Genomic DNA, 227407 nt, shown 5'->3' on the forward strand with positions numbered 1-227407 from the left:
TCAACAATGCGGGACTGATGGCCGAGGTCGTCGGCGAGGGATCCCTCACGACGATGGAACTCGACCTGTGGAACCGCACCCTCGCCGTCAACCTGACCGGCCCCCTCCTGTGCACCCGTGCCGTGGTGCCGTACATGAAGGAGCGCGGCTACGGGAAGATCGTGAACCAGTCGTCGAGCGGCGCGTTCATGGCCGCGCAGGCCTACGGCATCACCAAGCTCGGGCTCGTGAGCATGACGGTCTCGTTGTCACGCGAGTTGGCGCCGTTCGGTATCCGCGTGAACGCGATCGCGCCCGGGATGGTCAACACCGAGGCCGGTTCGATCGCGTCGCCGCCCGAGCTCAAGGAGATGGTCAAGCACGCCATCCCGTTCCCGTTCGGTGAGCCCGAGGAACTGATCCCCGGCCTGCTGTATCTCGTGTCGTCCGGCAGCGACTGGGTCACCGGCCATACCCTCAGCATCGACGGCGGCTGGGTCGTCCGGGTCTGAAATTCCAGTACACCAACCCTTCTCACAGACAGGACCACGCATGAAGCACTACTTGCTCGTCGAGTCGTACCCGTCGCATCCCGAGCGGCTGGAAGAGTTCAACAAGTGGTACGACGAGGTGCACATTCCCGAAGTGGTGGCCCTCGACGGATTCGTCGGTGCCACACGACTGTCCCCGGCCGACGCGGACGGCGGCCCGTCGGTCACCTTGTACGAACTCGAGGGTGATCCCGCAGCGGCCAAGGCCAACGTCCACGCCGCGGCGGCAGCGAAGCAGCTGAACATGTCGGACTCGCTCAGCTACGGCCCGATCCCGAAGATGCGGATCATGGAAGTGAGGTCGGAGTACGTCAAGCCCCGTTCGTGAACGGAGCACGGAAGTCGTAGGGCCGCTGCCGGGATCCGGCAGCGGCCCTACGAACGTTCCAGGGAGAGCGGATTTTCCAGGGCGGCACACTGTTCGTCGAAGAATCCGCGCGCGACCCCCGTGCGAGACGCCACCGAATCGAAGCCGTGGAACGCCCCGTCTACGATGTGCAGAGTGCACGGGACACCCGCAGCCCGTAGCCGTTCCGCGTACGCGCGGTCCTCGTCGAGGAACAGATCGTGCGTGCCCACCCCGATCCAGGCCGGCGGTAGACCCGACAGATCGGTGCGACGCGCCGGCGCCGCGTCCTCCGGATCGGCCGAACCCAGGTAACTCGTCCAGCCGAACCGGTTGCTGAACGCATCCCACATCCGGGTGTGCGCGGGGCCGGCGCCGGTGCGGTCGTCCAGCATCGGATAGGCCAGCAGTTGGAAGGCCGGTGCCGGCAGTTCCCTGTCCCGGAGCAGAAGTGCCAGTGCCGCAACCAGACCCGCCCCGGCGCTCGCACCTCCGATCGCGATACGCGCCGGATCGACCTCCGGCCGGCTCCGCAACCACTCGTAGGCGCGCAGACAGTCCTCGAGCGGAGTCGGATAGGGATGTTCGGGTGCCAATCGGTAATCGACCGAGGCCACGGCGATACCGAGCCGGTCGGCGAACCGCCGGCACAACGCGTCGTCCTGCGCGGCCCGGCCGAAGACGTACCCGCCGCCGTGGATCCACAACAGGGCCGCACCGGGTTCGGTGCCTGCGCGGGCCGGAGGACCGAACCAGCGGACCGACACCCCCGGTTCGAAGACGTATACGTCCGGGTCGGTGCCCCGGATCGCGCGGGTGAGCATGCGCATCACCGGCAACGATCGCGGGGTCACCGCACGACGTGGAGCGAGCAGCGCCACCGCCCGCAGATCGGGATGGAAGCTCGACAGCGAACGCAACCGTCCGATCACACGGCCTCTCCGATCACCCGGCGTCTCCGATCACGATTTTCCTGCGGTCATCCTCGCGATGTTCGCACGGAAGTCGTCGCTCTGGAAGGTCATCTCCTCGGCACTCATCGCGTAGTCGAGGCTCGCGAGCACCGCCCGTTCGAGGTGGATGTTGAGCAGCCGCTTGGTGGCCTCCACGGCCTTCTGCGGTTGCTCCACAAGACGCTTGGCGCATGCGAGTGCCTCGGCGAGCGGATCGGCGACGACATGGTTCGCCAGGCCGAGTTCGCGGGCCCGCTCGGCGGGGATCCGCTCCCCGAAGAAGGCGAACTCCTTCGCGTGCAGCAGGCTGATCTGCAGCGGCCAGGTCAGCGGACCACCGTCTGCCGCGACCAGCCCGACCTGCACGTGGGGATCGGCGAGATAGGTGCCCTCCCCCATGTAGACGACGTCGCTCAGGGCGACCAGGCTGCACCCGAGTCCCACCGCCGGGCCGTTGACCGCAGCGACCACAGGCACGCGGCAGCGCGCCATACCCAGGACGATCTCGCGTCCGTCGGCGATGGTCTTCGCCCGCAGTTCGGCGTCCTGCCCCAGTTCGGCGAGATAGTCGAGATCCCCGCCGGCGGAGAACGCCTTGCCGGCACCGGTGAGCACCACGGCGCGGACCTCGCGGTCGGCGCTCAGCTGCGGCCACAGCCGGGCGAGTCCCGCGTGCAGCGGATCGTTGACCGCGTTGTACTTCGACGGCCGGTTGAGCGTGACGATCCGCAGCGGCCCCTCGGCGCGGACCTCGATCTCGTCGGGCATGCCGTACATGTCAGACCCCCAATCCGAGGATGCGCGAAGCGATGATGTTCTTCTGGATCTGCGACGTGCCGCCCATGACGGACTGGGCGCGGCTGTACATGTACGAGCCGAGGAGTTCCTCGTCGCGGCTGTCCGCGACTGCCAGGGCTGCGTGTCCGACCGACTGGTCCACCCACGTCATGAGCAGCTTGTCGAGCGACCCCTCGGAGCCGTGCGAGACACCGTCGAGCTGCTCGGACAGTCGCCGCCGCACGTGCAGACGCAGCATCTCCGACTGCACCGCCGCCCAGGCCAGATCCTGCGGGGGCGGACCGTCGACGCGCTTGGCGAGCTGACGCACGAGTTTGCCGTAGCGGGCGGCGAATCCGAGGGTGGACGGTTCGCGCTCGTGGCCGACGACGGTCATCGCGACCCGCCAGCCCTCCCCGGGAGCCCCGACCATGCGGCTTGCCGGCACGCGGGCACCGTCGAACAGCACCTGGCCGAACTCCTTGGTGACGCCGCTGATCATCTTCAACGGTCGCTGCTCGATGCCGTCCTGGTGCATCGAGACGATGAACGCCGAGATACCGCGGTGCCGCGGCGCATCCGGATCGGTGCGGGCGAGCAGCAGGCACCAGTCGGCGACGTCGGAGTAACTCGTCCAGACCTTGTGGCCGTGGATGACGTATTCGTCGCCGTCGCGGGTCGCCGTGGTGGTGAGCGACGCGAGGTCGGAGCCGGCACCGGGTTCGCTGAATCCCTGGCACCACCGTTCGGTGCCGTCGATCATGCCGGGCAGGAACCGTTCGCACAGTTCGTCACTGGCATGGTGGCCGAGGCCGACCACGAGATATCCCAGGCTCGGGCGCGGCGGGCATCCGGCGACGGCGAGTTCCTCGTCGAGGATCACGTCGAAGACGGGCGGAAGATCCTGCCCGCCGTACTTCTTCGGCCACGACAGGCCGAAGAACCCTGCGCTGTAGAGCGCCTGATGCCATTCGCCCTGCCGAGCCCAGTACTCGTCACCCGAGGTGGGGAACTTTCCGGCCTGATCGGCGAGCCAGGTCCGCAGCCGGGCGCGGAATGCGGCTTCTTCCGGCGAGTCACGAAAGTCCAAGGTCGATCTCCTCCAGGCTCACGGGGAACAGTTCGGTGGACGTCAGGGCCCGCCGCAGGTACACGTGCTCGATGCACTCCCAGGTGTTGCCGATCCCGCCGTGCACCTGAACGGCGGTCTCGCAGACGGTGCGCGCGGCGCGCGCGGTGTAGATCTTGGCGATGCGCGCGGCGCGGATCGCTTCCTCGGGTGTCAGCTCGTCGACGGCCCACGCCGCGTGCCGCAGCACGCTGATCGAGCCTTCGATGAGGGCTTCGCTCTCGGCCAGCATGTGCGCGACCGCCTGGTACGACCCGATCGTGTTTCCGTACTGCTCACGGATCTTCGCGTAGTCGACGGCCACCGCCTGCGCGCCCCGTGACACCCCGACGAGGTCGGCGCACGTGACGACGAGCGCGAGAGCATGTGCGCGGTCGGCGTTCTCGGCGGAGAGTTCGCCGAGCGTCTCGTCCGGTTCGGCGAACGTCGCGAACGAACGGGTCAGGTCCGCACCGGGCGCGGGCTCACCGACGGCCGCGGTCGACACCGTCCGGTCCCGGAGGACGAGGACGCGATCGAGGCCGTGCGCGTCGAAGGCGTCGGCACCGACGGCGATGGCGCGCGTCGGCTGGTCGTCGGAGAAGTGCCGGTGCAGGTCGTCGGCGAGCACCGGACCGAAGAACGGCACGTCGACGAGGCCGCGCCCGAATTCCTCTGCCACGATGGCGACTTCGACTCCCGACGCGCCGTCGGAGCGCAGGGAGCGCCAGCCCGTCGAGGCGACGGTCTTCTCCAGCCGTGCCCGGCGTGCCGCGTCGTCCAGATCCGACACCGAGCGGGCACCCAGATCGTCGGCCAGTTTGGCGGCGGCGTCGCGCAACTGCTGTTGTTCAATGGTCAGACGTACGTCCATGGCGCTCCTCGAGTTGTCGGCGCAAGACCTTGCCGGACGGCAGGCGGGGAATGTCGGGCACGAAGATCACGCGTCCCGGTCGCTTGTACGACGCGAGTCGTTCGGCCACATAGGTGGAGATGTCGTCGGGATCGAGTGTCGCGGTGGTGGCGATCGCCGCGACGACCGTCTCGCCGGCCGCACCGTTCTTCGTTCCGAAGACGGCGCAGTCGGCGATGTCGGGGTGGCCGTGCAGCACCGCTTCGACCTCGGCGGGAGCGACCTGGAATCCGTTGACCTTGATCATGTCCTTGGCACGGTCGGTGATCCGCAACCGGCCGTCGGCGTCGAGCCATCCGACGTCGCCGGTGCGGTACCAGCCGTCGCAGAACGCCCCGGCGGTCGCGTCGTCGGGCAGGTATCCAGCCATGGCCGAGGCCGACCGCACCTGGATCTCTCCGGTCTCGCCGGCCGGGACCTCCCGGCCGGTCCCGAGTTCGACGATCCGCAGTTCGAGGCCGGGCGCAGGTACGCCGACGCTGTCGAGGCGGGCGTCGCCCACCGGATTGCAGGTGATGACGGGGACCTCGCTGGCTCCGTAGGCCGGCAACCAGGTCACGCCGGTGCGCCGGGTGACGGTCTCCGCGACACTCGCGGTGACGGGTGTGGCGCCCCACATGATGTAGCGCAGCGACGACAGGTCGAACGATTCGAGATCCGGATGCGAGGCGATCGCGAGGGCGATCGGTGCGACGGCCATCTCGACGGTGATCCGGTCGCGCTCGATGGATTTCAGCATCGCGTCGAGGTCGAATCGCCGGTGTAGCCGCATCCATCCGCCGGCGTCGAGCACGGTGGCGATGTTGAGCAGGCCGAGGATGTGCGAGGGAGGGGTGACGATCTGGAGCCGGTCGCCGGCGGTGAGTCCGAGGACCTGCCGCCAGTGCGCCACGGCCGCGGCGAACGAGGAGCGGGTGTGCCGCACGGCCTTCGGCAGGCCCGTCGTACCGGAACTGAAGACGAGCAGTACATCGGCGTCGGGGTCCACGGGGGTTGCGGTGAAGTCGCCGTGATCGGGTTCGATCGGGTCGTCGAGGTAGAGCATCGGCATCGCGGCGGCGAGGACGGGGTTGTCGCCGACGGCGAAGGCCGGTTCGGTGAGCCGGAGGGCGTGCTCGACCTCGCCGCTTTTCCAGGCCGGGCTCAGCAGGACGACGACGGCGCCGAGCCTGTCGATGGCCCGGTAGGCCACGACGAATTCGGGGCGGTTGGACGACATGAGTGCCACGCGGTCGCCGGGACCCACGCCGCGATCTGCCAGGACACGAGCGAGTCCGCAGGTGAGCGCATCGAGTTCCGCGAGGGTGTACTCGCGGTCTTCGAAGGCCAACACGGTGGGCTCTGTCATGGTGCTCTCTCGCGTCGCAGCAATACCGGTCGAGAGGTCTTGCTCTCCTGAATGAGAATAGTACTCTCGTTCTTGCAGAACATTGATACCAGGAGGAGACGGTCCATGGCGAGACCACCTTTGTTTCAACGCGCGACCGTGACCCGGATCGTGAAGGAGACCGACGACGCCCGCACCTATGTGCTCGCTCCCCTCGACGGGCCCTTCACCTACAAGTCAGGGCAGTTCTGCACCTTCAAGGTGAAGGTCGACGGCACCGATCTGTATCGCTCGTACTCGATGTCGAGCGCGCCCGAGACCGACACCGAGATGATGACCACCGTCAAGCGGGTCACCGGCGGAGCCGTCTCGAACTGGCTGCACGACAACATCGCGGAAGGCGACGAGGTCGAGATCACCCGACCCGCAGGCACTTTCCTTCTCCGCGACGCAGCCGGTCCGGTGCTCGGCTTCGCCGGCGGAAGCGGCATCACGCCGATCCTGTCGCTCGCCAAGAGCGCACTCGCGACGACCGACCGGCCGGTGCGCCTGCTGATCGCCGACCGCGACCGCGCGTCCGCGATCTTCGCGAGCCTCACCGACGAACTCGCCGACCGGTACGCAGGTCGCCTCGAGGTGGTGCGGCACTTCGACGACGAGAGCGGACTGCTCACTCCCGACGCCGTGCGCGCCTTCGTCGGATCCGACGGCGGCGCCGACAGCTACCTGTGCGGCCCGGAAGCGTTCATGGACATGGTCGAGGCCGCGCTCCCCGGCCCCGGCAACATCTACAGCGAACGGTTCGGCAGCGCAGCCGAACCCATCAAGGCCGAGGACGCCCAGGAGGCGGAGTCCGCCCCGAGCGGGGAGGTGAAGGGCACCGTCTCGATCCGCCTCGGCAACCAACGCGTCTCCGTGCCCCGGCACGCCGGTGAGACACTGCTCGAGAGCGCGCGTCGCGCGGGCCTGGCGCCGCCGTTCTCGTGCGAGGCCGGCAACTGCGCGACCTGCATCGCCAAGGTCACCCACGGCAGCGCGACGATGCGCGTCAACGACGCACTGTCCGAAGAAGAGATCGCCGACGGCTACATCCTCACCTGTCAGGGCGTACCCGACAGCGAGGACATCAAGGTCAAGTACGTCTGATCGTCACCGATCGGCGATCGTCACCGGTAGGACAGGGCGGCCGCGCGCGCCACCCTGCGCCCCACCTCGATCGGTGACGACGGCCGGCCGCGCAGGAAGCCCGCGAGGGTTCCGTTGTAGGCGGTGAGCACGTCGTCGGCGAGATCCTGCGCGTTCGGCCCGGCCACCGGTTTCGCAAGGTGCAGGAGTCGCTCGGCGAGCAGGTCGCTGTCCGCCGCGAGCATCTCGCCGATCTCGTCGGTGGGGTCGGGGAACTCCGTCGCGGTCGCGAGGAAGGCGCACCAGCGGGCAGGGGATTCCGAGTCGTCGCGGTACGCAGCGAGGGCGTCGAAGATCGCCAGCAGACGTCCGATGTCGTCGTCGGCATCGACCACGTGCCGGTCCCACACCGCGCGCCATTCCGCCAACCGGACCCGCAGCGCCTCGGCGACCAGGGATTCCTTGCTGCCGAAGTGCGTGTACAGGGACGCTGCGGAGGCTTCGGCCCGGCGCAGCAGATCGTCGACGGGTGTCGCCCTGATTCCCCGGTCGAAGAGCATCTCCTCGGCGGCCCGGAGCAGACGGGTACGTGCAGCAGGACGAGCCGTGGACATGACCACACTGTAACGCTCGTTCTGCTGAAACGATCGTTTCGGCGTAGAGTAACGATCGTTCTGGTCATCGATCCGTTCGGGGGACGCGATGCATCCACTCGTCATCGCCGGCACAGTCCTGATCGCGACCACCTACGGGCTGGCGCGGTTCGGCTACGGACTCTTCCTGCCCCAGTTCACCGACTCGTTCGGGATGGGCTCGACGGTCGCCGGTGCCGTCCAGGCCGGCAGTTTCCTCTCGTACTGTCTCGCGGCGATCGTCGCGTCGAGGACGAGCGGACGCCCACGTCTCGTCGTGGCCTGCGCCGGAGCCACGGCGGCGATCGGTGCGCTGGGGGTGGCGGCGTCGACGCACACGATCGTCTTCGCGCTGAGCGTGATTGTCGCCGGAGCCGGGGCCGGTTTCGCCACTCCCGGGCTGGTGACGCTCGTCGAACGCAATGTCGCTCCCGATCGGCAGGAGAACGCGCAGACGATCGTCAATTCGGGAACGGGGGTGGGACTCGTCGCCGCCGGAGCTCTGGTGTTCGCCACCGCAGGCCAGTGGCGTGTGGGATGGGTCGTCATCGCGATCCTCACCGCCGGGGTCGCTTTCACCGTCCTCCGCACCGACCGACGTTCCGACGATCGACGGGATCGTTCACACACCACGCCTGTGCGGATCGGCGAACTGTCCCCGCTGATCCGTCCCCTCCTCGCCGCAGCACTGGCCGGTGCGTCGAGCGCGGCGATCTGGACGTTCGGCCGGTCCGTCATGAGCGACGGCACCGGCGGGGAGACCTACTCGGTGCTCGCGTGGATGGTCCTGGGCGCCTTCGGGGTGCTGGGGGCGACCGCGGGCCGGATCGTGCAGACCTGGAACCTGCCGGTCGCGTGGACGTTCACCACCACCGCCATGTCGGTGGCCACCGTTCTGCTGGGGTTGCTGCCCGGAACACCGATCCCCGCCTACCTCTCCGTCGCCTTGTTCGGCGCGAGCTACATCGCGATGAGCGGGGTGCTCATCGTGTGGGCCGTGCGGTCGGTCGCCGAACGCGCAGCCGAGGGCACCGTGGCGTTGTTCATCGCCCTGGCCGTGGGCCAGGCCGCCGGATCGGTCGTGTTCGGAGCCCTGCTGGGTTCGACGTCGACCGCGACCGCCTTCGTGGTGGCGGGCATCGTCGGTCTCCTCGCGGTGGCGCCGGCGGTATCGCTCCCCCGGCCGCGCACTCTCACGCCTGTCGGTCGGTGATCACGAGAAGCCAGTCCTCGTTTCCGTCCGTGTTCGGCCCCGGTGTGGAGATATCGCCGTTCTCGTCGGGAGTGGCCGGCTGCCGAGGCCCGGTCGCGTCGGCGGGGTCGATCCACTCGAGGGTCGCCGACTCCGGTACCAGGGCAGGATCGAGCCGGATCGTGCGCTGCGTCGGAACATAGACGACGGCGAGTGAACCGTCCGGTGTCCGGGCGGCGGTGACGTACTCGTCGTCGAGGACGTCGATCATCTCGTCGCTCGTCCACGGGGTGCCGCGACCTGCGACGACGAGCGGTTCGTCGATGTCCGGCACGAGTTCCCACCACGGCCACGACTGCCACAGTTCGCGTATCGCCCGCAGTTGCGCGACGGCGGAGGTGTCCAGTCGGGATTCCCACCCGTCCGGGAACTCCCAGTCGTCGGAACCCCGGAACTCGCCGGGCGAACCGGAGGTCAGTGCCCACAACGCCTGACGTCGGAGCGTCTCGTCGGTGGTCGGCGCCGTGTCCTCCTGGTTGTTCTCGCCTTCGTAGTTGCCCTCCGAGAACAGTGCGGGTCGCGGGTCGCGGGTCCCGTCGGCACGCTCGTAGGCCTGCAGGACCGCCTGATAGGTCGGCGCGTAGGTGTAGACGAAGTTCCAGTCCACGATCGGCTCCCAGAACGGATGATCCGTCGAGAGCAGCTTGTCCCAGCCCAGCTGGATCGTGAACGGTGCGTCGGAGCCGGCATCACGGATCCCATCGAGCATCGCGCGCAGCACGAGGTCCGACTCGGCACCGGCCGCGAGATCCTCCGCCTCCGGTGAATAGTCGCCGCCGGTCATCCAGACGATGTTCGGGAACTCCGCGTACCGCTGCGCGAATCTCCGCCCGTATTCGAAGGCTTCCTCGGGTGTGGTCGAGGCGAAGACGTGGGTGAGATTCCATCCGTCCATCGGATACAGGAACACCGTGTTCCCGTGGCGGCACGCGATCCGGAGATAGTCGTCGACGCGCGACCAGTACGCCTCGTTCCACTGCGTGATGTCGCCGTCGACGAACGGTTCGATGCCGTCGAAGGTGGCGCCTTCGTAGCTCGGCCCGCCGTTCACCGGCACGACGATCGCCGACATGATCGACGCGTCGAACCCGTTGCTCTCGCGGTCGGTGAAGTACAACTCGGCCTGCTCGGGCGACCAGTCGGCCATCCCCGACCACGGCGAGTCGCCGCGGACGAGGACGGGATCACCGTACTGATCCTCGAAATAACGACCGTCGGCGCTGACGGACGAGACGAAGCGATGGTCGGCGGCGTCGCATTCCGCATCCACCGCCGGGACGTTCGTCGGCTGCTGCTCTTGGTCTCCGGCATCGGAACAGGCCGCGACCAGAAGCAACACCGTCGCCAGGACTGCTCGCTTCATCGCCACCCCCACCGCGCCCGTGGTACGTCCAGGCTACGGAGGAGGCGGCGGTTCGGAGCAGAATCACGGAACGCAGTATCACCGAACGCAGAATCACGGAACCTGTCGGATCAGGCAGGTCCCACGGTCACCGGCGCGTCGGTGTGCTCACCCAGCTTCGGAGGCGGTCCGTACTGCGGTTCGTACCCGATCACCCGGATCGGGCTGCCTACCAGACGGAAGTCACCGGCGGTGACGACCATCTCGGGAGTCGCGTCGAGCGCGTCGGGCAGTGATCGGACCGCGGCCGCCGGCACCCCGAGCGGACGGAGACGGGCCTCCCAGCCGGCAGCGGTGTCGCGCGAGAGCGCCTCGGTGACCACCGCGAGCACCTCGTCGCGCCGCTGTGCGCGTTCGGCCATGGTCGGAAACCCGTCGATCTCGGCCTCGGCAGCGAAGATCCGCCAGAAACCGTCGTGCGTGACGAACAGCGCGAGCGTGCCCTCGGCGGTCGGGAACAATTGCGCGGGAACGTAGTACGAGTGTGCCCCGTTCGGCATGCGTCGCGGCTCGGTGCCCTCGTTCAGATACGCCGAGGCACGGTAGTTCAGCTGCGACAGCATGACGTCGCGCAACGACACGTCGACCTGGCCCCCGCGACCGGACACGATCTGCGCGAGCAGACCGAGCGCGGCGGTCATACCCGTCGAGTTGTCGGCCGCCGAGTAACCGGGCAGCATGGGCGGGCCGTCGGGGTCGCCGGTCAACGCCGCGACACCGGTCTGGGCCTGCACCACGTAGTCGAAGGCCGGGTCGTCGCCGCCGTCGAGCCCGTATCCCGTGATCGCGACGCAGACGATCTTGTCGTTCCATCTGCGCAGCGCGTCGTAGGTCAGGCCGAACTTCCGGATGGCCGACGGCTTGAGATTGACCAGTAGCGCATGGGATTCGGCAGCGAGCTCGCCGAGGCGGCGCATGCCGTCGTCGGTCGTCAGGTCGAGGCAGATGCTGCGCTTGCCCCGGTTGAGGCTCGCGAAGTAGGCGTCGCTCACCTGGCGGGAGAGATCCCCGGTGGGCGGCTCGATCTTCGTCACCTCGGCCCCGAGATCGGCCAGCAGCATCGTCGCGTACGGGCCCGCGAGGATGTGACCGACCTCGAGGATCCTGATCCCCGCGAGCGGACCTGCCGTCACCGCAGTTCCTTCACGAGTTCGGCGACGACCTCGCGGGTGCGGTACTTCGACGCGACCAGCTCGTCGCGGGTGTTGCCGATGGGCAGCAGCCGCATCGACAGGTCGGTGACGCCGGCCTCCTCGTAGCGGCGGAAACCGGCGAGGATCGCGTCCTCGTCGCCGACGATGGCCATGTCGCCGATGTCCTTCGCCTGTCCGTGTTCGAGGAGCCGCTGGTAGTTGGGCGAGATCTCCGCTTCGGCGAGAATGCGATTGGCGCGCTCGCGGGCGACGTCGACCTCCGACGGTGCGCACAGGCAGACCGGCACGCCGGCGACGATCCGCGGCTTCGGTTTACCCGCTTCCTCGGCCGCCTTGGTGATGCGCGGGGCGATGTGTTCGGCGATGGCGCGTTCGTCGGCCATCCACAGCACGGTGCCGTCGGCGAGTTCGCCGGCGATCTTCAGCATGACCGGGCCGAGCGCCGCGACGAGCACCGGCATGGGCGCGACCGGCGCGATGTCGAGCGGATTGTGGACCTTGAAGGTGTCGTTCTCGACGTCGATCGATCCCGGCAGGTCGCGCGCGGCACCCAGCACCTCGAGATAGTCGCGCGTGTACTTCACGGGCTTGTCGTAGGGCAGGCCGAGCATGTCCTGCACGATCCAGTGGTGCGACGGGCCGACACCGAGGGCGAGGCGGCCGCCGAGCGCGGCGTGCGTCGACAGCGACTGCCGTACCAGGTGGACCGGGTGTTGTGCCTGCAGAGGCACGACGGCCGTACCGATCTCGATACGCGACGTCCGCGTGCCCATCAGGGCGACGGCTGTCAATGCGTCGAAGTCGGTGGGGATCTGCGGCACCCACACGGTGTCGAGGTCGGCCGATTCGGCCCACTCGACGTCCTTCAGCATGCGGTCGACCTTGCGGTTGGTGTCGCCCTGTTCCGGGCCGACCATCACTCCGATACGCACGATTCCTCCAGGTTCCCGAACTCGATGATGTGGGTGTGTACCGGGCTCAGGACGTCTCGGACGTCCCGGTGAGCTTGCGGATCTCGGTGACGAGCACGTCCAGCGGTGTGCTCGTGGGGAACACCGCCGCGGCACCGGCATCGAGCAGTTTCGGAACGTCGCCCTGGGGGATCGTTCCGCCGACGATGACGTCGATGTCGCCGGCGTCCGCCGCTCGCAGGCCTTCGACGACCTTCGTGGTGAGTGCGACGTGGGCACCCGACAGGATGCTCAGGCCGACCACCGCGACGTCCTCCTGCACGGCGATCGAGACGATGTCCTCGACCTTCTGGCGGATGCCGGTGTAGACAACCTCGAAACCGGCGTCGCGCAGGGCACGCGCGACGATCTTCGCACCGCGGTCGTGTCCGTCGAGTCCGGGCTTGGCGACAAGAATGCGGGCGGTCATCAGAACACCACCGGCTGCTGGAACTCGCCCCACACGTTCTTCAGCGCGGAGACCATCTCTCCCACCGTGCAATACGCGTTGGCGCAATCGATCAGGGCATGCATGAGGTTGTCGGTTCCTTCCGCTGCGCGGGACAGGGCCGCGAGTGTGGTGCGCACCGTGTCAGGGTCGCGTTCGGCCTTGACCTTCGCGAGTCGCTTCAGCTGCATCTCGCGGCCTTCGGCGTCGAGTTCGTAGGTGGAGATCTCGGGTTGCGGTTCGTCGGAGACGAACTTGTTCACACCGACCACCGGCCGGTCGCCGTTCTCGATCTCCTGGTGGATCTTGTAGGCCTCGTCGGCGATGAGGCCCTGCAGGTAGCCGTCCTCGATCGCACGGACCATGCCGCCGTGCTTCTCGAGATCGGCCATGATCTCGACGATGCGCTCCTCGGTCGCGTCGGTGAGCGCCTCGACGAAGTACGACCCACCGAGCGGGTCGGCGACGCGGGTCACGCCGGTCTCGTAGGCGAGGATCTGCTGCGTGCGCAACGCGAGGGTCGCCGATTCCTCACTGGGCAGGGCGAACGGTTCGTCCCAGGCGGCGGTGAACATCGACTGCACGCCGCCGAGCACCGACGCCATGGACTCGTAGGCGACGCGCACGAGATTGTTCTGCGCCTGCGGCGCATACAGCGAAGCGCCACCGGCGACGCATCCGAAGCGGAACATCGACGCCTTGTCGGTGGTGGCGCCGTAACGCTCGCGCACGATCGTCGCCCAACGGCGTCGTCCGGCACGGTATTTGGCGATCTCCTCGAAGAAGTCGCCGTGGGTGTAGAAGAAGAACGAGATCTGCGGGGCGAACTGGTCGATGGTCATCCGCCCGCGCTCGACCACCGTGTCGCAGTAGGTGACACCGTCGGCGAGGGTGAACGCCATCTCCTGCACCGCGTTCGCGCCGGCATCACGGAAGTGGGCGCCGGCCACCGAGATCGCGTTGAAGCGCGGCACTTCCGCGGCGCAGAACTCGATGGTGTCGGCGATGAGACGGAGCGACGGCTCGGGCGGCCAGATCCACGTGCCGCGGGAGGCGTACTCCTTGAGGATGTCGTTCTGGATGGTGCCGGTGAGCTTCTCGCGCGGCACCCCCTTCTTCTCCGCGGCGGCGACGTAGAAGGCGAGCAGGATCGCGGCGGTGCCGTTGATGGTGAAACTCGTGCTGATCTTGTCGAGCGGGATGCCGTCGAACAGCACCTCCGCATCGGCGAGCGTGTCGACGGCGACGCCGACGCGGCCCACCTCCTCACCGACCTCGGGGTCGTCGGAGTCGTAGCCGCACTGGGTCGGTAGATCCAGCGCGACCGACAGTCCGGTTCCGCCCTGCTCGAGCAGGTAGCGGTAGCGGCGGTTGGACTCCTCCGCAGTACCGAACCCGGAGTACTGACGAAACGTCCACAACCGGCCCCGATAGCCGTTGGGGAAGTTCCCGCGCGTGAAGGGAAAGCTTCCCGGCGCCGGCGGTTCGGCAGCGCGGTCGCCCGGCCCGTAGACAGGCTCGAGCGGGATACCCGACGAGGTTTCTGCGAAGTCGTTCACGCCGGATACATTACTTGCAGAAAAAGAGAATGCCAATATCATTGCGGAGAACAGAGCTGGACAATCGAAGGCGACCAGGGAGAACGATGTCGAGTCAGAATGCCCTCAGCGACCGCACCATGGTCATCTCCGGCGCGAGCCGCGGTATCGGACTGGCCATCGCGGTCGCCGCCGCCCGTCGGGGCGCGAACGTGGTGCTCCTGGCGAAGACCGCCGAACCCCACCCCAAACTGAAGGGGACGGTGCACACCGCCGTCGCCGACATCGAGGCCGCCGGCGGCAAAGCTGTCGCGGTGGTGGGCGACGTCCGGAAGGAGGACGATGTCCAGCGGGCCGTCGACACAGCGCTCGAACGGTTCGGCGGCGTGGACATCTGCGTCAACAACGCCAGCGCCATCGCCACCGAACCCACCGAATCCCTCTCGGTGAAGAAGTACGACCTGATGCAGGAGATCAACTGCCGCGGAACGTTCCTGCTCTCCAAGGCGGCGCTGCCGCACCTGCGGGAGTCGCCCAACCCGCACATCCTCACCATCGCCCCGCCGGTCAACATGAACCCGCACTGGCTCGGCGTGCACCCCTCGTACACGCTGTCGAAGTACGGAATGTCGCTGCTCACTCTGGGATTCGCGGCCGAATACGCCGACGCGGGCGTCGCGGCGAACTGCCTGTGGCCCGAGACCTACATCGCGACCTCCGCCGTGGCCAACACCCCCGACGGTGAAGCGCTGCTCGCCGCCTCCCGCAGCCCGGAGATCATGGCCGACGCCGCGGTCGAGATCCTCTCGCGACCGGCGAAGGAGACCACTGGGCAGTGCTTCGTCGACGCCGACGTCCTGGCCGAGGCCGGGGTAACGGACCTGTCGCGGTACGGCGGCGGCGACAACCCGCGCTGGGACTTCTTCCTCGACAAGGACTGACGTTCAGTTCCGACGGACGCGGACGGCGGTGCCGGCACACAGCACGACGACGGCACCGCCCGCCACCACCGCCCAGGTCAACGGTTCTCCCAGCAGCCAGGCGGCCCAGCCGACCGTCATGATCGGCTGGGTCAGTTGCACCTGCCCGACCCGCGCCATCGGCCCGATCGCCAGGCCTCGGTACCACGCGAAGAACCCGAGGAACATGCTGACGATACCGAGATACGCGAACGACGCCCAGTGCGTCACCCCGCCCTGCGGCAGTCCGTCGGCGAACGAGACGAGGGTGAGCGTCACCATCAGTGGCGACCCCAGCACCAGCGCCCACGAGATCGTCTGCCACGCACCGATCTCCCGCGACAGCAGTCCGCCTTCCGCGTAGCCGAACGCCGCGGCGACCACCGCACCGAGCAACAGCAGATCGGCTCGACCGAATCCTGCGACACCTCCGCCACGCAGGCCCGCGAAGGCCATGACGGCGACCGTCCCCGCACCCGCAGCCACCCAGAACGGAATCGGCGGCCGTTCGTGGTCCCGCAGCACCGCGACCACCGCGGTCGCGGCGGGAAGGATCGCGATGACGATCGCGCTGTGGTTCGCCGGTGCCGTGGTCAGGGCGTACGAGGTGAGCATCGGAAATCCGATCACTACTCCACCCGTGACGACGGCGATCCTGCACCATTGATGTCCGTTCGGGAGTCGTTGTCCCGTGAGGGCAAGTGCGAGAGCGGCGAGGACCGCCGCGACGACCGCGCGGCCGGCGGCAACGAACAGCGGTGACATCGCTCCACTTTCGACGGCGATGCGGGTGAGCGGCACGGTCAGGGAGAAACCTGCGACGCCGAGCAGACCCCAGGCGAGCCCGCGAGGATCGGGCGATAGCACTGGCCGGTCGGATACGATAGCGCTACTCTTTGCTCTCATGTCGAACAGTAGCAGTTCCCAGCTCGTTGCGGAACTGACCCGATGGGTCGCCACCGCCGCACCCGGCGCCCGGTTGCCGTCGACGAGGTCGCTCGTCGCGCAGTACGGCGTCAGCCCCGTCACGGTGCAGAAGGCACTGAAGACACTCCAGACCCGAGGTCTCGTGGAGAGCCGCACGGGAGTCGGCACCTTCGTCCGTCAGATCCGCACGTCGAACACGATCGATCACAGTTGGCAGACGGAAGCGCTCGGAACGGCACCGCCGCTCCCCCGTGCCTCCGCCGCCCTGCGCACCGTGCCGAACGACGTGATCACGCTCCACTCCGGCTACCCCGATCGCACATTGCTCCCCGAACGCCTTGTCCGCGGAGCATATTCACGCGCGTCCCGCAGCGATGCCGCCGTCGGACGGACACCGGCGGCGGGACTTCCCGAACTGCAGGCGTGGTTCGCCGCGGAACTGGCGGAAGCGACGAATGCGCGCACCGCTCCGCCGTCCGCGGGGGACGTGATCATCACCCCCGGCAGCCAGAGCGGACTCGGGTCGATCTTCCGCGCGCTCGTCGGCGCCGGCAATCCCCTCGTCGTGGAGTCACCGACCTATTGGGGTGCGATCCTCGCGGCCACGAAGGCGGGTGTGCAGCTCGTCCCGGTTTCCAGCGGACCCAACGGACCCGATCCCGACGAACTGGCCCGCGCCTTCGACCGGACCCGGGCGCGCGCCTTCTACGCGCAACCGAACTTCGCGAATCCCAGCGGGGCGCAATGGTCGTCGTCGACCGGTGATCGGGTCCTCGACGTCGTGCGCGATGCGGGAGCATTCGTCATCGAGGACGACTGGGCCCACGACTTCGGGATCTCGACCGAGTCCGTTCCGCTCTTCGCACGCGACGACTCCGGCCACGTCGTCTACGTCCGCTCGCTGACCAAGAGTGTCGCGCCGTCGGTGCGGGTCGCGGCGATCGTCGCGCGAGGACCCGCTCGCGAACGCATCCTCGCCGACGTGCAGGCCGAATCCGTCTATGTGAGCGGCGTTCTCCAGACGGTCGCGCTCGACGTCGTCACCCAGCCGGCATGGCAGACCCATCTGCGAGCCGTGCGTCGCGAGCTCGAATCGCGTCGTAACCTCCTCGCGAGCGAACTTCGCGAGCTTGCACCGGATGTGGCTGTCGACGGGCTGCCACCCGGTGGTCTGAACCTGTGGGGCAGGCTCCCGGACGACGTCGACGCCGAGGTCGTAGCGCGCGAGTGCGAGGCTGCCGGGGTGCTCGTCGCGGCGGGCGGCGAATGGTTCCCGGCGGAGCCCACCGGTCAGTACCTCCGGCTCAACTTCGCAGGACCGAATCCCGCGGCCTTCCGGGAGGCCGCCCGGGTCATCGGGCGGGTCGTCTCCGGCGGGTGAGGACGGGCGGTCATCACCGGCTCGTGCGGCGCCGGCGGGCCCTTCGCACCCGGGTGCGTTCGTCCTCCGTGAGCCCACCCCAGATCCCGTAGCGTTCACCGGAATCGAGAGCGTACTGAAGGCACTTCTCCCGCACCGGACAACGAGCGCAGACCTTCTTGGCCGAGGCCATGCGGTTCTCTCTCGCGTCGCCCCGCTCGTTGTCCGGGTGGAAGAACAACGAGCCGTCCGCGTCGCGACAAGCCGCGCCCATCTGCCAATCCCATTCCTCGGCAACGGGAGGCGGCAGATAGAGCAACTTCAGCGCGGGCATGTCCTATCTCCCTCCGTCGCGCAGGGTGCGGTAGACCTCGATCAGGTGGTCGGTCGAGGCGTCGCCGGTATCGGGGGTCTCATCACCCGCGAGCACCGCCTGCAGCGCGGTGGCCTGGGTCTTGCCGAGTTCGACACCCCACTGATCGAACGAGTCGATCCCCCAGATCACCCCTTGGACGAAGGTCTGGTGCTCGTAGAACGCGATGATCTGCCCCACCACCGACGGGGTCAGTTCGGGGGCGAGGATCGTCGTCGACGGCCGATCCCCGGGCATCACCTTGTGCGCCACCAACGCCTCGTCGACCCCTTCGGCACGAACCTCGCCGGCATCACGCCCGAACGCGAGGACCTTGGCCTGGGCGAACATGTTCGCCAGCAACAACACCTGCATGCTGGTCTGCCCGTCGCGGGCCGGTAGATCATCGCCGCTACGGGCCAGGCCGAGAAAGTCGACGGGGACGATCTCGGTGCCCTGGTGCAGCAACTGGAAGAAGGCATGCTGACCGTTGGTACCCGGCTCGCCCCAGAACACCTCCCCGGTCGGACACACCACCGCGGTGCCGTCGGCGCGCACGGACTTGCCGTTCGATTCCATGGTCAGTTGCTGCAGATAGGCCGGCAACCGCGCCAGATCCTGCGCATAGGGCACCACCGCCCGCGACCGGTGGCCGAGGACGCTCGCATTCCACACCCCGATCAACCCCGCCAACAACGGTGCGTTCTGTGCCGGGTCGGCGGTGGCGAAGTGGGTGTCGATGGCGTGCATACCGGCGAGGAACTCACCGAACCGGGCCTTGCCGATGGCGCACATCACCGCCAGCCCGATCGCCGAACCGACCGAATAACGCCCACCGACCCAGTCCCAGAACTCGAACATGTTCGCCGGGTCGACGCCGAACTCGACCACCCGCTCCGTATGCGTCGAGACGGCGACGAAATGCTGGGCGACGGCGTCTTCGCCGAGGGCGTCGACGAGCCAGCGGCGGGCGGCGGTGGCGTTGGAGAGGGTTTCGAGGGTGGAGAACGTCTTCGACGCGACGATGAACAAGGTGGTGGCCGGGTCCAGATCGGCCAGCGCCGCGGTCAGATCCGCCGGGTCGACGTTGGAGACGAACCGCGCCGCCGGCCCGTCGTGGAAACGCCGCAGCGCGCGGGTGACCATCGCCGGGCCGAGATCGGAGCCGCCGATGCCGATGTTGACCACCGTGGCGATCGGCTCGCCGGTGGCGCCGCGCCAGTCGCCGCTGCGGAGGCGGTCGGTGAACTCGCCCATCCGGTCGAGCACCGTGTGGACATCGGCGACGACATCGACCCCGTCCACGACCAGCTCCGCGTCGCGGGGCAGGCGCAGGGCGGTGTGCAGCACCGCGCGGTCCTCGGTGACGTTGATGTGCGCACCCGAGAACATCGCCTCGCTGGCCGCGGCCACACCCGTCTGCTCCGCCAGCTGCAGGAGCAGTTCGAGAGTGCGACCGGTGAGACGCTGTTTGCTGAAGTCGACCACCAGATCCCCGGCGTGCGCGGTCAACGCCTGCGCCCGCTGCGGCTCGATCGCAAACAACTCCCGCAGGGACACCGCGGCGATCTCGTCCCGGTGGGCATCGAGGGCTCGCCAGGCCTTCGTGGTCGTCACATCCCGTGTTTCCGTATCCATGTTTCTGCCAACGCCTTTCGTCACGCCAGTGCGCGCAGGCGGGGGGCGAGGTCGCGTTCGAACAGTTCCAGGAACCGCTTCTGATCATGACCCGGCGCGTGGAACACCAGATGATTCAATCCCGCGTCGACATACGCCTTGACCTGCTCGACCGCCTCATCCGGATCCGACGCCACGATCCACCGCTTGGCCACCTGCTCGATCGGCAACGCATCGGCGGCCGCCTCCATCTCCATCGGATCGTCGATGGAATGCTTCTGCTCCGGCGTCAGCGACAACGGCGCCCAGAACCGGGTGTTCTCCAGCGCCTTGTCCGGGTCGGTGTCGTACGAGATCTTGATCTCGATCATCTTGTCGATCTGCGCCACATCCCGCTCCGCCTTCCCCGCGCCCTCGGCCACGGCCGGGAGCAGTTTGTCGGTGTAGAGCTCCATGCCCTTCCCCGAGGTGCAGATGAACCCGTCCCCGGCGCGTCCGGCATACCGCGCGACGACCGGACCGCCCGCGGCGACGTAGACCGGGATGCCGTCCTCGGGCACGTCGTAGATCGACGCCCCCTTCGTCGTGTAGTACTCGCCCTCGAAATCGACCCGATCGCCGCGCCACAGCTCGCGCATCAACCGCACCGACTCCCGCAACCGCGCGAAGCGTTCCTTGAACTCCGGCCACTGGCCCGCATAACCGGTGGCGATCTCGTTCAGCGCCTCCCCGGTACCCACCCCGAGGAAGATCCGCCCCGGATACAGACACCCCATCGTCGCGAAAGCCTGCGCGATCACCGCCGGGTTGTACCGGAACGTCGGGGTCAGCACGCTCGTGCCCAGCTGCAACCGCTCGGTGCGCTCACCGACGGCGGTCATCCACGCCAACGAGAACGGCGCATGCCCACCGTTGTGCCGCCACGGCTGGAAATGATCCGACACCGTCGCCGAATCCATCCCGTGCGCCTCGGCCAACACACCCAACTCCACCAACTCGCGCGGGCCGAACTGCTCCGCCGACGCCTTGTATCCCAACTTCAGCATTACCGTGCAACCTCCGAACAACGTGGTGCCAGCGAAACGATCACGCACTATCGCGCAAATCCTGCACGAAATCATGCACACTGAGCGCAGACAGTGTCAATATCCACGCAAAGGTGTGTCGCCCGTGCGTTATGGTCGTGCACCGACCCCGACCACGGCGTCCGAGTACCCAGAAATTCGAGTGCCCAGAGCCCTAGGAGCAACCGTGTCCGCGACCGCACGGCGACGTGAGATCTTCCACCGAATCCTCGCCGACGGATATGTCGATGCGAAGACCCTCTCGGCCGATCTCGGCGTCGATGCGTCCACGATCCGTCGCGATCTCGATTCGCTCGCCCGCGAAGGGAAAGTCGAGCGCACACACGGGGGCGCCCGAGCGGTCGAGGGCGCGGGTCACGAGGTGCCGTACGCCCTCAAGAAGGACGTGCGCCGCGAGGAGAAGGCGGCGATCGCGGCGGTAGCGGCCGCCATGGTGTCCGACGGCGACAGCGTGGTGCTCGACAGCGGTTCCACGACCTACGAGGTGGCCGTGGCACTGCGCCACAAGGCGTCGCTGACGATCCTCACGAACGACCTGCGTATCGCGAAGTATGTTGCGGCATTTCCCGACGTCCGGCTTCTCGTGTCCGGAGGCGAGCTCCTCGGTTCGGTGTACACCCTGGTCGGCGACCACGCCGTGCAGTTCCTCTCGGACTACTCCGCCGACTGGGCGTTCCTCGGCGCCGACGCCGTGCACCCCACCGCCGGCATCACCAACACCAACACGCTGGAGATCCCGATCAAGCGAGCGATGATCCGGTCGGCCGAGAAGGCGATCGTCGTGACGGATCATTCGAAGTTCGGAGAGCGCGCACTCGCCCGCGTGGCGACTCTCGACGAGATCACCTCCATCGTCACCGACGACGGTCTCGACGAGGAGCATCGCGCAGCCTACGGCGACCGACTCGTCATCGCTCCGAAGTCTTGACATACAACCATTCGGTTGTACATTTGGAGATGTGAGCGGAGACGACGAGGACCGGGCCGATGCCCTGTTCCACGCGCTCTCCGACCGGACCCGTCGCGACATCATGCGACGCGTCCTGGCCGAGGACCACTCGGTGTCCGCTCTCGCAGCGAACTACGACATGTCCTTCGCTGCAGTGCAGAAACACGTCGCCGTGCTGGAGAAGGCCGGTCTGCTCGTGAAGCGACGCAGCGGTCGCGAGCAGTTGGCCAGTGGTGACGTGACGGCAGTGCGGTCGGTGGCGTCCATGCTCACCGAGCTGGAGCAGGTCTGGCGCGGTCGCATCGCGCGCATCGACGAACTCATCGCATTCGAATCCCCCGAGGAAGGCTGAGAAATGCCTGTAACCGACGTCCGGCACGACTCCGACACATTGACTCTGACCATCACCGCCGAGTTCGCCGCCCCGGTGGCTCGCATCTGGCAGGTCTACGCCGATCCCCGTCAGCTGGAGAAGATCTGGGGACCCCCGACCTTCCCCGCGACGGTGGTCGACCACGATCTGAAGCCCGGCACCCGCACCACCTACTTCATGACCGGCCCCGACGGCGAGAAGTACGCCGGCTACTGGGACATCACGGCCGTCGACGAACCGACGAGTTTCTCGTTCGCGGACGGTTTCGCAGAGCCGGACTTCACCCCGAAGCCGGAGCTGCCCGTCTCACGCAACGTCTACAACTTCGAGGAGTTCGAAGGCGGCACGCGAGCAACCTATGTCAGCACCTACCAGAGCGCCGAAGCACTCCAGCAGGTACTGGACATGGGTGCGGTCGAGGGTGCCTCGTCCGCGATCAACCAGATCGACGACCTGGTGGCTGCCTAACAGCACCGAAAGGCCGACGCCCCCTGCCCTTTCCGGACGAGACGAACCGGAGAGCAGGGGGCGTCGGAAAGCTTGCTGGCAGTATGACGGAGATCGGGTCGTGCGACGGAGGTCAGAGATTCAGTCGCCCAACGGAATCAGAGATTCCAGTCGCCGAGACCGTCCCAGCCGTTGAGGGTTCCGCCGGCGGTGTTCTGCACGATCACCGGGTCGCCCTTCTTGGCGTTCTCGTAGAACCACTTGCCGTCCTCGGTGCTCACATTGAGGCAACCGTGGCTGACGTTGGTGTTGCCCTGCGCGCCGACCGACCACGGGGCGGCGTGGAGGAAGATGCCGCTGTTGGACATCCGCGTCGCGTACTCGACGTAGGTGCGGTATCCCTCGGGGCTGTCGACGGGAACTCCGTAGGTCGACGAGTCCATGTACATGTCGCGGTACTTCTCACCGACGATGTACGTGCCGTTCGGGGTGTCGTGACCGGGCTTGCCGAAGGACGTCGGCATGGTGCGGACGACCTCGCCGTTGCGGGTGACGGTGATGGTCTTGGTGTTGTTGTCGGCGACCGTCACCAGAGCGTCGCCGATGGTGAACGACGACTGCGCGTCGCCGGCCTTCACCGTGACCGCGGTGTTCGCGGGCCAGAACTCGAACGGCTTCCAGCGGACCTGCGTGTTCGACGCCCAGTAGAAGTGCCCGTCGACAGGCGGCTGCGTGGTGATGCGGATGGCGCGCTCGGCGGCCGCGCGATCCTCGATCGCCTCGTTGAACCGGATGATGATCGGCTGCGCGACACCCACCGTCTCCCCGTTCGACGGATTGACGGCCGGAGCGGAGAACGGCGCGGCCGGCTCGGGAACGAGCTGGGGCGGAAGCTGCGGCGGCGTCACCCCGGGCGGCGTGAGTCCTTCGATCAGCTCCTGGACGCTCGGCACCTCGGGCCCACCGGGCCACAGCGGTGCCGCGCTCGCAGGACCTGCGGTGGCCAGTGCCACGGCGGCTGCGCCCACGAGTGCAGCACCGATCCGCGCAGATCGGCGGCCCGTGCGGCGACGGTTCGACAAAGCTCGCTTTTCGAACATTCCACAACCCATCGTTCAGCGGTGCGCCGCGCCTTATTTCCCCTGCGCGGCGTGCTCGTACCCGTTCATTAGATACAGGACGGTTACGGACGGGCAATTCGAATGCGGCCCGTTTCGATATCTCCGCAGGTCAGCGGCCTCAGTGGTGTATTACGAATGCAGACGCCTGCGGCGCGGGTGAACGGATTTCACCCGCGCCGCGAACCGACGGTCACACCATTTCCGGGACGTCCAGGTGGGCGATGGCGAGCTCGAACTCACCGGTATCGAGGACCCTGGCGCCTGCCGCCCGAGTCACCTCGGAGCGGATACCGTCGACATGCGCTCTGGTGCGGTCCATCGCTTCGGCGCTGTCGAACGTCAACGACGTCACTCCGCGACCGCCGGCGCGGTCCAGCATCAGGCTGGCGCTGCAGAAACCCTCGAGTTCCTCCATCCTGGGCAGCGCGGCCATCTTCCACATGTCCACACCGCGATCCACCTGGGCGGGATCGATCTCGACCCAGGTGACACTGCAGCAGGACCCGCGGGTCGCGTGGTGGTCGCGGTGCATCACCGCGATCTCCCAATTGGCGACGTCCGTGGTGGCATGGAACATCCGGGCCGCCTCGTCCCGGAGCATGCGTGCCATGCCTTCGCTGGAGCGCAGCACGTCCCCGTCCCGCCAGGAGCTGGTGGCGATGCATCGGCCCGAGCCGCGGTCGATCAGCAGGGACAGCCCCAGGCAACCGTCGATGTCCGCCAGGGCAGGCATCACGATGTCGCGTACGTGCTTGATCCCGGCGTCGATATACGACGGATGCGCATGAATTGTGGTGGAGCGTGCAAACACGATCGGCACCCCTCTCCTCAGGGCGGCGCCAACACGGCGTCGCCGGTCGTTTCGGCGCGACCCCCCACCCGAAACCACCCGTGTTCACACTGCTCCCCTACTCGGCCGTAGGCAATAGACGACCGGTCTGCGTCTGCCATCCTCGAAGGGTGGCGGCATCGAGCGGTATCGACCGCATCGGTCCCGGCGACCTGACCGAACTCGTCTCGGACGTGGGACGGGCACCTCTGAATGTCGGTGCTGCGATCTTCTTCGCCGGTGAGAACCTGCGTGATCCGACGACACTGATGGCGGTGCTCACCGAACGACTCGTCGGGATCCGCCGGCTGCGGCAATGCCTGATCGAACCGGCGCTCGGGCTCGGACGTCCCTACTGGATCGACGACGACCACTTCGACGTCGATGCCCATCTCTCGCAGGTGCGATGCCCCGACCCCGGCGACAGGGACGCCGCACTGACGCTCGCCGTGGACGCGGTCACCCGTCCACTGTCTCGATCCCGACCGTTGTGGCGCGCGGTTCTCGTCACCGACATCGCGGACCCGAACGGGCACACGGCGTTGGTGATGGTGCTGCACCACGTCCTGGCCGACGGGATCGGCGGTCTGGCGATCCTGGCGCATCTCGTCGACGGCATGGACAGCACGCCGTCCATGCGCGAACAGCGCACATCCGGGCAACCGAGTGCGCGAGAACTTCTCTACGACAACGTGATCGGCCGCCTGCACACGCTCCGCCGGGCACCGCGAGCCGTCGCACGACTTCCTGCCGCATGGGCGGAACTCGGGCGAGGCGCCGGCGGACGTGCCCCGCGTTGCTCGCTCAACGCGCCCACCGGTGTTCGTCGTGCGGTCGGGACCGTCGAGGTGGAGCTGGGCACCGTCCGCCGAGCGGGACGCCGATGGGACGCGACGGTCGACGACGTGCTGCTGGTCGCGGTCGGTGGTGCCCTCGGCACGATTCTGCACGGGCGCGGCGAGTTCCCGCCCGACCTGGTGATCTCGGTACCGGTCTCCGCCCGCACCGTCGACACGAGTGGGCAGCTGGGTAATCGCGTCGGTGTCATGCCCGTCCGGGTACCGCTGGACGGGACCCCGGAGGGCCGGCTGGTATCCGTCTCCCGCGCCACCCGGCTACAGAAGACGAACGTGCGGGGGTTGTCCGCCGAGCTGCTGGGTCCGGTCTTCCGCGCGCTCGCGGCCGCGGGGATGTTCCGTCGGTTCGTGGACCGGCAACGTCGGGTCAATTCTTTCCTGTCCGACCTGCCGGGACCGTCGTCGACGATCGCCGTGGCCGACGCACCCGTCACGTCGATCGTGCCGTTGATCGTCAGCACGGGGAACGTCGCTGTCGCCTTCGCCGCACTGTCGTATGCCGGCACGCTGACGGTCGCGGTCGTCGTCGATCCCGACGTCGCCCCCGAGGTCCGTGACCTCACGGAGGCCGTGCGAGAACAGTTCCGCTCGATCGTTGCCTCCGCACAGTGACCGCGGGTCGCTCCGATGTGGCGGTCGGGAAGCGAGGATCGGGGTACCTTGCTGGGCATGTCGGAGGAGATCGCCGAGATCCGTACCCTCGCCGATGCCCGGAAGGTGTTGGCATCGCAGCCGTTCAGCGTCCTGCTCGGAGCTCGTCTGACCGAATACGAGCGCGGCCGGGCGGTACTGGAGATACCTTTCAGGGAGGAACTGCTCCAGCAGTTCGGTTTCGCGCACGGCGGGGTTCTGGCCTATGCGGCCGACAATGCGCTCACGTTCGCCGCAGGCACGGCCCTCGGACCCTCGATCGTGACGACCGGCATGAGTCTCGACTACCTGCGGCCCGCCGGGGGCACGCTCCTACGCGCGGTCGCCACCGTCGTCAGCAACAGTCGCAGGCAGGCGTTGTGTCGTTGCGAGATCTACGCCCTCGCGGAGGACGGCGTGGAGAAACTGTGTGCCGCAGCGCAGGGAAGCGCTCGCGTGATCGACCTGAACGGGTGAACGACGGAACCACCGCATGAAGGTCAGTCGGGTTGGGGTCCGAGTTCGACGATGCGGGCGGCGATCGTCGCTACCGGCACATTCGATTCCTGCGACAAGGCGACCATCATCGCGAAGGCACGATCGGCGTCCACGGCGAAGCGTTCCATGAGCATGCCCTTGGCCTGGCCTATGAGATCCCGAGATGCGATCGCCGAGTGCAATTGCATCTGCCGACGACCCGAGACGAATGCGATCGCGGCGTGGGCTGCGAGCACCTCCCCGATGTGAATCGCGGCCTCGTCGAAGGCATTTGCTTCGGAGGAGAACAAGTTCAGAGCTCCGGCCTGCATGTCGTGGGTGTAGAGCCGGAACGACACGACGCTGCGTACCCCGGCTTCGACGGCTGCAGGGGTGAACATGGGCCAGCGCGACTCGGTGGCCAGATCGTCACTGCGGGTGAACACCGTGTCGACAGCGGAATCGACGCACGGCCCTTCCCCGACCCGGGCCTGCAATGCATCGATCTGTGGCGGCAACTGTGACGTCGCTGCGTGCGATTCGAACTTTCCGCGACCGGTGATGACGAGGACGTCGGCGCTGTCGGTGCCGGGAATCAGTTCCACGGCGGCGGTCGTGATCCGTTGCAGAGTCGTGTCGAGATCCGTACCCGCACCGTCGAAGGACCGCGCGAGCTCGGCCATCGTGCGGCTCAGACGGTCGGGGTTCAGGTCGGACATGAGGCACACCTTCCGAAAGGTCGGTGCGCTCGTCGGCGGCACCGATGACAGTAGAAGCATCGGCACCGTCACAGCGACACCGAGGTACGGGACCACCAGCCTATCCGCGTGATCGGTCCGGACAAGGGCTCAGCGGCACATGCAGAGACGCTCAATACCTCGATACGGCGTTCAGCCGAGGCCGAAGATCCTGGCCAGGCGCATATCGGAGTCGTACAAAGCGTCGGTGTCGAAGGTGGAGGCGGAACTGAGCACCTCGTTCGCGCCGGTGGAGGCGATCAGCTTCTCGAGCCCCTCGGCCACCTGATCCTCGGTTCCGGCCAGCGAACCCTTTGCGGTCTCGTCGACGATGCGGCGCCGACGCTCGGTCATCGGCTGCCGGCGGATCTCCTCGACCGGGGACAGCGGCGGGAACGCACCCGCTTCGCGCGAGACGGCCATCGCCCAGGCCTCCGGAAGCTGCAACTCCCGAGCTTCGGCTTCGGTGTCGGCGATGAGGATGTCGAGCCCGACGACCACATAGGGCTCCGCGCCGGGTGTGCCCGGGCGGAAGTCGGCGCGATAACGGTCGAACGGTTCCGATCCCTGCCGCAGAAGAGGCCCGGCGACGACGACGGGCAACCCGAGACGCGCTGCCAGTCGCATGCCCTGCCGCGTGCCGAGGACGAAGATCGGAGGTGGCTCGGACAGTCGAGGGCGCACCGTCAGTTCGGCGGTGCCGTGTAGATAGCCGCGCAGTTCCTCGATGTCGGCGGCGAAGTCGTCCGCGTCGGCCTTGTGGGTACGCAGCGCATCGCGCACGGGTGCGGTGAATCCGAGGGAACGACCGACACCCAGATCGATCCGCCCCGGGTGCATCGCTTCGAGCATCGCGAACTGTTCGGCGACGACGATCGGTTGGTGATTGGGCAACATCACCCCACCCGATCCCACCCGGATCCGGCTCGTCCGATCCGCGATCGCACCGATGAGCAGCGGCGGAGCGCCCGACGCGATGCCCGGTACGGCGTGGTGTTCGGCCACCCAGAAGCGGTGGTAACCGGCCTCCTCGGCGAGTTCGGCGCGACGCAGGGTCTGGCGCAATGCGGCAGCGTCCGGCTGCCCCTCCCGGGTCCGGGAGCGGTCCAGCAACGACAACGCCACCTGCACGGTCGTCTCAACACCGCGACCGTCGCGGATCTTCCCTGCAGGTCAGGGATCCTCGGGTCCCCAAGCACGTCCGGCTGCGATCCAGTCCCCGTGGAAGTGGAGTTGCCCGTGCTCCGAGGCCTTCTGCGCCGCGGCGACACCGTGCGCATCGGCGACGTACAGCAGGAGGTTGGCAATGGCGTTTCCGACAGCGACGACCTGGTCGCGGGCATCGCTCGCTCGGATCGCCACCTCGGCGAGTGCGCGCCCGGCACCGATAGCCCCCGCCAGGGACTGGTGCTGGAGCTGGGTGCAGCCGGGACGACCGCAGGACAGACACAGGTCCGATACGTGATCACCCGTCGGAGTCCTCATGTCATTTCCTGCCGAAACATAAAGCCAATTATGTCCGATTTCGTTTCGGTGCCGAATGGGAGGTGCCGACGCGCTCGACAATTCCACTCCGAGCGGCGAGCCGAGACAGCCTGCACACGGCATGGAAATGCACCGCTCTGCGCGTAATGACTTGCGAGTCAGCGCAATTCGACGTTCATCATTTCGGTACGAGCGACCGTGCGATCACGCTCGTCGGCAAGAGCGAGACGACGCTCGTCGTTCATGTAGCCGTCCAGCGCGTCCTGCGATTCGAAGGTGAAGAATTGGATTTCGCGGGGTCGGCCCTCGGGGCCGTCGGTGACGGACCGCTGCACAGCACCGTCGGTGACGCCCCGCTGCACGACGCGACCACCGTGGTCGCCGACGAGCCGGAGGACCGCGTCCTCGTACGCGCTCATCGCCTCATCCATACCGGGCTTCGCCCACAACAGGACACACAGTGAGATCGCCATGGCGGCACGCTACCCGACCCGACGCCGCATCCCACTCGGCGTCCCGGACGAACTGTTCACGGCCGCGGGTTCTTCCGGGTCCACCGTGGCCGGTCGCTGCGGGTGGCCGCCGTGCAGCGACGACACGGGACGACTCCGTGCTCGCCCAGTTCCGCCAGGTACAGCGCGTCGCTCCACGGCACGTGCGGAAAGCGATCGAGGCGGGCGCGGGAGAGTTGCACCCCGCACAGGGTCTGATTGGTGCCGGGCGTCCATGCGTGGGTGTCGCCGGACGGGTAGCGGATCCCGTCGGTATCGGTCCATCGGACCGACGCAGCGACCGCCGGGCTGGTGTGCTGAGCCATGGGTCCGGATTCCCGCTACCGGACGGGATCACGCCCTCGTCCCTACGGCTCCTTCGACTCGCTGTCGCTGTCGCTGTCGTGGGAGGTGCGCGGCACGTTCAGCACGATGGTGCCGTTGGGGTCGGTCGGGAACGGTTCCACCTCGACCACCAACGAACTCTCCGGGGCGTCCGGTTCGACGTCGAACGGATCGTCCCAGGTGCGTCCCACCAGGTCCAGAGCTCCGATGTTCTCCACCGCGCGCCCCAGCCGGGCCCGACGACTCCTCACAGACTCCCCCTTCGGCGACCGGCGGCTCACGATTCGATACGGGATGCTGCGAGCATCTCCTCGATCGAGACGAACTTCAGGCGCGAGCGTCCCACCGCCGAACCGCGGGCCTTCTCCTGCTTGTCGATCTGCAACCAGCCCCGGTAATCGATGTGCTCCGGGCGCCGCTCGGCCACCAAGGTGGCGAGCTTCTCCCGATCGGCGACCGGCTCGGGCAGCTTGCCCTCGACGAAATCGTCGAGGATCTTCTCGACGGTTTCGGCCGAGCACTGCTTGTTGGTGCCGATCACCCCACTCGGACCGCGCTTGATCCAGCCGGCGGTGTAGACACCGGGCACGGGCGTTCCGGTCTCGGCGTCGATCACCCGGCCGCAGTCGTTCGGGATGACCCCGCGCCGCTCGTCGAAAGGCAGCCCGGCCAGCGCGGTGCCGCGGTAGCCGATCGAGCGCAGCACCAATCCCGCTTCGAGGGTTTCGGTCTGCCCGGTCGGGCGGGCCTCGAGACGGCCGTCGACCTCGACGAGTTCGTTGCGTTCGAGCGTGATCGACTCGACCACACCGTCGCCGGAGATCTCCACCGGCGAGGCGAGAAAGCGCAGCACGATCCGCTTGTTGCCCTCGGTGGGGGTGCGCTGCGCAAAGCCCTCGACCTGCCGCACCTTCAGCGCCAGGCGGGGTTCGACCTCCGGATCGTCGATCAGCGCGCGGCTGACCGGATCGAGTTCGACCTCGACCGGATCGACGACCACGTCGACGCCGGGCAGCGAGCCGAGCGCGAGCAACTCCGGGTTGGTGTAGGCGGCCTGCGCCGGGCCGCGCCGGCCCACCACCACGACCTCACGGATGTTCGAGGTGCGCAACGCCTCGAGCGCGTGCTCGGCGATGTCGGTGTGGGCCAGATCGTCCGGGTCCATCACCAGCGCCCGCGCCACATCCAGGGCGACGTTGCCGTTGCCGATGATCACTGCGCGCTCGGCCGACAGGTCGAAGGTGCGGTCGGCGAAATCCGGGTGCCCGTTGTACCAGGCCACGAACTCCGTCGCGGCGTGCGAACCCGCGAGGTCTTCACCGGGGATGTTCAGCCTGCGGTCGCCCGCCGCGCCGACGGCGTAGATCACCGCGTGGTGGTGGGCGAGCAGTTCCTCGTGGGTGATGTGGGTGCCGACCTCGACGTTGAAATAGCACTGGGTGTTCTTGTGGCCGATGGCGCTGCGGAAGACGTCGCCGACCCCCTTGGTGCTCTGGTGATCGGGGGCCACCCCGGCCCGCACGAGCCCGTAGGGGGTGGGCAGACGATCGAAGATGTCGACCTGCACCGCCGAGTGCGTCACCAGATCCATCGCCGCGTAACAGGCGGCCGGACCGGACCCGACGATCGCGACCCGCAGGGTGCCCAGCTCGGCGGGCAGCTTGCGGCGCGTGCGCAGTTCCGGCCAGTCCGGTCCGATCGGGTACCGCCGGTAGTACTCGGCGTTGATCTCGAGGTAGGGCTCCTGCGCCGGGGTCAGTTCGTTGTCGGCGGCGATCGCATCGACCGGGCACTCGTCGACGCATGCCCCGCAGTCGATGCACGTGTCCGGATCGATGTACAGCATCTCCGTCGTGGCGAAGGGTGCTTCGTCGGGCGTCGGGTGGATGCAGTTGACCGGGCAGACCTCGACACAGGAGACGTCGTTGCAACACGCCTGGGTGATTACATAAGCCACAGTTGTACCTGCCTACAGTGCCGATTCCGGACAACGAACGGGCCTCAGACTAGTACACGTTCCAGTTTCGGTCGAGAACCACGTTCTCGAAATAATATCATCGGATTTCCGGCTGCCGAAGCGCGTCAGATGTCCGTTTCGGTGCTCGACTCGATACGGAAACCGATCTTGAGCGTGACCTGCGTATGGGCCACCCGGCCGTCGTCGATGTGACCCCGGATGTTGACCGTCTCGAACCACTCGAGATGCCGTGTGGTCTCCGCTGCTCGCGCCACCGCTTTCGCGATCGCGTCGTCGACTCCCGTCGTCGACGATCCGACGACCTCGATCACCCGGTAGACATGGTTCATGGCTGAACTCCTCGAATCGGCGATGCTCCGATTCGGATCGTCCCGCCCCCGAGCGACCCCCGTCCCCGGAACCACGAAAATGACAGGAAGATTCAGGCACGACGCGCGAGCGACCGGGCGAGTTCGCCCAGACGCGCCAGACGCAGGTCCCCGAGCGGGATCGCGCCGGCGCCGAGCCGGTTGGTGACGAAGGCGAGCGACAGGCCGGTGTCGAGATCGGCGTACGCCCCCGAACCGCCCACTCCGTAGTGCCCGAGCGCACCGCGCGGGCGCTGGATGCTGGCGAAGATGGGCTGGTGGTAGCCGAGCCGCCACGCCATCGGCACCCCGAGCACGTAGTCCCGGCTGCGCACCCGCACGCGCGACATCTCGTCGATCGTGGTGGCGTCGAGGAACTTCACGCCGTCGATCGTCCCGCCGGCGGCGATCGCCCCGTACATACGCGCGAGCGAGCGGGCGGTGAACACACCGTTCCAGCCCGGCATCACCGAGTCGTGCACGGCCGGGTCGCCGACGAGCCGGTCGAAGCCGTCGGGCATTGCAGCTTCGGCGAGACCGCGGGTCGGTTCGAGTCGCGACAGCACCGCGGCGCTCGCACCCCAGTGCAGTCCGACCGGAGCGAGTCGTGGGAACAGCTTCGCGATGCGGCCCCGCTCGTCGTGCGGCACGCGGTACCAGAAGTCGGGATCGCCGAGGGGCCGAGCGATCTCCTGCTCCACGACCTCCACGAAGGGCAGGCCGGTCACCCGCTGCACGAGTTCGGCGACGAGCCATCCGTAGGTGACGGCGTGATAACCCGATCCGCGCCGACGCCGGCGATCCGGCACCGCCTGCTCGAGTGCCGCGACGGTCGCGTCGTAGTCGAGGATCCCGCGCGTCCCCGGAACCAGGCCGCGCACCCGGTGCAGGCCGGATCGGTGGGTCATGATGTCCGCGACGGTGATGCCTTCCTTGCCGTTCGCGGCGAACTCCGGCCAGTACTGCGCGACGGGCGCGAAGTAGTCGATCACTCCACGCTCGGCCAGACGGTGCACGACGGTCGACGCCACGCCCTTACCGGTCGAGAACGACAACGCCATGGTGTCGCGGCTCCACCGGCGGTCGGGAGCCGACCAGCCGGACCAGATGTCGAGGACCTTCTCGCCGTGGAGATAGGCAGTGAGTGCGCCGCCGCCGTCCCGGGGACGCTTGTACAGCGAGAAGAACGCGTCGGCCAGGCGCAGGAATCGCGGATCGACGACCATCTCGGTGGGCGCCGCCGGACCCGGCCGGGCGTCGATCTGCCCGGGGACGTGCACCGGCGCGAACGACGCTGTCGCCCCGGCAGGTTCGAAGACTGCTCCGGTCGTCATGTGCGACAGGCTACGACGACACGGAACGTAAAGGAAGAGTTTACGTACAGTCTGTTTGTCGACGATCCCGCCGAGACGCGCCGAATCTACGGCAGGAGCGACGGCGGTGTCTGCGCGCCGGGAGTGAAGTACCGGAAGTCACCCAGCACGACGCACCCGCGTACGGCCTCGACATCGAACGCGGCCGCCGCCGTGCCCTCGCACAACACCGGATCGTCGGCGTCGCCCACATAGGCCTGCGACTGCGGACCCGCAGCGACGACCGCCGTGCCCGGACTTTCGAGTACACCGAGCGCCAGGGCCTGCGCGCCCACACCGATCGCGAACAGCCGTCCCGACGTGCTCTCCCCGGCGCCGACACCACCGTCGAATCCGGCGGCCACCACCTGTGCGGCGCCGCGCGCATCGGCGAATCCCACGCCCCGCTCGCCGTAACTCCACGCCTCGGCGGTGCCGTCGGTGGACGCGCCGCACGCTTCGTCGCCGTCGATCTGCACGACCTCGGCCGGGGCACCCGGCGGTGCCGTGCAGGTCGTGGCCGCGGACGCGGTCTGAGGAACCAGGAATCCGGCACCGATGGCAGCAGCGAACGCTGCTCCGACGCCGAGAACCCGACCGGACGCCCACGAGCGAATCACGACATCGACCTTTCCGAACCTCATGCGACTGTTTTCTCGGACAGTTTATGGACTCACGCTGCGGGAGGTCTCATAGTCGAGGTCACGACAGGGACGCGATTCCCCGAACGTTCCGGTCACGCGTCCTTCGCCCGGTCGGTGTCGCGGGACGGTTGGACTCGTTTCGGCTCCCCCGGCATCTTCGGGTGATTGGGTGGGTACGGCAGGTCGCCGAGACCGTCCGCCGCGTCCCGCTCGGCCATCTCGAGCAGGACGTCCAGCGAGTGCGCGTGTGCGTCGAGATCCGCCATCGGATCGCCGCGCTTCGCCAGCAGATCCGGCACCGTGGCGATCGTGAAGTCGTCGGGTTCGGCGTCGACCAGTTCGTCCCAGGTCAGCGGGGTCGAGACGGTCGCGATCGGGGTGCGGCGGACCGAGTAGGCCGATGCGATCGTCTTGTCGCGCGCGTTCTGGTTGTAGTCGAGGAAGAGCCGCTCCCCGCGTTCCTCCTTCCACCACGCCGTCGTCGCCCGCCCGTCGCTGCGCCGCTCGATCTCACGCATGAGCGCGATCCCGGCGCGACGGACGCCGACGAAATCCCATTCGGGCACGATCCGCAGATAGACGTGGAGTCCCCGACCACCGGACGTCTTGGGATATCCGGTGAGGCCCAGTTCGTCGAGGAGCGGGCGCACGACCTCCAGCGCCACGGCCCGCGCGTCGCCGAAGTCGGTTCCCGGTTGCGGGTCGAGGTCGATGCGCAGTTCGTCGGGGCGGTCGGTGTCGCCGCACCGCACCGGCCACGGATGGAAGGTCACGCACCCGAGGTTCGCCGCCCACACCACGTCGGCGGCCGAACACACACGCAGCGCATCGGCGGTACGTCCCGACGGGAACGTGATCTCGCAGGTCGCCACGTGGTCGGGTCGCTTGACCGGTGCCCGCTTCTGATAGATCTCCTCCCCCTCGATGCCGTCGGGGAAGCGCTGCAGATGCGTCGGCCGATCGCGCAGAGCCGTCAGGATCGGGGCGTCGAACTCGGTGGCGATCCTGCGGTAGTACTCCACGAGGTGCCGCTTCGTGCCACCCTCGGCGCCGAGCTGCGGGAAGTAGATCTTGTCGGGATTCGACAACCGCACGGGCGTGCCGTCGACGTCCAACTCCTCCGCGGGCGAACGCTTCGCGGCCATGTCAGTCCTCCGTCCGGTCGAGCACATCCGACAGGTCGTAGCGCACCGGCACCTCCAGTTGGTCGAACGTGCAGCTCTCGGGGTCGCGGTCGGGACGCCACCGCAGGAACTTCGCTGCGTGCCGGAACCGCATCCCCGCTCCCGACACACCTTCCATCTGGTCGTACGCGACCTCCACGACACGTTCGGGACGCAACGGCACCCAGCTGCGATCCACCGCCGAACGCCACCGCGTCGGTTCACCCTGCTCGACGACGTCGTCCCCGAGTCGCAGCGGCTGCAGTTCGGCGAGCAGTTCCTCGCGTCGCTCCCGCGTGAACGCCGAGGCTCCGCCGACCATCGCGAGTTCGCCGTCGTGATAGAGCCCGAGCAACAGCGACCCGATGCCCTCGACGCTCTTGTGCATGCGATAGCCCATCAGGACGCAGTCGGCGGTGCGGGCGTGCTTGAGTTTGAGCATCTCCCGCTTGTCGGGCACATAGAGCCCGTCGAGTCGCTTGGCGATCACGCCGTCGAGGCCGGCGCCTTCGAACTCCTCGAACCAGTGGCGGGCGGTATCGGTGTCGGTCGTGGCCACCGTGACATGGCAGCTCTTGCCCCCGCCGATCTCGGATCGCAGCCGCGCGCGCCGCTCTGCGAACGGGGTCTCCATGAGGTTCTCGTCGCCGAGAGCGAGCAGATCGAAACCGACGAACACGGCCGGTGTCTGCTCGGCGAGCATCGTGACCCGGCTGGCGGCCGGGTGGATCCGCTCGGACAGTGCCTGCCAGTCGAGTCGGGTGCGACCGTCGTGTTCGCGCGGGACGACGATCTCCCCGTCGACCACGCACCTGCGGGGCAGTTCGGCGCGTGCGGCGTCGGCGAGTTCCGGGAAGTAGCGCACGAGGTCCTTGCCTCCGCGCGAACCGAGAACCACCTCGTCGCCGTCGCGGAAGACGATCGCCCGGAAGCCGTCCCATTTGGGTTCGTAGGACCACTCGTCGGGACCGTTCTCGGGTTGGGAGGGGACTGTGGAGGAGACCTTGGCGAGCATCGGGGCGAGCGGCGGCACCACAGGCAGGTCCATGCGGCACATCGTTCCACCCCGTACGGGTACCGGCAGCACTTCCGTAGGCTCTTCGACCATGAACATTCTCCGAGGGGCGGCCGGTGCCGCGATGGCGTTGGCGGCAGCAGGGGTGCTCGGAGGATGCGCGACCCATGTCGAAGGGCAGGCCGTGCCCGCCGCGAACGCCCTGGACACGTCCACGGCGCCGTCCTTCTCGCTACCCACGACGACCCCGTCGGCGTCGTCGTCGACCGAGTTGAGCGTCGACGTCGCAGCCGGCGAATGCGTCGCGCTCGGCGGCACCGTCGACGACGCGACCATCGACTACGCGGTGTGCGGCAGCCCGAGCTCGAATTACAAGGTCGTCGACGTCGTCGATGCCAGTGCCATGTGCCCCGGCGACATCGACCAGACCTACTACGAGTCGTTCGGCGGCATCGAGGTCGGGGCGCTGTGTCTCGACATCGACTGGGTCGTGGGGGACTGCATCGACCTCGGTGGCGAGGACCCGCAGCGCATCGACTGCGGTGAGCCCGCCGTCCAGGGCGAGGAGGTCACCGAGATCCTGCTCGACACCTCCGACGTGAACGACTGCTCGACGTCCGAGGGTGGCTTCGTGTACCGGGAACGCAACTTCGTGGTCTGCACCGACACCATCTGAGGTTCTCTCCTCGTGCGGATGCCCGTCGCCGCCGCGACGGAGCATGTCGGTGCCTCCCGCAACAATGCGTTCGACAGATCATCATCCGACGGACGCGAGGACAGAACATGACGCACTGGCCGGACAGACCGATCTGCGCGTTCGATCTCGAGACCACCGACCGGGATCCCCGCAACGCCCGCATCGTCACGGCCTGCGTCGCAACCTTCGACGGCGACCGCATCGACACACGCTCGTGGCTGCTCGACCCGGGTATCGCGATACCCGAGGAGACCACCGCGATCCACGGCATCACCACCGCCCACGCCCGCGCCGAAGGACTCGACTATCTCGAGGGATACAAGCAGATCCGGCAGGCCGTGAGCGACGCATGGGCGCGCGGCCACATCGTCGTCGCATTCAACGCCAGCTACGACCTGACGGTTCTCGACGCCGAAGGACGCCGGCTCGGTCTGACGGGGCTCGACATCGGCACGGTCGTCGACCCGTACGTCATCGACCGGGAGATGGACCGCAGCCGGCCCGGCAGGCGCACACTGCAGGCGGTGTGCGAGGCGTACGGGGTGTCGCTGCCGAACCCGCACGAGGCCGAGGCCGACGCGCTCGCGGCCGGCCACCTGACCCGCGCGCTCGTGGCGAGATTTCCCGAGCTCGCCGAACTCGACATCATGGCCGATCAGGCCGCCTGGCACGCCGAACGTCAACGCAGTTTCGCCGAGTACCTGCGCGGGCTCGGTCGCGAGGTCGTCGACGTCGACGACAGCTGGCCGGTCCGGCTTCCTGCCCCGGTGGGCACCGATGTCCTCGAGCGTCCCGCGACCGAGACGAGGTTCCGGCGCGCGCTGCGCGCGGTCCGCGAGTTCTTCCGGCGACTCCGCCGGGGTTGATCAGGGAAGCAGTCCCTGCCGGCGCGCTTCGACCACGGCTTCGTGCCTGCTGCGCGCGTCGAGTTTGTCCATGGCGTTGCGCAGATAGGTCTTGACCGTCTCCACGCTCAGCGACAACCTGTCGGCGATCTCCGCGTTGCGGCAGCCCAGCGCCACATGGCTCAGCACGTCGTGCTCGCGCGCGGTCAGATGTGTCCGCGGGTGCGATGCGCCGTCGCGCGCCCGGGTCAAGGTCTCCTCGACCGTTCGTACCTGTTCCCTGATCGATGGATCATCGGTCCGGGCCGCGATCGCCCGCAACGCGACGAGACTTTCCGTCAGCGCTTCGGAGACGGAGGCAGGCACGGTGGCGCCGTGCGCGGCCCGCGTGTTCCCGATCAGCGACACGCGACGGTCCACCTCGTCGCGGATCTCGATCTCCCGCGCGAGCTCCGCGGCCGACCGCACGACCTTCTCCGCCACGACGTCGCCGATGGGCCGATTGACCCTCAGCCCGCCGTAGATCGCCGCCCGGGTGCGTCCGCGCACCACGACCGGCACGGCGAGCAACGACTCGATTCCCTCACCGGCGACCTGCCGGTCGTAGTGGTGGGTGATGTGCGGGGAGGTGAAGTAGTCGGCGACCGCGCCGGGACGTTGTTCGACGACCACCCGCCCGCCGAGTCCGCGTTCGGCGGCGATCACCAGATTGCGCAGGACACGACCGCGCGTTCCGACGAATCCGGACAGGACGACGTCCGAGCCCTGCACCGCGCCACCGAAGAGCACTGGCAGTTCCGTCGTCGCCTTGAGGTCGCGCAGCGTGGCGCGGAGGGTGTCGAGATCGTCGGGACGCAGCACACCCGGCACAGCGACATCCATCGATTGCTCCTGCTCTTCCCTCCGAACACCCACTTTCGAGGGTAGAGGGGCCAGTTCCACGATTCGTAACCTGCACATCGTCTGGTGTTGCGACGATCACAGAAGACGCCGGAATCCGAGTAGGCCACCCCCGGAGGTATCCGTGTCCATCGCCCCCGTCCGTCCCGGCTCGACCGGAGCCGCGAACTACAGCCAGATGAGCCCGCTGCGCTTCCTCGAACGGTCCGCGGCGGTGTTCCCGGATCGCACCGCGATCATCCACGGCGACCGCACGTACACCTACGCCGAGTTCGCCGACGAGACGCAGCGGCTCGCGCGCGTGCTGCGCAGCCGTATCGAGCCGGGCGACAAGATCGCGTACCTGACCCCGAACGTGCCCGAGATGCTCATTGCGCATTTCGCGGTTCCGCTCGCGGGCGGTGTGCTCGTCGCGCTGAACTCGCGACTGGCCGGGCCGGAACTCGAGTACATCCTCGACCACTCCGAGACGAAGCTGCTGTTCGTCGACTCCGAATTGCTCGGATCGGTCGCGAACGTCCGCGACAACGTTCCCGGCGTCACCGAGATCATCGAGGTCCCCGACTCCACCGTGCCGGCTCCCGAGGTACCCGCCGGGGTGGCCACCGCCCGGTACGACGAGTTCCTCGCGCAGGCCGACTCGCTCGATGCGACACCGCTGCCGTGGAGCGTCGACGACGAGCTCGGCGTCATCACCCTCAACTACACCTCGGGCACGACCGGCAAGCCCAAGGGCGTGATGTACACCCACCGGGGCGCGTACCTGAACTCGCTGGGCGAGACCTTCCACAACAGCTTCGACGGGCAGAGCAAGTATCTGTGGACGCTGCCGATGTTCCACTGCAACGGCTGGTGCACGCCGTGGGCGGTGACCGCTGCGGCGGGCACCCACATCTGCCTGCGGGCGGTGCGGGCCGACGCGATCTGGGATGCCATCGACAACCTCGGAGTCACCAACCTGTGCGGTGCGCCCGCGGTGTGCTCGACCATCGCGAACGCCGAGCAGGCCCATCCCCTCGACCGTCCACTGCGGATCACCACGGCCGGTGCGCCGCCGTCACCGACGGTGATCGCCCAGCTCGAGCAGATCGGCATCACGGTCGTCCACGTCTACGGACTCACCGAGGTGTACGGCCCGTACACGATCTGCGAGTACCAGGACAGCTGGGACGACAAGCCCGCCGACGAACGTGCCGCGCTGCTCTCCCGTCAGGGCGTCGGCATGTTGCAGGCCGAGACCGCGCGGGTCGTCGACGAGGACATGAACGACGTGCCCGCCGACGGCGAGACCATGGGTGAAATCGTGCTGCGCGGCAACAACGTCATGCTCGGTTACTACAAGGACCCGGATGCGACCGAGGAGGCGTTCCGCGGCGGCTGGTTCCACACCGGCGACCTCGGCGTGATGTACCCCGACGGATACATCCAGCTCAAGGACCGTGCGAAGGACATCATCATCTCCGGCGGCGAGAACATCTCGACCGTGGAGGTCGAGCAGGCGATCGTCAGCCACCCGGCGGTGCTCGACGTCGCGGTCGTCGGCGTTCCGGACGAGAAATGGGGTGAACGTCCCAAGGCGTTCGTGATCCTGAAGAAGGGCGAATCGGTCACGGCCGAGGAGATCATCGACTACACCCGCACGCTGCTCGCCGGATACAAGGTGCCGCGCGACATCGTCTTCCCACTGGAGCTGCCTCGCACCTCGACCGGGAAGATCCTGAAGTTCGAGCTGCGATCGGCCGAAGCCGCCGAGGGGTGAGCCGACCCCTCACGACTGCATTGGATACTCGACGCCATGACATCCGGTACCGGTAACAGCACCCGTCGCCTCGACTCGACGGGACCCGATCCCGCCCAGTTCCGGGTGCATGTCGTCACGCAGGCGATCCGCCTGTTCTCGGAGTTCGGCTACGAGTCGACCACCGTCGAGCAGATCGCCGCGGCCGCCGGGGTGTCGCGGCGGACCTTCTTCCGGCAGTTCCGGTCGAAGGAGGACGTGATCTTCGCCGATCACGAGTCGCTGCTCGAGCAGGTCGCCGAATACCTCTCGCAGGATTTCGACGATCCGTGGGCGGCGGCCTGTGAGGGGGCCAAGCTCGTCTTCGGGCACTTCCGTGACCGGCGCGAGCTGGCGGTGTGGCGGTATCGGGTGGTGCAGCGGGTGCCCGCACTGCGGGAGCGCGAACTCGTCACCACCTACCGCTACGAGCGGTTGTTCACCGACTTCCTGCGCGCCGCCGTCCCGACGGAGAAGCCGGTGCGCACCGTCAGCTTCGCGGCGGCGATGACCGCCACCCACAACTTCGTGCTGCGCGCGATGATCCGCGGCGACGAGACCGCCACCGCCGAACGCCTCGAACAGGAGCTGCTCGAGCTCCGCCGCACGTACGGGGTGGTTCCGGTGCCCGAGGGCGCGACGAACGGGAAGGCCGCGCCGGCCCCGCCTGCGGTCGCGGTGGTGACCTATCCGGCTCATCTGACACCGGCCGAGATCGCCGAGCAGGTTCGGCTCCAGCTCGAAGGTGCACGTCAGCACCGTTGACCTGGCACTGAGTGCCGTGGTTACAATCGACTCATTCCGTCACGTCGCGAACCCTCGCCTCGCTATGCTCGAGGGAGCTACGCTCGCAAATCTGGCACCGCGTGCCGTTAGGAGTCCGCCGTCATGGCCCTCAATCCCGACTTCGACCTGTTCAAGCTCTCCGAAGAGCACGACGCTCTGCGCGAGGCCATCCGCGCGCTCGCCGAGAAGGAGATCGCGCCCTACGCCAAGGACGTCGACGAGAACTCCCGCTTCCCGCAGGAAGCCCTCGACGCCCTCAACAAGTCGGGCTTCAACGCCATCCATGTGCCCGAGCAGTTCGAAGGCCAGGGCGCCGACTCGATCGCCGCCTGCATCGTGATCGAAGAGGTCGCCCGAGTATGTGGCTCCTCCTCGCTGATCCCCGCCGTCAACAAGCTCGGCACCATGGGCCTGATCCTCCGCGGCTCCGACGAGCTCAAGGCCAAGGTCCTCCCCGACATCGTCAACGGTGCGATGGCCTCCTACGCGCTGTCCGAGCGCGAGGCCGGCTCCGACGCCGCCTCCATGCGCACCCGCGCCAAGGCCGACGGCGACGACTGGATCCTCAACGGCTCCAAGTGCTGGATCACCAACGGTGGTAAGTCCACCTGGTACACCGTCATGGCCGTCACCGACCCCGAGAAGGGTGCCAATGGCATCTCCTCCTTCATGGTCCACAAGGACGACGAGGGCTTCGTCGTCGGACCGAAGGAGAAGAAGCTCGGCATCAAGGGCTCCCCCACCGCCGAGCTGTACTTCGAGAACTGCCGCATCCCCGGCGACCGCATCGTCGGCGAGCCGGGCACCGGCTTCAAGACCGCTCTCGCGACCCTCGACCACACCCGCCCCACCATCGGTGCGCAGGCCGTCGGCCTCGCCCAGGGTGCCCTCGACGCGGCGACCGCCTACGTCAAGGACCGCAAGCAGTTCGGCCGCCCGATCTCCGACAACCAGGGTGTGCAGTTCATGCTCGCCGACATGGCGATGAAGGTCGAGGCCGCACGCCTGATGGTCTACACCTCCGCTGCTCGCGCCGAGCGCGGCGAGCCCAACCTCGGCTTCATCTCGGCCGCCGCGAAGTGCTTCGCGTCGGACGTCGCCATGGAGGTCACCACCGACGCCGTGCAGCTGTTCGGTGGCGCCGGCTACACCACCGACTTCCCGGTCGAGCGCATGATGCGCGACGCCAAGATCACGCAAATCTACGAGGGCACCAACCAGATCCAGCGCGTCGTCATGTCGCGCGCTCTGCTGCGCTGACACCGGTCGCGTAGGTTACCCCCGGAACATCACAGCGATCAGGAGTTACCGCAGTGGCAGTGGAAAAGGTAGGCGTGATCGGCGGCGGCACCATGGGTGCCGGTATCGCCGAGGTGTGCGCCAAGGCCGGTAGCGACGTCCTCGTCAAGGAGACCACCGAGGAGTTCGCCGCCGCGGCGCGCGAGCGTCTCGAGAAGTCGATCGGACGCGGCGTCAAGTCCGGCAAGATCACGCAGGAGGACGCCGACGCGATCCTCGGACGGATCCGCGTCACCCTCGACCTGAACGAGTTCGCCGACCGCGACCTCGTCGTCGAGGCCGCACCCGAGATCGAGTCGCTCAAGGTGGAGATCTTCTCCGAGCTCGACAAGATCGTGAAGCCCGAAGGCATCCTCGCCACCAACACGTCGTCGATCCCCGTCATCAAGATGGCGCAGGCGACGCAGCGGCCCGGCAAGGTCGTGGGCGTGCACTTCTTCAACCCGGTGCCGGTGATGCCGCTCGTCGAGATCATCTCGGCGCTCACCACCGACGAGGCCACCGCCGACACGGTGTTCGACTACGCGAAGAACACCCTCGGCAAGACGGCCGTGCGCGCGGGCGACCGCGCGGGCTTCATCGTCAACGCCCTACTCATCCCGTACCTGTGCTCGGCAGTGCGCATGCTCGAGTCGGGATACGCGACGAAGGAAGACATCGACGCCGCGATGAAGGGTGGCTGCGGCTACCCGATGGGTCCGCTGACCCTCATCGACACCGTCGGCCTCGACATCACCCTCAACGCCGCGCAGTCGCTGTACGACGAGTTCGCCGAGCCGCACTACGCACCCCCGGCACTGCTGCGTCGCATGGTCGACGCGGGTCGCCTGGGTCGCAAGACCGGCGAGGGCTTCTACAGCTACAAGTAGGCCTCACTCGGACGCCCCTGCCGTTCCTTCTCGGAACGGCGGGGGCGTCTGCGTATCCGGAACAGCCGGGAGGTACGCAACAACAGTTCCGGGTTCGCAACACTGCCGGTAACTGCCGGCGTTGCGAACCTTCATCACGTGTTGCGTACCTCGTGTACGACCGATGTCTGTCGCCTTCTGCTATCGTCCCGACCCGGACGTATCGGGGGATTCTGTCGGGGGGCAGTCGTGACGTTGCACGTGGATCCTGAAGCGCTGCGCACATTCGCAGCCTTCGTGGCGGACACCGCCGACGCGATCGACGACTGGGACGTCGGCGAACCGTATGCCGTGTCGCAACCAGCGCTTCCCGGAACAGAATTCGCGGCCGTCTGTGCACGAGCATTCACCGCCACCGATCAGGCACTGAACAACGTGTGCAGTCGCCTGCGCGAGATCGTCGACATCACCGACGGCGCCAAGAACGACTACGCCGTCGCCGAGACGGACTTCGTGGCTGCACTCTCCGCAATGGATCCGCACGAATGAGACCGGGAGTCGCTGCGGTCCGGTCCTGGAATCCCGACGCTCTGCGAGTCACTGCCGACCACCTCGACGTGCTCGTCGACAAACTCGACGACCGCATGAAAGGTCTGCTCACCGAGCAGGATGTGCTCGCCGAGCGATGGTCCGGCGACGCCGCACGTGCCGCCGCCACGCGAGTGGTCCGCGAACGCTCGCTGGGCAGCGCCATCGCCGAAGCACTACTGCAGGTCGCGGAGGCGTACCGCACCGGCGCGTGGCTCGTCGAAGGCGCCCGCCTGCACCTCGTGTCGGTGGTGACCAGCGCCGAACAGTCCGGGTTCACCGTGCACGACGACGGCACCGTCGACCCCTCCGACCAGATCCGCATCCTCTCGGCGATGCTGCCGGCCGAAGCCGTCGCCGAGGCTCGCGTTCGCCTCGAACACGAAGCAGCGGAACTGACCCACGCGGTCACCGGCGCTCTCGAACAGGCGTCGCGAGCCGCGACGGAAACTGCCGATCGCATCACCGCTGCCGTTGCGGTACTCGAAGCAGCCCGGGATGCCGCGGTGCCCGGGAAGGTCGTGCAGACGGAGGACGGCGAGTTCTCCTGGTGGCCGGACTGGCCATCGACCATCGCAGCGTCGACCATCGGCGCAATGTCCGGAGCTACCAAGGAAATCCTGACCGACGCGGCGGTGGCCTCGGGTGACGATGTCGCACGCAACATCGCGCGTGGCACGAACCCGGCTGCCGCTGCAGTAGGCACCGTTCCTGCGATCGTCAACGACATCAAGGGAGGCATGGATCCCACCGAGGCGGTGGTGTCCGAGAGCGCCGGAACCGTTGTCGGCATGGTCGGTGCATTCCTGGCGTCGAAGGGAACTACCGCAGCTATCGGCGCTGCGACCGGCTCGGTCGTTCCAGGGGTCGGCACCGCCGCCGGCTTCGCTATCGGCCTTGTATTCGGGGGCTTTGCCACGTGGTACACATCCAAGAGGATCCAGGAGTTGTGGTGACGACCGAAGGCACACCGGAAGACCGGAATCACGTTCGTGCCGATAGTTCCCCCGACGCGCCCTGTTGGCCACAACGTCTTCGAATCGGATGGTGCATAGCGGGGGTATGCGTTCTGGTCTTCGCTACGTGGAGTCTGGTTGACAGTTCTGCGAATATCCGTCACGAGGAATTGGTATCCACGATCGGTTCGCTGTTGTACGGAGCAGCAATGCTGCTCATGGGCGTGATGTGTGTCAGACTCGGAGGGATTCGACATGTCCTGTATTCCCCACGCATCAGAAGTTACAGGCATCCGGAACATGGCACGGGAATCGTTGTCCCTGGAGGACTTACGCCTCTAACTATCTTCATGGTCCTGCTCGTCGTGGCGGGGCTCGGATGCCTGGCCGTAGCGGCACTGAACATCTACATCACCGACAAATCCGAGTTGTCTCACGGTCGCGACCCTCACGCCACTGCAATCTTCATGTTCGTGGGTGGGGTCGTCGCCCTGATCGCGTCGGCAGTGTTCGCATGGTTCCGGCTCCCGACAACAGTGGGGTTGTACCCGCAAGGAATCGAAAGAGTCGTACGCTCTCGCAAGCTCCGACGAAACAATGCCACCGTGCAGTTCGCGCGTTGGGACGCTATCGAAAGCATCATCGGAACGGATATCGTGACCCGTTCCGGATCCGGCGACGTCCGCACTCCGATGATCCACATCCACACGACCGGACGGATTCCCCCTGAAGCGCGCATCCCCCACGACGAAGAACACACCCTCGCCATCGTCTGCACTTGGCTCATCGCCGAACCCAACACCCTCTTGACCCTGATCCGACGGATGAGCGAACGCCCGAACGACCGCACGCTCCTCGCTCGGGAAGACGCGGCCGAACTTCTCAGACCACCGCCATTACGAGAGCGATTCCGGATGGCACGCCACCAGGAGGCGTCTCGATGAACGCTTCGCTTCAGACGGCGCTCTCCGACTACCTCGCAGCACACGAAGTCGAATTGAACCCCTGCGATCCGCGGCACCCGCAACCGGACCTCCAGGCGCCGGAAGGCTGGATCACACTCCCCCGCGATGTCTTTCCGCACGCACATACGGTTCTCGTGGCTCCCGAGCACGTCGCGGACGATTGGGTGCCCAACGCCGTCCTCCTCCACGGCGCACTGTCGAAATGGCGGCCGACGGACGAACTACTGGAGGTCGCCGGGCAGGAAGCTCGTGGACTGCCCGAGTGGAAGGAATCATTCCGCGACACATCCGACTTCCATGGACATCGATCGGTGATCGTCCGAGGCTCCTATCGAGTGGACGACGTCGAGTACACCGCTGTGACGCGATATCTCGTGATCGACCACGAGTACGACCGCTACCTGACGCAACTGACGGCAACCGCACGTTTCGACAGCGCCGAGTCTCTTATCGCTCATCTGCATGGAATCCATGAGGGACTGAGAATCCGGTGAGCGAGTTCATCGAAATTCCCTCTTCCGGGAAGGATTCAGCACCTACTTGGCCACAACGTTTCCGTCCGGCTTCGTTCTGTGCCGGTGTGTTCTGCACTGGATTCAGCCTCGTCGCACTGTTCTGGACAGTGGACGACTGGCGAGCGGACGATCTCGGAGCGACTGCCCTGGCGCTTTCCCTGACCGTAATGATGACTATCGTTGCGGCGGGAATGTTCGAGCGGGGCGGTTTCCACCGATTCGGTTTGCATCCGAGGATCCGGCAGTGCCGAGACGACCTTCACGGCCCCGGCATCGAGATTCCTTACGTGAGGATACTTCCCGTTCAGCTGTCCGTCGTGTTCTCCTGCATCACAATATTGGGCGCTTTCATGATTCGTGCGTCGAACCGACCGGACGGAGCGATGCTTCTTGCGAGACACGAGCTCCCCTACTCCGGCTCGTTCATCGCATGGACGACATGTGCAACCGTGGCGGTGTGCGCTCTACCCTTCTTGATCCACCCCCGGGGATTTACCCGTATCCATGCCGACGGTATCCGTCGTCGCACGACATGGCTCGTGCGGCGTGGCGTTTCGGACGTGTTCGTTCGATGGGACGAGATCCAGGAAGTGGCTGCCGATGTCTACACCGTCTCGGGCCGCGGGGGGTCTACGCACAATCCACTCATCCGTCTCCACGTATCCGGCTACGAACCGACTCCGCCTCGCGTGGCGCACGACAAGCCGGATTCGTTCACCGTGCCGGCGTACGTTCTCGTGAGCGAGCCCAACGCGCTGGTCGGACTCCTCGACCGTCTCCATCGGTGTCCCGACGGTCGCCATATCGTCACGACACCCGAGGCCCCAGAACTCCTTCGTCCCCTCCCGGTGCGGGAACGCTTACGCATCGCGCGGAAGATTCCGCGTCAACAGTGGGAATGGTGATGGGTACGCAACACCGGTGGTGGGCCCGCAACGCCGACAGTGACCGACCACGTTGCGAACCTTCACCCCACGTTGCGTACCTCGGTCAGTTTCCGTTGTTCGGTCCGTGGACGCGGCGGTGCAGTGCTTCCATCCGCAGGTCCAGATCGCGCGCCGTCTCCGCGGCGAGGCGGAGTTCCTCGCGCAGTTCGTCCGGAACCTCGCGGTCGTGTTTGTAGTAGATCTTGTGCTCCAGGCTCGCCCAGAAGTCCATCGCGACGGTGCGGATCTGCAGTTCGACGTAGACACGCTCGACCCGGTCGGACATGTACACCGGAATCTGAATGATGACGTGCACGCTGCTGTACCCGTTGGGTTTCGGGCGGGCGATGTAGTCCTCGATCTCGACGACCGTCACGTCGAGCTGGCTCGTGATCATGTCGATGATCCGGTAGACGTCCGACGTGAAGCTGCACGTGATGCGGATGCCGGCGATGTCACGGACGGCCTCGCGGATGCCGTCGAGCGAGGCGGGCGCACCCTTCCGTTCCGCCTTGGCGAGGATCGACTCGGGGCTCTTCAACCGCGACTTCACGTGCTCGATCGGGTTGTACTCGCGGGCGTAGGTGAACTCCTCGCGCAGGATGTTGATCTTCGTCATCATCTCGTCGATGCCGAACTTGTACACCATGAGTGCACGTCGCAGATCCTGCGCGAGATGCTCCACTGCGACCAGCGGTGCCTGCACGTCGTCCGGTGTCGGTAGTCCCGGTTCGGGTTCGCCCACCGTCGTCTTCACTCGATTCCTCCTCGATAACTTCCGGGATCGAGTCTGCCAGTTCGACGACGACGGGCGGGTCCCACCTCCTCGACCTGCAGTAATACCGACCTGCAGTTACATCGAGCGTCTCACTCGAACAGGTCGGGCAGACCGTCCGAGATCCGATCGGGGAACTTCGGGTCGCGCTTCTCGAGGAACGACTCCACTCCCTCGCGGACGTCGCCGGAGGTGCCCCGGACGTGGATACCGATCGACTCGGCCCGATGCGCGACTTCCGGGTCGGGCGCACCGAGCATCCGCCACATCAACTGCCGGGTCAACGCGACGGAGACGGGCGCGGTGCCGGCGACGAGGTCCTCCGCGATCTCGAGGGCACGCTCCAGCACCCTGTCGGCGGGCACGACCTCGCGGACGAGACCACGTTCGTGCGCTTCCGCGACCGGCACCATGCGACCACCGACGGTCCATTCGACGGCGGTCGAGATGCCGACGGCGCGGGGCAGGAACCAGGTGGAGCAGGCCTCCGGGACCAGGCCGCGGCGGGTGAAGACGAACCCGAACTTGGCGGTGTCGGCGGCGATGCGGATGTCCGCCGGGAGGGTCATGGTGACGCCCACGCCCGCAGCCGGGCCGTTGATGGCGGCGATCACCGGCTTGAGCGACCGGTAGATGCGCAGCGTGACGCGACCACCGAGGTCGGGCGGGGTTCCACCGGTTTCGGGGTCCTCGCCGAGGACGAAGGTGTCGCCACCGGCCGCGAGGTCGGCGCCCGCGCAGAACCCGCGGCCGGTGCCGGTGAGCACGACCGCCCGCACGTCGTCGTCGGCATCGGTCTCGTCGAAGAGGGAGATGAGCCGTTCACCCATGTCGTCGGTGAACGCGTTGAGGCGAGCGGGACGGTTCAGCCGGATGACCGCGACGGAGCCGTGGCGCTCGAGCAACACATCGTTTTCGGTACCGGTCTCTGTCACGTCGTCTCCTCGGTTCGCTGTCGGTCGTTCAGCGCCCGATGATAGGACTTCTAGCGATCGTTAAATAGCACTTCGGGACTCAGCGGGACTCACGTCTGCCGCGACCGAGCCTGTCGACCACGACGGCCCGCAGCGACCGGGCTTCGATGCCGGCCTCACGGCGGGCGCGTCCTCGGGTCACGAGCACGCCGATGAGCGCGATCACCCAGATCGGGTACTGCGCGAACCACGCGACGCGGAAGGCGTCGAAGGTGTAGCCGCCGAGCCGGTCGAGCACGATGCCCATCGTCTGCACGACCAGCAGCGTCGCGAGGAAGCCACCGATATTGACGATGCCGTTGGCCGTGCCGAGCGCGGTCCCCGGATTGAAGGTGCGCGCGTAGTCGAAGCCGATCATCGATCCCGGGCCGCCCACCGAGATGACGACGACCAGCACCACGAGCAGCCACAGCGGTGCGGGCCCGGGCAGGGCGAGCACCGCCGACCACGTCACGGCGCTGGCGAGGATGATCACGAGCACGAGCCACGAGCGTCTGGTCGGAAAGCGTCCCGACAGCACGCCGAGGATCGGTCCGGCCGAGATGGCCGTGACCACCGAGACGGTCAGCATCGAACCGGCCGCCGCGGGTGACAGACCCTGCGCGGAGACCAGATACGGCACGCCCCACATGAGCGCGAAGGTCGTCACCGAGAATTGCGTGCCCATGTGGGTGAAGAAGCCGAGCTTGGTGCCGGGGCGCCGCCACACCGTGCCGAGTCCGCCGATCACCTCGCGCAGCCCCGACGCGGTGACCTCCCGCGCCTCACCGGGCGGGGTGTCGCGCACGATCGCGAACACGAGGACGCACGCGAACAGGCCGAGCGCCGCAGCGCTGCCGTAGGCGGCCGTCCATCCGGTGCCGGTGAGCAGCAGGACGAACGGCACCGCCGACAGCACCTGGCCGAGCTGACCGAAGATGCCCGTCAACTGCGAGACCACAGGAACCCGACGCGGAGCGAACCACACCGGCACGAGCCGCAGCACCGAGATGAACGTCAGGGCGTCACCCACACCGACCAGCACACGAGCCAGATACGCGACCGGCAGCGACTCGGTGACGGCGAGGATCGCCTGGCCGACAGCGAGGATCACGGCGCCGGTCGCGATCATCCGCCGCGAACCGAACCTGTCGAGCAGTACACCGGCCGGGATCTGCATCCCCGCATAGACGATGAGCTGCAGGACGACGAAGCCGGACAGCACCGACGGCGAGATCTCGAAGCGTTCGGTGGCGGCGAGTCCGGAGACACCGAACGCCGTCCGATGAAGGACGGCGACGATGTAGGCGAAGACTCCGATACCCCAGACCAGCCATGCCCTCATGTCACAAGGACGATACGCGCCGGTCTGTTAACGGTGCTAATTACTCACGGCCGAGCGACACCCACGTCGGGTCGGCCGCACGCGGACCGGCGACCTTGTCGGCGAGACGATCCAGCCGCGCGACCTGCTCGTCGGTGAGCGTCACATCGAGCGCACCGGCGTTCTCCGTCACGCGACTCGCGTAACGGGTGCCGGGGATCGACACCGACGGCAATCCGAACTCGCGACCCTTCGCATCCAGCCATGCCAAAGCGATCTGCGCGATGGTCGCGTCCGCCTCCTTCGCGACCGCTCGCACCTCCTCGCGCACCGCGAGGTTGGTCGGCAGGGCATCGGCGCCGAAGCGCGGGAAACGCTTGCGCAGGTCGTTCCGGGCGACCTGGCCGGGATCGAAGGCGTCGGTCAGCAGTCCGCGGCTCACCGGCGAGTAGGGCACGAAGCCGATGCCGAGTTCGGCGGCAGTGGGCACCACGTGCCGTTCGACGTCGCGCGAGACGATGCTCCACTCCGACTGGATCGCCGCGATCGGGTGGACGGCGTGCGCGCGGCGCAGCTCGTCGCCCGTGGCCTCCGACAGTCCGATGTGCCGCACCTTGCCGGCCTGCACGAGTTCGGCGAGGGCACCGACCGTCTCCTCCACCGGCACCTCGGGATCGACACGGTGCAGGTAGTACAGGTCGACGTGGTCGACGCCGAGACGCCCGAGCGACTCGTCGATGGCCTGCTTCGCGTATTCGGGACGGCCGTTGATGCGACGGTTGGCGGTGCCCGTGCCGCCGACCGCGCCGACGAGACCGAACTTCGTCGCCAGCTGGACCTCGTCCCGCCGCTCGGCGAGCAGCTTGCCGACCACCTTCTCGCTGGTGCCGTCGCCGTAGACGTTGGCGGTGTCGATGAATGTGACGCCCAGATCCACGGCGTGGTGCAGGGTCGCGAGTGCCTCGTCGAGATTCACCTCGCCGTAGGCGGGGGCGACGGACATCGCGCCGTAACCCTGGGCGCTGACGACGAGACCGGGCGCGAGCTGGACGGTGGGGACAGGCATGTACTTCTCCTCGACGACGACACGGTGCGACTCCCGATCGTCCCGCATCCCGCGCATGATCGCAGGAGTTGAAATCGCCGTGATCCGAGCAGCCCGCGCCCTAGGCTGAGATCCATGGCGACCGACTGGCTCTCCCTGCAACGAACCGCGCGTCGCGAGTTCGACGACCGTGTCGCGCAGATCCGCGACTGGCACGCACCCACCCCGGACACCGAGTGGGACGTCACCGACCTGGTGTGGCACATGGTCGACGAGCAGCGCTGGATCCAGCCGCTGCTCTCCGGCCGTTCCCTCGACGACGCGAAGGCCGCGCTCGAACCGATCGGGGACGACCTCGCCGCCGAATGGGCACGCTTCGCCGAGCAGGCGACCGCCGCGTGGGCGATGGCGTCACCGGCTCAGGAGGTCCACCTGTCCTACGGCACCGTCCCGTGCCTCGACTACATGAAGCAGCAGATCGCGGACATCACCGTGCACACCTGGGATCTCGCCCGGGCCATCGGAGCCGACGAGACCCTCGACGCCGAACTCGTCGACGCCGTGCTCGCCGATGTCGAACCGCAGAAGGACATGCTCGCCTCGAGCGGTCTGTTCGCCGATCCCGTCCCGGTCCCCGACGACGCGTCCCCACAGGACCGACTCATCGCCCTCACCGGCCGCGACCCCAGGAAGACGTCATGACGGACCGACCCGACATCAAGCCCCGCAGCCGCGACGTCACCGACGGCATGGAGAAGGCCGCCTCGCGCGGCATGCTCCGCGCAGTGGGCATGGGCGACGACGACTGGGGCAAGCCGCAGATCGGCGTGGCATCGTCGTGGAACGAGATCACGCCCTGCAACCTCCCGCTCGAACGACTCGCGCGCTCGGTGAAGGAGGGCGTGCACGCCGCAGGAGGCTACCCGCTCGAGTTCGGCACCATCTCCGTGTCCGACGGGATCTCGATGGGACACGAGGGCATGCACTTCTCCCTGGTGTCGCGGGAGGTCATCGCCGACAGCGTCGAGACGGTGATGCAGGCCGAGCGACTCGACGGCTCCGTGCTGCTCGCGGGATGCGACAAGTCCCTGCCCGGCATGCTCATGGCTGCCGCCCGCCTCGATCTCGCCGCCGTCTTCCTGTACGCCGGGTCGATCCTGCCGGGCATCGCGAAACTGTCCGGCGGCACCGAACGCGACGTGACGATCATCGACGCCTTCGAAGCGGTCGGGGCGTGCGCGCGGGGCCTGATGTCCGAGACCGACCTCGACGCGATCGAACGCGCCATCTGCCCCGGCGAAGGTGCCTGCGGCGGCATGTACACCGCCAACACGATGGCCGCCTCGGCCGAGGCGCTCGGCATGTCGCTGCCGGGGAGCGCGTCACCGCCCGCGACGGATCGTCGCCGTGACGGTTTCGCCCGGCGCAGCGGTCAGGCGGTGGTCGAGATGCTGAAGCGCGGCATCACCGCGTCCGACATCCTCACCAAGGAGGCATTCGAGAACGCCATCGCGGTGGTCATGGCCTTCGGTGGGTCCACGAACGCCGTGCTCCACCTGCTCGCGATCGCGCACGAGGCGCAGGTGGACCTGAGCCTCGACGACTTCGTCCGGGTCGGCGCACGGGTGCCGCACCTCGCCGACGTCAAACCGTTCGGCCGGCACGTGATGAAGGACGTCGACCACATCGGCGGCGTCCCGGTCATCATGAAGGCGCTGCTCGACGCGGGTCTGCTGCACGGCGACTGTCTCACCGTCACCGGGAGGACGGTCGCGGAGAACCTCTCCGGCATCGCTCCCCCGGACCCCGACGGCAAGGTGCTGCGCGCCCTGAGCGACCCCATCCATCCCACCGGCGGCATCACGATCCTGCGCGGCAGTCTCGCTCCCGGCGGAGCGGTGGTGAAGTCCGCGGGCTTCGACGAGTCGGTCTTCGAGGGAACCGCGCGGGTCTTCGAACGCGAACGGGCCGCGATGGATGCGCTCGAGGACGGCACCATCACCGCCGGCGACGTGGTGGTCATCCGCTACGAAGGTCCCAAGGGTGGCCCGGGCATGCGCGAAATGCTCGCGATCACGGGCGCCATCAAGGGCGCCGGTCTCGGCAAGGACGTCCTGCTGCTCACCGACGGACGGTTCTCCGGTGGCACCACCGGATTGTGTGTCGGGCACGTCGCCCCGGAGGCTGTCGACGGCGGTCCCATCGCCTTCGTCCGCGACGGCGACCGCATCCGTCTCGACGTCTCGAACGGCCTGCTCGACGTGCTGGTCGACGAGAAGGACATGGAAACGCGGCGGCAGGGCTGGGAGCCACTGCCGCCGCGCTACACCCGGGGTGTACTGGCGAAGTACACGAAGCTGGTCGGTTCCGCTTCGAACGGTGCGGTGTGCGGATGAGGGTCGGGTGAACCCTCCCGCTCCGGGGGTGCTGCTAGATCGGACGGAAACCTGCGCCCGGCCCGCCCCGACCGTTGATGTCGGCCATGATCACGTCGATGTTCGTTCCGACCTCGGGGCCGGCGCACGGCGCGAGCAGGTAGGCGTTGACCATCGCGACGAGCGTCGTGCCCACCACGAGCGGTGCACCCGAGTCGCCTTCGATGACGCACACCTGCGTCCACGTCTCCTGCGAGCCGAACACGTCGCCCCACACGATGCCGCAGGTGTTGCCCGTGGTGCGGCCTTCCTTGCAGGCGATGTTCGGGAAACCCGCGGGGGCGCCGAGACCGGTGATCGTCACGTTGCCGACGCGGTTGACCGGAACGACCTTGCTGCGGTCGAACTCGATGACGGCGTAGTCGAGCCGCTCGTTGGTCGACACGATGCGCCCCACCGAACCGGCAGCGAGGTCGTATTCGGCCTTCACCGTCATGCCGGGAGAACCGCAGTGCGCGGCGGTGAGACCCACCAGGCGACCGGCGGCGTCGTTGCCGATCGTGGTGAGTGTGCAGTCGAAGATGTCCTGCCCGTTGTCTCCGAGAGTGATGCCCGAACCGCCGCCGAGGGTGACCGGAGGCGCCGCGACGGCCACCCCGGAACCTGCGCCGACCAGCGCGACAGCGCTCGCAATTGCAACAACCAGTTTTCTGAACATGGGGGCCCTCCTGCGCTGCGCCGTCCGGCAGCCGTCGGGCTGAGCGTACTAGAGGTTTCCGCCGGATTTCCGGGTTGCGCCCAAGCTTTCCAGAGCTTGACGAGCCTCTTCGAGTTCGCGGCTGAGCTGCGCGACCCGCTCCTCGGCCGCGCGACGCGCCTCCTCGATCACCGACTGGACGGCCTCGGTGGCCGTGGGATCGCCGAGTTCCTCGACCGCTCGTTCGACGGCGTCGGGCGCGACCGGCGCGGGCTTGCCGACCTTGCGGGTGCCGTGCGCGACCCCCACCGTCCACTCGTTCTCCGGGTCGATCGTGACGGTGATCGTGATCGACGGCGCCTTCTTCGCCTTGCGGGCCGGGGCCTTCGGCTTCGCCGGTGCCGGCGGCCGGGAGGCGGGAGTGTCGGACGAAGCGGAGGTCGTCTGGGTCACGGGCTTCTTCTCCTGGGCGCGGGGAACCGCAGCGGCTGCTGGGCTCTCGGACTTCTGGGGAGCGGGCTTCGGTGCAGCAGGCCTGGATGCGGCAGCCCGTGGGGTCGCGGGTTGCACAGGTGCCGCCTTCGTGGGAGCTGCCTTCGCCGGAGCGGGCTTCGCACCACCGGACGTGCGCGTGGTCTTCGCCGGCGCGCGCTTCGTTCCGGCCGGCTCGCGGGTGGCGCGCAGTTCGTCGGTCTCGAACGGCAACTCGTCGTCGACGCCCTTCGGCCGCACCATCACGGTGCTGCCGCTGATCGACACCACCCGCGCCGACGTCCCCGGGTCGATGCCGAGACTCGGAATGCCCTCGACGAGGTAGACGGTCGCGCGGCGCCCCTCGGCGAGAGCGGCACCGAGCTCTCCGAGTTGTTCCTCCGTCAGGTGGTCCGCGCGTCTGCGGGGCGACATGCGACGTCCTTTCTCGGTTCGCCGAAGGGTCGGCAGGGCTTCGATGACGGTCACTGTCGCACATCCGTACGACACGCCTGTACACCTGTTCGATACGACCTGCCGCGCACATGGGCCCCGGGCACGGTAAGGATGGAGGAGTGACCCCGTCCGATCCGGCACCTGCATCAGGAACCGACGTGCTGTCCGTGATCCAGTCACAGCTGGAGAACGCGCTGCTCGGTGGTCCTCTTCGCTACACCCTGAACGAGGTGGCCGAGTTGTGCGGGCTCGCACCTGCGCGGGTGCGCCGGCTGTGGCAGGCGCTCGGTCTGACCGTCGATCCCGATCCCGACGTCGTGATGTTCACCGACGGCGACGTCGAGGCCCTGCGTGCGACGGCCGCCATCATCGCGAGCGGCGCGATCGACGAAAGCCTCGAAGTGCCCGCAGCCCGGTCGATCGGACAGTCGATGTCGCGGCTGACCGAGTGGCAACTGAATCTGCTCAACACCCACGTCTTCACCCAGTTGGCCTCCGCCTACGAGAAAGCGGAGACTCCCCCGCAGGAAGAGGAGATCCGCGCGCTGATCGACCACATCGTCGATCGCACGACCGAACTCGCAGTGAGCCTCCAGAGCCACATGTGGCGTCGGCACCTGGTGGCCACGACCGCCCGGGCCGCCGCGCGCCCGCAGGATTCCGGGGAGCTCCACGAGTTGGTCGTCGGTTTCGCCGACATGGTCGGCTACACGCGGCTGACCCGGCAGATCGATGCGGCCGCGCTGAGCGAGCTGCTCGACTACTTCGAATCGGAGGTCTCCGACGTCATCGCCCGGCACAACGGCTGGGTGATCAAGACCGTCGGCGACGAGGTGATGTTCGCGGCCGAACGTCCGGTCGACGCCGCACGGATCGCCCTCGAACTGCAGGATTCGTTCGGGTCCCAGAAGGACTATCCGGACCTGCGGATCGGGCTGGCGTGGGGTCAGGCGTTGCCACGCTTCGGCGACCTGTTCGGTTCGGTCGTCAACATCGCGGCCCGTCTCACCGGCGCGGCGCGGCCGGGCACGATCCTCGTCGACGAGAACCTCGCCGACGCTCTCTCCGACTGCGAGGAGTTCCGCTTCCAGACGGTGCGCACGCTGCGGCTGCGGGACTTCCAGCATTCGCGGCTGTACGTCCTGCGTCGTCCGCGCGAGGAGAAGAAGGCGGCCGTGGGCGCGGATGGTCTCGGCGACGAGGACATGGGTCTGTGACCGGCCTGTCCTAACGATCCGTCCGGCGGGCTCTGCGCGCCGCGATGAAGTCGTCGACGATGTGCTCGCACGCGCGTCGGTCGATGGGCGCGAGCGTCGCGAGGCGGTTGAAGACGATCGGTCCGAGCAACTGGACCAGCACCAGGTCGTAGTCGAAGTCGCCGAGTTCGCGGCGGGCCTCCGAGGTGGCGAGCACACGGTCGAACGACGACCGGTAGCGGTCGACGAGGATCTCGCGCAGCGACTGCAGTTCGGGCCGCTCGCTGCGCCCCGGTTCCTTCGGGAGTTCGCCGAGGCCCGGCCCGAGTCCCATCCAGCACATCGCCGTCAACGGGATGGGCGCCTCCTCGATGATGCGTGCCTGTGCGGCGAGCAATTCGACGAGGCGGCTGCGGAGATCGCCGTCTTCCGGGACCGGGGGCGCCGGTGGAAGGAGCCGCGCGAAGGCCGCCGCGACCAGCTCGGTTCCGTTCGCGAAGTGCCGGTAGAGGGTGGCCCGCGCGACGCCGGCAGAGGCGGTGACCGCATCGATCGTCACGGCGTCGGCCCCACCGGTCGCAAGGAGTGCGGTGGCGGCGTCGAGCAGTCGGGCGCGCGAACGCACGCGGCGCGGATCCTCGTCGCGCGGTGAGGCGGGCCGGGTCTCGACGTCGCGGCGGGGCTCTGCTTCGGGTTCGACGCTCACGCTTCCAGTTGTAGTCGCTGAGAGCGAAGCATGTGTGAGACCGACGGTTCAGTTACGATACCGACAGTCTCGTTTCTGGTCCCGGCATTCCCCTCCGTCCGGAAGGCTCCCGTGTCAGACAGCACCGCGACCACCGCACCCCCTCGCATGACGCGAGCCCAGATCCGGTTGCTCGCCGTCGCGTGCTCGGCTGTCGCCGTGGTCATCGCAACGATGGCCTCGCTCAACACGGCACTGCCCGATATCGCGGTGGAGACCGGCGCGACGCAGGCCCAGCTGACGTGGATCGTCGACGGTTACACCCTCGCGCTGGCGGCACTGCTCCTCCCGGCCGGTGCACTGGGCGATCGACTCGGTCGCCGCGGCGTCATGATCGTCGGCCTGATCGTCTTCGCCGCCGGTTCGCTGTTGCCGCTGGTCGCCGATGCACCGTTGTGGATCATCGGTGCACGCGCGGTCGCGGGTGTCGGTGCGTCGCTGGTCATGCCGTCGACGTTGTCGCTGATCACCGCGGGTTTCGTCGAGGCGCATCGGGCACGTGTCATCGGTATCTGGGCCGGCGTGGCCGGCTCGGGAGCCGTGCTCGGCATGATCCTGTCGGGGTTGGTGCTCGAATACGCGTCGTGGCGGGTGATCTTCGGAGGTTCCGCCGCCATCGCGCTCCTGCTGGTCGCTCTGTCGTTCACCATCGACTCGTCGCGCTCGACGCAGCCGTTGCCGTTCGACTTCGGGGGCGGCATCCTCGTGGTCCTCGCCGTGGGCCTGTTCGTGCTCGGCGTGATGGAGGGTCCGCATCGCGGATGGACCGACGTGGTGACGCTCGGATCGATGATCGCAGGCTTGGCGGCGGCAGCCGGATTCGTGCTCGTGGAACTCCGGTCGAAGGCGCCGCTGCTGGACGTGCGGTTGTTCCGCCAGCGGGCGTTCGGTGTGGGCGCGGCCGGGTTGTCGTTCCAGTATCTCGCGGGTTTCGGTCTGTTCTTCCTCATCGTGCAGTACCTGCAGCTCGTGCTGGGCTACTCGCCGCTGCGGGCCTCCCTGGCACTGACGCCGATCTTCCTCGTCGTCATGGGCCTGTCGCTCGCCGTGCCCGCGCTGCTGGCGCGGGTGGGCATCCGCATCCTGCTCAGCGTCGGCTTGGCGCTGATCGGCGTCGCACTGATCCTCATGGGCCTGCTCGACGCCGACTCCACCTACGTCGAGGTGGCGTTCGCGTTGAGCATCGCGGGTGTCGGCGTCGGTATCTGTACCGCTCCCGCGACCCACGCGATCGTCACCAACACCCCTGAGGACCAGTTGGGCGTGGCGTCGGCGGTCAACGACGCGACCCGCGAGATCGGTGCGGCGATCGGTGTCGCGATCACGGGCAGCGTCCTCGCCGCGGCCTACGGGCACGGCATCGATCCGGTGGCGCCGATGATCCCCGAGCCGGCCCGGTCCGCCGTGCAGGACTCGCTCGCCGCCGCGATACAGGTCGCCGAGCAAGCAGGCCCGCAGGGCGAGCAACTCGCCGAACTCGCACAGAACGCCTTCCTCGACGGCTTGCAGCAGGCCTCGTGGGCGGTCGCCGCGATCCTCCTGGTCGGAGCGGTGATCTCCGCCTTCTGGGCACCCCGGCGCTCGTAGCCCTCCCCTCTTCCTTCCTTCCCGATGCCCGCGACGCAGGTTGCGGGCATTGTGCTGTGCGCACGATCACGCTAACCTGGATAACAGTTACCAGTCGTCACACTAAAAGGTGGAGACATGACCGCATCGCTCACCCGCGAGACCAGCAAGGGCTTCATTCCCGGCGTCGCACTGTCCGATCGCGAGGAAACCGCCGGACGACTGCTCGCCTCGTCCGCACGCAAGTCGTACGACCCGGTCGTCGAGGTGGACTGGGAGGCCCCCGTCCCCGACGACAAGTTCGGCATGACCCCCGAATGGAGCACGCTCTACGGCACCGCGCTGTGGGACGAACTCACCGAGGAACAGCGCATCGAACTGACCAAGCACGAGGCCGCGAGTGTCTCGAGCGTCGGCCTGTGGTTCGAGATCCTGCTCATGCAGATGCTCCTGCGCGACGTCTACGACCGCGACAAGCATTCGCGCCACGTCCAGTTCGCGCTCACCGAGGTGGCCGACGAGTGCCGCCACTCGGTGATGTTCGCGCGCGCCGGCGAACGGCTGAACATGCCCGGCTACGGCCCGCCCCGCTACATCCATCGGCTCGGCCGCCTGTGGGGCCGGTTCTTCAAGGGCGCCAACGCCTATGCGGCAGTGATGGCGGCCGAGGAGATCCTCGACATGATGCAGCGCGACTTCATGCGCGACGAGCGGGTCCAGCCCGTCACCCGCGCGGTGTCGAAGATCCACGTCCTCGAGGAGGCCCGGCACATCCGCTTCGCGCGCGAGGAGGTCGCGCGCCGACTCGCCGGTGCGAGCCGCGCACGTCTGGCGATCGAGCGCTTCAGCACCGCGTTCGTGGTGTTCTTCGTCGTCAAGAGCATGATCCACCCCGACGTCTACGCCAAGGCGGGCCTCGATCGCGAGCGCGCTCTGCGAGAGGCAAAGGGCAACAAGCACTATCACGATCGTGTGCGCAAGTCCGGCGCGAAGTTGATGACCTTCCTCGACAACGTCGGCCTCATCGGCGGACCGTCGAAGATCCTCTACAAGAAGGTCCACCTGCTCTGACACGGCCTATCGGCCGCATAACGAACTGTGCGCAGTTCTCGTCGATCCCCGAGGGGATTTCCGACGAGAACTGCGCACAGTCGTTCGTGGCGAAAGCCGAAGGGCGTCAGCCCACCTTCTCGGTGGCCTGCAGGTTGTCGTCGCGGTCCTGCTCCGGGAACAGCGTGCGCGTGATCTTCCGAGCGGTGTCGGCGACGATCGGTGCCACCCATTCCAGGCGGGTCGACCGGGCGTCCGCTGCCAGCGACAGGGCGGCAACCGGGCCGTCGACGCCGCGGAGCGCGACACCCACGCATCCGATGCCGCGTGCGGCCTCCTCACGCTCGAACGCGACGCCACGACGCTTGCGAATGCGGTTGAGCTCCTGGTGCAGTGCGACGTGATCGCGGACGGTGCGCTCGGTGCACGGCACGAGCTGCTTGCCGTACAGCGCGTCGATGCGTTCGGGCTCGAGCCACGCGAGGATGGACTTGCCGGCCGCGGTGGCGTAGGCGGGGAACCGCCCGCCGACCCGCGACGGCACGCTCGACGCGAGCTGCCCACCGACCTTGTCGAGGTAGAGCACCTCGTTGCCCTCGAGGACCGTCAGGTGGACGACGGCACCGGTCTGCATCGCCAGGTCGTGGAGATGCGGCGCAGCGGCCTCCCGGATACGGCGGTGGCCCGTGTCGCTGCCACCGAGACCGAGGGCTCGCGGGCCGAGGCAGTAGCCGAAGGATGCGTGCTCGATCCAGTCGCGACGCACGAGGTGGTCGAGGATGCGGTGCACGGTCGAACGGGGCAACCCGGAACGACAGGTGACCTCTTCGAGAGTGAGTGCGCCGCGGCTGTCGAACGCCTCCAGGATGAGGGTCATCCGATCGACCATCGATGGCGGAAGTTCTCGCTTCGACGAGGTTCCGACGGGCTCGAGCGCGGAGTCGACGGCGGTCAACTGCACCTCCATAAGTCCTGGCCACGACCCTGCGCGCCTCATGAAACTGGAATCTGTTCCAGAACGTTAGCAGTAACAGCGGTCACACCGGAAGGGGTACACACAGACTGTAGGTACTCCGGAGTCGGTTTCCCGACGAGAGTGAATTCCTATGAGTCTGGTCGGAATCGTGCGGACAGGTTATTGTCGGGACCGTGAGCAAGACGTACGAGCGCGCGAGCCGGTCGCCGCACCGTCGTGCCCCCCTGTCGTGTATCCGCGGGTGCCGGGCCCGCTGACCGCCGCACCCGTTCCCGCCCCCTCGATGCTGCCCGACGGCGTCGTGTCCGGGGTCCGAAGGTCAGCATGTCGACGATCAGAACACATCCCGAACCCGGAGCAGAGCCATGAGCGACACCACCCCTGAAACAACCGATCCCAGCGCGAACTGGAGCTTCGAGACCAAGCAGATCCACGTGGGCCAGCCCGCCGGTGGCGACACGAAGGCCCGGGCCCTGCCCATCTACCAGACCACCAGCTACACCTTCGACAACACCGATCACGCCGCGGCGCTGTTCGGTCTCGCCGAGCCGGGCAACATCTACACCCGCATCATGAACCCGACGCAGGACGCGGTCGAGCAGCGCATCGCCGCCCTCGAAGGTGGCGTCGCCGCCCTCCTGCTCGCGTCCGGACAGGCAGCCGAGACCTTCTCGATCCTCAACCTGGCGCAGGCCGGCGACCACATCGTGTCGAGCCCGTATCTCTACGGCGGCACCTACAACCTGTTCCACTACACCCTGCCCAAGCTCGGCATCGAGGTCACTTTCGTCGAGGATCCCGACAACCTCGACCAGTGGCGCGAGGCCATCCGCGACAACACCCGCGCGTTCTTCGGCGAGACGATCGCCAACCCGAAGAACCACATCCTCGACCTGCCCGGCATCTCGGGTGTCGCCCACGAGAACGGGCTGCCGCTGATCGTCGACAACACGGTCGCCACCCCCTACCTGCTCCGCCCGCTCGAGCACGGCGCCGACATCGTCGTGCACTCGGCCACCAAGTACCTCGGCGGTCACGGCACGGCCATCGCCGGTGTCATCGTCGACGGCGGCACGTTCGACTGGACGCAGGGCCGCCACGCCGGTTTCACCACCCCGGACCCGAGCTACCACGGTGTTGTCTTCGCCGACCTCGGCGCGCCTGCCTACGCGCTCAAGGCGCGCGTGCAGCTGTTGCGCGACATGGGCGCAGCGGTCTCCCCGTTCAACGCCTTCCTCATCTCGCAGGGCCTCGAGACGCTGAGCCTGCGCATCGAGCGGCATGTGGAGAACGCACAGAAGGTCGCCGAGTTCCTCGAGGGACGCCCGGAGGTCACCTCCGTCGCCTACGCCGGCCTGAAGTCCTCGCCGTGGTACGACCGCGCCCAGCAGCTCACCCCGCGCGGCGCCGGTGCGATCGTGGTGTTCGAGCTCTCCGGCGGCATCGACGCCGGCAAGCGCTTCGTCAACGCGCTGACCCTGCACAGCCACGTCGCGAACATCGGCGACGTCCGCTCGCTGGTCATCCACCCCGCGTCGACGACCCACTCACAGCTCACCGGCGAGGAGCAGATCGCCGCGGGTGTCACGCCGGGTCTCGTGCGACTCGCCGTGGGCATCGAGAACATCGACGACATCCTCGCCGACATCACCACCGGCCTCGAGGCTGCGGGCAGCTGACCCGAAGGATCGAAACAAGCGACGGCCCATCCCTTTTCGGGGTGGGCCGTCGCCCTTTCCGTTGGGATCGGGACACGACGACGAGCGCCCGGAAGCAGGTCGCACAAACCGGACGGTAGGCCGCAGGGGACGCGGCACACGGATGGTTCCCACTGATCGGGACGATGCTGGGGCGGCAGGCACGGGTCGGTGCATGGTGTGCAGACCGTCAGCGCGACCGAGCTTCGTAAACCCTGTGTACGCCCTGCTCCGCACATGCACCGTGCGGTCCCCCGAAAGGCGAATCCTTGGCAGCACCAGTAGATCTGCAGCAGATGATGCACACGGTCGTCTCCCGGCTCACCGGCCCGGGTGGCAGATTCGAGATCGTCGAGGAGGAGGTCCGCGGCAACCGCATGCCTGTGATGCGCAACCGCGATCGCCGGATCGGTGATCTCGTCGCCGCGTCCCGGCAGTGGGGCGACCGCGACTATCTCGTCACCGCAGATCGCCGCATCTCGTTCGCCGAACACGCCGATGCCGTCGCCGCCCTCGCCACCGCGCTGCGCGACGACTACGGCGTGCGCAAGGGCGATCGTGTGGCCGTGCTGGCCGCCAATTCACCCGAATGGGTCGTCACCTTCTGGGCCACCCAGTGCCTCGGCGCGATCACCGTCGGTCTCAACTCGTGGTGGACTCCGACCGAGATCACCTACGGGGTCGATCTCACCGCACCCAGGGTGATCGTCGCCGACGCCCGGCGCGCCGAACTGCTCGCCAGAGCCGACGTCTCGGGATTCGAACTGCTCACGATCGAGGACGACGTGCCGCGGATCGTGGCCGAGAGGTCCGGCTCGGAACTGCCGTCCGCGGATGTGGACGAGGACGATCCCGCGGTCATCCTGTTCACCAGCGGGACGAGCGGTCATCCCAAGGGTGCGCTGCACTCTCACCGCAACGTGCTCGCGGTGGTCGATTACCACCGCTACTCGGATGCGCTGGTGGCGGCGATGCACCAACGCTCTTACGACGATTCGGTGCCCAGCGACAACCGATACCTGTTGGCGTCACCGCTCTTCCACATCGCGAGCCTCCACAATCTCGCGATTCCGCGACTGGCGACGGGCAGTGCCGTCGTCATGACGCAGGGTGCCTTCGACGTCGACAAGGTGTTCGCGCTCATCGAGCAGGAGAAGGTGACCAACTGGGGTGCGGTGCCGACCATGGCCGCCCGCATGCTCGAACACGAGGATCCCGACCGGTACGACCTGTCGTCGCTCACCGCGTTCGCTCTCGCGTCGGCGCCGTCTTCCCCTGCATTGAAGCAGCGGCTGCGCGAGAAGTTCCCCTTCGCCGGACAGGCGCTCGTGGACAGCTACGGGCTGACCGAGTGCAGCACCGCCGTCGCCGTCGCCACGGCCCCCGAACTCGAGGCGTTCCCGGGCACCCTCGGCAGTCCCATCATCACGGTGAGCCTGGAGATCCGTGATCCGTTCGGCGAACGGGTGCCCGACGGCGACGAGGGCGAGGTGTGTGTTCGCAGCCCGTACGTGATGCTCGGGTACTGGGAGGATCCGGAGGCCACCGATGCCTCGATCACCTCCGACGGGTGGTTGCGCACCGGGGACTACGGCACGATCGAGAACGGACGCCTGCGGCTCACGGGTCGCCGGTCCGATCTCATCCTGCGCGGCGGCGAGAACGTCTATCCGACGGAGATCGAACAGCGCCTCGACGAGCACCCCGACGTCGTCGAGAGCGCCGTGATCGGCGTGGACCACGAGGATCTGGGGCAGGAGGTCGCGGCCGTCGTCGTGCTGCGACCCGGCAGCGCGATCACCGAGGACGAGTTGCGAGCCTTCTGCGCCGAGCGACTGGCCTACTACAAGGTGCCCACAGTTTGGCGGATCACGCGGGATCTACTCCCCCGCAACGCGACCGGCAAGATCATCCGACGCTCGATCACCGTCTGATCGGCGAGCACACCGGTCACCCGTCCAGCCCGAACAGCGACGTGGCATTCTCGCGGCACACCGCGCGGATCCACTCGCTGTCGGGCGCGACACGTTCGAGCACCTCGAGCTGATGGAGGTAGCTGTACGGGATGTTCGGAAAATCCGTGCCGAGCAAGATCTTCCGTCGTAATGCGTCCAGACGCGGAAGCTGATCTTCCGGGAAGGGTGTGTCCTCCTCGACGAAATCGGTGAACGCCATAGTCGTGTCGAGATACACCCGCTCGTATTGCTCGGCGAGGTCGAGGAACTCGCGGTACTCGGGCAGACCCATGTGCGCGACGATCACCGTCAGCTGCGGGTACCGGCGCATGAGCTCCTGCATCGGGGCGGGACCGGTGTACGTGCCGGGCGCCGGGCCCGACCCGCAGTGCACGACGATCGGCACGCCCGAGTCCTCGAGCAGGCCCCACACGTCGTCGAGGAGCGGGTCGAGCGGCGAGTAGTCGCCGACCTGGATGTGGGATTTGAACACACGCGCGCCCGCCTCGATCGCCGACGCGACGTACTTCTTCGCCTCGGCCTCCGGATAGAAGGTGGCGGTGTGGAGGCAGTCGGGGGTCCGGGCCGCGAAGTCGGCGGCCCACGAGTTGAGCCACGCCGCCATCTCCGGCTTGTGCGGGTACAGCATGGCGGTGAACCTGTGCACCCCGAAGTCGCGGAGACGCGCGACGCGTTCCTCCTCGTCGTGCCGGTAGGTGATCGGCCAGGGCCGTCCGACGAGCGGACCTGCGGAGTCGAAATACGCCCAGACCTTGTCCATGACCTGGCGGGGCATGAAGTGGGTGTGAACATCGATGAGGTCGTCGACGCCGTGACGGCGCCGGAACTGCGCTACCTGTTCGATTTCGTTCACGGTGCGACCGTACCGAAGTGACGCCGACCGAGGGGACCCGGCAGAAAAATACCAGGTCACAGGTGACATCCGACCCAGCACCGGACATTCCCCGAGGTTAGGCTAAGCTAACCATCACATAGGGTGTCCTAAATGCCTTATCCATTCCCTGTGATCGAACCCAAGGAACATCGATGAACGCATCCCGCCTGTACCGAGGTGCCGTACTCGGCACCCTGGCTGCCCTCGCCCTGACGGCATGCTCGAGCGACCCGGCCACCGAGTCGTCCGACACCGCCGCCGCCACCGTCACGGTCGAGGACAACTTCGGTACGCAGACCGTCACCGTGCCGCCCAAGTCCGTGGTCGCCACCGACAACGGCACGTTCGAGACGCTCGATACGTGGGGCGTTCCCCTCGCCGCAGGCGCGGTCTCGCTGATGCCGAAGACGATCTCCTACACCGAGGACGACAGCATCGTCGATCTGGGATCGCATCGTGAACCCAATCTTGAAGCCGTCGTCGCGGTCGAGCCGGATCTGATCATCAACGGCGGGCGCTACGCGCAGTTCAGGGAGCAGTTCGAGGAGCTCGCACCGGACGCCACCATCGTCGAGGTCGCGCCGCGCGACGGCGAGGACTTCGCCGAGGAACTCAAGCGCGGCACCACTGTCCTCGGTGAGATCTTCGCCAAGGAAGCGGAGGCACAGGAACTCAACGACGCGTTGGACGCGTCGATTGCCCGCGTCCAGGCCGCATACTCTCCGGATCAGTCGGTGATGGGTCTGATCGTCTCCGGCGGCGAGATCGGTTACGTCGCCCCGAGCACCGGGCGCACCATCGGCCCCATGTTCGACATCTTCGGCCTCACCCCGGCTCTCGAGGTTCCCGAAGGCACCGACAACCACCAGGGTGATGACATCTCCGTCGAAGCTATCGCCGCATCCAACCCGGGCCTGATCATCGTCATGGACCGTGACGCGGGTACCTCGACCGGTGGCGGCCCCGACTACGTGCCGGCGACCACGGTCATCAACGACTCGCAGGCACTGCAGAACGTGAAGGCAGTCCAGGAGGGCAACATCATCTACCTGCCCGCCGACACCTACACCAACGAGAGCATCCAGACCTACACGGAGTTCTTCAACTCCCTGGCGGACCTGCTCGAGAAGAACGCGCAGACCGCAGAGAACAAGTGACCTCCGCGCAGAGCGCAACGAAGTACTGAATTCACAGCGTCGACCGCCGTGGACTCGGCCGCGAGCCGGGTCCACGGCCGACGTGCTTCCGGAGCAGAGATGCCGAAATGACGACCCAAGCCCTACCGTCCCGAACGCGGGAAAGACTTTTCGACCGGAAACTGCTGCTGGGTTTCCTCGGCGTCGGCGCCCTGCTGATCGCCTCACTGTTCACCGGGGTGTTCGACATCTTCGGCGGTGACTTCGGCTGGGAGATGTTCAACATCACCCGCGTCCCTCGCACGATCGCCCTGGTGCTGGCCGGGGCTGCGATGGCGATGTCCGGACTCGTCATGCAGTTGCTCACCCAGAACCGCTTCGTCGAACCGACGACCACCGGCACGACGGAGTGGGCAGGATTGGGGTTGCTGATCATGATGATCGTCGTCCCGACCGCAGGTCTTCTGCCCAGAATGATCGGCGCCGTCGTGGCGGCCTTCATCGGAACGATGATCTTCTTCCTGTTCCTCCGGCGAGTGCAACTGTCCTCGTCGCTGATCGTGCCCATCGTCGGCATCATGCTGGGCGCCGTCGTCGGCTCCATCACCACCTACATCGCTCTCGCCACCGACAAACTCCAGAGCCTGGGCATCTGGTTCGCGGGGAGTTTCACGTCGATCATCAAGGGCCAGTACGAGGTTCTCTGGATCGTCGCGGTCGTCGCGGTCCTGGTGTTCATCGCCGCCGACCGATTCACCGTCGCCGGTCTCGGTGAGGACGTCGCGACCAACGTCGGCCTGAACTACAACCGCATCATCCTGCTGGGAACCGGCCTCATCGCGATTGCCACCGGAGTGGTCACCGTCGTGGTCGGTTCGCTTCCCTTCCTCGGGCTCATCGTCCCCAACATCGTGTCGATGTTCCGCGGCGACGATCTGCGCAGCAATCTCCCCTGGGTCTGCCTGCTCGGTATCGCCATCGTGACCGTCTGCGACCTGATCGGCCGGACGATCATCATGCCGTTCGAGATCCCGGTATCACTCATCCTCGGCGTCATCGGCTCCGTCGTCTTCATCGCCATGCTTCTGCGGAGTCGCCGCAATGTCTGACATCACCGAGTCGATCTCCCCGGCAGAATCGATCCCCACGGCATCGATCCCCACAGCTCCGCCGACCGCCGCGACGGCAACAAGGGCCGAGCGCACAGGCTCCGGCGCATTCGCGACCGCGCGACAGCTACGCCGCTACTGGATTCTCGTGGGGACTCTCACGCTCCTCTCGGTCGTCATCGCCGTGGGCATCGTGACCTGGGACAATCCGATGCCCTTCGGGACCGCAGGCTTCTGGCGGATCACGCAGATGCGCGCGACCAACCTGGTCGTGATCGCGATCGTCGTCGTCTGCCAGGCCGTTGCGACGGTCTCGTTCCAATCTGCGACGAACAACCGCATCATCACCCCGTCGATCATGGGATTCGAGGCCCTCTACGTCGCGATCCAGACCGCCGCCGTCTTCTTCCTGGGCGCGGTCGGAGTCACGGCGCTCACGGGGGTGCCGCAGTTCGCACTCATGGTCGTATTGATGGTCGGCTTCTCGCTGATGCTCTACGGATGGCTGCTCTCCGGCAAGTACGGGAACATGCAGGTGATGCTCCTCGTCGGCATCGTCCTGGGTGGCGGTCTCGGATCCGTGGCGACCTTCATGCAGCGCATGCTCACCCCCAGCGAGTTCGACATCCTCACCGCCAAGCTGTTCGGGTCGGTCTCCAATGCGGATGCCTCCTACCTACCGCTGGCGATCCCGCTCTGTATCGGGGCGGCAGGAACACTGTGGTGGCGTTCCCGCAGACTCAACATCATTGCGCTGGGCAAGGACGTCACCACGAATCTCGGCCTGGACCACCGCCGAGAGATCATGCTCGTACTGTTTCTCGTGTCGGTCCTCATGGCCACCACCACCGCGCTCGTCGGCCCGCTGACGTTCCTCGGCTTCCTCGTCGCGACGTTGGCCTACCAGTTCGCGACCACACACGATCACCGCTTCGTGTTCCCGGTGGCGATCCTGACCGGGTTCGTCATCCTCGGGGGCGCCTACTTCGTTCTGAAGAACATCTTCTACGCAGAGGGTGCCGTGTCCATCATCATCGAGGCCGTCGGCGGCACGGCCTTCCTCTACGTGATCCTTCGGAAGGGCAGACTGTGATCGAGATCAAGGGTCTCCGTAAGGAATACAGCAAGACGGTCACGATCGGTGAGATCGATCTGACCATTCCCGCAGGCGGCATCACGGCCCTGGTCGGACCGAACGGTGCGGGCAAGTCGACGATGCTGACCATCGTGGGCCGCTTGCTCGGGGCCGACGCCGGCACCATCGAGATCGCCGGCTACGACGTGTCGAGCACTGCCTCGAAGGACCTCGCGAAGATCGTCTCGATCCTCCGCCAGGAGAACCACTTCGTCACCCGCCTGACGGTGCGGCAACTCGTCGGGTTCGGCCGATACCCGCACTCGAAGGGCCGACTCACCCGCAAGGACGAGGAGGCCATCAGCAACGCCATCGAGTTCTTCGACCTCACCGACCTCGAACACCGCTACCTGGACCAACTGTCCGGAGGACAACGCCAGCGAGCCTATGTGGCCATGGTGCTGTGCCAGGACACCGACTACATCCTCCTGGACGAACCGCTGAACAACCTGGACATGAAGCATTCGGTCCAGATGATGAAGCATCTTCACAAGGTGGCCGTCGAATTGGGGCGCACGGTCGTCATCGTGCTGCACGACATCAATTTCGCAGGCCACTACGCGGACCGGATCTGCGCGATGAAGGACGGCAAGGTCGTCGAGTTCGGAACCCCGGAAGAGATCTTGGTGGACGAGACCTTGACGCGCGTCTTCGATACTCCGGTGACGTGCGTCGAAGGACCCAACGGCCGCCTCGCCGTCTACTACTGACTCAGAACAAGGTCAGTTCGGCGTCGTCGGCGCGCTTCGGCGGCTTGTGCGCGACCACGGGCGTGCTGGGCACCTCGATCGGTCCGGGCTTCGCCGCGATCTCGCGGGCGGCCTGGCCGGCGAGCGTGTCGGCCATCTCGTTGAAGTGGTTGCCGACGTGCCCGCGCACCCAGCGGAACCGCACCGGACCGGTGCGGTCGGTGAGCTCGCGGTCGATGGCGCGCACAAGTTCGAGGTTCTTCACCGGCGCGCCGGTGGCCGTCTTCCAGCCCTTGCGCTTCCATCCGGGCAGCCATTCGGAGGCGCACTTGATCGCGTACTGCGAATCGGATTCGATGATCATCGGCTCGGCGCCGGGATGCGCCCGCAGCGCCTCGAGCACCGCCCGGAGCTCGGCGATCTGGTTCGTGCCCGAACGCTCACCGCCCGACGCGCTGGGCCCCTCGTGATTGACCCACGCCCACCCGATGGCGCCACCGGGATTGCGAAGGCAGGATCCGTCGGTGCTCACGATGATCATGCGCCCGACCATAGCCGCACCCTCCGACACCACGAAAGTCGGCTCCAGCGCCCCGGAGTACGGTAGGACGGTGACCGTGTCCGACGAGCGAGGCCGTCGCATCGCGAGCGTGGCGGACGAAGCACCTCTCGACACCCGCGTGCGCGTGCCGTGGCCCGTCGATGTTGTGCGCACCCTGCGCCCGCTGCAGCGTGGGCCGTGGGATCCGTGTCATCGGGTCGTCGCAGGCGCCGTCTGGCGCACCTCCCGCATGGACACCGGTGCCGTGACGTATCGGCTCACCCAGGACGGCCCGCACGGTGCGCGGTGCCTGGCGTGGGGCCCGGGCGCATCCGAGCTGGGCGATCAGCTTCCGGCGCTGCTCGGCGCCGACGACGACCCGTCCGGCTTCGTACCCGAGCATCCCCTGCTCGTCGAGGCGCACCGACGCATGCCCGCCCTGCGCATCACCCGCACGGGCCGGGTGCTCGAATCCCTGGTGCCGGCCGTCCTGGAACAGCGGGTGCACGGGGTGGCGGCGTTCGCGTCCTGGCGTCGTCTCGTCACGTGGTTCGGCGATCCGGCGCCCGGCCCGGCCCCGGAGGGCATGCGCGTGCCGCCCTCCGCGGAGACCTGGCGGACCGTACCGTCCTGGGAGTTCCACCGGGCGAACGTCGACCCCGGCCGCGCACGCACCGTGGTGCGGTGCGCGCAGGTCGCCGACTCGCTCGAACGTCTCGTCCACGAACCGTCCGCCGACGCCCGGCGGAAGCTGCGGGTCGTTCCGGGAGTGGGCGTGTGGACGGCCGCGGAGGTCGCCCAGCGCGCGTTCGGCGACACCGATGCGCTCTCCGTCGGCGACTACCACCTCGCGAAGGTCGTCGGATGGGCACTGCTCGGCCGTCCCCTCGACGACCCCGGCATGATCGAATATCTCGAACCGCTACGCCCGCAACGTTATCGGGCCGTTCGATTGATCGTGGAGTCCGGTGGGTACGCGCGGGTTCCGAAGCGCGGGCCTCGCACCCCGATCACCGACCATCGTCGGCGGTGACGGGGTCTCGATCCGGCGCGCCCGTCCTCGTAGACTCGGTCACATGTCCGCCACCCACGACGCGGCCGGCCCCGATCGGCTCGGACACCTCCCGAGCTATCTGATGACCCAGGCGGCGCGACACGTGCATCGCGTCGTGTTCGATCGCCTCGACTCCGCCGATGCCCGCGGTCACCACTACCGGATCCTGGCCGCCCTCGAGGAATACGGTCCGTCCAGTCAGATCGACCTCGCCCGTCGCTGCGGCCTCGATCGCAGCGACGTCGCCGCCGCCGTCGACGCACTCGTCGACCGTCGTTTCGTCGTACGCGCCGCCGACCCCACCGATCGGCGACGCAACATCATCACCCTCCCCCAGCGCGGGCGCCGACGACTGTTCGATCTCGACCGGATGCTCACCGCGGCGCAGGACGAGGCGTTCGCTCCCCTCGACGCAGCCGAACGCGCACAGCTCACCGCGATGCTGACCAGGATTGTCGAGTATCACACCAGGCCTGCGCCGATTTCCGCGCAGCAGTCGTAGGCTTGTAGAGGTGCATCCGACGGAGATCCCGCCGCGAGCACGATCTACGAAAGGACCTTCGGCGTGCAGGCCAAACCTTGCCGAGAATCACGAGTCGTCAAGACCAGCAGGGTGTTTCCCAACGACGTCAACGACCACAACACGTTGTTCGGCGGGAAGCTGATGAGCGACATCGACATGACCGCGTCGATCTCGGCGACACGTCACAGTCGCGCGTCGGTTGTGACGGCGTCGACCGACTCCGTGGCCTTCCTCGAACCCGTTCGCCCGTCCGATTCGGTGTGCCTCGAATCGTTCGTGACCTGGACCGGACGCAGCTCGATGGAGGTCTTCGTCAAGGTCACCGCCGAGGATCTGCGCAGCGGTGAGCGACGCATCGCCGCCACCGCCTTCCTCACCTTCGTCGCGGTCGACGACGGCGGTCGCCCCATGCAAGTGCCGCCGGTGCTGCCCGAATCCGACGAGGAGCGCAAGCTCAACGAGTCCGGTGACGAGCGGGCGGAGCACCGCCGCATGCACCGCGCGCAGAGCCAGGAGATGGCGAAGTACCTCACCACCAGCCGACCGTGGTGAGGTAGGGCCGTACCCACCCACCGTCGAGTCGTAATCGACCGATCCCCACACGCGTATCGCAGAGCCCGGCACCACGCTGAACACTGTCCACGTGGTGAATAAGTCTGCCGGATGCGTGAAATCGCGGCGCGCGGCGCGGAGTTGTGGAAATATCTCGACCACTCGACGCGAAGGGGGATCGCGTGTTCGACATCGAGCTTTCGGCAGGAACGATCGAGTACGAGGACACCGGCGGCGACGGACCGGTTCTCGTGTTCATTCACGGCCTTCTGATGGACGGCACCGGGTGGCGGCACGTCGTCGAACAACTCCGCGGCACCTACCGATGCATCGTGCCGACCTGGCCTCTCGGCTCGCACCGCATACCGATGCGTCCGGAGGCAGACCTCACCCTCGTCGGAATGGGCCATCTCATCGGGGAGTTCCTCGAGGCCCTCGATCTGCGTGACGTCACGCTGATCCAGAACGATTGGGGCGGCGCCCAGGCCTTCCTCGCCGTGTCGAATCCCGAACGGGTCTCGCGACTGGTGCTCGCCGCGTGCGAGGCATTCGACAATTACCCTCCCGGCCCGGTCAAACTGCTCCTGCCGCTGGTCAGGATTCCCGGCGGGGTGCGCCTGCTCATGGCGGTGCTCGCCACGAAATTCGGGCGACGAGGACCCGGCACCTGGGGATGGATGAGCAAACGTCCGGTACCCGGACCTGTCATGGATGCCTGGTTCCACCCGGCCACCGTCGACCGGAACATCCGGCGTGATCTCGCCAAGTACGCGCCCTCGGCTCCGCCCAAGCAACAACTGCTCGAGATCGCTGCGAAGGCGGCGCAGTTCTCCGGTCCGGTGCTGGTCGTGTGGGCCACCGAGGACCGCATGATGCCCCGCGATCACGGACGACGCCTCGCCGAGGCCTTCCCCGACGCGCGACTCGTCGAAATCGACGACAGCTACACCTTGCTGGCCGAAGACCAGCCCGAGAAACTCACCGCGGCGATCCGAGAGTTCCTGACCAACACGGCCGGTTGAGACATCCTGCATTCGGAAACGACTCGGCGCCCGGTGCAGCCGAGTGTCGACTGGACCGGACGCCGGGTAGTTCCGAACCGAGCGCTTACAGCGCCCGCGCGATGATCTGCTTCATGACCTCGTTCGCGCCGGCGTAGATCCGCTGGACGCGCGCGTCCTCGTACATCCGCGCGATGAGGTATTCGCGCATGTAGCCGTAGCCACCGTGCAGCTGCACGCACCGGTCGATGACCTCGCACTGCTTGTCGGTCAGCCAGTACTTGACCATCGCAGCATCGGACGGATCGAGTCGGCCCTTCAGGTGCTGCTCGATGCAGTGGTCGAGGAAGATGCGGCAGGTGCGGGCGATGGTCTGGCACTCGGCGAGTTCGAAGGCCGTGTTCTGGAACTCGAACAGGCTGTGCCCGAACGCCTGTCGCGCCTTGGTGTAGCGGACGGTCTCCTCGACGGCCCGGTCCATCGCACCGGCGGCCTGCGCGCCGATGATCAGACGTTCCTGCACGAGCTGTGCCATGAGCTGACCGAAGCCGAGACCTTCGGATTCGCCGAGCAGGTTCGTCACGGGCACGCGCACGTCGACGAACGACAGCTCGGAGGTGTCGGCGGCGTGCTGACCGACCTTGTCGAGCACACGGCCCACCGAGAAGCCCGGGGCGTCACGGAGATCCACGATGAGCAGCGACACACCCTTGGCGCCGGCCTTCGGGTCGGTCTTGACGGCGAGGACTATGACGTCGGCCGAGGAACCGTTGGTGATGAAGGTCTTCGAGCCGTTGACGACGTAGTGGTCACCGTCGCGCACCGCGGTGGTCTTGATCGCCTTGAGGTCCGAACCCGCGCCGGGTTCGGTCATGCCGATGGCACCGAGGATCTCGCCGGTGGCCATGCCCGGAAGCCACGTCTTCTTCTGCTCCTCGTTGCCGTATTCGAGGATGTAGTGCGCGACGATGCCGCTGTGCACGGAGTTGCCGAACGCGAGATCGCCGGAGTAGCCCTGCGCGTCGAACACCGCGAGGTCGTGCGCGAAGGTACCGCCGCCTCCGCCGTACTCCTCGGGGATCGAGCAGCACAGCAGACCGAGCTTGCCGGCCTCGAGCCACACCTCACGATCGATACGACGCTGCGAATCCCACTTCTCGGCCTTGCCCATGACCTCGCGATCGAAGAACTCGCGCGCGAGATCGTAGACGGCAGAGACCTCGTCGTCGTACCAGGAGGCGACGTGCTTCTTCGGCATCGGGTTCAGATTTCCTTTTCGCAGTGTTCAGGTTCGGAGTGGTCAGGATCCGCGCAGTTCGCGCTTGAGGAGCTTGCCGCTCTGGTTACGCGGCAGGACGTCGACGAAGCGAACGGCCTTGGGCACCTTGAACGGTGCGAGGCGCTGCTTGACGTGGTCGATCAAGGTGGGCTCGTCGAGCTCGTGACCGTCCTTGAGGACGACCACCGCGGTCACCGCTTCGATCCACTTCTCGTCCGGAGTACCGATCACCGCGACCTCCGCGACGGCCGGGTGCGTGTAGATCGCGTCCTCGACCTCCCGTGAGGCGACGAGGATGCCGCCGGTGTTGATGACGTCCTTGATGCGGTCGACGACGGTGATGAAACCTTCGGCGTCGCGGGTGACGAGATCGCCGGAGTGGAACCAGCCGTCGCGGAATGCCTCCTCCGTCGCGGCGGGGTTCTCCCAGTAGCCGAGGCACAACTGCGGTGAGCGGTACAGGATCTCACCGGGTTCGCCGTCGGGGACGTCGTTGCCGTCGGCGTCGACGACGCGGGTCTCGACGAACAGCACGGCCCGGCCGCACGAGGCGGGACGCGCGTCGTGCCCCTCGGGACGGAGGACGGTGGCGAGCGGGCCGATCTCGGACTGCCCGAAGCAGTTGTAGAAGCCGAGCTCGGGGTAGCGGCCACGGAGTCGCTCGAGGACGGTGACCGGCATGATCGACGCGCCGTACTGCGCCTTGCGCAGCGACGACAGGTCGCGCTTGTCGAGGTCGGGATGGTTGGTCAGCGGCACCCACACCGTCGGGGCGAGGAACAGCGATCCGATGCGCTCCTCCTCCACCAGCCGCAGGATCTCGGCGACGTCGGGTGCGGGCAGCAGCCGCACGGTCGCGCCGACCGCGAAGTACGGGATGAGGAAGACGTGCATCGCCGCGGAGTGGTAGAGCGGCATGCACACGAGCGGGTCGTCGCCGGCCGACAGATCGAGCGCCTCGATCGACGACATGTATTCGAAGGTGAGCGCCCGGTGGGTCATCATGGCGCCCTTGGGCTTCGACGTCGTGCCCGAGGTGTAGAGGAGCTGGACGAGGTCGGTGTCGGCCACGGCGACGTCGAGCGTCGGCACGTCGCCGGTCTGCGCGACCGTCACCAGGGAGTCGTCGGCGTCGCGGAGCGGGACGACGGTCTCGGCCGGCACGTCGGCCAGGACGGCGTCGAGGTTGTCGCGCAACACGGGGTCGACGAGCACTGCCTTCGCGCCCGACTGACCGAGCAGGTACGACAGTTCCTCGCCGCGCAGCGCGTAGTTGATCGGCACGTGCACCAGGCCGGCGCGGGCAGCGGCGAGATATCCGATCGCGTAGCCGTCGGAGTTGGTGCCGTAGGCGGCCACGCGGTCGCCCTTGGTCAGGCCCAAGGAGAGCAGGTGCGCAGCGGCACGGGTGACGGCGTCGTCGAGTTCCCGGTAGGTGAACTGCCGGTCGCCGAAGCGGAGTGCGACGCGGGCGGGATAGCGCGCGGCGGTGCGGTGGAGGATGCCGTCGACGGTGCTCTGACGCGGATCGGGGGTCATGCAGCGAACTTTATAGGACGTCCAACCAACTAGTCCAGACTTAGCGATCGCTCGGGATCAGCGGTCCTTCCAGACCGGTGCGCGCTTCTCGAGGAAGGCCGTCATCCCCTCCTGCGCGTCGTCGATCATGGCGTTCGACGCCATCGTCTCCGCCATCGCGGCATAGGCCGTCTCCTGCGGCAGATCGATCTGCCGGTAGAACGCCTCCTTGCCGATCCGCATCGTCTCGGGGGACGACGTTGCGATCTTCAGGGCGAGTTCGGTGGTCGCGGTCTCCAGCGTCTCCGGTTCGACGACGTAGTTCACCAGTCCCCAGTCGGCGGCGGTCTGCGCGTCGATGGTGTCGCCGGTCAGCAGCATCTGCAGCGCCCGCTTGCGGCCGATCGCACGGCTGACCGCGACCATCGGCGTCGAGCAGAACAACCCGATCCGCACCCCGGGGGTGCCGAAGCGGGCATCGGAGGCGGCCACCGCGAGATCGCACGATGCGACGAGCTGGCATCCCGCCGCGAGCGCCGTGCCCTGCACCGATGCGATCACCGGTTGAGGGATCGACTGCACCGTCCGCATCATCTCGTTGCACGTCTCGAAGATCGCGCGTTCCTCGTCGAGCGTGCGTCCGATCATCTGCCGCAGGTCGTGCCCGGCCGAGAACACCGGGCCTTCCGCGCGGACCACGATCACCTTCGAGTCGGCCGCGAGCGCCGTCAGACCGGCGATGACCTCGCGCATCGTCTCCACCGACAGCGGGTTGCGCTGCTTCGGGCGGTCGAGGGTGAGCACCCCGATACCGCTGGCCTCGTCGACAGCGATGAGCACGGGCGGGGGCAGGGTGTCGACGGCGTCGGGGCCGTCCGCAGAGCGATCCGTCACGTTCCCTTTCCTACACCACCGGCGGGTTACCGGCGCGGCATCGACGAGACGAGATCCGCGACGCGGGCGGGCTCCCGACCGAGCAGCGCTGCCGTCACGGCGCTTCCCGCGACGAAGCCGTGAGCGTCGTAGAAGTCGAACATCGCGGCCAGACGTTCGCGGGCATCTGTGGGCAGGTCGCGGCCGTGGCGCTCCATCCACACCGGGACGGACACCTGCTCGAGCTCCACCGATCGCCCGGCGACCGCGCACAGCTGCCGCACACTCACCGAGTCCGGTCCCCCGAGCTCGTAGGTGGCGCCGTGGTGGATGTCCGCACCCTCGACGAGGACACGGGCCGCCACCGTCGCGACGTCCGACAGGGCGACGAACGAGAACGGCGCGTCGGGGTCGTAGGGGACGTCGAGTGCATCGACCGAGCCGTCGAGGACGGGTGCGAAGTTCTCCGTGTACGCGCAGGGCTGCAGAACGGTCCACCGCACCCCGGAGGCGTGCAGGAGGTCCTCGCAACGCGCCTTGTCGAGGTGGTGCGGCATCGCCGGCGTGTACGGCCAGGCGACGGAGTGGTAGACGACGTGATCGACACCTGCCTCGGCCACCGCCGCGAGGAACCGTTCGAACAGCGCCGGTTCGTCGGGGTGCATGTTCGGGGCGATGAAATAGATGCCGCGGCAACCCGCCAGCGCGTCGACGAGCCCGGCACCCGTCTCGAGGTCGACAGCACGATCCCCCGCCTGCCGAGCGGTGTGCACCACTCGGCGGACGGGGGTCGTGTCTGCTGTCTCCAGCGCCGAGACGACAGCCGTTCCGGTCTTCCCCGCGGCACCGATCACTGCGAGATCGGTGCCGCGGGAGAGAGTGGCCGTCGTCGACATCAGTTGCCGATGAAGTCGTACTCGGCGAACTCGGCACCACCCGACAGGCGGGCGTAACCGGGACCGCGGTCGAAGAAGGGCTCTTCCTCGCCGCGCTCGGCGCGCATCTGCGCACGCAGCGCCTCGGTGGCCTCGACGTCGGCGACGGGCTCGTCGGCCGAGGTGTCCTTCAGGATCACGCCGTAGTCGTCGCGGGCACCCTCGACGGACACCTTGCGCCACAGCACGTCCCGGACCACCTCGTCGATCGGACGATCGAGCGGGTCGCCCCAGCCACCGCCACCGGTGGTGCGGATGCGCACGACCTCGCCGGCCTTGATCGGCTCGGCGTCCGTGAGAGCGTCGAACTCGCGCTCGTTCGGGCCGCCGGGATCGAGGGTGACGGAGAACGGCTTGCCGGCCTTGCCGCCCTTGACACCCCAGCACGCGAGGATCGAACGGTCCGCGATGGACATGAAGTTCGCGTCCTTGAGCATGCGGATGTGCTTCTCGTAGCCGAGACCACCGCGGTAGCGACCGGCTCCACCGGAATCGATTGCCAGACCCAGCTTCTCGACGATGAACGGGAAGCGGCTCTCGGTGAACTCCGTGGGCAGGTTCCGCGAGTCGGGCACCACGTGGATGGTGTCCTCACCGTCGGCGTAGTGCCGGCCACCCGAGCCGCCACCGAGCACCTCACGCATGAGGTAGGAGTGGCCGTCGAAGTCCTCGCCGTACACACCGGTGTAGCGGATGGTCTCCTGGTCGGCGGGCATGTTGCCGTCGACCGCCTTGGCGACCACACCGGAGAGCACACCGAGCAGACGCAGGATCACGAACGTGCGAGCGTTGGTGGGGGCGGGGAAGATCGGCGTGATGAGCGTGCCCGGCTCCGGGAACTTCATCTCGATCAGCGGCACGACACCTTCGTTGACGTCCAGCTCCGCCATGCGGTCCGGGGTGTCGGCCAGGTTGCGGAGGATCGGCGCCAGCCACTTGATGAGGAAGTTGCCGTCGGCGTAGTCACCGCAGTGGTTGATCGGACCCTTCGCCTGCGGACCGGTGCCGTTGAAGTCCAGGATCAGACGCTCGCCGCCCTCGTCCTCCGGGGAGGTCTTGGTGAGGGTGATGCGCTGCACGTGCAGCATGGGCTCGTCCACACCGTCGTGCTCGGCGTAGTCCTCCCAGGTGTACGTGCCCACCGGGATCTTGCTGAGGATCTCGCGGCGGTACGTCTCCGTGGTGGCGTCGAGGATCGCGTCGAAGCAGGCCTCGACGGTCTCGACACCGTAGCGCTCGAACAGCTCCGACAGCCGGCGCGCGCCCATGAGGCACGCCGAGCACTCGGCGTCGAGGTCGGCGGCGAGCGAGTCGGGCATGCGGGAGTTGCGGGTCATGATCCGCAGCGCCGCCTCGTTCGGAACGCCCTGGTCCCACAGCTTGATCGGCGGGACCATCAGTCCCTCCTCGTACACCGTGGTCGCACCTGACGGCATGGAGCCGGGGCAGCAACCGCCGATGTCGTCGTGGTGGCCGAAGGCCTGCACGAACGCGACCACCGAGGGCTCGGTGTCGCCGGGACGGGTCGCGAAGACCGGCACGGTGACGCACAGGTCGGGGAGGTGGCCGATGCCGCCTTCGGAGAGGTAGACGTCGTTGTGGAAGAAGACGTCGCCGGGCTTCATCGTCTCGAGCGGGAAGTCCCGCGCCACCGGATGCACGAGCGCCGAGTACGACCGACCGGTGAGCTTGCGCAGGTTGCGGTCATGGATGCCGGCACGGAAGTCGTGGGCGTCGCGGATCATCGGCGAGCGTGAGGTCCGGGAGATGGAGGTCTCCACCTCCATCTCGACGCTGGCGAGGTAACCGGCGACGATCTCGACGAGCACCGGATCGGGAGCGGTGCCCGAAGCGTCGGTCAGCCGGAAGGGCTTGCGCGTCGTGGCCGCGGCGGGTTCGAGAGTCGCAGTCATCGGGTGGCTCCGTTCGAGTCGGATGTCTTGGTGAGGCGGATGTTGCCGAAAGAGTCGATGCGAGCGCGGAATCCGGGGTGGACCGGGATGGTCGAGCTGAATTCCTCGATCACGGCGGGACCTTCGAGTTCGTCGCCGGCGCCGAGGCGGGCGCGGTCGTACACGCGGGTGGTGACCCACTCGTCGAAGTACGCCTCGCGGGTGCCGGTGAGGGCGGCGTCCGCACCCGTGCCCGGGGCGATCTCGGAGAGTTCCGGTCGCTTGATGGGTCCGATGCCGCTGACGCGGAGGTTGACCCATTCCACGTGCTGGTGGGGATCGTTGCGGAAGTCGTAGCCGTAGAGCTCGCGGTGTGCCTGGTGGAAGCGTTCGGCTGCCTCGTCCATCAGTTCCTGGGTGATGGGGCCGTCGCCGACCGGCACGCGCACCTCGAAGGCCTGGCCGAAGTAGCGCAGGTCCGCCGAGCGGGCGTACTGCCGCTGGTCGGGACCGAATCCCTCGTCCTCCAGTGCACGTTCGGCCTCGGCCGCGAGAGCGTCGAGTCCGGCCTGCAGCTCGTCGATCTTCAACCGGTCGTGGCGGCTGACGTGCGTCTGCACGTAGTCGTTGCGGACGTCGACGGTGAGCAGACCGAAGGCCGAGACGTTGCCGGGGTTGAGCGGCACGAGGACGTCCTTGAGACCGAGGATGTCGACGAGGCGGCAGGCCAGCAGCGAGCCGGAGCCACCGAAGGTCACCAGGGTGAAGTCGCGGACGTCGAGACCACGCTTGACGGTGATCTGGCGCAGCGCGTTGGCCTGGTTCCAGGCCGACACCTCGAGGATGCCCGTGGCACACGCCTCGAACTCGAGGCCGAGACTGTGCGCGAGCTCCTCGACGCCCTTGCGGGCGAGCTCGGTGTCGAGCGGGATCTCACCGCCGAGCAGGTGGGGAGGGATGCGGCCGAGCAGGACGTGGGCGTCGGTGATGGTCGGCTCGTTGCCGCCCTTGCCGTAGCACAGGGGTCCGGGATCGGCGCCGGCCGACTGCGGGCCGACACGCAGGGTGCCCTCGGGGGTCATCCATGCGATGGAGCCGCCACCGGCGCCGACGGTCACCACGTCGATCATCGGGATCTTGGACGGGTAGACACCCACGCGACCTTCCGTGGTGAGTGCCGGCTCGCCGCCGACGACCACGGTGACGTCCGTGGAGGTGCCGCCACCGTCGCAGGTCAGCACCTGGTCGACACCGGCGACACCGGCGATCAGGGCCGCGCCCAGTGCACCGGCCGCGGGGCCGGAGAGCACGGTGGTGATCGGCTGGTGCACGACCTCCTTGGCCGAGAGCACACCGCCGTTGGACTTCATCACGTAGAACGGGATGTCGCGCTGCTCGCCCTCGGCGGAGGAGAACTCGCGCAGACGGTTCGCGATGTTGTTGACGTAGTTGCGGATGTTGGGCTTGACCGCGGCGTCGACGAGGGTAGTGATGGACCGCTCGTACTCGCGGTACTCGCGCAGCACCTCGCTGGAGATGCTCACGGTCGCTTCCGGGTGCTCCTCCATGAGGATGTCGCGGACGCGGCGCTCGTGCTCGGGGTTGGCGTAGGAGTGCATGAGGCACACGCCGACGGTGAGGATCTCACGGTCCTTGAAGAAGCGGGCGGCGGCGCGGACGTCGTCCTCGTTCAGGGGACGGATCTCACTGCCGTCGTAGGCGAGACGACCGCGGATGGTGCGGACGCGGTCGGCCGGCACGATGCGGTCGGGCTTGACCCAGAAGTAGGAGTTGCCGTAGCCGTCGGGGACCGACTGGCGGGCGATCTCGAGAACGTGCTCGTAGCCCTCGGTGGTGATGAATCCGAGGGTGCCGACCTTGCCCTCGAGGAGCTTGTTGGTCGCGACGGTGGTGCCGTGGCTGACGGCGTCGATCGCGTCGCCGGTCTCGCCGAGCTGCGCGAGGACCTTCTCGATGCCTGCGAGGAAGCCGATGGCCGGATCCTGCGGTGTCGACGGGGTCTTCGTGGTGACGATGGCGCCGGACTCGTCGTCCACCGCGACCACGTCCGTGAATGTTCCGCCGGTATCGATACCGACCCGAATCTTCCTGGATCCCATGTTTCCTCCTGGGTTCGTCTCGCCGGTGTCCCACCTGACGTCTGATGACATTCCACCCCCTGAGCGGCGGTGTTTCTTTGTCACATCTCGCCGAACTCGTCGCCTGGAGTTCGGGGTTCGTGCACCTGCCACCCATAAGAGCACGTCTCATTTGGTGAGTTTCTTGAAGCAGGTCAGCGCAGCGGCGAGTTGGAGAAAGGAAGCAAAGTTCTCACCGTGACGTTCGTAGCGCATCGTCAGCCGGCGATAGCCGCTCAGCCAAGCCAGGGTGCGTTCGATCTTCCACCGGTAACGGCCGAGGCGTTCGCTGCTGTCGACGCCGCGGCGGGCGATCCGCGGAACGATGCCCCGGGCCCGCAGCCACCGGCGGTGCACGGGATAGTCGTAACCCTTGTCCGCCCGCAACCGGCCGGGTCGGCGGCGCCGCGGACCGCGAGGTGAGCGCACCGCCGGAATCGCAGCGACCATGGGTTGCAGCATGACACTGTCGTGGGTGTTCGCCGAGGTCACCGCCGTGACGAGGAATGCCGTCGGCATCGGAGAGGATGTGGATCTTCGAGCCGTTCTTGCCTCGATCGACCGGGCTGGGACCGGTCAAAGATCCCCCTTTTTCGCCCGCACGTGCGCTGCGTCCAGGATCGCGGCGGACCAGTCCAGGTCCCCACCGGCACCGAGCCGATCGAGGACCCGGCGGTGCAGCTCGTCGAACACCCCGGCCCGAACCCAGGTGGTGAAGCGGCGGTGTGCGGTCGGAACGCTGACCCCGAACGACGGTGGCAGGTGCCGCCAGGCACAGCCGCTGGTGAGCACGTAGACGATCGCGGTGAACACCGCCCGATCATCGATCGCCGCCCGGCCGCCGCCTTGGGGCCGCGCCCGGAATCCGGGCAGCAACGGTTCGACGATCTCCCACAACGCATCCGGTACCAGCCGGGAAGACAACGCATCGACCACGGCAGTGCATTATGCCGCACAAACGATCTAGGCCATAAGAGACATGCTCTAAACGACGGCACCCCCGGGCCGTGGTGGCCCGGGGGTGCCGGAAAACTCGTCGAAAAGGGTCAGCGTCGGGCGAGGATCGCCCCCAGGGCGACGCCCGCCAGCGCGATACCGGCGCCCACTCCCGCCGACAGCAGAACGGTTGCTGCCGAAGGCGTTCCGGCCGGTGCCGGTGCAGCTGCCGCGGCGGCAACGGGCAGCGCGGTGGTCTTCACACCCGCACCCTCGGCCACCTCGGCCACCTCGGCTCCGTTCACGCCCGCGACGGGTGCCGCTTCGGCCGCACTCGGTGCCGCCGGCAGACCGTTGGCGATCACACCGTCGATGCCGTTGAAGAACACGCCGGCCATCTTCTTCGCGACACCGGTGATCATCCGCTGCCCGACGCCACCGACCATGCCGCCGACGACCGCGTCCGCGTCGTAGGTGAGCACGGTGCCGCCGTCACGTTCTTCGAGACGCACCGCCACGTCGGCCTTGACCGTTCCCGGAGCGCCGGAACCCGATGCCGTCATGACGAACGATTCGGGACGATTCTGCTGCGACAGAACCACTTCCCCGTCGTAGGTGCCCTTGATGGAGGCCACCCCGGCGGTGATGGACAGCTTGTAGTGGTTGTCGCTGATCTGCTCGAGCGCCTGCACGCCCGGGATCGTCGCCGCGAGAACACGGCCGTCCTGCAGGCTGTCGTACACCACGTCGGGGGGTGCCTGCAGTTGCGCGGTACCGGCGATTCTCATTCGTTCTCCTTGTTTCGGGATGCCGCGTGGGTCAGACGCAGCTCGAACAACTCCGAGGGGGAAATCGGCATGCTGGTGATCGGGATGCCCTCCGCGTCCTCGACGGCCGCGGCGATCACTGCCGAGGTCGGGATGACACCGGCCTCGCCGGCACCCTTCATTCCGAGGGGATTGAGTGCGGACGGGGTGACGGTGTGGTCCATCTCGAGCGAGTCGGGCATCTCCGTCACGAAGGGCATGAGGAAGTCCATGTACGACGCGTTGAGCATCTGCCCGTGCTCGTCGTAGACGATCTTCTCGTAGAGTGCGCCGCCGATGCCCTGCGCGACCGCGCCCTGCACCTGACCCTCGACGATGCGCGGGTTGATGACGTTGCCGCAGTCGTGCACCACCGCATACCGGAGCACGCGGATCTCTGCGGTGACGGGATCGGTCTCGACGATCGCCGCGTGGATTCCCGACGCGAACGTCGAGGTGGGCGGCGAGTAGTAGCCGGTCGCCTCCAGACCGGGCTGCTCACCCTCGAGGACGGGCGGCACCGACATGTCGGTCTCGGCATTCGCGAATCCCGTTGCGCGACGGGATGCGTCGTCGAAGGCGTAGCGGAGCGGGTTCGACAGTACGGCCACGACACCGAGTGGGATCGAGGTGCCCTCCGCGCCGGGTTCGGTGCCCACCACGCACACGTGCCCCTCGCGCAGTTCGAGATCGGCGACGTCGGCGTGGAGGTGTTCCGCGGCGATCTTCTTCGCCTTCTCCGCCACCATCTGCGCGGCGACGTGGAAGGCGGATCCGGACATCACGGCACCGCGCGATGCGAACGTGCCGACCGCATAACCGAATCGGCGGGTGTCGCCGGTGACGATCTCGACGTCGGAGACCGGCACACCGAGATCGTCCGCGACGATCTGCGCGAAGGAGGTCTGATGCCCCTGGCCCTGGGTGGTCAGGCCCGTGGCGGCCTTGACCTTGCCCGAGGTCTCGATGAGCACATGTGCGCCCTCGTACGGGCCCGGTCCCGTGCCCTCGACGTACGCTCCCACACCGATTCCGACGCGGCGACCCTCGGCGCGGGCACGTTCCTTGTACTCGGCGAACTCGTCCCAGCCGATGAGCTTCTTGAGCTTGTCCATTCCGGCCTGGTAGTCGCCGGTGTCGTAGATGAGCGGACGACCGTCCTGGAAGATCAGGTGAAAGTCGTAGGGCATCTCCTCGGGGCGGATGAAATTGGTCTCGCGGACCTCGAGGACATCCTTGCCGAGATGCTTGGCGATGGCGTCCATCGCCCGCTCCATCGCGAACACGCCCTGGGGTCGTCCCGCGCCGCGGTAGGGCGTGACGATGACCGTGTTGGTGTACAGCGAGTAGGCGTCCACCCGGAAGGCGCGCGGCTTGTAGGGGCCGAGCACCTGGGTGGAGGTGTTGAGCAGCACGATGATGCCGTACGGCAGGTAGGCGCCGTTGTCGTGCCAGATCGAGAAGTCGAAGGCCAGCAGCCGGCCGTCGTCGTCGAACCCGATGGTCACCTCGTGGATCTGCCCGCGCTCGTGGGCGCTGGAGACGAAGTGTTCGCGCCGGTCCTCGACCCACTTGACCTCATTGGAGATCCCGGCCTGCCCCAGCTTGCGGGCGGCCCAGGTGACCATGACCTCCTCGGGCCACGGGTGCACGATCTTCACACCGAAACCGCCGCCGACGTCGGGGGCGATGCAGTGGACCTTGTTGTGCGCCATGCCAAGTCGAGCTGCGATCGCGGCACGGGCGGAGGTCGAGGTCTGAGTGGACGTCCAGAAGGTCAGCGCCTTCTCGTCGTCGTCCCAACGGGCGTAGACGCCTTTGCCCTCCATCGGCATCGACGCCGAACGTTCGATCTCGAGGTCGAGGGTCAGCGTGTGCGGTGCCGCGGCGAGCTCCGCCTCGATGTCGCCGAAACCGTGCTGGAGGTGTGCCGCGACGTTGTCGGACACATCCGGGTGGACGACGTGCTCGGCGTTGCGTGCGGTGTCGACACCGACCACGGCCGGCAGGGCCTCGTAGGTGATGTCGATCAGCGCACAGGCGTCCTCGGCGATGTACCGGTTGTCGGCGACGACCATCACGATCGCCTCGCCGACGTGGTTCACCTCGTCCTTGGCGAGCGGATATCCGTTGCGCGGAGCGGTGATCGCGGGGTGCGGGATCAACAGCGGGAGGTTCTCGGCCATCTCGGGCGAGTCGGCCTCGAGATCGTCGTAGGTGTAGATGGCGTGCACACCCGGCAGTTCCAGCGCCGCATCGACGGTGATGTCGAGGATGCGGGCATGGGCGTGCGGCGACCGGACGAAGGCCGCGGCGAGCGCGCCGTGCCCGAGATCGTCGAGATAGCGACCGTTACCGCTGACGAGCCGGTTGTCCTCCACGCGCGGGATGGGCTTGCCGAACGACTTGCCCGACTCGGTGGCACCGCCGATGTCGGCGGGGGCGAGGTCGGTCGTGCTCGTCGAGACGGAGTTCGAGACGGGCGAATCGGAGACACTGGTCATGCTCGTCCTGCCTTTCCTCCGACCGGAGCGGTGGTGCCGCGGACCTTGGCGTCGAGCGAGGCGCGTGCCGCCTCGTTGTCGGGGCCGAGCGGTGAGCCTCCGGACCGTTCACGCTTGATCTCGGCGGCGCGCAGCACGGCCGCCCGGATGTTCTGGTAACCCGTGCACCGGCACAGATTGCCGGCGATCGCATCGGTCGCCTCCTCGTGGGTGGGCGACGGGTTCTCCTCGAGGAAGGCCGCGATCGTGGTGACGAATCCCGGTGTGCAGAAACCGCATTGCAGACCGTGGCAGTCGACGAATGCCTCCTGCACAGGGTGCAGGGTGCCGTCCGGTTCGACGAGCCCTTCGACCGTCGTCACCGAGCGGCCCTCGAGGCTCGCGGCGAGCACGAGGCACGACCGCACCGGCTTGCCGTCGAGCAGCACCGTGCACGCGCCGCACACGCCGTGCTCGCATCCCACGTGGGTGCCGGTCTGACGGAGGTGATGACGGATCGCGTCCGATGCCAGCGTGCGCGAGGGCAGCACGACCGTCTGCGTCACGCCGTTGAGGGTGAAGGTCACGGCGACGTGGTGCTCGCCGGTCTCCGCCTGCAGTTCGTCGACCTGTTCGGCGACGGTCCGCCGCGAGGCGTCGCGACCACCCTTGTGGATCGAGCTCGTCATCGACTTCCTCCCGTGTGCATCGGTACCCGTGTGTCGTCGCGGATCGCGTCCTGCGCGGCCGCGAAACCGACACGACCGGTCAGTGCGGCCACCAGCTGTGACCGGTAGCGGTCGGTGGCGTGGATGTCCGCCTCCGTCTCGACGGTCTCGCGTGCCTTCTCCGCGACCTGCTGCCACAGCGGGTCGCGCTCGTCGTGTGCCGAGGCCCCGCGCAGGATGTCGGTGTAGTCGACGACCTGCCCGAGCTCTCCCGCGGAGACGTAGGTCATCCGGGCGGACGTCACCGCGCCGTCCTCGACCTCCACCTGTGCGACCACGCCGACGAGGGCGTAGTCGCCGTGGCGTCGTGCGATCTCGTCGATGGCGGTTCCGGTGCCCGGCCGCGCCGCGGGAACGGTCACGCTGGTCGCGATCTCGTCGGCCTCGAGGGTCGATTCGAGCGGCCCGGCGAACAGCTCGGCGGCGGGGATCTGCCGGACTCCGCGTACGGAGCGGACGGTGAGCGTTCCGCCGAGCAACGACAGCACGGCCGGCATCTCCGCGGACGGGTCGGCGTGGACGATCGATCCGACGGTCGTTCCGCGATTGCGGATGGTCGGGTGTGCGACCAGCCGGAGCGCGCGGCCCAGCAAGGGCTGGACCTGCGCGACCGTGGGATCGGATTCGAGCGCTGCGTGGGTGGTGAGCGCGTCGAAGGTGACGCCGAGTTCCTGCGAAGCGGAGATCGCGTCGAGTCGCGGGATCGAGCCGATGTCGACGAGGTGAGCCGGTGCCGCCAGGCGCATCGACAGCAGCGGAATCAGTGACTGGCCGCCGGCGAGCACTTTGCCCTCGTGCGCGACCCCTGCGAGGACCTCGCAGGCTTCATCGATCGACCGCGGTCGGTGATAGGTGAGTGGCGACGGTTTCATTCAACAGATCCTGCCCGCATAGTTCGATCAACGTTTCGTGGAGAAGTGACAAAGCTCACGACTCGACAATGTCAGATGTAATAGAGGTCACGCGAATTCCTTCACCCTCCCCTGGCCGCTCTCGCCGTCCGGATCGGGCTCCGTCCGGCCCGGTTCTCCCTGATCGGAGGGGGTATCGGGATCCTCGGGTGCGATGTCCTTGGGGGCGATGACCCGGCACAGGTGGTAGAGACCGATCACGACGATGGTGCCCAGCGCGATGCCGCTCAGCGAGAACGTGTCGGTGAACTGGAGGCTGGTGTCGCCGATCGCGATGATCAGGCCGGCCGCGACGGGCATGAGGTTGCGCGGGTCGCCGAAGTCGACACCGTTCTCCTTCCAGATCTTGGCGCCGAGCAGACCGATGATGCCGTAGAGGACCACGGTGATGCCGCCGAGCACGCCACCCGGGGTCGCGGAGATGACCGCGCCGAACTTCGGGGAGAAGCCGAGGAGCATAGCGATGACGCCGGCCGAGGCATAGGCGGCCGTCGAGTACACGCGGGTCGCGGCCATGACGCCGATGTTCTCCGCGTAGGTCGTCGTCGGGGAACCGCCGACGCTCGTGGCGAGGGCGGTGGCGAGGCCGTCACCGGCCAGCGCGCGTCCCATCATCGGATCGAGGTCGGTCTTGGTGATCTCGGCGACCGCCTTGACGTGTCCGGCGTTCTCCGCGATCAGGGCGATGACACCGGGCAGTACGAGCACGATGAAGGTGAGGCTGAACGACGGGGCATGGATGCCGACGACACCGGCCGCCTCGTCCGTGAACGGCGGCAGGCCGAACCACGGAGCGGAGACAACGCCGTCCCAGTTCACGCGGAAGTGTTCGGTGACAGCGTCCGCACCGGCGTCGTAGGAGGTGATCGGTCCGCTGATGCGATCGAGAACCCAGGACAGTACGTAACCGAACAGCAGTGCCAGGAAGATGGCGACACGGCCGAGGAAGCCGCGCAGCACGACGCTACCCACGATCAGCGCGATCATCACCGTCAGCGCGACCCACTGGTCCTGCGGCCAGTAGGTGCCGGCCACGACCGGCGCCAGGTTGAAGCCGATGAGCATGACCACCGCGCCGGTGACGACCGGCGGCAGGATCTTGAACACCAGCGAACCGCCGAGGAAGTGGATCACCACACCGATCGCGGCGAGCACGAGCCCGGAGACCATGATCGCGCCGGTGACCTCGGAGGGCGAACCGCCCTGGGCGTAGATCGCGGCGATGCCGCCGACGAAGGCCGCGGAGGTCCCCAGGTAGCTGGGGATCCGGCCCTTCACGACGGCGAGGAAGAAGAGGGTGCAGAAGCCCGAGAGCATCACTGCGAGTTGCGGGTTGAGACCCATGATGATCGGGAAGACGAAGGTGGCGCCGAACATCGACACCACGTGCTGGCCGCCCAGGCCGATCGTGCGGCCCCAACTCAGGCGCTCCATCGGCGCCACGACCTGACCCGGTTCTATGTTCTTGCCGTCTCCGTGCACTGTCCAGATGGGCATATCGGACCTTTCAGCAGAGTGTGGGTGCCGATAGAGTTCACGTGGATTGTTACGCCTGTGTTGCCGATCACACGTGTACTTCGGTAGCCGCAAACGCTAACGGAGCAGCTGAGGCCCGGCGTGGGAGGAATCTGCCAGGAGCGGCCCTCCGAAATTGGCAAGATCGGTGGTTGATCGTCAGGAATCGATCCCGCGCATCGCGATGATCTTGAGCGCGAGCGAAAGATCCAACCGCAGTTCGGGCTGCTCGGTGAAGGGACCGAGGATCTTTTCGAGTTTCGCCACACGATAGCGCAGAGTGTTGTAATGAAAATGTAACTGGCGCGCGGCTTCTGCGATGTTGATGTTGGTGGCGAGGAGCACCTCGAGGGTACGGCACATGTCCTGCGCCTCGGCCGTGCCGTCGGTCAACTCCTTGAGCGTCTCGCGCGCGAACGACTCGAGTTCCTCGGCGTCCTCGACGAGGCTCAGCAACCGGTACACACCCAGATCGTCGAAATGGGTGACCGCCCACGGACCGGAGATCCTGCGTCCCACTTCGAGTGCCGTGCGCGCCTGCGCGTAGAGCGTCGGCAGGTCGTCGGTGGACGACGACGCACGCGAGACCCCCACACCGAACGGACGACGCCCTCCCCCACCGGCCCCGCGCACCTGGGCGACGAGTTCACGCACGAGGGCCATCGTGTCGCTGCCCTCCCCCATGAGCACGACGGTCTCGGTCGCCAGGGCCGTGACGGACGCCCCGGAATCGCGGCCGGCCAGCGCACCTGCGAACGCGCGGGCCTGCCGTTCCACCACGGGAAGTCGCGCCGGCGCCGCCGAGGAATCGTCGTCCGCGCGATCGGGTTCGACGGCGACCACCACCACCGGGCGGTCGAGATTCCAGCCGAACATCTGGGCGTGCACGATCACCTGTTCGGGTTCACCGGCACGGCCGCGCAACAGGTCCCGGACGAAGTTGGCCCGGTGCTTCTCCTCGACCGCGGACACCGCGAGTTCGCGACTGACGACGAGCGCGCACACCGTCGCCGCCTGCTCCACGAGATACAGGTCCGGCGCGGAGAGATCACGTGCAGGACAGAAGAATACGAGCCGACCGTGGTCGATCCCGTTGGCGGAGATCGCGGCGATGGCCACGTACTCGTCGCCGAAGCGGTGCAGGCCGAGTCCGCCCTCGATCGAGTCGGTCCGCACCCGGCCCGTCGGATCGACCGCTGCCGTCGAGGACAGCCAGGCGAAATCGGATTCCTTTCCGGCCCTGTACGTCTGGCGCCCGTCGGGGGTGGTGATGAGGACCGCCCCGCCGAGCCGGCGCGAGATGCCTTCGGCCAGCGCCCTGTGCCCCCCGCCCGCCATGACGATCTCGAGCAGCCCGCGACGGAGGTGGTCCGCCTCGAAGACCGCTTCCACCTGAGCGGCGGCCATGTCGCTGAGACCCCACGCGAGACGGTGATCCGCGACGACCTCCTCCGGCGTCGTCAACACCGGGAGGGGAACGTCGTTCGTGAGACCCTGCGGCAGCGGATGTCCGGTGTCGAGCCGGACCACGAGTGCCGATACCTCGCTCCGGTCCAGCCGCGCCAGGAAATCGGCGATCGGCACGGCGAGTCGCGCGAGCACGGTGGTGGAGGTGACGAGCAGCAGTCCCGAACGCAGCCAGGGACCGATCTCCGGGAGCATCATCACCGCGACCGCGGTGACGGGCCGCGCCGTGGAGACGTCGCCGGCGAGCACCGTCGGCGTGACGAGGAGACCCGAGGAGACGACGTCTGCGAGCGGGCAGGGTTCGAACACGACCGCTGCGCTGTCCTCCGGTTCGGCTGCGCTGCGTCCCGGTTCGGCTGCGCTGGGCCCCGGATTCTCAGCCTTGCGCACCGTCACAGCAATACCCGTCCACCTGCCAGTCGTTCACCCCCGCATGGGAGACACGTGACATTAGAGGGCTGCGGCAACACCGTCAATCGCAGGCGGACAATCCGCAGGTCGGGCAGCACGTCCCGCCGGGACCCGGTGGATGGGTCCGCGCAGTGTCGCGAGACTGCGCCCGGTGGCGCCGCGCGTGCTCACGAGGATCTCGGCGAGGATCGACACGGCCGTCTCCTCCGGGGTCCGCGCACCGAGGTCGAGTCCGATCGGCGAGTGCAGGCGTCCCAGTTCGTCGGCCGACAGCCCGGCCTCGCGCAACAGGGCGACCCGGCGCTCGTGCGTGGAGCGGCTGCCCATCGCCCCGATGTATCCGGCCTCGCAGCGGAGAGCACGTTCGAGCAACGGGATGTCGAACTTCTCGTCGTGGGTGAGGACCGCGACGACGGTGGTGGGGTCGATCGGCGCCGACTCGAGGAAGACGTGCGGCCACGCCACCACGATCTCGTCGGCGTCGGGGAACCGGGCGGGCGTGGCGAAGACGGGCCGGGCGTCGATCACCGTCACGCGATAACCGGCGAACTTCCCCAGCGTGCAGAGAGCGGACGCGAAGTCGATGGCGCCGAAGACGTACATCCGCGGTCGCGGCGCGAAGATCTCCACGATCTGCGAACGCTCCTCGTCGACGTAGACCTCCGAATCCCCGTAGGACAGGCGCAGGCGCACCTCGTCCCCGACATCGGTTCCGTCGTCCCCGTCGAGGGTGACGACACGATGGCCGGCGGACCCACGGTCGGTGACGACAGCGACCGGCTCTCCTGCCCCGATCCGCCGTGCCACCTCGGTGAACTCGGGGTAGGTGGCGGCATCGACCCGCTGCACGAAGACCTCGATGGTGCCGCCGCAGGTCAGGCCCACGCCGAAGGCGTCGTCGTCGGTGACACGGAAGACCTCGGTGCGGGCGTTCCCGTCGGCGAGCACGTCACCCGCGATGTCGTACAGGGCGCCTTCGATGCACCCTCCCGACACGCTGCCCACCACTTCACCCGACTGCGAGACGGCCATCGCGGCACCGGGTTCGCGCGGCGACGACTTCCAGGTGCGCACGACGGTCGCCAGCGCGAACGTCTCACCGTCGTCGAACCATCGCGACAGCTCGTCGAGAATGTCCCGCACGGCGACCTCCTTGCAGTCGTGTCACAGACGCGCGGCGACGGCCAGCGCGACGTGGTCGTGGAAGGGGCGCGCGACGATCTGCACGCCGATGGGCATGCCGTCGCTCGTCCGCCCGACGGGGACGACGACGGACGGGAAGCCGGTGACACTGATCGTGCGGCAGCTCGCCAGCGCCTCCTGCCAGGTGAGCAGCCGGTCGCCGACACCGAAACGGTCGAGCCCGAGCGGAGGCGCACCGATGGACGCGACCGGCAGCACCAGCACGTCGCCCATCTCGTCGAGCAGCCGATGGACCAGCGCGGTGCGCCACGCCCAGAGGCGCTCCACCTCACGATGCTCGGAGCGACCGGCCGTGGCCAGCAGGTCGCGGATGACAGCACCGAACCGGTCGGGGCTCGCCAGCGCATCGATGTCGGCGTGGGTCTGGGTGGCCCGCAATCGCCCGAACAACTCGTTCCCCTCGACCAGAGCCGACCCGCGGTATTCACGGGCACCGAGGCGCCGCGCGCTCTCCCGGACGACGTCCACGATCTCGTCGTCGACAGGCACGGTGCCCTCTCCGGGCGCCCAGGTGATCGTCAGCGCGTCGACGTCGACGGTCGCCGGGTCGGTCCACGCGACGTGCGGTTCGGAGATAACGCGCAGGGCGAGGACGAGGTCGTCGAGGTTCCGTGTCATGGGCCCGACGGTCTGCAGCGCGCCGTGCACCGTCGTCGGGTCGGCCCGTACGTGGCCGCCGACGAGCACCCCGGGGTACTGGCCGTCCGCGGACACCCGGCCGACGGTGGGGCGGATGGAGCACAGCCCGGTGCAGTGCGCGGGCCAGCGCACCGAGCCGCCGAAGTCGGTGCCGAGCCCGAGGACGCTCATGCCCGACGCGATGGACGCGGCTTCGCCGCCGCTGGAGCCCCCGGGTGAACGCGGCGACTCGGGGCTGCCGAGCGGGTTCACGGCCGGTCCGAACATCTCGTTGTCGGTGAGCCCGGACGTCCCGAATTCGGGCGTGTTGGTCTTGCCGACGAGGATCGCACCGGCCGCCTTCATCGCGGCGACGGCCGGCGCGTCGACGACGGGGACGTTGTCGGCCAGTGCGCGTGAAGCTGCGGTCGTGCGCACGCCTGCGGTGGCGATGAGGTCCTTGACGGTGAACGGCACCCCGGCGAGCGGACCGGCCGCCTCGCCCCGGTCGAGGCGGTGGTCGAGGGCGTCGGCCTCGGCGAGGGCGCTGTCCGCCGCGACGGTGACGATCGCGTTGAGGCACGGGTTCTGCTCGGCGATCAGGGCGAGGTGGTCCTCGACGACCCGACGGGCGGTGACCTCGCGGTTGCGGACCACGGCGGCGATCGACCGCGCGTCGGCGCCGGTCCACGTGCCGGTGCGCTCGGTGTCGAGCGTCGGGGATCGACCGTCTACCGCCACTGGCCCTCCTTGGTCTGCGTTCGACGAGAACGCTATGGCCGGCTCCGGGCCCCTCCTACGTCCACACTCCACAGGAAGCCGGTCGCCGCGGTGTGAAGAGTTGATACTTTCCCGCCGGAACGGGCCTGAGAGGATCGGGAAATGATTCCGTCCTGGGCTCGTCTCGCGTTCGCCGTGTTCGCGGTGAGCTGGGGCGCCAATCAGTTCGCTCCGATGCAGCTCGTCTACCGCGACCACCTGGGACTCGGCAGCGACTCGTTCACCGCCATGCTCGGCTCCTACATCGTCGGGTTGATCCCCGCGCTGCTCTACTTCGGGCGCGTGGCCGATCGGATCGGCCGTCGTCCGGTGATCCGGGCGATGATCCCGGTGAGCATCGTGTCGTCGATCGTCCTGTTGCTGGGCGCCGACGTCCCCGCGCTGCTGTATCTCGGCCGGGTGCTCGCCGGATTGGCGTCCGGCATGGCGTTCGGAGCCGGCACCGCCTGGATGAAGGAGCTGAGCGAAGGTCCGGGTGTGGGAGCGCGCCGGGCCGCCGTCTCGTTGTCTGCGGGATTCGGCAGCGGTGCCCTGTTCGCCGGTCTCATCGCGCAGTGGCTGCCCGCCCCCGACCGTCTGCCCTATCTCGTGCACATCGCTCTGATGGTGGTCGCGGTGGTGCTGGTGTGGGCCGTCCCCGACGCGCACCGGCCCCGCACCGTGCAGGGCTCGTGGCGCCTGTCCACCCTGTCGTCCCCGCGTTTCCGGTGGGGTGTCGTGCCGTGGGCCCCGTGGGTCTTCGGATGCGCGACCGTCTCGTTCGCCACGATGCCACCCATCGTGTCGGATCGCGTGGACAGCGTGGCCGTCGCGTTCACCGGCGTGGTCGCCGCCCTGACCCTGCTCACCGGTGCGTTGATCCAGCCCGTGGCCCGGCGCATCACCCGGCACGGCGAGGATCGCGGCGTGTGGACCGGGGTGGGCCTCGGTGTGCTGGGCTTCGTGTCGGCCGCCGTCGCGGTGCTCGTCGACGGCCCGGTATCGGTGCTCGCCGTCCTCGTCACCGCCGTCCTCCTCGGCGGGGGTTACGGCATGCTGCTCGTCTCGGGTCTCGTCACCGTCGAGCACATCGCTCCTCCCGAGGAGCTCGCGCAGACCGTCGCCGTCTTCTACTGCCTGATCTATCTGGGCTTCGCGGTGCCCTTCGTCATCTCGCTCGCCGCACCCCACGTCGGGTTCGTCGCGTGCTTCGCGGTCGCCGCGGCGCTGCTCGTGCTCGCGCTCGTCCCCCGGAAGTTGCTCGCCGATCAGGAAGCGACCCTCGTCGATTCGCACTGAGCAAGAGCAGTGGAGCCCTGGGTGCGAACCTGCCTCAGCAGATCCGACAGCGCCCGGGCGACCTCCTCGGGACGGTCGGCGAGCACACGGTGGCCGGCACCGGCGAACCGCACCAGGTTCGCGTGCGGCAGTCGCGCCGCCATCGCCTCCGACAACGACAGGGGTACGAAGACGTCCTCCGTGCCCGCCGCGACGACCACCGGCACTCTCGCGAGCACGTCGAGGGCGGCGGACTCGTCGAGGACCGCGAAGTCGGCCAGCAGCCGCGACCAGGTGACGACGGAGGTCTCGTTCGACAGCGCCGATCCGACCACCCGCAGCCACGATTCCTCCGTGCGTCTGCGGGCGGCGACGATGCACACACGGCCCCCGGCGCGCTTCGACAACTCCATGACGCGCGGTGCACGCGACACCGCCCGGTGCACGATGGACGCCGCCGGATGACGCAGATAGCGCCCGATACCGCCGTCCGCGAGTCCCGATGCGGCGGTGGCGATCAGACCGACACCCACGATGCGGTCGCCGACTGCGTCGGGGCGACGACGGGCGTAGGACAGTGCGACCATGCCGCCCATCGAATAGCCCGCCAGCACCACCGGTCCGTCCGGCGCGAGGGTCCGGAGCACTGCGTCGAGGTCGTCGGACATCCCGGAGACCGTGCACGCGGTGGCGTCGCCGGTCCCGGAACGACCGTGTCCGCGCTGGTCGTAGCGGACGATTCGCAGACCGGGCAGGTCCACCGACCCGCAGACGGCATCCCAGCTCGTGGCGTCCTGGCAGTGCCCGTGCAGGCACACGAGGGTCAGATCCGCATCCCTCGGTCCGGTGACCGTGGCGGCCAACGGCACTCCGTCGTCGGCAACCACGGTCACACGAGCGATCGTGTTCGGGTCCGTACTCGACGTCGGCTCGGCCATGTCGCCTCCTGCACAGCGCATCTGCAGGAGTTGTCGCGTCACCGCCGGGTGTCGTTAACCGCCGACATCGAATCGTGACGTCCGGTCGTCAGCGCGGGGCGAGCGCCCGGATCATCGGTGCGGGATCGCCCGAGGGCACCAGGGCGATGGCCGGGGTGGTCACGCCCGCCTCGACATAGCGCTCCACGTGCTCGCGGCACGCCTCGGGTTCGCCGTGGATCACGAGGGCGTCCACGACGTGGTCCGGGATCGCTTCGAGAGCGGCCTTGCGGTCACCTTCCGCCCACGCCTTCCACATTCCTGCGAAATCCTCTGAACGGCCGAGGAATTCGTGGAAGGCCCGGTAGACGGGGACGTTCATGTAGGCGGCGATCATGCGCCGGCCGATGGCGCGGGCGGTCTCGGTGTCGAAGCCGGGGAGCACGAAGATCCGTGCGACGATCTCCTTGTTCTCGCCGCCCTCGTGGACGTAGGGCGCCACGGTGCGGACGTCGTCGGCGGACAGCCAGTTGATGATGGCGCCGTCGGCCTCCCGTCCGGCCAGACGCAACATGCCCGGCCGCAGTGCCGCCAGCAGCACCGGCGGCGTCGGGTCGGGTACGACGCCGGCCCGGAATCCGTCGACTGTGAAGGTGTCGTACTTCTCGGAGATCTTCTCCCCCGACAGGGCGGCACGCAGGAACCGCAGGGTGTCGCGGGCGCGCTTGAACGGTTCCTCGAAGGGGATGCCGTTCCACTTCTCCACGATGACGTCGGAGGAGGTGCCCACCCCGAGCACGAAGCGACCGGGTGCTGCTGCGGCGAGGCTCGCGGCCGACATGGCCAGCGTCGCGGGGCCGCGGGTGTAGACGGGGACGATCGCGGTGCCCAGCCGCAGGCTGGGCGCCCACACGCTCGCGAGGGTCAGCGGGGTGAACGCATCGGCAGCGCCGGCCTCGGACGACCATACGTCCGTGTATCCGAGGTCGGGGAGCTCTTCGATGATGCGTCGCTGGTCGGGCAGGGGGATGCCGTCGAGCGGCACGGTCAGGCCCCATCGTCGTGTCGTGTTCTCCGTCATGACCGTCACCCTAGCCACACTGTGGTTCAGGTCATACCCGGGCGTGTCCCGGCCCGCGCGGTCGGGCCCGCCCCGCGGCCGCTCCGGTCCCCGTATGCTCGCGAGTCGTGCGTATCGATCAGTTGTGGCGTTATCCGGTGAAGTCGTTCGGGGGTGAACGGATCGACGCCGCAGTGATCGAAGCGGACGGCCTGCGCGGCGATCACCTGTGGACGCTGGTCGACGCCGAGTCCGGAAACATCGCGAGTGCGAAGCGTTTCCGCCGCTACGGATTGCTGTTGACCTGCTCCGCACGACTTCTGAACGACGACGATCCCCGCGACCGAGCGGCACTCGAACTGACGCTCGCCGACGGCACGGTGGTCCGTGGCGACGATCCCGATGTCGACGACCTGCTGTCGAAGATGATCGGTCACGACGTGCGGCTCGAACCGCGCGACCGTACCTACGACGAAGCGCCGCTGCATCTCGTCTCCCGCTCCGCGGTCGAGGCGCTCGGCACCGGCGACCCCACCGATGTGGCATTACGGCGGTTCCGGCCGCAGCTGGTCGTCGACACTCCGGGCACGACCGGCTTCGTGGAGGACGAGTGGATCGGCCGACGGGTGTCGGTGGGCTCGGCGGTCCTCGAACCGCACAAGCGCACCGCGCGGTGCGTCATGGTGACGCTCCCCCATCAGGAGGTTCCCGCGCGGCGCGACATGCTGCGTGAGGTGACGACCGCCCATCAGGTGCCCAATGTTCCGGAGGGCAGGCCGATGCCGTGCATCGGTGTCTACGCGACCGTCACGACTTCCGGCGCCATCACGATCGGTGACGAGATCGACGTCGGCCGAGCCGACTACCCGAGCACAGCCGAGTAGACCGGGTCACTTCCCGGCGAGGTAGTCCTCGACGAGGATCTTCTTCTGCACCTTGCCCATCGCGTTGCGCGGAAGTGCGTCGACGGTGCGGATCTCGCGGGGGCGCTTGTGGACCGAGAGGGTCTGCGCGACGAAGTCCGAGAGTTCGTTCGGATCACGGAGATCCCCGACGACGTAGGCCACGATCCGCTGTCCGAGATCGTCGTCCGGCACGCCCACCACGGCCGCCTCCTGCACGCCGGCATGGTTCAGCAGCGCGTGCTCCACCTCGCCGGCGCCGATCCGGTAGCCGCCGGACTTGATCATGTCGACCGATTCGCGACCGACGATGCGGTGGAAGCCCTGGTCGTCGATCACGGCGATGTCGCCGGTCTTGAACCAGCCGTCCTCGGTCATCGACTCGGCGGTCTTCTCGGGATTGTTCAGGTAGCCGTCGAACAGGGTCGCGCCGGAAACCTCCAGCTGGCCGAGGGTTTCGCCGTCGTGCGCCACGAGGTTGCCGGCCTGGTCGCGCAGGCGGGTGGAGACCCCGGCGATCGGCAGACCCACCCAGCCGGGCCGGCGCTCACCGTCGTGGCGGGTGCTGATCGTGATGATCGTTTCGCTCATCCCGTACCGCTCGATCGGCGCGGAGCCGGTGAGGGCGAGCATGCGCTCGAAGACCGGCACGGGCAGGGGTGCACTGCCCGACACCAGGAGACGCGCGGACGACAGTGCGCGAGCGGACGATTCGTCGGCGACGACCCGCGACCACACGGTGGGAACACCGAAGTAGAGCGAACCACCCGCTGCCGCATAGGCTTCGGGCTTCGGTCGCACCGTGTGCACGAGCGGCGAGCCCTGCCGGAGCGCACCGACGACGCCGAGGATGAGCCCGTGGACGTGGAACAGCGGAAGTCCGTGGACGAGAGTGTCGTCGGACGTCCAGTTCCACGCCTCGGCGAGGCCGTCGAGACCGGCCGCCACGGCGGACCGCGAGAGCACGACTCCCTTGGGGGCGCCGGTGGTTCCGGAGGTGTACATGATCATCGCGGCGCTGCCCGGATCGGCTTCGGCGTGTGAGGACGACGAACGTGCGCTCGCGTCGACGGGGATCGCGGGCAGGGTGACGTCCTCGGGCGCGGTGCCGAGCCACACCTGTGCACCCGAGTCCTTCAGGATGTGGGCGCGCTCGGCCGGGCCGGAATCCGGCGGCACGGGCACCGCGGCCACACCGGCCATGAGGCATCCGGTCGTGGCGATCACCGTCTCGATGCTCGCGGTGGCGTCGATGGCGACCCGCGAGGAACCGGCGACCTCGTCGGCCACCGCGGCGGCGGCCGCGATCAGTTCGGATCGGGTGAGCGAGACGTCTCCGACGCGGACGGCGCTGCGGTCGTCACCTGCTCCGGACTCGGTGAGCGAGGTCAGCAACGGCACGGGCGTGGTGGTGGTCATCGGTGGGTCCCTTCTCGACGTCCTGCCGGACGGTGTCGCGCAGCGCCTGGTCCACATTATGGACCGCCGTGCTACGATGCGGTCCGGCTCAACCTATAACCCGTGACGCCCGCCGTCAACGACGCGCGAAAGGTTCCGATGAACAGCGTTCTCACCGCACTCCGCGTGTTCGAGGAGGTCGCGACCACGCAACCGGTCGGGCTCTCGGAGTTGAGCAAACGTCTCGACGTCCCCAAGAGCACCGTGCAGCGGTGCCTGAAGACCCTCGCCGAGGCCGGCTGGATACGCCCCTCGACGGCGAATGCCGGGCAGTGGGTCATCACCGGCCGCGCGTTCAGCCTGGGCAGCGCGATGTCGTCCGGCGACGACCTGCGCGAGGTCGCACTCCCGGAACTGAACCGCCTGCAGGCCGAGACGGGCGAGACCGTCCATCTCGCCGTGCCGGACGGGAACGAGCTGGTCCTGATCGAGCGACTCGACAGTGCCCACCAGCTGCGCGCCTTCCTCGCCCTCGGCACGCGCCTGCCCCTGCATGCCGCGTCCACCGGCAAGGCCTATCTCGCGTCGCTGCCCGACGCGCGGATCGAGGACTTCCTCGCGACCGAGCTCCCGTCACTGACCGAGCACACCGTCACCGACCCGGCAGCGCTGCGCGAGGAGATCGCCGAGATCCGCGCCCGCGGGTACGCCGTGACCGAACAGGGGCTGCACGACGGCATCGCCGCCGTCGCCGTCGCGCTGCGTGGGCGCGGCGGCACCGTGCGCGGTTGCTTCAGCATCTCGGGTCCGGCCTCACGACTGACGCCCGACCTCTTCCCCGACTATGGCGCGAAGGCGCTGGCAGCGCGGGACGCGATCGAGCGTCGCCTGCCCTGATCCGCTCCGAGCAGGACCGGCGGGAACCCACCACCTCTGGACATATCGTTTGTCGATAGGTATAACGATTATCGATGGTATCGACAATCGATAACCCCGCCGTCCGGCGAGTTCGGAGACGACCATGAATTCCACCCACGACACCGACCGCCCCCAGGGCCCGGGCGCCGAACCCGACACGCTCTCCCCCACCGAGACGTCGAAGAAGGACCGCACCGATCTGTGGGCGTCCCTCACCGTCTTCGCGCTGACCTCGCTGATCGTGCTCTTCACCTATGTCCGCGACCTCGCGAGCTCCCTCGGCGACGGCATCGTGACCGCGCGGGTCCGGTTCGACGACGCGGCAGCGGCGCCGGTGCTGTCCACCCCCAACGGCGTCGACCTCCAGACCACCTCGACGACGGTGATCGACGTTCCGACCGACACCCTCTCACCCGTCAGCGTCGGCCTCATCCGCGCCGGGGAGGCGGTACAGACGTTCGGTTACCTGACAGCCCTGGCCCTGCTGAGCTGGATCGTCGTGCGATTCGTCCGGGGCCGACTGTTCGACCGGGGTGCCATCCGGCTCGTGTGGATCACCTCCATCGTGGCGATCGCGACCATCATCGTCCCGATGATCCCCCGCACGCTGGGCACCAACATGCTGATCCGTGACGTGGACATGAATTACGTCCTCTCGAACGCGCCTCTCGGACCGGAGTTCTGGTACGCCTACGTCTTCTGCATGGTGATCTCGGCCGTGGGTGTGGTGCTGCGGATCGGCAGCCGCATGGCGCGCGACAACGAAGGACTCGTCTGATGCCTCCGGAAACCGAGCATGCCGTCCGGTGTCATCTCGACGAGCTGCTGGCCGACCGGGGCATGACGCTCACCGAGTTGGCCGAGAAGGTCGGCGTCAGCGTGGTGAACCTGTCGGTACTCAAGAACGGACGCGCCCGCGCGATCCGCTTCTCGACCCTCACCGCCCTGTGCCGCGTACTGGATTGCTCTGTGGGCGACATCCTTTCGGTCGACTGACCGAGCACAGAAACGGCGATGCCCGGAACCTCGTGGGTTCCGGGCATCGCCGACGGTCCGGCCGGTGGCGCTCCGGCTGACGCACGGACCTTTTCTTCTATTCCCCGATCGCGGGAAGAATGCGGGTGCGGACCTCACCGAAGCCGATGCGGGTCCCGTTCGGGCCGGGCGCGGTGGCCGAGATGGAGATCTCGTCGCCGTCCTCGATGAAGGTGCGCGTCTCGTCGCCGACCTGCACGGGTTCTGCTCCACCCCAGGTCAGTTCGATGAAGGCACCGCGCTGGTCCTTCTCCGGGCCCGAGATGGTGCCGGAGCCGAACAGATCACCGGTGCGGGTCGCGGCACCGTTGACCGAGGTGTGGGCGAGCATCTGCGCCGGCGACCAGTACATCTGCGCGTACGGCGGGCGCGACACGACGTGCCCGTTCCACTCGACCTCGAGATCGATGTCCAGGCCCCACTTCTCGGTGCCCTTCAGGTACGGCAGCGGCTCCGGGTCCTGCACCGGGGTGTCGATGCGGGCGGCCTCGAGTGCGGCGAGTGGAACGACCCACGGCGAGATCGACGTCGCGAAGGACTTGCCGAGGTTCGGGCCCAGCGGCACGTACTCCCACGCCTGGATGTCGCGGGCCGACCAGTCGTTGAGGATGACGGCACCGAAGCAGTGGTCGGCGAACTCGTCGGGAGTGATCTGCGAACCCATCGGGGAGCCGACACCGACGATGAAGCCCATCTCGGCCTCGATGTCGAGGCGGATCGACGGACCGAAGACCGGCGCAGCATCGTTGGGGCCCTTGCGCTGTCCGCACGGCCGCACGATGTCGACACCCGAGGTCACGACGGTGCTCGACCGGCCGTGGTAGCCGACGGGCAGGTGCTTCCAGTTCGGCATCAGCGGGTCGGGGTTCTGCGGGCGGAACAGTCGGCCGAGGTTCGACGCGTGGTTCTCCGACGCGTAGAAGTCGACGTAGTCGGCCACCTCGATGGGCAGGTGCATCGTCACGTCGGCGACGGCGAAGACGGCCTCGTCGGCGACATCACCGGCGGCGAGTTCCTTGATCGCGGCGCGGACTTCGTCCCACCGGGCGCGGCCCTGGGCCATGAACGCGTTGAGCGACGGCTCGGCGAAGACGACGTCGTCCTCGAAGACACGGCTCAGGTCGAGGACCGAATCTCCGACGCGGACACCGACGCGGGGTTCGCTGTCGGCCGTGGAGAAGATGCCGTACGGCAGGTTGTCGAGACCGAAGAGCGAGCCCTCCGGAATGGCGATGGTGGTCATGCGTTCGTTCCTTCGGTGATCGGGGAAACGGTCGAGGGCACCAGACCGAGGCCGAGCAGATCCTCGAGCGGTTCGGCGATGCTGCAGGTGCCGTACGACAGGAAACGGCGCCGGACCTCTGCGGCCCGGTCGTCGGACAGGGCGCCGAGGCGGGCGGAGAGCACTGCCCCGTCGCGTTCGGCGAGCACGGAGGCGACCTCGTCGGTGTCCGCTCCGGACAGCACCGCGTCCACCGCGGCCAGCAGGTTCACGAACCCGTGCTGCTCGAAGCCCGTCTTCGGGTCGGTGTTGCGCACCGCATGGTGCAGACCGGCGGTTGCCTTGAACGGCACACCCGTGGTGACGACCGTGCCGACCGCCGCGGCGAGTTCGGCTTCGTCGGGATAAGCCTCGGCGACGATGCCGCCGGTGCGGAACTTGGCCGCGTAGGGCGTGCCGACCATGCGGGCGAGGATCTCGGCGCGACGCTCGTCGCGCGGAACCTCCACGAAGATATCGACATCCGGGAGGTCCGCGGAGATCTCGGCGAGCGCTGCGAACAGCTCGTCGACGGATTGCTCTGCGGGGACCGCGATCTCGAGTGCCACCACGGACACCGAGTCCATCGCGTCGACCTGCTCCAGGGCAGGCCGGACGGCGGCGGTGCCGGTCGGTGTGGTCAGGCTCAGGGCCAGCTCACCGGGATACGGGTGCTGCGCGAGGTGGTCTGCGAGTTCACCGAGGCGACCCGCCGGGAAGACGAACGCTCCGACGAGCGGCGCGTGCGCGGACGAGCGGTGCCCGGCGTGGGCGGGGACGGCGACGGGCAGCGGGGCGTTACCCGGAGGGAACAGCGCCGCGTCGTCGCACAGTCCGGTCAAAAGAGGTCCGAAAGTCACTTGGCCGCTCCTGCATTGCGGTTCCAGCTGCCGGCGTAGGCGGCGTCCTCGCACGCGAGCGCACCCTCACCGAGTTCGAGCGGGCGGAAGGTGTCGACCATGACGGCGAGTTCGTCGAAGAACTCCACACCGATGCTGCGCTCGTAGGCACCCGGCTGCGGGCCGTGCGCGTGACCACCGGGGTGCACCGAGATCGACCCCTGGCCGATGCCCGATCCCTTGCGGGCCTCGTAATCGCCGCCGCAGTAGAACATGACCTCGTCGGAGTCGACGTTCGAGTGGTAGTACGGCACCGGCACGGCCAGCGGGTGGTAGTCCACCTTGCGGGGCACGAAGTTGCAGATGACGAAGTTGTTGCCCTCGAACGCCTGGTGCGCCGGCGGCGGCTGGTGGACACGGCCGGTGATGGGCTCGTAGTCGTGGATCGAGAAGGTGTACGGGTACAGGCAGCCGTCCCAGCCGACCACGTCGAAGGGGTGGTGCGGCATCAGGTAGCGGGTGCCGACGACGCCGTGCGAGGTGCGGTGCTTGACGAGCACCTCGACGTTCTCCTCCTCGACCTGCATGAGTTCGGTCGGGCCGTGCAGGTCGCGCTCGCAGAACGGCGCGTGCTCGAGGAACTGCCCGAACTTCGACAGGTAGCGCTTCGGCGGCACGATGTGGCTGTTGGCCTCGATCGTGTAGGCGCGCAGCGGTGCGTCGCCCTTGGGCACCCAGCGGTGGGTGGTGGCCATCGGCAGCAGGACGTAGTCGCCGGCCTTCGCCTCGAGCGGACCGAAGACCGTCTCGACGGTGGCCTCACCGGACTCGACGTAGACCATCTCGTCGCCGACGACGTTGCGGTACAGCGGCGAGGGCTTGGACGACACGACGTACGAGATGCGCACGTCGGCGTTGCCCAGGACCAGACGACGACCCGTCACGACATCCGTCTCGGCCCAGGTCGTCTCGGGGAACAGATCGTGCAGTTTCAGGTGCCGCGGCTTGAGCGGGTGGTTGGGCGTGGTGGTCTGATCGGGCAGCTTCCACTCGGTGGCGTCGACGATCGCCGACGGGATGTACCGGTGGTAGAGCAGCGCCGAGTCGGACGAGAAGCCCTCCTCGCCCATGAGCTCTTCGTAGTACAGGTTGCCGTTCTCGTCACGGTGCTGGGTGTGACGCTTCGGCGGGATGACGCCGAGCTGTCGGTAGAACGCCATGATCTGACTCCTCGCGGATCTCGGGCGTGCGGGGAAGGTCGCTCGCCTGGAATTAGTAAACACGTTAACTAACCGGAGGGCGTGAGCGCAACCACAGAGAGGTCACGAGGCTGTGTCAGTTGCGTCCGCGCACGTCGAACTGGCTGCGGTTGGTGATCAGCTTGTTCAGGAGCATCACGAGAATCTGCTGCTCGGTGGGGGTGAGCACCTCCACCCAGGCCTCCTCGCGCTCGTTCTGCGCGCGGAAACTGTCGCGGATCTCCTTCTCCCCCGCTTCGGTGAGCGACAACTGCACCGAACGCGCGTCGTGACTGACCGGCGTCTTCTCCAGGATCCCCGCTTCGACCAGCGGTTTCGCAAGGTTCGAGACGGCAGCGCGACTCATGCCGGTGAGTCGCGCGGCGACGTTCGGCTCGATCGGGCCGGCAAGCCAGATGACGAACATGAGCCGATAGGCCGACCACGACCTGCCGCGGGGGCGGTGAACCGCAGCTTCGAGGTCGTAGGTGACGATGTCCGAGGCCCGGTTGAGCGTGAGCAGGACTTCGGTCGCGCTGCGGTGATGTTCGCCGAACTTGCTGTTCAGACGCTCCTGCGCGAGTTCGACGAAGGACCAGTAGTCGAGGTCGCGGGGTCCGGACATGCGGTCACAGTACCGCAGATCGGGGATAATTCATCCATTTACTATCCCGTGGATGACCCGGAGATCGGCGGGACTGCGGAAAACCGCACCCCGAACGCCGCGAAGTCGGCGGAAAACCGCAGCGACCTGCGAGTTCGCCGCTCATAGCGTTCCGGGCATGAACTTCGCACACACCCTCTCGCAGTCCCCCACCGATGAACTCGACGGCCTCGCAGGCCTATCGCTGCAGCTGATGGAGATGCTCGGAGCACCCGGCGCCGGTCTCGCGGTCGCCGCGGAGAACCTCTTCCCGCCGATCCCGAGCGAGGTGATCCTGCCCCTCGCCGGCTTCGCGGCCTCGCGCGGGGAGATCTCCCTCGTCTCGGCCGTCATGTGGACCACCCTCGGCTCCCTCGTCGGCGCACTGCTGCTCTACCTCGCCGGACGCGCCTTCGGCCGTCGGCGGATGTATGCCGTGGTCGAGCGACTCCCACTGGTGAACACCTCCGATCTCCGGCGCGGCGAAGAATGGTTCGCCCGGCACGGTGAGAAATCGGTGCTCCTCGGCCGGATGGTGCCGCTCGTGCGGAGCGTGATCTCGGTTCCCGCCGGGGTGGAGGCCATGCCCGTCGGCCGTTTCGTCGTCCTGACCGTCCTGGGCAGCGCGCTGTGGAACTCGATCTTCGTGCTCGCCGGCTACCTTCTCGGGGAGAACTGGGGAGTCGTCGAACCGTATGCCGATGTGCTGCAGAAACTCGTGATCGTCGCGGTGGTCGCAGCAGTGGCGGTGTTCGTCGTCCGCCGTGTCCGATCGATTCGCGCCCGTTAGGGTCGGTCCGTGATCGATCACCTTCGGCGCTCACTCGGGACCTCGGTCCGCGCCGTCGTCGGGCTCCTGCTCGGGATCGTCACCGCGGTGACGGGTGCGGCGGTATCGACCCGCCGCACCACCGACGGACCGAGCCGCGCGGCCGAACGCGACCGCACTCGTCTCGTGCGATGGTTCGACGCCGAGGCGGTCCGGGATCTTCCGGATCGCGAGCCGACCGGATACTTCCTCGTTCGCCTGGCCTACGGTCCGCTCGTCGGCCTCGTCGTACTGCTCGTCCTGATCGCCGCGACCGGCTACGGGGGCTGGGCGATCGTCCTGCTGGCCGGCGGTCGCATCTCCGTCGCCGACGGTCTCGTCTCACTCCTCGTCGCCGCCGTGATGATCTACCTCTCCGTCCGGATGGCGATGATCGTGGGCCAGTGGGACCTCCGCACAGCACTGCGGCTGCTCGGCGACGATGCCACGCAGCATCGTCTCCGCGACCTGCAACGCACCCGCGCCGACGTCGTCACCGCCATCGACGACGAACGCCGGCGGATCGAACGCGCCCTGCACGACGACGTCCAGCAGCGAGCCGTCGCGCTCGCACTCGACGTCGGTCGCGCGCGACGCACCGCCGAACGCGGCGGCGGAAATCTCGTCGCCGACCTCGACAACGCCGTCGCTCAGGCACAGGCACTGCTCACCGAACTGCGCGACGTGGCGTGGCGGATATACCCGGCCGCGCTCGACGAACACGGACTCGCCGCGGCACTGGAAGGGTTGTCCGCACACACCTTCCTCCCCGTCGACCTGGATCTGTCGATCGACCCGGAACCACCGCACGATGTCGCGGCAGCCGCGTACTACGTTGCCGCGGAAGGGGTCACGAACGCGACGAAGCACTCCGGCGCCGACAGCGTGTCCGTGACCGTCGCAGCGGACGGTCGCGTCGTCACGGTCACGGTCGTCGACGACGGATGCGGTGGGGCCGAGATGACGGGCTCCGGGCTGACGGGTCTCGCGCGCCGCGTCGCCGCGCTGGACGGGCAGTTCTCCGTACACAGCCCCCGCGGAGGGCCGACCGTCGTGGAAGCGAGGATCCCGTGCGCATCGTGATAGCCGAGGACTCGACCCTTCTCCGCGAGGGCCTGTCCCGGTTGCTCGTGGATGAAGGCCACGAAGTGCTCGCCGGTGTGGGCAACGCCGTCGAGTTGCACCACGTCGTCGAGCGCGAGGTGCCCGACCTCGTGTTGCTCGACGTGCGCATGCCCCCGACCTACTCGACGGAGGGCATCGACGCGGCGCGGCGCATCAAGGAGGAACACCCGCAGGTCGCTGTGCTCGTGCTGTCGCAGTACGTCGAGCACCGGAACGCGACCGGCCTGCTCACGAACGGCTGGGGTGGCGTGGGCTATCTGCTCAAGGATCGCGTGTCGGACGTGGGGGCGTTCCTCACCGACCTGGAACGTGTGGCCGCGGGCGGGACGGCCTTCGATCCCGAGGTGGTGCGGCAACTGTTCGCGAACACCCGCCGCACCGACCCCATCGCCGCCCTCACCGAACGCGAGCGCGAGGTGCTCGAGGCCCTCGCGCAGGGTTTGACGAACACCGGCATCGCCGATCGTCTGACCATGTCGGTCAGCGCCGTCGAGAAGCACGTCAATTCGATCTTCGTGAAGCTCGATCTGCCGCGCGAGGCCGACCGTAGTCGGCGGGTACGGGCGGTGCTCCTCTATCTCGAGAGCACGGGCACCCCGAGCTCTCGGGACGACCGCTGACGCCCCGTGCGGATCAGAAGAGCGGATACACGAAGTGCCCGACGCCTCCGCCGGGTGCGCTCGACCCCGTCACGTTGGGCAGGTTCGCGGGCAGACGCTGAAGCTTGTGTGGCCGGCCTTCGAGGTCGGCCTGCCAGCAGTCGGTCGTCACGCCGTGGAAGCCCTGACACACGATGCGGGTGTTCGTGCCGAACGGTGAGGTCAGCCGTGGCTCGTTCACCAGCGGGTTCCAGTAGGCGAGCTCGTCCGGGGTGAGCCAGTTGGCGGGGTCCGCCTCGAACACGGAGATCGGGCTGTTCGGTTGCTGGACCGGCCACTCGTCCTGCGCCGCCGCGATGCCGGCGCCGCCGAGGACGATCCCTCCTGTCACTGCGGCGACCGCTCCGGCCCGCAGTACCCGTCGAAATCCGTTCGCCATCGTTCCCCTCCACCCCGTGTCTCGAGGACCCGTGCCTCCCGGACATCGAAACACGGACCACGCGGTCCGGATATGGGAATGCCGGAATTGTCGGCCCCCGACGGGTTCCGACAATTCCGGCTGCACCACAGGACTAGTCGGTGCGGAGTTCGATGCCCTTCGTCTCCTCGATGAAGAAGACCGCACCGAGGGTGAGCAGCGCACAGAACACGAAGTACCCGGCCGGTGCCAGCGAGTTCCCGGTGACGTCGATCAGCCACGTCGCGATGAACGGTGCGGTGCCACCGAGGCACATGTTCGTCACGTTGTTCCCGAGAGCGATACCGCTGTATCGCACGGACGCCTTGAGCATCTCGACATAGGTGACGAAGGAGGCGCCGTTGACCACCGACACGCAGATGAACAGCACGGACTGGCCGACGACGGCCTGCCAGACGGTGCCGCCGGACATCAGCATGAACATCGGAACACCGACGATCGCGGATGCGGCACTACCGGCGAACAGCACCGGCTTGCGCCCGTACTTGTCGGCGAGATAACCGGCGATGGGCAGCGTGATCACACCGAGTACGAGAGCGAGGCAGGTCGACAGGAACGCGACGGAGGACGACAGCCCACCCGTGGTCTGCAGGTAGGTCGCGGCATACACGGAGGCGATGTAGTAGCCACCGATGATGAGCGCACCGAGCAGGATGATCTTGACGACGCTTCCGCCCGACGTCTTCAGCAGCTCCGCGATGGGCAGCTTCTTCGTCTCACCCTTTTCCTCGAGTTCCTCGAACTGCGGAGTGTCCTCGAGATGGTTACGGATCCAGATGCCGACGACACCGATGACCACGCTGAGCAGGAACGGGATGCGCCATGCCCATTCGAGGATCTGTTCCTCCGAGAACGTGGACGTGATGCCGAGCGCCACGAGAGACGCCACCAACGACCCCAGGTAGGTACCCGAGTTGACCATGGACGTCTGCGTCGCGCGCCAGCGTGCCGGTGCGGATTCGGAGACGAATGCGTTCGCGCCGCCGAGTTCGCCACCGGCCGCGAAGCCCTGCAGGCAGCGGGCGAGCACGAGCAGAACCGTCGCCCACACGCCCAGAGTGGCGTAGGTGGGCATCAGTCCCATGGCCGCGGTCGCCACGACCATGAGCAGGATCGTCCACGACAGTGCGTTCTTCCGGCCGTACTTGTCACCGATGTGCCCGAAGAAGATGCCGCCGGGCACCCGGAGGAAGAACGCCACGGCGAAGGCCGCAAACGTTCCCAGCAGAGCAGCTGTCTCGTCTTCGGAGACGAAGAACAGGGTGGCGACCATCGTCGCCATGTAGCCGTAGATACCGAAGTCGTAGTACTCGACGATGGTGCCCACGACGGCAGCACGAATGACCTTCGTCGTCGACTGCTTCGGTTGCGGAGTGCCGACCTGGGGTGGACTCACTGCGGGGGATGCCGCGTCCGATCCGAGCATGTTCGTGTCCTTTTCGAATGTGAGGGGAGGGCGCTACACGCCGGCAGCGCCGAGTGCGGTGCGTGGAGCGGCGCCGGATGCAGCCGACCGGGCCGCGTTGAGGCCGGCGATGCGGCCCATGGTCAATGCGTTGGCGACGGCGTTGCCGCCGCCCACATAGCGGAGGCCGAGGATGCCGGCGCCTGCTTCTCCGGCCGCGTACAGGCCGGGAACGACGTTCCCGATGGTGTCGAGAACTTCCGCGTTCGGGTTGATCTCGAGCCCGGCGTGGGTGCAGACCAGTTCGGCGGGCAGCATACGTGCCGCGTAGAACGGTCCCTCCACGATGGGGTCGGGGTTCGAGGTCGATCCCTTGTTGGCGAGGGTGCGATGCCGCAGGAATTCGGGATCGATCCCGTTGGGCAGCTGGGTGTTCCAACGGTCGATCGTGGTGACCAACGCATCGACCGGTACGCCGATGAGGTCGGCGAGTTCGGGGAGGCTGTCGGCACGCAGGGTACGACCGGCGTCGGCTTCCTCTGCGATCCGGTCGGCGTCCCAGTCGGTGTAACCGGCGGGCAGCCCGGTGCGTGCCTTCTCGTCGAAGATCGCCCACACCGGTCCGTCCTGACGATCCATGAGACCACCGGAGACCGCGTACGAGGCGTCCTCGTCCATGAACCGCCGGCCGGACTTGTTCACATACACCCGCGACTTGGGCGGGAAGCCTGCCTGCCAGTGGTGGTAACGCTGGAAGTAGGCGGTGGGCATGGTCAGCCCCCAGTCCTTGCCGGCGATGGCCGAGTCGACCTGCTCGCCGAAGCGGAAGTGGTCGCCACGGCTCCCCGGGGCGGCGACGACGAAGAGCGACTCGCCTGCTCCGAGCGGATACGGGTAGTACTGCTCGAGCAGGTCGCGGTTCTGTGCGAAGCCACCGGACGCGACCACGACGGCGTGGGCACGGACCTCGATGTCGTCGGCGACGACGCCGACCACACGTCCGTCCTCGACGAGCAGTCGCTGGACCCGGGTGCCGAGCACGGCTTCCACACCGTGTGCGCGACGTGCACGATCGAGGGTCTGCACGAGCCCGTAGCCCTGGTCCTTCGGCACGTGCCCGCGCCACACGTCTTCGACGCCGGCCTGGCACAGACCGGGCATGTGCGCGTTCGACGATTCCCGGGCGGGGATCTCCACACCGAGACCGATCAGCCACTCGAGGGTGGGGCCCGCGTTCTCGCAGAATGCACGGACCAACCCGGGTGCGAGTACCCAGTGGTTCAGATCCATGTAGTGCTGGAAGAACTTCTCGGCGGAGTCCTCGATACCGAGACCGCGCTGCACACTGGTGCCTGCCGCGGTGAACAGTCCCGCGGAGAGTTGCGTCGACCCACCCAGTTCGGTTTCGGATTCGAACAGCAGGACGCTCGCGCCGGATTCGGCAGCGGACACTGCGGCCGCGAGACCGGCACCGCCACCTCCGATCACCACGACGTCGATGATGTCGTCGTTCATGAGAGTTGATCTCCCGTCTCCGCGATGATGCGGTGATAGAGGCCGTTGGACGTCATGCCGCCGTCGACGGTCACTTCGCTGCCGGTCATGTAGCTCGAACGATCCGACAGCAGGAAGAGCACAGCGTCGGTGATCTCGTCGACGGTGGCCATCCGGCCGGCCGGAACGCTGTTCAATGCGGCACCGACGAACGCGTCGGCGCCGCCGAGCAGGGCCGTGCCCACGAGGCCGGGGTGAACCGAATTGACGCGGATACCCCAGCGCGCGAAGTTCCCCGCCGCAGATTTGGACAGGCCCCGCAGGCCCCACTTGCTCGACGAATAGGCCGGAGAGAAGTAGCCGATCTGCCCCGAGATCGACGAGATGTTGACGATCGAGCCGCCACCGCTGTCGCGCATGAGCGGAGCCACCGCCTTCATCCCGTAGAACGGGCCGAACAGGTTGATCCGCATGGTCTTCTCCCAGACGTCGTCCGGGGTGTCCATGAATTCGAGACGTCGGGAGATGCCGGCGTTGTTGACGAGTCCGCCGAGTTCACCTCGCTGGGAGCGGATCTCGTCGACGACTCGCTCCCATGCCGCGGCGTCGGACACGTCGAGCGTATGCGCCGATGCGGAACCACCGGCCGCCTCGATCTGTTCGACGACCTCGGACGGGTCGTGGATATCCGCAAGGCACACATGCGTTCCCCGCGCAGCAAGCGCACGGGCATGATTGGCGCCCATTCCCCCGGCCGCGCCCGTGACGAGTACAACCGAGGGGTACGACACGGATTCGACGACGCTGTCAGACATGACGCGATCCACCGTCGACGGCGATCGAATGTCCGGTGACGTAGCGGGCGCTGTCGGAGAGCAGGAACAGCAACGGTCCGAAGACCTCCTCGGGGGCACCGAGCCGGTGCAGCGGGACGACGTCGAGCGCGTGCTTCAGTGCGGCCGGGTCCTCCTGGACCCACCGGGTCATCTCGGTGTCGATGTAACCCGGAGCGATCGAGTTGACACGGATTCCCTTGTCGCCGAACTCGACTGCCAGCGATTCGGTCAGATGGGCGACGGCGGCCTTGGAGGCGCAGTACGCACCGCGGCCCTTGCGCACACGCAGCGCCGAGACCGACGACATGTTCACGATCGCGCTACCGGGCTCCATGTGCCGCGCCGCGGCCTGCGAACCGAAGAGCACGCCTTCGACGTTGACGTCCAGGGTCGCCGCGATCTGGTCCTTCGAGATCTCCTCGGCGAGGGCGAACGGGAAGATGCCGGCGTTGTTGATCCAGAAGTCGATGCGACCGAACTCCTGCAGCGCGACCTGCGCGAGCGCCTCATGGTCCGCCGGATCGGTCACGTCGACGCGTGCTCCGATCACCGTGCCGGGTGTCTCGACGAGGGCTTCGACCGCGAGATCGGTGTTGATCTGCTCCGCGGTCTCCTTCATCTGCACGTCGTTGATGTCGCCGCCGACCACGTGCACGCCGCGCGTGGCCAGACCGCGCGCGAATTGGGCACCCATCCCGCGGGCCGCGCCGGTGACGACGGCAACCTTGCCGGCCATCTCCGGGTAGAGGGCGACGATCTGGGTGGTGACGGTACGGCCCGGGTTCTGGGCGTCAACGGTCATGGGTGATTCCTCCGAAAATGTGGAACGAACAGGAAAGAGATGCGACGGTCAGCTGTCGTCGCGGAAGACGACGCGGCGGGCTATGCGCCATTCGCCGCCGGTGCGCACGACGCGGTCGTCGATGGTGGTGAACCGGACGAGCCTGGATTCGCCGCCACGAACGGTGGCCACGATCTGCAGATAGGCCCGCACACGGAGGGTGTCGTCGTCGACGCGGTAGGTGGCCAGATTCGTGACGACGTGCCGGTGCACTTCCCCTGCAGCCTGCGCGCCGGCGTGGAAACGCTCGGCGAAGGCCGCGAGGTCGTCGGTTCCTGCCACGGGGGCGGGGTAGCTGGGCGAGCAGAACTCGCCGTCGGCGGTGAACGTCTCGGCCCACTCGCGCGCAGAGCCCTCGTCGATGAGGTGGCTCTGCCGCCCGTAGAGCTGGTGGATGTGGGCGAGAACCGCCGCGTCCACGTAGTCGGTCCGTGTCATGTCGTACGAAAACCATCCGTCGTGTGTGCGATAATCGCACTCAGTGTGCGATTAACGGAAATGCTAGGTGTTACAGTTCACAGACGTCAAGGGAGGTAACGGGGGTCATGACACAAATGCGGGATGTACCTGCACAAACGGGGGATCTGGATCTGCCGCGGATCGAGCCGGATGCCGGCATGTCCAAGACACTCCACAACGGTCTCGAGATCCTGGAATTGCTCGCGCGGAACCCTCACGGCCTGTCGGTCAGCGAGATCGCCGAGAGCCTCGACGTACACCGCACGGTCGCCCACCGTCTCGTCCGGACACTCGAGGCGCACCGACTGTGCCGCCGCGACGACCACAAGCGCATCTCGCTGGGCACCGGCCTGGTGACACTGGCCGAATCCGTCGAGCAGGACCTACGGACTCTGGCCCGGCCGATCCTCGAGGATCTCGCCGACGGCGTCGAGGCCACCGCCCACCTCGTCGTCCGCGAATCCGACACCGTGGTGCGCGCGATCATGGTGATCGAACCCCGGCGATCCGATGTCCACATCGCCTTCCGCCCGGGCCAGGTCCATCCGTTGGATCGAGGCTCGGCCGGTCTGGCGATCCTCGGATCCATGCCGCCACGCCCCGACGAGCGCCCGGAAGTGACCCGAGCGCGACAGACGGGCTATGCGGTCTCTGCCGGCGAGGTCGTATCGACCACTATCGGAATCTCGGCAGCAGTGCCGACTCGTCCCGGGGGTACGCAGGCGGCGATAGGTGTCTCGGTCTTCGACGCCACCGATGAAGCCCGACTCGCGGCGGCCGTGGTCTCTGCGGCGGCGGCTCTCGGCGAGTTGCTCCGGTGACCGATGGCATGGTGAGCGGGTCGGAGTGACAGATCACGCAGCCCGACTTCGCGTGCGTTCGAGCACTCGAGCCCTCCGACAGCACACACCTGTGTGCACAATCGACAGGTGAGTTCAAACCGATCGACCACCGATCCGCACCACGGCACCCTGCGCAGCCTCCGCTTCTGGCTCGCGCCCTTCGCTGTCGTCGCAGCGGTGATGAGTGCCCTGGCGTACTTCTATCTCGGCGCACTCCTCGATCCCAGCGAGAACCTGAGACAGTTCCCGATGGCCATCGTCAATCAGGACGTCGGCGATGTGCTGCCCGGATCGGACGAGCGACAGAACTTCGGCGACCAGATCACCGAGGGCATCCTCGATGGCATCGATCCCGAGGAGATCGATCTCCGACGGATGGGGATCTCGGCCGCCAACCAGGGGCTCGACGACGGCAGCCTGTACGGCGCGATCGTCATCCCCAGCGACTTCACCAAACGCATCTCGATCCTCGCTCAGGCCTCCGTTGTTCCCGGTGACATCGAGAAACCGATCATCACCCTGTACACGAACCCCCGGACGGGTGCGTTCGCGACGGGCATCGTCACGACGATCGGCGACCGCGCGCTGACCCAGGTGAACGACACGGTCGGGCAGCAGCTCACCGAGACCGTCACCGCGACGCTCGCCGAGTCGGCACCCGACCTGCAATTGTCCGGCGCCTCCAGCCTCGTCCTGGCCCAACCGATCGATGCACTCACCGTCGAGCACAAGCCGCTGCCCGACGGGACGGGCGCGGGTCTGTCCGCCTTCTTCTACACCCTGCTGCTGATCCTGGCCGGCTTCACCGGCGCCACGATCATCAACGCGGTCGTCGACAGTGCCCTCGGTTTCGTGCCCACCGAATACGGCCCCCTCTACATCGCGCGGGAGACCACCCGGATGTCGCGCCTGCAGGTGCTGGCACTCAAATGGGGCATCACGGTGGTCCTGTCGTTGATCGTCTCGGCGTTGTATCTGTGGATCTCCACCGCACTCGGCATGCCGGCGCCGCGCGCGTTGCTGCTGTGGGAGTACGGGGCACTCGCGATCTCGGCGGTGGGCATCACATCGCTCGCGGTGATGTCGATCTTCGGGGCGGCGGGTCTGCTGGTGAACCTGATCGTGTTCATCGTGCTCGGCCTGCCGTCGTCCGGTGGCACCATTCCGATCGAGGCCACCCCGCGGATGTTCGAGTGGTTGTCGACCTTCGAGCCGATGCACCAGATCTATCTCGCGGTGCGGTCCATCCTCTACTTCGACGGACGACCCGACGCCGGGCTCGGCCACGGCGTGACGATGACGATCGTCGGTCTCGTGTTCGGTCTCGTCGTCGGCGCCCTGGTGACGTGGATCTACGACCGCGTCGGCTTCCACCGGGCCGCGGACGCACCCGTGCGTCTGCCGTGGCGGCCGTCGCGACAGCACGATCGGGATTCGGCGGTCGCGACCGACACGGTCCGTTCGGACGACAGCGTGGACACGCGCAAGGACGATCGGGACGATACGGTCGAATCCTCCGGCAGCTCCGAGCATTCGGACGACAGCGACGGGTCCGCGAACGAAATGGGGGACCCCGCCGCACGTCGGGGGTAGCGGCGGAGTCCCTCCACTACCACGGTAGTGGCGGTTCTCTCGGGGATCGCTCTCGATACGGGTGAATTCAAGGGTGAATCGAGGAGTTACCGCGCGTCGGAGTCTGTCGCCGTGATGGAGCACACTGTATGGGTGCGCACGGTCGTCGTTCCTCATCCTGCGGACGGCCGGGGCCGTCGCGGTGCAAGCATCGTCGTGGTCGACGCATCCGGTGCGCCGCTCGGTCCGGTACGCGAGTACCCCGAATTCGCGGATGCAGTCGCAACGATCGAAGCCGAAGCGCGACCGCGCTGGGTGTGGACCTCGACGGCCACGGTCTATCCCGCGTTACTCCGCGCCGGCGTCCGGGTGCAGCGATGCCACGATCTCGCCACCACAGGCGCCATCCTCGCCGTGCGCGAGGGACTGTCCCCGCCCACTGCGGAGGAACCGGCCGACGAGCGGCCCGGTCTCTTCGACGCGGCACCCGCGATCGACGTCGAGGCGGTGGTCGCGCAGTTCGCCGATCAGCGTCGCCGCATCTCCGGCGATGCTCGCCTCGAGTTGCTCACCGCCGCCGAATCGGCCGGCACGCTCGCAGCGGCCGAGATGGGTTTCGACGGGTTGCCGTTCTCGGCGCAGGCGCATCGTCGCCTCCTCGAGGACACCCTCGGACCGCGCCCGACCGGCTACGACCTGCCGAGCCGCATCGCCGAAGTGGTCGAGGAGGTCAGCGCCGCCTTCGGCCGCCCCGTGAATCCCGCCTCGCACAGCGAGGTACTCGAGGCGTTCCGCCGCGAGGGCATCACCGTCGAGTCGACCCGCAAGCACGTGCTGCAGCGGATCGACCATCCCGCGGTGCCTCTGTTGTTGCGGCACCGTGAGCTGTCGAAGTTGTACAGCACGAACGGCTGGCACTGGCTCGACACCTGGGTCCGCGACGACCGGTTCCGTCCGGTCTACGTTCCCGGCGCTGTTGTGTCGGGCCGGTGGGCGAGTCGCGGCGGTGGCGCTCTGCAGATCCCCAAGGCGCTGCGGTCGAGTGTGATCGCCGATCCGGGCCGGTCGTTCGTCGTCGCCGACGCGGGCCAGCTCGAACCGCGCATCCTGGCGGCGATGTCGGGCGATAGGCGCATGGTCGCGGCTGCCGGTTCGGACGATCTGTACGCCCCGGTCGCTGCGGCGTCCTTCGCCGGCGACCGCGCGAAGGCGAAGGTCGCGGTGCTCGGCGTGCTCTACGGGGCCACGTCGGGCGACGCGCGTGTCCTGCTGACGGTGCTGCGTCGCAGCTTCCCGACCGCGGTCGACTTCGTCGAACGTGCCGCCCGTGCGGGTGAACGTGGCGAGGTGGTGCATTCGTGGTTGGGCCGTGCGTGCCCACCCGCTCCGGAGGGTTTCCACTCGCACGGTGATGCGCATGCGCGGGGCCGGTTCACACGGAACTTCGTCGTGCAGGCCACCGCGGCCGAGTGGGCGCTGTGCGTGCTCGCCGAACTGCGACGGCGACTGACCACCGATCCCGACCCGACCGTCGGCGATCTCGTGTTCTTCCAGCACGACGAGGTCGTGGTGCACACCGGCAATCCGGAACTCGCGTCGTCGCACATCACCGCGTCGGTCGAGGTGGCGACGCGCCTGATGTTCGGCGACACACAGGTTCGTTTCCCGATGGACACGGCCGTGCGCAACGTCTACGCCGAGGATGCGGGCGGCGAGTAGGTGGCATGCGTCCACAGATGCATGACGGCGTAGGCCCGCCACGGCCGCCATTGTTCGGCGCGCTCGGTGGCTTCGCGTGCGCTTTCCACCTGCAGGGCTCGGCGGAGAACGAGGTCGCCGGACGGATAGGCATCGCGGTCGCCGAGCCGTAGGGCCAGATAGTCGACGGTCCACGGTCCGATCCCGGGGAGCGCGAGGAGGTCTGCCCCGAACGAGGGTTGCTCCGGCGCCACCCCGTCGGCCGCGGCCCGTGCCAGTTCGGCGACGGTGCGGGCACGCGACTGCGTCGTGCCGATTACGGCGCGCAGGTCGCTCTGCTCGACGGTCGCGAGTCGGTGCGCCGTAGGGAAGCATCGCAACCCGCCGGGGGCGTCGTCGCCGAACGCCGCGACGAGCCGTCCTGCGAATGTGCATGCCGCCGCGACGCTCACCTGCTGCCCGAGCACCGTCGACACAGCGGTGGCGAACCAGTCGGTGGTGCCGACCACGCGCAGACCCGGATGGGTCTGCACGAGAGGCCCGAGCACGGAATCGGCCTCGAACACCGCGTCGACGACGGACGGGTCGACGCCGAGATCGAGCCACTGACGGACCCTCTCTTCGATCTCCTCGACATCCACACGGCCGGCCGCCTCGACGTGAACCTCGAGATGCCGCACCTCCCCGTGTTTCCCGTCGTCGGGGGTCGCCGGGTCGTCGAACCGGACGGCGATGTGCGCGGCACCGCCGTTCGTGCGGATCGCGCGGTGATGAGTGCCGGTGGTGCTCTCGTGGTGTTCGTAGGCGGGGACGGTGTGGCTTCGCAGCGACGCGAGCATCGGCCCCACCGCAACGGGTTCGGCCACCGGGATCCGGAGGGTGGTGATCATGCCACCGACTCGAGTTGCAGCAGCGCCCTCTTCGCCTCGACTCCCCCGACGTACTGCCCCATGCTGCCGTCGCTGCGCACCACCCGATGGCACGGCACCACCACGGGCAGCGGGTTCTTCGCGCACGCCGTGCCGACCGCCCGCACCGCCCGCGGGCTACCGGCAGCGGCGGCGATCTCGGCGTAGCTCGCCGTGCGCCCGTATTCGATCTCGGGCAGGCGCGTGATCACCTCACGGCGGAACCCGTCGGCGAGACGCAGATCGAGCGGAAGGTCGAAATGCGTCCTCGTACCGGCGAAGTACTCGTCGAGCTGCCGGACCACCGGGTCGAGTCGCCGCGGCGCGTCGAGCACGCGCGGGCTGATCCGGCGGGAGAGTTCGTCGAGCACGGCGTCGGATCCGTCGGCGACGTAGGCGACCCGCACGAGTCCGACGGTGGTGGTGGCCAGCAGGAGCGGACCGACGGGGGTGTCGACGACGCGGAACGCGACATCGAGCAATCCGGCCGCCTCGGCGTCGAGTACGAGCTTCTCCCGCAACCACGCGAGATCGGCCGATCCGACCGAGAGTTGTGGAAAGTTCATGAGCGACATCCTGTTCCGTGTTCGATCCGACGACGCAACGCAGCCCGACCATCGGCCGCCGCGCGACGTGCCGCGGCCGGACTGTTGCCGAGAATCGTGCCGATCTCCGCGTAGGGCAGGCCCCCGACGTAGTGGTAGACCAGCGCCGCGCGCTGCGTGAAGGGAAGCTCGGCGACCGCGCTCCACAGTTCGTCGTCGCCCTCACCGGGATTTCCTGTGGACGACGCGGGTTCGGGAAGGTTCTCGGTGGGCACCGGCGTCCGCCCGCGCACACGGTGGATGTCGACGGCCTTGCGGTGCGCGATGGTCACGAGCCACGCTTCGATGTTGCTGCCCGGTGGCAGGTCGGGATAGGCGCGCAACGCCGCGAGGAAGGTCTCGGACCAGGCGTCGTCGGCGTCGACGGCTCCGAGCAGTGCGCGGCAGACCCGGAGGACCGTCGCGCCGTGACGGGCGACCACCTCCTCGAAAGGAGGCAGGCTCGCCCGCGGTAGGTGATCAGACAGGGACATGGGTATCGCCGGCGACACCGGGCTCGGCGGAACTCAGCACCCGCGCCTCCTGGTCGAGCAGGAAGCGTTTGCGCTCGAGACCACCGGCGTAACCGGTGAGCTTGCCGCTGCTCCCGATGACGCGATGGCACGGGACGATGATGCAGAGCGGGTTACGGGCATTGGCCGCAGCGACCGCCCGTACCGCGGTGGGCCGGCCGAGGGCGAGTGCGATCTCCGAGTAAGTGCGCGTGGTGCCGTACTCGATCGTCGTCAGCGCCTCCCACACCTCGTGTTGGAACGGGGTGCCGACGGGAGCGATGGGGACGGTGAACCGGGTACGGCGACCTGCGAAGTACTCGTCGAACTGGGTGATCGCCTCGTCGAACCCCTCGGTGACCTGCTCGCCGAAACCGGTGCGGTCGGGCGCGGGGTGATGCTCGGCCATGTACACGCCGCTCAGGACGCCGTCGGTGTTCACCAACGTCAGCTCGCCGATCGGCGTGTCGATGACGGTGTGGGTGCGCAATGCGGTCACGGCCTCGATCCTTCCATCCGGTGTGTGCTCTGTACCGGGTAGACGAACGGGATGTCGAAAATGTGAGGTCCGTGATCACGACGATCGGACGTACTGCACTATGACGACATGATCTCGCTGCCTGTGCCCGCGCTCGGACTCTCGGTCGCCGGTTCCATCGTCGACGTCACCCGGACCGTGCTCGGACGCACCCGCGAGACCGCCGAGTTCGCGCTGTCGCTCCCGGCGCGGGTGGAAAGCCTGCTCGGCGAGGCCGAATCGCTCATCGGCTCGGTGGAATCGCTGATCCGCCGCATCGACAGCGTGGTCACCGACGCCACCGACATCGTCGAGGGAGCGTCGGTGGCCGTCGCGCAGGCCACGCAGGTGATCGCCTCGACCATCGGTGTGGTGGAGGAAGCGGCCGATGCGGTCACGCGGGCCACGGAGATCATCGACTCGACAGGCGGGGTCGTGCGCGATGCGACGGTGGTCGCGGCGGACGCGCGGGTCGTCGTCGAATCCGCGGGCCGCAGCACCGACGCCGCCGGGGAACTGCTCGAGACCTACAAGCCCCTCGCCGAACGTGCCGCTCCCCTGGCCACCCAGTTCGTCGAGGAGTTCTCACCGGAAGAACTGCGCGCCGCGATCAAGCTCATCGACCGGCTCCCCGAGATCACCGACCGGGTCGACTCGGTCCTGCCCATCATGGCGACGCTCGACACGGTCTCCCCCGAGATCCACGAACTGCTCCTCGTCGCGAAGGACGTCCGCCAGGCCATCGTGGGCGTGCCCGGCTTCAACTTCCTGCGCCGCCGCGGCGAGGAGAAGGAGATCCACGGTGATGATTGACCGCACCGCGGTCGGGGATGACTGACCGCACCGCGGTCGGGACGACTGACCCGGCAGGCTCTACCGGTGGGCCGTCGAGAGGAACTGGTGCGTCGCCACGTCGACGATCTCGTCGGGCGAGATGGTGATCTCGTCGTTCAACCACGCGGTGACCAGTTCGGCCAGACCCCCGACGAACAGCAGTCCGTTGATCTCGCCCCGCTCGGGCGGCCACGCCCGGTCGCCGTACATGCGGGTCGCTTCGTCGGCGACCATCTGGGCGAAACTCCGTAGTGACGCTCGTCTGTGGGTGCGCAGGGGTTCGAAGCCGGCGGACTCGATGAGCGAGACCCGGCCCTTGCGCGGGTCGTCGGTGAGGATCGCGACGAACGACGCGATGGCGTTCCGCACGAGGTCTTCGAGTGTGCCCGTACCCGTGCGGAGGGCGGCGAGTACGGCCTCGCGCACCTCGTCGGCGATCTTGTCGAGAACCTGCTGCAGCAGATCGTCCCTGCTGGTGAAACTCTCGTAGAAGTACCGCTCCGTCAGCTTGGCGTGTGCGCAGATGGCGGTCATGGTGGCGCCGCTCTTCCCCGAGGCCGCGAACAGTTCCAGACCTGCTTCGAGCAGGGCTTCGCGCCGCAGCGCGACACGCTGTTCGCCGCTCAGACCGGCGTAGCGGCGGGACGCGGGGGAAGTCATGGGACCGATCTTGACAGACCCGATCGATGTGACGCAGACTACACCCCAATCTGACAGGGGTTACTGTCAGATGTCCGCAGAACTGGAGGTTCGTCGTGACCCGGATCCTGGCGGTTCCCCCCGCCCACTCCCATCTGCGCCCGGTCCCGGGGCGATCGGGAATACCCGGCATCGGGCACGTCCTCGAATACATCCGCGATCCCCTCGCGATGATGCAGAAGCACTGGGACCGTTACGGCGAGGTCTCCTGCTTCTCGGCGGCCGGCCGACGCTGGATCTCGGTTCTCGGACCCGACGCATGCCAGGAGGTGCTGCAGAACAAGGACCGGGCGTTCGTCAACGGCGACGGCTGGTCGGCACTGATCGGGCCGTTCTTCCACGGTGGCCTCATGCTCCTCGACTCGGAGGAACATCTCCGGCACCGCCGCATCATGCAGCAGGCGTTCACCCGGTCACGCCTCGAGAAGACCGTCGACGCCATGAATCCGTCGATCGCCGAGAAACTCGACAAGTGGGTTCCCACCGACGGATTCCGCGCCTACACGGCACTGAAGACACTCACCCTCGACCTTGCCACCGACATCTTCATGGGCGGCGCCGAGGACTCCACACCGACCGAGATCGAAGCGGTGAAGAAGGCCTTCATCGACTGCGTGCAGGCGGCGACCTCGATCGTCCGGTATCCCGTCCCCGGCACCAGATGGAAGCGCGGACTCGACGGGCGCCGGGTGCTCGAGGACTTCTTCCGGCACTATCTACCGGCACGACGCTCGCGCGAGACGGACGATCTCTTCTCCGTGTTGTGCCACATCGAATCCGAAGCGGGACAACGGTTCAGCGACGACGAGATCGTCGATCACATGATCTTCCTGCTGATGGCCGCGCACGACACGTCGACCATCACGATCTCGACGATGATGCAGTATCTCGGGCAACACCCGCAGTGGCAGGACCGGTGCCGGGCCGAGTCGCTCGCGCTGGGCACCGCCGCACCGAGTCACGCCGATCTCGACGCGCTCGGCAGCCTCGATCTGGTGATGAAGGAATGCCTCCGGCTGGTCTCCCCGGTCCCGGTCCTGGCGCGACGGGCCGTGCGCGACACCGAGGTCCGAGGACACTTCGTGCCGGCCGGCACGTATGTCTCCGTGGCACCGCACTTCACGCACCACATGCCGGAGTACTGGCCGGAGCCCGAACGTTTCGACCCCGAACGCTTCGCGGAGCATCGACGCGAGGACAAGGTGCACCGCTACGCGTGGGAGCCGTTCGGCGGGGGCGTCCACAAGTGCCTCGGCATGCACTTCGCCGGGGTCGAGGTCAAAGCGATCGTCCATCAACTGCTTCTGCGCTTCGAGTGGCACGTCGACCCCGGCTACCTCGCCCCGCTCGACTTCACGTCGTTGCCGTTCCCGTCCGACGGGCAGCCGGTCGACCTGCGACTGCGGTCGACCGACCCCGACCGTCAGGCCGTGTAGAGAGTCAGGCGGAGTAGAGACCTGCGCCCGCGCGGCTGAGCACGAGCTTGGGCACCACGGCCCGCGACGACAACTTGAGCAGCGCGTCGACGATCTCGACGACGTCGTTCACCTCGATCATGGACTCGGCCGGGATCTTGTCCTTGATCCAGTCGGACATGTCGGTGTCGACGTAGGCGGGGGCGAGCGCCGACGCCGAGATGCCGTTGCCGGACTCCTCGGCGTTGAGCGTCTCCACCAGCGAGATCAACGCGGCTTTCGTCGCACCGTAGGCGGCGAGACCGGCCTCGGCGTAGACACCCGTGATCGACGAGAGCGCAACGATCTTCGATCCGCGGGCCGGATCGTTCTCCGCTTCGGCGCGCAGCAACGGCAGCGACGCCTGGATGAGCGCGAACGGAGCGTTGAGATTCACGGCAACCGTCTTGTCGAACCGCCGGGCCGGGAACTCGGCGATCGGGCCTGCCGTGCCGACACCTGCATTGAGGATCAGCGCCTTCATAGAACCGAACGCCTCGCGATGCGTCTCCACGACGCGGGCGGTGGCTTCCGGATCGGCGAGATCGGCGGCGACAGCGCGCACCTCCTTGGCGCCCGCTTCCCGCAGACGCTCGGCGACACTCTCGAGGCGTTCCGCTCCGCGGGCGCTGATCGTCAGCGCGTAGCCGCGTTCGGCAAGGCGGGTTGCGATACCGAGGCCGATTCCCCTCGAGGCTCCGGTCACGAGCGCGCTGGTCACGCGTGTGCTCCCTTCAGTGCTGCGAGTCCTGCTGCCACCAGGTCCGGCACGGCTTCACCGGCACGGTCGAAACCGTCGCCGATGGTCGCACCGGCACGCCACCGATGGTTGATGCCCTCGGCGATGACGGCGAGCTTGAGGTAGGCCAGACCCATGTAGAAATTCCAGTTGGCGATGTCGCGACCCGACGCAGTGGCGTAGCGCTGCACCAGGTCGTCCGCCGCCGGCAGGCGGTCGCTCGACCATGCCGCCGGAAAGCCCAGGATGTCGTCGAGCGCCGGATGCCGGTACACGCACATCATGGCGAGATCGGTGAGCGGGTCGCCGAGGGTGGACAGTTCCCAGTCCACCACGGCGACGACGCGTGCCGGGTCGTTCGGGTCCAGGATGGTGTTGTCGATGCGGTAGTCGCCGTGCACGATCGACGGAGCGGGCGATTCCGGAATCGACCCGGCGAGCGCGGCGTGCAGCCGTTCGAGGTCCGGCAGTTCGCGGGTCTTCACCCGGCCCCACTGGCTCGCCCACAGCTTCACCTGCCGGGTCACGTAGCCGTCCGGCCGGCCCAGTCCCCCGAGACCGACGGCCTCGAAGTCGACGTTGTGCAACTCGGCGATGATGCGCACGAGTTCACCGACGCAGCGGTCGATCTCGTCGTCACCGAGCGCATCGAGGTCGGCCTTGCTGCGCACCACACGTCCGTCGACGAATTCGACGACGGTGAACGGCGCACCCATCACCGAGTCGTCCTCGCACTGGACGACGGTGGGCGCGACCGGCACACCGGTGCCCTTCAGTGCCGACGTGATGCGGAACTCTCGGGCGACGTCGTGCGCCGACGGGGTCAGACCCGTGGTCGGAGGGCGACGCAGCACCCAGTGGGACTTCTCGTCGAGCAGCCCGTAGGTGAGGTTGGACTTGCCGCCCGAGATGAGCTCCGCCCGAAGTTCACCCTGAACGGTCACGCCGGAATCGGCGAGGAAGCGCTCGAGGACGGCGAGGTCGAGTCCCTCGTGCACAGCGGTCATTTCGCGGCCTCGCGGGCTGCCTTGCGGACGGCGCCGACGGCACGCTTGGCGATGGCCCAGCGGTGAACCTCGGACGGGCCGTCGTACACGCGGAACGGCCGGACCTCGCGGGTGAGGCGTGCGATCGGAAGGTCCTCGGAGACACCGAGACCGCCGCACATCTGAGCGGAGCGGTCCACGATGCGGAAGATCGCCTCGGCGGCGAAGGTCTTGGCGATCGACGTGGCGTTCGAGGCGTGCGAACCCTGGTCGAGTTCCCAGCACGCCTGCACGAGCAGTGCGCGGGTCGCGGCGATGTCGATCTCGTTGTCGGCGATCATCTTCTGGATCATGCCGAGATCGCCGAGGCGGGAGCCGAATCCTTCACGCTCCGCGACGTAGCGGACGGCGGTGTCGTGACCGCGGCGGGCGGCGCCGAGCCAGCGCATCACGTGCGTCATGCGGGCGGGGCCGAGACGCACCTGCGCGTAGGCGAAGCCCTGATCGACCTCGCCGAGCACGGCGGAGTCGGGGACGAACAGGTCCTCGAAATCGACCTCGCAGTGACCACCGATCATGGAGCGGTCGAGGGTGTTGATGTGGCGGCCGACCTTCAGGCCCGCGGTGTCGGCGGGGGCGAGGAACATCGTGGCGCCGCCGCGCTGACCGGGCTCGCCCGAGGTGCGGGCCATGATGATGAAGAATCCGGCACCGTCGGCACCGGTGATGAAGTGCTTGCGGCCGTTGATCTTCCAGCCACCGGAGACCTTCTCGGCGCGCGTGTTCAGAGCGTTGGGGTCGGCGCCGGCACCGGGGGCGGGCTCGGTCATCGCGAAGGCCGAGCGCACGTCACCGGCGGCGAGGGGCGCGAGGAACTGCTGCTTCTGCTCGTCGCTGGCGATGTGCGCGAGCATGTGCACGTTGCCCTCGTCGGGGGCGGCGATGTTGAGCGCGGTGGGGCCGAAGAGCGAGTAGCCCGCGGCCTCGAAGACCGGGGCGCGGTCGGACATGTTCAGGCCGTGGCCGCCGTATTCGACGGGCGCGTGCGGAGCGAAGACACCGGCAGCCTTGGCGGCCTTCTGCAGATCCGCCCGGATCGCGTCGCCACCGGCCGCGGTGATGTCGCCACCGTGGGCGTCCTCGACGGGAAGCACCTCGTCGCGGATGAACTGCTCGGTCCGCGCGATGAGGTCCCGGACGTGATCCGAGTAGGACAGGTCGACCGTCATGCTGAGCTCCTTCCGTACCGACCGATCGATCGCTCGGTCGAGTTCACGGTGGCATATCCCCGCCATCGGGTCAAGCCCGGAAGGGGTGCTCGGCTACCTCGCTCCGACCGCGTTCCGCGCGACCTGCAGGTAGCGGTGCACGATCTCGTCCGGCGACAGCGAACCGTCCGGCCGGTACCAGCTCGCCACCGCGACGCACATCGTCGTCACGGCGCGACTGGCGTCCTTCGGATAGGGCGTGGAGAAGGTGCCGTCGGCGACACCGGCCTCGACGATCTCGTCGATCATGCGCTGCTGCTCGTCGCGCAGGGCGACGAATGCACGGCGGGCCTCGGGTTCCATGCTGCGCATCTCGGTCGACGCCACGAACGCCTGATCGCGGCGGAACATGTGGAAGCGCAGCAGCGACTCGACGACGGCGTCGAACTTCTCGGAGGGGGTGGGTCCGGCTTCGGCGATCGCCTGCCGGCTGCGGGCGAGCAGGTCGTGCAGCACGGTGGTCGTGAGCGAGACGAGCAGCGCCTGCTTCGAGGGGTAGTGGTGGTACAGACCCGGCACCGACAGACCGGACCGCGACGCGACCTCGCGGATGGACGTGCCGTCGTAACCGCGTTCGGCGAACGCCTCGAGTGCAGCGGCGAGCGGCTTCGGCAGGTCGGTCGGGCCGTAGTCCCGCCAAGAGCCGACGTCGCCGGAAACCGAATCCTCACGCGTGTCCATGCTCAACACCGTAAGGGACGGCTCCGGCGACCTCGGCGCTCGCAGGATCAACAGCCGCTCTCAGGATCAGTAGTCGTCCTCGCCGTAGAGGACGAGGCCGCGGAGGTTCTTGCCGGCGTGCATGTCGGCGTAGCCCTCGTTGATGTCCTCGAGCTTGTAGGTCTTGGTGACGAGGTTGTCGAGATCGAGCTGCCCGTTCCGGTACAGCTCGAGCAACTTGGGGATCTGCGAGCGCGGACCGGTGCCACCGAAGATGGCCCCTTGCAGACGCTTCTGCAGCAGCGTCAGCTCGAACAGGCTCATCGTCACCTGCGAGTCGGTGGCGTGACCCATGCCGACGACCACGACCTGGCCACCCTTGGCGGTGAGACCCAGTGCGGGGCCGATGATGTCGCCGGTGATCTCGCCGACGGTGATGACGGTGACGTTGGCCATCTGACCCCAGGTGATCTCACCGATCACCGGTGCGGCCTCCTCGATCGACGCGAAGACATGCGTCGCGCCGAACTCCTTGGCCTTCTGCCGCTTGAACTCGACCGGGTCGATCGCGACGACGAACCGCGCCCCGGCGTGCGCCGCTCCCTGGACGGAGTTGATGCCGACACCGCCGACACCGATGACGACTACGGTGTCGCCGAGCTTGGTGCCGCCGATCTCGGTGGCCGAACCCCAGCCGGTCGCGACACCGCATCCGAGCAGGGCCGCCTTCTCGAGCGGGATGTCCTTCTCGATCTTGATGACCGACGCCTCGTTGACCGTGACGTACGGCGCGAACGTGCCGAGCAGGCACATCTGCAGCACCGGGTCGCCGTTCAGCGTCGCGCGGTAGGTCTTGTCGGAGATCGCCTGACCGGTGAGCAGGCCGGCACCCTCGTCGCAGATGTTCTGCATGCCCTTGGCGCAGGCCCGACAGCGGCCACAGGCGGGGATGAACGCGAGGACGACGTGGTCGCCCTCTTCGAGACCCCGTACTCCCGGGCCCACCTTGGTGACCACGCCCGCGCCCTCGTGACCACCGAGGACCGGGAAGGAGGGAAGCGGTGTCGCCCCCGAGCGCAGATGCTCGTCGGAATGGCACAGACCCGAGGCCGCGAGGCGGATCTGCACCTCACCTGCGACGGGATCGCCGAGATCGATCTCCTCGATCTCCCACGGCTGGTTGATTCCCTTGACGACTGCTGCCTTCGTCTTCACCCGAGCCTCCTGAACCGAAAGTGTGTGTGACGTGCGTCACGGCATTGAAACACTTATCGGACGTTAGAGCAACGGGTTCGGAACTCTTCCGCAGCGGCCATTTACCCGCTACATTCGGTAACAGACAACTTCTCGTGAAGGGCTCCGCCATGATTCACGTCCGCCACAGCGCCGTCGCAGACATCCCCGTCGACCTCGCGTTCTCCTACGTCGACGACTACCGGAACGTCCCCGAATGGATGTTCGGAGTGGCCCGCTTCCAACCCGTGGGCGAGCAGATATCCGGCCTCGGTGCCGTCTACGACTCGACCATGCGGATCGGCCCCAAGGATCTCGACTCGCGCGTGGAAGTCGTCGAATGGGAACGCAATCGCGTGATCGTCCTCGACTCGATCGCCGGATTCCGCGCCGCGTCGTCGTGGACCTTCACGGACCTCGGCGACGCGACACGGCTCGACGTCGACTTCGGCTACCGACTGCCCGGCGGGATCGCCGGCCGCACACTCGGCATGCTCATCGAACCGATTGTGGGAACGGCGATCCGGCAGACCGAGCACGCGCTGCGCACGCGGCTCGGTCAGCTCGTCTAGGACCGGAATCAGAAGTTGCCGCGCGCGGCCTGCTCCCGCTCGATCGCCTCGAACAGCGCCTTGAAGTTGCCCTTGCCGAAGCCGAGTGAGCCGTGGCGCTCGATCAGCTCGAAGAACACGGTCGGGCGGTCGCCGACGGGCTTGGTGAAGATCTGCAGCAGGTAGCCGTCCTCGTCGCGGTCGACCAGGATGCCCCGTTTCTTCAGTTCCTCGATCGGCACCCGGACCTCACCGATACGGGCGCGCAGCTCCGGATCGTCGTAGTACGCATCGGGAGTCGCGAGGAACTCGACGCCCTCCTCGCGCAACCGGTCGACCGCAGTGAGGATGTCGTTGGTCGCCAGGGCGAGATGCTGTGCGCCCGGTCCCCGGTAGAAGTCGAGGTACTCGTCGATCTGCGAACGCTTCTTCGCGATCGCCGGCTCGTTGAGCGGGAACTTCACGCGGTGGTTGCCGTTGCACACCACCTTGCTCATGAGCGCCGAGTAGTCGGTCGCGATGTCGTCACCGATGAACTCCGCCATGTTCGTGAAACCCATGACGCGGTTGTAGAAGTCGACCCACTCGTCCATGCGTCCGAGTTCGACGTTGCCGACGACATGGTCGAGCGCCTGGAAGATGCGCTTGGGCGCACCCTCACGCTTGCGGTAGGTCGAGGTGCGCTCGACGTAGCCGGGCAGGTACGGGCCGTTGTAGCGCGACCGGTCGACGAGCGTGTGCCGCGTGTCGCCGTAGGTCGCGATGGCGCCGATGCGAACGGTGCCGTTCTCGTCGCTGATCTCGTAGGGCTCCTCGAGGACGGTCGCCCCCTGCTTCCGGGCGTGCTCGATGCACTTGTCGACATCCGGGACCTGGAGGGCGATGTCGACGACGCCGTCACCGTGGAGGCGGTGGTGCTCGATCAGCGGGCTGTCCGGATCCACCGCACCCTTGATCACGAATCGCACGGCGCCGCTGCGCAGTACGTAGGCGTGATGGTCGCGGTTGCCGGTGGTGGGTCCGGAATAGGCGATGAGTTCCATGCCGTAGGCGGACTGGTAGTAGTGCGCCGTTTGCGTGGCGTTTCCGACCACCCACACCACGGCGTCCCAGCCGCTGACGGGGAAGGGGTCCCGTTCGCTGTCGTACTCCACGAGACCGACCAGGCGCCGGAGCTCCTCGGCGTCGAGCTGAGCGAGTCGTTCGCTGTCGGTCAGGGTGTATTCCAGAGTCATCGCTGCAACCTCCTGCCGCTCACTGCGGCACAGTCGTTGTGTCGTGTGTCACCAGGAGAAACCCACCCGTCGGTGCGACGCAACGTCGCCTTCGGCAACTGGTCCGACTGACTGGAATCCGCCGGAATTCGCACACTCACCTATACAATCGGGCTAGTTTTCGGCGCTCGATGGGAAGGAACCGCGATGCGCGAGCCCGTGCAGCTGGACGAATTGGATTTCGCTCTCCTCGAGGCCCTGCACGCCGACCCGAAGATCGGCGCGCTCGAACTGTCCCGTCGACTGAAGGTCGCGCGTGCCACCGTCTCGGCTCGCCTGCGACGCCTCGAGGAGACCGGGGTGATCGCCGGCTACGAACCCCGGATCAACCTCGCCGCAGCAGGTTTCGATGTGCAGGCGTTCGTGACGATGGAGATCGTGCAGGGCGCGCTCGAAGACGTCACCGAGGTCCTCGAAGGCATCCCCGGGGTGCTCGAAGCGTTCGCCACCACCGGCGCGGGCGACGTGCTGTGCCGGATCGGGGCCGAATCCCATCTCGGTCTCCAGCAGACCCTCATCGAGCTGAACCGCTCCTCGATCGTCGCGCGGTCCACGAGCGTGATGGTGCTGTCGGAAGTGGTGCACTACCGGGCGATGCCGCTGCTCCGCACCCTCGAGCCGGAACGATCCGCGAAGGCACCGGCCTACCGCCGCTGAGCCGATCACGCCCACAATCCGTCTCCGACTAGCCGGATTGCACAGAAAAAAGCGCTTCGGGCATCCGGGCCCTCCGCACGCTGCACAGTTCGCCGAAGCACAGTTGCGCGGCATTTGTTACTGCCGTCACAGTCTTTCGCCATGAAGAACCTGCTGACGCGATTCGAAGAAAAAGCCCCCGAGATCGTCTTCGAGTGGCACGACACCGAGACCACCGCCAGGGGCTGGGTCGTCATCAACTCGCTGCGGGGCGGCGCGGCCGGCGGCGGCACCCGCATGCGCCGCGGCCTGGACCGACGCGAGGTCGAGTCGCTGGCGAAGACCATGGAGATCAAGTTCACTGTCTCCGGACCCGCGATCGGCGGCGCCAAGTCGGGCATCGATTTCGATCCGTCCGACCCCCGCAAGGAGGGCGTGTTGCGCCGCTGGTTCGCGGCCGTCACTCCCCTGCTGCGGGCCTACTACGGCACCGGCGGCGACCTCAACGTCGACGAGATGAACGAGGTCGTTCCGCTCACCGAGTCCAACGGCCTGTGGCACCCGCAGGAAGGTGTCGTCAACGGACACTTCGGCAAGGACGAGCGCCAGCGGATCCAGCGTGTGGGCCAGCTGCGACTCGGCGTCGCGAAGGTCGTCGAGGACGCGCGGTTCACCCCCGCGACCAGCACGAAATACACTGTCGCCGACCTGATCACCGGATACGGCGTCGCCGAGTCGGTCCGCCATCACCAGCTCGTCTACCGGGGCACCGACCTCGCCGGCAAGCGCGTCGTGGTACAGGGCTGGGGCAACGTCGGCGCTGCCGCTGCCTACTATCTCGCCCAGGCCGGCGCCTCGATCGTGGGCATCATCGACCGCGACGGCGGCATCCTCGCACCCGAGGGTCTGTCCTTCGACGAGGTCCGCACCCTGTTGCTCGAGCGCGACGGCAACGCCCTGCGCAGCGACCGCATGATCCCCTTCGACGAGGTGAACGCCCGCATCTGGGATCTCGGAGCCGAGATCTTCCTGCCCTGCGCCGCGAGCCGCCTCGTCACCCGCGAACAGGTCGACCGCATGGTCGCCGCGGGACTCGAGTCGATCGCCTCCGGCGCCAACGTCCCGTTCGCCGACGACGAGATCTTCTACGGCCCCACCTACGAGCACGCCGACAAGTCCGTCGCCGTGATCCCCGACTTCATCGCCAACTGCGGCATGGCCCGGGCCTTCGCCCAGCTCATGGAGGGCGACGTGGAGGTCTCCGACGCCGCGATCTTCGGCGATGTGTCCACCACCATCGAGACGGCACTGCGCCGCTGCCACGACCGGTCGACCGAGCTCACCGGGCTCGCCGCGACCGCCTTCGAGATCGCACTCGACCAGCTGGTCCCGGCCGGGGAGCGCATCGATGACTGACACCCTGGCTACGGCGACGACGACCGGCGCTCTGGGCACCGCCGGGACGACGACCGGCGCCCAGAGCACCGCCGGCCTGCATCGCGCCATGCGGCCCCGCCAGCTCGTCATGATGAGCCTCGGCGGCGCCATCGGGGCCGGCCTGTTCGTCGGGTCGGGGGCGGGCATCGCCGTCGCCGGCCCGGCGATCCTGATCTCGTTCCTCGTCGCAGCCGTGCTCGTCGTGTTCGTGATGCGCATGATGGGTGAGATGGCCGCGGCCAACCCCGCCAGCGGCGCCTTCTCCGAACACACCGAGAACGCCCTCGGTCCTGTCGCGGGCCGGACCATCGGGTGGTTGTACTGGTTCCCGTTGCATAACCCCCCCCAATAACGCCGCTGGTCACAGCGTTGCAAGCCTCCGAACGGACAGATTCACGTCCGATCGGAGGCTATTTGCGCGCTCTGGACACATACGGTTCGGTGTGGCAATGTCCCGCCCGTAACAGAAAAAGAGCCCGCCGTGAGCAGCCACTCACGACGGGCGATCGTCCGACTATGTGGGAGTCGAACATGACACAGCGTAGCAACGCGAACGCGTCCGGCGGAATCCGTCGCGGACCGCGTCGAGCCGATCACTTCACGATCACGTCGAACGCCGTCGTCAACGACGAGCGTCTCTCGTTCCGGGCCCGCGGCGTGTTGATCTGGCTTCTCTCGAAGCCCGCCGATTGGCGTACGCGCTCGGAGGCGATCGCCGAGCAGTCTCCGCGCGAAGGCCGCGAAGCGATCCGTACCGCGATGCGCGAGCTCGAGTCGCTCGGATACCTCGTGCGCGAGAAGGTGCAGAACGAGCGCGGCCAGTGGTCCACGATCCAGACCGTTTACGAAGAGCCCGTCGAGCCGGGAGATCCGTCTCCCGAGCCGGGGCCCAGGAAACCGGGCCGCGGAGACGCGGACAACGGAGATCCGGGCGCTCTTACAAAGGACCGAGCACAAAGAACGGAGACCAACAACAACCACGGGCCCGCGACGGACGCTCACGTCGAGCACGTCGAGACGGCGTCGTCGTTGTTGGGGAAGATCGAAGAGAAGGCTCGCGAGATCCGCTCGGAAGACGATCGTCGGCTCGCCGAGCTCGAGACCGCCACGCTCGCCGCCGGACTCCCGGCTTCGTACTCCCGGATCCGCTCCGAGCAGCGGAAGGCGATCCTCGAGAGCATCCGCTCCCACGGGATCGAGCGTCTCGTCGACGCCGCGAAGCGCGCCCACCGCCCGGACAATCCGACGATGCACGTTCACGGCTACGTGCGCTTGTGGCAGGCTCTCCCCGCTCCTCGTCCGTCCGTCGCGGCTCCGAAGTGCTCGGAGTGCGAAGGGACCGGCTTCGTCTTGAATGACGACGATCTCGCCGTTCGCTGCGCGTGCCGCTCGACCGGACGGAGCGCCGCGTGATCCCGGACGCCGTCGTAATCGCCGCGCTCGCCGACGCTCAAACCGTCGTCGACGCCGGACTCTCCCGGATCGGCGAGAACACGCTCGCCGCTGACACGATTTACCGCGACGCGTACCTCTCGCTCGTCGCGAACCTGTACTCCGCTATCGGACGGGAAGGCACCCGATGAACAGCTTCGCTCGACTCCGCTCCGTCTCGCTCGCCGTCGTCGCGGCCGCGATCGCCGCTCTCGCCGTCGCGGGAGCGAGTTTCTTCCGGAGCTTCACGGCTCTCTCCGAGCTCGCCGTCGCGTACCACTTCCCCACCGAACAAGCGTGGACGCTCCCGATTGCGCTCGACGGGCTCGCGATCGCTGCGACGGCGTCCGCTGCGGTCGCGAAGACGCGTCGCGGTCGCGGGTACGCGTGGTTCCTGCTCGTCGCGGGAACGGTCGCGTCCGTCGTCGCGAACGGGATCCACGCCTACGAACTCACGGCGTCGCCGGTCGGAGTCGGGATCGCCGTCGTGTTGCCGCTCGTCACGCTCGCCGCGACACATCTCGCGATCGAGCTCGCACGACAGCACCGCGACGACGAGACGGAGCCGGGGACGGACCGGGATCGCGACGCCGCTCCCGTCGACGACGAGACGGAGCTCGAGACGACGCCGGCTCCCGTCGCACTGCTCCGCGTCGCGCCGGATCCCGAGCCCGTCGCGGAAGCTTCCGTCGCACCGAAGGCGACGCCGGTCGCACGGAAGCCGCGGCGGATCGCGACGGCCGGCGACGGCGACGAACTCCGCGACCGGGCTCTCCGTCTCGTCGCGGACGGAGTCACCTACCGCGACGCGGGAGCGAAGCTCGGAGTCTCGAAGGATCGCGTCTATCGATGGGTGAAAGAGCAGCGCGCGACGGAGGCTCCCGTCGCGGCCGCGAGCTGACTCCGGAAACACGAAAAGCGCCCGCCCCCAATACGGGAGCGGGCGCTTCGTGTCATGCGAGACCGTACTCGATCCGGTCGAAGCCGGCGGATCCCTTCGTGCCCGCGCCGAAGCTGCCCGTCGCTGTGACGGCGGCTTTCAAACCGCGGTATCCGGCTCCGGTCGGAACGACGTTCGTCGAGTCCGTCCACGACGTGATTGTCGCTTCGGTGTCCATCCGTACGACGGAGTACGTCTGTCCGATCGCGCGGAACTCGAGGTCGACTCCCATCGGGTACGAGCCCGCCGTTCCGCGCGCGGTCTGCGTACCGCCGATAACGGTATAGATCCGCGCTTGGTTGTTATGCAACACCACCCACACTCCGTTTGCGTCGCTCGTGTTCTCCGACGCGCGGCTCACGAGCACGGCTTCGTGAGCCGCGTCGTACGTGTACGCGCCGGGCTGCGACATACGGAAGCGCGCTACGACGTCGTCGACGGGAGCCGCGACGTCCGTCGCGCGATACCAAGCGGCTCGCTTCGTCGTGTTGAATCCCTGATCGACCGCGATCGCGATCCCGGACGCGACACGTCCATCCGTCGCGGACATCGCGCCGATCTTCGTCCACTGCGAGCCCCATCCGGTCGCGACGGCGGTCGCGAACTCGTCGACGAACGAGAACGGAGGGATCGCCGTCCATACGAGCTCGTCGCCGATCGAGATCTTCTCGATCTCCGTCTCTCCGATCGCGACCTTCGAGAGATCCGTTCCTCCGATCGATACGCCGGCCATGTCACGCCGTCCGGAAATAGATCGTGTTCGGATCCTTCGTCGCGAGCGCCGCGTACTGCGCTTCGGTGCCCGTCCAAACCGTGAGCGTCGTCGCGGTCCCGTTCTTCGAGCCGCGAACGTGACCGGCGGCGAGCTTCGAGAGCGCGATCGCAGCGCTCCCGGAAATGTCCGCGTCGACGATCGTCCCGTTCGCGATATGCGCGCTCGTAACGGCTCCGTCCGCGTCCGCGAGCGCGTCGATCGCGTCGCGTGCCGCGGCCGCGTCCGCTGCGGCCGCGAGAGCCTGCCCGATCGCCGACGCCTCCGTCGACGTACTCCCGGTCACGTAGAAGTTGATGATCTGTTTCAGGTAGTCCGCTCGGACCGCGCGCGACGTCGTCGCCGTGCCCGTCGTGCCTTCCGAAACGCTGATCGCCGACGGATTCGACGCGATCGTGACCCACGTTCCCCACGTCGCGCCGTACTTCACGCGCGCGAACGGAGTCGCGGTGTTCGCTGCGGACGCCAGAAACAGTGTCGACGCCGTCTCACTCGAGCCGTCCGGGACGTGGACAACGAGCACGTTGTACCAAACGCCGGCGGTCGTCGCCGGAGCATTCGTGACGTACCCGGTCCCGCCACGGACCTTGTAGTTACCGGGAGTCGAGAAATCGAGCGTGTTGAAGTCGCCGCTCGTGTAGGTCGCGACGACGTCGAGCCCGAGATCCGCCTTCGCCGCGAGACCGGGAACGGTCGGAGCATCCCACGTCCCGCCGAGATCGCCGGCGAGCCGAATCCCGCCCTTAACCGTCGCGGTCGCGTTCGGAACGCCGTCGAGGACCGTATCGGCCGCCTCCTGCGCGGACGCTGCGGCCGCTGCTGCTGCGACCTCCGCCGCGCCCTTCGCCGTGACCGCGTCGTTCTTCGCCGTCACTGCGTCGTTCTTCGCCGTCGTCGCGTCGTTCTTCGCCGTGACCGCTGCGTTCTTCGCTGCGACTGCGTCGTCGCGAGCCGACGCGAGAGCCGCGAGAGCCGGGATCGCGACGAGCTGCTCGTCGACGTCGAGCTCCCGCCGGATCTCGAAGACGAGCGAGAGCCCGTCACTCGAGAGCGAGACACTCTCAAGAGAGTCGCCGGCCGGACCGCGAACCACGGGCGTACCCGACGACGGGAGCACGGGAGCAGCGAGCGCGAGATCGATCGCCGTCGAGCCCGCGTCGGGATCGAGCGGATCCGGGCCCGGCACATACTCGACGAGCTCGAGATCTTCGATATCCGGCGTTGAGACCGGAATCCCGTTCAATTGCAGATTGAACCGAACGCGATACGTCCAATCCGGAGGGTTCACAGCCGCGGACGGAGCGAGCAGGAAGACGCCGCGCTTCCCGTTGTGCGTGAGATACCCGGATTCGTCGAGCTGTACCTCGATCGCCGTCGGGAACGCGACGACCGGATCCGGCGTCGCCGTTCGCACGAGCAGCCGCGGAGCCCGCGGAGTGAACGTGACAGAGCCCGTAAGCGGGACCGCGTCCGGGAAACCGCCGGCGATCGGATACTCGTCCTCGTCAGGACCGTCGCCGACGACGGCGAGCAGCCTCCCGACTACCTTCCCGTACGTCGCGGGCTGGATAGTTCCCACCGATCACACCTCCTCTTTCAAGTCGTCCGGGATCTCCGGCGGCTCCGGCACGTCGACGCCGGGAGCGTGCTGTCGGAGTAGAAGATCTTGCACCCGGATATGCCAGAGCAGCTCACGGACGAAGCCGAGAGCCGACGAGAGCAGCTTCCGATCGCGCGTCGATTGCGTCTCGAGCTCGTCGACACGCGCGCGGAGTTTCTTCACCTGTAGCGTCTGCGCCCCTACCCACGCCGTGAGGATTCCGGAGAACGCCATACCGAACGCCGTGATTCGCTCCGGCGAGAGCAGCTCGAGCAGCACGCGACTACCGCCCGAGCCGGCGACGAAGCTCGTCGACCGTGACGCGCCCGACGGCTTCCTCGAGGTCGCCGGCGGGAGCAGCGAGCCGGGCCCGAACGTCCGCGATCGAGCTCGATCCGCCGGCCGGCTCGACCGCCGGCTCCGAGCCCGGCTTCGGCACGTAGCGAGCAGCGAGCAGGAAGCCGGCCGCGTAAACGAGATCTTCGACGTTCGCGGTCCAAGCCTGCGCTTCGTCCGCCGTGATCCGGCCGGCGAACCACTGCACGCCGGCCGCGAGGAAGCACACCCCATAGATCACGAAGCGGATCGGCTCCCACTTCTCGACGATCTTCTCTCTCACTCCGCCGCTCCCGTCTTCTTGGCGATCTTCTTGACGAGCTCGTGAGTCGAGTACGAATGGAAGTCGGCGAGCCGTGCGTACGTCGGCATATCGAAGCGTTCGGCTTCGTTCGCGATCGACGGCTGCGGATCGAGCAGCGCCGACCGGATCGCGCGGATCCCTTCGAGAACTTCGCGCTGTTCTTTGTCGGTGAGTGCGGACAACAGTCCTCCCGTGTTCGTCTTCCGGAACGCGAGCGCCCACGTCTTCGGACCGATCCGGCCCGACGCGGGATCGCCCGCCTCCGCTTGCAATTGCTTTGCACGTCGCTCCGTCGCCGCGTCGTAACGTCCGGTCTCCGGGACGCCGGCGGCTTTCTGCCACAGCTTGAGACCGGCGATCCACGACCAATGTTCGCCGGACTCACAGCCGATCGATTCCCACGGGCCCGAGCTCGGTCCGTAGTACAGAAGTTCGCCGCCGAGCGGGAACACGTCCGGCGAGACGGGCCCGGAGCTCTCGTCGATCGGGCCCGCGATGTACCAGAAGTCATTCGACGGCCGGAACAGCTCGCTGTTCCATGCGCGCGGAGTGTTCCCGGACGGGTTCGCCGCCGTCGAGCCGGGCCCGTAGACCACTCCCGGCCACCCGCGAGACTCGAAGCTCATCCCTTCGATCGAGCACGCCGTATGTGAGTTGGCGCCGCCTCCGCCGTGCTGGTTACCGATCCGGAGGATCGCGTTCGCCGGGACCGCGGCCATGTTGTCCGCGCGACGGAGCAACGGAAGCGCGTCCGTGAGCTCCCGGTACCGGAGCCGGAACGACTCCGTCGAGCCGTACCGGGTATGTGGACTCTTGCCGTGGAGGATCGCCGCGGCCGCACACACCGCCCACGAGCAATCACCCGACCAATTGGTCGCCGCGGTTCCGTTCCCGCCGTACGCGTACGGCTGTCCGGCGTAGTAGTGCGCGAAGCCGTGAGCAGCATTCACGCGGGCCCTACTGATTGCCATGATGAAGAGCTCCTCTCGAGCTACGGAGCGATCACGGGGATCCCCCAAACGTGGAGGTTCGCCCGCTGATTCGTCCATGAGTAGTTACGCGTGCCGAGGTTCCGCGACAGCACGACATAGAGCGTCACGGACGTGTTGGCAGGCACGACGCCGGTCGTCGAGTCCGGCGCGAGAGCCGTCTCCGAGTACGGCATGATCGGACAACGGAAGACGTTCGCCGACGGGAAGCCGCCTCCGTACCCGATGATCGTTCCGGACGCCGAGCCGATCCGGACCTCCGCGTCGACGCGAGCTTCGCCGACGCTCTGCACGTGAATCTGTGTGTGAACGCCGCCTTCGACCATCGGACGCCACGCGACTTTCTGCGCCGGGATCGTGATCGTCGCGATCGTCGTCGTCGCCGCCGAGACATTCGAGCCCGACGAGAAAGAGTCGCCGGCGAGACCCCACGGGCCCAACCATCCCGGCCACGGCGCCGGCTTCCACAGCTCCGTATCTTCGTCGAAGACGAGCACGGAGCGATCCTCGAGCGGGACCGTGTCGTCGACGTCCGCCGCGGTCATGATCGGGCCCGGACCTCCCGGCGGACCTTCCTCTCCGACGCCGCCGCGCGGGATCGCCAGATTGAGAGTCTGATTCGGAGCCGTGCCCGTGATCGTCGCGACGGCGTTCTCGCCTTCGTCGAGCGTCGTCACAGTGCCGATCGTGAGAGCGTTCGGCTCTCCGCGCGGACCTTCCGCTCCGAACGCGTTCACGAACGGATAGAACGTCTCTCCGTCCCAATACATCACGGAGTTATTGGAGACGACGCGATACGCCCATCCGCGGTTACCGAGTCCGAGCGTCGGCCGGATCGCGTTAAGCGCGGCCATATCTGCGACGTCGCCGCGCCATACCCACGGCCACGCGTCCGGGCCCTGCGGACCGGGCTCGCCGGGATTCCCGGAGCGGAGCTCGAGCAATCCCTCCGTCGGCGTGACCTGGAAGCTGTTCACGACGTTCTCGAGCCCGACTCCGTCGTCGACGCCGATCATGCGGACGGAGACGAGATACTCGCCGATCGTCACTTCGGCCATGTGTGTTGTTCCCCTCTCACGACGCGACCGGGATCGCGTACACCTCGAAGTACGCGCCGGCCTGCCGGTGGTAGATCGTGTTCACGGGATTCGACGACGTACTTCCGCGCTCGACGCGGAGGTAGATCGTCACTTCCTCGTGTGCTGGCACGACGCCGACCGTCGACGACGGCGTGAGTTTCACGGGCGGAGAGTCCGTCGAGTTCGCGGAGCCGGACGTATCGAGCCCGGTCGCCTCCGAGAAGTACGGACGGATCTCGACGAAGCTCGCGAAGCTCAGGAAGATATTCCGGCCGTGCCCGACGGGTTGCCCATCCCACGAGCCGAGCCGCGCCCACACGTGCGGAAAGCCGTACGGCTCCGACGCGCTCCCGCCTGTCAGCACGCGACCACGGACCCGCGGACGCCACGCGAACGGAAGCGCCGGAATCGTGATCTGCCCGATCTCGATCGAGTTCGTATTCGCCGCCGTCGAGTCCGGAGCGAAGTCCGACGACGCCAGCGACCACGGTCCGTAACCCATCGGAGTTGGCAACGGCCGGAAGACACGACGATTCCGCGCCCACGCGAAGACGGAGTTCTGCGACGGACCGACCGTGTCGTCGTAGTCCGAAGCCTCCCGGATCCGGCCGAAGACGCCGATCGGTCCCTTCGGACCCTGCGGCCCGGCCGGAGTCACGATTCGGAGCTCGTCGCCGCGCGCGATCGCCGCTCCCGCATTCCGGATCCGCGGATCGGAGATCGTCTCCGTCACGTGGAGCGTGCTACCGAGAGCGACGGGCCCGCGCGGACCGACGGCGTCGACAGACTCTTTCCAATCCGAGCCCGTCCACGTCCACATCGAGTTTGTGTCGAGCGCGTGCCACCACTTCCCGCGATCGTCGGGCCCGAGCCCCGTCGGGAGAGCGCCAGCGTTCGCGACCTCTCCCGACTTGATCCACGGCGCCCGCGGCCGGCCGCGCGGACCGGGCTCTCCCGGCCGGCCGGCGGGAAGCGGGAGCTCGCTCGATTCGTCGTCGACGTCGAGATACGCGCGCGTGATCGGGAGCCCGTGCGGATCCATCTCACGCGTGATCGTCACCCGCGCCGGGAAGACGACTTCGTTCACGTTGTCTCCCTTCGTTTCCTAGAACAGCCCGAAGAAGTCGGCTTCCATGCCAACGTCCTTCGCGAGTACGGAGATCACCTGTGCGATCTGCCCTAGTCGGTTCCATCCCTTAACGGTCGGATCCTCTTCGTCGGCTCCGTCGCCGATCGTGAGCTCGAAGCGTCCGCCGCTCTGCCGATCGTCGGTGTGAACGGCTTCCTCGACGTAGTCCGCGAAGATCAGAGAGTCGAGGTTGAAACCGATCTGTTGCCCAACTTTGTAGTGGAGCCCGAAAATATATGGCTGACAGTCGATTACCGTCACGCGATGCGACGTGTATCCGCGCGTATCGTGCAAGCCTTGCAGCTTCGCCATTTGTCCGTCGATCGTGAACGCTTTCTCCGAGCCGCTCACGAAGTGATCGCGCCACGCGTACGGGCCCGCTCGCTGTACCCGACCACGGTTCACGCCCACATCGAACGCGAAGAAGACGTCGTCGAGCTGCCCACGATAGAGCGCGTCCAGACCGGGAATGCCGATCAGTGTTCCGAGCCACGAGAGCAGATTCTTAATCGCGATCTCGATCGCCGCGTTCACATACGACGGCGAGCGACCGCCCACGTACACGTGGGTAGCCATCGGCTTATGGAGCGCGATCTCCGACTCTCCGAGCCCGTCGAACTCGCTCTTGTGGTACCACACCCACGGCCATTCACGTTTCGTCCCGAGAAAGCCGGCCTGATAGACCGCTTCGTACTCCGCTTCGGAGTCGAAGTTCGGGTAACGGACCGGCGTCGTGCCGTCGTCGAGAAGATCTTCGATCCACGAAACGAGCCCGTCGAGAAGTGTTCCCGTCGGGCCCGTTACGTTGCTCTCGTCCTCGAAGCGAATGACGATCGTCGGCTCCTCGAGCCAGAAATACTCCGGTGCCGGCTGCTCGTCTTCCTCCGGGAGAAACATCTCCGCGCGGACGACGACGCCCGTGTTCTTCAGGAATTGATCGAAGAACGGGAACGCCATATCGAAGCGCGCGGAGCCGCCGATCCATTGCGACGTGTCCGTGAGCACGTTCGTCGGCACGACGACGATCGGGAAGCTCTCGAAGCTGTTCATCCGCTCCTGTCGAGCGAGATTCTGCCCGAGCCACCCGTTACCCATAACCGAGCACGCCGGACCGATCCGGATATCGTGCCGCGGAAACTGTGCGTAGAGCGGCGCCCACGGCGACGCCCACAGGCACGTCGTCGATAGGTGATTGAGATCGTCGAGCGCCGACACTTCGATCGTCTCGACGCCGTTCTCGTCCCGCACGAGAGCGACGCGATCCACCTTCCCGGACCACCGAGCGCCCTTCGTGTCGACGGTGATCGGAATCATCGCGTCTTCGCCGTCCGGGTTGTTGAAGAAATGGTCCCGGAGCGGCGTGTCGTGCGGGAGCGTCATCGCGAACGCTCCGACCTTGTTCCGTCGGAACGAATGCTGCTCGAAGAGATAGTCGCCGGCGACGCCGACTTCCTGCATTCGGTTGTCCCAGACGCGGACGTACGCGTCTGGGACCGTCCACTCCCTCTGCTCCTCGAGGAAGGCTTCGTCCATCCGTCGCGCTGCTGCGCGAGCGTCCCACTGCATTAGTACGGTCTCGTTCCGCGCGGAGTGATCTGCATGTAAACGGCCGAGTCCGTCGAGCCGCCTTCGACGCGGACGACGACTTCCTTACTCGACCACGGAGGAATCGACCGGAGCCACCGGCGGCCGCCGAGCTGACCCCACACGTTGCGACCGTTGAATCCGGTTGCCTTCGAGTAGAGTCGCGCGGTCGGCCGGCGGGGGTGCGTGTCGATTCGGAGCTCTTCGCCGGCGAGCAGCTCCGGAGTCTGCAAGATACGGAGCTCGTCTTCCGACTCGAGCGGATCCTCGATCCAATACCGACCGGGCCCGATCATCGTGTAGCGCGGCCACGCGGGAAGGTGCGCCGCGTTCCGGCCGCGAAGCACACCTTCCCCCGAGCCGTCGTCGTTCTTCCATCCGACCTCTTCGTCGAATGAGAAGTACGCCGGATCCATTGCCGTCACGCCGACGACGTAGCTCTCCGAGTACTCCGCCGCGGGATCCACTCCGGAGAGCGGCTGCGGATCGGAGTCGAGCTGGACGCGCGAGAAGTGCCACCCGTTGTAGCGGGTGAAGAACGCGAAGTGTCCCGGCACGTCGGAGTCGAGCGACCGGAAGAACGCGTCGTGACGCTCGAAGAACTCCCGGAACGTGTTCCCTTCGATCGTGATCGGGAGATCGAACTCGCGCTTCCCGCGGATGCTCCGGAGGAACGTCGCTCCGTCCTGCTTCGCCCCTTCGGACGTGAGCAGGTCGAGCGGCCCGAACATGTGCCCCTGCATTCCCGTCTCGAGGAATACGCCTTCGTTGCCGAAGTTCGGGCCCGCGAGATTCCACGTGCGCCCCGGAGATCCGTCCGCCTTCGGAGGCCCGATATAGACGATCTTCGTCTGTTCGGAGTCGAGAAGACTCATCTGCCAAACCCTCCCGTCCGCTGTGCTGCCAGAGAGCGCCGTCGCTGATTCCGCGCGATCACGCGGGAGACGGCGTTCGGATTGGGTCCGCTGATGTTGTAGGTATCGCCGGCGGATCCACGGGCTCCGAGCCCAACACCCACGGCGGTATTGAGCATCTCTTTCCAGTGGTCTTTAAAGAACGATTCCCACTGTCCGGCGGCGTTCTTCGCCCACTCTCCCCACTTGTCGACTTCCGGATTCCCGGTCTCGCCTTCGCCGTACGACGCGCCGACGCCTTCGCCGCCGAGCTGCTGCGGCTGCTCGAGGATCGAGCCGCCGAGCGTCGCGAGCTCGGAGACATTCCCGACGAGAGCCGCCGGATCGATCGGACCGCCGTTCGCGGCCGCGGTGCCCATAGCGACGAGCTCGCCGGCCTTCGTCGCGAACGTGCCGATCTGCTCCGCCTTACCCGCGAACGCTTCCGCCTTCGCTTGAAGGTTCCCGAGCATCTGCGAGAGCGGTCCCGGCTCGGAAGCCGAAGCCGCGGACGGTTCGGCCGCTCCGGACTCCGCCGTTCCCGTTGCCGCCGTAGCGAGCCCGGTCCCGGTCGCCGGAGCCGCCGGAGCAGCCGCGGCCCCCGCGAGAGCGCCGACACTCGACGGCCAATTGGTCACGAAGACGGGAGTCCCGGATCCGCTTCCGCCGCTGCTGCCCGAGCTCGAGCTCGAGCTCGAGCCGCCGGCGAACGACGAGCCGCCCGAGCCGCCCGAGCCGCCCGAGCCGCCCGAAGCGCCCGAGCCGGATCCGCCGGCGAACGAGACACCGTCGGAGAGCGAGCCTCCGAACGTCGGCGAACCGAGGTCTCCGCCCGCGAAGAACTCCGGCGGAAGGTGAGCGTGATCGGTATACATCGGGTCATCCGCACCGGCGGCGATCCCGCCGTACTGCCCGTCTCCGCGCTGACCGCCCATCTCGAAGTTGACGCCGTTCGGGAGCGTCGCGGACGTGTGACCGCCGTACGGACCGCCGTTGAACCAACCAACATTGAGCGATCCCGCGGGCCCTAGACCGGGCTGGAACCCGCGCTTCGCGAGCTCCTGCTCCATCGTGCCCGTCGCGAAGCGCGACGCGAACGGATCCCGTCCGGTCGCGAAGTTCGCGAGCGCGGAGACCGCTCCGGAGCAGTCGCCCCAATTGACGCCGCCCCACACGTACGGCTCGCCTTCGACGCCCTTCGCGAAGTCGACGAGCTCGTCGGCCGACACGAGACCGCCGTCGGCGAACCGCGGAAGCCGCGAGAGCAGCGACGAGCGAGCGTCGAGAAACGCGCCGACGAGCTCGTTATCGTCGCTCACGCCACGCGGAGCGCCCGCGGCCTTGAAGTCACCGTCGACGACGAGCGCACGGAGCCACTCCGCGGAGTCGAGCACGCCGCGACGAGCGTCGAGAAACGCGCCGATCGCTTCGTTATCGTCGGAGATCCCGCGCGGAGCGACGTCTCCGCGGAAGTCGCCGTCCTGCACGAGCGCGCGAACGAACTCCGCGGACGGTACCCATCCGGCGTTAAGCGCCCGGAGGATCGGAAGGTTCGCCGCGGTCGCTTCCGCGTTCACGACGAACTCACCCTTCGACACGAGCGCCGTCGGCATACCGTCCGGACCGACTCCGAGGATCGAGTCGCTCGTTCCCGTGCCGGGCCCGTAGAGCATCCCGTCCGATCGCCGGCCGGCCACCTGTCCGCCGGAGCGGAGAGCTTGCAGCGATGCGCCCCACGAATTGAGCGACGCCGCGCCCGGAACAGTGAACGGACCGACTTTCGCCGGGATCTTCTGCAACAGCGAACCGACGTAGCGAACGGGAGCTTTGAGTACGTCGACGACGCCGGAGAACGCCGACTTGATACCCGACGCGACGCTCGACGCGATCGAACCGATCGCGTTCATACCGTCGCCGATCTTCGTAAAGATCGGGCTCAGGAAGTCCCACACCGCGGAGATAGCGGTCTGGATCCCGTTCCATGCCGGCTGGATAGCTTCGTTGTAGAGCCACGTCGCGACGTCGCCGACCGCGCGGAACGCTGTCTGTGCTCCGTCGATGATCGGGCCCACGGTCGCATTCCAGACCGTAGAGATCACGGACGAGATCCCGTTCCACGCGGGAACGATCGCGTTGTTCCACAGCCACGTTGCCGCGTCGCCGAGCAGCCCGAGCGCGATCCGGAAGTTCTCGAGCATCGGCGAGACGAAGCCGTTCCACACCGTCGACACGACGCCGGAGATCCCGTTCCACGCGGGCATGATCGCGGAGTTCCACAACCACATTGCCGCGTCTCCGACGGCCTTTCCGCCGGCGACGATTCCGTCGAATGCCGGTTTGATGAAACCTTCCCACGCGCCCATCGCCGCGGATTTGATTCCATCCCAAGCACTTTGAACGATCGAGCGGAACGTTTCGCTCTCCCGGTACGCGTAGATCACGCCGGCCACAAGCGCCCCGACTGCTGTTACGAGAAGCATGATCGGATTGGCGTTCATCGCGAGATTGAGCGCGACCTGCGCCGCGCTCCACGCCATCATTGCGCCCTTGATCGCGACGATCGTTCCGACGAGCGGAGTGACTGCGATCGCGAGCGACTTGAGCGCGTCGCTGTTCTGCATGACGAAGTTCGCGAGCGTGCCGAACGCGTCCGTGAGCCCGCCCATGATCGAGCGTTTCAGAGACTCGAGCGCGACGCCGGGACCGCTGTTCATGGTCTCCGCGGCTTCGGCCATAGATCCCTCGAAGCCGGACATCGAGTTACTGCCTTCGGCGATCGCGGAGAAGAACTCCGGGATCTGATCGACCGCGAGATCCTCGAGCGGAGTACCGAAGAGAGCGATCGCGGTATTCGCGCGCTCCGCCGGATCCTCCATCTCGAGCAGCGCATACGAGACCATTTGCAGCGCGTCCTGTGCCTCCGCGCCGCCGATCGCGACCTTCCGGCTCATTTCCTCCGCGTCGAGACCGAGAGCTTCGTACGCCTCCGTCGACGCCTTCGACATATCGGAGCCGCGGATCGAGAACTCTTTCAAGCTGTCGCCGGTCTTGTCGAGCGCCCACTTTCCGCGATCCGCCGCGTCGACGAGCAGATTGAAGGCTTGCTCGCCGTCGAAACCCAAACCGCGGAAGTGCGTTCCGTACTCGTTGAGAATCTCCGGGAGCTCGTCACGCATAGCGGCCGGCACGCGCTGGAACGACGCGGTCATGAGATCGAACGCTTCGGTCGAGTCCTTCGCGATCCCGTTCGTCACGAGCTGCGACGCCGTATGTACGGCTTCGGTTATGTCCGTGTCGAAGATCTTCGCGAAGTTCATCGCGTCCGCGCCGATCGCCTCCATAGACTTTTCGCCCTCGAAGCCGGCGGTCCGGAAGCTGTTCGCGACGGCGGAGATCGCCTCCGCGGAGTCTTCCATCGAATCGCCGAGCCCGGCACGGTAGAGCCGAGCGGCGTTCTCGCCGTACTCCTGCGCGAGCGGTCCCGTCGCGCCGAGCTGCGCGGCGAGCTTGTTCTCGATCTGTGCGTTCTCGATCGCTTGCATACCGACCGCGAACGCTCCGCCGATCCCGGCGGCTGCGGTCGCGAGCCCGGCGAGCTTCCCGCCGGCGGCGTCCGCCGATCCGCCGAAGTCGCGGAGCGCATTCGACCATCGGCTAGTTGAGCGTTCGCCTTCGTCGGCTTCGTTGTTCGCTCGAGCGCGCGCTCGCGTGAGCTCGTCGACGGCGGAGGCACGGCCAGCGGCCGCGCGATCGGAGTCGCGCTGTGCTCGAGCGACGCGCTCCTCCGCCTCCGCGAGCTCCGCCGCCGTACGGCTCGATTTGTTCCGGACGTCGTCGAGGTGCGCCTCCGCGATCCGGAGGTTCCCGGCCGCGTCGCGCTCCGCGTCTCGAGCGGCCGCGAGCCGCTGCGACGCCGCCCGGATCGCGGACTCCGACGATTGCATCCCGTCGGCGACGGCACGCCCGGCGTCTTGTCCGGCACGGCGAGCCGCCGGCACGAGCTGATCGCCGATCTGGGATTGCAGGCTCCCTTGGAGCCCTGCGAGCACGGGGATAACTTGGAGTGACGCGTAGCCGATCGGCTCGCTCAATGTGCCTCCCCTCCGGCGTTCCGGGCCCGCTTCCGCGCTTGGTACTTCCGCAAGATCGCTTGACGCCGCGGAGATTCGAGTCGCGACGTCTTGATCGGCTTCGGTCGCGCGGGATGCGGCTTCCCGGACAGAATGTGCGCGAGATCCGCGAGGAGATACGTCTCGTCATCCCACCGCGGCTTCCCGTTGTTGAAGTGCTTCGCGATACGCGAATCGCCCGGAAGATCTTGGATCCGGACCCATATCTCCCGGAGCGTGAGCTTCCGCGTGCCGGCTTCGTCGAACCTCCACCGATCCGAGTAGCGGATCCCGTGGAAGCGCGAGAGATCGGCTTCCACGAGATCCGCGTGATCCTCGAGGAATCGGAAGAGGGTCGTTAGTTTCCCGCTGCTCCGAAGCCGAAGCGGATCGCGACGAGCTCCGCGAACTCGTCGAAGTCGCGCTTCTTCGAGAACTTCGTCAGGTAGCGGGCCCACTGGCGCGGTCCGAGCAGCATCTCGATTGCGTCGATGTTCCGGCCGCGAGAGAACGCCTGGACCGCGAGCACGTGCCAATCGTCCATGTCGGCCGCGACGCGGAACTTCTCACCGCGGAAGACGATCTCGACGGTCGCGTCGCCGTCGGCTTCGCGCTGCGCCGCGCTCTTCTTGTGATCCTGCGGCCGCGGAGCGTTCGCGGGAATGTCGAGTCCGCTCCGCCGCTTGCCCTTCTTGCCCTTGCCGCGCGGCCGCTGCTCGCGAGCGCGGAGAGCCGGCTCCCACGAACCGCCGGGAGCGTCGTCGAGCTGCTCGTCGTCCTGGCGCTCGTCGTCGAAGTCGACGTCGGCGTCGTCGTAGTCGTGTTCGGTGTAGTCACTCATTGCGGGGATCCTTCGTGTTTCGTAGGTGCAAGCCGTCACGCTCGACGAGCGCGCCGGCGACGTGCGCGACGATCTGCGCGATCGCCGCGACGCCGTCGTCTCCGTCGACTTCGAGCCGGATCGAGCCGGCGAGCTCCGTCGCGAACGCGACGAGACGGTCCGACGTCGGCGTCGTGTCGACGTCGAAGTCTTCGTCGTCGTCGACGTCCGCGGCCGCGAGCTCGCGTCGGTACTCGAGCGCGCCGGCGGCGAGCCGACTCCGCGGGACCGTGTAGTTCCCGGCCGCGTCGACCGCGCCGATACTCTCCGCGAACGCGCGGATCTCGGACTCTCTGATTACTGCCATGCGGGGATACCTTCCTGTTGGGAGTCGGGAGCGCGGAGCTCCCCGCGAACACCGCGCTCCCGACGTTTCAGTCGCCGGCTTCGGCCGGCTTCGAGCGACGCGATCGCGTCGGCTTATCGGGTTCGGGCTCCGGTTCGGGCTCGAGCAGCGCGGCCGCGTCGGGAGCAGCGACGTACTTCGCTGCTCCCTCCGCGACGATCGCCGCGGCGGAGGCTTCGTCGTAGTTCACGACGTCGCCCTTCGCGCGCGGACCGCGATCACGAACGAACTCGATCGCGATCACTTAGCCACCCGCGACCGCGGAGACCTGGCGATCGAAGACGTCGCCGGAACCGTCGGCGAACAAGCGGTACTGCACTTCCCACGAAGTCGCGTCGCTCTCGTTCTTCGTGTTCTCCGGCACCCACAGACGAGCGCGCTTGATCGTGAACAGACGCTCCTTGTCCTCGAAGTCGTCCTGCGTTTCGATCGCGAGCCAGCGGTAAACCGGCTTCGGGAGCTTGAGCTTCGAGCTCGTCGAGCCCGGCCACACGAGCTCACGAACGATCGGGTTGTCTTCGATCGGCGTGAACGAGCCGGAGAGACCGACGTTCTTTCCGGAGATCTTGACGAGACCCGCGCCCCATCCGAACTTCTCGGTCTCGTCGATCGAACGGGATTCGCCGATCCCGCCGTCGCCGTCGAGCAGACCGACGTCCTTCCATTCGGCTCCCATCGCCGTATCGACGTCGGTCGGGAGAGCGGGTCGAGCGGTCGCGTCGGAAAGGTAAATCCACGCGTCCTTAAAAACCTTGACGTTGTCGGGATTCCGCGCCATAGCGGTTACTCCTGTGTCGTTGGATTGGGACTAGAGCGCGATAGTTCGGACGACGGCCTTCGCGTGAAAAGACGTCGTCGTGCCTTTGTTTTGAGGGTCGAGAGCGGAGAGCAGCGTCGACGGATCGGAGATCCTCGCGACGCCGGGAACGCTTCGAGCGCCGAGCATTCCGCGACAGACTCCGGCGATCTCCCGCGAGCGGGTCCGGCCGGCCGCCCACACTGTGACGCGGACGCGCGGAGCGTCGTATACGGGAGCCTTCGAGATCCCGCCGTCGTCGAAGACGATCACGGCCGGATCGCTCGACGGAGTCCAATCCTCCGGGAGCTCGAGCGCGACGCGGACGTCGCCGACGAGCGCCGGAAGCTCGTCGCGGAGGAAGTCGCGGACCGCCTTCGCCGGATCGCCGGGAACGCGAATCTGATCGTTCATCGGACGCGGACCTCGAGCCCGACCGCGGCCGCTGCTCGCGTGAGCGCGCCGTTCCGCGTCTGTCGGATCGCCGGGAGTTTCACGGCCGCGGCTTGGCGGTCCGTCGTGTACTCGTCGACGAAGACGCCCTTCCGCCGGCCGCCGGCTCGCTGTGCGAGCTTTTCGGCCGCTTCGGTAGTCACAGCCCGGAACTCCGGCGATTGGAGCTGTCGACGGATCTCACGGCGATTCAGACGTACGCGCTGTCTCTGCGCCACGGTCACCCCCTCCCGAGCGTCGCGAAGACTTCGAGCCCGCCGGCGTTCGCGCGTCTCTGGCTTCGCCACACGTTCACGCGAGCCCGATATCGCTTCCCGCGGATCTCAAGCTCGTCGCCGTCGACGACGTCCGATCCGTGCCGGAGGTAGACCGTGAACGCGACGGACTCTCCGTGCCGGCCGAGCTGCTCGACGTCGGCCGTTGCGCCCGGAGCGATCCCGAGCGGAACGAGCTCGAGCTCCGGATCGGAGACCGGGATCGGATCGCCGTCGTCGTCGAAGCCGCCCGTCCGGTGCCGGACGATCGTCTCGCTCACGTCGACCGCCGGGACGTGTCGACCGTGAACGCTCGCCCCTTCGCGCGGAGGATCCCGAGCCGCTTCTTCTCTGCCTTCGTGAGATAGAGCTCGCCGGTCGGGTTCGCGAACGTGAGCGACTCCGTGAACGGGCCCGTTCCGGTCGAGTACGCCGTGACGCCGTCTCCGACTTCGGACGTCGCCGCTTGCATCGATCGCTTGACGATCGCGCACGCAACCATCCGCGTAAGGTCCGCCGGAAGATCGTCCGCGTCGATGCCGGCGTCGAGACACTCCGCGCGGATTGCCACCGAAGCGTCTTCGAGAAGAACGGTGGCGCTCGCTTTCTCCGCTGTGGAGAGCGAACGCCACCGTCTCTCGAGGTCGGTAGCTTCTGCGAAAGCCACCATTACGGCGAGCTTCCGTCAGACCTTGAGACCGCGGAGCACGCCGTGAGCGAGCTCGTTACCGTACTCGAGCCCGATCTCGCCGTAGATCTGCACGTCAGTCGACGCGCCCGTCTTCGCGAGCTCCTCCTCGAAGAACACACCCTTTCCGGGGATATTCAGGAAGACGGGTCGGAGCTGATCGAGCGACGCGAGGATGATCGCATCCTGCGGGACGTGCCGGTCGAGCATGATATTCAGAACGCCGAAGTCGTTCTCGATCTGCGTGACGTTGACGCCGCCGACCTTCTCCGAGCGGATCGGAGCCGTCTTCCCATACGCGTTCGCGTATGCCTTCGTGAGTGCGCGCTTCTGCGAGCTGTTCACGATGAACGTTCCGAGCCCGCCGGTCAGACCGCCGTTGTCGAAGACGAGCTGAGTGAACTCGTCGACCGTATCGACGGCGAGCTCCGTCGCCGCCGGCACGACGACCTCGAGCTCCGCGATCGTGCCGAGCGTGATCGGATCACCACCCGGCTTCGCGGCCACCTTGAACGTGCCGGTCGCCTTCGCAACGACGTAGTAACGCCGGCCTTCGACGACGGCAGTCGAGCCGCCGGCGTCCGTGAAGATCACGACGTCGCCATTCGAGAGCGAATGAGTCGCGGTGATCGTGTCCGTCGCGGCGGAGCCGGTGATCGCGGTCCCCTTGTTCACGGCGTTCGTCTTAGCCACGGAGAGCAAGCCGGCGGTCTTCCGAGCTTCGGCGTTCGTGGTCGCGTCGACCATGCGCCCGTTGATGAACGAGTAGTTCACATCCAGAGCAATCTGCTTGAGCGCCTGCTCGACCTGCCAGTCGAGCTCACTCGAGACGGGATTCTCCGCGCCGGCCGCGGACGTGAACGGCGCGCTCTGCGGCGTCGCGTACTGTCCGGTCGCGGCCTGCTTGGTGTAGGAGACGGAGACCTTCTCCTGGTGGATCTGAAGCACGTTCTCGACCTTCGCGCGGACGCGGTTCTCCGCGCCCGGAGCGGGAGCACCTTCGACGCGGGTCCGCTGCTGCGGATCGCGGAGGTCGTAGGTCTGCCACTCGAACTTCGTCGCCGTGGTCGAGCCGCCGCCGGTGAGACCACCGATCGCGGAGAGCAACGGCGTATCCGACGGCGTGAGCGAGAACAGCTCGCCGTGGTAGTTGGGAAGATCGAACGTAGTTCCGATACCGGAAACGCTGCCTGCCATGCGTGTTTACTCCTGTCAGCCTTGACGCGCCTTCTGGCGCTTGAGGGAAATTGCGAGCCGGTGGTTCCCGGCCTTCGTTGCTGCCGCGATCTGTTCGTCGAGCGAGACGTCGCCGGGCTGCTTCCCTTCGTTGGGAATGACGACGCCGTTCGGGATCCGAGCGGTGCCGGCTTGTGCCTTCGCGAACTCGAGCACCTTCTCCGCGTACGCCTTGATCGCGTCCGCGGTGTTCTCCTCCGGGCCCGCGAGGATCTCGACCGGGACGCCCGTCGCGGCCGCGACCTCCGCGCGATCGGCTCGGAGCTCGACCTCCGCGGCTCGCTGCTCCGCCTTCGCGAGCCGCTCCGCGGCCTTCTGCTCGTCGCTCTTCTTCGCTTCCTCGAGCTCCGCGAACTTCTGCGCCGCTTCCGCGTTCGCCTTCGCGCGCCGCTCCTGCTCGCGCGCCTTCGCCTTCCAGAACTCGAGAGTCTCCGTCGGCTTCGGCTTCGGCTCGCCTTCGCCGCCGTCGCCCGGCTTCGGATCTCCGTCGCCGCCGGCCGGATTCGGATCGCCGCCGTCTCCGCCGTCGCCGGCCGGAGCCGACTCTCCGCCGGTGCCGACGCCGACGCCGGCTCCGAGGATGAGCAGCGGCTCGACCGTTGCGGTCTCGTGCTGCTGCGTGTGCTCGTGATCGATCGCGTGCATATTCACTTCTCCCGTTTCGGGTTTCCCGGCCACCGTTACGGCGCCGGATGGAATGAGAGCCGAAGTCACTCGTCGAAGAACGTCTTCGGCATGTCGTGTAAGCGGCCGCGGACCCATAGCTGCGCGAGCCGCTCCCGGCGTGAGCCGGGCTCGAATGGGACATAGGGGTTCGGGGCGCCGATGATCTTCGACGCCGCGACGCCGGACTGATACGCGTGTTTGTACGAATCCGTATCCATCATTGGAGGAATGCACCTCCCGCCGCTCTCGACTGTGTGCCGCCGAGCAGCCCGGCACGGTAACCGTCGAGCGTCGTCCGCCCGTGCTCGTCCCACCACTCCAACAGCTCCGGCGTCGCCCACTTCCGAGCCGTCGTTTCGTTCACGCGCCACAGCTCCCGCGGATCCACTTTCGACGCGTACTCCTTACGAACGAGGAACGTGAGAGCGTTCTCCGCCGCGAGCCATTCGTCGTGAACGACGTCCGTGTACGCGTTGCGCGTGAGCTCGTCGAAGCCTTTCCCGGAGTAGCCACTCGAGCGGAGCGACGAGATCGCCGCTTCGCGTCGCTGCTGCTCGACCGTGATCCCGTAGGCGAGCTCGATCGCTTCCTCTCCGCTCTTGCCTTCGGCGATGTGCCGGTCGTAATCGGCGTCTTGCTTCGCGCGCTTCGCTTCCGCTGCTGCGGCTCGCTTCTCACGTGCCGCTGCCGCGGTCGCTTCGCGCTTCGTGATCTGCTCCCGAAGCGCCGTCTCCCGAGCGTCGATTCGGTCGAGCAGCTCGAAGTCTTCGTCCTCGATCGCCTTCACTGCTCGAGCTCCGAGCTCGTCGAGATCGGTGATCGTGTCGAGCTCTTTCGTCGCACGGTCGAGCGCGTCCGCCTTCCGGACCGTGTCCTGCCCGCGCCACGTTTTCATGAGCGGCTTAAGCTCGACGGCTCCGTACTTCCCGGTGCCCTCCGTCGCGAGAGCCGCCGCTTTGTACTGCTCTTCCCACTCGAGCGCGTAGTCCGGTGGTCGGTACGTCTCGCCCGCGCGGACCTCGACGATTCGACAGTGACAGTGATCGTGGAACTTCTTCCCGAGCTTCTGGTTACCGCGCGTCTTCTGTCCGCCGGCGAGAAAGCGGTGCCGGCGATCCCGGTTCTCTCCACGCGCGCGCGCCCGACGATCGGACTCCGACATTTCCTTGCCGCGCCCAACGACGACGCCGGCGGATTCCCGCGACGTGTAGACCGCGCCACGCGTCGCGAGCATCCGGCAGAACGGGCACGCCTTCGGGCCCGCCTCCCGCGCGAACGTCGAGCCCGGCTCGAGCTCCGCGTTCAGAATCTTCGTGTTCCGAGCCGCGTCCCAGATATCGCCCTGTAGCGCGCCGGCGAGCTTCTCGAAGCCCTTCTCGCCCGTCGACGCCAACGCCCATTGCGCCGATCCCGCGTACTGCGCCGCCGGAGCGACCTCCGCCGGTACAGCGACGTATCCCGGAATGCCTCCGGGAGCTTCGTCGTACCAAACAGCCGCCGCGTCCGCGGCCGCGGTCGCGTACTGCGCCGCGAGCTCCGGATACGCCGCGACGAGATACGCGAACGGATCCTCCGACGCGAGCGCGAGCTTCCATAGCTCCTCGAGGTTCGCGACGCCGAGCTCGTGAAGTTGATCGAGGATCGCACGCTCTTCGACGAGCGTCGTCACTCGTCACCCTCCGCCGGCTCTGTCGGCTCCGCGGCCGGAGCCGCCGGCCGGATCTGCGGAAGCGCGGCCGGATTCGACGCCGCCGTCGCCGCGGAGACCGCTCCGGGAAGGTTCGCGACGAGCTGTTTCATATCGCCGCGTCGCTTCTCCGCCATGAGCCGCTGCGCCGTGACGCGATCGACGCCGGCCATCTCGAGCGCGACCTGTGTCTCCGCGAGCCACGGGAACGCCTGCACGAGCTTGAGCGTCGAGTCGGCCGCGGCCGCTCGAGACGGAGCCTTCGCCGGACGCCAGAGAGCTTCGAGATCGGAGAGATCCGGCTCGACCGCTCCCTCCCGATCGTTCTCCGGGAGCATCATCACGGCGTTACGCATCGTCTGCGCCCACGCGAAGCCGTAAACGTCCTGCGCGTCTTCGGCGTCCGCGATCAACTCCGCGACGTCGACTTCCTTCGAGTCGGAGCTCGTCGGGTTCGCGTCGTGCACGATTCCGAGCGAGCCGACCGGGATCCCGAGCTCGCCCGCGAAGCGCGTCGCGAGCTGTCGGAGCTGCGCGAGGTGCGGCTCCATCGATTGCTGCGCGAACGTGCCGACCGTGGGAACGTTCCCGTCTTCGTCGCGACCGATCGCGAGCAATCGACCGATGATCGATTCCCAGCCCGTACGGGTCGCTCCGTCTTCGCCGGCGAACGCCGACGGATCCACTCCGAGCGCGTATCTCTGCGGCGCCGCGAAGAACTCCGCGGAGACCTCCGTCCGGAGCGCCGTCCGAACGGCGGAGTCGATAATCGACATACCCGCGCGCGTGATCCGCGACTTCCCGAACGGCCGATCGAGCTCCGGCTTATAGACGAGCGGCTCGACCGGGACGCGCCCGAGCCCGTGCGGACGACGCTCGATCGTCCACTTCGAGACCTTCTCCCGCCGCATGATCGTTACGTGAGTCGGCAGATAGAGATTGATCTCCGATATGCCGTACTCGTCGGAGTCCATGATCGCGATCGCCGACGTGAGCCGGCGGAGCCGCGGAGACCATATCCCGGTCGCGTAGCGCGCCGACCGTGCCGTAACGAGAACTTCCGGCTCGCCGTTCGCTGTGTCGCCCTTCGACGCCGTGAGGAACGAGCACGAATGAATGAGCGACGAGCGCGTCGCCTGCCCCGACTCGATCCGGAGCCGGTTGTCGCGGAAGATCTCGCCGATCCCGTAATCGTCGTCTCCGACTTCGGAGTCGGCGAGCACGAAGCCGTCGAGCCGGATCCGCGTCGCGAGAAGATCGACCGCCTTCTCCGCCCATCCGAAGACGGTCTCGACGTCTTTCATGTGCGGCGGAATCGAGATCTCGAGATCCTTGAGGACATTCCGCATCGAGTAGTACGTCGACCGGAGCTCGTTCCGCGGGAGTTTCCGTCGCCACTGCCGCATGAGATCCGCGGCCGCGCGCTCTTCCTCCGGCTCGAGCCCGGCGACGTGAGGGATATGTACTTCTCTCACATCAGAACCACTTTCGTTTTCCGTGCTGGGTTTCGCTTCGTCGTGAGCGAGCCATAGAGCGCGAGAGTTGAGGACACGAGCGGCGAGAGATCCGCCTCCGGCGTCCGCCGATCCCAAACCCATCCGCCACCGTCGCCGACGAAGCGCCGCTTCGCGTCGGCGAGAGCAGCGTCTAAGCCGGGCTGTGCAATGTGCGTGATCCGACCATCACGAACGGCGTCGAAGAACATTCCGCACGCCTTGACCATGTCCGCGGTTTTCGTCACTGTGACGCGAACCTTCCGTTTGAGTAGGTCCGGGACGAGCGTCACCGCCGGCGAGTAACCATCGATCACGACGGCGGCTGTGTCCGGCCACCGTTCCGCGAGCCAATCGATCGCCCACGCTGTGCCGATCGAGTCGGTGAGCTCGTGCCGGACGAGCTCGACGTGACGCGGACCGTCACCCTCGAGCGGACGCCGGCACGCGGAGATCGTGATCGACGAGCGATCCGGAGCCATGTCGAGCGCGAACGAGACGACGCCGTCGCGGAGAGCGTCGGCCGGCTCGACACGCGTCGCGTCCCACCACGGCGCCGGGATCACTTGATCGTCTGTCTTCGTCGCCCACCGTCCGAGCCGCTCCCGGAGGAAGCCGTCCGGCGAGAGATCTCCGAGCTCGTCTTCGACCGTCTCGACGTCGAGCCGGATCCCGAGCGACGGGTTCGCCAGCGCCCACACCCGCGGATCGCGAATGTCCGGCCGGCCTTCGACGGACCACTCATGCCACGCGAGCCGGCGAGACTTCCCGGAGTCGTCACGAACGCGCGTGAACGCTTCGCCGTTCGCGTTCGGGCCCGGCGGCGTGCCCGTGAAGATTCGTTGCGGATTCCCGAGCGGCGCCGACGAGATCGCCGGAACCATTGCCTCGAGCATCTCGTCCGTGAGCTCCTGCGCTTCGTCGAGCACGAGCACGTCGACCGTGAAGCCGCGACCGGATCCGCGGGAGCGAGCGACGAACTCGACGGAGCCGCCGTTCGTCAGGATGATCGCTTCCTGCCCGTTCGTCTTCCGGATATCCGCGACCATTGCCGCGAGCTCCGGGAACTTCCGCGGGTTCTCGAAGAACGACGCGAGCCGGAGAAACGCCTTCCGAGCCGTCTTCACCTCGTGCGCGGAGTGAAGGAACTTCTCTCCGAGCGCGACCATGCCGTACAGCTCGCGGACCTCGATCGTTCCGTTCTTCCCGTTCTGCCGCGGGACCGAGAGACCACAGCGAGACGCCGCATATTTCCCGTCGGAGCGGCGAGCGAGCCACGCCTCGAGGACCACCATTTGCCACGGGTCCGGCGTGAGACCGTACGACGACGCGAGGAAAGCCGCGTCGTCCGCCTCCGTCCACGCGAAGTCAGGAACTACGGCGATTCGCGGCTCCTGCGATCCGAGCAGCTCTTCGCTTGTTGAGCTCGTCAAGCGGAGTCGACCTCCTCTCCGGAGCAGCGGCGCCCGTCCTGCCTTCGAGCGCGTCGAGCTGCGCGAGCACGTCGAGTAGCTGCTTCGAGAGCGCGGCGATATCCCGCGCCGACGTGCTCTCCTCGATCGCCTTCGTGAGCCGGAGCCGGAGCGCGCGGAGGATAGTCGCCCGGTCGTCCGTCTCGACCGCGGCGGAGAGCGTGCCGGCACGCGGTCGCGGACCGGGATCCTCGAGCGGCTCCGGCTCGACGACGGGCTCCGGAGCGAGAGCAGCCGAGCCCGCGATCGCCGGCGACTTCCCCTTCGCCGGCGACCGTCGAGCCGTCTTCGCCGCCGTCGGCGCCGCGGCCTTCCGACAGTCACGGCACCGAGCCTGTCCCGGCGGGAGCGTGCCCTTCCCCCGCCACATGAGCCGGCCACAGCCAGCGCACGGGAGATCCGGCTTCCGAGCCACGCGATCACCCCCCTACGGGACGCCCGTCCGGGCTGCTCACGGGCCCTCCGGTGGTGGGAGGGGGAGACGGGGAGGGATCGGCGCTATGCCATCGGTGCGCCCTTCCCCCCCGCCGGGGGTCACCCCCCCCCTGGGGGCCGCTGCTGCTGCGTGGTGAGCCGGGTCGCGGTCACCACTGCTGGGAGACCGGGAGCGGGAGCCGGGTCGCTCGGACGCGGTCGCCGGGCATCCGGTTACCCTTCCGCTGGTTGCATCGCCTGTGAGCGAGCTGGACGTTCGCGCGCTCGAAGGGTGAGCCTCCGCGTGAGACGGGAACGATCTCGTCGACTTCGCCCCGGAGCGGGTGCGGCTTACCGTCGGGCCCGTTGGTGAGTGTCTTGTCGACTGCGAGCCCGCATAGCGCGCAAACGTCCTCTTCGGCGAGCACCCTCTCGCGTAGCTTCCGCCTTCGGTGTCCGTTGGCGTATCGCGGGTTGGCTTTCGCCATTGGTTACCCGTATGTGTGCTCGAGGATGGAAGCCGGCCGGACGTCGAGCTCGACTCTGTCCGCTGCTGGTCTCCACGAACGTACGATTCCGCGCCACTGTGGGTTAGTGCGTGTGGGTGAGTCGTCGCTGTTCATCACGACGAACCACTTCCCCACTGTGCCCGCTGTGATGCGGGCCCCGTATGTGCTGTCCAGTGGGATGCTCACGGTCCGTCCGTGTGGGCTTTCCCGTACCTGTGTGTCGGGCACGAGATCCCACTCTCCCGACAGTGATGCTCTGATCTGTACGTGTACGGGAAGGTACTCACTCATTGCTGTGCGCCTCTTCGATCTTCTGCAATAGCTGTTGCACGACGTCCGCGTGAGCGACCGCCTTCGTCTTCCCTTCCGCATAGATCCCGCACGGATGGGAAGCGATCCACTTACCTGTGGGTGTCTGGGAGACGTTGATCCGTTCGGCGTCGTAGAAGTCTTCGGGATCCGGGATCGGCCATGTCCCGTCTTCGTTGCGTTCAATGTGAATGCCCATGTCGCCGGCGGGATCGGTGTCCGGTGTGGAGACGTGACGGATCTGTTCGTGCTCGGGATGGAAGCGCCACCCGCGGCGGTACAGGTAGGCGGCGATCCGCGTCGATTGGTAGATCTCGACGCGTGTCGGTTCCGCGGTCTGTCGGCCGGCGACTTCGTGCTTCGGGAGGTGAACGACGGAGAGCTCTTCGGCGAGCTTCTTCACTTCGGGATCGAGCTTCGCGGCTGCTGTTCGGTCGGCGATCGCGTCGCGGAGCTGTCCGACGATGAGGTCGAGGTATTCGCCGGTTACGAGCCGGCCGGTCTCCGGGTCGCGCTGGTATTCGCGGCCTCCGCGGAAGATTCGCTCTTCGACGATCTCTTTCCCGTCTTCGCGCTTCGTCATGTGGTGCCCTTCGGTGTGTTGTGCGGAAGCCTGTCGAGCCCGGAGCCGGGATCGCGCCGTTCGCCCGCACACCATCGGGGTCGTCGCGTGTCCCGGATCCGGGCCCGGATGCACGAACGCCGGACTCTCTCGCCCGCATTGGGAGAGTCCGGCGTTCGCGCGCTTGGAAGTTTGGGCCCGCTCCGGCAGTCGTGTCCCTATCGCCTGGAGAACGAATCGTGGGGATGCTTCGCCGCGTGCTCTATTCGGCGTCTTGACCGGAGCGGGAGCAGCGGAATTAGGTCGCCTGAGCCAGTTCGGACACACCTCTTCCGTCTGCGTGGCGGAGTCTACACAGCTCAGAGACTTACGGCTTCTGTTCGGAGGCGAGACGCTTCCGTTCGGCGGCTTCGTTCTCTCGCTCGACGCGCCGGCGGAGCTCCCGGACGTCGCCGAGCCGGTAGAGCGGAGTGTCTCTCCGGTCGATCCATACGTCGACGGTCTGCCCTGTGCCGAAGCGTTTCCACGCTCTCGGAGTGAGCCGTTTCCGACGAGCGTCGTTCGCCCACGCGTAGAGCGTCGACTTCGGCACGGGCTCGCCGAGCTCGGTCATGAGAACGAGGATCTGTCGGAGCTCGAAGAGCTGTCCTTCGACGGATCCGAGCGCCTCCGCTTCGAGCGTCCGCACGTCGTGCAACGATCGGCACTTCGGGCACCGGACCCATTCGTCGCCGCGCTCCGCGTAGAGCTTCGTTCGGCATTCGTGCCGCTCGCCTCTCATATCGAAGTGTACGAACGGGCAGAGACCCTTGAGCACGCGCTCCGGGAGCCGGTCGACGAGCTTCCGCGTGTAGGCGATCACGCCGGTTACAGCGTCGTGCATCTCGACGGGATCGGGAGACGCTCGGAGCTCCCGCGGCTGATGCGCGAGCCATACGGCGAGATATTCGACGCTCCGGATCGGCTGTGTGAGCAGCTCCGCCGGGTCGTATCGGTGCGAGCGGCCTCCGCGCTGATTGAGCACGAGCACGCGGAGCCCGTCGGCGTGCCGGTGAGCGACGAAGTCGAGTCCTCCGCTGTCGGCGACGACGTGCGCCCATTTCGAGATCGTCTCGGAGAGAGCGCGGAGCGGTCGCGCGTAGTCGACCGGGAAGCCGTCGCGTCCGAGCTTGATCGGGAGCGGCGTCTCCGTGCTCTTTCCGCCTTCGTTCGGTGCGGAGAGCTGATCGAGCCGGCCGGCGGCGATCTCGAGATCGACGACGAGACCGGGCACGGCGAGCAGCTCCGCCCGGAGCGTGTCCGCGCAGCGGTAGCAGTACGGGATCGGATCGGCGGAGAGCCGTCCGCACACTCCGCATTCCGCCGGCGTCGTCATGATCGAGCCCTTCGCATGATCGGATCGCGCTTCGCGTTCGTCCAGTCGCACGAGACGCCGCCTCCGCCGTTGATCGCGTCGCCTTCCCACACACACAGCACGACGCGGCCGTCGGGCAGGTTCACGTAGTGCGGCTTGATCCATCCCGGTGTTTCGTTGCCTGCGCCGTCGTCGAAGCTCGCTCCGCATCCGGCGAGCAGGAACGCGACGAGCACGAGCACGGCGACGAAGATCTTCCGGACCTTGTTCACGACTCCCCCTCTTCGAGAAGGGATTCGATGAGCTCGAGCATCCCTTCGGCGTTGTTCCGGGCCCATACGAGCCATTCGACGTACTTCGGGTGCGGGTCGTGCGGGCCCGTCGTGCGCTCCTCTTCGCGCATGGCGTCGAGCAGCATCCGGCCGACGGCGACGTTCACGGGCTGATTGCTCACTGGTCTCTCCGTTCTTCGAGCCGGTCGAGCAGCGCGTCGACTGCTCGCTCGACCGGGCCCGCGATGATTCGTGTCCATCCGATCGCGCCGACGAGCGCGAGCGCGAGATTCGCGACGTTCACCCGCGGCGCCGCTTCCGCGCGATGCGCTTCCTCCGGAGACGGTTCTTCCGCCTCCGGAGGCTCCGCGACGAGCGTCCCGCCGGCGGGAGGTCGCCGAAGAGCGCCGCCCACGACGGCCAATTCGCCTCGAGCACGCGAAACGTCGTCGTGAACTGCTCGACGATCGGCCGGAGTCCTTCCGCGAGCACGTCGAGCACTTCGCCGAAGCGGGCGAAGATCGAGTTCTTCCCGTTCTGTCGCGGCCACACGTACGGCCGGCCGCTGCTCTGTTCGGCGAACTCCCGGAGCGTCTCCGGATCGGCTCCGAACTCCGGCTCCCGCGAGATCATGCCGACGGGCTCGAAGCCTTCGAGCGCGGAATCGACGTCGGTCGGGAGCGGCGTCCCGGCCGGTGCGACGTAGAAACCTCCGGCCCTACCGATCGCGGTCTCGACCGTGAAGCTCCCGCTCTCGAGCTCGTCTTCCCTACTGGTCACTTTCGTTGTCTCCCATCATGTCCGCGAAGATCTCGAGCTTCGTTCGCTCGAGTAGTCCAATGAGCCGGACGTCGTCGACTCCGCCTCCGGAGCCGTCGGAGTAGTCCCACGTGATCGCCGGGGCGCCGTCCGGCTCGAGGTATTCGACGATCTCGATCCGGCCGACGACGACGGAGCCTTCCGGGAGCTCCGGGTCGCTCACTTCGCGGGCTCCCGGTCCCACGCTTCGGCCGGATCCGCGCCGGGATCGGCGAGCGTGTTGATCTGTCGGCCTTCGTCGTCGACGAAGTGCTCCCGGTACGTGAACGGCGGGAGATCGCCCTTCTCTGCGAGCCGCTTCGCTGCTCGCTCCTCCGCTTGGAACGCGAGCACGGCTCGAGCCTGCACGCGAGCGACCGCGAGAACCTGCCCGTCCGGGAGATCGACGCACGGCTTCGCGGAGTCGGCGAGCACGCGCGCGAGGTTCTCGACGTTCCGCTCGTGCTCGAGTCGGTTCGCTTCGTCGCGGAGGATCCCGGCGACGTCTTCGAGCCCGCCGGTCTGCTGGCACCATTCCGCGAAGTCGCGGAGCTGCTCGGGTGTCGGCGTGAACGTCATTTCGTGAGTCCTTTCGGCCATGTGATGCGGGGTTCGATGTGGTTCGGGAGTTCGGGTTCGTACCAACGGAGCCGGTACGCGCCGGCGGTCGCGAGTAGCAGCGCGTCCGCTTGGTTGTCGTCGTGGATCCGGGCGTGAGGCCACAGCTCGCGAGCGGCCGCGACCATTGCGCGCTTGTCCGCCTTCCCGTCGCCGGTGCCGAAGAGCTTGAGCGTCGTTGGCTTGCATACGGCGACGGGAATCTTCCGGATCGAGAGCTCCGCGACGATCTCCCAGTAGAGCGCGCACCGTTCGGAGTGGCGTCCGGGTGCGTTCGGGTTCGGTCGCGGGAGCCCTTCGATCACGACGAGCGAGACTTTCGGAGCGAGCTTCCCGACGGTTCCGATCACGCGGACGGCTTGCCGCCGGATCCGGATCGCGGTCTCCGCGTCTGTATCGGTCGCGCTGCCGCCAGATCCAACGGAGACGCACGAAGGGGCGTTTGGGGTACTCGCGCTAAGGGGTGACTCGATTACGGCGATTCCGGCGGCTGTGAGCGACGGGTCGAGCCCGACGACGGCGCTCACAGTGCCTCCACCGTTCGGAACGCCTTCGCCGTGAGCGCCTTGAAGCGGTCGAGCCGCGACGGGAGCTCCGCGTGACGCCTCCGCTCCTCGAGCCGGCGGGAGAGCTCCTCGCGCTGCTCCGCCGTGAACGTCACGCCGGGATTGCGTCCGAGCGCGATCCGTCGAGCGATCCGGTGCGCCTCCGGCGGCGTGAAGTCCATCTCCTGTAGCGCGTGTTCGGCTTCGATCATGGTCTCCCGGCGATCCTGCGGGAGCGCGGCGAGCGCCTCCGCGAACGCCGCCTTCGCGTGCCGGATCACGGTTGACGGGAGCGGACGGACTCCGTCTTCGCCGGCGTGCCGGTACATGCGAGCGACGCCGGCGAGAAGATCTTCGACCGGGAGCCCGGCTTCGGCGAACGCTTCCGCCCACGCGAGCGTGATCGCTTCGCCGCCGTTCGGGAAGTAGGGGTCGAAGGCTGCACACTTCGCGAGGACCGTCACGGCCATGTCGACGTGCTCTTCGTTCACTGTTCGAGCTCTCCCATCCTGCTAGGTGTCTGCTGTGCTGCGATCCGTTGCTTCACGCGTTCGCCGACCTCGAGGTATCCGCGGACCTTGTCGTCCTGCCGCGACGGGCCCGAGCTCCGGCCGCGGCCGGCGAGCGTGCCGTCGAGCCACTGCGAGACGGTTTGCTTCGTGATCGGCTTCCCGAGCTCGTGAACGCCGACGAGAGCTTCCTCGACGCGTGCCGGGCTCTCGCCGCGATCGTGGATCGCCGCCTTCGCGATCTGTCGAGCCGGGAGGAACGAGAATCCCTTCCGCGTCCGCTCGTACGCGTTCGTCGTCGCGATGTGTTCGGGAGTCGGTGCCTTCGCCGGCTTCGCCTTCGCGACCGTCTTCGCCGGCTTCGGTTCGGGCTCGACGATCTCCGCGTCGACCGGGAACAGCGGAGCCGTCGGATCCGCCGCGACGCGAGTCGCGGTCTTTTCTTCCCCTGTTCCCCTGTTCCCCTGTTCCCCTGTTCCGGGCGCGTAGTTTTCGGGAACATTCGCGACACTCTCGCGAGACTCTCGCGAGCCCTCCGCGAATCCGAGCTTCGGCTCGATCGGCGAAACGCTGCTACCTGCACAAACGGTCTCGTCGACCGTCTCCCGGTACTCGAGCGTCCCGTCCGGCCGCGGGAAGCGTCCCTTCGCCGGCTTATCGATGCGCTGGATCGCTTTCCACCGCCGGACGTAGAGCAGCGGGTCGCCGTCGACGGTGTATCGAACGATGAGATTCGCTTCGGCAATGTTCCGGAGGGCTCGCGACACTCTCGCGACGGTTTCGGGATCCTTCGCGAGATCGTGCGGAAAGACGTCCGCGCAAATCAGTACGACGGAGTCCTTCCCGACGCCGTTGTCGTCGACGTACGACTCGATTCCCTTCAATACGAGACGCGACTCCCAATCGAGAGACGCGATCGTTTCAGACCGCCAGAACTCCGGCTTCGTGCTGCGGATCCTCACGGCTTCCGTCCTTCTCTGTCCATTCGTCGGGTGGTAGGCGAGCACTCATAGGGCACGGGCTCCCGGCTGTGTCCGGGTGAGTCCGTACGCGGCCGGACGGCCGGAGCGAGACCGGCCGCCGGCACACCGGGCACGGGAACGGGCCCGCCGCCGTAGCGACGGCGGGCCCGGTGGGAGTGGGAGTCACGCGTTCGAGTAGTGCGCCGCGTAACGCTCTCCCGCGGTCTTCGCGAGCTTCCGGAAGCAATCCGCGGTTACGGTCGCGTCGTAGAGCGCGCCGTGAGCCTGCGCCGTGTCGTACGGGACGCCGAGCAGCGAGCAGCATTCCGCGAGACCGGGAAGCTCGCCCGGAGCGATCCCGAGCGCGCCGGCGGTATACGCGGCGAGATCCGCGAGACGGTGATGCCACGGCTCGCGCGGGAGCCCGTAGTCGAACGCCGTGAACGCCGTCGACAGGCAGTAAGCGTCATAGCGCGGATTGGAGCCGGCGAGCGTCGCTCCGTCGAGCCACTCCGCGAGCTTCCCGTACGCGTCCGCCGTTCCCGGCTTGTCGAGAGCCCGCTCGAAGACGCGACGCTCGAAGTAGCGGTTCACGGCGAACGACTCCGGATCCGCCGTCGCGAGCGCGTGCGGGAAGACGTACGGAGCGAACGCGAGCGTCTCTCCCGTCTCGAGGTTCACGGCTCCGACTTCGAGCACGCCGGCGATCGTCCAATCGAGATTCGTCGTCTCGAGGTCGACGACGATCGTCTTCCGCCGCGCCACTAGTTGCCACCGCCCGAGAAGACGGGACCGCCGTCGAACTTGATCCCGGAGATCACTTCGCCGATCGACTCCGGCTCGCTGCTCGCCGGCTCCGGATCGGAGAAGTCGAGCTGCGGCTCCGCGTCGTCGTCTTCGCCGATCTTCGGATCGACGCCTTCGCGGACCTCGACGATCTTCATCGTCGCCGTCCGGCGGGTGCCTTCGCTCTTCATGTCCTGCTCGGTGATCGCGGTACAGGTCGCGCGGACCGTGAACACGCGGGTATCGCCGATCGGCGGCTCCTCGAATGCTTCGGTCGACAGACCGGAGAAGCGGACGCGGGATGCTTCGATGAGCGGCTTCGTCATTTCTGGGAATCCTTCGTGTTGGGGAGAGCGAACTTCGGAACGTCGACGGGTGTCCTGTGAAGCGAGCGGATCGCGGAGTCGACGAGCTCCGCGCCGTCGAGCCGGGAATGCAACGGAGCTCGAGCAGCGGACGCGGCGAGCCGCCAGACCTGCTCGTCCGGGCACGGCGCCGGCACGCCACAGTGCGCGCACGAGCCGTCCGGTGCGGTCGCGTGGAGCAGCTTCACGGCTTCGAGCTGCGCCACAATCGAACGCCGGCGTCGACGTTCGGCACGCGCGAACGTGCGACTCTGCGGATCGCGCGGCCGCGACTCACGCCGACGCGGAGCGCGCTTCGGGAGATCGTTCGGAGTAGCCATTACTGTTCGGTCCCTTCGGTGATCGAGAGCTGTTCGGCTTCGGGCTCGGAGGCTTTCTCGACGGGCTCCTCGCCGGTCTCGAGGAAGACGAGCACGGACTCGACTTCGGCGACGGAGAGCTCGTTCGCGCCGCGGACCGGCCGGCCGACGCGAGCCGTGAGGAACGCCGCGACTTCGCCGCGCTCGATTCCCTTCGCGATGAACGCCTTCCCGAGCTTCGCCGTGAGACGTGCCGGTGCCGGCGTGAACGCGTCCATCCCGTCGCCGGCCGGTGCCGGCTCCTGCTCCGGCTCCGCGGCCGCCGGCTTCGGCTTCGTCCGCGTCTTCGGCTTCGCCGGCTCCGGCTCCGACTCCGGCTTCGCGGTGAGCTCGCCCGCCGTGACGCGCGTCGGCGGAAACTCGTCGTCGCGAGCAATGTCGCCGGACTTGATCGACCGGAACGAGATCGTCAGCTCCGAGAGATCCGCTTCCGTCCACTCCTCCGACTTCCGCCCGAGCTTCGTTTCGAGCTGTCCGAGCGTGACGCCGATCTGCGCGAAGGCCGCGATACTCTTCGCGATGCGCTGCGGGAGCGGGACCGTCGATCCGCCGTCGCTCTCGAGCGTCCGGCGACAGTTCTCCTGCGCCGCTTCGACGAACCATCCGGGAAGGATCGTGAAGATCGCCTCACGGAGACGACGGGCGCCGTTGTTCGCGTTGTTCTCGTAGATATCGCGCATGTCGACGAGCTCTCTCGTGCCCTGACTCGTGTCGCGCTTGTGGGGAACGATGAACGTCGTCGCCGTGCGCGCGTTCGTCTCGAGATCCCACGCGTACGCCTGCATTTCGGACTCACCCTTGACGTCATCGCGGCGGAGCTCGGTTACGCCGAACTGAATGTTCCCCCAGCAACGAGCGAGCTCACGCGCGAGGTGGATCGACGGACCGGAGACGGCGCCGCCGGCGCGAGGGAATCGGAAGAATGCGCGCTCCGCCACGGCTTTCTGCCGCGTCGACTCCTCCATTTCGGAGACGGCGATCGCCCGGTTCCGGCGGTTCTGCTGCGCGACGAGCACGGACGCCTGGACTTCGGCCACAGCGCGCGACTGTTCGATCGCGGTCGCCTGCGAGACGGCCGGACGATTCGCCGCCGGTGCTGCAATCTGCTGGTATCGACTAGACACTTCGGAGAAGCTCCTCTTTCTCGTAGTGAACCCATGAGGGAAGCGAGACGTAATGCACGTCATCGCCGTATCCCGGCCATACGCCGGACGATTCGCATTCCGCGTAGATCTCAAGCGCGCGACGGTTGAGCCGGTGCCCGAGCATGAGCGCGTCGTGATCGAGCTCGACGACACTCACGAGGTACGGCGGCGTCTTCGACTGCACGACGAACAGGAACGCCGCTTCGGTGTCCCCTTCGGTCGCCGCGATCGCGTCGAGATACCACGGTGCTTGCATGTAGTAACCGAAGTCGGCCGCGGACTTCGCGAACTTCGACGGGTTCGCGTCGCTCGTCGTCTTGTAGTCCGGAATCACGCGACGCCGACGCGGATCGGCGTTCGGGAGCCAGTCGAAGCGGGCCCGCCGGCCGACTCCGGTCTCCGCGTCCGTCCAGAACGCCGAGACCTCCGGACGTCCGTCGGCGAACAGTGTCGCGGCGAGCGGATGCTTCCGGAGCGCCGCGGCCATTGCGTGAACGGTCTCGTAGTCCTTCGCGAGAAGCGGCGTCTTCCCCTCCGCTCGAGCTTCGTCGCGAGCTTCCCGCGCGGCCTTCGTCTTCCAATCGTCGAAGTCGAGCCGTGCGATCGGATCTCCGACTCCGAGCACGAGCGCGTGAGCTGCGGAGCCGATATCGAAGACGTCCTTCGGTGCCGGCGGATGCTCGCGCTCGTAGTGGAAGATCGCCGGGCACGACGGCGGAAGCAACTTCTTTGCTCCGGACTGCGAGAGCGTGCCGCGGTCGCCGTGATAGATCGCCTCCGGGACGTCGAGATACAGACCGGGAGCGTCGACGACGTCGCTCACGAGCGGACTCCGTTCTTCCGGATCCGCCGTGCGCCTTCGACCATCCCGTAGTCGACGGCGTCGCGGAAGACGTCGAGTACGGAGTTCGTGCCGAGCAGCGCGGACGGAGAGACGCCGAGAGCCTCCGCGATCGCGACGAGATCGTCGACGTCGATACGCCGGCGTCCGCGCTCGATATCGCCGATCACCTGCTCGGAGAGCGGCCGGTCGAAGAGCGTGAGCCGATCGGAGAGATCCTCGAGCGTGTAACGCCGGAGCGTCCGGACGAAGCGAATGTTCTCGCGCGTGCGGTCGCCGACGGCGCCGACTCCGTGCGGTCGCGGGCTCACGGCGTGACTCCCAACTCCCGATCGAGTTCGATCTCGCGAGCGCGATCCGCGGCTGCTCCGTCGTCGAAGACGGGACGCTCGACCGGAGCGCGATCGGCGACGGCGTGAATCATCTCGACGTCGCCTTCGCGGGGATCGACGATCTCGAGGTACGCGGTCGCGGTCGTGCTGTTCTTCGCGTGATAGACCCACTCTTTCGGTCCCACTTCGCGCCACGGCTCGAAGCCGTCGAGCGGGTTCTCTTGCAAGGTTTCGAGCAGCGCGTCGGCTGCGTCTCGAGGTGAGCTCACGGGAGCACCTTCCGGGAATCGATGGATAGAAATCGTTGGGAGAGAGTTACTTCTGTTTCGTGCTCTCACGGCGTGAACGGATGTAGCACGTCCGGCACATGTCGAACGCTTCGACGCGGAGCGCGTGCGGAGACGTCGGATCCGACTTCCGCCGGACGGCTCGACCGCATTCGCCGGCACACTTCCGGAAGCGTCCGTCCGGCGTGTTGATCCACTCCGTCGCGGCCGCTTGCTGCACGGCGACGCCGGGCGCCGGGCCCGCCTCCGGAGAGACGGGCGCCGGCGGCTCGACGAGACCGAGCATCCGGAGAAGCTGCTCGCAATCGCCGCGATCCTTCGCGTTGTGCGCGACCGTGCGACGAGCTTTGTCTGCGAGCCAATCCGGGATCTCCGCGGTCTGCATGAGAAGCGTCATCGCCCGCGGATCGTTCGGATCGGTGTACTTCGCGCTCACGGCAGGATCCCGACCCACATCACGAACGCCAGCGCGAGAGTGAAGACGCCGAGAAGGATCCGCGTCGTCGTGTTGAGCCGCTCGCGCGGAGCCTCCGGAGCGAGCTCGACGACGCGGGAGTCGCCGGGCTCGACGTGCTCGACGATCGCCGGGAGACGAGCGGGAACGGTCTCCGTCTCGACGTCGATCACGCGGACGGGCTCGAGGTCGAGATCCGCTGCGAGCGAGCGAACGAACTCGCCGTTCCGGATCGGCCAAAAGTCGGCGAGCGTGTCCTCGAAGACGGGAAGCGATGCAGTCATGGGAGAGCCTCTATTCGTGAGAGAAGGGAAGGGAGAGAAGGGATCCCGGCGACGGCGTGAACGGGTTTATCAGGACTCCGCACACGATCGGAGCCGTCGCCGGGAAGACTTTCAGCGAGAGCGGTATTCGACGACGAGCTCGACGAGCTCGACCACAGCTTCCGACCATTCGCGCGTGTTCTCGACGGGATCGAGATCGGCGAGCCGGCGTTTCGCCGCCGTGATCCGCTCGGAGAACTCGTCGTGAGCCTTGATCCGATCCGCGGCCGCTCGGAAGAATCGAGCGACGCCGACCGCGGCCGCAATGTCCGCGGGCTGCTGTGCCGGAGCTGTGTTCGTCATGCGGGAGTCTCTTTCTCGCTTAGGCTGCTTCGTCCTGGGAGTGAAGTGATCGAGCAGCGCGTCGGAAGATCGGCTTGATCGCGTCGAGCTGTGCGACGGTCGGAGGCTTGCGTCGGGAGAGCGTTTCCTCGAGCCACGCCTCCGACTCCGGAGAGAACGTCTTACTCACGGCCGAAGAGCAATTCGTCGACCGGGACGCCGAGCATCCGGGATAGAAGCCCTACGTCGGTAGCGGTGAGTTCGCGCTTCCCGTTGATCCGTCGGTGTGCTGTCGAGTACGGGACGCTCAGAGCGCGGGCAACGGCTGCTGTTGTGGTGCCGCGTTGCGCTATGACGGCTCGGACTCGACGTGCCACAGCTTCGGGATCTATGACTTCCGAACAGCCGTCGGCTGTGTCCATTTTGGGGTGGAAGTGGTCCATGCGGATTAAATTAGCCTCCGATTGGACGCATGGCAACCTACCCATTCGGGCAGGTAAGAATCAGGTCACATTCAGGTGTTGAGTGGTCGAATGGCTAGAAGTGTGTCAACTCGGACGCTAAAGTACGCCGCATGGACACATTCGACACCCGCCAGGCGATGCGCGAATCGCTCGCGAACGAGATCCGCGCTCGACGCGCGTACAAACGAATGTCTCAGGGAGACTTAGTCTCCGCTTCCGGCCTAAGCCGGTCGACGATCGGCCGGATTGAGAACGCCGAGCGCGATATGGACATTCCGCAACTAGTGGCGATCGCCGCCGCGCTCGAGACCGCTCCGGCCGAGCTGCTGCAAGCTGCGAGCGACGCCGTCGCCCAATAGAAGACGGGCCCGACACGCTGTGTGTCGGGCCCGTCTTTCTCCCTGTCGACTATCGCGCTCCGGCGAGCGTGAGCGCGAGATCCGTCGCCGTGATACCCGAGCACGCTCGAGGACCGCCTCCGTCGTTGTGCGCGTACTCGCACGACACACACAACGACGGAAGACTCACTTCGAGCGACTCGACAAACGGACGGCACGGCATTGTGCAACCTCCCCAAGCTAGGACTTACGCGCGAATACTTTCGTCCGTCAACTAGGCTTTGTTACCTGCCCGTTCGGGTAGTCTTCCCGCGGACTTAAGTCCCGATCACACCCAATCGACACGAATTGTCTCCGGATCGAACTTGTTTCCCCTGCGTGCCGGGAAGATCGTAATCTTCGCTATGTGACGAATCACGGCCCGCCGGTCGGCGAGCGAGAGCAGCGACCAGTGAACTCGAGCCTCCACGCCGAGCAGCTCCCGGACGATCGGGTGCGGGCCGCTCTGCTGCGCTCTCTTCTCGAGCTCCCGGATCCGCGGGAGCGTCTTCGACTCCATCAGTGAGAGCGTCTCCCGATCGAGCTTCCCGGCGATCGCGTCTTCGACGAAGCCGTCGAGCCGGGCCCGGAGCTCCCGAGCCTCCGCGAGTGCCTTCGCCGCGTCCGGATCGCCGAGCTCGTCGACGCTCGACGACGACTCGAGCCAGCGGAGGACCGCCTCTTCGACGTGCTCGTCGACGCGCTCGATCACGCGAGCCGTGCAACGGTTCTCGGTACATGTGTAATTCCCGAGCCCGCCGCTCTTCCGCTTGAGCCGCCACATCGGGCTACCACAGACTCCACACTTCGCAATCCCGGTGAGAAGGTACTTCGGTTCGGTGCCGCGGTGACTGACGCGCGACGGCGCCGTGAGCAGCGAGACGAGACGGTGGTGATCCTCGAGCGAGATAAGCGGCTCCCACGTTCCCTGTGTCGTCACGCCCTTATGGGAACGAAGTCCGGCGTAGACCGGCCGGATCAGCATCTGACGGAAGGTATGCGGGCTCCACGGACGCCCGGAGCGCGGCGTGATCCCGCGCTTCGTCCAATCCATCCGGATCGAGTACAGAGATTCGCCGGCGAGCACCCGATCGATCGCTTCGCGGACGTACTGCGCTTCGGTCGGATGCGGGACGCGGGAGAGCTCGCGCCCGGAGTCGTCGCGAATCGTCATGTATCCGAACGGGACCGGACCGTGAGGCTTCCCGTCGCGTGCCGCCTGCTCCTGCGCGGCCACGACTCGCTGCTTCGCGTGCTCGACTTCGTGCCGAGCGACGGCGCCGACGATTCGCGCGATCATGCGCCCGGTCGGTGTCGAGAGATCGATCTTCCCGGCCTTCACGGTCTCGACGGCGACGGCGTTCTTCTCACATACTTCGATGAACTCCTCGAGCTCGACGTTCGATCGGTGGAGCCGGTCGGAGTGCCACGCGATCACGGCGTTCGCGCGTCCGTCGCGGAGCGCGTCGAGCAGCTCCCGATATGCCGGCCGCGGTTTCCCGGAGTAGGCGGATATGTCATTGTCGGAGAGCACGCCGGCGACGTTCCATCCGAGCCGGCCGGCGAGCTCCCGACAGTCTTCGATCTGCCGGTCGACTCCGAGCCCGGCTCCCTCCCGATCGTTGGAGATCCGGGCGTAAATCAGTGCGCGCATGGTCACAATTTAAGCACGGGTTACGCACCGGATACTGGGTCCAGGTCATCATCGTGATCGCCGCGGAGGCCACCGGCGCTGCCGCGATCACCGCGGTGGCACTGCCCGGGATCCCCCAGTGGGCGTCCGCGCTGTTCTACATGATCGCGCTGACGGGCGTGAACCTCGTCGGGGTGCGCCGCTTCGGCGAGGTCGAATTCTGGTTCGCCGCAATCAAGATCGCCGCGATCCTCGGGTTCCTGGTGATCGGTGTCGCGATGATCGCCGGGTGGATGCCCACCTTCGAGACGACCGGCTTCTCCAATCTCACGGCGCACGGCGGATTCGCCCCCACCGGCATCGCCGGTATCGCCGCCGGCCTGCTCATCGTCGTCTTCGCGTTCGGTGGCACCGAGATCATCGCGATCGCCGCCGCGGAGACCGCCGATCCGCGGCGTAACGTGGGCCGCGCGGTGCGCACCCTGGTGTGGCGCATCCTCGTGTTCTACATCGGGTCGGTGCTCGTGATGGTGACGATCCTGCCGTGGACCTCCGAGGATCTCGCGACCGGTCCGTTCGTCGCCGTGCTGCAGGCCGGGGCCGTCCCGGGCGCAGCCGCCGTGATGACCGTGATCGTCGTGGTCGCACTGCTCTCGTCGCTCAACGCGATGCTGTTCAGCGCTTCCCGGATGATCTTCTCGCTGTCGCACCGCGGATCCGCGCACCCCGTCTTCGGGCGACTGTCGTCCAACGGCGTTCCCCGCAATGCGGTGCTCGCCTCGGTGGCGTTCGGCTTCGTCACGGTCGGGCTGAACTATCTCTACCCCGACCGTGTGCTGCCCCTGCTGCTCAACGCCGTCGGCTCCACGATCCTGGTGCTGTGGACGTTCGTCGCGGTCTCGCACCTCGTGCTCCGTCGTCGCGCACGCCGCAACGGCACCGAGGATGCACTGCCGCTGAAGATGTGGGGCTTTCCGTACCTGTCGTACGCGACACTCGGTCTGCTCGCCGGCATCGCGGTGCTCGCCCTGTTCGACGCCGCTGCCCGCACGCAGCTGCTCGCGACCGGCGCGTTGACCGCAGCGATCGCCGGTACCTGCACGGTGCTGGCACGGCGACGCGCTGCGGCCGAGACGGCTCGAGCGGAGACGGTTCAGGGACGCCAACCGTAGGGACGCGTGATTATCTCCATGAAGTGACCGGCGGGGTCGAGGAAGTAGGTTCCTCGACCCCCGTCGTTCCTGTTGATGCCGTGCGCCGACTGCCGGGGGTCGGCCCAGTGTTCGATCTTCTGCTCGAGGATCCGGGCATAGATCTCGTCGAATTCGTCCTCCGACACCAGGAATGCGTAGTGCTGCGGCGGATACTCCACGTCCGGTGGCGGTTCGGCGAAATCGAGGGTGACGCCGTTGGCGAGTTCGACGGCGAGGAAGTGCCCGGCGGGCACCGGGTCGGGCAGCCCGAACAGGGTGGTGAGGAAGTAGGCCGAATGCTGCTTGTCGTCGGCCGCGACGATGGTGTGGTTGAACGCAATACTCAAGGAGAACTCCTTGTGGTCCCGCGCCTCCATGCCTGACGCAGTCCGTCATCGACACGCGACGCTGCGTCCAGAGATACCTTCCGTGCCGGAGGGATGCAAGCGATGAATTTTCCGCGCTTCCCGGGTCTGTATTCGGCGACAACCTTCGAAAGGGGACGACGATGAAGCTCACGGTGACAACCTTCGTATCGGCCGACGGTGTGGCCCAGGGACCGGGCGGCCCCGATGAGGACCGCAGCGACGGCTTCGAACGCGGCGGTTGGGTGGTGCCGCTGTTCGACGAGGGCACCGGCACGTTCATCGACGAGGTGTTCTCGAAGGTCGATGCGTTCCTGCTGGGCGGGAAGACCTACGACGTCTTCGCTGCGTCGTGGCCGAACTCGACCGATCCCGACGATCCGGTCGCCCGTGCACTCAACACCCTCCCGAAGTACGTCGCCTCCACGACGCTCACCGACCCCGAGTGGCAGAACACGACCGTCCTCGACGGCGACGTGCCCACTGCGGTCGCGGAACTGAAGAAGCAGCCGGGACGCGAACTGCAGGTGCACGGCAGCATCCGTCTGGTCCACACCCTCTTCGAACACGACCTCGTGGACGAGTACCGCCTCATCACGTTCCCGGTCGTCCTCGGTCAGGGGCGGCGACTGTTCCCCACCGGGGGTCGCGACACGAAGTTCGATCTCGTCGAATCGCGCACCACCTCGTCCGGTATCGCCATCACCGTGTACCGGCCGGTAGGACGACCCGAGTACGGACTCGCCGAAGTCGAGTGACCCGAAGTACGAACCGATCTGTACCGAGGGGCTGCTCGAACTCGCCTGCCGCATCATCTGTTCGAGACGACTACGGACCTCGTTCCGAACGGTCGACCGAAACCCGCTCTTGGGGGACGGCCAAGATAGCATCGGGGCGGGAACTAGGTCAGGACTGGAGATGCCCCGCAACAGACGTCCGCAGGATCGGGAAGAGAAACGCGCAGAGATCGTGGCAGCCGCCCGGCGGTTGTTCGTCGAGGAAGGATACGACGCGGCATCGATGACGCGGATCGCCCGTGACGCCGGAGTCGTGTCGAACACGCTGTACTGGTACTTCCAGGACAAGGACTCGATATTGATCGCGGTCCTGGATGCGGTTCTGGCCGACTCGATGGCCTCCTACAGCAAGATGCTGGGCTCGGGGCTGGCGGACCGACTCTTGTGGTTGGTCGAAGAATTGGAACAGCTGGGGCGGTTGGTGAGCACGGTGCACACACGCGCCGAGAAGTCCGCGTCCGTTCAGCAATGGCACGAGCAGTTCCACACGCTGGCCGAAGGGTTGTTCCGGGCAGAGCTGATCGAGCTCGGTGTGCCCGCAGACGAAGTCGATCCGCTGGTAGCGATCGGCGTTTTCGTGGTCGAGGGCTTGCTGATGCACCCGACGGATCAGGCTCAGCGGCGCGCGGTGATCGAGACGTTGCTCAACGGCGCTCGCAGTCGTGCCGCAGCCACCGGCTGAGCCCCCGGCCTTCGACCGCGAACTCGGAGCGACCTACTGTGCGGTGTGGCCGAATTGCCTTTCCAGGAAAGAGATTTGGTCACACACAGCACGTTCGAAGTGTTCACCGACGTAGATGTCGAAGTGGTCGCACACGTAGCTCTGAACCTGCACGTGCGCCAGGCCCTGTGCGTGACGCTTCGTGGTCTTCGAGGGCGCGGCCGCGTCGTTGTCGCAGACACACAGCAACGTCGGAGTGCTGAAACGAGCCAGCGCGCGACCGGGTCGATCGAGCGGAAGACGCAGTGCCAACCGGGCAGCGAGGGCGTTGGCAGCCTCGAATTCGCCGTTCGGACCGCGCAGTACACCCCAGATGCTGTCGCGGCCGGCTCCGGTCTCGGGTTCTTCCTTACCGTCGATCTCTGTCAGCTCGATGTTCTTCGACAGCTGAGCCCGCACCGACGGAAGCCGCGTCAACACCGTGCTGGTGCGCCGCGAGAGCCGGGTCCCCGCAGGCAGGAGTGCGGAAGCGCCGGCGAGGGCGTCGGGCGAGGCCACGAACGCCGGCATCCAGGACGTCCCCGCCATCGGCAACAAAATCGGCTTCGCACCGAACCACGACCCGACCGTGTCGAGGATGCCCGCCACTGTCAGTGCCACCACGCTCAGCGGGCCGGTCCGTATCCGCGCGCGCAACGACGCCGGACCGTCGGTGAAGGGACACTGCGCCACGACCGCCGCGATACGGGTGCCCTCGGAGGCGACCTGAAGGACATGACCTCCACCGAACGAGCTGCCCCACAAGGCAATCCGGTTGACATCGACCTCCGGGAGTGTGCGCACGAAGGCCAGGGCGGCGCGCCAATCGGCGCGTTGCCGGCCGATGTCGAGGATCTGGCGCGGCGCCCCGCCGCTGGCCCCGAGATGACGGTAGTCGAACACCAGCACCGACCACCCCGCGGCGGCGAACCGTTCCGCGTAGGCATCCAAGCGCATCTCCCGCACCGCCCCGAGCCCGTGCCCCATGATCACCATCGGGCGCGGACCGTTCAGATCGGGTGCGGTGTACAGCCATGCCGCGCACTCGTCCCGGCCGGAGACGAACGAGACCTCGCGCCGCTGCACCGCTACGGCCTCGTGCCGCTCGGCAGACCCACCGATTTCCATGACGTGCGCCCTCCCCGCTTCTCCACCACATTTCTTGGACGCCATTCAAGAAGGCGTCACGATGACGATAAAGGCGTCTTGGATGCCGGTCAAGAGACGACAGGGGTACGAGTCCGCAGTCAGGCACCCTGGCGTTGCGTGGCCTCGTACCCCGTGGTCAGCCAGTACACCGCGCGATCGATCGTCGGCATGATCTCGGCGAGTTCGATCTGCCCTTCGAGGCAGCGGCCGACGAGTCCGAAAACGACGCTCGACAGGATCGACATCGACTCCTCGACGAAGACCGGGTCGACATCCTCCAGAACGGCCATTCCGACGGGAATCACTTCGTCGAAGCCTCGCATGTGCAGACCTTCCCAACCGGGTGCCGTTCTCACCCTGAAGTAGGCGAGGAGCATCGCGGGGTTCTTCTCCCACGGTTCGAAGATGGCTCGGATGACGCGCATCATCGCCGGATGCAAGCGCTCACCCGGCGCGCGCGGCTGCTCGACGAGACCGGCGTGGTTCTCCTTCATCCAGTGCTCGATGGCGGCGAGGATCAGTTCCTCGCGTGTCGCGAACCGTTTGTAGACGGTGGACAGCGACATGCGCGTCCGGCGCGCGACCTCGCGCAGCTGGACGGCGTCGTAGCCACCTTCCTCCAGGAGTTCGATCACGGTCTCGAGCAGGCGTGATCGCGCCTCGTCCGGCCCATTCGGGATAGCGATAACACCCATCGTGAAAACATCCTTGCCGTCAAACGGTAACCACGTTATCGTGACCTAGGTAACACGGTTACACCCTACCCCGGTGGCGGTCACCCAGCCCGGCCACACCGTCACCGTTCGAACCCACATCCCCCTCCTGGAGCGCCGATGACGGGATCACCGAAGCGTCTGCACATCGATCGAGACCTGTGCGAAGCACACGCGTTGTGCATCGAGATCGCACCCGAGATCTTCGATCTCCCCGACGACGACATCGCGACCTGCGACGAGAACCCTCCGGAAAGCCTCTGGCCCAAGGCCTATTCCGCCGCCAGCGCCTGCCCTCGGCAGGCCATCGGCATCGTCGAGAACCTCCCCTCCTCCCCGAAAGGTCCGTGATCCGATGACCGACCTTGCATCCTCCGACTACTTCACCGACGGAGAGATCGCCCAGAGTCCGTTCGAGTACTTCGACCACGTGCGCAGTCGCAATCCGGTGTATCGGGAACCTCACCACGGGGTCGTGGTGGTCACCGGCTATCAGGAGGTGGTCGAGGGGTTCAAGAACAGCGAGGCACTGTCGGCGGTCAACTCGATCGGAGGTCCGTTCCCGCCGTTGCCCTTCGAACCCGAAGGCGACGACATCACCGAACAGATCGAAGCCCACCGTCACCAGTTCCCGATCTTCGAGCACATGGTGACGATGGACCCACCCGACCACACGCGCGCCCGGTCACTGCTCGGACGACTCCTCACCCCGAAACGGCTGAAGGAGAACGAGGAGTACCTCTGGGGACTGGCCGACGACGTCATCGACGAATTCATCGGCGAGGGCCGATGCGAGTTCCTCGGCGATTATGCAAAGCCCTTCGCTACCATGGCGATCACCGACCTGCTCGGCGTTCCGGAGGAGGACCGCGAGGAGTTCCGGTGGGTACTCGGCGCCGGTGAACGGCCCGGCACGCGGGTCGGCGCGCTCGACCACGAGCCCGTCGGGATCAACCCCCTCGAATTCCTCGACGGACGCTTCGAGAAGTATCTCGCCGACCGTCGTCGCGAACCCCGCAACGACATCCTCAGCGGTCTGGCTGCCGCGACCTATCCGGACGGTTCGATACCCGAACTCCTCGAGGTCGTCCGACCCGCGACGTTCCTTTTCGCCGCCGGCCAGGAGACGGTGACGAAACTCCTCAGTTCGTCGCTGCGGGTGCTCTGCGAACGCCCCGAGTACCAGAAGATCCTGCGTGAGGACCGCAGTCTCATCAAACCGTTCATGGAGGAATCGCTGCGCTTCGACAGTCCCACGAAGGTGGACTTCCGACTCGCCCGCAAGACCACGACCATCGGCGACGTCGAGGTACCGGCCGGGTCGGTCGTGATGCTGAGTCTCGCCGCCGCGAACCGTGATCCGCGTAAGTTCGAGGAGCCGAACGAGTTCCGGCTCGATCGGAAGAACTCGCACGATCACATCGCATTCGGCCGCGGCCTGCACACCTGTGCCGGCGCCCCGCTCGCGCGCATCGAAGGGCACGTCACCCTCAACCGTCTGCTCGATCGGATGGAAGACATCCGCCTCAGCGAGCAGGCACACGGCCCGGAGGACGACCGAGCGTTCGTCTACGAACCCACCTTCCTCCTGCGCGGGCTCGTCGATCTGCACATCGAGTTCACCCGCAGCACGCAGTAACCCGGCAATCCCATGGCTCTGCATCGCCCGACTGGACGGTGCACGAAGTGAGAGGTGTTCAATGGCAGGAAGAGTCGAAGGCAAGGTCGCGTTCATCACCGGAGCCGCACGCGGACAGGGGCGCAGTCACGCCATCCGGCTGGCGCAGGAGGGTGCCGACATCATCGCACTCGACATCTGCGGCCCGATCCGGGAGAACGCGCAGATCGAACCGTCCACCCCGGAGGACATGGCCGAAACGGTCGAAGCCGTCAAGAGTCTCAACCGACGGATCGTCACGGCCGAGGCCGACGTCCGCGACTTCGACGCGGTGAAGGCCGCCGTCGACAACGGCGTCGAACAACTGGACCGTCTCGACATCATCGTCGCCAACGCCGGAATCGGCACCGGTGGGGCGATGCTGCACGAGACCGACGAGTTCGATTGGCAGGAGATGCTCGACATCAACCTGTCGGGTGTGTGGAAGTCGATCAAAGCCGGAGTGCCGCACATGATTGCGGGCGGAAACGGTGGATCGATCGTCCTCACGAGTTCGGTCGGGGGACTGAAGGCCTACCCAACCATGGGTCCGTACATCTCCGCGAAGCACGGTGTGGTCGGCATGATGCGTACCTTCGCCGTCGAACTGGGGCAGCACTCCATCCGGGTCAACACCGTGCACCCCACCAACGTGAACACACCGATGTTCATGAACGAGGGCGCCATGAAGATGTTCCGTCCCGACCTCGAAAACCCGGGTCCGGAGGACATGAAGGCGGCCACGCAATTCATGCACGTCCTGCCCGTGGGGTGGGTGGAGCCGGAAGACATCAGTAATGCCGTTCTGTTCCTGGCGTCCGACGAGTCCCGTTACGTCACCGGACTCACGCTCACGGTTGACGCCGGTAGTACGCTCAAGTGATCGGGCAAGTGGCCGAGCGGGTTCTGTCGGGGAATCCGCTCTGCCACTCCGTTATTCCTCGTCGAGTACGAAGATGTCCTCGATGCGACGCCCGAACAGACGCGCGATGCGGAACGCCAGTGGAAGCGACGGGTCGAATCGTCCCTTCTCGATCGAGATGATCGTCTGGCGCGAGACCCCGAGTTCGTCGGCGAGCCGCTGCTGCGACCATCCGTTCTCCGCGCGCAGGGCCGCGAGCGAGTTGCGCACCCTCAGCCCTTCCGACGCTGCACGGCGTAGCGCACACCGAACGACGCGAAGGCCACGAGAATGACCGCCATCAGCGCGTGCAGGCCCTCGACCTCGATCGGAGCGAACGCCAGAGCGGTACATCCCAGCCCCGTGACGAGAAGGATGTCGGTGAAAGCGCCCGAGGCGGCTTTCTCGTACCAGGACGCCTCGACCGAATCCTCGGGCCGGTCCGCGGCACCTTCGAGGGTCGACCGATCCACGAGGAGCACCCACGCCAGCGCCGACAGTGAGGGTGCGGTCGCCAGCGCGACCGCCACACCGGCGGCCACGGGATAGTCGGGCACCAACCCCAGTGCGGCCACCACCGCTCCCAGGACGGCTGTGGCCAGGATTCCGAGGGCGATCGCCGGCGGTACCGCGCCGATCCACCGCGACCCCACCCGCACCTTGCCCCATTTACTCCGCCCCACCGCCGATCCGGCACCTCCGCTGTCCATCACCGCTCCCTTCACCGTAAAGCACGCTTTACATGTAAAGGTAACTTAACAGTGCGTTCGGTGCGGCAGGAACGAGGGGTTCCGTTCGGCCGGCCAGGTGTCATGATGGATCGAGCAGATCGAGACGCCACGAGGCGAAGGGACTGCCATGGGCCTCTACAACGATCACGTCGTACCGCGACTGGTGAACATCGCCTGTGCACCGTCGTTCACCGAAGCGAACCGCAAACGAGTGTGCGCCGGCCTGAGCGGCCGCGTCGTCGAGATCGGATTCGGATCCGGTCTCAACGTTCCCTACTACCCCACCACCGTCGAGTCGGTCAGCGCCGTCGAACCCGCGGACCTCGGATGGAAGCTCGCACGTCCGCGCATCGACGGTTCCCCCGTGCACATCGAACGATCCGGCCTGGACGGTCAGTCACTCCCGTTCGAGGACAACACCTTCGACAGCGCACTGTCGACGTGGACGCTGTGCACCATCCCCGATGCCGACGCGGCTCTGCGCGAGGTACGGCGCGTCCTTGCACCGGGCGGCACCCTGCACTTCGTCGAACACGGACTCGCCCCGGACGAGAACGTCCGGCGGTGGCAGCACCGGCTCGAACCGATCCAGAAGCGCGTCGCGGGTGGCTGCCATCTGACACGACGGATCGCCGACCTCATCCGCGGGGCGGGGTTCGAGATCCGCGAACTCGACACCTTCTACGAGGAGAAGACACCGAAGTTCTTCGGCGCGCTGTCGCTGGGAGTGGCGACACCGGCCGCGTAAAGGCGGATAACTGCACAGCAACGTTTGCACACTTCCGGGGACAGATACACGGTGTCGACATCGAGCATGTGTCCGCTATGTCCGCGATGATTGCGTGCATGCCCTCGGACACCCTGCCACTCGCCACGCGCACGCTGTTGAAGCAACTCGACCTGGTTTGGCTCTTCACGGAACAACACGTCCTGCCGCGGATCGACGAGGCTGCCGTGCACTGGGAGCCCTCGTCGAACTGCGTGGGCGTTCGATGGGTCGACGGTCGTCTCGTCGCCGACTGGCCGGACGAGACGGCCGAGGCTCTCCCCGAGCCCACGATCGCGTGGCTCCTCTGGCACATCGAGTGGTGGTGGACGAACACCGTGGCGGTATGCAATGGGGGAACTGCGGTCGGGCCGGACGCCTACGAGTGGTCCGGCTCGACCGACCGCATCAGGGTTCTTCGCACCGAATGGGCCGCACTTCTCGAAACTGCCGACATCGAGACGACGATCGTCGGACTCATGCCCGAACCTTCACCCCTGTGGGAAGTGGCCGGGTGGGTCAACTTCGAACTGGCGAAGAATGCTTCGGAGATCAGTCAGGTACTGACGCGGAAGGCGAACGCTCTGAACTGATACTTCCGGCGCTCACGCTGCGACGATACCCGCGACCGGAATGCGCGCGTCGACTGCCTGCCGGAAGTTGATCATCGCGCGTTCGAGGTGGTCGCGGTTCGTCACGAGCACAGCGCCCGTGGCTCGCCGTTCGAGCAGAACATCGTTGGTGAAGCGTGCGTTCTCGACGGTGGAGGTCGATTCCGATTCCTCGGTGATGCGTTCGGGCGGAATGCCCCGCGCGACCAGCCAGTCCTTCATGGCCTGCGCTTCGGTGACACCGTTGCGCGGCACACCACCGGTGACGACGATCGGCGACTCCGGATAGCGTTGCGCTGCACGAAGAGCCGCTTCGAGCCGTTCTTCCAGCACCGGCCGGATCTTGCCGTCCTCGGTGAGTCCGGCCCCGAGCACGACGAGATGCGTACCTCGCGGGTTCAGGTCGAGCATCAGCGGGAAGTGCGGTGTCAGCTTCTCGAGCTCGGTGCACGCGATGATCAGCGCGTCGATGGTTCCCTGACACAGCGGGGTGACGGACAGTGCACCGTTCACAACGGTGTCGATTGCAGGAGTCGCCGCTGCCTGCCCCGTCGATACACCTACCGCGGCTGTGGCCGCGACTGCGGTCGCCACCACCGTGCGTCGCACAGCTCCCACGCGAGTCCCCTTCTTCCCGGATGTCGGCCGTGCCGCACTGTGCCATCTCGACGCGCACTTGTGGGAAGTTGAGGCTCGACGCGAAGAAGTCTCACCATATGCCGCGTCGGATTCGATGACGGCTGACAATCAGTTTTACATCCGAACCACTGGTCTATCCACAAACAAGCGCGACAACCGTTGCAAGAAGCGCTATTCGGATTAATCGCTACGCTTCCCATGATCCCAGGGAAGGCACGGGCAGAACGTGTGTTCGAGTTGACGACTTCGCACACCCGTGCGACCATCCCTCCACCGACCTGAATACAGGTCGACCCCGGCAGGTGCGCCAACACCGGACCGGGGTCTGGGCACACGACAGAAGGAAGCTGTCATGCACCGTAGGGTGGAGTCTATCCACACGCCCTCGAGAGGCGTATTCCAGCAACGAGCCGCGAGCGCATTCGTCCGCGCCGGCCGACGCACACCCGCTCCCCCGGGTTCACACCCGACGTCCTGACTTCCCAGCCCTCCGATCCACCGTGATCGGAGGGCTCGAGACGTTTCACCTGCATCGTCGCGCGCGAGGGCCGTTCCGGTAGCCGAGGCGCGTCGACGCAGCTCGTCGCTCGTCTCCTACAGTCCGACGTCAGCGCGCCGACGCTGCGAGCCGGGGCCGTTCCCTGTCTCGAAACCGACTGGGCACCAGTATCCCTCGTCTCCACAGCTGGTGGTGGAGCACCCGATCGTGCGGGTCGACACGAACGACCGGGTCCAGTGCGAGCCGCACGTCCTCCGCGACGTGGGGCTATCCGTGCTGGCCGAGACGGTCTATCGGGGCATGGCGACCGGGCAGCCTTGGGGAAGGGGACGACGACTCAGGGACCCGAAGGGTCTCCGATCGGTCGAGGGCAGCCGCCCGCAGGGCGCCCGCTTCGTTCCCGATCGGATTCATCCTCGTTGCGCGAACCCCGGGTGGAGTGCTGTGATCGAAGCACGGGTCTACGGGAGGGGCCGACGTGACCGGCGTCGAAGAGTTCGAGAACCTGCGTCCACTGTTGTTCGCCATCGCCTACCGCATCCTCGGCAGCGTGACCGAAGCCGAGGACGCGGTCCAGGAGACCTGGGTGCGATACGAAACCTCCGGCGTCGAACCGGATTCGGCCCGAGCATTCCTGTCCACCGTCGTCACCCGGGTATCGATCAACATGCTCGAATCGGCGCGGGCGCGGCGCGAACGATATATGGGCGAGTGGCTGCCGGAACCGATACTCGAGGAGCCCTACGACGATCCGGCGCGCTCGGCCGAACTGCGCGAATCGATCTCGACGGCGGTGCTCGTGCTGCTCGAACGTCTCAGTCCGCTCGAACGCGCCGTCTTCGTGTTGCGCGAGGCATTCGGATTCGGCTTCTCCGAGATCGCCGAGATCGTCGACCGCTCCGAAGCGGCGTGCCGGCAGCTCGCGGTGCGGGCACGGCGCCACGTCGATCAAGGTTCGGCGCGGTTCGACACCGATCCGCAGGCGCACGAACAGCTCACCGCTCGATTCCTCACGGCCTTCCAGGACGGCGACGTCGACGCCCTGCGCGACCTGCTGGCCGCCGATGTGCAGCTCGTCGCCGACAGCGGTGGCAAGGCACCCGCTATCCGCAAGGTCGTGGTCGGGGGCGAGAAGGTTATGCGGTTGCTGGCCTCGTTCGTCTCGCCCATGGGTCAGCTCGGCATGTCGCTCGAACTCCGCGAGATCAACAGGCTCCCCGGCCTGATCGTGCGGGATGCCGACGGCGCCATCGTGCAGGTCATGACATTCGACGTCGCGGGCGGGAAGATCGGCGCGGTCCGGGTGATGATCAACCCGGACAAGCTCGCCCACCTGGGGCCAGTGGCCGATGTGCGGGTGCTCGCCCAGAAGCTCCGTGACCTGCAACGACCCTGAATCCTCCCGATTGTTCGGCGCGGTATGTCACAAACGACGTAGCTGTCCGGTCCTAGATGACGAGGGCTCCCCACAGAGCCAACGAACGGATCGGAGAAGCCATGTTCAACACACGCCCCCGTGTCGTCGTCATCGGCGGTGGATACGCCGGAACGGTCGCCGCCAACCGCATGAGCAGGAAGGCTGCGGTCACCGTCGTCAATCCCCGGCCGCACTTCGTCCAGCGAACCCGGTTGCACCAGTTCGCGGTCGGCAACCACCATGCGTCCGGCGACTACCGCAAACTTCTGGCGAAGGGAGTCGACCTTCTGGTCGATACCGTGACCCGCATCGAACCCGGCACCCGCACCATCCGTCTCGCATCCGGCGGGACGGTCGGCTACGACTACCTCGTCTACGCCGTCGGAAGTACCGCCACGAGACGGGCCACCGTTCCTGGCGTCGAGGAATTCGCGTTCCCGGTGGCCGAATTCGAGCATGCCGAACGCCTGCAGTACGCGCTGAGCAGCCTCGAACCCGAAGCCGTTGTCACGGTCGTCGGCGCCGGGCTCACCGGGCTCGAAACAGCCGGCGAGCTGGCCGAACAGGGACGTCGCACGCGCCTCGTGTGCAGCGGCGTCATCGGTCCGATGCTGTCCGAGAAGGCCCGTGCCGCAACCTACGAACGGCTCGCGGACCTGCAGGTCGAGATCATCGAGAACGCGCGCGTCACCCGCGTCGGACCGGACGGCTTCACGCTCGACGACGACACCGTCCTCGAGAGTGCGATCACCGTCTGGACCGCCGGATTCGGCGTTCCCGAACTGGCCCGCTCCAGCGGCTTCAGGACGGATGAACTCGGCCGGATCCTCACCGACGAAACGATGACCAGCATCGACGACGACCGCGTGATCGCCGCCGGTGACTGCGCGGCACCGTCGGGAGAGCCGGTGCGGATGGCATGCCAGTCCGCCCTGCCCACCGGCCTGGCTGCGGCCGACACGGTTCTCAGCCGAATCGCCGGTGAGGAACCCGCGAACCTCGATTTCGGGTTCAACGGTGTCGGCGTGAGCCTGGGCCGACACGTCGGCGTCGTCCAGTTCCACGAGCGGGACGACACCCCGAAGGAACAGGCATACTCCGGCCGAATCGCCTCGACGATCAAGGATCTCGGGCTGAAGGCCGCGATGGCGGGTCTGCGGGTCGAGGCCCTACGGCCGGGAACGATGGGGTTCCTCAAGGGTGGCCGGCATCCGTCGAACACCGCCACCACCGAGGATCTCTCCCGCACGGAGCAGCCGATGGCCTAACACCCGCTGAATTCGCCCTCTTTCAGAACCGACAGCACTGGGTCGCCTTCACCGATCGATGCTCCCACCGAGGGAGTCTGGTCGACGACGACCCAGTTCCTGTCCCATACCTGCGCGCGTCCCTGACCGGTCGCGTCGACGCTCGTGGAGTAGAACACGCCCGCCGCCTGGATGGTGTCCTGTGCCGCTTGGAGATCCATGCACACGACGTTCGGCATCACCGCGGTGGACGCGACCGCCGCGACCTGCGTGGTGGAGATCCTCGTCGCGGGAGTGGTTTCCGGAGCGACTGTCCGCGCCGTGGTGGCAGCCGACGTCGTGTACGGCGTGGTGGTCGTCGGTGCGGCAGCGCGAGGAGTCGTACTCGCGTCGTCCTTCGTCGGCGAGTCGAGCCCGTCCGAGATGTCGCCGATGATTCCCATGAGGACGATCAGCCCGGCGACGGCGGCGGCGATGACCACCCCGCGGCGGATCCTCGGAGGCCTCGGCGGCTCGGGCGGCGGTGCCATCGCGGCGTGCACATCCCCCGCGAGGAACGCGCGGTGGCCGGCTTCCGCTCGTGCGGCGATCGCGTCCTGCTCAGCCTTGATGCGCTTGCGGCGGTCGCGCAGAGGCTTGCCGATCGCGAGATATCCCAGACCGGCCGCGAATGCGACGAACAGGATCGCGTCGGCCCCGTTGCCGTTGACCACTTCCACGATCGCCCGCCACAGCGTGATGGCGGCAAACATCCCCGCTACGACGCGCAGGTAGGGGACGACGAACTTCATGTTTCTCCTTCAACCCGACACCAGGCCCCGTGTGCCGCTGCTTTCTCGACTGCACACGCGCTGAATGCCCTCCTGAACTGGTGTCGGAGCGTCACCCCTCGTCGTTACCACGCCCAGTTGTCGATTTCGGTGGGTTGAGCCCCGGAATCCGGGGGCAGATCCACCCAAGTCGGCGAAGCGTCCCTGTGACGGTTGACACACCCTGTTCGTGAATGTAGCTTCATGAAAAATGAATAGCTATTCACTCGCAGGGAATGGCTGTTCGATCAGGCTCCTACCTGCAGCGATGAAGGGGAACCCATGACCGACTTCGAAGACATCACCTATGAGATCGACGGCGCAGCCGGCATCATCACGATCAACCGGCCCGAGCGCTACAACGCCTTCCGGGGCAAGACCGTCGAGGAACTGATCAAAGCCTTCCGATCCGCCTGGGCCGACAGCCGCGTCTCGGCCATCATCCTCACCGGCGCCGGCGAGAAGGCCTTCTGCACCGGCGGCGACGTCAAGCAGCGCGCCGAGACCGGCGATTACGGCCCCACCGAGAGCGGCATGTTCGAGATCGGCTACCTCCACAAGCTGATCCGCGACATCCCCAAGCCGGTCATCGCCGCCGTCAACGGCGTCGCCGTCGGCGGCGGACACGTCCTCCACGTGCTGTGCGATCTCTCCATCGCGTCGGAGAACGCCCGGTTCGGCCAGGCCGGACCGAAGGTCGGCTCGTTCGACGCCGGTTTCGGTTCCGCCTTCCTCGCCCGCGTCGTCGGCGAGAAGCGCGCCCGCGAGATGTGGTACCTGTGCCGCCAGTACGACGCCGCCACCGCCGAGCGCTGGGGACTCGTCAACTGGGTTGTCCCCCAGGAGAAGCTGCTCGACGAGGCCAAGGCCATCGCCGCCGAGATCGCCGAGAAGAGCCCCACCGCCCTCAAGTTCCTCAAGCAGTCCTTCAACGCCGACACCGACCACCAGGCCGGCCTGAGCAACCTCGCGATGTCGGCGCTCGACCTGTTCGGCAAGTCCGACGAGGGACTCGAAGGCGCCAAGGCGTTCGCGGAGAAGCGTCCCGCCGACTTCGCGAAGTACGTCAAGGCCTGACCCGAGTTCCCCAGACCCGTAAGGACCTCCCATGAGCAACATCGCACTGGTCACCGGCGCCGGTTCCGGAATCGGCAAGGCCATCGCTCTCGGCTTCGCCGCGCAGGGTGATCGCGTCGTCGCCGCCGATCTCGATCTCGCGGCCGCCGAGGCCACCGCCAAGGAGTACCCCCAGCTGATCACGGCACTGCCGGTCGACATCTCCGACCGCGCGCAGGTCGACGAACTCCGCGACCGCACCCATGCCGAGGTGGGCGTGCCCAACGTGATCGTCAACGCCGCCGGCTGGGACCGCACCGATCAGTTCCTCAACGCCACACCGGAGTTCGCCCAGAAGGTCGTCGCGATCAACTATCTCGGCCCGGTGAACATCTGCAGCGCCTTCCTGCCCGGCATCATCGACGCCGGAAACGGTGGTCGCGTGATCAACCTCGCCAGCGACGCCGGTCGGGTCGGTAGCTCCGGCGAATCCATCTACGCGGGAGCGAAGGGCGGCGTCATCGCCCTCACCAAGTCGCTCGCCCGCGAGATGGCCCGGCACAGCATCAACGTCAACTGCGTGTGCCCCGGCCCAACCGACACCCCGCTGTTCCAGGCCCAGGAGGAGAAGCTCAAAGCTGCTCTCATCAAGGCCATCCCGTTCCGGCGGCTCGCGCGACCCGAAGAGGTCGCAGCACCCGTCCTGTTCTTCGCATCCGAATCCGCATCGTTCATCACGGGCCAGGTGATCAGCGTCAGCGGCGGCCTCACCATGGCCGGCTGACCGACATCGTCAGGGGAGATCGAATCATGAGCGCGTCGTACAACGCCCGGGCCTACCGGGAGTACTTCGAGAACGACTTCACGTATCTCAACGGCTTCCGGCGCAACCTGGGACGGTACGGGAACCGCGTTGCCATCACCGATCCCGACACCGGAACCCGGTTGACCTACGCCGAACTCGGCGAGCGCGTCGACCGAGTCGCCACAGGTCTGGCCGATGCAGGTGTGCAGGCCGGGGATGTCGTCGCCTACCAGCTGTTCAACAGTGTCGAATTCGCTGAGCTGTATCTCGCCACCCAGGCGGTGGGCGCGGTGGGTTCGCCGATCAACTTCCGGCTCGCCTCCGGCGAAACATCGTTCATCCTCGACAAGTCCGCACCCATGGTCTACGTCTACGACACCGAGCTCACCCCGATGGTGACGGAGGCGCTGGAACGTTCGGCGCACACCCCGAAGGTGATCGTCGCGGTGGGTGACGGCGACCCTGTCTCCGTTCCCGGTGCCACCGTCGTGCGGTACCGGCACCTGGCGGCCGATCGGGTCGCGCTCCCGCCGCTGCACCGGACGGTGTGGGACGAGACCACCCGCCTCTACACCTCGGGCACCACCGGCATGCCGAAGGGTGTGCCGCTCAACAGCATGATCGAGATCTTCAGCGCGCACGACGTCATCATGCATTTCCCGTTGAGTCCCGAGGACAAGACGCTCAACATGACGCCGTGGTTCCACCGCGGTGGCCTGTACTCCGGAGGACCCAACCCGGTCTTCTACATCGGCGGAGAAGTGGTGCCGCTGCGCACCTTCGACGCCGACCGCGTCCTCGACCTCGTCGCCGAGCACGGCCTCACCTTCCTCATCGGAGCACCCACCAACCTCGCGATGCTCGCCGCCGCACAGGAGGCCCGTCCGCGCGACCTGTCGTCGCTGCGCGGAATCGTCACAATGGGTGCGCCGCTCGAACGCGAAGCGGCACTGCGATACCAGCAGGTCCTCAACCCGCGGATCTTCAACGGCTACGGCAGCACCGAAGGGTTCTGGAACACCTTTCTGCGCCCCACCGATCTGCCCGAACATGCCGGCACCGCGGGTCGGGCCTGCACCGACGACGACGTGCGCGTGGTCCACATCTACGAGGACCGACTCGCCCACCACGACGACGTCGTCGCCAAGGACGACGAAGAGGTCGGAGAAGTGATCGTCCGCTCCCCCAAGGGTTCGAACGCCTACTTCGACTCCCCCGACCAGGAGAAGGCCAAGTTCAACAACGGGTGGCTGCACATCGGCGACCTCGCCACGTGGGACGCCGGAGAGTTCGTCACCATCGTCGGACGCAAGGACGACATGCTCGTCTGCGGTGGTGAGAACGTCCATCCGGTGCAGGTCGAGGAAGCGCTCAACTCGCATCCGGGTGTGTCCGACTGCCTCGTCGTCGGCGTACCCGACGACCGGTGGGGACGCATCGTCGTCGCGTACATCGTCGCCGGCAGCCCGGACGTCACGGCGGACGTCCTCGACGCGCATTGTCGCGATCACCCGCTGCTGTCGACCTTCAAGCGACCGCGGGCATATCGCTTCGTCGAGTCACTGCCGGTCTCGGCCACCGGAAAGAAACTGCACTACAAGGCAACCCGAACAGCAGCCGACGAATTCGCCGCAGGGTTGTTCACCGCACCCACCGACTCGAGGATCACACGATGAACGCACGCCTCGACTACGAGACCGAGCACCAGCAGTTCCGGGAGGTCGCTCGCGACTTCGTCCGCGACAAGATCACACCCGTGCACGAGGACTGGGAGCACGCCAGCTGCCTCGACCGGTCGTTGTTCACCGAAGCCGGTAAGCTCGGACTGCTCGCCTTCTCCGTCGACGAGAAGTACGGCGGTCCCGGCGTCGACGACTTCCGCTACAACGCCATCCTCATCGAGGAGGTCAACCGAGCGGGCAACGCCGCGGCCGGTATCGCGTTCTCCCTGCAGAACGACGTGGTGCTGCCCTACCTGACCGAGTTGACCACCGACGAACAGAAGGCACGGTGGCTGCCCGGCGTCGTCAGTGGCGAGACCGTGCTGGGCATCGCCATGACCGAACCCGGCACCGGCAGCGACCTCACCGGTATCCGCACCTCCGCGGTGCGCGACGGCGATCACTACGTCGTCAACGGAGCCAAGACGTTCATCTCCAACGGTCAGAACGGCGACCTGTTCGTCGTCGCGACCCGCACCTCCGACGACCCGCACAAGGGATTGACGCTGCTGGTCGTCGAGGCCGACACCCCCGGCTTCTCCCGCGGACGCAATCTCGAGAAGATCGGTCTGCACGCCCAGGACACCAGCGAGCTGACGTTCACCGACATGCGGGTGCCGGTCGCGAACCGTCTCGGCGACGAAGGCCGCGGCTTCTACCAACTGGTGCACAACCTCCCGCAGGAACGGTTGTCGCTGTCCATCGGAGCGGTCGCCGCCGCCGAGGGCGTCCTCGCGCAGACCCTCGACTACGTCCGCGAGCGGAAGGCGTTCGGGAAGCCGGTGTCGAGCTTCCAGAACACCCAGTTCGTGCTCGCCGAGCTGGCCACCGAGCTCGACATCGCCCGCACCTACCTCGACGACTGCATCGCCGAGCACGTCGCCGGGCAGCTCACCGCCGCCCGCGCCGCCCGTCTGAAGTGGTGGGCCACCGAACTGCAGGTGCGTGTCGCCGACCGGTGCCTGCAACTGCACGGCGGCTACGGCTACATGCGCGAATACGGCGTCGCACGCGCTTTCGTCGACGCCCGCATCCAGACGATCTACGGCGGAACCACCGAGATCATGAAGACGATCGTCGCGAAGGATCTCGGGATCTGACGACCGTCCCAGCTGCACGATTCACACCGCTGAGCACTCGGTACTGTGAATCGGACCGAAAAGCGACGAGGAGCCCCTATGACCACCGACCACGATGCACTTCCCGTGGAAGAGGCCGTGCGGGCAGTTCGTACCAGTTCCCGCCGCAAGCAGGTCCTCGACGCCGCCGTGCAGGTCATGCAGCGCACCGGTTTCCACCAGATGTCGATGCAGGCGCTGGCCGACGAGGCCGGTGTCAGCGTCGGACTGATCTACAAGTACTTCGGCGGCAAGGAGGAAATCCTCCTCGCCACCATCGTCTCGATCCTCGACACCTTCCGCGACCAGATCGAACCTGCGATGGAGGCCGCCGGCGACGACCCGGTCGAACGGCTCGCCGCCGGAATCCGCCGCTACATCGAGATCGTCGACGAGAACCTCGACGCCACCGTCCTCACCTACCGGGAGAGCCGCACGCTCGACGCTGCCGGTCGTGCCCGGATCAAGGAACTGGAGGTCGAGACGTCGGCGCCGCTGCGCTCCGCCCTGGACGACGGGATCGCCGCCGGGATCATGGAGCCCATCGACGTCGACCTGATGGTGTTCGACATCCTGCTGCTCGCCCACGGGTGGGCGCTCAAGCACTGGCACTTCGGATCCATCTACACCCTCGACGACTACATCCGACTCCAGACCCGGCTGGTGCTCAACACGACGCTGAAGGCGGAGCGGCGCGGGGACTACGCGCACTTCCTCCGGTAACCGCCCTCGACCGAAACAGCGGAGCGCGAAGCGGTCACAGGTGCGCGTTATTGGGCGCTCTGCTGACCGTTTCGCGCTCCGCTGTCGGGGTCGAAGCCGACCGTGTGACGTCAGGCGGTGACCCGCGCCGCCGCGCCGGCGTCGACGGACATCACGGTTCCGGTGATGTGTGCACTCGCCTCGGCCGCGAGGAACAGCACGGCGTGGGTCACCTCTTCCGGCTCCAGGAACGGCACGGGTTGTCCGTGGAGGCTCGCGAAGATCGGTTCGATGTCGGCGCGCGTCGGGTTCTCGAGATCGGGACGCATCATCCGGTACAGCGCGTCGTTGTGCACCATGGGGGTCGAGATGTTGCCGGGAGCAACGGCGTTGACGGTGATGCCGTGTGGGGCCAGGTCGAGCGCCGCGCTCTTGGTCATCCCGATGACACCCCACTTCGACGCGCAGTAGGCGGCCTGAGCGGGGCTGCTGCACGGCCGAGCATCGACGCGATCGTCACGATCCGTCCGTAGCCTCGCTCGATCATCCCGGGCGCGACGGCGGCCACGGTGTGGAACACACCCGTCAGATTCGTGCCGATGACCTCGGACCACTGGCTGTCGGGAAGGTCCTGGACGGGAGCAGCCGCCGAGACCCCGGCGTTCGCGATGGCGATATCGATCCGTCCGAGTTCCTCCTCGGCCCGGCGGACCAGAGCCTCGATGGCCGACCGATCCGCGGTGTCGGCCTGGACCGAGATGCACCGCCGGCCGGTCGCTTCGACGAGGCGCACGGTCTCCTCGAGATCGGCCTTGGTGCTCAACGGGTATGCGACCGCCTCACTGTCCTCGCAGCGGTCGCAGATGACGAGGTCGGCCCCGCGTTCGGCGAGCGCGACGGCATGCGAGCGGCCCTGCCCTCTGGCGGCGCCGGTCACCAGGGCAACCCGGTTCGTGAAGTCGGTCATCTCGTCTCCTCGGTCAGCTGGATGTGGACTGCTCATCTGCACGTGCCCGCACGAACCGGGCGCACGACTCGATCGACGCGACGGAGACGCTGTGGTCGGGCTGGATCAGCGGCCACGTGTGCCCTTGCTGCGCAACCACTTCCAGAGTGCAGGTGACGTTCGCGTTCGCGAGCGATTCGGCCAGGCCGAGGGCGTCACCGACCAGCGCCTCGTTGCCGCCGACCTGGATCAGCGTGGGCGGGAAGCCCGCATGGTCGGCCAGCAACGGCGACGCCAGCGGGTCGCTTGCAGGGGCACCCTGCAGGTAGTCCTCGCGTGCCGACTCCGCCGTCGCCAGCGGGAAGAAGACATCGGGCGCGGTCTCGTAGAACGGCGACGAGCAGTGCAGGTCGAGCCAGGGCGACAGCAGCATCAATCCGTCCGGTTGCCGGATGTCGCCGGCGGCGGCTGCGACGACCACCGCCGCGGCCATCCCGGCGCCGGCCGAGTCACCGGCAAGGACGATCGGCGCGTCGGTGCTCGACGCGAGCTCCTCGTAGACCGCCACCGCGTCGCGCAGCCCGGCCGGGAACGGATTCTCCGGAGCCAGCCGGTAGCGGGGCAGGACGACCGTGGCGTCGGCGCCCGCCGCGATCTTCGCGGCGTAGGCGTTGTACGCCTCGGGGCTGCCCATCCGGTAGCCGCCGCCGTGCAGGTACAGGACGGTGGCGGTGTCTCCGGCGCGGATGGTGCGGCAGGGCACACCCGCGAGGTCCGTCGCGTCGGCGGTGACCCCGAGGGCGGGGTCGATGTCGGTCGCGGCGAACAGCGCGCGTTTCTGCTGCAGCTCCGGGCCGGCGGGGGTGCCGGCCCGTTCGGTGGGCAGCGCGGTGTGCAGTGTCGTCGTCATGTGGTCTCCCTGATGGCGGTCTACGAGGGGATGCTCACGAGTGGGCGGGCTCGACGAGCTTGTCCGGATGGCGGGCGGCGATGGTGCGACGGATGCCCTCACGCCAATCCACCGTGCACGGCCCGGTGATGGAGGCACGCAACGTGGTGTCCGCGATGGATCCACGCAGCGTTCCCTCGATGGGAGCCACGTCGACGACGGGCTCGACCCCCATCAGCTCGCCGGCGTAGGCCGCCCACTCCTGCACGCTCACCGGTTCGTCGCCTCCCCAGTTGACGATGAGCGCAGGTGTGGAGGCCGCCTCGAGCAGCGCACCGACCTGGTTGTTGATGTCGTCCTCGTAGATCGGGTTGTACATGCACGGATCCCAGCGGGTGGTGATGGGCTGGCCGTCGGCGATGGCGTCGACGTGCATGGCCGGCAGTCCCCCGTTGGGGCCGTACGAGGCGTTCATCCGAGCGATCGTCACCGGGACACCGAAAGCGCGTGCGGCGAACCGCGCGGTGGCCTCCTGGCTGATCTTCGACATCGAGTACGTCGGGGTGTGGGTACTGTTGCACTCCCCCAGCGGCGACTGCTCGGTGAACACGTACATCGGGTCGTCCTGCGGGCGGTAGACCGAATGGGTCGACATCACGAGGGCGCCCTTGGCGGATCGGCAGTGCTGCAGGAGAAGTCCGGTGCCTTCCGCGTTGGCGCGGATCGCGGCGTCGTAATCCCATCCCGGAGCCAGGCTCGCCGCCAGATGCACGACGTACGTGAAATCGTCCGGTACACCGTCGAAGTCGCCGTTGCCGAGATCACAGGTGACCGGGACGATTCCCGCGTCGGTCACCCGCCGCCGGTCGTCGGGGCGGCTGTACCGCGCCAGCCCCCACACTTCGTTCTCGGCCGCGAGTGTCCTCGCGATCGGGAACGCGATCTGACCGGTCACGCCGGTCACCAGGATCTTCTCACCGCTCAACACGGGTCTCACCACAATTCGTCGGTGTACTTGTCCGTACCGACCACGGTCGGGATGAACGGCGAGGCGAAGGTGACGTGACCGGCACCCGAGTTCTCGATGTTCTCGGCGTAGTCGACGATGTGCTGCCAGCTCTCGGTGGGATTGCCCTCGAGGAAGCACATCTGCAGGATGCGCTCGGTGGATCCACCGTCGTTGCCCATCTTCATCGGCACGTTGTGGTCGGCGGGCCAGGGCTTCATGTGCCAGTTGCTCACGAGATCGACGGCACCGGTGGCGAGGAGCTTCTCGACCGGACCGCTGTTGATGGTGTCGAGCGCGGAGGCGCGGTCGACGCCCTCGGCCGGCTCGATCATGACGGTGACGAGTCCGCCGTAGTGATGATCGTGTGCGAGCTCGAGCGGGACACCGTCTTCGTGTGCCGAGATGGTGGAGTCCGGCAGGTACTGGCCGGTGTGGACGTGCTCACGCTCGGCGAAACCGCGTCCGGCAGCGTAGAGTTCGCCGACCTGCTTCTGGGCCCAGGCGTCGGCGACCTCCGCATCGGGCTCGTGAACCCAGTAGATCGCCAGATACGAACCGTCCTCGGTCCTGGTCGCAACCGGTCCGGTCTCGGGGAAGCGCAGGTCCTTCAGCGCCTTCGTGGCGACCCAGCGGCTACCGGCGAACCAACCCGGACCGACCATGCAGCCCGAGTAACGGTGGTCGCGTTCGTACCACCGGTTGTACTCGACCTCGTGGCCGCGCGCCGGATCCACCATGGTGAACAGTGCGTAGCCGAGTCGCACCGGAGTCAACGTCATTACTCTCTCCTACTTTCGTGAACCGGACGCGCGGGCAGCCGGAAGGTCGGCTGCCCGCGGTCCTCGAGAATTCCTGGCGGTACGCCGCAGACTCAGCGAGTCGTGGCGATGCCGTCGAAAGTGTCGTCCTCACGCCACTTCTCGAGCATCTCGAAGTACTCGTAGCCGGGTCCGTACAGACCGCCGGTGAGGATGCTGCGCTTGTCGTCGACGCGGCCCTCGTTGTTGTAGTGGCCCGGGGTGCACGTCAGGTTCCAGTCCCGTCGCATCTCCGCATGCTCGGCCATCGTCGCGTTCCAACCGGCCTCGGCCTCGGCGGTCGGCTCGATGGCCCGGATGTCCTCCTTCAGGCACTTGCCGACCATGTAGACCATGTGCCGGGCCTGATTGTCGATGAGGTTCGAGATGTTCGAAACCTGCGTCGACTGAACGAATCCCAGGAAGAACAGGTTCGGGAAGTCCTTGCTGAGGAAGCCGTGGTAGGTGCTGGCGCCCTCGGCGAACTTCTTCGACAGGCGGTTTCCGTTGCGGCCCAGCACGTCGTAGCCGGCCTTGTCGGTCCAGGTGCGTCCCTGCTGGAAGCCGGTGGCGTAGATGATGAGGTCGACCTCGTACTCGCGGTCGCCGACGACGATCCCCTTCTCGGTGATCCGGTCGATCGGCGTGGAGGAGGTGTCGACGATGTCGACGGACTCCTTGTTGAAGACCGGAAGGAAATCGTCGCTGAAGCCGGGCCGCTTGCACATGGTGCGGTAGTAGGTCTTCAGCTTCTCGGCCTTGGCCGGATCCTTGACGATGGCGTCGACCCGGTCGCGGAGCATCTCGTTCCACTCGTAGTCCGAGCGCTCCATGGCGTCCATGTACTGCTCGAGGGTCGGCTCCATACCGCCGGCCTCGTAGATGGCGCGCAGCTGGTACTTGGCGAACTTGATCCAGCCGTCGTCGACGTCGCAGTCGGCGGTGGCGCGGTCCATCGCGCACTTGTCGAAGGAGACACGACGCTCCTTCTGCCACCCCGCGGGCAGGGACTCGAACCAGTCGACGTCGGTGGGTGCGTTCTCACGGGGCGCGATCTGGCTGGGGGTGCGCTGGAAGACGACCAGCGACTTCGCGTGCTCGGCGAGGTGCGGGATTGCCTGGATACCGGTGGCGCCGGTGCCGATGATGGCCACCCGCTTGTCGCGGAGTCCGGTCAGGTTTCCGGTGGTGTCACCGCCGGTGTAGTCGTAGTCCCACCGGCTGGTGTGGAAGCTGTGGCCGGCGAACTTCTCGATTCCGGGGATGCCGGGCAGCTGGGGACGGCTGAACAGACCGCTCTGGGTGGAGACGAAGCGGGCACGGAAGACGTCGCCGCCGTCGGTGCGCACCGTCCACCGGGCGGTGTCCTCGTCCCATTCCATCTCGGTGACCCGGGTCTGGAAGAGGGCGTTCTCGTACAGGCCGAACTGCTTGCAGAGGGACTGCGTGTAGGCGAAGATCTCGCTGCCGCGGGTGTACCGCTCGGTGGGGACGTAGCCCGTCTCCTCGAGATACGGCAGGTAGATGTACGACTCGATGTCGCAGCGCACGCCCGGGTAGCGGTTCCAGTACCAGGTACCGCCGAAATCTGCTGCGACGTCGAGGATCTTGAAGTTCGTGACGCCGATCTTCTTCAGCTCGATGCCGGTGCTGATACCCATGAAGCCGGCGCCGATGACGAGCATGTCGAGATCGGCGGTCTGCGGGGGCGTGGTGCGCGGTCCCTCGGCGTGGGGGTCGGCGTCGAAGTCCGCGAACCTGCCTTCGAAGTCGATCGCCTGGAAGGTGTCGGCACCGGTGTTCGGCAGACGCTTGTCGCGCTCTTCGGCGTACTTCTTGCGGAACCATTCGAGGTCGTCGACCTTGCGCTGGGGTTCCCAGAGATGTGGATCGCGTGTGGTGTCGGGGGCGGTCATGAAAGTCCTTTGGTCGTCACTGCGTCGGAATGTGCGGCCCTGGCGACGGAGGGGTTCGTCGGCCGTGACGCATTCAGCGATGTATCGAGGGGATGCCGTGATCCGGCGCAGGTCCGGTCACCAGGGGGTGCCGGCAGGGATGTGCATGAGCTCGACGCGGTTGCCGTCGGGGTCGGCGACGAACACGAACTGCGGTGCGGTCGGATCGCTCAGGCCGGCGCGGGTTTCCGGCACCAGGGTGCCGCCGTATTCGCACAGCGCGTCGGCTGCGGCGTCGATGTCGTCGGCGAAGAACGACAGGTGGGTCATGCCCAGATGGTTACGACGGGTGGGCGGGGCGCCGATCACGCCGGGCTGCCGGTAGGACAGCAGTTCGATGCGCAGGCCGTCCTTCTCCAGGAAGGAGGAGGTGAGGCTGCACGGGGCATCCACTTCGGGGATCTGCTCGTCGATGTCGTATTCCATGATCTTGGTGAAACCCAGTCCGTCGCAGTAGAAGCGAAGACTCTTGGCGAGATCGGAGACACACAGTCCGACATGGGAGGTGCGGTAGGTGTGTACGGCAGCTTCGGTGTTCGCAGTCATCCGGGGGTCCTGTTCGTGTGAGGGGTTCGGTCAGCCGACGGCGACGGGGGTGACCGGGCTCGCCGTGCCGCCGGTGATCTTCAGCGCGCCGATGGTCAGCAGGAACTCGTAGCACCGGTCGGCGGCGAGTTCTGCGAGGTTCATGTTCTCGACCAGGTAGATGCCGTGCTCGACGAGCAGGATGATGTGTCCACCGAGGTAGACGTTCTGGTCGAACGGGATGGGCTCGATCGCGGCGTTGTCGGAGCCGACCAGCGCGACGTCCTTCTCGGCGAGGAACGCGGCAGCTTCGAGGCCGATGCCCGGCTGCGGCATCATCTCGCCCTGGTTGGCGAGGTAGTCCTCGAGCCATCCGGTGCGGATGAGCACCAGGTCGCCGGTCTGCAGTTCGACACCCTGGTCGTCCAGTGCTTTCTGCAGGTCGGCGACGGTGATGACGTAGCCGGGCTCGAGCAGGTCGACGCCCTTCGACGCGGCGACGTCGATGAGGACGCCGCGGCCGGCGATGCCACCGACCTTGTCGATGCTGCACTTGGCCGCACCCGAGTACGGGGTGACCTGGTCGGCGGGGTAGCCGTTGTAGATCTTGTTCTCGGAGTACACGTGGCACAGCGCGTCCATGTGCGTCGAGGTGTGCGACGGCATGACGAGCTGGTCCTCGTTGGCGCCGACGCCGGGGACACCGCCGTTGGCGAGGGCCATCGCCTCGTCCTGATGGTTGGTGAGGGTGAGACGCTGCGGGATGCCGCGGTATTCGAGGTTCGGCACGCCCGATCGCTGGATCGGAATGCTGAGGCTGTAGGTCTTGCCCGTCTTGGGCAGACGGAGGGCGGCGAGGACCCGCTCCGGCGTGAGGTGGTTGAGGGCGCCCAGCTCGTCCGCTTCGCCCCAACGGCCCCAGTTCGACTTACGCGTGCTCAACATCGACTCCTCAACATCAGGTCCTCGGTAACGAGGTGCGGGGGTGGTTGTCGGTCGTTTTCGGGACATGCCGGACGACGAGCGAATCGGATTCGTGAACGACGACATCTACCCGTACGACTTGTGACCGGACTCACTGTAGCCATCGGCTACGTTTGCGTCAACAACTCTGCCGAATTTTCGGTTGCATTCGATCCGGCCCTGGAAGTGACGATCAACCCGCGGTACGGGCCCGCGAAATCGCGACGGCAGGTGAGCATTTAGGAACCGGCCGGTTTCACCGAGTGAAAATGTTCCATTGACAATGTCGAATCGACGTGAGCACGGCGGACCGGTCGGGAACGCTCGACGTCGGCCACTGGCGTCAACCCCGCGGCACTATCGGCGTCAACCCGATAGCGGCCGGAGGATCTGCTCCCCGAATCCCGCGACGAATTCCGACGCGGCCTCGAGCGACCGGGCATCGGCATGCACACACAGGTGCGTGACACCGACCTCCGCCAGTTCGTCGGCGCGCTCGACGAACCGCATCACGGAGCGGGAGTCGGCGACATCGACCGGCGGGGCCTCCACCTGGATCGAGATCTGCGCCGGGTCCCGGCCGGCACGCAACAGTTCGTCCCGTAGGCGCCCCACGGCGCGACGCAGGTCGTCGACGCCCGTCATCGATGCCGTCCGAACGGAGGAGGTCATCTGTTCGGAGCCGACGACCGGGCACCATCCCTCCCCCGCCGTCACCACCCGCCGGATCGCCGCACGGCTGTTCCCACCGATCCACAACGGTGGATGCGGTTGCTGCACAGGACCGTACAGACGCACCTCTCCCGTCCCACCGAAACCGTCGCCGGTCACCGGCGTGGACGGCGACATCCAGATACGGCGCAGGGCGTCGATCGCTTCGTCGAACAGTGCGGCGCGATCGTCGAAGTTCACGCCCAGTGCTGCGAACTCCGACCGCAGGTATCCCGCCCCCACCCCGACGACCAGACGTCCGCCGGACAGCAGATCCAAGGTCGTCAACGCCTTGGCGGCGAGATACGGGTTGCGGAAGGGCAGCACGTAGAGGTTGGTCATCAGCTTCAGCGACGTGGTGGCCGCCGCCGCGTACGCCAGCGCGACGGCTGGTTCGAAGCTGTCGTGCCCGCCGGCGTCGAACCACTTCGCGGACGGTGCCGGATGATCGGCGAGACACAGTGCTTCGAAACCGTGATCCTCTGCGTCCCTGCCGATCCGGGCGAGCGCGGCGCCCTCGCGGAAGCAGGGCGCCGCACCCGCGACGTCGCCGGGATACTCCAGAGTGAACTTCACTTCGGCCGAGAGTGCGTTACTTCGCGTCGGTGAAGTCGTAGTGCGACTCGTCCGGCTTCTCGCACAGCTCGTAGTACTTCTCGCCGTTCCACGGTGCGTTCATCTGCAGCCGGCCGAACTCGTTGACGTAGTAGTTCTTCTCCATCGCCGAGTTCGGCATTAGGTAGATGAGCTTCTTGGCCTCTTCGTGCAGCTGCTCGTTGTACTCGTCGAAGGCGTCCTTGCGGATGACCATCGACGCCCGGCCCTTCTCGAGCATCCCCACGATGCATTCGGCGATGTAGCCGGTCCAGACCTCGAACCACACCGGCAGGCCCGCACCGCTGGCCACCGGCTGCGAGTTGGGGCCGTACAGCATGAACATGTTCGGGAAGCCGGGCACCGTCATGCCGAGGTGCGCCTGCGCACCCTGCGCGGTCCAGGCGTCCTCGAGGGTCACACCACCGAGGCCGAAGTACTGCGTCGGCCAGATGTACTTCTCGGTCTGGAAGCCGACCGCGGCGATGACCAGTTCCGTCTCGCGGGCCTCCCCGTCCGCGGTGACGATCGCGGTGTCGGTCATCCGCTCGATCGGAGTCGTGACGAGTTCGACGTTGTTCCTGGTCAGCGAGGCGTACCAGTTGTTGTCGACCACCGGGCGTCGCGTCATCGGCGGGTAGTCGGGGATCAGCTTGTCGATGAGATCCTGCCGGCCGTCGACCTGGGCCGAGATGTAGCCGACCAGGATCTCGCGCAGCATGTCGTTGCGCTTGCTGACCTGCCCGCCGTTCGCGATCCACTCCTCGTCCGGCATGAGCACGTTGCGCAGGTCGATGGTGGCCAGGCCGGCGACGTACTTGTTCCAGTTCCAGTAGAACGGCATCGCCTGGATCAGCCACTGCAGCTCGTCGGAGATCGGCACGCCGTAGTTGGTTCGCGGCGAGATCCACTGCGGTGTGCGCTGATACACCGTCACGGATTCGGCCTTCTCGGCGATCTTCGACAGCAGCTGCACGCCGGTCGAGCCGTTGCCGATCACGGCGACCTTCTTGCCGGCGTACTCGACGTCCTCGTTCCACCGGGCGGTGTGCACGACCTGACCGGTGAAGTCGGAGACGCCCTCCACCGAGAGCTCACGCGGTGTCGCGAACACACCGCTGGCGGCGACGACCACGTTCGCCTCGACCTCGGTGACGGACTCCTCGCCCTGCACGGTCAGCGTCCAGCGCTGCGTCGGCTCGTCGAAACGGGCCTGGGTGACGTCGGAGCCGAACCGGATGTGCTCGTACACACCGTACTTGCGCGCTACGTGGTCGAGGTACGCGCGCACGTCGGACTGTCGGGCGAAGTACTCGGTCCACGGGTACTTCTTCTCGAAGGCGTACTCGTAGGTGAAGCTCACCGTGTCGACGCGCACGTCGGGGTAGGTGTTGATGCTCCACACCCCGCCGACCTCGGCGCGACGCTCGTAGATCGTGAACGGGACGCCGAGATTCGCCAACTGCACACCCATGGCGATACCGGCGAAGCCGGCACCGACGATCGCGACGTGGTAACCGTCCGGAATCACCTTCTCCCCGTGCCATTGTGCCTGATAGGGCAGGTCGGAGAAGGCCGGGAGCTTGTGCCGCATGATCAGATCGTCGGGTGCGAGACTGCGGGCTTCCGCCATCTCGAGCAGCTCGACGATCTCGTCCCGCGACGGGACCGGCAGCGCCGACTCGTCCGGTTCGGTGAGCAGGTACTCGACGGCCTTCGCGCGGATGAGCGCGGTGTCCTCGTCGGAGAACACGATCGCGTCCGTCGTCGGGCCGAATGCGCGTTCGGGAGTGATCGCGGCGATCTCCGCGTCGCGGGTCGCCTGGTACAGCGCCATCCGCAACGCATTGGTGTCGGCGCACTCGACGGCGCGCTCTATGAAGCTACGTCCTGGCATGGGAACTTCCAATTCTCGGATTCGGGGGCGGGCACGGGGGCCGTGTCAGTCGACGGCCGCGCCGGACAGTGCCCGCTGGTCGATGACGGACTGCCGGAGATGCTGCTTACGGATCTTCATCGTCGGAGTCTTCGGCATCTCCGAGACGATCACGATGTCCTCGGGGAATTTCGCCGGCGAGATACCTGCCTCCCGGCAGTACGCACGGATCTCGTCGACGTCGAGATCGGCTGTACCCTCGTGCAGTTGCAGGACAGCGCAGATGCGCTCACCCGACCGGTCGTCGGGAAGGCCGATGACGGCGACGTCCGCGACGGCGGAATGCGCCGCAAGGACCTCTTCGATCTCGGTGGGGCTGATCGATTCGCCCTTGCGGATGATCAGATCCTTCTCCCGGCCGACGAGGACCAGATGACCCTCCGCCTCGAGCCTGCCGGTGTCGCCGGTGAACATCCAGCCGTCCGAGTCGAAGGGACGGATGATCTCGCCGTCGGCGCGGTATTCCTTGAACAACATCGGGCCGCGCAGCCACACCCGGCCCACCTCGCCGATGGGCAGCACGTCGTCCTCCTCGGTGCGGATCTGCACCTCGCACCCGAGCACCGGACGACCGGAGGTGGTGGCCAGTTGCTCGATGCTGTCGCTCATCCGCGCCGAGGTGATCATCGGGCATTCGGTCATGCCGTAGGCGTGCAGGATCGGGATGCCCATCTCGGTGAGCACGTCGCGGAACAGCTTCTCCGGCATGGGCGCTCCACCGCCGGTCAGCATGCGCAGGGTCGGCACCACGCGAGCGCCCGGATTCTTCCGCTGCTCCTCGAGCAACAGTGCGTAATGTGGGGTCGAACCACCGGTGATGGTCACGCCCGCACGACGCATCAGGTCCACGGCGGCACGCGGCTCGTAGACCTCCATGAGCGTCAACGACATGCCGGTGGTCAGCGAGGCGATCAGCAGGTCGGGCCCGCCGATGTGCGCGTACGGGAAGAAGATGGTGCCGACGTCCTCGGCCGACGCACCGATCGCATCGGCGAGGGAGACGCCGCCGGCGATGAGCGTGCCGTCCGTGTGGCAGACACCCTTGGGCGCCGACGTCGTTCCGGAGGTCGTGTAGATCCAGCGCACCTCCTCACGGCCGACCGGCGCGGGAGGAAGGCCGGCCGGGTCGCCGTCGGGCAGTTCGGAGGAGACGATCAGCAGGTTCAGGCGGTCACCGCTCGCCGCACGCAGCTCCTCGGCCATGGCGCCGTGGTCGAAGCCGCGGAACTCTCCCAGGGTGATCAGCCATTCCGACTCGCACTGGGCGACCATCGCCCCGACCTCGCGTGCCCGGTAGAGCGGGATGATCGGGTTCTGGGTCACGCCGAGACGCGACAGCGCCAGGCTGAGCACGACGGTCTCGATGCGCGTGGGCAGCTGCCAGCTCACCGTGGAACCGGGTTCGATGCCGCGGGCCAGCAGACCGGCCGCGACGCGTTCGGCCACGGAGACGACCTCGGCGAAGGTCATGCGGCGATCGTGCTCGTCGATGAGGGCGACGGCGTCGCCGGTGGTCTCGGCCCGCAGGGCCAGCAGATCCCACAGGGAGACTGCGTCGTTCGGCGCGATGTCCGAGTTCACGAGTTCTCCTCCTTCGTCTTCGTCTTCGAGGTGAGCGGGCCGGGCGTCAGGAGCGGATATCCGGTGCGCAACAGGGCATTCGCGTGCCCGTGCCAGTGGATGTCGAAGGCCGACTGCAGGGCCGCCTGCTGACCCATGATGTCGAGGGTCTGGTTGACGGCACGCTTGGCGGTGGCCAGTCCCCACGGATCCATCTGCGCGATCTCCCGCGCGAGGTCCATGGTCTGCGTGTCGAGTTCGTCGAGCGGGACGACGCGGTTCACCATGCCGGCGTCGAACGCCTCGGCCGCGGTGAGCTTCCGGGCGGTGAACAGCATCTCCTTGGCGCGACGAGCACCGAGTTCCCAGGTGTGCGCGTGGTATTCGACGCCACCGACACCGAACTTCACGACGGGGTCGCTGAAATAGGTGTTGTCGGCCGCGACGATCAGGTCGCACGGCCAGATGACGTTGAGAGCCCCGGCGACGCAGGCACCCTGGACCGCTGCGATCGACGGCTTCGGCACGTCGCGCCACTTGCGGGAGAAACCGAGATAGTGCTCGGTCTCCCAGCCGTAGGCGCTCTCGAGGGTCGTCTTGCCCTCTTTGAAGTACCCCGGGGCCACGGTCTTCAGGTCGTGGCCGGCGGAGAAGTTGTCGCCGTTGGCACGCACGACGATCACCTTGACGTCGTCGTCGCGGGCGGCCTCCTGCCAGCGGGCGTCGAGGTCCTGCAACAGCGATGCGTCCTGCGCGTTGTGCTGGTCCGGACGGTTCAGGCTGATGAGGGCGACGGCGTCGTCGACGCGGTAGTCGATGTAGCTCATCGGCCGGTCCCGGTGTAGATGCGGTCGAGAGCATCGACGATGTCGGCGTCGTTGCGTGCGGCAGAACCGAAATCGAACTGCCAGCGCTTGGCGGCGTCGGTGAACAGGTGCACGTTCGATTCGATCATGTATCCGATACCGGCGTGGACCTCGTGCGCCGAGTGGACGATCTCCTGCGCGGCCTTCGCCGCCTGCTTGCGCATCAGACCGATGTGCGGCTGCGGATCGAGACCGGCGTCGAGGGCGGCGGCTGCGGACCGGGCGTGCACCGAGGTGAAGTGCGCAGCGATCGCGAGGTCGGTGCACAGGTACTGCACCGCCTGGAAGCGTCCGATCGGTCCACCGAACTGGTGCCGCTGCTGCGCGTACAGCACAGTGATGTCGAGCAGCTTCAGCCCGGCACCGTAGAGCTGTGCCGCGCGCAGCACCGCGCCGCGCTGCTCTGCGACCTCGACGGCACGGTCGGCGTCGGCGCCGCGGGCCAGCACGGCACCGTCGGCCACCGGCACCTTGTCGAAGGTCACCGCGAACATCGGGTACCCGCCCATGTTCGGCATCGCCTCGACAGCAGTCGCGGAGCTCGCCTCCACCACCGCCACAACACTTTCCGAACCGGATGCGTACACGAGGAAGCTGTCGGCGTCGCCCGCGTGGTCCACGGCCAACGCGACCCCGTCGAGCGTGCCGTTCTCGTAGGTCACCGCCGAACCCCACTCGGGGGACGGGAACACCGGGACCACCACGGCCTCGCCGTTGCCGATGCGCTTGGCGAGGCCCGTCGCCTCGTCGGTGCCGATCACCAGCGCGGTGTCGCGGGACATCGCCAGTTCGAGCAGCGGAGTGGCGGCCAGCGCCCGTCCCGCCTCGACGAAGATGCCGGCGATCGTCGCGAGCGACGGGCTGTCGGCGTCGGCGCCGGTCGGGTCACCGAGCTGCAGCCAACCGAGTTCGGCGAACTGCGCGACCTGGTCCGCGAACGGAACCGTGTTGGATCGGTCCTCGAGCGGCGAGTACCGCGCGAACACCGACTTGCTCACATCTGCGAGGGCAGCGAAGTCCTCGCCCCATGCCAATTCCATCTTCAGCTCCTATCGGGGCAGGCCGAGGCCCCGCGTCGCGAGCACCATCCGCTTGAGTTGGGACGTTCCGCCGGCGTGGTTGGCGAAGGACTGCCGGTACCACGCCTCGGGCTTTCCGTTGAGGGGGGCGTACGACGATCCCGACCGCAGCTGGCTGGTCGGGCCGAGCACCCGGTCGTAGATCTGCGCGAACACCGGTTCGTACTCCTTGGCGGCGACCTGCTGGACGCCACCGCCCCACGGGGTCTGGCGGCCGTGGGTGTTGTCGCCGATGATCTCGTAGGCGAGCAGACGCTGGGTCTGGACGATGCCGGCGAGTTCGGCCAGGTCGGCCTTCACGTGCGGGTCGTCGAGCTTGCCGGGGATCGCCTTGCAGTACTCGAGCAGGTCGCGCAGCCGCGCTTCCTGCATCGCGTAGATCGGTTCGACCGTCCCCGATGCGTAGAAGGCACGCATGATGTACTGCCAGCCCTTGCCCTCCTCACCGATCAGCGAGGACGCCGGCACGCGGATATGGTCGAGGAAGGTGCTGGACTGGACGCCGCCGCCGTAGTTGCGCATCGGGTGCAGGGTGACGCCGGGGCTGTTCAGGTCGACGACGAAGATGCTGACGCCGGCGCTCAGACTCGCCTCGGGGTCGGTGCGGGCGGCCACGTACAGCACGTCCGACATCGGCCCCCAGGAGGTGAATGCCTTCTCGCCGGTGATGACCCAGTCGTCACCGTCCTTGACGGCCTTGGTCCGCAGGGAGCCGAGGTCGGAACCGGCACCGGGTTCGGTCAGGCCCTCGGCCCAGAGGGTGCGCATGTTCGCGATGTCGGGCAGCAGCCGCTTCTTCTGTTCCTCGGTGCCACCCACCAGGATGGTGCCGGCGGCAAGGAAGATGCCGACGGAGTTGATCAGAGGCGCGTCGGCCGCGTACAGCTCCTCGAGGAAGATCTGATTGAAGATCGGGGTCAACCCCTTGCCGCCGTACTCCTTCGGCCAGGTCAGGCCGATCCATCCCTTGGCGGCGATCTTCTTGCTGAATTCGACGGCGATGGACCATTGTTCGGGCGCGTCGTCGAACTCGGGGTTGAAGGCGTGTTCCTTCGGCAGCTCGGCGTCGAGGAACTCCCGGATCTCGGCGCGCCAGGCCTCGTGCTCTTCTGTCAGGGTCGGTCTCATGAGGCGTTTCCTGCCTGGAATTCGTCGGTACCCGCGGTCTGCTCGGCGGCACCGCTGCCGAGATGACCTTCGGGGTAGAAGCGGCGGGCCCACTGACGGATGTCGCGGAAGCCCGCAGCCTCGGCGGTCGCGAGACCCGGGGGCTCGGTGTAGCGCTGGTGCTCCCAGATGGCGATGTCGGCCTTCAGCTGTCCGACGGCGTTCCGCTGTCGCTTGGCCACTCGGGCCTCGTCCTCGCCGTCCTCCTTGCTCGCCCACGCGGAGAACCACACGATCGAGCGCTCGTCGTCGACGGGAGTGACCGCGGTCAGCGAGCAGATGGAGCCGACGCCGTCGGCATGGGAGAAACCGAGCCCGAGGCCGAGGAGCGAAGCGCGGGTACGGCCTTCGACGAGTTCGTACGAACCGTCGGCGCTGCGGCGCTTGAAGTTCAGGGCCAGTTCGGTCTTGAAGTCGGTGTCGCCGAACTCGCGGTGGACGACGGTCGGGATTTCGTCGGCGCGGTGGACGTACTTGAAGTGCGCGAAGTCGACACCGTTCTCGGCGGCGTACTGCGGGTGGATCGGCAGTTCGTCGCTCCGGAAGCGGCCGGCCTCCCCGAGTTCGTGGTAGTCGTCCGCCGTACCGCAGCTGGGGAACAGGTCGAAGATGCTGGGAACGTCGTACTGCGGGTCGCGGCCCTCGGCGTCGTGCCAGAGGTACATGATTCCGTCGCGCTCGGCGGTGGACCAGGTACCGATCCTGCGGACCCGGTTCGTGGCCTTCTGGTACGGGATGCAGGTGTTGCGGCCTTCCGGGCTCCACTGCCATCCGTGGAAGGGGCATCGGATGTCGTCGCCGGCCACCGTGCCACCGTGGCCCATGTGGGCGCCGAGGTGCTCGCAGTACGCGTTGAGAACCACCAGGTGGCCGCTCTCGGTGCGGTAGGCGACGAGGTCCTGGCCGAAGTACCGCAGCGGCTTGACGTCGCCGACCTCGATGTCGGTGGACCAACCGATCTGGAACCACCCCGTCGGCTTCATCGATAAGGCCATGGGTGACACTTCATCCTCCTGAAATGTTGCAACAGAAGCTCTTTCGGCACCTGCGCAGAAGACTTTCCACGACGAGGGTGTTCACGGATCGCAATGGACGGACATACGTGGGCACACTTGCCCACCCGGCGTCCGGGCACATTTCCTTTGCTCGATCGCCGAGGTCACTGCAACCCCGTGTCGTGACTGGCATCACTGTAGCCATTGGCTACGATTGCGTCAACAAGTCGGGAATTTCTCGTTGTTTCGCCAGCTGGAGGAGGTGTCGACGCCATGCTTGACGACCGGACCCGCCGGCCATAGCATCACCGACATCGATACAGGTGCCACTGCGGTGGCCCCGGATTTCCCACCACCCCTTCGTTTCCCACCCGTATCCCGCTGCGCTTCCGCGTACCGCCCCGGATGGGTTCCATCGACAGCGAGGTCGAGAATTGAAAGCGATCGTCTTCGACGGCACCGTCAACAAGCTGGTCGACGGTGTCACCGTCCGCGACCCCGGCCCCGGTGAAGTCCGGGTCCGCATCGTCGCGAGCGGCCTGTGCCAGAGCGACCTGAGCGTCGTCAACGGCAAGATCCCCTTCCCCACGCCCGTCATCCTCGGACACGAGGGCGCCGGCATCGTCGAGGCCGTCGGGCCGGGCGTGAGCACGCCCGCCGTCGGCGACCACGTTGTGCTGTCGACGCTGGCGACCTGCGGTCAGTGCACCGCATGCACCTCCGGACGTCCGACGATGTGCCGCGCCTCGTTCGGCAATCGAGAGACCCCCTTCGAACTCGACGGCACCCCGATCCACAACTACGCAGCCCTGTCGACCTTCACCGAGCGCATCGTCGTCAAGGCCGGGCAGGCAGTGCCGATCTCGAAGGAGGTTCCGCTGTCGACGGCGTGCCTCATCGGTTGCGCGGTGCTCACCGGCGCCGGAGCGGTGTTCAACCGTGCCCGTGTCGCTCCCGGCGACTCGGTGGTCGTCATCGGCGCCGGTGGCATCGGCCTCAACGTCATCCAGGCCGCCCGCATCGCCGGGGCCACGACGATCGTCGCCATCGACACGAACCCCGACAAGGAGGCGAAGACCAGCCTGTTCGGCGCGACCCACTTCGTCGACGCGACCGCCGGCGACACCGTCGCCGCGATCCGGGAGCTCACCGACGGCGGTGCCGCCCACGTCTTCGACTGCGTCGGCGGGGAGGCCATCACCAGCCAGGCGATGGAGATGCTCGACTGGGGCGGGCAGCTGATCATGCTCGGTGTCGCCGGACCCGAGGCCAAGCTGTCGGTCCCGGCCACCACCTTCTACATGGACCGCTCGGTGCTGGGATGCCGCTACGGTTCCTCACGCCCGGGCGCGCACATTCCGAAGTACGTGGAGATGTACCGGTCCGGCCGACTCCTCCTCGACGAGCTCGTCACCAAGACCTACGAGCTGGAGAACTTCGAATCCCTCGTGGACGACGCCCGCGCCGGGAAGCTCGACCGCGGCGTGCTGCTGATGCCGTCCTGATACGCCCTACAACGAGAACAGGCGGAAGACCTCACGGGTCTTCCGCCTGTTCCGGTTCACGTCGATGTGCGGAGCGTCCTACCTGTTGGGCCGGGAGGCATAGACGAGCAGTTTCAGCAGCTCGGTGACTTCCTGCCGGACATCTTCGCTACTGCGCCAGGGGCTGTCTGCGAGTTCGGTGAGATACGGCTCGTACACCTCCCACGCCGACGCGACGAGACCTATCAGAGCCGCCACCACACTCGAATCGAACTCGGAACGCAACTCCGGCTCGACCGGGTTCTTCCACAAGGCGTCGATGTGTGCGCGGTAACCACCCGAGCGCGCCTCTCCGATCAATCGATCCGGGGCGATTCCTTCGAAGATCGACCACATCAGCATGCGACCGAACTGACCCGAGTCGAGGTCGGCACCGAAGGAGTTGTCGATGGCGGCGTAGGCGTCCTTCTCCTCCGACAGACGCGTGCCACCGTAACTGACCAGCAGCTCCATCACCGCCATCAACAAGTTTTCCTTGGTGCGGTAGAAGCGGTGGATCAATCCGTACGACACGTCGGCCGCGGCCGCGACCTCCCGGAGCGTCACCTTCGCAGGGCCCTTGCGCGCGAAGAGGTCCGCGGCGGCGAGAAGGATGGACTCCTGTGCTCCGGACGCCCCCGGACGGGTGGGCCTCCACTCGGCAACCTTCTTCTCCACGATCTCCGGGTCGGGCTCGGCCTGCAGTGCAGGATGTTCCTCGATCGAGTCGGTCGTGCAGGTGCCGGCCAACCGCAGCGCGTCGTCCTTCGTCTCGGGATCCAGCAGCAGTTCCACGGGCGTCCGATCGAATCCGTCGACCTTCGTGATCGCCCACAGAGCGATGGCAGCAGGTTCGATGTCCTCGTCGAAAGCCGCGAGGAACTCGGGGACCTCGGGATGGATCGTGTGGGTCTCGGTGTCGAACTGCCACACCGGAAAGAGCGTCACCCCGTCGCCTGCGTACCCGAGCATCTTCCGGCTCCGGACACGCTTGTTGATCGCCTGACGACTGATACCCAGGAAGCTCGCCACCTGTGGCGTGGTCCAGACGTCGTCGGCGAAGGCGGCGGTCTCGCTGAGGTGCTCCATATGCCGCAGACCCTATCATGATCGGCGACAGCGGGATTCGCGTGACGAATCCGCTCGCCGGTGCAGACGGCGACCGATCGGTGTTCCGATGTCGCACCCCATCTTTGCGAATTTCCGACGCCCTGTCATCCCGCTCGATGGAACAACACGCCGACACATATTGACGCTGGCGTAGCCAATGGCTACTGTGACCACAGTCACTGGATCGGCGGCGGCTCGGCGCGACCGCGTCACCACCACATTCATGTCGGGATCCCGACCCACATCGAATGCGAATCGGAGACACATACGCCTCCGCTCGTCGAGGAGGCCGCGACGTCTGCGCAGTCCGCTCACGAGACGCCGCCTGCACCGAGTCGGAGCCGAACTTTCCCGGTGAGCACACCGGAGGACACAACCGAACAGGATCGATATGAACTCACCCGAGATCGCGCCGTCACCGAGTCTGGCCCGCAGGGCGTCGCTCGCAGGCTTCTTCGGAACTGCCGTCGAGGCCTACGACTTCATGGTCTTCACCTTCCTCATCGCCTACCTGTCGCCTCTGTTCTTTCCCAGCGACAACCCCGCGGCCGGAGTCCTGAGTTCCCTCGCGGTTCTCGGCACCGGATTCCTCGCACGCCCCATCGGCGGCATCGTCTTCGGTCGGATCGGTGACCGGTACGGCCGCCGCTTCGCCCTGATCGTCACGATCTCCGGCATGGGCGGGGCAACCGTTCTCATGGGTCTGTTGCCGACGCACGCCACCGTCGGAATCATGGCCCCGGTCCTCCTCGTACTCACTCGCATGCTGCAGGGCTTCTTCGCCGGCGGCGAGCAAATGGGTTCGGCCACCTTCGTCGCCGAGCACGCCTCCGCCAAGAACTACGGCATCCTGAGCGCGATGACCCCGGTGGGCTTCGCATTCGGTAGCGCCCTCGCTCCCCTGGCCGTCGCACTCACCACCACTCTGACGTCCGAGGAGACGATGGCGAACTGGGGCTGGCGGATTCCGCTCATGATGTCGCTGCCGTTGATGCTGTACGTGCTGTATCTGCGCAAGCGTCTGGAGGAATCACCCGATTTCCAGGAACTCGCCGGTGCGCACCAGGTCCAGTCCTCCCCCGTGCGTTCGGTCGTCACGCGGTACCCCGCGACCCTGCTCCGGGTGATCGCACTCAGCACCTCGGTCCTCGCGATCGGATACGTGGTTCCGGCGTACATGCCGTTGTTCCTGCAGCAGCAGGTCGGCATGGCCCCGGGCGTCACCGCCTGGATCGCCACCGCCGGATCGACCTTCGCCGTCCTCGTCGGTTTCGGTGCCGGCTTCCTGATCGACAGGGCCGGCCGCCGGAACACCATGGTCATCGGCCTGGGCATCATCCTGGTCTCGATGTTCCCGATCATGTACTTCATGAAGGCCACCGGCGGAAACCTGATCGTCACCGCCGGCGGTCACATGCTTCTCGTCGGCCTGGCCGGAGCATCCGCCGTCCCCGTCTACGCGACACTCACGTCGGCATTCCCCGCCGCGATCCGCTACACGGGCGCTGCCATCGGATTCGGTCTCGGCTCGGCGATCGGTGGAGGGCTCGGTCCTTATCTCGCAGGGAAGTTCACCGCGATCACGGGGAATCCCTACGCCGCCTCCGGCGTCGTCGGCGCTGCAGCCCTCCTGGGCATCGTGGTGATCGCCACCATGCCGAACAGCAACAGCAGCGCTGCACCCGAAGCCTCGCTCATCACGGGTGACACCGAATCCGTCGACGCGGATCCGGTCGAGGAGCCTTCACCGGCTCCGAAATTGGTCTGACACGTACCGATCGTGGCCCCGATGCACCCGTACGCATCGGGGCCACGCCCATGACTCCACGGCCCCGAGGCCGCCTCTTCTCTCGATCGGAGTACCCATGCCCCAGGATTCCGCACCGTCGCACGGCCCCGCCGACAGCGACCGGATCATCGACTACCGCAGCCGATTCGACCTCTCACAACGCCGCTACCTCGTGCTCGGCGGCGGGCAGGGAATGGGACGGCAGGTCTCCCACGCCCTCGCCCAGCTCGGTGCCGCGGTGATCGTCGTCGATGTGGACCGGGACCGCGCCGACGCGGTGTGCGCCGAGATCGGTTCCCGAGCTACATCGGAGCAGGTCGATGCCACCGACAACTCCGATATGGCCGCGTTGGCCGAGCGAGTGGGTGAGCTCGACGGCGTGGTCGACGTCATCGGCATGGCGCGTTACGGCCCCCTGCTCGACATCAGCGACGACGACTGGCGCTGGGAGGAGTCCATCGTCCTGCGTCACGCGGTACTCGCACTGCGGCATTTCGGTCGTCGGCTGCGCGACCGCGGCGAAGGGTCCGTCACGTTCGTCTCGTCGGTCTCCGGTCTCGGCAGTTCTCCGGTGCACGCCGCCTACGGCGTCTACAAGGCAGCGCTCGGCTCACTGGTCAGGTCCGCGTCGATCGAACTGGGGCAGTACGGTGTTCGCGTCAATGCCGTGGCTCCCGGATTCGTCGTCACACCGCGGATCTCGGCAGTGCTCGACCCCGACGCACTCGAGAACACCCGCACCCAGATTCCGCTCCAGCGGTTGACGCTGCCGGCCGACATCGCGAGCGCCCTGGCCTTCCTCGTGAGCGACCTCGCCCGGACGATCACCGGCCAGGTGATGATCGTGGACGGCGGAGCCACCAACAAATACCCGTACGACATGTCGGGTTTCTGAGTCGATGCCAGCCCGGTCCGGACAACATCGCAATTGTCGGTTGACGATGAAGTAGCCAATGGCTACAGTTCTCTCAGCCGCAGTGACCGCAGTCACGTCACACAGTTCCGGTCGCAGTCGACCGGAGCACTCGTTCCCAGTACACAAGGAGGGGAATCGATGTCCTACGCCGTCGATCCCGAATACCGGCCGATGATGGGATTCCTCCCCGAACTCGACGTCGCCGACGCCGAGAAGGCGCGCGCAGTCATCCGGTCGATGAGGACCGAAGATCCGATGACGGCCGTACCCGCAGGCGTCGCAGTGCACCACCGGACCGCGCCCGCAACCGACGGGTCCGACATCGGCCTCGTCGTGTTCGAACCGGAAGATCGCACCGCGCAACCACTCCCGTGCGTCGTCTACTTCCACGGCGGCGGGTTCGTCTTCGGCGACGCCGCAACCGACGTCCGGGTTCCGTCGGCCCTGGCCGCGAGCCTGGACGCGGTGGTGGTCTCCGTCAACTACCGACTCGCTCCGGAACATCCCTTCCCCGCACCGTTCGACGACGCCTTCGACGCCCTGACCTGGGTCGCCGGCGACAACGATCTGGAGATCGACCCGACCCGGATCGTCCTCGCCGGAATCAGCGCCGGCGCCGGACTCGCCGCGGCGGTCGCGCTCAAGGCCCGCGATACCGACGGTCCCGCGGTGATCTTCCATGCGCTGGACTCCCCCGTCCTCGACGACCGCCTGCTGACGACCTCTGCCACCGAGTACATCGATTCCCCGTTGTGGAACCGGCAGAACGGAATCGACAGCTGGCACCACTACCTGGGAGCCGACGCCGACCGGACCGCCACCTCGGCATACGCTGCCCCCGCACGAGCCACCGACCTCAGCGGGTTGCCCCCGGCGTACATCGCGGTCACCTCCTTCGATCCGCTCCGCGACGAGGGGATCGACTACGCCCAGCGGTTGACGCAGGCAGGCGTGGCCACCGAACTGCACCTCTACCCCGGAACCTTCCACGGATCGTCCGGAGTGTTCCCCCAGGCCGCGATCTCCCAGCGGATCGACGCCGACTACACCGCCGCCATCCGGCGAGCACTGACCAGCTGAACCACGAACATCCCGGAATCGGAGAATCATGCCGCACCGCTTCGAAGGAAAGGTCGCGATCGTCACCGGTGGCGCACGCGGACAGGGCGAACGGATCGTCCGGACACTCGCGCGCGAAGGTTGCTCGGTCGTGATCGGCGACGTCCTCGACGACCTGGCGAAGACCGTCGCCGACGACCTCGGAGACGTCGTCGTCCACACCCACCTCGACGTGACCTCCCCGGAGGACTGGGCTGCCACTGTCGCCCTGGCGACCTCGACCTTCGGCGGCCTCGACGTCCTCGTCAACAACGCGGCGATCTACCGCAAGCAACTCCTCGAGGACGAGACCGTCGCCGACCTCGACAAGGTCCTCGCCGTCAACCTGCGCGGACCGTTCCTCGGCATCCAGGCCGTCGCCCCCGCTATGCGCGCTCGCGGTGGCGGTTCGATCGTGAACGTCTCGTCGCTCGCCGGAACGACGTCCTATGCCGGGCACGGCTCGTACAGCATGTCGAAGTGGGCGCTGCGCGGACTGACACGGACCGCAGCGATCGAGCTCGAACCGTCGAAGATCCGGGTGAATGCGGTGCTGCCCGGCAACCTCCGCACCGACATGTCGCCGACCACCGGCTCCCCCGAGGCCCCCACCGGTCTCAAGCGCCAGGCCGACCCGCAGGAGACCGCCAACGTTGTGGTCTTCCTCGCCTCGGACGACGCGTCCTTCGTCAACGGCACCGACATCGTCGCGGACGGCGGCTCCCTGCTCGGGTAGCAGTCCCCACCCCCGAATTCCTCAGCAGGCCGCCTCGCGCCGCTGAAGCAGATCCGATCCTTGGAGGAACATGTCCACCTCGACCCCGGAAGCCGGCCGTACCGCCGAACGCTTCGACGTCGTCGTCATCGGCGCGGGCTTCAGCGGAATGTATGCGCTTCACCGTCTCCGTCAGCAGGGCCGTCGGGTCGTGTGCCTGGAGGCAGGCGACGGCGTGGGCGGCACCTGGTACTGGAACCGTTACCCCGGCGCCCGCGTGGACATCGAGTCCATGCAGTACTCGTACTCCTTCGACGACGATCTTCAGCAGGAATGGTCGTGGTCCGAGCACTTCTCGCCGCAACCGGACCTCGAGGCATACGCGAACCACGTCGCCGATCGCTTCGGCCTGCGCGAGGACATCCGCTTCGAGACCCGCGTCGACGAACTGACCTTCGACGAGTCGGCGGACGAATGGCAGGTCGGTACCGCCTCCGGCGACCGCTTCGTCGCCCGGCACGTGATCGCGGCGACCGGCAGCCTCGACGTCTCGAACGTCCCGGACTGGCCCGGGTTGGATCGCTTCCGCGGCGAGGCGTACCACACCTCGCGGTGGCCCAAGGAGGGCGTCGACCTCGCCGGCAAGCGCGTCGGTCTGATCGGTACCGGTTCCACGGGCATCCAGATCACCCCCGAGGTCGCTGCGGTCGCCGAGCACCTCACGGTCTTCCAGCGGACCCCGAACTTCAGCCTTCCCTCGCGCAACCGGAAACTGGATGCGGAATACCAGCAGGAGTGGAAGGCCAACTATCCCGAGCGGCGCAAGCAGATCCTCGGCACCCACGGCGCGGTGCTCATGAGCAATGTCGCCGAGCAGCGTTCGATCTTCGACTACACCGAAGAAGAGCGCGAAGAGGTCATGGAGCGGGCGTGGAACGCCCGGAACGGACTCGAGTTCATCCGGACGTTCACCGATACCTCCAGCGATCCGAAGGCGAACGAGATCCTCGCCGAGTTCGTGCGCAACAAGATCCGGTCCATGGTCCACGATCCGGAGACCGCAGAACTCCTGTGCCCGAAGACCTACCCGATCGGCGGCAAGCGGATCTGCATCGACTCCGGCTACTACGAGACCTTCAACCGCGACAACGTGAGCCTGGTCGACGTTCGGGCCCATCCCATCGAGGAGGTCACCGAGTCGGGCCTTCGCACCAGTGAGTCCGAATACGACCTCGACGTGATCATCTTCGCCACCGGCTTCGACGCGATGACCGGTTCGATGTTGAGGATGAATGTGACCGGCGTCGACGGAGCGCGGCTCGCCGATCACTGGGCCGACGGACCGAGGACCGTCTTCGGGCTGATGACGGCCGGTTTCCCGAACCTGTTCATGGTGCACGGCCCCGGCAGCCCGTCCGTCCTGGCGCAGATGATCACCACGGGTGAGTGGCAGGTCGACTGGATCCTGCGGACCATCGATCATCTCGAGGAGAACGAGATCTCCCGCTTCGGCGCCACCACCGCGCAGGAGAGCGAATGGGCGGCCGAAGTCGACACCGCTGCCTCACGCACGATGCATTCCCGCACCGACTCCTGGTACACGGGTGCGAACATCCCCGGCAAGCCGCGGGTCCTGCTGATGTACGTCGGTGGTTTCCAACGCTATTCCGACTGGTGCACCCGCGCCGCGGACGAGGGGTACACGGGGTTCGAGAAGAAGCAGCGCGTACCCCTGTCCTGAGTCCGGTTTCCGGATCACACAGTCGAATTCACGAGAACAACGTAGTCAACGGAGAGCGCAGGCGACCGAGAGTGAGCACCTTGCAGACCGTCGGTGTCGGATACGAACTGACCGTCATCGACGTCATCGAAGAGACCCCGGATTCGAAGTCGATCGTCCTGCGCACGCCGGAGAACTCCCGTGAACTGTTCGCGTACCGGCCCGGCCAGTTCCTGACCGTCCGGATACCGAGCGACCGCACCGGACATGTCGCCAGGTCGTATTCGCTGTCGAGCGCTCCTGGCATCGACGACGAGTTGAAGGTCACCGTCAAACGCACCGCCGGCGGATACGGTTCGAACTGGTTGTGCGACAACGTCGAACCGGGCAGTTCCCTCACCGTCCTGCCGCCCTCGGGCCGCTTCACGCCGGCGGATTTCACGAGCGATTTCCTGCTGTTCGCGGCAGGGAGCGGCATCACGCCGATCATCTCGATCCTGAAGACGGTCCTGCTCCGGTCCGACCGGTCGGTCGTTCTCTTCTACGCCAATCGCGACCGCAACTCGGTGATCTTCCACCGCGAACTCGAGGACTACGCCGCGAAGTTCGACGACCGTCTGACGATCCACTACTGGTTCGACGACGTGCACGGCATCCCTTCACGTGAGAGGTTCGCGGCACTGGCGGCGGAGCACACCTCACACGAGGTGTTCGTCTGTGGCCCCGCGCCGTTCATGGACGGCGTCGCCGAAGGGGTGCGAGCGGCAGATGTTCCCGCTGAGCGTTTCCATCAGGAAGTGTTCGTCTCGCTTTCGGGCGACCCCTTCGAAGCACCCGCGCCGCTCGTCGACGACGATCCCGCTTCTGCGGTGGAGACAGTCGTGCATCTGGACGGCGAGTCGCATCGGTTCGGGTGGCCGAGCGGCAACACCCTCGTCGACGTGTTGCTCGACCGCGGTGTCGACGTGCCGTTCTCCTGCCGATCGGGTGAGTGCGGATCCTGTGCGTGCACAGTGGTTTCGGGGAAGGTCGTGATGGAGAAGTCGGACATCCTCGATCCGTCCGATATTGCCGAGGGGTACATCCTCGGATGCCAGGCACGTCCCGACTCGGGTCCGATCGAGATCGAGTTCTGACCCCGCTCGCTCGACGGGCCGGATGTGTTGACGCTGTCGCAGCCAAAGGCTACAGTGATCCCCATCACGGCTCGTCCGAGTGAGATCTGTTCCATACCAATACTTTCCGTCGTGTATCGATCTCCGGACACCACGGTCCGGTCGAGTTCCGCGCCGCGGCCGTGAACAAGAGTCGTAGACCTCCTCCAGAAAAGAGACAGCGTTGACTCGGTTGTTCGACACCCATCTGCTCGGCGCACTCGTCCTCGACAATCGTCTCGTGATGGCGCCCATGACACGGGCACGGTGCGTCGACGCCATCCCGACCGCGGAGACGGCGGAGTACTACCGCCAGCGGGCGACCGCCGGACTGATCGTCACCGAAGGCACACCTATCTCCCCGGAAGCGCAAGGCTACGTGTACGTCCCGGGAATCTGGTCGCCGGCGCAGGTCGCCGGGTGGCGCACGGTCACCGACGCCGTCCACAGCGAGGGCGGGCGGATCTTCGCCCAGCTCTGGCACGTCGGCCGGTTGTCGCACGCTTCCCTCCAGCCGGAAGGCGGACAACCCGTCAGCGCAGGCGCCGTGTCCGCTCCGGAGAGCAAGATCTTCGCGCTCGCCGACGACGGGAACGTCGGCTTCGTCGACGTCGGCGATCCCCGCCCGCTGAGCACCGACGAAGTCGGCCGCGTGATCGACGACTTCGCCGGTGCAGCAACCAATGCCGAGGTGGCCGGCTTCGACGGTGTCGAGTTGCACGGAGCCAACGGCTACCTGTTCGAACAGTTCCTCAACCCCGCGACCAACACCCGATCCGACCGGTACGGCGGCTCCTACACCGATCGTGCCCGGTTCCTGCTCGAGACGGTCGACGCCGTGATCGACGTACTCGGCTCCGTCCGCGTCGGGATCCGGCTCTCCCCGTTCAGTGAACTGTTCGACATGCCCGCCTATCCCGAGGCCGCAGAGACCTATCTGTACCTGGCCTCGGAACTGTCGCGCCGCAACCTCGCGTACATCCACCTCATCGACCAGCGGCCTGCCGGCGGTCGACTTCTCGACACCGACTTCCTCGCGGCCTTCCGTGCCCGGTTCCGGGGAACGATCATCCTCGCCGGCGGAATGACGCAGGAGTACGCCGACGAACTGTTCGAGCGGGACCTGATCGACCTCGCCGCCTTCGGGCAACCGTTCATCGCGAACCCCGACCTCGTCGCACGCCTGCAGAACGGGTGGCCGCTGACGGCACCGGACCCGAACACCTACTACGGCGGCGGCGCCGAGGGCTACCTCGACTATCCGCGATTCACCTCGGCGACCGTGTGACCCGACAGATACGCCACACGCGCGCCGACAACACCAGAAGGGATCTCCATCGATGACCGAAACGACGTCGACCCCCACCCGGTGGCGTGGCCTCGACCTGGGCACCCGAGTGGTCGGCTACGACGAGCGCGACGCCGTCCTGTACGCGCTGGCGGCCGGCGCCCACGCCACCGACCTCGACCTGGTCTTCGAGGACCGGCTCCGCGTCCTGCCCACCTTCGCCCTGACCCTGGCACAGTGGGCACCCGATGCGCTGGGCGCACTCGGGGCGTTCGACACGAAGACCGCTCTCCACGGCTCCCAGAGTCTCGACGTGCTCGCTCCCCTGCCCCGGTCCGGCGAGATCTCGATGTCGGCGCGAGTCGGCGAGGTCCGGGACAAGGGCCGTGCCGCGGTCTTCGAGGTGGTCGTCGAGAGCGACTACTTCGTGGCCACTTGGTCGCTGTTCGCCCCCGGCGCAGGCGGATTCGGCGGCGATCGCGGCCCGTCGGCGCCGTTCGCACCCGAGGGGGACCCGACCGTCGTCGGCACTCTGACGACCGATCCCGATCAGGCCGCGCTCTACCGCCTCACCGGCGACCGGCACCACATCCACATCGATCCCGACGCCGCAGCACGCATCGGGCAACCGCGTCCGATCCTGCACGGCCTGTGCACCCTCGCTGCGACCACCCTGCCTCTCGCAGACATGCTCGGCGCCCACCCGGCCGACCTGAAGACCCTGTCCGGCCGGTTCGCGGCACCCGTCTTCCCCGGCGACACCGCGCAGGTCCGCGCCTGGGGTGACGCCACCGGCGCGCGCTTCGACGTCACCACCGACGGCGGTGCCGTCCTGAACGGTGGACACGCGTCCTTCGCGTGACCCGGACTCCAACCATTTCCTCTCCGAACGGAACATCATGACGAGCACACGCCGCTTCGAAGGCAAGATCGCATTCATCACCGGAGCCGCCCGCGGGCAGGGCCGCGCCGAAGCCGTCCGGCTCGCGAGCGAGGGCGCCGACATCATCGCCGTCGACATCTGCAAGGCCCTCGAATACCCCGCCTATCCCGGTGCCACCCCGGATGATCTGGCCGTCACCGTCAAGGAGGTCGAAGCGCTCGGCCGGCGCATCGTCGCCCGTGAGGTCGACGTCCGCGACTTCGACGCGCTCCAGCAGGCACTCTCGGAGGGCGTCGCCGAACTCGGCGGCCTCGACGTCATCGTCGCCAATGCCGGTGTCTGCACCGCCGCCACCACCTGGGAGCACGCCCTCGAACAGTGGAAGGAGACCATCGACATCAACCTGACCGGGGTCTTCCACACCGTCAAGGCGGCCGTGCCGATCCTGCTCCAGCAGGGACGCGGTGGCGCCATCGTCATGACGAGCTCGGTGGCAGGCCTGCGTGGGCTGCCGTTCGTCGCCGCATACTCGGCCAGCAAGCACGGCGTCGTCGGCCTGTGCAAGACCCTGGCCAACGAACTCGGACAGCACCGCATCCGCGTCAACACCGTTCACCCCGCCGGGGTGACCACCGACATGCAGCCCGTCGAGATGCAGCAGATGATCGCCGACCACGCCGCCACCCTCGGTCCGATCTTCATGAACGCCCTGCCCGACGAGGCGACCGACGCGGAGGACATCGCCGGAACCGTCGCCTGGTTGCTGTCCGACGAAGCCCGTCACATCACCGGTGCTCAGATTCCGGTCGACCTGGGAACCCTCATCCGCTGATCATCGGAGGAACGATGACCGAACTGTCCATCCCCGAATACGATTCCGCCACCACCGTTCGCTCCGTCGAGGTCGAGATCGATGCACCCGCGAGTGTCGTCTGGGAGGTCCTCACCGACCTCGACAACTACCCGAGCTGGAACCCCTTCTGCATCGCGGTGGAATCGACGCTGGAAATCGGTGCGCCCGTGAATATGACGCTGGCCGACTACTCGGGAGCCACGGAGACCTTCCCGTACACCGAATACGTCTGTGCCGTGGTGCCGGAACGCCTGCTGTCGTGGGAACTCCGTCCCACCGAGGTCTCCGCGCAGGCCGCGCGACGCGATCAGGTGATCGAACCGATCGACGAGAACCGGTGCCGCTACTACTCCACCGACGCCTTCCTCGGCGAGGAAGCACACCAGATCATGGCCGACAGCGGTGTGTGGGTGAAGCGGGCGTTCGACGACACCGCCGTCGCACTGAAGAAGCGCAGCGAGGCACTCCACGCCGAGCGCACCCTCGGTTCACCCACCGCCTGACACTCCCACTTCCCGGCACCACCATCCGAAAGGCCGACATGGCACACCGTATGCAGGACAAGATCGTCATCATCACCGGCGCCTCCTCCGGTCTCGGCCGCGCGACCGCCGAACTGATGACCGCCGAAGGCGCTCGCGTGGTCATGGCGGACATCAGCCAGGAGGCGGGTCAGGCCGCAGCGCAGGAGATCGGCGCCGACTTCGTCCGCACCGACGTCGGCAACCCCGCCGAGGTCGACGCTCTCGTCAGCGGGACCGTCGCCCGGTACGGACGACTCGACGTGATGTGCAACAACGCCGGAGTCCACGCCTCCGGACCGCTTCTCGACACGACGAACGACGACTTCGAGCGCGTGGTCGCCGTGAACTTCGCCGGCATCTTCTACGGCACGCGAGCGGCAGGTCGCGTCATGGCGGAGCAGGGATCCGGCGCCATCGTCAACACGGCCTCCAACGGCGGCTACCTGCCCACCGAGGGCATGGCCGTCTACTGCGGCACGAAAGCGGCCGTGGTCGCGATGTCCAAGGCGTGCGCACTCGAACTCGCACCCAAAGGTGTTCGCGTCAATACGATCTCGCCCGGCACCATGCTGAGCGGCATGGTGCCGGACGTGGAGGGCATCGTCGACGTCCTCGACAAGCTCCAGCCCGTCGGATACGCCGCGAACCCCTCCCAGATGGCCACGGGCATTCTGTACCTCGCCTCGGACGACGCGAACTACGTCACCGGGCACGATCTGATCGTCGACGGTGGGGCCACTGCCGGTCGGGTCGCTCTCGGAGTCTGACATCCCACATGCGGAACTCCGAGAAGGGAGCGGGTCGATGAGTCGGTTCGAGAACAAGGTGGCGCTGGTGACCGGCGCCGCGAGCGGGATCGGTCGTGCGGTCGCGGAACGCATCGCCGCCGAAGGTGGGGCCGTGGTCGTCGCCGATATCCAGGACGACCTCGGCACCGCTGTGGCGCAGTCGATCGTGGACGGGGGCGGTCGAGCCGTCTACCGGCACCTGGACGTCTCCTCCGAAACGGAGTGGCAGGAGACGATCGCCGAGACGGTCGACACCTTCGGGGGCCTCGGAATCCTGGTGAACAACGCCGGAATCGCTCACCCGGACCTGATCGAGGACACCGACACGGAGCTCTACGCCCGGGTCATCGCGGTGACGCAGACCAGCGTCTTCCTCGGTCAGCGTGCGGCGAGTTCCGCGCTGAAGGCGTCGGGCTACGGTTCGGTCGTCAACGTCAGTTCGATGTTCGGCGTCGTCGGAGGCTTCGGGTCCGCTCCGGCCTATGCGGCCGCGAAGGGCGCGGTGCGGACGCTGTCGAAGAACACGGCCGTCGCCTGGGCGTCGGACGGTGTCCGTGTGAACTCGGTGCACCCGGGTTTCATCGACACCCCCACCCTCGGCGACCAAGGACGGGAACGGATGGCCACGCTGACACCACTGGGCAGGCTCGGAACTGCGGACGAAGTGGCCGGCCTCGTCGCGTTCCTGGCGAGCGACGAAGCGTCGTTCGTCACCGGTGGGGAATTCCTCGTGGACGGCGGCTATACCGCGCAATAATCAACAGGTCCTCGACGCAGCGGAGCGCGAAATGGTCACAGGTGCGCGTTATTACGCGCTCCGATGACCGATTTCCGCTCCGCTGTCGGGGTCGGTGAGTGCGGGGTCCCGCGAGGTGTCCTTCAACGCCACCCCCGACGCCCCCAACTGCCGCGCCCCGTTCACGAGAGCCGCGACGACGCGCGCCGCGTGGTCGTAGGCCATCCCGCCGGGTGGGTGGATGTTCGACACGCAGTTGCGTTCGGCGTCACTGCGTCCCGGCCTCGGGTGGTGCGTCAGGTACACGCCGACACTGTCGGCCACCGACAGGCCGGGCCGTTCGCCGATGATCACGAGCATCGTCGTGACGCCGAGTTGTTCACCGATATGGTCGCCCAGCGCGACGCGCGCCTGCGTCGCGATCACCGGCGGCGCCACGGTCAGCCCGGGCAGGGCAGCGACGATCGCCGCGAGCAGGTCGGGTCCGTGGGCGTCGAGAGCGGTGGACGACAATCCGTCGCACAGCGCGATACCGAGATCGGCCTCCGTTCGCGGCAGCATGGTTCCCTCGGCGAGCTGCCGGCCGAGGTCGGGACGTCGCAGATACGTACTGCGATCCTCCGCTGCGCTTTCCACGACGAGCGGATCGCCGAGTCCGAGCTCTTTCGTCCGCCGCACCATCGCGGGCACATCGAGCGGGACGTGCACGGCGTCGCGCGCCTCGGCATGGGCCGTCACGAATTCCAGATGACGTCGTGTCGGGATGCTGTTCCCGGTGCGTCCCAGCCCGATCCGGGCCTGGGTGTGCCGACGCAGTTCGTCCCACAGGTCGCTCACAGGGCACCTCCGAGTGCGCGCAGCGGGGATGTGCCGACCTCCACCGGCAGGATGCGACCGACGTCGTCCGCCATGCCCTGCCGCCGTAGCCAGTCCTCGAATTCCGGTGCCGGCCGCAGATCGGCGGCCTCCCGCACGAACAGCGCGTCGTGGAACGACAGCGACTGGTAGCCGAGCATCACGTCGTCGGCACCCGGCACTGTGATGACGAATGCTGTTCCGGCAACGGCCAACAGGGTCAGCAGGGTGTCCATGTCGTCCTGATCGGCCTCGGCATGGTTGGTGTAGCAGACGTCCACACCCATCGGCAGGCCGAGAAGTTTGCCGCAGAACTGGTCTTCGAGACCCGCGCGGATGATCTGCTTGCCGTCGTACAGATATTCCGGTCCGATGAACCCGACGACGGTGTTGACGAGCAGCGGATCGAACTCGCGCGCAACGGCATACGCGCGCGCTTCGAGGGTCTGCTGATCCACCGGCCTGCCCCCGGTGCCGACATGGGTTCCCGACGACAACGCCGAGCCCTGCCCGGTCTCGAAGTACATGACGTTGTTACCGACGGTCCCCCGTCGCAGCGACCTGCCGGCCTCGTTGCCCTCCCGCAGCACTGCGAGGTCCACACCGAAGCTGCGGTTGGCGCCCTCGGTGCCGGCGACGGATTGGAACACCAGGTCGACGGGTGCCTCCTTCTCGATCAGATCGATGGTGGTGGTGACGTGGGTCAGCACGCACGACTGGGTGGGGATCTCGAATCGTTGCCGGATCTCGTCGAGCAGGTGCAGCAGGTCGGACACCGCGTGCGGTGAGTCGCTCGCCGGATTGATGCCGACCACCGCGTCGCCGCATCCCATCAGCAGACCGTCGAGGACGGACGCGGCGACCCCACGCGGATCGTCGACGGGATGGTTCGGTTGCAGGCGCGTCGCGAGCCGGCCGGGCAACCCGATGGTCGTGCGGAACGCGCTGGTCACTGTCGCAGCGCGGGAGACCGCGATGAGGTCCTGGTTGCGCATGATCTTGCTGGTCGCCGCGACCATCTCCGGGGTGAGTCCCGGCGCGAGTGCCGCGAGCACGTCGGCGGAGTCCGGTCGGGCCGCGACCTCCAAGAGGTGGTCGCGCAGTTCTCCGACGGTCATGTGCGAGACCGGCGCGAAGGCCGCCGCGTCGTGGGTATCGACGATCAGCCTGGTGACCTCGTCGGTCTCGTACGGCACGACCGCCTCGGTGAGGAAGATGGTCAGCGGGAGGTCGGCGAGGGCCAGTTGTGCCGCGGCACGTTCGGCATCCGAGGTGGCAGCGCATCCGGCGAGTTCATCGCCCGAGCGGCGGGGGGAGGCCTTCCCGAGCAGATCGACGAGGCCGTCGAAGACGTAACCGGTTCCGCCGAGCTGTTGTCGGTAGATCGTCATCGAGGCCTCCCGCGCAGGACCGGTTCGACGGATGTGAGCACGCAGTGGAGTGCAGCATTCCACTTTTTCGCTGTCGTGTCCGGCGAGTGTCAGGAACGAAACGCCGCTGGTCGTCGGTGGAGGGTCCACAACGCAGAAGTGAGGCTCACAATCCTGGTGGTCGACCACGAGGGTTGTGAGCCTCACCTTTCGGTTGTCTACCTAGCCCCGCTGGTACCAGACGTTCGTCACCCGCTGCGCCATGTGCCGCATCCCCGCAGCGGTGGGGTGCAGTGCCTTCGCCAGCGACAGCGACTGCCGTCCCTCGTAGAAGCGCTGCTCGGAGGGCGCACACGCGTCGTGCCCTTCCGATCCCGCCATGACGTCGACGAACTCGGCACCGGCCTCGCCGGCGGACCGGGCGAGTACTCGGTTCATCCGCACGAAGAAGTTCGTCACGAAGGAGGCGTCGGCATCGCTGGTGGGGATGTTCGGCCAGCAACCCCGATTGCCGAAGACCCCACCGTGCCCGACCAGCAGGACCCGTGCGCGTGGTGCGCGTTGCTGGACGGCGGTGAGTGTCGTGGTGACCTTCGGTCCGAGCGCACTCAGTGCGGCGTCCATGCGCGACGTGGTGCCCGGATCGGTGCGGCAGTGCGCGTCGCCGCCCGGAAGCTCGGTGTAACAGGCCGAGACGAGCCCCGACCAGCCGACATCGTTGCCGCCGATGCTCAGCGTGACGAGATTCGTGTCCGGCGTGAGCGAATCGATCTGCGGCGGGACCGATCCGGTCGACGTCTGCTGCGGGACGGACGTGATGTGCTCGGTGCGCGCACCCGAACACGCGACGTTGACGAAGCTGACGGTCTGCAGCGAGCCTGCAACGAGGTTCGGATATCCCGCGTCCGCGCGGGCGCATCCGCTGAGCATCGCCGCTGCGTCGAGGTAAGGCCCGGCGGCACGCGAGTCGCCGAGCGCGACGTAGCGGATGCCCTGCTCGTTGCCCGGGTCGCTCATCGCGGATACCGGCCACACCATCGATGCAGCTGCCATGCCGGCGACGATCCCGGCTCGCACAATCGTCTTCATCCAGACCCTCCGGCAGCGTGTTTCTCCCGGGCATGAGATCGGCACGAATTACAAACGCGTTACGAGCACCGGGTGAAGATCACGGATGAAGCTCGCATGCACGTCCTCCCACCAGCGCATTTTGTTTACTCCCCCCTTCGAACGGCTACCGTCGACCTGTGACCGTCCACAAAGTTCTCGACGGCCGCTACGAGCTGAGCGGTCTGCTCGGCGTGGGCGGCAACGGCGAGATCCACGACGGTTGGGACACCCGCCTCCACCGGCCCGTCGCCGTCAAACTGCTCGGACGGGAGGTCGGCAGCAGACCGGACGTACGACGTCGTTTCGAGGTCGAGGCCCGGGCCGCCGCGGCCCTGAACCACCCTCGCATCGTCGCCGTGTACGACACGGGTGAACACGACGGACGTCCCTACATCGTTATGGAACGGCTCCCCGGGCGGACGCTCGCCGACGACATCGCCCGCGGACCCCTACCCGCCGATCGGGTGCGTACGGTGCTCGCCGGAATTCTCGAGGCCCTCGTCGCCGCACACGGGGCGGGGATCCTCCACCGGGACATCAAGCCGGCGAACGTGCTCATCGCAGAGAACGGCGAGATCGAGGTCGCCGATTTCGGTATCGCGAAGAGCGTCGGCGACGACCTTACCCATACGGGTGAACTCGTGGGGACCGTCGCCTATCTGAGCCCGGACCGCATCACCGGTCACCCCGCGTCCGTGACGGACGATCTGTACGCGGTCGGGGTCGTCGGTTACGAGGCCCTGTGCGGGCGGAGGCCGTTCGCCGAGGACAACATCCTCGCGCTGGCACGGGCCATCACGCGCGACCGTCCGCGGCCACTCGCCGATCTCCGCCCGGATGCCCATCCGGGGCTCGTCGCAGTGATCGAGCGGGCCATGGCACGAGAGCCTTCCGACCGGTTCCGCAGTGCGCACGAGATGCTCTCCGCACTGCGGAATTCCGACGGATTCCGCGCCGCGACAGCCCGCCTGCCGGCGAGTGAGATCGCCGGACCGGCGACCACCGCAGGAACGGACCGTTCACGTGGAGTTCTCGTCGCGGCGGGTCTGACGCTGGCCGGGGCGCTCGCCGTGGGTGGTCTCGCGCTCGGATTCGGACGGGGCGACTCCCCGCCGACGGCCACTCCGGAGACCCGGACGCCGGGCATGTCCGCATCGACGCCCGAACGGGTACCGGCCACCACCGAACTCCCTGTGACTCCCGAATCGACGGTCGTCCCGGCTCGCACAGCGGACGAGACCCCCGTGGTTCCGCCCGTCGTACCCGCTCCTGTCGCACCGTCGGCGGATGCCGGGCCCCCGAGGTCCGAACCCGAATCCCGCGGGAACAGCGGACCCGGCAACAACAACGGGAACGGCAATTCGCGGGGGAACAGCGGCAACCACAACGGCAACAACGGCAATGGGAACGGGAACAGCGGCAACGGGAACAGCGGCCGCGGTAACGGGTGAGGTCGCTCAGCTCGAGGCGCGCACCACGAGTTCGACGGGAAGTCGCGTCGATTCCGTTTCTCCGTTTCGCACGAGTTCGAGGAGCCGCTCGATGGCGGTCACCCCGATATCGTGCGCGGGCGATCGCACGGTGGTGAGCGGAACCGGCAGCTGCGCGACGACGGGAATGTCGTTGTAACCGATTACGGCGAGGTCGTCGGGGATGGCCAGACCCAGGTCGCGGGCGACACCGAGAATGCCGATCGCGATGGTGTCGCTGACCGCAAAGATCGCGCGGGGACGATCGGGGCGATCCAGCAGCGCACGCGCGGCCTCCACACCCCCGGCGACGTCGAAGCTCGACCGCACGATCCGCTCGGGCGGCAGTGCCACCGATGCTTCCTTCAGGGTGTCGACGAAGCCGTCGCGCCGGTCGCGGGCGGTGCTCGCGTGGTCGGGGCCTGCGATGATCGCCAGGTCGTCGTAGCCGCGGTCGAGCAGGTGCCGGGCGGCCAGCGCACCACCGCGGTAGTCGTCGCCCACCACGAACGGCAACCCGGCGTCGGCGTGCCGGGTGACCGCGAGGATGGGCAGCGACCCGAGTGCCAGCGACTCGACGAACTGGCGCCCCGGGAGGTGCATGCTGCTCAGCAGCAGACCGTCGACCTGCCGGCCCACGAGCAGCGCGATGGCGCGACGTTGCGCCTCGAGATCGTCGGGTGGGCTCGACAGCAGCACCGAATAGCCCGCCTTCGTGGCGGCTTCCTCGATGCCCTGGTAGGTCGTGGCGACCACGCCGTCGGTGAGTCGCGGCATGACGACACCGAGGGTCGTGGTCTTGCGGGTCCGCAGGCTCGCCGCCCACAGATTGGGGCGATAGCCCAGTTCGGCCGCGAC

At 67.2% G+C, this 227407-nt stretch carries 237 protein-coding genes and 4 pseudogenes (2 of these 241 cut by a window edge); 87 read left to right on the top strand and 154 right to left on the bottom strand.

Features of this window, described 5'->3' with window-relative positions; genetic code table 11:
* Both U9J23_RS21425 and U9J23_RS21430 read left to right on the top strand, forming a co-directional pair.
* Positions 1–491: the 3' portion of an SDR family oxidoreductase gene (locus U9J23_RS21425; RefSeq protein WP_326600310.1), read on the top strand. Its footprint begins 271 nt before the window's first position; 491 of the gene's 762 nt are visible here — the last part of the coding sequence; the start codon falls outside the window, past its left edge; it ends in the stop codon at positions 489–491.
* A gap of 40 nt (positions 492–531) precedes the next feature.
* Positions 532–858, top strand: coding sequence for a DUF4286 family protein (locus tag U9J23_RS21430; protein WP_229582828.1), 327 nt, complete (start codon positions 532–534; stop codon positions 856–858).
* Between the two features lie 47 nt (positions 859–905).
* On the opposite strand, the gene U9J23_RS21435 is transcribed toward U9J23_RS21430, so the two are convergent.
* Genes U9J23_RS21435 through U9J23_RS21455 form a run of 5 tightly spaced genes read right to left on the bottom strand, consistent with a single transcriptional unit; the run spans position 906 to position 5975 of the window.
* Complete coding sequence (locus tag U9J23_RS21435) at positions 906–1808, bottom strand: alpha/beta hydrolase (protein ID WP_272268993.1); 903 nt, start codon at positions 1806–1808, stop codon at positions 906–908.
* 30 nt (positions 1809–1838) lie between these two features.
* A complete protein-coding gene (locus U9J23_RS21440; protein ID WP_059384014.1) occupies positions 1839–2606 on the bottom strand; it encodes an enoyl-CoA hydratase/isomerase family protein in 768 nt (255 codons plus the stop codon).
* A gap of 1 nt (position 2607) precedes the next feature.
* Positions 2608–3696 carry an acyl-CoA dehydrogenase family protein gene (locus U9J23_RS21445; protein ID WP_326600315.1) on the bottom strand — a complete coding sequence of 363 codons (1089 nt, stop codon included), beginning with the start codon at positions 3694–3696 and terminating at the stop codon, positions 2608–2610.
* Positions 3683–4588 (bottom strand): acyl-CoA dehydrogenase family protein, encoded by a 906-nt coding sequence (locus U9J23_RS21450; protein WP_272268992.1) that lies wholly within the window; start codon positions 4586–4588, stop codon positions 3683–3685. Before U9J23_RS21450 ends, U9J23_RS21445 begins: the two co-directional genes overlap by 14 nt.
* A complete protein-coding gene (locus U9J23_RS21455; RefSeq protein WP_272268991.1) occupies positions 4566–5975 on the bottom strand; it encodes a class I adenylate-forming enzyme family protein in 1410 nt (469 codons plus the stop codon). The genes U9J23_RS21450 and U9J23_RS21455 overlap by 23 nt, the downstream gene beginning before the upstream one ends.
* 105 nt (positions 5976–6080) lie before the next feature.
* On the opposite strand from U9J23_RS21455, the gene U9J23_RS21460 reads away from it, so the two are divergent.
* Positions 6081–7100, top strand: a complete 1020-nt coding sequence (locus U9J23_RS21460; RefSeq protein ID WP_258260178.1) for a ferredoxin--NADP reductase — start codon at positions 6081–6083, stop codon at positions 7098–7100.
* 20 nt (positions 7101–7120) lie between these two features.
* On the opposite strand, the gene U9J23_RS21465 is transcribed toward U9J23_RS21460, so the two are convergent.
* Complete coding sequence (locus tag U9J23_RS21465; protein WP_326600321.1) at positions 7121–7693, bottom strand: TetR/AcrR family transcriptional regulator; 573 nt, start codon at positions 7691–7693, stop codon at positions 7121–7123.
* A gap of 88 nt (positions 7694–7781) precedes the next feature.
* On the opposite strand from U9J23_RS21465, the gene U9J23_RS21470 reads away from it, so the two are divergent.
* A complete protein-coding gene (locus tag U9J23_RS21470) occupies positions 7782–8924 on the top strand; it encodes an MFS transporter (protein WP_326600324.1) in 1143 nt (380 codons plus the stop codon).
* Here the strand turns inward: U9J23_RS21470 and U9J23_RS21475 are convergent.
* The 5 genes from U9J23_RS21475 to U9J23_RS21495 form a co-directional block, all read right to left on the bottom strand.
* Entirely contained in the window at positions 8905–10326 is a 1422-nt protein-coding gene (locus U9J23_RS21475) for an apiosidase-like domain-containing protein (RefSeq protein WP_272268988.1), read from the bottom strand. The two genes, U9J23_RS21470 and U9J23_RS21475, sit on opposite strands and share 20 nt — an antisense overlap.
* Before the next feature lie 110 nt (positions 10327–10436).
* Positions 10437–11498 (bottom strand): CaiB/BaiF CoA transferase family protein, encoded by a 1062-nt coding sequence (locus U9J23_RS21480; RefSeq protein ID WP_272268987.1) that lies wholly within the window; start codon positions 11496–11498, stop codon positions 10437–10439.
* Positions 11495–12451, bottom strand: coding sequence for an LLM class F420-dependent oxidoreductase (locus U9J23_RS21485; protein ID WP_272268986.1), 957 nt, complete (start codon positions 12449–12451; stop codon positions 11495–11497). The genes U9J23_RS21480 and U9J23_RS21485 overlap by 4 nt, the downstream gene beginning before the upstream one ends.
* Before the next feature lie 46 nt (positions 12452–12497).
* Positions 12498–12899 (bottom strand): cobalamin B12-binding domain-containing protein, encoded by a 402-nt coding sequence (locus U9J23_RS21490; protein WP_230790392.1) that lies wholly within the window; start codon positions 12897–12899, stop codon positions 12498–12500.
* Entirely contained in the window at positions 12899–14476 is a 1578-nt protein-coding gene (locus U9J23_RS21495; protein WP_326600331.1) for a methylmalonyl-CoA mutase family protein, read from the bottom strand. The genes U9J23_RS21490 and U9J23_RS21495 overlap by 1 nt, the downstream gene beginning before the upstream one ends.
* 86 nt (positions 14477–14562) lie before the next feature.
* Between U9J23_RS21495 and U9J23_RS21500 the strand changes: the two genes are divergently transcribed.
* The gene (locus U9J23_RS21500; RefSeq protein WP_059384006.1) at positions 14563–15396 is read left to right on the top strand and encodes an SDR family oxidoreductase; all 834 of its coding nucleotides are present in this window, start codon (positions 14563–14565) and stop codon (positions 15394–15396) included.
* Between the two features lie 3 nt (positions 15397–15399).
* On the opposite strand, the gene U9J23_RS21505 is transcribed toward U9J23_RS21500, so the two are convergent.
* Positions 15400–16281 carry a DMT family transporter gene (locus U9J23_RS21505; RefSeq protein WP_326600334.1) on the bottom strand — a complete coding sequence of 294 codons (882 nt, stop codon included), beginning with the start codon at positions 16279–16281 and terminating at the stop codon, positions 15400–15402.
* Positions 16282–16318: 37 nt separating this feature from the next.
* Here U9J23_RS21505 and U9J23_RS21510 point away from each other — a divergent pair, with 37 nt between their 5' ends.
* Positions 16319–17722, top strand: a complete 1404-nt coding sequence (locus tag U9J23_RS21510; protein ID WP_230790383.1) for an aminotransferase-like domain-containing protein — start codon at positions 16319–16321, stop codon at positions 17720–17722.
* 13 nt (positions 17723–17735) lie between these two features.
* Here the strand turns inward: U9J23_RS21510 and U9J23_RS21515 are convergent, their stop codons facing one another.
* Genes U9J23_RS21515 through fgd form a run of 3 tightly spaced genes read right to left on the bottom strand, consistent with a single transcriptional unit; the run spans position 17736 to position 20716 of the window.
* Complete coding sequence (locus U9J23_RS21515) at positions 17736–18035, bottom strand: WhiB family transcriptional regulator (protein WP_326600337.1); 300 nt, start codon at positions 18033–18035, stop codon at positions 17736–17738.
* A gap of 3 nt (positions 18036–18038) precedes the next feature.
* Positions 18039–19691 carry a glucose-6-phosphate isomerase gene (gene pgi / locus U9J23_RS21520; protein WP_326600339.1) on the bottom strand — a complete coding sequence of 551 codons (1653 nt, stop codon included), beginning with the start codon at positions 19689–19691 and terminating at the stop codon, positions 18039–18041.
* A 20-nt stretch (positions 19692–19711) separates the two neighbouring features.
* The gene (gene fgd, locus U9J23_RS21525) at positions 19712–20716 is read right to left on the bottom strand and encodes a glucose-6-phosphate dehydrogenase (coenzyme-F420) (protein ID WP_272269835.1); all 1005 of its coding nucleotides are present in this window, start codon (positions 20714–20716) and stop codon (positions 19712–19714) included.
* Between the two features lie 205 nt (positions 20717–20921).
* On the opposite strand from fgd, the gene U9J23_RS21530 reads away from it, so the two are divergent.
* The 3 genes from U9J23_RS21530 to U9J23_RS21540 are packed head-to-tail and all read left to right on the top strand — an operon-like array spanning position 20922 to position 22545.
* The gene (locus U9J23_RS21530) at positions 20922–21683 is read left to right on the top strand and encodes a DeoR/GlpR family DNA-binding transcription regulator (protein ID WP_059384708.1); all 762 of its coding nucleotides are present in this window, start codon (positions 20922–20924) and stop codon (positions 21681–21683) included.
* Positions 21684–21714: 31 nt separating this feature from the next.
* Entirely contained in the window at positions 21715–22056 is a 342-nt protein-coding gene (locus U9J23_RS21535) for an ArsR/SmtB family transcription factor (RefSeq protein ID WP_059384707.1), read from the top strand.
* 3 nt (positions 22057–22059) lie between these two features.
* Positions 22060–22545, top strand: coding sequence for an SRPBCC family protein (locus U9J23_RS21540; protein WP_059384706.1), 486 nt, complete (start codon positions 22060–22062; stop codon positions 22543–22545).
* 137 nt (positions 22546–22682) lie between these two features.
* On the opposite strand, the gene U9J23_RS21545 is transcribed toward U9J23_RS21540, so the two are convergent.
* Positions 22683–23624 carry a L,D-transpeptidase gene (locus U9J23_RS21545; RefSeq protein ID WP_145690771.1) on the bottom strand — a complete coding sequence of 314 codons (942 nt, stop codon included), beginning with the start codon at positions 23622–23624 and terminating at the stop codon, positions 22683–22685.
* Positions 23625–23835: 211 nt separating this feature from the next.
* A complete protein-coding gene (locus tag U9J23_RS21550) occupies positions 23836–24465 on the bottom strand; it encodes a hypothetical protein (protein WP_272269829.1) in 630 nt (209 codons plus the stop codon).
* Between the two features lie 140 nt (positions 24466–24605).
* Here U9J23_RS21550 and U9J23_RS21555 point away from each other — a divergent pair, with 140 nt between their 5' ends.
* On the top strand, positions 24606–25943 hold the full coding sequence (locus U9J23_RS21555) for a wax ester/triacylglycerol synthase domain-containing protein (RefSeq protein WP_059384703.1): 1338 nt from the start codon (positions 24606–24608) through the stop codon (positions 25941–25943).
* 57 nt (positions 25944–26000) lie between these two features.
* On the top strand, positions 26001–26438 hold the full coding sequence (locus tag U9J23_RS21560) for a PaaI family thioesterase (protein WP_059384713.1): 438 nt from the start codon (positions 26001–26003) through the stop codon (positions 26436–26438).
* Between the two features lie 23 nt (positions 26439–26461).
* Here U9J23_RS21560 and U9J23_RS21565 read toward each other — a convergent pair whose 3' ends face one another.
* The 12 genes from U9J23_RS21565 to U9J23_RS21620 form a co-directional block, all read right to left on the bottom strand.
* Positions 26462–27157 carry a GAF and ANTAR domain-containing protein gene (locus U9J23_RS21565; protein ID WP_059384712.1) on the bottom strand — a complete coding sequence of 232 codons (696 nt, stop codon included), beginning with the start codon at positions 27155–27157 and terminating at the stop codon, positions 26462–26464.
* Between the two features lie 171 nt (positions 27158–27328).
* Positions 27329–28300, bottom strand: coding sequence for an MsnO8 family LLM class oxidoreductase (locus tag U9J23_RS21570; RefSeq protein ID WP_085470150.1), 972 nt, complete (start codon positions 28298–28300; stop codon positions 27329–27331).
* 48 nt (positions 28301–28348) lie between these two features.
* Complete coding sequence (locus tag U9J23_RS21575) at positions 28349–28660, bottom strand: hypothetical protein (RefSeq protein WP_228525410.1); 312 nt, start codon at positions 28658–28660, stop codon at positions 28349–28351.
* A 158-nt stretch (positions 28661–28818) separates the two neighbouring features.
* On the bottom strand, positions 28819–29133 hold the full coding sequence (locus U9J23_RS21580; protein ID WP_059384702.1) for a hypothetical protein: 315 nt from the start codon (positions 29131–29133) through the stop codon (positions 28819–28821).
* 56 nt (positions 29134–29189) lie between these two features.
* Positions 29190–29477 (bottom strand): hypothetical protein, encoded by a 288-nt coding sequence (locus U9J23_RS21585; RefSeq protein ID WP_326600352.1) that lies wholly within the window; start codon positions 29475–29477, stop codon positions 29190–29192.
* Between the two features lie 42 nt (positions 29478–29519).
* Positions 29520–29747: a hypothetical protein gene (locus tag U9J23_RS21590; protein ID WP_155418986.1), complete on the bottom strand. Its 228-nt coding sequence runs from the start codon at positions 29745–29747 to the stop codon at positions 29520–29522.
* Positions 29748–29773: 26 nt separating this feature from the next.
* A complete protein-coding gene (locus tag U9J23_RS21595) occupies positions 29774–31453 on the bottom strand; it encodes an FAD-dependent oxidoreductase (protein ID WP_272269823.1) in 1680 nt (559 codons plus the stop codon).
* A gap of 125 nt (positions 31454–31578) precedes the next feature.
* Entirely contained in the window at positions 31579–31803 is a 225-nt protein-coding gene (locus tag U9J23_RS21600; protein ID WP_016694754.1) for a dodecin, read from the bottom strand.
* 92 nt (positions 31804–31895) lie between these two features.
* On the bottom strand, positions 31896–33155 hold the full coding sequence (locus U9J23_RS21605) for a serine hydrolase domain-containing protein (protein WP_272269819.1): 1260 nt from the start codon (positions 33153–33155) through the stop codon (positions 31896–31898).
* Positions 33156–33241: 86 nt separating this feature from the next.
* A complete protein-coding gene (locus tag U9J23_RS21610) occupies positions 33242–33793 on the bottom strand; it encodes a DUF6764 family protein (protein WP_231921766.1) in 552 nt (183 codons plus the stop codon).
* Between the two features lie 116 nt (positions 33794–33909).
* Positions 33910–34962, bottom strand: coding sequence for a DNA polymerase domain-containing protein (locus tag U9J23_RS21615; protein ID WP_059384696.1), 1053 nt, complete (start codon positions 34960–34962; stop codon positions 33910–33912).
* A 1-nt stretch (position 34963) separates the two neighbouring features.
* Complete coding sequence (locus tag U9J23_RS21620; protein WP_272269814.1) at positions 34964–36028, bottom strand: ATP-dependent DNA ligase; 1065 nt, start codon at positions 36026–36028, stop codon at positions 34964–34966.
* Between the two features lie 58 nt (positions 36029–36086).
* Between U9J23_RS21620 and lppU the strand changes: the two genes are divergently transcribed.
* Both lppU and U9J23_RS21630 read left to right on the top strand, forming a co-directional pair.
* Positions 36087–36671 carry an LppU family putative lipoprotein gene (lppU, locus tag U9J23_RS21625; RefSeq protein WP_272269812.1) on the top strand — a complete coding sequence of 195 codons (585 nt, stop codon included), beginning with the start codon at positions 36087–36089 and terminating at the stop codon, positions 36669–36671.
* 107 nt (positions 36672–36778) lie between these two features.
* Positions 36779–37558: a 3'-5' exonuclease gene (locus U9J23_RS21630; RefSeq protein WP_283479891.1), complete on the top strand. Its 780-nt coding sequence runs from the start codon at positions 36779–36781 to the stop codon at positions 37556–37558.
* On the opposite strand, the gene U9J23_RS21635 is transcribed toward U9J23_RS21630, so the two are convergent.
* Entirely contained in the window at positions 37559–38419 is an 861-nt protein-coding gene (locus U9J23_RS21635; protein WP_272269809.1) for a response regulator transcription factor, read from the bottom strand.
* Between the two features lie 196 nt (positions 38420–38615).
* Between U9J23_RS21635 and U9J23_RS21640 the strand changes: the two genes are divergently transcribed.
* From U9J23_RS21640 to U9J23_RS21680, 9 genes are all read left to right on the top strand, one after another.
* The gene (locus U9J23_RS21640; protein ID WP_420826448.1) at positions 38616–40196 is read left to right on the top strand and encodes an acyl--CoA ligase family protein; all 1581 of its coding nucleotides are present in this window, start codon (positions 38616–38618) and stop codon (positions 40194–40196) included.
* A gap of 36 nt (positions 40197–40232) precedes the next feature.
* Positions 40233–40979: a TetR family transcriptional regulator gene (locus tag U9J23_RS21645; RefSeq protein ID WP_059384691.1), complete on the top strand. Its 747-nt coding sequence runs from the start codon at positions 40233–40235 to the stop codon at positions 40977–40979.
* A gap of 123 nt (positions 40980–41102) precedes the next feature.
* Positions 41103–42260 carry an acyl-CoA dehydrogenase gene (locus U9J23_RS21650; RefSeq protein WP_006553691.1) on the top strand — a complete coding sequence of 386 codons (1158 nt, stop codon included), beginning with the start codon at positions 41103–41105 and terminating at the stop codon, positions 42258–42260.
* Positions 42261–42319: 59 nt separating this feature from the next.
* Complete coding sequence (locus U9J23_RS21655; protein ID WP_085470141.1) at positions 42320–43168, top strand: 3-hydroxybutyryl-CoA dehydrogenase; 849 nt, start codon at positions 42320–42322, stop codon at positions 43166–43168.
* Positions 43169–43396: 228 nt separating this feature from the next.
* Positions 43397–43696 (top strand): hypothetical protein, encoded by a 300-nt coding sequence (locus U9J23_RS21660; RefSeq protein WP_226950013.1) that lies wholly within the window; start codon positions 43397–43399, stop codon positions 43694–43696.
* Positions 43693–44691: a hypothetical protein gene (locus tag U9J23_RS21665; RefSeq protein ID WP_194699295.1), complete on the top strand. Its 999-nt coding sequence runs from the start codon at positions 43693–43695 to the stop codon at positions 44689–44691. The genes U9J23_RS21660 and U9J23_RS21665 overlap by 4 nt, the downstream gene beginning before the upstream one ends.
* Before the next feature lie 350 nt (positions 44692–45041).
* Positions 45042–45635 (top strand): hypothetical protein, encoded by a 594-nt coding sequence (locus U9J23_RS21670; RefSeq protein ID WP_228525409.1) that lies wholly within the window; start codon positions 45042–45044, stop codon positions 45633–45635.
* Positions 45632–46150: an LpqN/LpqT family lipoprotein gene (locus U9J23_RS21675; protein WP_326600376.1), complete on the top strand. Its 519-nt coding sequence runs from the start codon at positions 45632–45634 to the stop codon at positions 46148–46150. Before U9J23_RS21670 ends, U9J23_RS21675 begins: the two co-directional genes overlap by 4 nt.
* Complete coding sequence (locus U9J23_RS21680) at positions 46147–47076, top strand: hypothetical protein (RefSeq protein WP_326600378.1); 930 nt, start codon at positions 46147–46149, stop codon at positions 47074–47076. Before U9J23_RS21675 ends, U9J23_RS21680 begins: the two co-directional genes overlap by 4 nt.
* An 85-nt stretch (positions 47077–47161) precedes the next feature.
* On the opposite strand, the gene U9J23_RS21685 is transcribed toward U9J23_RS21680, so the two are convergent.
* From U9J23_RS21685 to U9J23_RS21700, 4 genes are all read right to left on the bottom strand, one after another.
* Positions 47162–47854: a GTP pyrophosphokinase gene (locus U9J23_RS21685; RefSeq protein ID WP_085470138.1), complete on the bottom strand. Its 693-nt coding sequence runs from the start codon at positions 47852–47854 to the stop codon at positions 47162–47164.
* Positions 47855–47964: 110 nt separating this feature from the next.
* Positions 47965–48807 (bottom strand): enoyl-CoA hydratase-related protein, encoded by an 843-nt coding sequence (locus tag U9J23_RS21690; RefSeq protein WP_059382854.1) that lies wholly within the window; start codon positions 48805–48807, stop codon positions 47965–47967.
* 79 nt (positions 48808–48886) lie between these two features.
* Positions 48887–50170 (bottom strand): MFS transporter, encoded by a 1284-nt coding sequence (locus U9J23_RS21695; protein ID WP_194699294.1) that lies wholly within the window; start codon positions 50168–50170, stop codon positions 48887–48889.
* Positions 50171–50210: 40 nt separating this feature from the next.
* Complete coding sequence (locus tag U9J23_RS21700) at positions 50211–51215, bottom strand: aldo/keto reductase (protein ID WP_059382866.1); 1005 nt, start codon at positions 51213–51215, stop codon at positions 50211–50213.
* Between the two features lie 114 nt (positions 51216–51329).
* On the opposite strand from U9J23_RS21700, the gene U9J23_RS21705 reads away from it, so the two are divergent.
* Together U9J23_RS21705 and ilvD are read left to right on the top strand one after the other, a co-directional pair.
* Positions 51330–51896: a TIGR03086 family metal-binding protein gene (locus U9J23_RS21705; RefSeq protein WP_059382852.1), complete on the top strand. Its 567-nt coding sequence runs from the start codon at positions 51330–51332 to the stop codon at positions 51894–51896.
* Positions 51893–53590: a dihydroxy-acid dehydratase gene (ilvD, locus tag U9J23_RS21710; protein ID WP_326600385.1), complete on the top strand. Its 1698-nt coding sequence runs from the start codon at positions 51893–51895 to the stop codon at positions 53588–53590. The genes U9J23_RS21705 and ilvD overlap by 4 nt, the downstream gene beginning before the upstream one ends.
* Positions 53591–53624: 34 nt before the next feature.
* Here the strand turns inward: ilvD and U9J23_RS21715 are convergent, their stop codons facing one another.
* Entirely contained in the window at positions 53625–54287 is a 663-nt protein-coding gene (locus tag U9J23_RS21715) for a hypothetical protein (protein WP_006550994.1), read from the bottom strand.
* A 48-nt stretch (positions 54288–54335) separates the two neighbouring features.
* Positions 54336–55172: a DUF6319 family protein gene (locus tag U9J23_RS21720; protein WP_272265783.1), complete on the bottom strand. Its 837-nt coding sequence runs from the start codon at positions 55170–55172 to the stop codon at positions 54336–54338.
* A gap of 140 nt (positions 55173–55312) precedes the next feature.
* On the opposite strand from U9J23_RS21720, the gene U9J23_RS21725 reads away from it, so the two are divergent.
* Entirely contained in the window at positions 55313–56410 is a 1098-nt protein-coding gene (locus U9J23_RS21725) for an adenylate/guanylate cyclase domain-containing protein (RefSeq protein ID WP_059382864.1), read from the top strand.
* 10 nt (positions 56411–56420) lie between these two features.
* Here U9J23_RS21725 and U9J23_RS21730 read toward each other — a convergent pair whose 3' ends face one another.
* On the bottom strand, positions 56421–57095 hold the full coding sequence (locus U9J23_RS21730) for a TetR/AcrR family transcriptional regulator (protein WP_372462901.1): 675 nt from the start codon (positions 57093–57095) through the stop codon (positions 56421–56423).
* 147 nt (positions 57096–57242) lie between these two features.
* Between U9J23_RS21730 and U9J23_RS21735 the strand changes: the two genes are divergently transcribed.
* On the top strand, positions 57243–58721 hold the full coding sequence (locus tag U9J23_RS21735) for an MFS transporter (protein ID WP_085470132.1): 1479 nt from the start codon (positions 57243–57245) through the stop codon (positions 58719–58721).
* Positions 58722–58838: 117 nt separating this feature from the next.
* Positions 58839–59771 (top strand): AurF N-oxygenase family protein, encoded by a 933-nt coding sequence (locus tag U9J23_RS21740; RefSeq protein ID WP_230825025.1) that lies wholly within the window; start codon positions 58839–58841, stop codon positions 59769–59771.
* Positions 59772–59877: 106 nt separating this feature from the next.
* On the opposite strand, the gene U9J23_RS21745 is transcribed toward U9J23_RS21740, so the two are convergent.
* Entirely contained in the window at positions 59878–60717 is an 840-nt protein-coding gene (locus tag U9J23_RS21745; protein ID WP_106201126.1) for an IclR family transcriptional regulator, read from the bottom strand.
* Positions 60718–61091: 374 nt separating this feature from the next.
* Here U9J23_RS21745 and U9J23_RS21750 point away from each other — a divergent pair, with 374 nt between their 5' ends.
* Positions 61092–62405: a bifunctional o-acetylhomoserine/o-acetylserine sulfhydrylase gene (locus U9J23_RS21750; protein WP_059382847.1), complete on the top strand. Its 1314-nt coding sequence runs from the start codon at positions 61092–61094 to the stop codon at positions 62403–62405.
* A 314-nt stretch (positions 62406–62719) separates the two neighbouring features.
* Entirely contained in the window at positions 62720–64357 is a 1638-nt protein-coding gene (locus U9J23_RS21755) for a class I adenylate-forming enzyme family protein (protein ID WP_272266130.1), read from the top strand.
* 16 nt (positions 64358–64373) lie between these two features.
* Here U9J23_RS21755 and U9J23_RS21760 read toward each other — a convergent pair whose 3' ends face one another.
* Positions 64374–65252, bottom strand: coding sequence for an amidohydrolase family protein (locus U9J23_RS21760; protein ID WP_088898683.1), 879 nt, complete (start codon positions 65250–65252; stop codon positions 64374–64376).
* A gap of 173 nt (positions 65253–65425) precedes the next feature.
* Here U9J23_RS21760 and U9J23_RS21765 point away from each other — a divergent pair, with 173 nt between their 5' ends.
* The 4 genes from U9J23_RS21765 to U9J23_RS21780 all read left to right on the top strand — a co-directional run bounded on the left by U9J23_RS21765 (position 65426) and on the right by U9J23_RS21780 (position 69363).
* Positions 65426–66430 carry a siderophore ABC transporter substrate-binding protein gene (locus tag U9J23_RS21765; RefSeq protein WP_024102165.1) on the top strand — a complete coding sequence of 335 codons (1005 nt, stop codon included), beginning with the start codon at positions 65426–65428 and terminating at the stop codon, positions 66428–66430.
* 107 nt (positions 66431–66537) lie between these two features.
* Positions 66538–67518 (top strand): ABC transporter permease, encoded by a 981-nt coding sequence (locus U9J23_RS21770; protein ID WP_085470122.1) that lies wholly within the window; start codon positions 66538–66540, stop codon positions 67516–67518.
* The gene (locus U9J23_RS21775) at positions 67511–68611 is read left to right on the top strand and encodes an iron chelate uptake ABC transporter family permease subunit (protein ID WP_085470121.1); all 1101 of its coding nucleotides are present in this window, start codon (positions 67511–67513) and stop codon (positions 68609–68611) included. The genes U9J23_RS21770 and U9J23_RS21775 overlap by 8 nt, the downstream gene beginning before the upstream one ends.
* A complete protein-coding gene (locus U9J23_RS21780) occupies positions 68608–69363 on the top strand; it encodes an iron ABC transporter ATP-binding protein (RefSeq protein ID WP_024102168.1) in 756 nt (251 codons plus the stop codon). Before U9J23_RS21775 ends, U9J23_RS21780 begins: the two co-directional genes overlap by 4 nt.
* A gap of 1 nt (position 69364) precedes the next feature.
* On the opposite strand, the gene U9J23_RS21785 is transcribed toward U9J23_RS21780, so the two are convergent.
* A complete protein-coding gene (locus tag U9J23_RS21785) occupies positions 69365–69883 on the bottom strand; it encodes a ribonuclease H family protein (RefSeq protein ID WP_026061190.1) in 519 nt (172 codons plus the stop codon).
* A 70-nt stretch (positions 69884–69953) separates the two neighbouring features.
* On the opposite strand from U9J23_RS21785, the gene U9J23_RS21790 reads away from it, so the two are divergent.
* The 4 genes from U9J23_RS21790 to U9J23_RS21805 all read left to right on the top strand — a co-directional run bounded on the left by U9J23_RS21790 (position 69954) and on the right by U9J23_RS21805 (position 73034).
* Positions 69954–70916, top strand: coding sequence for a DNA-3-methyladenine glycosylase family protein (locus tag U9J23_RS21790; RefSeq protein ID WP_088898682.1), 963 nt, complete (start codon positions 69954–69956; stop codon positions 70914–70916).
* A gap of 43 nt (positions 70917–70959) precedes the next feature.
* On the top strand, positions 70960–71439 hold the full coding sequence (locus tag U9J23_RS21795) for a MarR family winged helix-turn-helix transcriptional regulator (RefSeq protein WP_060650103.1): 480 nt from the start codon (positions 70960–70962) through the stop codon (positions 71437–71439).
* A 111-nt stretch (positions 71440–71550) separates the two neighbouring features.
* Positions 71551–72012: an acyl-CoA thioesterase gene (locus U9J23_RS21800; protein WP_016692483.1), complete on the top strand. Its 462-nt coding sequence runs from the start codon at positions 71551–71553 to the stop codon at positions 72010–72012.
* Positions 72013–72194: 182 nt separating this feature from the next.
* Positions 72195–73034: an alpha/beta fold hydrolase gene (locus U9J23_RS21805; protein WP_272265797.1), complete on the top strand. Its 840-nt coding sequence runs from the start codon at positions 72195–72197 to the stop codon at positions 73032–73034.
* Between the two features lie 85 nt (positions 73035–73119).
* Here the strand turns inward: U9J23_RS21805 and U9J23_RS21810 are convergent, their stop codons facing one another.
* The 15 genes and pseudogenes from U9J23_RS21810 to U9J23_RS21880 form a co-directional block, all read right to left on the bottom strand.
* Positions 73120–74271: an acyl-CoA dehydrogenase family protein gene (locus tag U9J23_RS21810; RefSeq protein WP_085470116.1), complete on the bottom strand. Its 1152-nt coding sequence runs from the start codon at positions 74269–74271 to the stop codon at positions 73120–73122.
* Positions 74272–74313: 42 nt separating this feature from the next.
* The gene (locus tag U9J23_RS21815; RefSeq protein ID WP_085470115.1) at positions 74314–75831 is read right to left on the bottom strand and encodes an acyl-CoA synthetase; all 1518 of its coding nucleotides are present in this window, start codon (positions 75829–75831) and stop codon (positions 74314–74316) included.
* Between the two features lie 57 nt (positions 75832–75888).
* On the bottom strand, positions 75889–76704 hold the full coding sequence (locus U9J23_RS21820; RefSeq protein WP_085470114.1) for an enoyl-CoA hydratase: 816 nt from the start codon (positions 76702–76704) through the stop codon (positions 75889–75891).
* 26 nt (positions 76705–76730) lie between these two features.
* Entirely contained in the window at positions 76731–77579 is an 849-nt protein-coding gene (locus U9J23_RS21825) for an SDR family oxidoreductase (protein ID WP_085470113.1), read from the bottom strand.
* Positions 77579–79531 carry a hydantoinase B/oxoprolinase family protein gene (locus U9J23_RS21830; protein WP_059382833.1) on the bottom strand — a complete coding sequence of 651 codons (1953 nt, stop codon included), beginning with the start codon at positions 79529–79531 and terminating at the stop codon, positions 77579–77581. Before U9J23_RS21830 ends, U9J23_RS21825 begins: the two co-directional genes overlap by 1 nt.
* Positions 79528–81630, bottom strand: coding sequence for a hydantoinase/oxoprolinase family protein (locus U9J23_RS21835; protein ID WP_085470111.1), 2103 nt, complete (start codon positions 81628–81630; stop codon positions 79528–79530). The genes U9J23_RS21830 and U9J23_RS21835 overlap by 4 nt, the downstream gene beginning before the upstream one ends.
* Positions 81631–81777: 147 nt before the next feature.
* Positions 81778–82584: pseudogene (locus tag U9J23_RS21840) on the bottom strand (IS5 family transposase).
* A 110-nt stretch (positions 82585–82694) separates the two neighbouring features.
* Positions 82695–83372, bottom strand: a complete 678-nt coding sequence (locus tag U9J23_RS21845) for an SRPBCC family protein (RefSeq protein WP_059382831.1) — start codon at positions 83370–83372, stop codon at positions 82695–82697.
* Positions 83369–85894: an aerobic carbon-monoxide dehydrogenase large subunit gene (gene cutA / locus U9J23_RS21850; protein ID WP_272265802.1), complete on the bottom strand. Its 2526-nt coding sequence runs from the start codon at positions 85892–85894 to the stop codon at positions 83369–83371. Before cutA ends, U9J23_RS21845 begins: the two co-directional genes overlap by 4 nt.
* On the bottom strand, positions 85891–86562 hold the full coding sequence (locus U9J23_RS21855) for a (2Fe-2S)-binding protein (RefSeq protein WP_059382829.1): 672 nt from the start codon (positions 86560–86562) through the stop codon (positions 85891–85893). The genes cutA and U9J23_RS21855 overlap by 4 nt, the downstream gene beginning before the upstream one ends.
* Positions 86559–87473: an FAD binding domain-containing protein gene (locus U9J23_RS21860; RefSeq protein ID WP_059382828.1), complete on the bottom strand. Its 915-nt coding sequence runs from the start codon at positions 87471–87473 to the stop codon at positions 86559–86561. The genes U9J23_RS21855 and U9J23_RS21860 overlap by 4 nt, the downstream gene beginning before the upstream one ends.
* Positions 87474–87560: 87 nt before the next feature.
* Positions 87561–89009, bottom strand: a complete 1449-nt coding sequence (locus U9J23_RS21865; RefSeq protein WP_059382827.1) for a uracil-xanthine permease family protein — start codon at positions 89007–89009, stop codon at positions 87561–87563.
* Positions 89010–89186: 177 nt separating this feature from the next.
* Positions 89187–90890, bottom strand: a complete 1704-nt coding sequence (locus U9J23_RS21870; RefSeq protein ID WP_272265809.1) for a helix-turn-helix domain-containing protein — start codon at positions 90888–90890, stop codon at positions 89187–89189.
* 54 nt (positions 90891–90944) lie between these two features.
* Positions 90945–92048 (bottom strand): XdhC family protein, encoded by a 1104-nt coding sequence (locus tag U9J23_RS21875; protein ID WP_085470109.1) that lies wholly within the window; start codon positions 92046–92048, stop codon positions 90945–90947.
* 21 nt (positions 92049–92069) lie between these two features.
* Positions 92070–93467 carry an amidase gene (locus tag U9J23_RS21880; protein ID WP_106201116.1) on the bottom strand — a complete coding sequence of 466 codons (1398 nt, stop codon included), beginning with the start codon at positions 93465–93467 and terminating at the stop codon, positions 92070–92072.
* 141 nt (positions 93468–93608) lie between these two features.
* Here U9J23_RS21880 and U9J23_RS21885 point away from each other — a divergent pair, with 141 nt between their 5' ends.
* Positions 93609–94784, top strand: a complete 1176-nt coding sequence (locus U9J23_RS21885) for an MFS transporter (protein WP_106201115.1) — start codon at positions 93609–93611, stop codon at positions 94782–94784.
* On the opposite strand, the gene U9J23_RS21890 is transcribed toward U9J23_RS21885, so the two are convergent.
* Together U9J23_RS21890 and U9J23_RS21895 are read right to left on the bottom strand one after the other, a co-directional pair.
* Positions 94754–95701, bottom strand: coding sequence for an alpha/beta fold hydrolase (locus U9J23_RS21890; RefSeq protein ID WP_106201642.1), 948 nt, complete (start codon positions 95699–95701; stop codon positions 94754–94756). The genes U9J23_RS21885 and U9J23_RS21890 overlap by 31 nt on opposite strands.
* Positions 95702–95789: 88 nt before the next feature.
* Positions 95790–96761, bottom strand: coding sequence for an LLM class F420-dependent oxidoreductase (locus U9J23_RS21895; RefSeq protein ID WP_059382823.1), 972 nt, complete (start codon positions 96759–96761; stop codon positions 95790–95792).
* Positions 96762–96868: 107 nt separating this feature from the next.
* Here U9J23_RS21895 and U9J23_RS21900 point away from each other — a divergent pair, with 107 nt between their 5' ends.
* Complete coding sequence (locus U9J23_RS21900) at positions 96869–97624, top strand: MOSC domain-containing protein (RefSeq protein WP_272265820.1); 756 nt, start codon at positions 96869–96871, stop codon at positions 97622–97624.
* Between the two features lie 6 nt (positions 97625–97630).
* Here U9J23_RS21900 and U9J23_RS21905 read toward each other — a convergent pair whose 3' ends face one another.
* Positions 97631–99061: an acyl-CoA synthetase gene (locus tag U9J23_RS21905; RefSeq protein WP_059382821.1), complete on the bottom strand. Its 1431-nt coding sequence runs from the start codon at positions 99059–99061 to the stop codon at positions 97631–97633.
* Positions 99062–99199: 138 nt separating this feature from the next.
* On the opposite strand from U9J23_RS21905, the gene U9J23_RS21910 reads away from it, so the two are divergent.
* The 3 genes from U9J23_RS21910 (at position 99200) to U9J23_RS21920 (ending at position 100954) form a co-directional block, all read left to right on the top strand.
* Complete coding sequence (locus tag U9J23_RS21910) at positions 99200–99937, top strand: IclR family transcriptional regulator (RefSeq protein WP_272265823.1); 738 nt, start codon at positions 99200–99202, stop codon at positions 99935–99937.
* A gap of 124 nt (positions 99938–100061) precedes the next feature.
* Positions 100062–100736: a hypothetical protein gene (locus U9J23_RS21915; protein ID WP_016692506.1), complete on the top strand. Its 675-nt coding sequence runs from the start codon at positions 100062–100064 to the stop codon at positions 100734–100736.
* Positions 100736–100954 (top strand): helix-turn-helix domain-containing protein, encoded by a 219-nt coding sequence (locus U9J23_RS21920; protein WP_016932798.1) that lies wholly within the window; start codon positions 100736–100738, stop codon positions 100952–100954. The genes U9J23_RS21915 and U9J23_RS21920 overlap by 1 nt, the downstream gene beginning before the upstream one ends.
* 97 nt (positions 100955–101051) lie before the next feature.
* Here the strand turns inward: U9J23_RS21920 and fahA are convergent, their stop codons facing one another.
* The 4 genes from fahA to U9J23_RS21940 form a co-directional block, all read right to left on the bottom strand.
* The gene (gene fahA / locus U9J23_RS21925) at positions 101052–102236 is read right to left on the bottom strand and encodes a fumarylacetoacetase (RefSeq protein ID WP_272265830.1); all 1185 of its coding nucleotides are present in this window, start codon (positions 102234–102236) and stop codon (positions 101052–101054) included.
* Entirely contained in the window at positions 102233–103114 is an 882-nt protein-coding gene (locus U9J23_RS21930) for a hypothetical protein (RefSeq protein WP_059382819.1), read from the bottom strand. The genes fahA and U9J23_RS21930 overlap by 4 nt, the downstream gene beginning before the upstream one ends.
* Complete coding sequence (locus U9J23_RS21935) at positions 103111–104313, bottom strand: homogentisate 1,2-dioxygenase (RefSeq protein ID WP_059382818.1); 1203 nt, start codon at positions 104311–104313, stop codon at positions 103111–103113. The genes U9J23_RS21930 and U9J23_RS21935 overlap by 4 nt, the downstream gene beginning before the upstream one ends.
* 115 nt (positions 104314–104428) lie before the next feature.
* The gene (locus U9J23_RS21940; RefSeq protein ID WP_016692512.1) at positions 104429–104956 is read right to left on the bottom strand and encodes a MarR family winged helix-turn-helix transcriptional regulator; all 528 of its coding nucleotides are present in this window, start codon (positions 104954–104956) and stop codon (positions 104429–104431) included.
* A gap of 157 nt (positions 104957–105113) precedes the next feature.
* Here U9J23_RS21940 and U9J23_RS21945 point away from each other — a divergent pair, with 157 nt between their 5' ends.
* Genes U9J23_RS21945 through U9J23_RS21955 form a run of 3 tightly spaced genes read left to right on the top strand, consistent with a single transcriptional unit; the run spans position 105114 to position 107527 of the window.
* Positions 105114–105764, top strand: coding sequence for a DedA family protein (locus tag U9J23_RS21945; protein ID WP_059382817.1), 651 nt, complete (start codon positions 105114–105116; stop codon positions 105762–105764).
* Positions 105765–105773: 9 nt separating this feature from the next.
* A complete protein-coding gene (locus U9J23_RS21950; protein WP_272265836.1) occupies positions 105774–106865 on the top strand; it encodes a sensor histidine kinase in 1092 nt (363 codons plus the stop codon).
* Positions 106853–107527, top strand: coding sequence for a response regulator transcription factor (locus U9J23_RS21955; RefSeq protein WP_059382815.1), 675 nt, complete (start codon positions 106853–106855; stop codon positions 107525–107527). Before U9J23_RS21950 ends, U9J23_RS21955 begins: the two co-directional genes overlap by 13 nt.
* A 13-nt stretch (positions 107528–107540) precedes the next feature.
* Here the strand turns inward: U9J23_RS21955 and U9J23_RS21960 are convergent, their stop codons facing one another.
* The 6 genes from U9J23_RS21960 to U9J23_RS21985 all read right to left on the bottom strand — a co-directional run bounded on the left by U9J23_RS21960 (position 107541) and on the right by U9J23_RS21985 (position 112998).
* Positions 107541–107945, bottom strand: a complete 405-nt coding sequence (locus U9J23_RS21960; RefSeq protein ID WP_026061201.1) for a hypothetical protein — start codon at positions 107943–107945, stop codon at positions 107541–107543.
* 133 nt (positions 107946–108078) lie between these two features.
* Positions 108079–109410 (bottom strand): MFS transporter, encoded by a 1332-nt coding sequence (locus U9J23_RS21965; protein WP_016692514.1) that lies wholly within the window; start codon positions 109408–109410, stop codon positions 108079–108081.
* 33 nt (positions 109411–109443) lie between these two features.
* On the bottom strand, positions 109444–110904 hold the full coding sequence (locus U9J23_RS21970; RefSeq protein ID WP_059382814.1) for an FAD-dependent oxidoreductase: 1461 nt from the start codon (positions 110902–110904) through the stop codon (positions 109444–109446).
* On the bottom strand, positions 110901–111698 hold the full coding sequence (locus tag U9J23_RS21975) for an SDR family NAD(P)-dependent oxidoreductase (RefSeq protein WP_026061203.1): 798 nt from the start codon (positions 111696–111698) through the stop codon (positions 110901–110903). The genes U9J23_RS21970 and U9J23_RS21975 overlap by 4 nt, the downstream gene beginning before the upstream one ends.
* Positions 111691–112521, bottom strand: coding sequence for an SDR family NAD(P)-dependent oxidoreductase (locus U9J23_RS21980; protein WP_059382813.1), 831 nt, complete (start codon positions 112519–112521; stop codon positions 111691–111693). Before U9J23_RS21980 ends, U9J23_RS21975 begins: the two co-directional genes overlap by 8 nt.
* A 48-nt stretch (positions 112522–112569) precedes the next feature.
* Positions 112570–112998 (bottom strand): nuclear transport factor 2 family protein, encoded by a 429-nt coding sequence (locus tag U9J23_RS21985; RefSeq protein WP_059382812.1) that lies wholly within the window; start codon positions 112996–112998, stop codon positions 112570–112572.
* 179 nt (positions 112999–113177) lie between these two features.
* Here U9J23_RS21985 and U9J23_RS21990 point away from each other — a divergent pair, with 179 nt between their 5' ends.
* The 3 genes from U9J23_RS21990 to U9J23_RS22000 all read left to right on the top strand — a co-directional run bounded on the left by U9J23_RS21990 (position 113178) and on the right by U9J23_RS22000 (position 117152).
* Positions 113178–113840 (top strand): IclR family transcriptional regulator, encoded by a 663-nt coding sequence (locus tag U9J23_RS21990; RefSeq protein WP_189637522.1) that lies wholly within the window; start codon positions 113178–113180, stop codon positions 113838–113840.
* Between the two features lie 108 nt (positions 113841–113948).
* Entirely contained in the window at positions 113949–115454 is a 1506-nt protein-coding gene (locus U9J23_RS21995; RefSeq protein WP_272265844.1) for a YhgE/Pip domain-containing protein, read from the top strand.
* A gap of 132 nt (positions 115455–115586) precedes the next feature.
* Positions 115587–117152, top strand: coding sequence for a bifunctional 3'-5' exonuclease/DNA polymerase (locus U9J23_RS22000; protein WP_174479634.1), 1566 nt, complete (start codon positions 115587–115589; stop codon positions 117150–117152).
* On the opposite strand, the gene U9J23_RS22005 is transcribed toward U9J23_RS22000, so the two are convergent.
* From U9J23_RS22005 to U9J23_RS22020, 4 genes are read right to left on the bottom strand one after another with little or no spacing between them, the layout of a single operon-like run.
* A complete protein-coding gene (locus U9J23_RS22005; RefSeq protein ID WP_059382808.1) occupies positions 117125–118021 on the bottom strand; it encodes a DNA-3-methyladenine glycosylase family protein in 897 nt (298 codons plus the stop codon). The genes U9J23_RS22000 and U9J23_RS22005 overlap by 28 nt on opposite strands.
* Positions 118018–118614: a methylated-DNA--[protein]-cysteine S-methyltransferase gene (locus tag U9J23_RS22010; protein ID WP_059382807.1), complete on the bottom strand. Its 597-nt coding sequence runs from the start codon at positions 118612–118614 to the stop codon at positions 118018–118020. Before U9J23_RS22010 ends, U9J23_RS22005 begins: the two co-directional genes overlap by 4 nt.
* On the bottom strand, positions 118602–119117 hold the full coding sequence (locus U9J23_RS22015; RefSeq protein WP_059382806.1) for an RNA polymerase sigma factor: 516 nt from the start codon (positions 119115–119117) through the stop codon (positions 118602–118604). Before U9J23_RS22015 ends, U9J23_RS22010 begins: the two co-directional genes overlap by 13 nt.
* Complete coding sequence (locus U9J23_RS22020) at positions 119104–119634, bottom strand: methylated-DNA--[protein]-cysteine S-methyltransferase (protein ID WP_059382805.1); 531 nt, start codon at positions 119632–119634, stop codon at positions 119104–119106. The genes U9J23_RS22015 and U9J23_RS22020 overlap by 14 nt, the downstream gene beginning before the upstream one ends.
* Positions 119635–119742: 108 nt before the next feature.
* Between U9J23_RS22020 and U9J23_RS22025 the strand changes: the two genes are divergently transcribed.
* Positions 119743–120465 (top strand): hypothetical protein, encoded by a 723-nt coding sequence (locus U9J23_RS22025; RefSeq protein ID WP_059382804.1) that lies wholly within the window; start codon positions 119743–119745, stop codon positions 120463–120465.
* Between the two features lie 60 nt (positions 120466–120525).
* Here the strand turns inward: U9J23_RS22025 and U9J23_RS22030 are convergent, their stop codons facing one another.
* Positions 120526–121146, bottom strand: a complete 621-nt coding sequence (locus U9J23_RS22030; protein WP_085470086.1) for a TetR/AcrR family transcriptional regulator — start codon at positions 121144–121146, stop codon at positions 120526–120528.
* 95 nt (positions 121147–121241) lie between these two features.
* Here U9J23_RS22030 and U9J23_RS22035 point away from each other — a divergent pair, with 95 nt between their 5' ends.
* Positions 121242–122621: a cytochrome P450 gene (locus U9J23_RS22035; protein WP_059382802.1), complete on the top strand. Its 1380-nt coding sequence runs from the start codon at positions 121242–121244 to the stop codon at positions 122619–122621.
* A gap of 4 nt (positions 122622–122625) precedes the next feature.
* Here U9J23_RS22035 and U9J23_RS22040 read toward each other — a convergent pair whose 3' ends face one another.
* The 5 genes from U9J23_RS22040 to U9J23_RS22060 form a co-directional block, all read right to left on the bottom strand.
* Positions 122626–123360, bottom strand: a complete 735-nt coding sequence (locus U9J23_RS22040) for an SDR family NAD(P)-dependent oxidoreductase (RefSeq protein ID WP_059382801.1) — start codon at positions 123358–123360, stop codon at positions 122626–122628.
* Positions 123357–124385 carry a phosphotransferase family protein gene (locus U9J23_RS22045; RefSeq protein ID WP_064059846.1) on the bottom strand — a complete coding sequence of 343 codons (1029 nt, stop codon included), beginning with the start codon at positions 124383–124385 and terminating at the stop codon, positions 123357–123359. The genes U9J23_RS22040 and U9J23_RS22045 overlap by 4 nt, the downstream gene beginning before the upstream one ends.
* Entirely contained in the window at positions 124382–125593 is a 1212-nt protein-coding gene (locus U9J23_RS22050; RefSeq protein ID WP_059382787.1) for an acyl-CoA dehydrogenase family protein, read from the bottom strand. Before U9J23_RS22050 ends, U9J23_RS22045 begins: the two co-directional genes overlap by 4 nt.
* A gap of 93 nt (positions 125594–125686) precedes the next feature.
* Positions 125687–126313 carry a TetR/AcrR family transcriptional regulator gene (locus tag U9J23_RS22055; RefSeq protein ID WP_085470083.1) on the bottom strand — a complete coding sequence of 209 codons (627 nt, stop codon included), beginning with the start codon at positions 126311–126313 and terminating at the stop codon, positions 125687–125689.
* Between the two features lie 66 nt (positions 126314–126379).
* Positions 126380–127507, bottom strand: a complete 1128-nt coding sequence (locus tag U9J23_RS22060; RefSeq protein WP_006554686.1) for an NDMA-dependent alcohol dehydrogenase — start codon at positions 127505–127507, stop codon at positions 126380–126382.
* Positions 127508–127656: 149 nt separating this feature from the next.
* Here U9J23_RS22060 and U9J23_RS22065 point away from each other — a divergent pair, with 149 nt between their 5' ends.
* Positions 127657–128097 (top strand): SRPBCC family protein, encoded by a 441-nt coding sequence (locus U9J23_RS22065; RefSeq protein WP_085470082.1) that lies wholly within the window; start codon positions 127657–127659, stop codon positions 128095–128097.
* 8 nt (positions 128098–128105) lie between these two features.
* On the opposite strand, the gene hppD is transcribed toward U9J23_RS22065, so the two are convergent.
* A complete protein-coding gene (gene hppD, locus U9J23_RS22070; protein WP_229566300.1) occupies positions 128106–129311 on the bottom strand; it encodes a 4-hydroxyphenylpyruvate dioxygenase in 1206 nt (401 codons plus the stop codon).
* Positions 129312–129497: 186 nt separating this feature from the next.
* On the opposite strand from hppD, the gene U9J23_RS22075 reads away from it, so the two are divergent.
* The 6 genes and pseudogenes from U9J23_RS22075 to U9J23_RS22100 all read left to right on the top strand — a co-directional run bounded on the left by U9J23_RS22075 (position 129498) and on the right by U9J23_RS22100 (position 133755).
* Positions 129498–130007, top strand: a complete 510-nt coding sequence (locus U9J23_RS22075) for an Lrp/AsnC family transcriptional regulator (protein WP_085470080.1) — start codon at positions 129498–129500, stop codon at positions 130005–130007.
* Positions 130008–130148: 141 nt separating this feature from the next.
* Positions 130149–131402, top strand: a complete 1254-nt coding sequence (locus tag U9J23_RS22080) for a Glu/Leu/Phe/Val dehydrogenase dimerization domain-containing protein (protein ID WP_016692537.1) — start codon at positions 130149–130151, stop codon at positions 131400–131402.
* Positions 131395–131748: pseudogene (locus tag U9J23_RS22085) on the top strand (amino acid permease); the annotation flags it as partial. The gene U9J23_RS22080 and the pseudogene U9J23_RS22085, both read left to right, overlap by 8 nt.
* A 206-nt stretch (positions 131749–131954) precedes the next feature.
* The gene (locus U9J23_RS22090; protein WP_326600470.1) at positions 131955–132836 is read left to right on the top strand and encodes a replication protein; all 882 of its coding nucleotides are present in this window, start codon (positions 131955–131957) and stop codon (positions 132834–132836) included.
* Positions 132833–133006, top strand: coding sequence for a hypothetical protein (locus U9J23_RS22095; protein ID WP_326600472.1), 174 nt, complete (start codon positions 132833–132835; stop codon positions 133004–133006). Before U9J23_RS22090 ends, U9J23_RS22095 begins: the two co-directional genes overlap by 4 nt.
* Entirely contained in the window at positions 133003–133755 is a 753-nt protein-coding gene (locus U9J23_RS22100) for a DUF2637 domain-containing protein (RefSeq protein WP_326600474.1), read from the top strand. Before U9J23_RS22095 ends, U9J23_RS22100 begins: the two co-directional genes overlap by 4 nt.
* A 52-nt stretch (positions 133756–133807) precedes the next feature.
* On the opposite strand, the gene U9J23_RS22105 is transcribed toward U9J23_RS22100, so the two are convergent.
* The 48 genes from U9J23_RS22105 to U9J23_RS27785 all read right to left on the bottom strand — a co-directional run bounded on the left by U9J23_RS22105 (position 133808) and on the right by U9J23_RS27785 (position 169074).
* The gene (locus U9J23_RS22105; protein WP_326600476.1) at positions 133808–134527 is read right to left on the bottom strand and encodes a hypothetical protein; all 720 of its coding nucleotides are present in this window, start codon (positions 134525–134527) and stop codon (positions 133808–133810) included.
* Between the two features lies 1 nt (position 134528).
* Positions 134529–136145: a phage upper tail fiber protein gene (locus tag U9J23_RS22110; protein WP_326600478.1), complete on the bottom strand. Its 1617-nt coding sequence runs from the start codon at positions 136143–136145 to the stop codon at positions 134529–134531.
* Between the two features lie 3 nt (positions 136146–136148).
* Positions 136149–136445 (bottom strand): hypothetical protein, encoded by a 297-nt coding sequence (locus U9J23_RS22115; protein WP_326600480.1) that lies wholly within the window; start codon positions 136443–136445, stop codon positions 136149–136151.
* Between the two features lie 4 nt (positions 136446–136449).
* Positions 136450–136785 (bottom strand): hypothetical protein, encoded by a 336-nt coding sequence (locus U9J23_RS22120; protein ID WP_326600482.1) that lies wholly within the window; start codon positions 136783–136785, stop codon positions 136450–136452.
* Positions 136782–137777: a peptidoglycan-binding domain-containing protein gene (locus U9J23_RS22125; RefSeq protein WP_326600484.1), complete on the bottom strand. Its 996-nt coding sequence runs from the start codon at positions 137775–137777 to the stop codon at positions 136782–136784. The genes U9J23_RS22120 and U9J23_RS22125 overlap by 4 nt, the downstream gene beginning before the upstream one ends.
* Positions 137778–137797: 20 nt before the next feature.
* Positions 137798–138853: a hypothetical protein gene (locus U9J23_RS22130; RefSeq protein ID WP_326600486.1), complete on the bottom strand. Its 1056-nt coding sequence runs from the start codon at positions 138851–138853 to the stop codon at positions 137798–137800.
* Between the two features lie 16 nt (positions 138854–138869).
* Positions 138870–139961, bottom strand: coding sequence for a hypothetical protein (locus U9J23_RS22135; protein ID WP_326600488.1), 1092 nt, complete (start codon positions 139959–139961; stop codon positions 138870–138872).
* A gap of 18 nt (positions 139962–139979) precedes the next feature.
* Positions 139980–141536, bottom strand: a complete 1557-nt coding sequence (locus U9J23_RS22140) for a Gp37-like protein (protein WP_326600490.1) — start codon at positions 141534–141536, stop codon at positions 139980–139982.
* A gap of 32 nt (positions 141537–141568) precedes the next feature.
* Positions 141569–142462, bottom strand: coding sequence for a phage tail protein (locus tag U9J23_RS22145; protein WP_326600492.1), 894 nt, complete (start codon positions 142460–142462; stop codon positions 141569–141571).
* Complete coding sequence (locus U9J23_RS22150) at positions 142459–146571, bottom strand: phage tail tape measure protein (RefSeq protein WP_326600494.1); 4113 nt, start codon at positions 146569–146571, stop codon at positions 142459–142461. Before U9J23_RS22150 ends, U9J23_RS22145 begins: the two co-directional genes overlap by 4 nt.
* Before the next feature lie 376 nt (positions 146572–146947).
* Positions 146948–147430 carry a hypothetical protein gene (locus U9J23_RS22155; protein ID WP_326600496.1) on the bottom strand — a complete coding sequence of 161 codons (483 nt, stop codon included), beginning with the start codon at positions 147428–147430 and terminating at the stop codon, positions 146948–146950.
* Positions 147423–147776 carry a hypothetical protein gene (locus U9J23_RS22160; RefSeq protein ID WP_326600498.1) on the bottom strand — a complete coding sequence of 118 codons (354 nt, stop codon included), beginning with the start codon at positions 147774–147776 and terminating at the stop codon, positions 147423–147425. The genes U9J23_RS22155 and U9J23_RS22160 overlap by 8 nt, the downstream gene beginning before the upstream one ends.
* A gap of 67 nt (positions 147777–147843) precedes the next feature.
* Entirely contained in the window at positions 147844–148059 is a 216-nt protein-coding gene (locus U9J23_RS22165) for a hypothetical protein (protein ID WP_326600500.1), read from the bottom strand.
* On the bottom strand, positions 148060–148593 hold the full coding sequence (locus U9J23_RS22170; RefSeq protein ID WP_326600502.1) for a hypothetical protein: 534 nt from the start codon (positions 148591–148593) through the stop codon (positions 148060–148062). It lies immediately after the preceding gene.
* 30 nt (positions 148594–148623) lie between these two features.
* On the bottom strand, positions 148624–149025 hold the full coding sequence (locus tag U9J23_RS22175; protein ID WP_326600504.1) for a hypothetical protein: 402 nt from the start codon (positions 149023–149025) through the stop codon (positions 148624–148626).
* Positions 149022–149288 carry a hypothetical protein gene (locus tag U9J23_RS22180; RefSeq protein WP_326600506.1) on the bottom strand — a complete coding sequence of 89 codons (267 nt, stop codon included), beginning with the start codon at positions 149286–149288 and terminating at the stop codon, positions 149022–149024. Before U9J23_RS22180 ends, U9J23_RS22175 begins: the two co-directional genes overlap by 4 nt.
* Positions 149285–149599 (bottom strand): hypothetical protein, encoded by a 315-nt coding sequence (locus U9J23_RS22185; protein ID WP_326600508.1) that lies wholly within the window; start codon positions 149597–149599, stop codon positions 149285–149287. Before U9J23_RS22185 ends, U9J23_RS22180 begins: the two co-directional genes overlap by 4 nt.
* Positions 149596–149988 (bottom strand): Gp19/Gp15/Gp42 family protein, encoded by a 393-nt coding sequence (locus U9J23_RS22190; protein ID WP_326600510.1) that lies wholly within the window; start codon positions 149986–149988, stop codon positions 149596–149598. The genes U9J23_RS22185 and U9J23_RS22190 overlap by 4 nt, the downstream gene beginning before the upstream one ends.
* A 15-nt stretch (positions 149989–150003) precedes the next feature.
* Positions 150004–151203: an SU10 major capsid protein gene (locus U9J23_RS22195; protein ID WP_326600512.1), complete on the bottom strand. Its 1200-nt coding sequence runs from the start codon at positions 151201–151203 to the stop codon at positions 150004–150006.
* Between the two features lie 15 nt (positions 151204–151218).
* Positions 151219–151887, bottom strand: coding sequence for a hypothetical protein (locus U9J23_RS22200; RefSeq protein WP_326600514.1), 669 nt, complete (start codon positions 151885–151887; stop codon positions 151219–151221).
* A 65-nt stretch (positions 151888–151952) separates the two neighbouring features.
* Positions 151953–152129, bottom strand: a complete 177-nt coding sequence (locus U9J23_RS22205) for a hypothetical protein (protein WP_326600516.1) — start codon at positions 152127–152129, stop codon at positions 151953–151955.
* Positions 152126–153577, bottom strand: a complete 1452-nt coding sequence (locus U9J23_RS22210) for a VG15 protein (RefSeq protein ID WP_326600518.1) — start codon at positions 153575–153577, stop codon at positions 152126–152128. The genes U9J23_RS22205 and U9J23_RS22210 overlap by 4 nt, the downstream gene beginning before the upstream one ends.
* Positions 153574–155001 (bottom strand): phage portal protein, encoded by a 1428-nt coding sequence (locus U9J23_RS22215; RefSeq protein WP_326603001.1) that lies wholly within the window; start codon positions 154999–155001, stop codon positions 153574–153576. Before U9J23_RS22215 ends, U9J23_RS22210 begins: the two co-directional genes overlap by 4 nt.
* A gap of 65 nt (positions 155002–155066) precedes the next feature.
* Positions 155067–156521 (bottom strand): hypothetical protein, encoded by a 1455-nt coding sequence (locus U9J23_RS22220; RefSeq protein WP_326600520.1) that lies wholly within the window; start codon positions 156519–156521, stop codon positions 155067–155069.
* On the bottom strand, positions 156457–156975 hold the full coding sequence (locus tag U9J23_RS22225; protein ID WP_326600522.1) for a hypothetical protein: 519 nt from the start codon (positions 156973–156975) through the stop codon (positions 156457–156459). The genes U9J23_RS22220 and U9J23_RS22225 overlap by 65 nt, the downstream gene beginning before the upstream one ends.
* A 169-nt stretch (positions 156976–157144) precedes the next feature.
* Positions 157145–157462 (bottom strand): HNH endonuclease, encoded by a 318-nt coding sequence (locus U9J23_RS27780; RefSeq protein WP_442802260.1) that lies wholly within the window; start codon positions 157460–157462, stop codon positions 157145–157147.
* Positions 157463–157766: 304 nt separating this feature from the next.
* Complete coding sequence (locus U9J23_RS22230; RefSeq protein ID WP_326600524.1) at positions 157767–158375, bottom strand: hypothetical protein; 609 nt, start codon at positions 158373–158375, stop codon at positions 157767–157769.
* 346 nt (positions 158376–158721) lie between these two features.
* Positions 158722–159729, bottom strand: a complete 1008-nt coding sequence (locus U9J23_RS22235; RefSeq protein WP_326600526.1) for a hypothetical protein — start codon at positions 159727–159729, stop codon at positions 158722–158724.
* Positions 159726–159980: a hypothetical protein gene (locus U9J23_RS22240; protein ID WP_326600528.1), complete on the bottom strand. Its 255-nt coding sequence runs from the start codon at positions 159978–159980 to the stop codon at positions 159726–159728. The genes U9J23_RS22235 and U9J23_RS22240 overlap by 4 nt, the downstream gene beginning before the upstream one ends.
* Entirely contained in the window at positions 159977–160162 is a 186-nt protein-coding gene (locus tag U9J23_RS22245) for a hypothetical protein (RefSeq protein ID WP_326600530.1), read from the bottom strand. Before U9J23_RS22245 ends, U9J23_RS22240 begins: the two co-directional genes overlap by 4 nt.
* On the bottom strand, positions 160159–160284 hold the full coding sequence (locus U9J23_RS22250) for a hypothetical protein (RefSeq protein ID WP_326600532.1): 126 nt from the start codon (positions 160282–160284) through the stop codon (positions 160159–160161). The genes U9J23_RS22245 and U9J23_RS22250 overlap by 4 nt, the downstream gene beginning before the upstream one ends.
* The gene (locus U9J23_RS22255; RefSeq protein ID WP_326600535.1) at positions 160281–160760 is read right to left on the bottom strand and encodes a hypothetical protein; all 480 of its coding nucleotides are present in this window, start codon (positions 160758–160760) and stop codon (positions 160281–160283) included. The genes U9J23_RS22250 and U9J23_RS22255 overlap by 4 nt, the downstream gene beginning before the upstream one ends.
* Complete coding sequence (locus U9J23_RS22260) at positions 160750–160962, bottom strand: hypothetical protein (protein WP_326600537.1); 213 nt, start codon at positions 160960–160962, stop codon at positions 160750–160752. Before U9J23_RS22260 ends, U9J23_RS22255 begins: the two co-directional genes overlap by 11 nt.
* The gene (locus tag U9J23_RS22265) at positions 160959–161357 is read right to left on the bottom strand and encodes a hypothetical protein (protein WP_326600539.1); all 399 of its coding nucleotides are present in this window, start codon (positions 161355–161357) and stop codon (positions 160959–160961) included. Before U9J23_RS22265 ends, U9J23_RS22260 begins: the two co-directional genes overlap by 4 nt.
* On the bottom strand, positions 161354–161923 hold the full coding sequence (locus tag U9J23_RS22270) for a hypothetical protein (RefSeq protein ID WP_326600541.1): 570 nt from the start codon (positions 161921–161923) through the stop codon (positions 161354–161356). The genes U9J23_RS22265 and U9J23_RS22270 overlap by 4 nt, the downstream gene beginning before the upstream one ends.
* A complete protein-coding gene (locus U9J23_RS22275) occupies positions 161920–162432 on the bottom strand; it encodes a hypothetical protein (RefSeq protein WP_326600543.1) in 513 nt (170 codons plus the stop codon). Before U9J23_RS22275 ends, U9J23_RS22270 begins: the two co-directional genes overlap by 4 nt.
* Entirely contained in the window at positions 162429–163412 is a 984-nt protein-coding gene (locus tag U9J23_RS22280; protein ID WP_326600545.1) for a hypothetical protein, read from the bottom strand. The genes U9J23_RS22275 and U9J23_RS22280 overlap by 4 nt, the downstream gene beginning before the upstream one ends.
* Positions 163413–163595: 183 nt before the next feature.
* Positions 163596–164177: a 3'-5' exonuclease gene (locus U9J23_RS22285; RefSeq protein ID WP_326600547.1), complete on the bottom strand. Its 582-nt coding sequence runs from the start codon at positions 164175–164177 to the stop codon at positions 163596–163598.
* Positions 164177–164524: a DUF7171 family protein gene (locus U9J23_RS22290; protein WP_326600549.1), complete on the bottom strand. Its 348-nt coding sequence runs from the start codon at positions 164522–164524 to the stop codon at positions 164177–164179. The genes U9J23_RS22285 and U9J23_RS22290 overlap by 1 nt, the downstream gene beginning before the upstream one ends.
* On the bottom strand, positions 164521–164883 hold the full coding sequence (locus U9J23_RS22295) for a hypothetical protein (protein WP_326600551.1): 363 nt from the start codon (positions 164881–164883) through the stop codon (positions 164521–164523). Before U9J23_RS22295 ends, U9J23_RS22290 begins: the two co-directional genes overlap by 4 nt.
* Positions 164883–166109, bottom strand: coding sequence for a hypothetical protein (locus tag U9J23_RS22300; protein ID WP_326600553.1), 1227 nt, complete (start codon positions 166107–166109; stop codon positions 164883–164885). The genes U9J23_RS22295 and U9J23_RS22300 overlap by 1 nt, the downstream gene beginning before the upstream one ends.
* The gene (locus tag U9J23_RS22305) at positions 166039–166890 is read right to left on the bottom strand and encodes a PD-(D/E)XK nuclease-like domain-containing protein (RefSeq protein ID WP_326600555.1); all 852 of its coding nucleotides are present in this window, start codon (positions 166888–166890) and stop codon (positions 166039–166041) included. The genes U9J23_RS22300 and U9J23_RS22305 overlap by 71 nt, the downstream gene beginning before the upstream one ends.
* Positions 166887–167219 (bottom strand): helix-turn-helix domain-containing protein, encoded by a 333-nt coding sequence (locus U9J23_RS22310; RefSeq protein WP_326600557.1) that lies wholly within the window; start codon positions 167217–167219, stop codon positions 166887–166889. The genes U9J23_RS22305 and U9J23_RS22310 overlap by 4 nt, the downstream gene beginning before the upstream one ends.
* Positions 167216–167509, bottom strand: coding sequence for a hypothetical protein (locus tag U9J23_RS22315; protein WP_326600559.1), 294 nt, complete (start codon positions 167507–167509; stop codon positions 167216–167218). The genes U9J23_RS22310 and U9J23_RS22315 overlap by 4 nt, the downstream gene beginning before the upstream one ends.
* Positions 167510–167555: 46 nt before the next feature.
* Positions 167556–167963, bottom strand: a complete 408-nt coding sequence (locus U9J23_RS22320) for a hypothetical protein (protein WP_326600561.1) — start codon at positions 167961–167963, stop codon at positions 167556–167558.
* Positions 167960–168265 carry a hypothetical protein gene (locus tag U9J23_RS22325; RefSeq protein ID WP_326600563.1) on the bottom strand — a complete coding sequence of 102 codons (306 nt, stop codon included), beginning with the start codon at positions 168263–168265 and terminating at the stop codon, positions 167960–167962. The genes U9J23_RS22320 and U9J23_RS22325 overlap by 4 nt, the downstream gene beginning before the upstream one ends.
* A gap of 111 nt (positions 168266–168376) precedes the next feature.
* The gene (locus U9J23_RS22330; protein WP_326600565.1) at positions 168377–168607 is read right to left on the bottom strand and encodes a hypothetical protein; all 231 of its coding nucleotides are present in this window, start codon (positions 168605–168607) and stop codon (positions 168377–168379) included.
* A 161-nt stretch (positions 168608–168768) separates the two neighbouring features.
* On the bottom strand, positions 168769–169074 hold the full coding sequence (locus tag U9J23_RS27785; protein ID WP_442802261.1) for a helix-turn-helix domain-containing protein: 306 nt from the start codon (positions 169072–169074) through the stop codon (positions 168769–168771).
* A gap of 86 nt (positions 169075–169160) precedes the next feature.
* Between U9J23_RS27785 and U9J23_RS22335 the strand changes: the two genes are divergently transcribed.
* Positions 169161–169409 (top strand): helix-turn-helix transcriptional regulator, encoded by a 249-nt coding sequence (locus U9J23_RS22335; protein ID WP_326600567.1) that lies wholly within the window; start codon positions 169161–169163, stop codon positions 169407–169409.
* Positions 169410–169716: 307 nt separating this feature from the next.
* Here the strand turns inward: U9J23_RS22335 and U9J23_RS22340 are convergent, their stop codons facing one another.
* Positions 169717–171081, bottom strand: coding sequence for a recombinase family protein (locus U9J23_RS22340; RefSeq protein ID WP_326600569.1), 1365 nt, complete (start codon positions 171079–171081; stop codon positions 169717–169719).
* 32 nt (positions 171082–171113) lie between these two features.
* On the opposite strand from U9J23_RS22340, the pseudogene U9J23_RS22345 reads away from it, so the two are divergent.
* A pseudogene (locus U9J23_RS22345) lies at positions 171114–172232 on the top strand (amino acid permease); the annotation flags it as partial.
* Here U9J23_RS22345 and U9J23_RS22350 read toward each other — a convergent pair.
* On the bottom strand, positions 172214–172630 hold the full coding sequence (locus U9J23_RS22350; RefSeq protein ID WP_159417310.1) for a VOC family protein: 417 nt from the start codon (positions 172628–172630) through the stop codon (positions 172214–172216). The pseudogene U9J23_RS22345 and the gene U9J23_RS22350 overlap by 19 nt on opposite strands.
* Before the next feature lie 131 nt (positions 172631–172761).
* On the opposite strand from U9J23_RS22350, the gene U9J23_RS22355 reads away from it, so the two are divergent.
* On the top strand, positions 172762–173376 hold the full coding sequence (locus U9J23_RS22355; protein WP_272265855.1) for a dihydrofolate reductase family protein: 615 nt from the start codon (positions 172762–172764) through the stop codon (positions 173374–173376).
* A gap of 160 nt (positions 173377–173536) precedes the next feature.
* Positions 173537–174097, top strand: a complete 561-nt coding sequence (locus U9J23_RS22360; RefSeq protein WP_159419097.1) for a TetR/AcrR family transcriptional regulator — start codon at positions 173537–173539, stop codon at positions 174095–174097.
* A gap of 33 nt (positions 174098–174130) precedes the next feature.
* Here U9J23_RS22360 and U9J23_RS22365 read toward each other — a convergent pair whose 3' ends face one another.
* Positions 174131–175243 (bottom strand): alpha/beta hydrolase, encoded by a 1113-nt coding sequence (locus U9J23_RS22365; RefSeq protein ID WP_272265857.1) that lies wholly within the window; start codon positions 175241–175243, stop codon positions 174131–174133.
* A 119-nt stretch (positions 175244–175362) separates the two neighbouring features.
* Entirely contained in the window at positions 175363–175959 is a 597-nt protein-coding gene (locus tag U9J23_RS22370) for a TetR family transcriptional regulator (protein WP_120280657.1), read from the bottom strand.
* A 138-nt stretch (positions 175960–176097) separates the two neighbouring features.
* Between U9J23_RS22370 and U9J23_RS22375 the strand changes: the two genes are divergently transcribed.
* The 3 genes from U9J23_RS22375 (at position 176098) to U9J23_RS22385 (ending at position 178517) form a co-directional block, all read left to right on the top strand.
* Complete coding sequence (locus U9J23_RS22375; protein ID WP_272265860.1) at positions 176098–176328, top strand: ferredoxin; 231 nt, start codon at positions 176098–176100, stop codon at positions 176326–176328.
* Positions 176329–176332: 4 nt separating this feature from the next.
* Positions 176333–177616, top strand: coding sequence for a cytochrome P450 (locus U9J23_RS22380; protein WP_272265861.1), 1284 nt, complete (start codon positions 176333–176335; stop codon positions 177614–177616).
* 61 nt (positions 177617–177677) lie between these two features.
* Positions 177678–178517 (top strand): mycofactocin-coupled SDR family oxidoreductase, encoded by an 840-nt coding sequence (locus tag U9J23_RS22385; protein WP_272265862.1) that lies wholly within the window; start codon positions 177678–177680, stop codon positions 178515–178517.
* Between the two features lie 51 nt (positions 178518–178568).
* On the opposite strand, the gene U9J23_RS22390 is transcribed toward U9J23_RS22385, so the two are convergent.
* Both U9J23_RS22390 and U9J23_RS22395 read right to left on the bottom strand, forming a co-directional pair.
* Positions 178569–178766, bottom strand: coding sequence for a helix-turn-helix transcriptional regulator (locus U9J23_RS22390; RefSeq protein ID WP_272265863.1), 198 nt, complete (start codon positions 178764–178766; stop codon positions 178569–178571).
* Positions 178767–178768: 2 nt separating this feature from the next.
* A complete protein-coding gene (locus U9J23_RS22395) occupies positions 178769–179245 on the bottom strand; it encodes a hypothetical protein (protein ID WP_120280660.1) in 477 nt (158 codons plus the stop codon).
* A gap of 148 nt (positions 179246–179393) precedes the next feature.
* Between U9J23_RS22395 and U9J23_RS22400 the strand changes: the two genes are divergently transcribed.
* The gene (locus U9J23_RS22400; protein ID WP_159417304.1) at positions 179394–180014 is read left to right on the top strand and encodes a class I SAM-dependent methyltransferase; all 621 of its coding nucleotides are present in this window, start codon (positions 179394–179396) and stop codon (positions 180012–180014) included.
* Positions 180015–180112: 98 nt separating this feature from the next.
* Positions 180113–180625 carry a DinB family protein gene (locus U9J23_RS22405; RefSeq protein WP_272265864.1) on the top strand — a complete coding sequence of 171 codons (513 nt, stop codon included), beginning with the start codon at positions 180113–180115 and terminating at the stop codon, positions 180623–180625.
* 12 nt (positions 180626–180637) lie between these two features.
* Here the strand turns inward: U9J23_RS22405 and U9J23_RS22410 are convergent, their stop codons facing one another.
* Positions 180638–181252, bottom strand: a complete 615-nt coding sequence (locus tag U9J23_RS22410) for a YdcF family protein (protein ID WP_085470875.1) — start codon at positions 181250–181252, stop codon at positions 180638–180640.
* 1007 nt (positions 181253–182259) lie between these two features.
* Between U9J23_RS22410 and U9J23_RS22415 the strand changes: the two genes are divergently transcribed.
* Positions 182260–183177, top strand: coding sequence for an RNA polymerase sigma-70 factor (locus U9J23_RS22415; RefSeq protein WP_085470873.1), 918 nt, complete (start codon positions 182260–182262; stop codon positions 183175–183177).
* A gap of 101 nt (positions 183178–183278) precedes the next feature.
* On the top strand, positions 183279–184466 hold the full coding sequence (locus U9J23_RS22420; protein ID WP_272265867.1) for an NAD(P)/FAD-dependent oxidoreductase: 1188 nt from the start codon (positions 183279–183281) through the stop codon (positions 184464–184466).
* Here U9J23_RS22420 and U9J23_RS22425 read toward each other — a convergent pair.
* Complete coding sequence (locus tag U9J23_RS22425) at positions 184463–185236, bottom strand: PASTA domain-containing protein (protein ID WP_272265869.1); 774 nt, start codon at positions 185234–185236, stop codon at positions 184463–184465. The genes U9J23_RS22420 and U9J23_RS22425 overlap by 4 nt on opposite strands.
* 300 nt (positions 185237–185536) lie before the next feature.
* On the opposite strand from U9J23_RS22425, the gene U9J23_RS22430 reads away from it, so the two are divergent.
* From U9J23_RS22430 to U9J23_RS22450, 5 genes are all read left to right on the top strand, one after another.
* The gene (locus U9J23_RS22430) at positions 185537–186331 is read left to right on the top strand and encodes an enoyl-CoA hydratase-related protein (protein WP_272265871.1); all 795 of its coding nucleotides are present in this window, start codon (positions 185537–185539) and stop codon (positions 186329–186331) included.
* Between the two features lie 31 nt (positions 186332–186362).
* A complete protein-coding gene (locus tag U9J23_RS22435; RefSeq protein ID WP_059382755.1) occupies positions 186363–187094 on the top strand; it encodes an SDR family NAD(P)-dependent oxidoreductase in 732 nt (243 codons plus the stop codon).
* A 26-nt stretch (positions 187095–187120) separates the two neighbouring features.
* Positions 187121–188791, top strand: coding sequence for a class I adenylate-forming enzyme family protein (locus U9J23_RS22440; protein ID WP_272265873.1), 1671 nt, complete (start codon positions 187121–187123; stop codon positions 188789–188791).
* Entirely contained in the window at positions 188788–189936 is a 1149-nt protein-coding gene (locus U9J23_RS22445) for an acyl-CoA dehydrogenase family protein (RefSeq protein WP_016694122.1), read from the top strand. The genes U9J23_RS22440 and U9J23_RS22445 overlap by 4 nt, the downstream gene beginning before the upstream one ends.
* 78 nt (positions 189937–190014) lie before the next feature.
* Complete coding sequence (locus tag U9J23_RS22450) at positions 190015–190677, top strand: TetR/AcrR family transcriptional regulator (RefSeq protein WP_120280668.1); 663 nt, start codon at positions 190015–190017, stop codon at positions 190675–190677.
* 110 nt (positions 190678–190787) lie between these two features.
* Here U9J23_RS22450 and U9J23_RS22455 read toward each other — a convergent pair.
* The 14 genes and pseudogenes from U9J23_RS22455 to U9J23_RS22520 all read right to left on the bottom strand — a co-directional run bounded on the left by U9J23_RS22455 (position 190788) and on the right by U9J23_RS22520 (position 206648).
* Positions 190788–191623 (bottom strand): annotated as a pseudogene (locus tag U9J23_RS22455) (mycofactocin-coupled SDR family oxidoreductase).
* 13 nt (positions 191624–191636) lie between these two features.
* Positions 191637–192512 (bottom strand): alpha/beta hydrolase fold domain-containing protein, encoded by an 876-nt coding sequence (locus U9J23_RS22460; protein WP_272265877.1) that lies wholly within the window; start codon positions 192510–192512, stop codon positions 191637–191639.
* A gap of 34 nt (positions 192513–192546) precedes the next feature.
* Entirely contained in the window at positions 192547–193479 is a 933-nt protein-coding gene (locus tag U9J23_RS22465; RefSeq protein ID WP_272265878.1) for an NAD-dependent epimerase/dehydratase family protein, read from the bottom strand.
* 5 nt (positions 193480–193484) lie between these two features.
* The gene (locus U9J23_RS22470; RefSeq protein WP_272265880.1) at positions 193485–194279 is read right to left on the bottom strand and encodes a hypothetical protein; all 795 of its coding nucleotides are present in this window, start codon (positions 194277–194279) and stop codon (positions 193485–193487) included.
* Between the two features lie 92 nt (positions 194280–194371).
* Positions 194372–196213: a flavin-containing monooxygenase gene (locus tag U9J23_RS22475; RefSeq protein ID WP_120280672.1), complete on the bottom strand. Its 1842-nt coding sequence runs from the start codon at positions 196211–196213 to the stop codon at positions 194372–194374.
* A 117-nt stretch (positions 196214–196330) separates the two neighbouring features.
* On the bottom strand, positions 196331–196798 hold the full coding sequence (locus tag U9J23_RS22480; RefSeq protein WP_145709747.1) for a VOC family protein: 468 nt from the start codon (positions 196796–196798) through the stop codon (positions 196331–196333).
* 30 nt (positions 196799–196828) lie between these two features.
* Positions 196829–197722: a cyclase family protein gene (locus U9J23_RS22485; RefSeq protein ID WP_120280674.1), complete on the bottom strand. Its 894-nt coding sequence runs from the start codon at positions 197720–197722 to the stop codon at positions 196829–196831.
* A 384-nt stretch (positions 197723–198106) separates the two neighbouring features.
* A complete protein-coding gene (locus U9J23_RS22490) occupies positions 198107–199027 on the bottom strand; it encodes a TIGR03619 family F420-dependent LLM class oxidoreductase (RefSeq protein ID WP_085470390.1) in 921 nt (306 codons plus the stop codon).
* A 16-nt stretch (positions 199028–199043) separates the two neighbouring features.
* The gene (locus U9J23_RS22495; protein WP_272265887.1) at positions 199044–200942 is read right to left on the bottom strand and encodes a flavin-containing monooxygenase; all 1899 of its coding nucleotides are present in this window, start codon (positions 200940–200942) and stop codon (positions 199044–199046) included.
* A gap of 45 nt (positions 200943–200987) precedes the next feature.
* The gene (locus tag U9J23_RS22500) at positions 200988–202562 is read right to left on the bottom strand and encodes a class I adenylate-forming enzyme family protein (protein ID WP_218775636.1); all 1575 of its coding nucleotides are present in this window, start codon (positions 202560–202562) and stop codon (positions 200988–200990) included.
* Positions 202559–203368 carry an enoyl-CoA hydratase gene (locus U9J23_RS22505; protein ID WP_085470392.1) on the bottom strand — a complete coding sequence of 270 codons (810 nt, stop codon included), beginning with the start codon at positions 203366–203368 and terminating at the stop codon, positions 202559–202561. Before U9J23_RS22505 ends, U9J23_RS22500 begins: the two co-directional genes overlap by 4 nt.
* Positions 203365–204447, bottom strand: coding sequence for an acyl-CoA dehydrogenase family protein (locus U9J23_RS22510; protein ID WP_085470393.1), 1083 nt, complete (start codon positions 204445–204447; stop codon positions 203365–203367). The genes U9J23_RS22505 and U9J23_RS22510 overlap by 4 nt, the downstream gene beginning before the upstream one ends.
* A gap of 9 nt (positions 204448–204456) precedes the next feature.
* Positions 204457–205614 carry an acyl-CoA dehydrogenase family protein gene (locus tag U9J23_RS22515; RefSeq protein WP_272265892.1) on the bottom strand — a complete coding sequence of 386 codons (1158 nt, stop codon included), beginning with the start codon at positions 205612–205614 and terminating at the stop codon, positions 204457–204459.
* Complete coding sequence (locus U9J23_RS22520; protein ID WP_272265894.1) at positions 205611–206648, bottom strand: Rieske 2Fe-2S domain-containing protein; 1038 nt, start codon at positions 206646–206648, stop codon at positions 205611–205613. Before U9J23_RS22520 ends, U9J23_RS22515 begins: the two co-directional genes overlap by 4 nt.
* A gap of 434 nt (positions 206649–207082) precedes the next feature.
* On the opposite strand from U9J23_RS22520, the gene U9J23_RS22525 reads away from it, so the two are divergent.
* Entirely contained in the window at positions 207083–208153 is a 1071-nt protein-coding gene (locus tag U9J23_RS22525; protein WP_272265896.1) for a Zn-dependent alcohol dehydrogenase, read from the top strand.
* A gap of 78 nt (positions 208154–208231) precedes the next feature.
* Here the strand turns inward: U9J23_RS22525 and U9J23_RS22530 are convergent, their stop codons facing one another.
* A complete protein-coding gene (locus U9J23_RS22530) occupies positions 208232–209260 on the bottom strand; it encodes a TetR/AcrR family transcriptional regulator (RefSeq protein ID WP_272265898.1) in 1029 nt (342 codons plus the stop codon).
* A 412-nt stretch (positions 209261–209672) separates the two neighbouring features.
* Here U9J23_RS22530 and U9J23_RS22535 point away from each other — a divergent pair, with 412 nt between their 5' ends.
* From U9J23_RS22535 to U9J23_RS22590, 12 genes are all read left to right on the top strand, one after another.
* The gene (locus U9J23_RS22535; protein ID WP_145709754.1) at positions 209673–211049 is read left to right on the top strand and encodes an MFS transporter; all 1377 of its coding nucleotides are present in this window, start codon (positions 209673–209675) and stop codon (positions 211047–211049) included.
* Positions 211050–211146: 97 nt separating this feature from the next.
* Positions 211147–211965, top strand: coding sequence for an SDR family NAD(P)-dependent oxidoreductase (locus U9J23_RS22540; RefSeq protein WP_145709755.1), 819 nt, complete (start codon positions 211147–211149; stop codon positions 211963–211965).
* A 159-nt stretch (positions 211966–212124) separates the two neighbouring features.
* Positions 212125–213066 carry an alpha/beta hydrolase gene (locus U9J23_RS22545; protein WP_272265901.1) on the top strand — a complete coding sequence of 314 codons (942 nt, stop codon included), beginning with the start codon at positions 212125–212127 and terminating at the stop codon, positions 213064–213066.
* A 28-nt stretch (positions 213067–213094) separates the two neighbouring features.
* Positions 213095–213820 carry an SDR family NAD(P)-dependent oxidoreductase gene (locus U9J23_RS22550; RefSeq protein WP_272265902.1) on the top strand — a complete coding sequence of 242 codons (726 nt, stop codon included), beginning with the start codon at positions 213095–213097 and terminating at the stop codon, positions 213818–213820.
* Between the two features lie 70 nt (positions 213821–213890).
* Positions 213891–215540 carry a flavin-containing monooxygenase gene (locus U9J23_RS22555; RefSeq protein ID WP_272265903.1) on the top strand — a complete coding sequence of 550 codons (1650 nt, stop codon included), beginning with the start codon at positions 213891–213893 and terminating at the stop codon, positions 215538–215540.
* A gap of 71 nt (positions 215541–215611) precedes the next feature.
* Positions 215612–216655, top strand: a complete 1044-nt coding sequence (locus U9J23_RS22560) for a ferredoxin--NADP reductase (RefSeq protein ID WP_272265904.1) — start codon at positions 215612–215614, stop codon at positions 216653–216655.
* A 202-nt stretch (positions 216656–216857) separates the two neighbouring features.
* Positions 216858–217961 carry an alkene reductase gene (locus U9J23_RS22565; RefSeq protein WP_272265905.1) on the top strand — a complete coding sequence of 368 codons (1104 nt, stop codon included), beginning with the start codon at positions 216858–216860 and terminating at the stop codon, positions 217959–217961.
* 52 nt (positions 217962–218013) lie between these two features.
* The gene (locus U9J23_RS22570; RefSeq protein WP_272265906.1) at positions 218014–218823 is read left to right on the top strand and encodes a MaoC/PaaZ C-terminal domain-containing protein; all 810 of its coding nucleotides are present in this window, start codon (positions 218014–218016) and stop codon (positions 218821–218823) included.
* 37 nt (positions 218824–218860) lie between these two features.
* Positions 218861–219676, top strand: coding sequence for a mycofactocin-coupled SDR family oxidoreductase (locus U9J23_RS22575; RefSeq protein WP_272265908.1), 816 nt, complete (start codon positions 218861–218863; stop codon positions 219674–219676).
* Between the two features lie 14 nt (positions 219677–219690).
* Complete coding sequence (locus U9J23_RS22580) at positions 219691–220200, top strand: SRPBCC domain-containing protein (protein WP_272265910.1); 510 nt, start codon at positions 219691–219693, stop codon at positions 220198–220200.
* Between the two features lie 38 nt (positions 220201–220238).
* Complete coding sequence (locus U9J23_RS22585; protein WP_326600617.1) at positions 220239–220988, top strand: SDR family NAD(P)-dependent oxidoreductase; 750 nt, start codon at positions 220239–220241, stop codon at positions 220986–220988.
* Positions 220989–221025: 37 nt separating this feature from the next.
* Complete coding sequence (locus tag U9J23_RS22590) at positions 221026–221766, top strand: SDR family NAD(P)-dependent oxidoreductase (protein ID WP_145709760.1); 741 nt, start codon at positions 221026–221028, stop codon at positions 221764–221766.
* A 51-nt stretch (positions 221767–221817) separates the two neighbouring features.
* Here U9J23_RS22590 and eutC read toward each other — a convergent pair whose 3' ends face one another.
* The 3 genes from eutC to U9J23_RS22605 all read right to left on the bottom strand — a co-directional run bounded on the left by eutC (position 221818) and on the right by U9J23_RS22605 (position 225059).
* Positions 221818–222582, bottom strand: a complete 765-nt coding sequence (eutC, locus tag U9J23_RS22595) for an ethanolamine ammonia-lyase subunit EutC (RefSeq protein ID WP_272265912.1) — start codon at positions 222580–222582, stop codon at positions 221818–221820.
* Positions 222579–223991, bottom strand: coding sequence for an ethanolamine ammonia-lyase subunit EutB (locus U9J23_RS22600; RefSeq protein WP_272265914.1), 1413 nt, complete (start codon positions 223989–223991; stop codon positions 222579–222581). Before U9J23_RS22600 ends, eutC begins: the two co-directional genes overlap by 4 nt.
* A 201-nt stretch (positions 223992–224192) precedes the next feature.
* Entirely contained in the window at positions 224193–225059 is an 867-nt protein-coding gene (locus tag U9J23_RS22605) for an SGNH/GDSL hydrolase family protein (protein ID WP_085470407.1), read from the bottom strand.
* A 158-nt stretch (positions 225060–225217) separates the two neighbouring features.
* Between U9J23_RS22605 and U9J23_RS22610 the strand changes: the two genes are divergently transcribed.
* Positions 225218–226531, top strand: a complete 1314-nt coding sequence (locus U9J23_RS22610) for a serine/threonine-protein kinase (RefSeq protein ID WP_272265916.1) — start codon at positions 225218–225220, stop codon at positions 226529–226531.
* A 6-nt stretch (positions 226532–226537) separates the two neighbouring features.
* On the opposite strand, the gene U9J23_RS22615 is transcribed toward U9J23_RS22610, so the two are convergent.
* A protein-coding gene (locus U9J23_RS22615; RefSeq protein WP_272265918.1) for a LacI family DNA-binding transcriptional regulator crosses the window boundary here: on the bottom strand, positions 226538–227407 show its 3' portion. Its footprint extends 138 nt past the window's final position; the window shows 870 of its 1008 coding nt (coding positions 139–1008); its start codon lies beyond the right edge, outside the window — the gene reads right to left on this strand; the stop codon is at positions 226538–226540.

Origin of the sequence: Rhodococcus sp. PD04 (assembly GCF_035918275.1) — a bacterium.
Lineage (GTDB): Bacteria > Actinomycetota > Actinomycetes > Mycobacteriales > Mycobacteriaceae > Rhodococcus > Rhodococcus rhodochrous.

Coding starts and splice junctions, on each gene's coding strand:
- U9J23_RS22370 (WP_120280657.1), bottom strand. CDS start 175,959: ATGGGTGTTATCGCTATCCCGAATGGGCCGGACGAGGCGCGATCACGC.
- U9J23_RS22030 (WP_085470086.1), bottom strand. CDS start 121,146: ATGACTTCCCCCGCGTCCCGCCGCTACGCCGGTCTGAGCGGCGAACAG.
- U9J23_RS21605 (WP_272269819.1), bottom strand. CDS start 33,155: ATGACGACCGGAGCAGTCTTCGAACCTGCCGGGGCGACAGCGTCGTTC.
- ilvD (WP_326600385.1), top strand. CDS start 51,893: ATGACGGACCGACCCGACATCAAGCCCCGCAGCCGCGACGTCACCGAC.
- U9J23_RS22215 (WP_326603001.1), bottom strand. CDS start 155,001: ATGCGGCAGTGGCGACGGAAACTCCCGCGGAACGAGCTCCGGTCGACG.
- U9J23_RS21700 (WP_059382866.1), bottom strand. CDS start 51,215: ATGCCTGTCCCCACCGTCCAGCTCGCGCCCGGTCTCGTCGTCAGCGCC.
- U9J23_RS22535 (WP_145709754.1), top strand. CDS start 209,673: ATGAACTCACCCGAGATCGCGCCGTCACCGAGTCTGGCCCGCAGGGCG.
- U9J23_RS22230 (WP_326600524.1), bottom strand. CDS start 158,375: ATGACGAAGCGCGAAGACGGGAAAGAGATCGTCGAAGAGCGAATCTTC.
- U9J23_RS21735 (WP_085470132.1), top strand. CDS start 57,243: ATGACGCGAGCCCAGATCCGGTTGCTCGCCGTCGCGTGCTCGGCTGTC.
- U9J23_RS21460 (WP_258260178.1), top strand. CDS start 6,081: ATGGCGAGACCACCTTTGTTTCAACGCGCGACCGTGACCCGGATCGTG.
- U9J23_RS21745 (WP_106201126.1), bottom strand. CDS start 60,717: ATGGAGGTGCAGTTGACCGCCGTCGACTCCGCGCTCGAGCCCGTCGGA.
- U9J23_RS21935 (WP_059382818.1), bottom strand. CDS start 104,313: ATGGCGTTCTACCGACAGCTCGGCGTCATCCCGCCGAAGCGTCACACC.
- U9J23_RS21515 (WP_326600337.1), bottom strand. CDS start 18,035: ATGCCCGCGCTGAAGTTGCTCTATCTGCCGCCTCCCGTTGCCGAGGAA.
- U9J23_RS22065 (WP_085470082.1), top strand. CDS start 127,657: ATGATTCACGTCCGCCACAGCGCCGTCGCAGACATCCCCGTCGACCTC.
- U9J23_RS22290 (WP_326600549.1), bottom strand. CDS start 164,524: ATGACGAAGCCGCTCATCGAAGCATCCCGCGTCCGCTTCTCCGGTCTG.
- U9J23_RS21860 (WP_059382828.1), bottom strand. CDS start 87,473: ATGAAACCGTCGCCACTCACCTATCACCGACCGCGGTCGATCGATGAA.
- U9J23_RS21865 (WP_059382827.1), bottom strand. CDS start 89,009: ATGCCCATCTGGACAGTGCACGGAGACGGCAAGAACATAGAACCGGGT.
- U9J23_RS22200 (WP_326600514.1), bottom strand. CDS start 151,887: ATGCACGCGATCGATCACGAGCACACGCAGCAGCACGAGACCGCAACG.
- U9J23_RS21740 (WP_230825025.1), top strand. CDS start 58,839: ATGACCGCATCGCTCACCCGCGAGACCAGCAAGGGCTTCATTCCCGGC.
- U9J23_RS21705 (WP_059382852.1), top strand. CDS start 51,330: ATGGCGACCGACTGGCTCTCCCTGCAACGAACCGCGCGTCGCGAGTTC.
- fgd (WP_272269835.1), bottom strand. CDS start 20,716: ATGCTGAAGTTGGGATACAAGGCGTCGGCGGAGCAGTTCGGCCCGCGC.
- U9J23_RS21475 (WP_272268988.1), bottom strand. CDS start 10,326: ATGAAGCGAGCAGTCCTGGCGACGGTGTTGCTTCTGGTCGCGGCCTGT.
- U9J23_RS22600 (WP_272265914.1), bottom strand. CDS start 223,991: ATGACGATCTACCGACAACAGCTCGGCGGAACCGGTTACGTCTTCGAC.
- U9J23_RS21465 (WP_326600321.1), bottom strand. CDS start 7,693: ATGTCCACGGCTCGTCCTGCTGCACGTACCCGTCTGCTCCGGGCCGCC.
- U9J23_RS22530 (WP_272265898.1), bottom strand. CDS start 209,260: ATGGAGCACCTCAGCGAGACCGCCGCCTTCGCCGACGACGTCTGGACC.
- U9J23_RS22405 (WP_272265864.1), top strand. CDS start 180,113: ATGCCCTCGGACACCCTGCCACTCGCCACGCGCACGCTGTTGAAGCAA.
- U9J23_RS21500 (WP_059384006.1), top strand. CDS start 14,563: ATGTCGAGTCAGAATGCCCTCAGCGACCGCACCATGGTCATCTCCGGC.
- U9J23_RS21440 (WP_059384014.1), bottom strand. CDS start 2,606: ATGTACGGCATGCCCGACGAGATCGAGGTCCGCGCCGAGGGGCCGCTG.
- U9J23_RS22105 (WP_326600476.1), bottom strand. CDS start 134,527: ATGGCCGGCGTATCGATCGGAGGAACGGATCTCTCGAAGGTCGCGATC.
- U9J23_RS21715 (WP_006550994.1), bottom strand. CDS start 54,287: ATGTTCAGAAAACTGGTTGTTGCAATTGCGAGCGCTGTCGCGCTGGTC.
- U9J23_RS22505 (WP_085470392.1), bottom strand. CDS start 203,368: ATGAGCTACATCGACTACCGCGTCGACGACGCCGTCGCCCTCATCAGC.
- U9J23_RS22510 (WP_085470393.1), bottom strand. CDS start 204,447: ATGGAATTGGCATGGGGCGAGGACTTCGCTGCCCTCGCAGATGTGAGC.
- U9J23_RS22330 (WP_326600565.1), bottom strand. CDS start 168,607: ATGACGAACACAGCTCCGGCACAGCAGCCCGCGGACATTGCGGCCGCG.
- U9J23_RS21830 (WP_059382833.1), bottom strand. CDS start 79,531: ATGACTGCGACTCTCGAACCCGCCGCGGCCACGACGCGCAAGCCCTTC.
- U9J23_RS21510 (WP_230790383.1), top strand. CDS start 16,319: ATGTCGAACAGTAGCAGTTCCCAGCTCGTTGCGGAACTGACCCGATGG.
- U9J23_RS22125 (WP_326600484.1), bottom strand. CDS start 137,777: ATGGCAATCAGTAGGGCCCGCGTGAATGCTGCTCACGGCTTCGCGCAC.
- U9J23_RS22375 (WP_272265860.1), top strand. CDS start 176,098: ATGACGGGATCACCGAAGCGTCTGCACATCGATCGAGACCTGTGCGAA.
- U9J23_RS21450 (WP_272268992.1), bottom strand. CDS start 4,588: ATGGACGTACGTCTGACCATTGAACAACAGCAGTTGCGCGACGCCGCC.
- U9J23_RS22395 (WP_120280660.1), bottom strand. CDS start 179,245: ATGGACAGCGGAGGTGCCGGATCGGCGGTGGGGCGGAGTAAATGGGGC.
- U9J23_RS22050 (WP_059382787.1), bottom strand. CDS start 125,593: ATGACGGTCGACCTGTCCTACTCGGATCACGTCCGGGACCTCATCGCG.
- U9J23_RS22605 (WP_085470407.1), bottom strand. CDS start 225,059: ATGAAGACGATTGTGCGAGCCGGGATCGTCGCCGGCATGGCAGCTGCA.
- lppU (WP_272269812.1), top strand. CDS start 36,087: ATGAACATTCTCCGAGGGGCGGCCGGTGCCGCGATGGCGTTGGCGGCA.
- U9J23_RS21905 (WP_059382821.1), bottom strand. CDS start 99,061: ATGACCACCACCACGCCCGTGCCGTTGCTGACCTCGCTCACCGAGTCC.
- U9J23_RS22195 (WP_326600512.1), bottom strand. CDS start 151,203: ATGGCAGGCAGCGTTTCCGGTATCGGAACTACGTTCGATCTTCCCAAC.
- U9J23_RS21630 (WP_283479891.1), top strand. CDS start 36,779: ATGACGCACTGGCCGGACAGACCGATCTGCGCGTTCGATCTCGAGACC.
- U9J23_RS22355 (WP_272265855.1), top strand. CDS start 172,762: ATGAAGCTCACGGTGACAACCTTCGTATCGGCCGACGGTGTGGCCCAG.
- U9J23_RS21750 (WP_059382847.1), top strand. CDS start 61,092: ATGAGCGACACCACCCCTGAAACAACCGATCCCAGCGCGAACTGGAGC.
- U9J23_RS22430 (WP_272265871.1), top strand. CDS start 185,537: ATGACCGACTTCGAAGACATCACCTATGAGATCGACGGCGCAGCCGGC.
- U9J23_RS21620 (WP_272269814.1), bottom strand. CDS start 36,028: ATGGACCTGCCTGTGGTGCCGCCGCTCGCCCCGATGCTCGCCAAGGTC.
- U9J23_RS22090 (WP_326600470.1), top strand. CDS start 131,955: ATGACACAGCGTAGCAACGCGAACGCGTCCGGCGGAATCCGTCGCGGA.
- U9J23_RS22205 (WP_326600516.1), bottom strand. CDS start 152,129: ATGATGGATACGGATTCGTACAAACACGCGTATCAGTCCGGCGTCGCG.
- U9J23_RS21640 (WP_420826448.1), top strand. CDS start 38,616: ATGAGCCCGCTGCGCTTCCTCGAACGGTCCGCGGCGGTGTTCCCGGAT.
- U9J23_RS22460 (WP_272265877.1), bottom strand. CDS start 192,512: ATGACGACGACACTGCACACCGCGCTGCCCACCGAACGGGCCGGCACC.
- U9J23_RS22425 (WP_272265869.1), bottom strand. CDS start 185,236: ATGAAGTTCGTCGTCCCCTACCTGCGCGTCGTAGCGGGGATGTTTGCC.
- U9J23_RS22300 (WP_326600553.1), bottom strand. CDS start 166,109: ATGACGTGCATTACGTCTCGCTTCCCTCATGGGTTCACTACGAGAAAG.
- U9J23_RS21910 (WP_272265823.1), top strand. CDS start 99,200: ATGAACAGCGTTCTCACCGCACTCCGCGTGTTCGAGGAGGTCGCGACC.
- U9J23_RS22350 (WP_159417310.1), bottom strand. CDS start 172,630: ATGGAGGCGCGGGACCACAAGGAGTTCTCCTTGAGTATTGCGTTCAAC.
- U9J23_RS22335 (WP_326600567.1), top strand. CDS start 169,161: ATGGACACATTCGACACCCGCCAGGCGATGCGCGAATCGCTCGCGAAC.
- U9J23_RS21965 (WP_016692514.1), bottom strand. CDS start 109,410: ATGCTCGGATCGGACGCGGCATCCCCCGCAGTGAGTCCACCCCAGGTC.
- U9J23_RS21835 (WP_085470111.1), bottom strand. CDS start 81,630: ATGGGATCCAGGAAGATTCGGGTCGGTATCGATACCGGCGGAACATTC.
- U9J23_RS21990 (WP_189637522.1), top strand. CDS start 113,178: ATGTCCAAGACACTCCACAACGGTCTCGAGATCCTGGAATTGCTCGCG.
- U9J23_RS22155 (WP_326600496.1), bottom strand. CDS start 147,430: ATGAGTGACTACACCGAACACGACTACGACGACGCCGACGTCGACTTC.
- U9J23_RS22540 (WP_145709755.1), top strand. CDS start 211,147: ATGCCCCAGGATTCCGCACCGTCGCACGGCCCCGCCGACAGCGACCGG.
- U9J23_RS22480 (WP_145709747.1), bottom strand. CDS start 196,798: ATGACTGCGAACACCGAAGCTGCCGTACACACCTACCGCACCTCCCAT.
- U9J23_RS21885 (WP_106201115.1), top strand. CDS start 93,609: ATGATTCCGTCCTGGGCTCGTCTCGCGTTCGCCGTGTTCGCGGTGAGC.
- U9J23_RS21855 (WP_059382829.1), bottom strand. CDS start 86,562: ATGACGAGCTCGATCCACAAGGGTGGTCGCGACGCCTCGCGGCGGACC.
- U9J23_RS22380 (WP_272265861.1), top strand. CDS start 176,333: ATGACCGACCTTGCATCCTCCGACTACTTCACCGACGGAGAGATCGCC.
- U9J23_RS22400 (WP_159417304.1), top strand. CDS start 179,394: ATGGGCCTCTACAACGATCACGTCGTACCGCGACTGGTGAACATCGCC.
- U9J23_RS21960 (WP_026061201.1), bottom strand. CDS start 107,945: ATGGCGAACGGATTTCGACGGGTACTGCGGGCCGGAGCGGTCGCCGCA.
- U9J23_RS21560 (WP_059384713.1), top strand. CDS start 26,001: ATGTCGGAGGAGATCGCCGAGATCCGTACCCTCGCCGATGCCCGGAAG.
- U9J23_RS21545 (WP_145690771.1), bottom strand. CDS start 23,624: ATGTTCGAAAAGCGAGCTTTGTCGAACCGTCGCCGCACGGGCCGCCGA.
- U9J23_RS22445 (WP_016694122.1), top strand. CDS start 188,788: ATGAACGCACGCCTCGACTACGAGACCGAGCACCAGCAGTTCCGGGAG.
- U9J23_RS21675 (WP_326600376.1), top strand. CDS start 45,632: ATGAACGCTTCGCTTCAGACGGCGCTCTCCGACTACCTCGCAGCACAC.
- fahA (WP_272265830.1), bottom strand. CDS start 102,236: ATGACCACCATCGCCATTCCGGAGGGCTCGCTCTTCGGTCTCGACAAC.
- U9J23_RS22520 (WP_272265894.1), bottom strand. CDS start 206,648: ATGGCCTTATCGATGAAGCCGACGGGGTGGTTCCAGATCGGTTGGTCC.
- U9J23_RS22365 (WP_272265857.1), bottom strand. CDS start 175,243: ATGGAAATCGGTGGGTCTGCCGAGCGGCACGAGGCCGTAGCGGTGCAG.
- U9J23_RS21635 (WP_272269809.1), bottom strand. CDS start 38,419: ATGGATGTCGCTGTGCCGGGTGTGCTGCGTCCCGACGATCTCGACACC.
- U9J23_RS21815 (WP_085470115.1), bottom strand. CDS start 75,831: ATGACCCCCGATCCGCGTCAGAGCACCGTCGACGGCATCCTCCACCGC.
- U9J23_RS21650 (WP_006553691.1), top strand. CDS start 41,103: ATGGCCCTCAATCCCGACTTCGACCTGTTCAAGCTCTCCGAAGAGCAC.
- U9J23_RS22175 (WP_326600504.1), bottom strand. CDS start 149,025: ATGAACGATCAGATTCGCGTTCCCGGCGATCCGGCGAAGGCGGTCCGC.
- cutA (WP_272265802.1), bottom strand. CDS start 85,894: ATGACCAGTGTCTCCGATTCGCCCGTCTCGAACTCCGTCTCGACGAGC.
- U9J23_RS22295 (WP_326600551.1), bottom strand. CDS start 164,883: ATGGCTACTCCGAACGATCTCCCGAAGCGCGCTCCGCGTCGGCGTGAG.
- U9J23_RS22440 (WP_272265873.1), top strand. CDS start 187,121: ATGAGCGCGTCGTACAACGCCCGGGCCTACCGGGAGTACTTCGAGAAC.
- U9J23_RS22580 (WP_272265910.1), top strand. CDS start 219,691: ATGACCGAACTGTCCATCCCCGAATACGATTCCGCCACCACCGTTCGC.
- U9J23_RS21575 (WP_228525410.1), bottom strand. CDS start 28,660: ATGAGGACTCCGACGGGTGATCACGTATCGGACCTGTGTCTGTCCTGC.
- U9J23_RS21920 (WP_016932798.1), top strand. CDS start 100,736: ATGCCTCCGGAAACCGAGCATGCCGTCCGGTGTCATCTCGACGAGCTG.
- U9J23_RS22495 (WP_272265887.1), bottom strand. CDS start 200,942: ATGCCAGGACGTAGCTTCATAGAGCGCGCCGTCGAGTGCGCCGACACC.
- U9J23_RS21770 (WP_085470122.1), top strand. CDS start 66,538: ATGACGACCCAAGCCCTACCGTCCCGAACGCGGGAAAGACTTTTCGAC.
- U9J23_RS22590 (WP_145709760.1), top strand. CDS start 221,026: ATGAGTCGGTTCGAGAACAAGGTGGCGCTGGTGACCGGCGCCGCGAGC.
- U9J23_RS21985 (WP_059382812.1), bottom strand. CDS start 112,998: ATGACACGGACCGACTACGTGGACGCGGCGGTTCTCGCCCACATCCAC.
- U9J23_RS21670 (WP_228525409.1), top strand. CDS start 45,042: ATGGTCCTGCTCGTCGTGGCGGGGCTCGGATGCCTGGCCGTAGCGGCA.
- U9J23_RS21455 (WP_272268991.1), bottom strand. CDS start 5,975: ATGACAGAGCCCACCGTGTTGGCCTTCGAAGACCGCGAGTACACCCTC.
- U9J23_RS22475 (WP_120280672.1), bottom strand. CDS start 196,213: ATGACCGCCCCCGACACCACACGCGATCCACATCTCTGGGAACCCCAG.
- U9J23_RS21665 (WP_194699295.1), top strand. CDS start 43,693: ATGAGACCGGGAGTCGCTGCGGTCCGGTCCTGGAATCCCGACGCTCTG.
- U9J23_RS22550 (WP_272265902.1), top strand. CDS start 213,095: ATGCCGCACCGCTTCGAAGGAAAGGTCGCGATCGTCACCGGTGGCGCA.
- U9J23_RS22010 (WP_059382807.1), bottom strand. CDS start 118,614: ATGTCGCTCATGAACTTTCCACAACTCTCGGTCGGATCGGCCGATCTC.
- U9J23_RS22265 (WP_326600539.1), bottom strand. CDS start 161,357: ATGACGTTCACGCCGACACCCGAGCAGCTCCGCGACTTCGCGGAATGG.
- U9J23_RS27780 (WP_442802260.1), bottom strand. CDS start 157,462: ATGGCGAAAGCCAACCCGCGATACGCCAACGGACACCGAAGGCGGAAG.
- U9J23_RS21970 (WP_059382814.1), bottom strand. CDS start 110,904: ATGAACGACGACATCATCGACGTCGTGGTGATCGGAGGTGGCGGTGCC.
- U9J23_RS21975 (WP_026061203.1), bottom strand. CDS start 111,698: ATGTCTGACAGCGTCGTCGAATCCGTGTCGTACCCCTCGGTTGTACTC.
- U9J23_RS22575 (WP_272265908.1), top strand. CDS start 218,861: ATGACGAGCACACGCCGCTTCGAAGGCAAGATCGCATTCATCACCGGA.
- U9J23_RS21825 (WP_085470113.1), bottom strand. CDS start 77,579: ATGTCGACGACGGCCACTCTCTCCCGCGGCACCGATCTCGCAGTGATC.
- U9J23_RS22080 (WP_016692537.1), top strand. CDS start 130,149: ATGAAGAACCTGCTGACGCGATTCGAAGAAAAAGCCCCCGAGATCGTC.
- U9J23_RS22190 (WP_326600510.1), bottom strand. CDS start 149,988: ATGGTGGCTTTCGCAGAAGCTACCGACCTCGAGAGACGGTGGCGTTCG.
- U9J23_RS22340 (WP_326600569.1), bottom strand. CDS start 171,081: ATGCGCGCACTGATTTACGCCCGGATCTCCAACGATCGGGAGGGAGCC.
- U9J23_RS21845 (WP_059382831.1), bottom strand. CDS start 83,372: ATGAGAATCGCCGGTACCGCGCAACTGCAGGCACCCCCCGACGTGGTG.
- U9J23_RS21695 (WP_194699294.1), bottom strand. CDS start 50,170: ATGAGGGCATGGCTGGTCTGGGGTATCGGAGTCTTCGCCTACATCGTC.
- U9J23_RS22470 (WP_272265880.1), bottom strand. CDS start 194,279: ATGACGTTGACTCCGGTGCGACTCGGCTACGCACTGTTCACCATGGTG.
- U9J23_RS22515 (WP_272265892.1), bottom strand. CDS start 205,614: ATGAGACCGACCCTGACAGAAGAGCACGAGGCCTGGCGCGCCGAGATC.
- U9J23_RS22545 (WP_272265901.1), top strand. CDS start 212,125: ATGTCCTACGCCGTCGATCCCGAATACCGGCCGATGATGGGATTCCTC.
- U9J23_RS22420 (WP_272265867.1), top strand. CDS start 183,279: ATGTTCAACACACGCCCCCGTGTCGTCGTCATCGGCGGTGGATACGCC.
- U9J23_RS21600 (WP_016694754.1), bottom strand. CDS start 31,803: ATGAACCATGTCTACCGGGTGATCGAGGTCGTCGGATCGTCGACGACG.
- U9J23_RS21430 (WP_229582828.1), top strand. CDS start 532: ATGAAGCACTACTTGCTCGTCGAGTCGTACCCGTCGCATCCCGAGCGG.
- U9J23_RS21565 (WP_059384712.1), bottom strand. CDS start 27,157: ATGTCCGACCTGAACCCCGACCGTCTGAGCCGCACGATGGCCGAGCTC.
- U9J23_RS22055 (WP_085470083.1), bottom strand. CDS start 126,313: ATGGACACGCGTGAGGATTCGGTTTCCGGCGACGTCGGCTCTTGGCGG.
- U9J23_RS22160 (WP_326600498.1), bottom strand. CDS start 147,776: ATGGCAGTAATCAGAGAGTCCGAGATCCGCGCGTTCGCGGAGAGTATC.
- U9J23_RS22570 (WP_272265906.1), top strand. CDS start 218,014: ATGACCGAAACGACGTCGACCCCCACCCGGTGGCGTGGCCTCGACCTG.
- U9J23_RS22585 (WP_326600617.1), top strand. CDS start 220,239: ATGGCACACCGTATGCAGGACAAGATCGTCATCATCACCGGCGCCTCC.
- U9J23_RS22360 (WP_159419097.1), top strand. CDS start 173,537: ATGCCCCGCAACAGACGTCCGCAGGATCGGGAAGAGAAACGCGCAGAG.
- U9J23_RS22385 (WP_272265862.1), top strand. CDS start 177,678: ATGGCAGGAAGAGTCGAAGGCAAGGTCGCGTTCATCACCGGAGCCGCA.
- U9J23_RS21755 (WP_272266130.1), top strand. CDS start 62,720: ATGATGCACACGGTCGTCTCCCGGCTCACCGGCCCGGGTGGCAGATTC.
- U9J23_RS21585 (WP_326600352.1), bottom strand. CDS start 29,477: ATGGCTCAGCACACCAGCCCGGCGGTCGCTGCGTCGGTCCGATGGACC.
- U9J23_RS21645 (WP_059384691.1), top strand. CDS start 40,233: ATGACATCCGGTACCGGTAACAGCACCCGTCGCCTCGACTCGACGGGA.
- U9J23_RS21980 (WP_059382813.1), bottom strand. CDS start 112,521: ATGACCGTTGACGCCCAGAACCCGGGCCGTACCGTCACCACCCAGATC.
- U9J23_RS22555 (WP_272265903.1), top strand. CDS start 213,891: ATGTCCACCTCGACCCCGGAAGCCGGCCGTACCGCCGAACGCTTCGAC.
- U9J23_RS21945 (WP_059382817.1), top strand. CDS start 105,114: ATGAACTTCGCACACACCCTCTCGCAGTCCCCCACCGATGAACTCGAC.
- hppD (WP_229566300.1), bottom strand. CDS start 129,311: ATGACTCTGGAATACACCCTGACCGACAGCGAACGACTCGCTCAGCTC.
- U9J23_RS21915 (WP_016692506.1), top strand. CDS start 100,062: ATGAATTCCACCCACGACACCGACCGCCCCCAGGGCCCGGGCGCCGAA.
- U9J23_RS21895 (WP_059382823.1), bottom strand. CDS start 96,761: ATGACGGAGAACACGACACGACGATGGGGCCTGACCGTGCCGCTCGAC.
- U9J23_RS21470 (WP_326600324.1), top strand. CDS start 7,782: ATGCATCCACTCGTCATCGCCGGCACAGTCCTGATCGCGACCACCTAC.
- U9J23_RS22100 (WP_326600474.1), top strand. CDS start 133,003: ATGAACAGCTTCGCTCGACTCCGCTCCGTCTCGCTCGCCGTCGTCGCG.
- U9J23_RS21615 (WP_059384696.1), bottom strand. CDS start 34,962: ATGGCCGCGAAGCGTTCGCCCGCGGAGGAGTTGGACGTCGACGGCACG.
- U9J23_RS22450 (WP_120280668.1), top strand. CDS start 190,015: ATGACCACCGACCACGATGCACTTCCCGTGGAAGAGGCCGTGCGGGCA.
- U9J23_RS21490 (WP_230790392.1), bottom strand. CDS start 12,899: ATGACCGCCCGCATTCTTGTCGCCAAGCCCGGACTCGACGGACACGAC.
- U9J23_RS21775 (WP_085470121.1), top strand. CDS start 67,511: ATGTCTGACATCACCGAGTCGATCTCCCCGGCAGAATCGATCCCCACG.
- U9J23_RS22045 (WP_064059846.1), bottom strand. CDS start 124,385: ATGACCGCTGTGCACGAGGGACTCGACCTCGCCGTCCTCGAGCGCTTC.
- U9J23_RS22235 (WP_326600526.1), bottom strand. CDS start 159,729: ATGACGACGCCGGCGGAATGCGGAGTGTGCGGACGGCTCTCCGCCGAT.
- U9J23_RS22170 (WP_326600502.1), bottom strand. CDS start 148,593: ATGGCGCGGAATCCCGACAACGTCAAGGTTTTTAAGGACGCGTGGATT.
- U9J23_RS22140 (WP_326600490.1), bottom strand. CDS start 141,536: ATGGACGAAGCCTTCCTCGAGGAGCAGAGGGAGTGGACGGTCCCAGAC.
- U9J23_RS22435 (WP_059382755.1), top strand. CDS start 186,363: ATGAGCAACATCGCACTGGTCACCGGCGCCGGTTCCGGAATCGGCAAG.
- U9J23_RS21940 (WP_016692512.1), bottom strand. CDS start 104,956: ATGTCCGGACCCCGCGACCTCGACTACTGGTCCTTCGTCGAACTCGCG.
- U9J23_RS21795 (WP_060650103.1), top strand. CDS start 70,960: ATGTCCGCCACCCACGACGCGGCCGGCCCCGATCGGCTCGGACACCTC.
- U9J23_RS21890 (WP_106201642.1), bottom strand. CDS start 95,701: ATGGCCGAGCCGACGTCGAGTACGGACCCGAACACGATCGCTCGTGTG.
- U9J23_RS21765 (WP_024102165.1), top strand. CDS start 65,426: ATGAACGCATCCCGCCTGTACCGAGGTGCCGTACTCGGCACCCTGGCT.
- U9J23_RS21720 (WP_272265783.1), bottom strand. CDS start 55,172: ATGTCGCCCCGCAGACGCGCGGACCACCTGACGGAGGAACAACTCGGA.
- U9J23_RS22075 (WP_085470080.1), top strand. CDS start 129,498: ATGCGCGAGCCCGTGCAGCTGGACGAATTGGATTTCGCTCTCCTCGAG.
- U9J23_RS22325 (WP_326600563.1), bottom strand. CDS start 168,265: ATGACTGCATCGCTTCCCGTCTTCGAGGACACGCTCGCCGACTTTTGG.
- U9J23_RS21540 (WP_059384706.1), top strand. CDS start 22,060: ATGCCTGTAACCGACGTCCGGCACGACTCCGACACATTGACTCTGACC.
- pgi (WP_326600339.1), bottom strand. CDS start 19,691: ATGGATACGGAAACACGGGATGTGACGACCACGAAGGCCTGGCGAGCC.
- U9J23_RS22015 (WP_059382806.1), bottom strand. CDS start 119,117: ATGTCCCTGTCTGATCACCTACCGCGGGCGAGCCTGCCTCCTTTCGAG.
- U9J23_RS22025 (WP_059382804.1), top strand. CDS start 119,743: ATGATCTCGCTGCCTGTGCCCGCGCTCGGACTCTCGGTCGCCGGTTCC.
- U9J23_RS22145 (WP_326600492.1), bottom strand. CDS start 142,462: ATGAGTCTTCTCGACTCCGAACAGACGAAGATCGTCTATATCGGGCCT.
- U9J23_RS21810 (WP_085470116.1), bottom strand. CDS start 74,271: ATGCCGAAGAAGCACGTCGCCTCCTGGTACGACGACGAGGTCTCTGCC.
- U9J23_RS22005 (WP_059382808.1), bottom strand. CDS start 118,021: ATGATCACCACCCTCCGGATCCCGGTGGCCGAACCCGTTGCGGTGGGG.
- U9J23_RS22485 (WP_120280674.1), bottom strand. CDS start 197,722: ATGTTGAGCACGCGTAAGTCGAACTGGGGCCGTTGGGGCGAAGCGGAC.
- U9J23_RS21580 (WP_059384702.1), bottom strand. CDS start 29,133: ATGGCGATCTCACTGTGTGTCCTGTTGTGGGCGAAGCCCGGTATGGAT.
- U9J23_RS21785 (WP_026061190.1), bottom strand. CDS start 69,883: ATGATCATCGTGAGCACCGACGGATCCTGCCTTCGCAATCCCGGTGGC.
- U9J23_RS27785 (WP_442802261.1), bottom strand. CDS start 169,074: ATGGGTAGGTTGCCATGCGTCCAATCGGAGGCTAATTTAATCCGCATG.
- U9J23_RS22130 (WP_326600486.1), bottom strand. CDS start 138,853: ATGGCCGAAGTGACGATCGGCGAGTATCTCGTCTCCGTCCGCATGATC.